The 230,686-nt window shown below is 28.1% G+C and carries 204 protein-coding genes, 2 tRNA genes, 2 rRNA genes, 1 other RNA gene, 1 pseudogene and 3 other annotated features (1 of these 213 running past the window's edge); of the genes and pseudogenes, 20 read left to right on the forward strand and 190 right to left on the reverse strand.

All coding sequences use genetic code 11. From position 1 onward, the window contains the following. Window positions 1-143 precede the first annotated feature (143 nt). The 17 genes from FRIFI_RS11020 to dapF form a co-directional block, all read right to left on the reverse strand. Window positions 144-788 (reverse strand): thiamine diphosphokinase, encoded by a 645-nt coding sequence (locus tag FRIFI_RS11020; protein ID WP_166505867.1) that lies wholly within the window; start codon window positions 786-788, stop codon window positions 144-146. 9 nt (window positions 789-797) lie between these two features. Continuing rightward, a complete protein-coding gene (gene rpe / locus FRIFI_RS11025; RefSeq protein ID WP_166505868.1) occupies window positions 798-1,454 on the reverse strand; it encodes a ribulose-phosphate 3-epimerase in 657 nt (218 codons plus the stop codon). 1 nt (window position 1,455) lies between these two features. Beyond that, window positions 1,456-2,340: a ribosome small subunit-dependent GTPase A gene (gene rsgA / locus FRIFI_RS11030; RefSeq protein ID WP_092924346.1), complete on the reverse strand. Its 885-nt coding sequence runs from the start codon at window positions 2,338-2,340 to the stop codon at window positions 1,456-1,458. Between the two features lie 168 nt (window positions 2,341-2,508). After that, the gene (gene pknB / locus FRIFI_RS11035) at window positions 2,509-4,416 is read right to left on the reverse strand and encodes a Stk1 family PASTA domain-containing Ser/Thr kinase (RefSeq protein ID WP_166505869.1); all 1,908 of its coding nucleotides are present in this window, start codon (window positions 4,414-4,416) and stop codon (window positions 2,509-2,511) included. A 12-nt stretch (window positions 4,417-4,428) separates the two neighbouring features. Next, a complete protein-coding gene (locus tag FRIFI_RS11040) occupies window positions 4,429-5,178 on the reverse strand; it encodes a Stp1/IreP family PP2C-type Ser/Thr phosphatase (RefSeq protein ID WP_166505870.1) in 750 nt (249 codons plus the stop codon). A gap of 18 nt (window positions 5,179-5,196) precedes the next feature. Beyond that, the gene (rlmN, locus tag FRIFI_RS11045; RefSeq protein ID WP_092924337.1) at window positions 5,197-6,228 is read right to left on the reverse strand and encodes a dual-specificity RNA methyltransferase RlmN; all 1,032 of its coding nucleotides are present in this window, start codon (window positions 6,226-6,228) and stop codon (window positions 5,197-5,199) included. 9 nt (window positions 6,229-6,237) lie between these two features. Next, window positions 6,238-7,563, reverse strand: a complete 1,326-nt coding sequence (gene rsmB / locus FRIFI_RS11050) for a 16S rRNA (cytosine(967)-C(5))-methyltransferase RsmB (RefSeq protein WP_166505871.1) — start codon at window positions 7,561-7,563, stop codon at window positions 6,238-6,240. Window positions 7,564-7,619: 56 nt separating this feature from the next. Beyond that, the gene (locus tag FRIFI_RS11055; protein ID WP_092924331.1) at window positions 7,620-8,321 is read right to left on the reverse strand and encodes a zinc metallopeptidase; all 702 of its coding nucleotides are present in this window, start codon (window positions 8,319-8,321) and stop codon (window positions 7,620-7,622) included. 34 nt (window positions 8,322-8,355) lie between these two features. After that, window positions 8,356-9,108: a DUF116 domain-containing protein gene (locus FRIFI_RS11060; RefSeq protein WP_166505872.1), complete on the reverse strand. Its 753-nt coding sequence runs from the start codon at window positions 9,106-9,108 to the stop codon at window positions 8,356-8,358. Window positions 9,109-9,117: 9 nt separating this feature from the next. Beyond that, window positions 9,118-10,047, reverse strand: a complete 930-nt coding sequence (gene fmt / locus FRIFI_RS11065; protein ID WP_166505873.1) for a methionyl-tRNA formyltransferase — start codon at window positions 10,045-10,047, stop codon at window positions 9,118-9,120. A 14-nt stretch (window positions 10,048-10,061) separates the two neighbouring features. Further along, window positions 10,062-10,502: a peptide deformylase gene (def, locus tag FRIFI_RS11070; protein ID WP_092924321.1), complete on the reverse strand. Its 441-nt coding sequence runs from the start codon at window positions 10,500-10,502 to the stop codon at window positions 10,062-10,064. A gap of 19 nt (window positions 10,503-10,521) precedes the next feature. Then, a complete protein-coding gene (gene priA, locus FRIFI_RS11075) occupies window positions 10,522-13,011 on the reverse strand; it encodes a primosomal protein N' (protein WP_166505874.1) in 2,490 nt (829 codons plus the stop codon). A gap of 109 nt (window positions 13,012-13,120) precedes the next feature. Next, window positions 13,121-14,320 (reverse strand): bifunctional phosphopantothenoylcysteine decarboxylase/phosphopantothenate--cysteine ligase CoaBC, encoded by a 1,200-nt coding sequence (gene coaBC, locus FRIFI_RS11080; protein ID WP_166505875.1) that lies wholly within the window; start codon window positions 14,318-14,320, stop codon window positions 13,121-13,123. A gap of 5 nt (window positions 14,321-14,325) precedes the next feature. After that, window positions 14,326-14,589 (reverse strand): DNA-directed RNA polymerase subunit omega, encoded by a 264-nt coding sequence (gene rpoZ, locus FRIFI_RS11085; RefSeq protein WP_166505876.1) that lies wholly within the window; start codon window positions 14,587-14,589, stop codon window positions 14,326-14,328. 1 nt (window position 14,590) lies between these two features. Then, window positions 14,591-15,208 (reverse strand): guanylate kinase, encoded by a 618-nt coding sequence (gene gmk, locus FRIFI_RS11090; RefSeq protein WP_092924309.1) that lies wholly within the window; start codon window positions 15,206-15,208, stop codon window positions 14,591-14,593. Between the two features lie 53 nt (window positions 15,209-15,261). Beyond that, window positions 15,262-16,143 (reverse strand): YicC/YloC family endoribonuclease, encoded by an 882-nt coding sequence (locus tag FRIFI_RS11095; RefSeq protein WP_092924306.1) that lies wholly within the window; start codon window positions 16,141-16,143, stop codon window positions 15,262-15,264. 1 nt (window position 16,144) lies between these two features. Next, window positions 16,145-16,972 (reverse strand): diaminopimelate epimerase, encoded by an 828-nt coding sequence (dapF, locus tag FRIFI_RS11100; RefSeq protein ID WP_166505877.1) that lies wholly within the window; start codon window positions 16,970-16,972, stop codon window positions 16,145-16,147. A 203-nt stretch (window positions 16,973-17,175) separates the two neighbouring features. Here dapF and FRIFI_RS11105 point away from each other — a divergent pair, with 203 nt between their 5' ends. After that, window positions 17,176-18,948: an Rqc2 family fibronectin-binding protein gene (locus tag FRIFI_RS11105; protein WP_166505878.1), complete on the forward strand. Its 1,773-nt coding sequence runs from the start codon at window positions 17,176-17,178 to the stop codon at window positions 18,946-18,948. 79 nt (window positions 18,949-19,027) lie between these two features. Here the strand turns inward: FRIFI_RS11105 and FRIFI_RS11110 are convergent, their stop codons facing one another. From FRIFI_RS11110 to lgt, 56 genes and pseudogenes are all read right to left on the reverse strand, one after another. After that, the gene (locus FRIFI_RS11110) at window positions 19,028-20,047 is read right to left on the reverse strand and encodes a BMP family lipoprotein (RefSeq protein ID WP_166505879.1); all 1,020 of its coding nucleotides are present in this window, start codon (window positions 20,045-20,047) and stop codon (window positions 19,028-19,030) included. Window positions 20,048-20,320: 273 nt separating this feature from the next. Continuing rightward, window positions 20,321-21,565 carry a uracil-xanthine permease family protein gene (locus tag FRIFI_RS11115; RefSeq protein ID WP_092924295.1) on the reverse strand — a complete coding sequence of 415 codons (1,245 nt, stop codon included), beginning with the start codon at window positions 21,563-21,565 and terminating at the stop codon, window positions 20,321-20,323. A 105-nt stretch (window positions 21,566-21,670) separates the two neighbouring features. Continuing rightward, complete coding sequence (gene pyrR, locus FRIFI_RS11120) at window positions 21,671-22,204, reverse strand: bifunctional pyr operon transcriptional regulator/uracil phosphoribosyltransferase PyrR (protein WP_092924293.1); 534 nt, start codon at window positions 22,202-22,204, stop codon at window positions 21,671-21,673. A gap of 229 nt (window positions 22,205-22,433) precedes the next feature. Continuing rightward, entirely contained in the window at window positions 22,434-23,345 is a 912-nt protein-coding gene (locus FRIFI_RS11125; RefSeq protein WP_166505880.1) for an RluA family pseudouridine synthase, read from the reverse strand. Then, on the reverse strand, window positions 23,345-23,800 hold the full coding sequence (lspA, locus tag FRIFI_RS11130; protein WP_166505881.1) for a signal peptidase II: 456 nt from the start codon (window positions 23,798-23,800) through the stop codon (window positions 23,345-23,347). Before lspA ends, FRIFI_RS11125 begins: the two co-directional genes overlap by 1 nt. A gap of 65 nt (window positions 23,801-23,865) precedes the next feature. Then, a complete protein-coding gene (locus FRIFI_RS11135; protein ID WP_166505882.1) occupies window positions 23,866-24,636 on the reverse strand; it encodes a polysaccharide deacetylase family protein in 771 nt (256 codons plus the stop codon). A gap of 6 nt (window positions 24,637-24,642) precedes the next feature. Beyond that, on the reverse strand, window positions 24,643-25,143 hold the full coding sequence (locus tag FRIFI_RS11140) for a TraR/DksA family transcriptional regulator (RefSeq protein ID WP_166505883.1): 501 nt from the start codon (window positions 25,141-25,143) through the stop codon (window positions 24,643-24,645). 3 nt (window positions 25,144-25,146) lie between these two features. Further along, window positions 25,147-25,530 carry a DUF5665 domain-containing protein gene (locus FRIFI_RS11145; protein ID WP_166505884.1) on the reverse strand — a complete coding sequence of 128 codons (384 nt, stop codon included), beginning with the start codon at window positions 25,528-25,530 and terminating at the stop codon, window positions 25,147-25,149. Window positions 25,531-25,652: 122 nt separating this feature from the next. Beyond that, window positions 25,653-26,663 (reverse strand): tryptophan--tRNA ligase, encoded by a 1,011-nt coding sequence (gene trpS / locus FRIFI_RS11150; protein ID WP_166505885.1) that lies wholly within the window; start codon window positions 26,661-26,663, stop codon window positions 25,653-25,655. A 15-nt stretch (window positions 26,664-26,678) separates the two neighbouring features. After that, window positions 26,679-27,377: a 5'-methylthioadenosine/adenosylhomocysteine nucleosidase gene (locus FRIFI_RS11155; RefSeq protein ID WP_166505886.1), complete on the reverse strand. Its 699-nt coding sequence runs from the start codon at window positions 27,375-27,377 to the stop codon at window positions 26,679-26,681. Between the two features lie 57 nt (window positions 27,378-27,434). After that, window positions 27,435-27,659, reverse strand: a binding site (T-box leader). Between the two features lie 377 nt (window positions 27,660-28,036). Continuing rightward, window positions 28,037-28,216, reverse strand: a complete 180-nt coding sequence (locus FRIFI_RS11160; protein ID WP_092924268.1) for a hypothetical protein — start codon at window positions 28,214-28,216, stop codon at window positions 28,037-28,039. A 214-nt stretch (window positions 28,217-28,430) separates the two neighbouring features. After that, a complete protein-coding gene (locus FRIFI_RS11165; protein ID WP_207733530.1) occupies window positions 28,431-29,300 on the reverse strand; it encodes an ABC transporter ATP-binding protein in 870 nt (289 codons plus the stop codon). Between the two features lie 2 nt (window positions 29,301-29,302). Next, entirely contained in the window at window positions 29,303-30,385 is a 1,083-nt protein-coding gene (locus FRIFI_RS11170; protein WP_092924262.1) for a FecCD family ABC transporter permease, read from the reverse strand. Further along, complete coding sequence (locus tag FRIFI_RS11175) at window positions 30,385-31,413, reverse strand: ABC transporter substrate-binding protein (RefSeq protein ID WP_166505887.1); 1,029 nt, start codon at window positions 31,411-31,413, stop codon at window positions 30,385-30,387. The genes FRIFI_RS11170 and FRIFI_RS11175 overlap by 1 nt, the downstream gene beginning before the upstream one ends. Before the next feature lie 171 nt (window positions 31,414-31,584). Further along, window positions 31,585-31,854, reverse strand: a complete 270-nt coding sequence (locus FRIFI_RS11180; RefSeq protein WP_166505888.1) for a hypothetical protein — start codon at window positions 31,852-31,854, stop codon at window positions 31,585-31,587. Window positions 31,855-32,213: 359 nt separating this feature from the next. Further along, window positions 32,214-33,902, reverse strand: coding sequence for an AbgT family transporter (locus tag FRIFI_RS11185; RefSeq protein ID WP_166505889.1), 1,689 nt, complete (start codon window positions 33,900-33,902; stop codon window positions 32,214-32,216). 568 nt (window positions 33,903-34,470) lie between these two features. Then, window positions 34,471-37,578 carry an isoleucine--tRNA ligase gene (ileS, locus tag FRIFI_RS11190; RefSeq protein ID WP_166505890.1) on the reverse strand — a complete coding sequence of 1,036 codons (3,108 nt, stop codon included), beginning with the start codon at window positions 37,576-37,578 and terminating at the stop codon, window positions 34,471-34,473. A 104-nt stretch (window positions 37,579-37,682) separates the two neighbouring features. Continuing rightward, window positions 37,683-37,916 (reverse strand) — a binding site (T-box leader). A gap of 70 nt (window positions 37,917-37,986) precedes the next feature. Next, the gene (locus FRIFI_RS11195) at window positions 37,987-38,514 is read right to left on the reverse strand and encodes a DivIVA domain-containing protein (protein WP_166505891.1); all 528 of its coding nucleotides are present in this window, start codon (window positions 38,512-38,514) and stop codon (window positions 37,987-37,989) included. 13 nt (window positions 38,515-38,527) lie between these two features. Then, window positions 38,528-39,313 carry a YlmH family RNA-binding protein gene (locus tag FRIFI_RS11200; protein WP_166505892.1) on the reverse strand — a complete coding sequence of 262 codons (786 nt, stop codon included), beginning with the start codon at window positions 39,311-39,313 and terminating at the stop codon, window positions 38,528-38,530. 12 nt (window positions 39,314-39,325) lie between these two features. Beyond that, complete coding sequence (locus FRIFI_RS11205) at window positions 39,326-39,586, reverse strand: YggT family protein (protein WP_166505893.1); 261 nt, start codon at window positions 39,584-39,586, stop codon at window positions 39,326-39,328. 25 nt (window positions 39,587-39,611) lie between these two features. Then, window positions 39,612-40,064 carry a cell division protein SepF gene (locus tag FRIFI_RS11210; protein ID WP_092924241.1) on the reverse strand — a complete coding sequence of 151 codons (453 nt, stop codon included), beginning with the start codon at window positions 40,062-40,064 and terminating at the stop codon, window positions 39,612-39,614. Between the two features lie 47 nt (window positions 40,065-40,111). Further along, window positions 40,112-40,813 (reverse strand): YggS family pyridoxal phosphate-dependent enzyme, encoded by a 702-nt coding sequence (locus tag FRIFI_RS11215; protein ID WP_166505894.1) that lies wholly within the window; start codon window positions 40,811-40,813, stop codon window positions 40,112-40,114. Between the two features lie 8 nt (window positions 40,814-40,821). Next, the gene (locus FRIFI_RS11220) at window positions 40,822-41,910 is read right to left on the reverse strand and encodes a biotin/lipoyl attachment domain-containing protein (protein WP_166505895.1); all 1,089 of its coding nucleotides are present in this window, start codon (window positions 41,908-41,910) and stop codon (window positions 40,822-40,824) included. 170 nt (window positions 41,911-42,080) lie between these two features. Beyond that, complete coding sequence (locus tag FRIFI_RS11225) at window positions 42,081-43,562, reverse strand: alanine/glycine:cation symporter family protein (protein WP_092924231.1); 1,482 nt, start codon at window positions 43,560-43,562, stop codon at window positions 42,081-42,083. Between the two features lie 230 nt (window positions 43,563-43,792). After that, complete coding sequence (spoIVA, locus tag FRIFI_RS11230; RefSeq protein ID WP_092924228.1) at window positions 43,793-45,265, reverse strand: stage IV sporulation protein A; 1,473 nt, start codon at window positions 45,263-45,265, stop codon at window positions 43,793-43,795. Between the two features lie 132 nt (window positions 45,266-45,397). Further along, window positions 45,398-46,420 (reverse strand): NAD(P)H-dependent glycerol-3-phosphate dehydrogenase, encoded by a 1,023-nt coding sequence (locus FRIFI_RS11235; RefSeq protein ID WP_166505896.1) that lies wholly within the window; start codon window positions 46,418-46,420, stop codon window positions 45,398-45,400. Between the two features lie 24 nt (window positions 46,421-46,444). After that, on the reverse strand, window positions 46,445-47,050 hold the full coding sequence (gene plsY / locus FRIFI_RS11240) for a glycerol-3-phosphate 1-O-acyltransferase PlsY (RefSeq protein WP_166505897.1): 606 nt from the start codon (window positions 47,048-47,050) through the stop codon (window positions 46,445-46,447). Between the two features lie 24 nt (window positions 47,051-47,074). Further along, a complete protein-coding gene (gene der, locus FRIFI_RS11245) occupies window positions 47,075-48,403 on the reverse strand; it encodes a ribosome biogenesis GTPase Der (RefSeq protein ID WP_092924219.1) in 1,329 nt (442 codons plus the stop codon). Between the two features lie 15 nt (window positions 48,404-48,418). Next, entirely contained in the window at window positions 48,419-49,747 is a 1,329-nt protein-coding gene (locus tag FRIFI_RS11250; RefSeq protein ID WP_092924216.1) for a DUF512 domain-containing protein, read from the reverse strand. Window positions 49,748-49,854: 107 nt separating this feature from the next. Then, a complete protein-coding gene (locus FRIFI_RS11255; protein ID WP_092924213.1) occupies window positions 49,855-50,055 on the reverse strand; it encodes a capping complex subunit for YIEGIA in 201 nt (66 codons plus the stop codon). Window position 50,056: 1 nt separating this feature from the next. After that, window positions 50,057-50,986, reverse strand: coding sequence for a YIEGIA family protein (locus FRIFI_RS11260; protein WP_092924210.1), 930 nt, complete (start codon window positions 50,984-50,986; stop codon window positions 50,057-50,059). 18 nt (window positions 50,987-51,004) lie between these two features. Continuing rightward, window positions 51,005-51,934: a YIEGIA domain-containing protein gene (locus FRIFI_RS11265; protein ID WP_092924207.1), complete on the reverse strand. Its 930-nt coding sequence runs from the start codon at window positions 51,932-51,934 to the stop codon at window positions 51,005-51,007. A gap of 87 nt (window positions 51,935-52,021) precedes the next feature. Then, complete coding sequence (locus tag FRIFI_RS11270; protein ID WP_092924204.1) at window positions 52,022-53,317, reverse strand: HAMP domain-containing sensor histidine kinase; 1,296 nt, start codon at window positions 53,315-53,317, stop codon at window positions 52,022-52,024. 23 nt (window positions 53,318-53,340) lie between these two features. Beyond that, window positions 53,341-54,030, reverse strand: a complete 690-nt coding sequence (locus tag FRIFI_RS11275; protein ID WP_092924201.1) for a winged helix-turn-helix domain-containing protein — start codon at window positions 54,028-54,030, stop codon at window positions 53,341-53,343. A 17-nt stretch (window positions 54,031-54,047) separates the two neighbouring features. Further along, window positions 54,048-54,758, reverse strand: coding sequence for a peptidoglycan editing factor PgeF (gene pgeF / locus FRIFI_RS11280; protein ID WP_092924198.1), 711 nt, complete (start codon window positions 54,756-54,758; stop codon window positions 54,048-54,050). Window position 54,759: 1 nt separating this feature from the next. Beyond that, window positions 54,760-55,218, reverse strand: coding sequence for a transcriptional regulator NrdR (gene nrdR / locus FRIFI_RS11285; protein WP_092924195.1), 459 nt, complete (start codon window positions 55,216-55,218; stop codon window positions 54,760-54,762). Between the two features lie 21 nt (window positions 55,219-55,239). Beyond that, window positions 55,240-55,503 (reverse strand): YlmC/YmxH family sporulation protein, encoded by a 264-nt coding sequence (locus tag FRIFI_RS11290; RefSeq protein ID WP_092924192.1) that lies wholly within the window; start codon window positions 55,501-55,503, stop codon window positions 55,240-55,242. Between the two features lie 69 nt (window positions 55,504-55,572). Further along, a complete protein-coding gene (locus FRIFI_RS11295; RefSeq protein ID WP_092924190.1) occupies window positions 55,573-57,246 on the reverse strand; it encodes a bifunctional diguanylate cyclase/phosphohydrolase in 1,674 nt (557 codons plus the stop codon). 65 nt (window positions 57,247-57,311) lie between these two features. Next, the gene (locus FRIFI_RS11300) at window positions 57,312-57,431 is read right to left on the reverse strand and encodes a cyclic lactone autoinducer peptide (RefSeq protein ID WP_092924187.1); all 120 of its coding nucleotides are present in this window, start codon (window positions 57,429-57,431) and stop codon (window positions 57,312-57,314) included. Window positions 57,432-57,470: 39 nt separating this feature from the next. Next, window positions 57,471-58,136 carry an accessory gene regulator ArgB-like protein gene (locus FRIFI_RS11305; protein WP_166505898.1) on the reverse strand — a complete coding sequence of 222 codons (666 nt, stop codon included), beginning with the start codon at window positions 58,134-58,136 and terminating at the stop codon, window positions 57,471-57,473. A 2-nt stretch (window positions 58,137-58,138) separates the two neighbouring features. Next, complete coding sequence (locus tag FRIFI_RS11310) at window positions 58,139-58,615, reverse strand: hypothetical protein (RefSeq protein WP_092924181.1); 477 nt, start codon at window positions 58,613-58,615, stop codon at window positions 58,139-58,141. A gap of 118 nt (window positions 58,616-58,733) precedes the next feature. Further along, on the reverse strand, window positions 58,734-59,507 hold the full coding sequence (gene sigG, locus FRIFI_RS11315; RefSeq protein WP_092924178.1) for an RNA polymerase sporulation sigma factor SigG: 774 nt from the start codon (window positions 59,505-59,507) through the stop codon (window positions 58,734-58,736). Between the two features lie 79 nt (window positions 59,508-59,586). Then, a pseudogene (sigE, locus tag FRIFI_RS11320) lies at window positions 59,587-60,308 on the reverse strand (RNA polymerase sporulation sigma factor SigE). Window positions 60,309-60,336: 28 nt separating this feature from the next. Then, window positions 60,337-61,173 carry a sigma-E processing peptidase SpoIIGA gene (locus tag FRIFI_RS11325; protein WP_092924172.1) on the reverse strand — a complete coding sequence of 279 codons (837 nt, stop codon included), beginning with the start codon at window positions 61,171-61,173 and terminating at the stop codon, window positions 60,337-60,339. Window positions 61,174-61,578: 405 nt separating this feature from the next. Further along, window positions 61,579-62,748 carry a cell division protein FtsZ gene (ftsZ, locus tag FRIFI_RS11330; protein ID WP_092924169.1) on the reverse strand — a complete coding sequence of 390 codons (1,170 nt, stop codon included), beginning with the start codon at window positions 62,746-62,748 and terminating at the stop codon, window positions 61,579-61,581. Between the two features lie 539 nt (window positions 62,749-63,287). Further along, the gene (locus FRIFI_RS11335) at window positions 63,288-64,010 is read right to left on the reverse strand and encodes a cell division protein FtsQ/DivIB (RefSeq protein ID WP_092924166.1); all 723 of its coding nucleotides are present in this window, start codon (window positions 64,008-64,010) and stop codon (window positions 63,288-63,290) included. A gap of 103 nt (window positions 64,011-64,113) precedes the next feature. Continuing rightward, a complete protein-coding gene (murA, locus tag FRIFI_RS11340) occupies window positions 64,114-65,382 on the reverse strand; it encodes a UDP-N-acetylglucosamine 1-carboxyvinyltransferase (RefSeq protein WP_166505899.1) in 1,269 nt (422 codons plus the stop codon). 75 nt (window positions 65,383-65,457) lie between these two features. Continuing rightward, window positions 65,458-66,696: an undecaprenyldiphospho-muramoylpentapeptide beta-N-acetylglucosaminyltransferase gene (gene murG, locus FRIFI_RS11345; RefSeq protein ID WP_092924160.1), complete on the reverse strand. Its 1,239-nt coding sequence runs from the start codon at window positions 66,694-66,696 to the stop codon at window positions 65,458-65,460. A gap of 14 nt (window positions 66,697-66,710) precedes the next feature. Beyond that, window positions 66,711-67,841 (reverse strand): stage V sporulation protein E, encoded by a 1,131-nt coding sequence (gene spoVE / locus FRIFI_RS11350; RefSeq protein WP_092924157.1) that lies wholly within the window; start codon window positions 67,839-67,841, stop codon window positions 66,711-66,713. Window positions 67,842-67,874: 33 nt separating this feature from the next. Then, window positions 67,875-69,236 (reverse strand): UDP-N-acetylmuramoyl-L-alanine--D-glutamate ligase, encoded by a 1,362-nt coding sequence (murD, locus tag FRIFI_RS11355; protein WP_166505900.1) that lies wholly within the window; start codon window positions 69,234-69,236, stop codon window positions 67,875-67,877. Window positions 69,237-69,252: 16 nt separating this feature from the next. Continuing rightward, window positions 69,253-70,224 carry a phospho-N-acetylmuramoyl-pentapeptide-transferase gene (gene mraY, locus FRIFI_RS11360; protein ID WP_092924153.1) on the reverse strand — a complete coding sequence of 324 codons (972 nt, stop codon included), beginning with the start codon at window positions 70,222-70,224 and terminating at the stop codon, window positions 69,253-69,255. A 37-nt stretch (window positions 70,225-70,261) separates the two neighbouring features. Next, a complete protein-coding gene (locus FRIFI_RS11365; RefSeq protein ID WP_166505902.1) occupies window positions 70,262-71,635 on the reverse strand; it encodes a UDP-N-acetylmuramoyl-tripeptide--D-alanyl-D-alanine ligase in 1,374 nt (457 codons plus the stop codon). 221 nt (window positions 71,636-71,856) lie between these two features. After that, a complete protein-coding gene (locus FRIFI_RS11370; protein ID WP_240275606.1) occupies window positions 71,857-73,836 on the reverse strand; it encodes a stage V sporulation protein D in 1,980 nt (659 codons plus the stop codon). 15 nt (window positions 73,837-73,851) lie between these two features. After that, window positions 73,852-74,205 carry a hypothetical protein gene (locus FRIFI_RS11375; protein WP_166505903.1) on the reverse strand — a complete coding sequence of 118 codons (354 nt, stop codon included), beginning with the start codon at window positions 74,203-74,205 and terminating at the stop codon, window positions 73,852-73,854. A 283-nt stretch (window positions 74,206-74,488) separates the two neighbouring features. After that, window positions 74,489-75,424, reverse strand: coding sequence for a 16S rRNA (cytosine(1402)-N(4))-methyltransferase RsmH (gene rsmH, locus FRIFI_RS11380; protein WP_092924144.1), 936 nt, complete (start codon window positions 75,422-75,424; stop codon window positions 74,489-74,491). Between the two features lie 24 nt (window positions 75,425-75,448). Beyond that, window positions 75,449-76,213: a prolipoprotein diacylglyceryl transferase gene (lgt, locus tag FRIFI_RS11385; protein WP_278336173.1), complete on the reverse strand. Its 765-nt coding sequence runs from the start codon at window positions 76,211-76,213 to the stop codon at window positions 75,449-75,451. 205 nt (window positions 76,214-76,418) lie between these two features. Here lgt and FRIFI_RS11390 point away from each other — a divergent pair, with 205 nt between their 5' ends. Next, the gene (locus tag FRIFI_RS11390; RefSeq protein WP_166505905.1) at window positions 76,419-77,060 is read left to right on the forward strand and encodes a GntR family transcriptional regulator; all 642 of its coding nucleotides are present in this window, start codon (window positions 76,419-76,421) and stop codon (window positions 77,058-77,060) included. A 52-nt stretch (window positions 77,061-77,112) separates the two neighbouring features. Here the strand turns inward: FRIFI_RS11390 and FRIFI_RS11395 are convergent, their stop codons facing one another. From FRIFI_RS11395 to FRIFI_RS11410, 4 genes are all read right to left on the reverse strand, one after another. Continuing rightward, window positions 77,113-78,678, reverse strand: a complete 1,566-nt coding sequence (locus tag FRIFI_RS11395) for a BCCT family transporter (RefSeq protein ID WP_240275604.1) — start codon at window positions 78,676-78,678, stop codon at window positions 77,113-77,115. Window positions 78,679-78,914: 236 nt separating this feature from the next. Beyond that, window positions 78,915-80,207 (reverse strand): EF-P 5-aminopentanol modification-associated protein YfmH, encoded by a 1,293-nt coding sequence (gene yfmH / locus FRIFI_RS11400; RefSeq protein WP_166505906.1) that lies wholly within the window; start codon window positions 80,205-80,207, stop codon window positions 78,915-78,917. 13 nt (window positions 80,208-80,220) lie between these two features. Continuing rightward, window positions 80,221-81,486 (reverse strand): EF-P 5-aminopentanol modification-associated protein YfmF, encoded by a 1,266-nt coding sequence (gene yfmF / locus FRIFI_RS11405; RefSeq protein WP_166505907.1) that lies wholly within the window; start codon window positions 81,484-81,486, stop codon window positions 80,221-80,223. A 9-nt stretch (window positions 81,487-81,495) separates the two neighbouring features. Beyond that, entirely contained in the window at window positions 81,496-82,542 is a 1,047-nt protein-coding gene (locus tag FRIFI_RS11410; protein WP_166505908.1) for a CbiX/SirB N-terminal domain-containing protein, read from the reverse strand. Window positions 82,543-82,811: 269 nt separating this feature from the next. On the opposite strand from FRIFI_RS11410, the gene ychF reads away from it, so the two are divergent. Continuing rightward, on the forward strand, window positions 82,812-83,909 hold the full coding sequence (gene ychF / locus FRIFI_RS11415; RefSeq protein WP_166505909.1) for a redox-regulated ATPase YchF: 1,098 nt from the start codon (window positions 82,812-82,814) through the stop codon (window positions 83,907-83,909). A gap of 282 nt (window positions 83,910-84,191) precedes the next feature. On the opposite strand, the gene FRIFI_RS11420 is transcribed toward ychF, so the two are convergent. The 12 genes from FRIFI_RS11420 to deoC all read right to left on the reverse strand — a co-directional run bounded on the left by FRIFI_RS11420 (window position 84,192) and on the right by deoC (window position 102,908). Next, window positions 84,192-85,625, reverse strand: a complete 1,434-nt coding sequence (locus tag FRIFI_RS11420; RefSeq protein WP_166505910.1) for a carbon starvation CstA family protein — start codon at window positions 85,623-85,625, stop codon at window positions 84,192-84,194. Window positions 85,626-85,756: 131 nt separating this feature from the next. After that, a complete protein-coding gene (locus FRIFI_RS11425; protein ID WP_166505911.1) occupies window positions 85,757-86,500 on the reverse strand; it encodes a LytR/AlgR family response regulator transcription factor in 744 nt (247 codons plus the stop codon). A 14-nt stretch (window positions 86,501-86,514) separates the two neighbouring features. Then, window positions 86,515-88,170, reverse strand: coding sequence for a LytS/YhcK type 5TM receptor domain-containing protein (locus FRIFI_RS11430; protein ID WP_166505912.1), 1,656 nt, complete (start codon window positions 88,168-88,170; stop codon window positions 86,515-86,517). Between the two features lie 77 nt (window positions 88,171-88,247). Next, window positions 88,248-89,750 (reverse strand): UDP-N-acetylmuramoyl-L-alanyl-D-glutamate--2,6-diaminopimelate ligase, encoded by a 1,503-nt coding sequence (locus FRIFI_RS11435; protein WP_166505913.1) that lies wholly within the window; start codon window positions 89,748-89,750, stop codon window positions 88,248-88,250. A 227-nt stretch (window positions 89,751-89,977) separates the two neighbouring features. After that, entirely contained in the window at window positions 89,978-90,682 is a 705-nt protein-coding gene (cuyB, locus tag FRIFI_RS11440; RefSeq protein WP_176579615.1) for a cysteate racemase, read from the reverse strand. Window positions 90,683-90,697: 15 nt separating this feature from the next. Continuing rightward, on the reverse strand, window positions 90,698-91,912 hold the full coding sequence (locus FRIFI_RS11445; RefSeq protein WP_092924108.1) for a carboxylate--amine ligase: 1,215 nt from the start codon (window positions 91,910-91,912) through the stop codon (window positions 90,698-90,700). Between the two features lie 248 nt (window positions 91,913-92,160). Beyond that, the gene (ptsG, locus tag FRIFI_RS11450) at window positions 92,161-94,215 is read right to left on the reverse strand and encodes a glucose-specific PTS transporter subunit IIBC (RefSeq protein WP_166505914.1); all 2,055 of its coding nucleotides are present in this window, start codon (window positions 94,213-94,215) and stop codon (window positions 92,161-92,163) included. Between the two features lie 268 nt (window positions 94,216-94,483). After that, the gene (gene licT / locus FRIFI_RS11455; RefSeq protein WP_166505915.1) at window positions 94,484-95,323 is read right to left on the reverse strand and encodes a BglG family transcription antiterminator LicT; all 840 of its coding nucleotides are present in this window, start codon (window positions 95,321-95,323) and stop codon (window positions 94,484-94,486) included. A gap of 291 nt (window positions 95,324-95,614) precedes the next feature. Next, window positions 95,615-97,576, reverse strand: coding sequence for a fructose-1,6-bisphosphatase (locus tag FRIFI_RS11460; RefSeq protein WP_092924100.1), 1,962 nt, complete (start codon window positions 97,574-97,576; stop codon window positions 95,615-95,617). 102 nt (window positions 97,577-97,678) lie between these two features. Next, window positions 97,679-98,014 carry a hypothetical protein gene (locus FRIFI_RS11465; protein WP_092924097.1) on the reverse strand — a complete coding sequence of 112 codons (336 nt, stop codon included), beginning with the start codon at window positions 98,012-98,014 and terminating at the stop codon, window positions 97,679-97,681. 365 nt (window positions 98,015-98,379) lie between these two features. Beyond that, a complete protein-coding gene (nifJ, locus tag FRIFI_RS11470) occupies window positions 98,380-101,922 on the reverse strand; it encodes a pyruvate:ferredoxin (flavodoxin) oxidoreductase (RefSeq protein ID WP_092924094.1) in 3,543 nt (1,180 codons plus the stop codon). A 314-nt stretch (window positions 101,923-102,236) separates the two neighbouring features. After that, window positions 102,237-102,908 carry a deoxyribose-phosphate aldolase gene (deoC, locus tag FRIFI_RS11475; RefSeq protein ID WP_166505916.1) on the reverse strand — a complete coding sequence of 224 codons (672 nt, stop codon included), beginning with the start codon at window positions 102,906-102,908 and terminating at the stop codon, window positions 102,237-102,239. 514 nt (window positions 102,909-103,422) lie between these two features. Between deoC and FRIFI_RS11480 the strand changes: the two genes are divergently transcribed. Then, window positions 103,423-103,788, forward strand: a complete 366-nt coding sequence (locus tag FRIFI_RS11480) for a winged helix-turn-helix transcriptional regulator (RefSeq protein ID WP_330405527.1) — start codon at window positions 103,423-103,425, stop codon at window positions 103,786-103,788. Between the two features lie 90 nt (window positions 103,789-103,878). Here the strand turns inward: FRIFI_RS11480 and pduL are convergent, their stop codons facing one another. The 7 genes from pduL to FRIFI_RS11515 form a co-directional block, all read right to left on the reverse strand. Further along, entirely contained in the window at window positions 103,879-104,448 is a 570-nt protein-coding gene (gene pduL, locus FRIFI_RS11485) for a phosphate propanoyltransferase (RefSeq protein WP_092924088.1), read from the reverse strand. 239 nt (window positions 104,449-104,687) lie between these two features. Then, complete coding sequence (gene aroA / locus FRIFI_RS11490; RefSeq protein WP_166505917.1) at window positions 104,688-105,947, reverse strand: 3-phosphoshikimate 1-carboxyvinyltransferase; 1,260 nt, start codon at window positions 105,945-105,947, stop codon at window positions 104,688-104,690. Next, the gene (aroB, locus tag FRIFI_RS11495) at window positions 105,940-107,070 is read right to left on the reverse strand and encodes a 3-dehydroquinate synthase (protein ID WP_166505918.1); all 1,131 of its coding nucleotides are present in this window, start codon (window positions 107,068-107,070) and stop codon (window positions 105,940-105,942) included. The genes aroA and aroB overlap by 8 nt, the downstream gene beginning before the upstream one ends. Continuing rightward, window positions 107,058-108,227, reverse strand: coding sequence for a chorismate synthase (gene aroC / locus FRIFI_RS11500; RefSeq protein ID WP_092924079.1), 1,170 nt, complete (start codon window positions 108,225-108,227; stop codon window positions 107,058-107,060). The genes aroB and aroC overlap by 13 nt, the downstream gene beginning before the upstream one ends. A 191-nt stretch (window positions 108,228-108,418) precedes the next feature. After that, window positions 108,419-109,012 (reverse strand): flavodoxin family protein, encoded by a 594-nt coding sequence (locus tag FRIFI_RS11505; protein WP_092924077.1) that lies wholly within the window; start codon window positions 109,010-109,012, stop codon window positions 108,419-108,421. A 36-nt stretch (window positions 109,013-109,048) separates the two neighbouring features. After that, entirely contained in the window at window positions 109,049-110,848 is a 1,800-nt protein-coding gene (locus FRIFI_RS11510) for a GAF domain-containing SpoIIE family protein phosphatase (RefSeq protein WP_092924074.1), read from the reverse strand. Between the two features lie 30 nt (window positions 110,849-110,878). Further along, a complete protein-coding gene (locus FRIFI_RS11515; protein ID WP_092924071.1) occupies window positions 110,879-111,352 on the reverse strand; it encodes a hypothetical protein in 474 nt (157 codons plus the stop codon). Between the two features lie 143 nt (window positions 111,353-111,495). On the opposite strand from FRIFI_RS11515, the gene FRIFI_RS11520 reads away from it, so the two are divergent. Further along, window positions 111,496-111,972: a hypothetical protein gene (locus tag FRIFI_RS11520; RefSeq protein WP_092924068.1), complete on the forward strand. Its 477-nt coding sequence runs from the start codon at window positions 111,496-111,498 to the stop codon at window positions 111,970-111,972. 84 nt (window positions 111,973-112,056) lie between these two features. On the opposite strand, the gene FRIFI_RS11525 is transcribed toward FRIFI_RS11520, so the two are convergent. The 5 genes from FRIFI_RS11525 to hpt form a co-directional block, all read right to left on the reverse strand. After that, window positions 112,057-112,227 carry a hypothetical protein gene (locus FRIFI_RS11525; RefSeq protein ID WP_092924065.1) on the reverse strand — a complete coding sequence of 57 codons (171 nt, stop codon included), beginning with the start codon at window positions 112,225-112,227 and terminating at the stop codon, window positions 112,057-112,059. Between the two features lie 146 nt (window positions 112,228-112,373). After that, window positions 112,374-112,595, reverse strand: coding sequence for an alpha/beta-type small acid-soluble spore protein (locus tag FRIFI_RS11530; protein WP_166505919.1), 222 nt, complete (start codon window positions 112,593-112,595; stop codon window positions 112,374-112,376). A gap of 102 nt (window positions 112,596-112,697) precedes the next feature. Continuing rightward, on the reverse strand, window positions 112,698-113,924 hold the full coding sequence (locus FRIFI_RS11535) for a BaiN/RdsA family NAD(P)/FAD-dependent oxidoreductase (protein WP_166505920.1): 1,227 nt from the start codon (window positions 113,922-113,924) through the stop codon (window positions 112,698-112,700). Between the two features lie 127 nt (window positions 113,925-114,051). Further along, window positions 114,052-114,936, reverse strand: coding sequence for a phosphatase PAP2 family protein (locus tag FRIFI_RS11540; protein ID WP_092924056.1), 885 nt, complete (start codon window positions 114,934-114,936; stop codon window positions 114,052-114,054). A gap of 111 nt (window positions 114,937-115,047) precedes the next feature. Beyond that, window positions 115,048-115,572 (reverse strand): hypoxanthine phosphoribosyltransferase, encoded by a 525-nt coding sequence (gene hpt / locus FRIFI_RS11545; RefSeq protein ID WP_166505921.1) that lies wholly within the window; start codon window positions 115,570-115,572, stop codon window positions 115,048-115,050. Window positions 115,573-115,856: 284 nt separating this feature from the next. Between hpt and FRIFI_RS11550 the strand changes: the two genes are divergently transcribed. Further along, window positions 115,857-116,930: a pyridoxal phosphate-dependent aminotransferase gene (locus FRIFI_RS11550; RefSeq protein ID WP_166505922.1), complete on the forward strand. Its 1,074-nt coding sequence runs from the start codon at window positions 115,857-115,859 to the stop codon at window positions 116,928-116,930. A gap of 48 nt (window positions 116,931-116,978) precedes the next feature. On the opposite strand, the gene FRIFI_RS11555 is transcribed toward FRIFI_RS11550, so the two are convergent. From FRIFI_RS11555 to FRIFI_RS11625, 16 genes are all read right to left on the reverse strand, one after another. Next, complete coding sequence (locus FRIFI_RS11555; RefSeq protein WP_166505923.1) at window positions 116,979-118,940, reverse strand: KUP/HAK/KT family potassium transporter; 1,962 nt, start codon at window positions 118,938-118,940, stop codon at window positions 116,979-116,981. Window positions 118,941-119,442: 502 nt separating this feature from the next. Then, a complete protein-coding gene (locus FRIFI_RS11560; RefSeq protein ID WP_092924044.1) occupies window positions 119,443-120,639 on the reverse strand; it encodes a dicarboxylate/amino acid:cation symporter in 1,197 nt (398 codons plus the stop codon). Window positions 120,640-120,977: 338 nt separating this feature from the next. Beyond that, a complete protein-coding gene (locus FRIFI_RS11565; RefSeq protein WP_166505924.1) occupies window positions 120,978-122,867 on the reverse strand; it encodes a sensor histidine kinase in 1,890 nt (629 codons plus the stop codon). 243 nt (window positions 122,868-123,110) lie between these two features. Further along, window positions 123,111-123,479, reverse strand: coding sequence for a YkvA family protein (locus FRIFI_RS11570; RefSeq protein WP_166505925.1), 369 nt, complete (start codon window positions 123,477-123,479; stop codon window positions 123,111-123,113). 102 nt (window positions 123,480-123,581) lie between these two features. After that, window positions 123,582-124,586 carry an aspartate--ammonia ligase gene (gene asnA, locus FRIFI_RS11575; RefSeq protein ID WP_166505926.1) on the reverse strand — a complete coding sequence of 335 codons (1,005 nt, stop codon included), beginning with the start codon at window positions 124,584-124,586 and terminating at the stop codon, window positions 123,582-123,584. Between the two features lie 171 nt (window positions 124,587-124,757). Beyond that, window positions 124,758-125,006 (reverse strand) — a binding site (T-box leader). 309 nt (window positions 125,007-125,315) lie between these two features. Beyond that, entirely contained in the window at window positions 125,316-126,353 is a 1,038-nt protein-coding gene (locus FRIFI_RS11580; protein WP_330405528.1) for a PTS sugar transporter subunit IIC, read from the reverse strand. Window positions 126,354-126,471: 118 nt separating this feature from the next. Continuing rightward, window positions 126,472-126,606 (reverse strand): hypothetical protein, encoded by a 135-nt coding sequence (locus FRIFI_RS15285; protein ID WP_271892550.1) that lies wholly within the window; start codon window positions 126,604-126,606, stop codon window positions 126,472-126,474. A 70-nt stretch (window positions 126,607-126,676) separates the two neighbouring features. Next, window positions 126,677-128,389 carry a phosphoenolpyruvate--protein phosphotransferase gene (ptsP, locus tag FRIFI_RS11585; protein ID WP_092924029.1) on the reverse strand — a complete coding sequence of 571 codons (1,713 nt, stop codon included), beginning with the start codon at window positions 128,387-128,389 and terminating at the stop codon, window positions 126,677-126,679. A 92-nt stretch (window positions 128,390-128,481) separates the two neighbouring features. Further along, entirely contained in the window at window positions 128,482-128,742 is a 261-nt protein-coding gene (locus tag FRIFI_RS11590; RefSeq protein WP_092924026.1) for an HPr family phosphocarrier protein, read from the reverse strand. A gap of 261 nt (window positions 128,743-129,003) precedes the next feature. After that, window positions 129,004-130,215 (reverse strand): patatin-like phospholipase family protein, encoded by a 1,212-nt coding sequence (locus FRIFI_RS11595; protein WP_092924022.1) that lies wholly within the window; start codon window positions 130,213-130,215, stop codon window positions 129,004-129,006. A 91-nt stretch (window positions 130,216-130,306) separates the two neighbouring features. After that, window positions 130,307-130,651, reverse strand: a complete 345-nt coding sequence (locus tag FRIFI_RS11600; protein WP_166505927.1) for a hypothetical protein — start codon at window positions 130,649-130,651, stop codon at window positions 130,307-130,309. 48 nt (window positions 130,652-130,699) lie between these two features. Further along, entirely contained in the window at window positions 130,700-132,424 is a 1,725-nt protein-coding gene (locus FRIFI_RS11605; protein WP_242977254.1) for an Eco57I restriction-modification methylase domain-containing protein, read from the reverse strand. A 41-nt stretch (window positions 132,425-132,465) separates the two neighbouring features. Next, the gene (locus FRIFI_RS11610) at window positions 132,466-133,368 is read right to left on the reverse strand and encodes a patatin-like phospholipase family protein (RefSeq protein WP_166505928.1); all 903 of its coding nucleotides are present in this window, start codon (window positions 133,366-133,368) and stop codon (window positions 132,466-132,468) included. Window positions 133,369-133,431: 63 nt separating this feature from the next. Beyond that, window positions 133,432-135,060 carry a putative bifunctional diguanylate cyclase/phosphodiesterase gene (locus FRIFI_RS11615; protein WP_166505929.1) on the reverse strand — a complete coding sequence of 543 codons (1,629 nt, stop codon included), beginning with the start codon at window positions 135,058-135,060 and terminating at the stop codon, window positions 133,432-133,434. A gap of 149 nt (window positions 135,061-135,209) precedes the next feature. Further along, window positions 135,210-136,046 (reverse strand): N-acetylmuramoyl-L-alanine amidase family protein, encoded by an 837-nt coding sequence (locus FRIFI_RS11620; RefSeq protein ID WP_092924008.1) that lies wholly within the window; start codon window positions 136,044-136,046, stop codon window positions 135,210-135,212. Window positions 136,047-136,143: 97 nt separating this feature from the next. Then, window positions 136,144-136,788: an undecaprenyl diphosphate synthase family protein gene (locus FRIFI_RS11625; RefSeq protein ID WP_092924005.1), complete on the reverse strand. Its 645-nt coding sequence runs from the start codon at window positions 136,786-136,788 to the stop codon at window positions 136,144-136,146. Between the two features lie 209 nt (window positions 136,789-136,997). Between FRIFI_RS11625 and FRIFI_RS11630 the strand changes: the two genes are divergently transcribed. After that, window positions 136,998-137,468, forward strand: a complete 471-nt coding sequence (locus FRIFI_RS11630; protein ID WP_166505930.1) for a DUF4358 domain-containing protein — start codon at window positions 136,998-137,000, stop codon at window positions 137,466-137,468. 242 nt (window positions 137,469-137,710) lie between these two features. On the opposite strand, the gene FRIFI_RS15425 is transcribed toward FRIFI_RS11630, so the two are convergent. Further along, complete coding sequence (locus FRIFI_RS15425; protein ID WP_330405529.1) at window positions 137,711-137,857, reverse strand: hypothetical protein; 147 nt, start codon at window positions 137,855-137,857, stop codon at window positions 137,711-137,713. 64 nt (window positions 137,858-137,921) lie between these two features. Between FRIFI_RS15425 and FRIFI_RS11635 the strand changes: the two genes are divergently transcribed. Then, on the forward strand, window positions 137,922-138,914 hold the full coding sequence (locus FRIFI_RS11635; protein WP_330405530.1) for an MBOAT family O-acyltransferase: 993 nt from the start codon (window positions 137,922-137,924) through the stop codon (window positions 138,912-138,914). 10 nt (window positions 138,915-138,924) lie between these two features. Then, window positions 138,925-140,079: a DHHW family protein gene (locus FRIFI_RS11640; protein ID WP_166505932.1), complete on the forward strand. Its 1,155-nt coding sequence runs from the start codon at window positions 138,925-138,927 to the stop codon at window positions 140,077-140,079. A gap of 168 nt (window positions 140,080-140,247) precedes the next feature. Here FRIFI_RS11640 and FRIFI_RS11645 read toward each other — a convergent pair whose 3' ends face one another. The 5 genes from FRIFI_RS11645 to FRIFI_RS11660 all read right to left on the reverse strand — a co-directional run bounded on the left by FRIFI_RS11645 (window position 140,248) and on the right by FRIFI_RS11660 (window position 143,490). Continuing rightward, window positions 140,248-141,507, reverse strand: coding sequence for a sensor histidine kinase (locus FRIFI_RS11645; protein ID WP_166505933.1), 1,260 nt, complete (start codon window positions 141,505-141,507; stop codon window positions 140,248-140,250). 1 nt (window position 141,508) lies between these two features. After that, window positions 141,509-141,631 (reverse strand): cyclic lactone autoinducer peptide, encoded by a 123-nt coding sequence (locus FRIFI_RS15075; protein WP_195928487.1) that lies wholly within the window; start codon window positions 141,629-141,631, stop codon window positions 141,509-141,511. A 4-nt stretch (window positions 141,632-141,635) separates the two neighbouring features. Then, on the reverse strand, window positions 141,636-142,211 hold the full coding sequence (locus FRIFI_RS11650; protein WP_166505934.1) for an accessory gene regulator B family protein: 576 nt from the start codon (window positions 142,209-142,211) through the stop codon (window positions 141,636-141,638). 114 nt (window positions 142,212-142,325) lie between these two features. After that, on the reverse strand, window positions 142,326-142,838 hold the full coding sequence (locus FRIFI_RS11655) for an amidase domain-containing protein (protein WP_166505935.1): 513 nt from the start codon (window positions 142,836-142,838) through the stop codon (window positions 142,326-142,328). A gap of 16 nt (window positions 142,839-142,854) precedes the next feature. Next, window positions 142,855-143,490, reverse strand: a complete 636-nt coding sequence (locus tag FRIFI_RS11660; RefSeq protein WP_092923981.1) for an RsiV family protein — start codon at window positions 143,488-143,490, stop codon at window positions 142,855-142,857. 218 nt (window positions 143,491-143,708) lie between these two features. On the opposite strand from FRIFI_RS11660, the gene FRIFI_RS11665 reads away from it, so the two are divergent. Further along, window positions 143,709-144,683 (forward strand): LCP family protein, encoded by a 975-nt coding sequence (locus FRIFI_RS11665; protein ID WP_242977255.1) that lies wholly within the window; start codon window positions 143,709-143,711, stop codon window positions 144,681-144,683. A gap of 114 nt (window positions 144,684-144,797) precedes the next feature. On the opposite strand, the gene FRIFI_RS11670 is transcribed toward FRIFI_RS11665, so the two are convergent. The 22 genes from FRIFI_RS11670 to FRIFI_RS11770 all read right to left on the reverse strand — a co-directional run bounded on the left by FRIFI_RS11670 (window position 144,798) and on the right by FRIFI_RS11770 (window position 172,358). Next, window positions 144,798-146,885 (reverse strand): family 10 glycosylhydrolase, encoded by a 2,088-nt coding sequence (locus tag FRIFI_RS11670; RefSeq protein WP_166505936.1) that lies wholly within the window; start codon window positions 146,883-146,885, stop codon window positions 144,798-144,800. 254 nt (window positions 146,886-147,139) lie between these two features. Then, a complete protein-coding gene (locus FRIFI_RS11675; protein ID WP_166505937.1) occupies window positions 147,140-148,147 on the reverse strand; it encodes a C40 family peptidase in 1,008 nt (335 codons plus the stop codon). Window positions 148,148-148,233: 86 nt separating this feature from the next. Continuing rightward, entirely contained in the window at window positions 148,234-149,685 is a 1,452-nt protein-coding gene (locus FRIFI_RS11680; RefSeq protein WP_330383784.1) for a polysaccharide biosynthesis protein, read from the reverse strand. Window positions 149,686-149,826: 141 nt separating this feature from the next. Then, the gene (locus FRIFI_RS11685) at window positions 149,827-150,915 is read right to left on the reverse strand and encodes a glycosyltransferase family 4 protein (RefSeq protein WP_166505938.1); all 1,089 of its coding nucleotides are present in this window, start codon (window positions 150,913-150,915) and stop codon (window positions 149,827-149,829) included. 45 nt (window positions 150,916-150,960) lie between these two features. Beyond that, window positions 150,961-152,256, reverse strand: coding sequence for a UDP-glucose dehydrogenase family protein (locus FRIFI_RS11690; protein WP_166505939.1), 1,296 nt, complete (start codon window positions 152,254-152,256; stop codon window positions 150,961-150,963). A gap of 99 nt (window positions 152,257-152,355) precedes the next feature. Then, a complete protein-coding gene (locus tag FRIFI_RS11695; protein WP_092923960.1) occupies window positions 152,356-153,108 on the reverse strand; it encodes a glycosyltransferase family 2 protein in 753 nt (250 codons plus the stop codon). A gap of 60 nt (window positions 153,109-153,168) precedes the next feature. Continuing rightward, the gene (locus tag FRIFI_RS11700) at window positions 153,169-153,918 is read right to left on the reverse strand and encodes a glycosyltransferase family 2 protein (RefSeq protein ID WP_166505940.1); all 750 of its coding nucleotides are present in this window, start codon (window positions 153,916-153,918) and stop codon (window positions 153,169-153,171) included. Window positions 153,919-153,942: 24 nt separating this feature from the next. Then, on the reverse strand, window positions 153,943-155,121 hold the full coding sequence (locus tag FRIFI_RS11705) for a CDP-glycerol glycerophosphotransferase family protein (protein WP_166505941.1): 1,179 nt from the start codon (window positions 155,119-155,121) through the stop codon (window positions 153,943-153,945). Window positions 155,122-155,134: 13 nt separating this feature from the next. Continuing rightward, the gene (locus tag FRIFI_RS11710; protein WP_166505942.1) at window positions 155,135-155,974 is read right to left on the reverse strand and encodes a glycosyltransferase family 2 protein; all 840 of its coding nucleotides are present in this window, start codon (window positions 155,972-155,974) and stop codon (window positions 155,135-155,137) included. Beyond that, on the reverse strand, window positions 155,974-157,128 hold the full coding sequence (locus tag FRIFI_RS15035) for a polysaccharide polymerase (protein WP_176579616.1): 1,155 nt from the start codon (window positions 157,126-157,128) through the stop codon (window positions 155,974-155,976). The genes FRIFI_RS11710 and FRIFI_RS15035 overlap by 1 nt, the downstream gene beginning before the upstream one ends. Window positions 157,129-157,130: 2 nt before the next feature. Beyond that, a complete protein-coding gene (locus tag FRIFI_RS15040) occupies window positions 157,131-157,865 on the reverse strand; it encodes a glycosyltransferase (RefSeq protein ID WP_176579617.1) in 735 nt (244 codons plus the stop codon). 102 nt (window positions 157,866-157,967) lie between these two features. After that, window positions 157,968-159,524: a murein biosynthesis integral membrane protein MurJ gene (gene murJ / locus FRIFI_RS11720; protein WP_166505943.1), complete on the reverse strand. Its 1,557-nt coding sequence runs from the start codon at window positions 159,522-159,524 to the stop codon at window positions 157,968-157,970. Between the two features lie 16 nt (window positions 159,525-159,540). Next, window positions 159,541-160,593, reverse strand: a complete 1,053-nt coding sequence (locus tag FRIFI_RS11725) for a cell wall-binding repeat-containing protein (RefSeq protein WP_166505944.1) — start codon at window positions 160,591-160,593, stop codon at window positions 159,541-159,543. Between the two features lie 93 nt (window positions 160,594-160,686). After that, the gene (locus FRIFI_RS11730; RefSeq protein ID WP_408638361.1) at window positions 160,687-161,340 is read right to left on the reverse strand and encodes a sugar transferase; all 654 of its coding nucleotides are present in this window, start codon (window positions 161,338-161,340) and stop codon (window positions 160,687-160,689) included. A gap of 197 nt (window positions 161,341-161,537) precedes the next feature. Next, complete coding sequence (locus FRIFI_RS11735; protein WP_166505945.1) at window positions 161,538-163,505, reverse strand: N-acetylmuramoyl-L-alanine amidase; 1,968 nt, start codon at window positions 163,503-163,505, stop codon at window positions 161,538-161,540. Between the two features lie 514 nt (window positions 163,506-164,019). Beyond that, window positions 164,020-166,362, reverse strand: a complete 2,343-nt coding sequence (secA, locus tag FRIFI_RS11740) for a preprotein translocase subunit SecA (protein WP_166505946.1) — start codon at window positions 166,360-166,362, stop codon at window positions 164,020-164,022. Window positions 166,363-166,694: 332 nt separating this feature from the next. Beyond that, entirely contained in the window at window positions 166,695-168,338 is a 1,644-nt protein-coding gene (locus FRIFI_RS11745) for an EAL domain-containing protein (protein WP_166505947.1), read from the reverse strand. 699 nt (window positions 168,339-169,037) lie between these two features. Next, window positions 169,038-169,667: a DedA family protein gene (locus FRIFI_RS11750; RefSeq protein ID WP_166505948.1), complete on the reverse strand. Its 630-nt coding sequence runs from the start codon at window positions 169,665-169,667 to the stop codon at window positions 169,038-169,040. 64 nt (window positions 169,668-169,731) lie between these two features. Further along, window positions 169,732-169,875 (reverse strand): hypothetical protein, encoded by a 144-nt coding sequence (locus tag FRIFI_RS11755; protein ID WP_166505949.1) that lies wholly within the window; start codon window positions 169,873-169,875, stop codon window positions 169,732-169,734. A 39-nt stretch (window positions 169,876-169,914) separates the two neighbouring features. Then, complete coding sequence (locus tag FRIFI_RS11760) at window positions 169,915-170,094, reverse strand: hypothetical protein (RefSeq protein WP_166505950.1); 180 nt, start codon at window positions 170,092-170,094, stop codon at window positions 169,915-169,917. Further along, window positions 170,069-171,316 carry a DUF6080 domain-containing protein gene (locus FRIFI_RS11765; RefSeq protein ID WP_166505951.1) on the reverse strand — a complete coding sequence of 416 codons (1,248 nt, stop codon included), beginning with the start codon at window positions 171,314-171,316 and terminating at the stop codon, window positions 170,069-170,071. The genes FRIFI_RS11760 and FRIFI_RS11765 overlap by 26 nt, the downstream gene beginning before the upstream one ends. After that, window positions 171,288-172,358, reverse strand: coding sequence for an acyltransferase family protein (locus tag FRIFI_RS11770; RefSeq protein ID WP_278336139.1), 1,071 nt, complete (start codon window positions 172,356-172,358; stop codon window positions 171,288-171,290). Before FRIFI_RS11770 ends, FRIFI_RS11765 begins: the two co-directional genes overlap by 29 nt. A gap of 563 nt (window positions 172,359-172,921) precedes the next feature. Between FRIFI_RS11770 and FRIFI_RS11775 the strand changes: the two genes are divergently transcribed. Then, the gene (locus FRIFI_RS11775; RefSeq protein WP_166505953.1) at window positions 172,922-173,098 is read left to right on the forward strand and encodes a hypothetical protein; all 177 of its coding nucleotides are present in this window, start codon (window positions 172,922-172,924) and stop codon (window positions 173,096-173,098) included. A 115-nt stretch (window positions 173,099-173,213) separates the two neighbouring features. On the opposite strand, the gene FRIFI_RS11780 is transcribed toward FRIFI_RS11775, so the two are convergent. From FRIFI_RS11780 to FRIFI_RS11790, 3 genes are all read right to left on the reverse strand, one after another. Beyond that, window positions 173,214-174,767: a glucosyltransferase domain-containing protein gene (locus tag FRIFI_RS11780; RefSeq protein WP_166505954.1), complete on the reverse strand. Its 1,554-nt coding sequence runs from the start codon at window positions 174,765-174,767 to the stop codon at window positions 173,214-173,216. Window positions 174,768-174,998: 231 nt separating this feature from the next. Continuing rightward, window positions 174,999-177,356, reverse strand: coding sequence for a cell wall-binding repeat-containing protein (locus FRIFI_RS11785; RefSeq protein WP_166505955.1), 2,358 nt, complete (start codon window positions 177,354-177,356; stop codon window positions 174,999-175,001). 326 nt (window positions 177,357-177,682) lie between these two features. After that, the gene (locus tag FRIFI_RS11790) at window positions 177,683-177,961 is read right to left on the reverse strand and encodes a Mor transcription activator family protein (RefSeq protein WP_330383783.1); all 279 of its coding nucleotides are present in this window, start codon (window positions 177,959-177,961) and stop codon (window positions 177,683-177,685) included. Window positions 177,962-178,143: 182 nt separating this feature from the next. Here FRIFI_RS11790 and FRIFI_RS11795 point away from each other — a divergent pair, with 182 nt between their 5' ends. The 3 genes from FRIFI_RS11795 to FRIFI_RS15490 are packed head-to-tail and all read left to right on the forward strand — an operon-like array spanning window position 178,144 to window position 178,809. Next, entirely contained in the window at window positions 178,144-178,368 is a 225-nt protein-coding gene (locus tag FRIFI_RS11795) for a DUF1659 domain-containing protein (RefSeq protein ID WP_166505956.1), read from the forward strand. Between the two features lie 59 nt (window positions 178,369-178,427). Further along, a complete protein-coding gene (locus FRIFI_RS11800) occupies window positions 178,428-178,655 on the forward strand; it encodes a DUF2922 domain-containing protein (RefSeq protein WP_166505957.1) in 228 nt (75 codons plus the stop codon). A 4-nt stretch (window positions 178,656-178,659) separates the two neighbouring features. Next, window positions 178,660-178,809 carry a YvrJ family protein gene (locus FRIFI_RS15490; RefSeq protein WP_092923898.1) on the forward strand — a complete coding sequence of 50 codons (150 nt, stop codon included), beginning with the start codon at window positions 178,660-178,662 and terminating at the stop codon, window positions 178,807-178,809. A 38-nt stretch (window positions 178,810-178,847) separates the two neighbouring features. Here the strand turns inward: FRIFI_RS15490 and FRIFI_RS11810 are convergent, their stop codons facing one another. Then, window positions 178,848-180,152 (reverse strand): replicative DNA helicase, encoded by a 1,305-nt coding sequence (locus FRIFI_RS11810; RefSeq protein WP_166505958.1) that lies wholly within the window; start codon window positions 180,150-180,152, stop codon window positions 178,848-178,850. A gap of 8 nt (window positions 180,153-180,160) precedes the next feature. Continuing rightward, window positions 180,161-180,952, reverse strand: a complete 792-nt coding sequence (locus FRIFI_RS11815; RefSeq protein WP_202819461.1) for a conserved phage C-terminal domain-containing protein — start codon at window positions 180,950-180,952, stop codon at window positions 180,161-180,163. A gap of 181 nt (window positions 180,953-181,133) precedes the next feature. Between FRIFI_RS11815 and FRIFI_RS11820 the strand changes: the two genes are divergently transcribed. Beyond that, complete coding sequence (locus tag FRIFI_RS11820) at window positions 181,134-181,490, forward strand: helix-turn-helix domain-containing protein (protein ID WP_166505959.1); 357 nt, start codon at window positions 181,134-181,136, stop codon at window positions 181,488-181,490. A gap of 166 nt (window positions 181,491-181,656) precedes the next feature. Beyond that, complete coding sequence (locus FRIFI_RS11825) at window positions 181,657-181,827, forward strand: hypothetical protein (protein ID WP_166505960.1); 171 nt, start codon at window positions 181,657-181,659, stop codon at window positions 181,825-181,827. A 187-nt stretch (window positions 181,828-182,014) separates the two neighbouring features. On the opposite strand, the gene FRIFI_RS11830 is transcribed toward FRIFI_RS11825, so the two are convergent. From FRIFI_RS11830 to FRIFI_RS11855, 6 genes are all read right to left on the reverse strand, one after another. Beyond that, on the reverse strand, window positions 182,015-182,329 hold the full coding sequence (locus tag FRIFI_RS11830) for a hypothetical protein (protein WP_166505961.1): 315 nt from the start codon (window positions 182,327-182,329) through the stop codon (window positions 182,015-182,017). Window positions 182,330-182,640: 311 nt separating this feature from the next. Next, a complete protein-coding gene (locus tag FRIFI_RS11835; RefSeq protein WP_166505962.1) occupies window positions 182,641-182,844 on the reverse strand; it encodes a transposase in 204 nt (67 codons plus the stop codon). Between the two features lie 330 nt (window positions 182,845-183,174). Beyond that, entirely contained in the window at window positions 183,175-184,827 is a 1,653-nt protein-coding gene (locus tag FRIFI_RS11840) for a cell wall-binding repeat-containing protein (RefSeq protein ID WP_166505963.1), read from the reverse strand. A 509-nt stretch (window positions 184,828-185,336) separates the two neighbouring features. After that, window positions 185,337-185,945 (reverse strand): DUF4352 domain-containing protein, encoded by a 609-nt coding sequence (locus FRIFI_RS11845; protein ID WP_166505964.1) that lies wholly within the window; start codon window positions 185,943-185,945, stop codon window positions 185,337-185,339. 179 nt (window positions 185,946-186,124) lie between these two features. Further along, complete coding sequence (locus tag FRIFI_RS11850) at window positions 186,125-187,060, reverse strand: hypothetical protein (protein ID WP_166505965.1); 936 nt, start codon at window positions 187,058-187,060, stop codon at window positions 186,125-186,127. A gap of 60 nt (window positions 187,061-187,120) precedes the next feature. Continuing rightward, on the reverse strand, window positions 187,121-187,285 hold the full coding sequence (locus FRIFI_RS11855) for a hypothetical protein (protein WP_166505966.1): 165 nt from the start codon (window positions 187,283-187,285) through the stop codon (window positions 187,121-187,123). A gap of 220 nt (window positions 187,286-187,505) precedes the next feature. Between FRIFI_RS11855 and FRIFI_RS11860 the strand changes: the two genes are divergently transcribed. Further along, window positions 187,506-188,591 (forward strand): acyltransferase family protein, encoded by a 1,086-nt coding sequence (locus FRIFI_RS11860; RefSeq protein WP_166505967.1) that lies wholly within the window; start codon window positions 187,506-187,508, stop codon window positions 188,589-188,591. 2 nt (window positions 188,592-188,593) lie between these two features. On the opposite strand, the gene FRIFI_RS11865 is transcribed toward FRIFI_RS11860, so the two are convergent. The 21 genes from FRIFI_RS11865 to FRIFI_RS11965 form a co-directional block, all read right to left on the reverse strand. Further along, a complete protein-coding gene (locus tag FRIFI_RS11865; protein WP_166505968.1) occupies window positions 188,594-189,001 on the reverse strand; it encodes a GtrA family protein in 408 nt (135 codons plus the stop codon). A gap of 60 nt (window positions 189,002-189,061) precedes the next feature. Next, window positions 189,062-189,706: an HAD-IB family hydrolase gene (locus FRIFI_RS11870; protein WP_166505969.1), complete on the reverse strand. Its 645-nt coding sequence runs from the start codon at window positions 189,704-189,706 to the stop codon at window positions 189,062-189,064. Between the two features lie 8 nt (window positions 189,707-189,714). Continuing rightward, window positions 189,715-190,617, reverse strand: a complete 903-nt coding sequence (locus tag FRIFI_RS11875) for a decaprenyl-phosphate phosphoribosyltransferase (RefSeq protein ID WP_166505970.1) — start codon at window positions 190,615-190,617, stop codon at window positions 189,715-189,717. An 18-nt stretch (window positions 190,618-190,635) separates the two neighbouring features. Next, on the reverse strand, window positions 190,636-191,859 hold the full coding sequence (locus FRIFI_RS11880) for a DUF6080 domain-containing protein (RefSeq protein ID WP_166505971.1): 1,224 nt from the start codon (window positions 191,857-191,859) through the stop codon (window positions 190,636-190,638). A gap of 150 nt (window positions 191,860-192,009) precedes the next feature. Then, window positions 192,010-193,485 (reverse strand): L,D-transpeptidase family protein, encoded by a 1,476-nt coding sequence (locus FRIFI_RS11885; protein WP_166505972.1) that lies wholly within the window; start codon window positions 193,483-193,485, stop codon window positions 192,010-192,012. 334 nt (window positions 193,486-193,819) lie between these two features. After that, complete coding sequence (locus FRIFI_RS11890) at window positions 193,820-194,431, reverse strand: DedA family protein (RefSeq protein ID WP_166505973.1); 612 nt, start codon at window positions 194,429-194,431, stop codon at window positions 193,820-193,822. A 109-nt stretch (window positions 194,432-194,540) separates the two neighbouring features. Further along, window positions 194,541-196,769 carry a cell wall-binding repeat-containing protein gene (locus tag FRIFI_RS11895; RefSeq protein WP_330405627.1) on the reverse strand — a complete coding sequence of 743 codons (2,229 nt, stop codon included), beginning with the start codon at window positions 196,767-196,769 and terminating at the stop codon, window positions 194,541-194,543. Between the two features lie 160 nt (window positions 196,770-196,929). After that, window positions 196,930-197,976 (reverse strand): UDP-glucose 4-epimerase GalE, encoded by a 1,047-nt coding sequence (galE, locus tag FRIFI_RS11900; protein WP_166505975.1) that lies wholly within the window; start codon window positions 197,974-197,976, stop codon window positions 196,930-196,932. A gap of 145 nt (window positions 197,977-198,121) precedes the next feature. Further along, entirely contained in the window at window positions 198,122-199,039 is a 918-nt protein-coding gene (gene galU / locus FRIFI_RS11905; protein WP_166505976.1) for a UTP--glucose-1-phosphate uridylyltransferase GalU, read from the reverse strand. A 163-nt stretch (window positions 199,040-199,202) separates the two neighbouring features. After that, on the reverse strand, window positions 199,203-200,246 hold the full coding sequence (locus FRIFI_RS11910) for an Ig-like domain-containing protein (protein ID WP_166505977.1): 1,044 nt from the start codon (window positions 200,244-200,246) through the stop codon (window positions 199,203-199,205). A 380-nt stretch (window positions 200,247-200,626) separates the two neighbouring features. Continuing rightward, entirely contained in the window at window positions 200,627-201,820 is a 1,194-nt protein-coding gene (locus FRIFI_RS11915) for a DHHW family protein (protein ID WP_166505978.1), read from the reverse strand. Between the two features lie 14 nt (window positions 201,821-201,834). Next, on the reverse strand, window positions 201,835-203,211 hold the full coding sequence (locus tag FRIFI_RS11920; RefSeq protein WP_330405532.1) for an MBOAT family O-acyltransferase: 1,377 nt from the start codon (window positions 203,209-203,211) through the stop codon (window positions 201,835-201,837). 252 nt (window positions 203,212-203,463) lie between these two features. Continuing rightward, complete coding sequence (locus FRIFI_RS11925; protein WP_242977256.1) at window positions 203,464-203,937, reverse strand: DUF4358 domain-containing protein; 474 nt, start codon at window positions 203,935-203,937, stop codon at window positions 203,464-203,466. Window positions 203,938-203,978: 41 nt separating this feature from the next. After that, window positions 203,979-204,830, reverse strand: coding sequence for a GDSL-type esterase/lipase family protein (locus FRIFI_RS11930; protein WP_092923822.1), 852 nt, complete (start codon window positions 204,828-204,830; stop codon window positions 203,979-203,981). A gap of 653 nt (window positions 204,831-205,483) precedes the next feature. Next, an RNA gene (rnpB, locus tag FRIFI_RS11935) (RNase P RNA component class A) lies at window positions 205,484-205,825 on the reverse strand. Window positions 205,826-206,157: 332 nt separating this feature from the next. Then, window positions 206,158-206,724: a DUF2812 domain-containing protein gene (locus FRIFI_RS11940; RefSeq protein ID WP_166505981.1), complete on the reverse strand. Its 567-nt coding sequence runs from the start codon at window positions 206,722-206,724 to the stop codon at window positions 206,158-206,160. A 90-nt stretch (window positions 206,725-206,814) separates the two neighbouring features. Continuing rightward, on the reverse strand, window positions 206,815-207,144 hold the full coding sequence (locus FRIFI_RS11945; RefSeq protein ID WP_092923816.1) for a PadR family transcriptional regulator: 330 nt from the start codon (window positions 207,142-207,144) through the stop codon (window positions 206,815-206,817). A 540-nt stretch (window positions 207,145-207,684) separates the two neighbouring features. After that, window positions 207,685-207,759: transfer RNA gene (locus FRIFI_RS11950), tRNA-Thr, on the reverse strand. A gap of 65 nt (window positions 207,760-207,824) precedes the next feature. Continuing rightward, window positions 207,825-210,727, reverse strand: a 23S ribosomal RNA gene (locus tag FRIFI_RS11955). Between the two features lie 145 nt (window positions 210,728-210,872). Then, window positions 210,873-210,948: transfer RNA gene (locus FRIFI_RS11960), tRNA-Ala, on the reverse strand. 121 nt (window positions 210,949-211,069) lie between these two features. After that, window positions 211,070-212,572 (reverse strand): 16S ribosomal RNA (locus FRIFI_RS11965). Together the 16S and 23S rRNA genes with 2 tRNA genes alongside form the textbook arrangement of a ribosomal RNA operon. A gap of 590 nt (window positions 212,573-213,162) precedes the next feature. Between FRIFI_RS11965 and FRIFI_RS11970 the strand changes: the two genes are divergently transcribed. Continuing rightward, window positions 213,163-213,951 carry a threonine/serine exporter family protein gene (locus tag FRIFI_RS11970; RefSeq protein WP_092923813.1) on the forward strand — a complete coding sequence of 263 codons (789 nt, stop codon included), beginning with the start codon at window positions 213,163-213,165 and terminating at the stop codon, window positions 213,949-213,951. Further along, the gene (locus tag FRIFI_RS11975) at window positions 213,951-214,427 is read left to right on the forward strand and encodes a threonine/serine exporter family protein (protein WP_092923811.1); all 477 of its coding nucleotides are present in this window, start codon (window positions 213,951-213,953) and stop codon (window positions 214,425-214,427) included. Before FRIFI_RS11970 ends, FRIFI_RS11975 begins: the two co-directional genes overlap by 1 nt. A 106-nt stretch (window positions 214,428-214,533) precedes the next feature. Here FRIFI_RS11975 and FRIFI_RS11980 read toward each other — a convergent pair whose 3' ends face one another. Both FRIFI_RS11980 and FRIFI_RS11985 read right to left on the reverse strand, forming a co-directional pair. Beyond that, complete coding sequence (locus tag FRIFI_RS11980) at window positions 214,534-214,983, reverse strand: SoxR reducing system RseC family protein (RefSeq protein WP_166505982.1); 450 nt, start codon at window positions 214,981-214,983, stop codon at window positions 214,534-214,536. A gap of 10 nt (window positions 214,984-214,993) precedes the next feature. Further along, window positions 214,994-215,284 carry a metal-sensitive transcriptional regulator gene (locus FRIFI_RS11985; RefSeq protein ID WP_092923805.1) on the reverse strand — a complete coding sequence of 97 codons (291 nt, stop codon included), beginning with the start codon at window positions 215,282-215,284 and terminating at the stop codon, window positions 214,994-214,996. Between the two features lie 303 nt (window positions 215,285-215,587). Between FRIFI_RS11985 and FRIFI_RS11990 the strand changes: the two genes are divergently transcribed. Further along, the gene (locus FRIFI_RS11990) at window positions 215,588-215,860 is read left to right on the forward strand and encodes a hypothetical protein (RefSeq protein ID WP_166505983.1); all 273 of its coding nucleotides are present in this window, start codon (window positions 215,588-215,590) and stop codon (window positions 215,858-215,860) included. A 131-nt stretch (window positions 215,861-215,991) separates the two neighbouring features. On the opposite strand, the gene aspS is transcribed toward FRIFI_RS11990, so the two are convergent. The 11 genes from aspS to scfB all read right to left on the reverse strand — a co-directional run. After that, complete coding sequence (gene aspS, locus FRIFI_RS11995; RefSeq protein ID WP_092923800.1) at window positions 215,992-217,776, reverse strand: aspartate--tRNA ligase; 1,785 nt, start codon at window positions 217,774-217,776, stop codon at window positions 215,992-215,994. Window positions 217,777-218,020: 244 nt separating this feature from the next. Beyond that, the gene (hisS, locus tag FRIFI_RS12000) at window positions 218,021-219,283 is read right to left on the reverse strand and encodes a histidine--tRNA ligase (protein WP_092923797.1); all 1,263 of its coding nucleotides are present in this window, start codon (window positions 219,281-219,283) and stop codon (window positions 218,021-218,023) included. Further along, window positions 219,273-220,745, reverse strand: coding sequence for a coproporphyrinogen dehydrogenase HemZ (gene hemZ, locus FRIFI_RS12005; RefSeq protein WP_092923794.1), 1,473 nt, complete (start codon window positions 220,743-220,745; stop codon window positions 219,273-219,275). The genes hisS and hemZ overlap by 11 nt, the downstream gene beginning before the upstream one ends. A gap of 130 nt (window positions 220,746-220,875) precedes the next feature. Further along, the gene (locus FRIFI_RS12010) at window positions 220,876-221,499 is read right to left on the reverse strand and encodes an MBL fold metallo-hydrolase (protein ID WP_166505984.1); all 624 of its coding nucleotides are present in this window, start codon (window positions 221,497-221,499) and stop codon (window positions 220,876-220,878) included. Window positions 221,500-221,511: 12 nt separating this feature from the next. Next, a complete protein-coding gene (gene dtd / locus FRIFI_RS12015; RefSeq protein WP_092923788.1) occupies window positions 221,512-221,961 on the reverse strand; it encodes a D-aminoacyl-tRNA deacylase in 450 nt (149 codons plus the stop codon). Between the two features lie 11 nt (window positions 221,962-221,972). After that, window positions 221,973-224,183, reverse strand: coding sequence for a RelA/SpoT family protein (locus FRIFI_RS12020; RefSeq protein ID WP_166505985.1), 2,211 nt, complete (start codon window positions 224,181-224,183; stop codon window positions 221,973-221,975). A gap of 192 nt (window positions 224,184-224,375) precedes the next feature. Next, entirely contained in the window at window positions 224,376-224,888 is a 513-nt protein-coding gene (locus FRIFI_RS12025; protein WP_092923782.1) for an adenine phosphoribosyltransferase, read from the reverse strand. A gap of 14 nt (window positions 224,889-224,902) precedes the next feature. Beyond that, window positions 224,903-227,410 carry a single-stranded-DNA-specific exonuclease RecJ gene (recJ, locus tag FRIFI_RS12030; RefSeq protein WP_166505986.1) on the reverse strand — a complete coding sequence of 836 codons (2,508 nt, stop codon included), beginning with the start codon at window positions 227,408-227,410 and terminating at the stop codon, window positions 224,903-224,905. 13 nt (window positions 227,411-227,423) lie between these two features. Then, complete coding sequence (locus FRIFI_RS12035; protein WP_092923776.1) at window positions 227,424-229,088, reverse strand: ABC1 kinase family protein; 1,665 nt, start codon at window positions 229,086-229,088, stop codon at window positions 227,424-227,426. Window positions 229,089-229,162: 74 nt separating this feature from the next. Next, entirely contained in the window at window positions 229,163-229,663 is a 501-nt protein-coding gene (locus FRIFI_RS12040; RefSeq protein WP_092923773.1) for a gamma carbonic anhydrase family protein, read from the reverse strand. A gap of 1 nt (window position 229,664) precedes the next feature. Then, on the reverse strand, window positions 229,665-230,686 hold the 3' portion of the coding sequence (gene scfB, locus FRIFI_RS12045) for a thioether cross-link-forming SCIFF peptide maturase (protein WP_166505987.1). 352 nt of this gene lie beyond the right edge of the window; 1,022 of the gene's 1,374 nt are visible here — the last part of the coding sequence; the start codon falls outside the window, past its right edge — the gene reads right to left on this strand; its stop codon occupies window positions 229,665-229,667.

A 230,686-nucleotide genomic window follows, 5' to 3' on the forward strand; every position in this document is an offset into this window, starting at 1 on the left:
AATTATTACTATATTTGACTTATGTGTTTTATAATCCTTTTATACAATTTAAATATTTTAAGTTTATATAGATTTATATTTTTTAGCTCATAAATAATATTAATTTAGTATTATTACACAAAAAAGATGACTTTCGTCATCTTTTATATATTTCTAATAGCAATTAAACTACCTTCATTTACTTTTACTCTACATTTATTTTCTAACATTACATTAGATATTCCTAATGGCAAATAAAACTTCATATCATATTCCTCTAAGGGATATTCAAAATTAGTAAGGGTAACTCCTTTTGCATCACCACTTAAAGGTATTACTGATACAGTATCTCCTATATTTCCTTTAATTTCTATTTCTTCATTTATAGCTATCTGTATTATCTCTTTTTCACTTATTATAGTAGGTATCATTCCTATACTTTTTACAAAGTACAATAAGTTTATATTTGCAATAGTATGATCTATTCTTCCTCCCAAAGCAAAATAAAAATCAATTTCCTTTACTTTAAGATTTTTAGCTAGATAAATACACAACTCCGTATCTGTTTCATTTTTTTTCGAAGGAAACCTTTCAAACTTTACATTTAGGTTCTTATAATAATTGACTATACTACTATCTACAGAATCTAAATCCCCTATTATATAATCTGGAACTATATCCATGTTGTAGATATGATTTGCTCCTCCATCTGCACATATTATATAGTCGTACTTATTTTTGGCTAATATTTCTTTAATATTATTGTAGTTCTCTGATTTTCCATTTAGTATAATGCAAGCTTTTTTCAATTTTTATACCTATAAACTAGCATTTTCTCTAAATAAATTTACTGTTTTTACTATATCATCACTATTAAATATTGCAGAACCCGCAACTATTATATTAGCCCCAGCCTTAACAACTTTATCTACATTGGTAGGCTTTATTCCTCCATCAACTTGTATGTCTATATTTAAATTTCTATCATCTATTAGTTTTTTTAATTCTTCTATTTTAGGTATCATACCCTCTATAAATGATTGCCCACCAAATCCTGGATTGACAGTCATTATAAGTACCATATCTACATCTTCTATTACATGTTTTATAGTTTCTATTGGTGTTGCTGGGTTTAGTGCAACTCCAGCTTTTACATTGTACGATTTTATATTTTGTATAGTTCTGTGTAAGTGTTTACATGCTTCTTGATGAACAACTATTAAATCACAACCTGCATCTACAAAATCCTTTATATAATTATCTGGATTTTCTATCATTAGATGTGCATCAAATACCATATTTACATCTTTTCTAAGGGACTTAACAAGACCTGGCCCTAAAGTTATATTTGGAACAAAATGTCCATCCATAACATCGATATGAAGGTATTCACATCCTGCACTTTCTACTTTTTTTACATCTTCTAATAGTCTTGCAAAATCTGCTGATAATATTGACGGTGCTAATTTAATCATTTTAATATCTCCTCTTCCCTTGTCTTATTTCATTTAATAATTGTATATAGCTATCATATCTTTTTTTAGATATTTTTCCTTCACTAACAGCTTCTTTAACTGCACAACTTGGTTCATTTTCATGTATACATCTAAAACCAAATCTACAGTCATCAAACTCATCAAATTCTATAAAATATTCTTTAAGTTCACTTTCTTCTATATCATCAAGAGTTAGAGAACTAAATCCAGGTGTATCTGCTACCATTCCTCCACACTCTAGTTTTAAAAGTTCTGCATGTCTTGTTGTATGCTTACCTCTTTTTATTTTATCACTTACTTCACCAGTTTGTAACTCAAAGTTTTTATCTATTTCATTTAATAGACTTGACTTACCTACCCCAGATGGACCTGCGAATACTACTACATTTCCATTTAATTCTTCTTTTATCTTATCTATATTTAATTTAGTTTTATTGCTAACTGGTATTACTTTATATCCACTTATTTCATATATATTTTTTAGCTCTTCTACTAAATCTCCATCTTCATCTAAATCTACTTTAGTTAAAACTATGACTATATCTAGGTTTTCCTTTTCAGCCAATACTATAAATCTATCTAATAACGATAAATTAGGCTTAGGATTTTTTATAGCAAATACTATAAGTGCTTTGTCTACGTTTGCTATAGGTGGTCTTATAAGTTCTGTATCTCTTTTGTCTATTTCCTCTATTACACCCTTTTTATCCTCTTCATCTACTATATTTATTTTTACTCTATCCCCAACTAAAGGTGTTATCTTTTGCTTTCTAAATATTCCTCTAGCTTTACATTCATATATCCCATTTTCAGTGTCTATGTAATAAAATCCCCCTATTCCTTTTACAATTTTTCCATCTAACATCTATTTCCTCCTCTAATTTTTCTAGCATAATTATTCTTTCCTATTTTTATATAATATCATAATAAGTTAACAATTAACCTATATTTATTTTTTATTACTTAAAATATCATTAATATTTATTAAAATAAAAGCCCAACTTATTAAGTTGGACTTTTTTGTTTAACTAATTTATTCTTGTGATTGTGTAGTATTTCCACTTCCTTCAGTACCAGTGTTATTTCCTCCACCTTGAGAAGGATTACTTCCTCCATTGTTTGAATTTTCTCCACTAGGTGAATTTCCACCTGTGTTTCCTCCAGTATTACCACCAGCATTATCCCCTGGTTTTTCTGGAGTAGTATTACCTGATTCCCCTGAGTTACCTTGACTATTTCCAGAATTATTTGAACCATTACCTGTCTCTGGTTTAGTGTTTTGATTTTCGTCTGGTGTAACTACTGGAGGAGTTTGTGTATTATCACTTTCCTCTTTTTTATTTTCTTCAGGTGGTGCTACTGGCTTAGGTCCCTTACTTACCACTACATCAACTGCTTCTCCATTCCCTGAAATAGATGTACCTGATTGAGGTGTCTGTCTAATTATATTTCCTTCTTTAAAGCTTTCGCTAAACTCTTGCTTAACATTGCCTAAAACTAAATTATTTTCTCTTAGTACACTCTCTGCTTCTATTAAGCTAAGTCCAACTACATTTGGAACCTGAGCTTGTTTTTTACCTTTACTTAAAACGATAGTTACAGAATCTCCTTCTTTTACTTGTTTTCCAGCTTCCGGCATTTGAGATATTACATGGTTAGCTTCTACATTTGTATCATATTCTTCTTTTATTGTTACATTTAAGCCTAAATCATCTAGCTTTCTTTGAGCTTCATCTAAGCTCATATTTTTAACATCAGGAGTAATCACTGTCTCCACTCCTGTTTGATTGCTATTTGATCCTAATAAATATTTGCCTGCTAGATAAACTTGAGCACCTAATATTATTATCAATATTACTGCTGCAACTACAAGTATTTTTTTCATTAAAGGGCTATCTTCTTTTACTTCTTTTTTTCTTCTATTTGAATTCTTAGATTTCTTTTTTTCATTTCTGTTTTGCTTAGGGTCTTCATACTCGTCTTCGTCTTCATAATCATCATATTCATCATCATATGCTTCTTCTTGATTATCATCAACATTAACCATAGAGTTTCTTAATTCCCTATCTTCTATCTTTTGAGTAGCATAGTTATCATATTCTTTTATAAAATCTAAATCTATATTCTTTTCTATGTACTCAATATCTTCTATCAATTCTTCTGCACTTTGATACCTATCAGCACTAGATTTTTCTGTTAGCTTTTTTATAATAGTTCTTACACTTTGAGGAATTCTAACTTTCTCCTCTTGAGTGAAATCTAAATTATCATTTATATGCTGAAGTGCTATTGATATAGGACTATCTCCCCTAAATGGTACCTTACCTATTAACATTTCATATAATACTATTCCTAAAGAATAAAGATCTGCATTACTAGTTACAAATTTACCTTTAGCTTGTTCTGGTGAAAAATAATGTACAGAACCTATTATACTTCCAATGTTTGTCATAGTAGAATTAGATACAGCCTTAGCTATACCAAAGTCTGCTACTTTAACTATTCTGCCTTCATTTGATATAAGTATATTGTGAGGTTTTATATCTCTATGAATAATACCTTTTCTATGTGCTGCACTAAGAGCCATAGCTATTTGTTTAGTTATATCAAGTGCAGTATATTCATCTAAAACACCTTCATTTTTTATTATTTCTTTTAAATTTTGCCCATCTATAAATTCCATTACTATGTAATGAACTTTTCCATCTTCTCCTACATCATATACATTTACTATATTAGGGTGCGATAAACTAGCTACAGCTTCTGCTTCTCTTTTAAATTTTCCTAAGAACTCCTCATCATCAACAAATTCAGGTCTTAAAACTTTTACAGCTACAGTTCTGTTTAAAAGTCTATCTTTAGCTTCATATACAAAAGCCATTCCTCCATCGCCAATTTTTCTAATAATTTCATATCTATTACCTAAAACAGTCTCTCCCACTTTATCACCATCCTATTTATCCTCTATTACTATAACAGATATATTGTCCCTTCCAGACATGCTGTTTGCTTTATTTATTAAATCATCACTTATCTCTTTGACTTCAATGTCTTTCATCATAATCTCTTCAATACTTTCATTATCAACAAATCCTGTTAAACCATCACTACATAAAAGAATTTTATCTCCTCTATCTATTTCATGCTTAAATATATCGACAATAACTATTTCTTCACTTCCCATAGCTCTTGTTATATGATTTCTTCTAGGATGATTTTTAGCTTCTTCCTCTGTTATGATGTTTGCCTTTATTAGCTCTTCAACTACAGAATGATCCATTGTAACTTTTTTAAATTCATTTTTACTTAATAAATAACATCTACTATCTCCAACATTAGCTACATATAACTTATTTTTATATAGTATAGCCGTTGTTAAAGTAGTCCCCATGCCTGAATATTCTTCACCACTTATAGACTTTTTATATATTATGGAGTTCACTTCATTATAAGCTTGTTTTATTATATCATCTATATAGTCTATTTTGATGTTATTATTTTGTAATAAGTTTTCCTTTAAGAAAAACATTATATTATCTACTGCTAGCTTACTTGCAACTTCTCCTTTTTTATGTCCACCCATTCCATCTGCTAGGGCAAATATGCCTATATCAGCAGAATCCGTTTTTATAATTTCACCCATACAATAATCTTCGTTATTTTTCCTAACTAGGCCTATGTCTGAGTCACAACTATAAATCATTAGACTTCCCCCCTAAAGCTACTTATGCTTTCTTCTTAATTGTCCACAAGCTCCACCAATATCAGAGCCCATAGATATTCTAACTGTAGCTGGTATATTATTTTTTTCTAATATATCTTTAAACTTGTATATATGAGACTTATCTGGACGTTTAAAGTCTCTTTCTTCTACATTGTTTATAGGTATTAAGTTAACATGACATAACATGCCCTTTAGTAACTTTATTAGTTCATTTGCTTCATTTGGCGAATCATTTACACCTTTTATAAGAGAGTACTCTAGGGTAACCCTTCTATTTGTCTTTTTTATATAATACTTGCAAGCATCTAGTATCTCCTTTATAGGATATGCATTTGCTATTGGCATAATTTCTTTTCTTTTTTCATCATATGGAGAGTGAAGTGATAAAGCAAGGTTTATAGGTATCTCTAAATCTGCAAGTTCTCTCATTTTTGGTGCTATACCACAAGTTGATAAAGTTATATGTCTATAACCTATATTTAAACCATTTTTATCATTTACTATTTCTAAAAACTTCTTAGTATTTTCAAAGTTATCTAGTGGTTCACCACTTCCCATTAAAACAAGATTTGATACTCTTTTACCTGTATCTTCTTGTATTTTTAGTATTTGATCTAAGATTTCCCAAGGCTCTAAATTTCTTAAAAGCCCATCTATAGTAGATGCACAAAACTTACATCCCATTCTACATCCTACTTGATTTGATATACAAACTGTAACTCTATCATCGTAATCCATCATTACAGTTTCTATTATATTACCATCGTTTAATAAAAATAAATACTTTTTAGTTTTATCAATCTTTGATTCTAATTTCAATTCGATTTCTATATTTCCTATATAGGATACTTCAGCTAATTTTTCTCTTAAACTTTTTGGAATATTATTCATATCATCAAAAGTCTTAGCACCCTTGTATATCCAAGAGTAAACTTGACTTCCTCTAAAAGCTTTTTCTCCTATAGTTTTCATAAACTCTTTTAGCTCTTCTTCTGTAAAGTTTTTTAATGCAACTTTATCTTGATTCATATTTTATCACTACCTTACTTTTCTTAATTTTGCTATAAAGAAACCATCCATTCCATGTATGTTAGGGTATATTTTTAAATATCCTTTATCTTGGTTATCTAAATCTACATTCACTTCATCTATAGGTACTAATTCAAAATCATTGTTAGTCTTTATAAACTCATTTATTATATTTATATTCTCAGTATCTTCTATAGTACAAGTACTATATACAAGTATTCCATCTTTCTTAACATACTTAGATGCATTTTCTAATATAGTTTTTTGTATTAAAGGTAAATCTTTTAGTTCTGCCTTTGTTTTATATTTTATTTCTGGTTTTCTTTTTATTATTCCAAGTCCTGAACATGGTACATCTGCCAATACATAGTCAAATTTATTTATACTTTTTTCATCTACTTTAGATGAGTCAAATTTTTCTACAACTACATTTTTAAGACCTAATCTATTTACTGTTGATGTTATAAGTTTTAATTTATGTTCAAATATATCTCTGGCCAAAACTTCTCCAGTATTATTCATAAGAGTCGCTAAATGAGTAGTTTTTCCACCTGGTGCACTACACATATCAAGTACTAATGAATTTTTTTTAGGATTAACTACTTTTCCAACTAACATTGAACTTATATCTTGAACTGTAAATAATCCTTCTTTAAACAATTCATTATTTTCTATATTTTTAAAGTTTTCCACTCTTATAGCTTCTTCTATAAGGTTTACTTTATAAGCTTTTACACCTATATTATTTAGCTTTTCTATAAGTTCACCTCTGTTAATTTTTAAAGTGTTAACTCTTAAGTATAAATTTGGCTTTTCATTATTAGAATCTAATAAATCTTTTGTGAATTCTTCTCCAAAGTTTTTAATCCAATTTTTTATCATCCATGGACTATAAGAGTATTTAGTAGATAAATACATTATGTTATCATCTATATCTACTTTTAAAATCTCTTCTTTTTTTCTTATTATATTTCTAAGTATTGCATTTACAAATCCTGATGATCTTTTATCATATTTTTTGACTAAATTTACGGTCTCATTAACAGCTGCATAATCAGATATACTATCTAAAAATGCTATCTGATATACACCTAATCTTAGCAATATTTTAACACAAGTTGACATCTTTTGTGTCTTTATCTTAGAAAGTTTATTTATTATATAATCTAAATAATATTGATTTTCTATTACACCATATATTAATTCTGTAGCAAGACCTCTATCTTGATTAGTCATTTCAATTTTCTTAAAATGTTTATTTATTGATGTATTAGAATAATTATTATTCTCCTCAATATCTAAAAGTACCTTATATGCTATTTCTCTTGCCTTCATGCTATTTCTCCTTAATTTAAACAGAAAAAGTCCTAGAAACCCTAGGACAATCTCCTTTAATCATTATCTCTGTTTGCTATTGCTAATAATCTAAGTAGTTGTAAAACTGAAGTTAATGCTGCAGCTACATAAGTTAATGCTGCTGCTGTAAGAACCTTTCTACTTTGATTAGATTCTCTTTTGTCTACTATTCCTAGATTATTAAGCTGAACTATAGCTCTACTTGATGCATTAAATTCAACTGGTAATGTTACTATTTGGAATAAGACTGATGCTGCAAATAGTATTATTCCTATTTCTAAAAATGGTCCCCTCATTATAAATCCTAAAGCAATTAATAACCAAGATATATTAGATGAAAAATTAACTATAGGAACTAAAGCACTTCTAAAATTAAGTGGTACATATCCTTTAGCATGCTGTATTGCATGGCCACATTCATGTGCCGCAACTGATATAGATGTTATCGATGTTCCATAATATATATCTTGTGATAATCTAACAGTATTACTTCTTGGATCATAATGGTCAGTTAAATGCCCTGTAACCATTTCTATAGATACGTTATTTAATCCATTAGAATTTAATATTGTTCTTGCTACTTGTTCTCCAGTATAACCTTTACTTGAATTCACTCTTAGATACTTACTAGTAGTACTACTTACTTTAAATTGAGCATAAATAGTAAAAAGTATCGCTGGAATTAATATCATAATTGTAGGGTCTAAACCATACCCATATCCATATGGATAAAACATATAAAACACTCCTATCTTAATTTAATATAGATTCTTATAAAGATAAGCTATATATTCTCTCTGTAAAAAATTTTATAGCTTCTTCAACTTCATTTATATCTATATTAGTATCTACACAAGGTCCATTAGGTCTTTTATTAAATACACCTAAAACGGGTACATGTCTCATATCTTGTACTCCAGCTGTTAAGTCCCTTTCACAAGCTACTGCTATAACAGCTTTTGGTCTGTTATCCATTATTATTTTTCTGGCTAGTGTTCCCCCTGTAGCTACAAATATATTTACATTTGTTTTTTCTTTTAATTTTACTAAATCTCCTATATTACACAAACCACAAGTTGCACAGTTTTCTATTTTGTTAGTAACTTTTAACTTACAGCTATTTCTTTGAACACAATGAGGTATTAATATTAATATTTCTTCTGGCTTTAAGTTATAACTATTACTATATATATATTTATTGTTTAATTTTATATATACCTTTCTTATTTCATTTTTGGGTATATTAACAAATTCTGCAATAATAGTTATTATAGGAAATAAAAATGATACAATTTTAAAGTTAACCTTCATTAAAGATGAGTCTACATCTTTATCCCTTATAATATTATTTGTAACTACTATAGAAAATATTATTACTATCGATGCTAATAATATTAGTATATCTGTTATTATAGCAAATACACCTGCTAAAGTAGATATAAAAAAGTTAACAAGTAAACCTATAGTCAAAAGAATTACTAATAATATACCTATGGCCGTCATATACTTTTTTGATTCTACCATTTTATTTACCTAGCCTAATATTTTTGAAGTATCTATACTGTTTCCCTTTATATATTCAGAAACTAAAACTCTTTTCTTTCCTGGCATTTGTATTTCTTCAAGTAATATTACTTTATCTAAAGTGCTTACTTTTATACCATCTTTATCAACGCTTAATATAGTTCCAGGTGCTTTTTGACTTTCCTCATTTAGCACTTTCGTCTTCCATACTTTCATAGTCTTTCCATCATAAGTTGTATATGCACTTGGCCATGGATTAACCCCTCTTACAAGGTTATGTATATCTTTTGCACTTTTATTAAAATCTATATTTCCTAAAGACTTATCCATCATAGGTGCATAACTAAACTCATCATGATTTTGCTTAGTTCTTGGTGCACACCCTTTTTCAATTAAGTCTAAAGTTTCTTTTAGAGTTTCTGCTCCAACAACCATCATCTTATCATGAAGCTCTCCTGCTGTTATTTCATTATCTAATGCAAACTCTTTTTGTAGTATCATATCTCCAGTATCTAGACCTTCATCCATATACATAGTAGTAACTCCTGTTTTTTCTTCACCATTTATTATTACCCAGTTTATAGGTGCCGCTCCTCTATATTTTGGAAGTAAAGAAACATGGACATTTATACAACCAAACTTAGGAATATCTAATATAGATTTAGGAAGTATTTGTCCATAAGCTACAACTACTATTACATCTGGATTTAATTCCTTTAATACATTTGCAAACTCTTCATCTCTTGCCTTTAATGGTTGATATACTGGTATATCATATTTAAGTGCAAGCTCTTTAACAGGAGGCATTCCAAGCTTTTTACCTCTATTTTGAGGTTTATCTGGTTGAGTTATCACACCTATTACTTCATGTTTTTCATCTATTATTTTTTGTAAACACCCAAGAGCAATCTCAGGTGTACCCATAAATACTATCCTCATTTAATCATCTCCTACTACTTTTGTACTTTGTCTACAAATAATACACCATCTAAATGGTCTATTTCATGGCAAAATGCTCTTGCTAAAAATTCTTCAGCCTTTATTTCAACATATTGACCTTGTCTATTAAATGCTCTTACTGTTACATAATATGGTCTATTTACAGCTCCACATTCGCCTATAACACTTAAGCATCCTTCATCTCCTAATTGCTCTCCAGAAGTTTCTATTATTTCTGGATTTATAAGTTCTATTATACCATCACCGATATCTATAACAGCAACTCTCTTTAATACTCCTACTTGAGGTGCAGCAAGACCTACACCATCTGCATGATACATTGTTTCTGCCATATCATCTAATAATTGTATTAATCTATCATCTATTTTTTCTACCTTTTTTGCTTTTTTTCTTAAAATAGGGTCTCCTATTTGAACTATTTCTCTTAACGCCATTTTTGTCTCCTCCTATATTTTATAATATGTTGTTTGGATTAATATCTATGGATACATTAACCTCTTTATTAAACACTACGTCTCGTTTTGTTATACATATATATTTTATTATACCTTTTAATAGATTTATTTCAATATCCTCATCCTTAAATAATATCTGCCATCTATAATTTTGGTTTATTTTTGATATTGAACATGGGTTTGGACCTAATATGAAATCAAAATTATTTATACCCCTAGATTTGAGAAGATAAATAATTGAATCATACATATTCTTAGCATTTTGCTTTACTATATGTTCATTTTCACCGCTTATTACAACACTTACCATATTGTTAAAAGGAGCATATCCAAATGCTTTTCTGATTTTTATTTCATCTTCATAAAATCCTTCATAATCATAGTTTATGGCTCTTCTTATAGCATAGTGATCTGTATCATAAGTTTGAAGAATAACCTTACCTTCCTTATCAGATCTTCCTGCCCGTCCTGAAACTTGAGTTACTAGCTGAAATGTAGTTTCAAAACTTTTAAAATCCGGAAAATTCAATATCATATCTGCTGATAATATTCCTACTAAGGTTACATTGTCAAAGTCTAATCCCTTACTCAACATCTGTGTTCCTATTAATATGTCTGCTTCTTTATTTTTAAATTTATTAAGAATTTCTTCTAATGAACCTTTTTTAGAGGTAGTATCTTTATCCATTCTAAGAATTTTTGCATCTTTGAATATATTTTTTAACTCTTCCTCTATCTTTTGAGTTCCTATTCCAAAAGGTTTTACATAGTTGCTTCCACATTCCGGGCACTCATGAGGTATTTCTTTTTCATAACCACAATAATGGCACCTTCCTATGTTATTTATTTTGTGATATGTTAATGATATATCACAATTTTCACATTGAAATACATAACTACAGTTTCTACATGATACAAAACTTGCATAACCTCTTCTATTTAAAAATAATATTACCTGATTATTATTTTTAATAGCAGTTTCTATTTCTTGTTGTAGTCTTATGCTAAATATACTCTTATTTCCATTATTTAGTTCTAATTTCATATCTACAACTTCAATTTTTGGAAGCGGTCTTTTATTAGCTCTAGATTTTATTTCTATTAATTCATACTCTTTATTGCAAGCTTTATAGTATTCTTCAACAGATGGAGTTGCAGAACCTAATATCAACGATATATTTTCCTTGTGCGACATATACCTAGCAACTTCTATAGTGCTAAATTTAGGGTTTTTCTCTGACTTATATGAAGACTCATGAAATTCATCTATTATTATTACACCTAAGTTTTTAAATGGAGCAAATAATGCAGATCTTGCACCTATTAATATTCTTATTTTGCCTGCTTTTATAGCTTTATACACATCATGTTTTTGACCTTCTGATAATTGACTATGAAATACTCCTACTATATCTCCAAACCTATTTTTTAATCTATCTATAGTTTGTGGAGTTAGAGATATCTCTGGTACTAAAAATATACTATCTAAACCCTGATTTAGTGCATAATCTATAACTTCCATATATACTTCTGTCTTACCACTACCTGTTACACCATGAATCATGTAAGGTTTTTTATTTTCTTCAAACATCTCTGATGTTATTTTATTAACAGCATATAATTGCTCTTTATTTAATTTTATATCTTTATAGTCCGTGCTATATATATCTTTAGGCCTTCTATAATAATCTCTTATTTCTAAATTAATTAAATTCTTATCATATAATGATGTTATGCTTTTTTTAGATGCATTTAACAATTCCATTATATCATTTATTTCACTATTATCATTGTACTTTAAAAAGTTTATAACTTCTTTTTGCTTACTTCCTAGGGCTATCTTATTGTTTTTTATATATTCATCTATATAATCACTATCAATAGCTAATGATACATAGCATATTTTCTTTTCATTTTTATGATCTTTATATTCCCATAAAATATCTATTATATTTTTTTTATTAAGTCTGTAAAGTATATTATTTATATTATTTATAGACTTTAATTTATCTATTTTTATCTTTCCTTTGTTATCTAGTATAGAATTTACTACTATCTGCTCATCTTCATTTAATGAACTAATTACACCTTTTATTTCTAATTGGTCTAAATTTCTTATATCGCTATTTAAAACTGCAACTTTATAATTATTTAACTTATATCCTTTTGGATATATTAAGTTTATACAATCTATATATGTGCACAGATATCTATTTTTCATCCATTTTACCAATTCTAAATCTTCTTTTGAAAATATAGGCTCTTTATCTAATACATCTATAATTTCTTTTAACCTTATGTTATCTTCTACTTTATTATTTATCTCAAAGACAAAGGCTTCTGTAGGTTTATTTCCTCTACCAAAAGGAACTAAAACTCTATGACCTACTTTTAAATCATCTATTAAAAGATTTGAAAATTTGTATGTAAATAAATTGTCTGTATGTATAGTATTGCTTCTTACTACTAATTTCGCATACTTTTCCATTATAAAACATCTATCTCCTACTCGTATTAACTAGATTATGTCCTTTTTAATAGCTATTTACTCAATTATACCTCTTGCTAAAAATAAAAGCATCTAAATTAATAGATGCTTATCTTTGTAGTAACTTATTGACATTATCTAATATAACATCTGCCACTTCTTCTTTTTTCATTTTTGGATATTCTGTAATATTTCCATCTTTATCTATAATCTTAACTATATTAGTATCTACACCAAATCCAGCGCCTTTTTTAGTTAAATCATTAGCTACAATAAAATCTAGATTCTTTTTCTTTATTTTACCTTTAGCATTTTCTATAAGGTCATTAGTTTCTGCTGCAAATCCAACTAGTATTTTATCTTTTTTTATCTTGCCTATTTCATAAGCTATATCTTTATTTCTTTCTAATTCTATAGATAAATCATCATCAGATTTTTTTATTTTCTTATTAGAATAGTTTTTAGGCTTATAATCTGCTACTGCTGCACTTTTTATTACAACTTGATTATCATCTAAGTTTTCTAAAACTGCATTATACATATCCTCAGCACTTTCTATTTTTATAAGCTTTTTTATATTTTTAGGAACTTCTAGATTAGTTTGTCCTGATATTAAAGTTACATTAGCACCTCTATTTGCTGCTTGAGTTGCAATTGCATATCCCATCTTACCTGTAGATCTATTGCTTATAAATCTCATTGGATCTATGCTTTCTACTGTAGGTCCAGCAGTAACTATTATATTTTTACCAATTAAATCTTGCTTTTGTGTAAGTAAATTAACTACTTCATTTACTATTACCTCTGGTGATGCTAACTTACCTTTTCCAGTATCTCCACAAGCAAGTCTTCCACTTTCTGGATCTACAAAATTACAACCTAGTTCCTTTAATATTTTTATATTTCTTTGAAGTACAGGATTTTCATACATATTAGTATTCATAGCAGGTGCTATTAATACTTTTGCCTTAGTAGCCATAACTGTTGTTGTAAGCATGTCATCAGCTATGCCATTAGCCATTTTACCTATGAAGTTAGCAGTTGCAGGTGCTATTAAAAATACATCTGCTTTTTTAGCTAGTGATACATGCTCTACATCCCAAGTTTTTGGTTCTTCAAACATATCACAAACTACATAGTTTTGGCTTAATGATTGAAATGATAATGGAGTTACAAATTCAGTAGCAGCTTTAGTCATTATAACATGAACATTTACACCTAATTTTCTAAGTCTACTTACTACATCTAATGATTTGTATACAGCTATTCCTCCACTTACTCCTAGTACAACAGTTTTACCTTTTAACATAAGAATTACTCCTCTTCTGTAATTTTTTGTTCTAAGTGCTTTTCAGCTTCATTTAAATCTATTTCTTCTTGAGTTAATAATCTATAGCTTATTTTACCATCAGCAACTTCTTGAGTCGCTATAGTTACAGGTTTGTTATCTCTAGTTTTTGTAGTTGTTATAGGCTCAGCACCGTCTATTATTTCTCTAGCTCTTTTTGCTACTGTTCCAACTAAATAATATCTGTTGTCTATTTTGTTTAATACTTCATTTATTGATGGTTTTAACATTTTATAATTCCTCCTTGAATTTTGCTATTATATTATTTTTATATCTATTAACTTTATTTTTTTCCGCTAATATTATACTTTCTAATTCTTTTACTGATGTATTTACATCTTTATTCACTACAAAATAGTCGTAATCAGATATTTTGTTTATTTCTTCAAATGCACAACTAAATCTTTTGTGTATTTCTTCTTCTGTTTCTGTTCCTCTTCCAACTATTCTATTTTTTAATTCTTCAAGAGATGGCGGTAATACAAATATAAATACACCCTCTGGATATACATCTTTTATTTGCTTAGCTCCTTGCATTTCTATCTCTAATATGACATCTTGTCCATTTTCTAAAGATTCTATTATAGCAGCCTTTGGTGTACCATAAAAATTGTCATAAATTTGAGCATACTCTAAAAATTCACCATTATTTATCATCGTTTGGAATTTTTCTTTTTCTAAAAAGAAGTAATTAACTCCATCAACTTCGCCATTTCTTGGCTTTCTAGTTGTTGCTGATACCGATAATTTTATATCGTGATTTTTGTTTAGTAGCTCTTTGCATATTGTACCTTTACCAGCTCCTGATGGACCAGATACAACTAATAATAGCCCTTTTTTCTTAAGCATTACTATCTTCCTTTCTGATATACAAGTTTCATTATTATATATTTTATTATTATTTATTCTATATTTTGTATTTGCTCTCTTATTTTCTCTAATTCAGATTTAACTTCTACTACTAAATTAGTTATATTTAAGTCTGATGATTTTGATCCTATTGTATTTGTTTCTCTGTTCATTTCTTGTATTAGGAAGTCTATCTTTCTTCCTATTGATTCGTCTTTTACTATAGTCTTTTTTAATTGCTCTATATGACTTTTAAATCTTACTATTTCCTCTGTTATACTGCTTTTATCTGCATATATTGCAACTTCTTGTGCCAATCTATTTTCATCTATTATGCTAGGATTTTCTAGTATCTCAGATATTCTAGTATTTAATTTTTCTTTATAATCAATAACAACATTATATGAATACTTTTCAATTTCTTCAATATAATTTTTAAGAAGGTCACATCTCATTATAACATCTTCTGCTAATTTTTTACCTTCTTCTATTCTCATTTCTTTTAAATTACTTAAAGCTTCTTCTAAAGATTTTTTAAGCATTTCCCATAAAAATTCTTCATCTTCTTCTTTTTCTTCAGCTTTTATTATGTCAGGAAACTTAGCTATATTCATAACGCTTATATCATCTATTAAATCAAACTTATTTTTTATTTGATTTAATATTCCTACATATTGACTAGCTAATACTTCATCGAATTTTAAGTTTACATCTTCACTACCTAATACGTCAAGCTTTATGTATAAATCAACTCTACCTCTTTTTACATAATTTTTTATTAAGTTTCTTGCCTTTTCTTCTAAAAATGATATCTTTCTTGGTAATCTTATATTTATATCTGCATATTTATGATTTATAGTCTTACACTCTATTAAAAAATAATAGTTATCATCTTTATATTCTCCTCTACCAAAGCCAGTCATACTTATTGCCATATTATACCTCCAAAATACCTTCACATATTTTAACTGCAGGCCCTGTCATATATATACAGTCCTCATTTATATCTATTTTTACACATCCACCTTGTGATGTTACATATACATTTTTATCTAATTTTCTTAAAAAATTTCCTATAACTGCTGATGCTGTCATTCCTGTACCACATCCTAAAGTATAACCACATCCTCTTTCCCAAGTAGCTACTTTTATATTATTATTATCTTCAATTTTTACAAAGTTTACATTAGTGCCTTTTAAAAACATTTTATTTTTTTCTATTTCACTTCCATATTTATGTACATCATTTAAGTTTATATCATCTACAAAAACAACAGTATGAGGAACTCCCATTAACATAGAGCTTACTATAAATTCTTTATCTTTTACTTTTATCTTTTGCTCTAAGAAAGTTTCCATAGTATGAATCATAGATATGTTTTTACACAAGAAGCTTCCACTTCCCATATTAACTTTTACTAAACTTGTTATATTATCCTCTTTGTTTATATTTACTTCTTTTATTCCATCAAGAGTTTCTATTTTAAAATTTTCTTTTAATACTATCTCATTGTCATAAACATATTTAGCAAAACATCTAAGTCCATTTCCACACATAGATGCTATCGACCCATCAGAATTATAATATAACATTTTAACATCTGCTATGTTAGATTTCTTAACAATTAAAAGCCCATCAGCACCTACTGAAAATTTTCTATTACATACTTTTTTTGCTATTTTTTCGTATTCATCATATTGATTAAACCTTTGGTCTATAACTATAAAATCATTCCCTATCCCATGTAATTTCCAAAATTCCATACTATCCCCCTCTAATTTAATCCCTAACTTAATATTATACAATATATTAATAAGAAAGGGAAATTATATAGATATAAAATTTGTTTTTATCCCCTTATAATTAATTATATACTTTCTTTAATTAATTTTGATAAATATTCACAATATACTTATATTATGTAATAATTATTATATATTGTTCATCTAAGAAAGGAGCGATTATTATGGCTTTAGATGGTTTAGTTATACATTCTATAGTAAACGAGCTACAATCAAAGATTTTAGGAGGTAAGATAGATAAAGTATACCAACCTGAAAACGATGAAGTTGTTTTACATATAAGAAACAATAAAGAGAACTTTAAATTAGTATTAAGTGCTAGTGCCTCAAATCCAAGGGTATATTTAGCTAAGGATTATAAAAAAGAAAATCCTATAAATGCCCCTATGTTTTGTATGCTTTTTAGAAAACATATACAAGGAGGTAATATAGTAAATATATCTCAGGTAGGTTTTGAAAGAATAGTAAAAATAAGTGTAGAGTCTCTTGATGAGTTGAAGGAAAAAACTACAAAGGATATATATATAGAAATAATGGGTAGACACAGTAATATAATACTTACTCATTCAAATGATAATAAAATAATAGACTCAGCAAAGAGAATACCTCCTAGCATAAGTAGGGTTAGACAGATACTCCCAGGTATGACTTACAATCTACCTCCTGCTCAAGATAAATTAAATCCTTTAGATGATATATCTGAAGATGAATTTATAAAAGAATTAGAATCTTTTGATGGTAACTTATACAAGTCTATTTACTCTAGGTTTTTAGGCATAAGCCCTGTTATTTCCAAGGAAATTTGTCATAGAGCAAACATAAATGAAAATTTAAGTACATCTGAGTATTCTTTTGATGATTTAAGATCTTTATATAAAGAGTTTAAAGGTTTATTTAAAGATATGAAAAATAATATCTATTCTCCATGTGTTGTAGTAGATGAAAGTGTTGATAAAATCATAGATTTTAGTTGCGTAGATTTAACAATGTTTAAAGATTTATCTTTTGTTAAAAATGATAGTATGTCTTATATAATTGAATATTACTATAAAACTAAGGATATAAAAGACAGAGTTCATCAAAGATCTTCTGATTTAAGAAAAAGTATTTCTATAAAGTTAGATAGACTTTACAATAAACTAAAAAAACAAAATGAAGAACTTATAGCATCTGAGAATGCTGATATATACAAGATTTATGGAGAACTTATAACTTCATATATCTACATGATAGAAAAAGGTATGGAAAGTGTTGAGGTTCAAAACTTCTACGACCCAGAATATAAAACTATAAAAATAAAACTTAATAAAAATCTAACTCCTTCTGAGAATGCTCAGAAGTACTTTAAAAAATATACTAAGATGAAAACTGCTAAAATAGAAATAACTCATCAAATAGATATAACCAAAGATGAAATAGAATATTTAGAGAATATAATGCTTAGTATAGAAAATTGTGAAAACCTAGCAGAGCTACTTGATATAAGAGAAGAGCTAGGTAGAGTTGGTTATTTAAAATCATCTAGTAAAAATAAAAAAGAAACTAAGCTTACAACTAAACCTCATGAATTTTTAAGTAGTGATGGATTTAAAATATTGGTAGGTAAAAATAATAAACAAAATGATCATCTTACTTTAAAGATTGCAAGTAATGATGATATATGGATGCATACTAAAAATATACCAGGTTCTCATGTTATTATAAAATCTGATTCTAAAGATATACCTGAAACAACTTTATATGAAGGTGCTATGCTTGCTGCATACTTTAGTAAATCAAAAATGTCTGCACAAGTTCCTGTTGATTATACAAAAAAGAAAAATGTCAAAAAGCCTAATGGAGCAAAACCTGGTATGGTAATATATGAAACTAACAACACAATGTATGTAACTCCTACAGATGAACTTGTTGCAAAGCTTAGAATAAAAGAAAATTAAAACAAACTTTAAACATTTAAATCTAAACTTTTTATTAATAATATTAAAAGCCTTATGGATTTCCATAAGGCTTTTTTATCTATTTCATCATATCATTATATTCTTTTTCTGTTCTTGGAACGTTTATTTCTCCATCTATAACTTTTTTAGCTTGTTTATTTACATAATCTATTATTTCTTGAGGTACAAGCTTGTTAGTATTTTCTGGTATACCTACTGCACCTTCTTTTAATCCATAAACTTGAGCTTCTCCACCTTTGTAGTTCCCTTCAACTAATGATTTAGCTAAATCATAAGATGCTACGTTTAATTTCTTTAATGCAGATGTTATTACATTATCTGGAGCTAAATAACTTTGATCTCTATCAACACCTATAGCATATTTATTATTTTCTCTAGCTGCTTCTATAGCACCTGTTCCTGTATCCCCTGCTGCTGATAATATTGTATCTACATTTGAAGCATACATTTGCTTAGCTATTGATTTACCTTTTGCTTGATCACTAAATGAGTTTGCATATTGCTGTGCTACTTTTACATCTTTGTTAGTAGTCTCTACTCCATACTTGTATCCATATTGATATTTACTTATAGCTGGAGTTGGCATTCCTCCTATAAATCCTACATTATTAGTCTTAGTCATCTTAGCAGCTATTATTCCTGTTAAGTATGCTGCTTCTTCTTCTTTAAATATTACAGGCACAACATTTTCTGGAATTTTGTCATATGTTTCATCCATTAATGCAAATTTTTGGTCTGGATAACTTTCTGCTGATTCTTTTATAGCATCTTTTAATTGGTATCCAACACCTATTATTAAATCAGTTTCTTGGTCTACTAATGTCTCTATATTTTGTATATAATCAGATTCTTGTGGTGATTCTAAGTATTTTATATCTATATTAAAATCTTCTTTAGCTTTTTGTAATCCTTCCCACGTAGCTTGGTTAAATGATTGATCAGTTATACTTCCTTCCCCTAACACTATCCCTACTGAAAGATTTGAATTTGCCTTTTCATTTTTTGATGAACATCCAGTTAGCAATGTTGCTGACAATACTACTGATGCTGCTATTGATATTAGCTTTTTAAACTTCATAAACTCCTCCTAAATGCTATTGAACTTTAATCTTAAATTTTTATTTTTCGTTCGACAATAGGTTTTTATTTTACAATACATATTATAATTTGTCTATACTTTTGCTTTTATTTTCTATTTTTTATAATTTTTTTCGTATATATACGATCATTATTTGTATATCATTCATTTTTTAGTATTTATTATTAAGTATAAAAAATTTTAAATTTATTATAAAAAATAAAAGCTATAAAGTTTGAGATTATTCAAACTTTATAGCTTTTTATTTATATATTATACTATTGTAGCTTGTGGAGATACATTTTTAGTATCTTCTTTTGCTTTAAATTCACTATTATTTAATATCCTATTTAATATAACTCCAACTATAGCCGATAAACTAAGCCCTGTTATAGATACAGCTTCAGTAATAGGTATACCTATTACTATACCCTTATTTCCTAAATAAGTTGTTCCAAGTCCTATTATCATTATCGTAGCTATTATTATTATATTATTTTTATTTTGAGTACATTCTCCATCTTTTATAGTTTTAAACCCTACAAAAGTTATCATAGAGAATAATAATATACTTATTCCACCCATTACTGCTTGAGGTATACTTTGTAAGAATCCCCCAAACTTACCTATGCAAGAAAGTATTATAGCAAATACTGCTGTTCTTCTTAATAAAGAAGGATCATAGTTTTTAGTTATAGCTAAAACTGCTGTATTTTCTCCATACGTAGTATTTGCAGGACCTCCTAAGAATCCAGCTACCATAGTTGCTAATCCATCTCCTAGCAAGGTTTTATTTAATCCCGGATTTTCTATGAAATTTTTACCAACCACTGCTCCATTTGTAGTCATATCTCCTATATGTTCCATAAATACTGCTAGAACTACTGGAGCTATTATTACTATAGCTTCTAAGCTAAACTTTGGTAATGTAAACTTTGGTATCTCAACTAAACTTGCTTGTGTTATTGTAGATACATCTACTAATCCCATCGCTAAACATATCACATATCCTGAAATAACTGCTATTAATATTCCTAATTGCTTTATAAATCCTTTTGCAAACTTATTTATACAAAATGCTATTCCTAAAGTTATTATTGCTATTAAAAAGTTTGATGAGGCCATATTAAATGCTGTTGGTAATAAGTTAAGACCTATTACACCTATCATAGCTCCTGTTACTTGTGGTGGAAAATATTTTTTTATCTTATCTATTCCTACCGCTTTAACTGCAAAAGACATTATTACATATATAAGTCCCGCTACCATTATACCACCTTGAGCATAAGCTAAGTCTCCGCCATAAGCTTCTTTAGCTGCTAATATTACTGGTATAAACGCAAAGCTTGAACCTAAAAATACTGGTACTTTTCCACCTGTACAAGCATGAAATATTAAAGTTCCTACACCTGCACAAAATATTGCTACTGCAGGATTAAATCCTGTCAATATAGGAACTAACACTGTTGCTCCAAACATTGCTAATAGATGTTGTAATGACATTACTGTTTTTTTCATAAAAAAACCTCCCATAAATTTTTTAGGGAGAAATACTTCTCCCTTTTTCAGTCTCTCTGTACTGATTTAAAAGGCACTATTGTATATTGATTATAGTGTATTTAATTATTCGTTTATTGTTACACAATCTTCTTTGTCTGTTTCTGCTAACTTAACGCATATTATTTCTTTATTTGATGTTGGCACATTTTTACCTACATAATCTGCTCTTACAGGTAACTCTCTATGTCCTCTATCAACTAATACTGCTAGTTGTATAGATTTTGGTCTTCCAATATCCATTAGTGCATCTAGCGCACCTCTTACAGTTCTTCCAGTGTATAATACATCGTCAACTAGTATAACTTTCTTATCATTTATATCAAAATCTATGTTAGAACCATTGATCACAGGATCTACATCTACTTCTTTTAAATCATCTCTATATAAAGTTATATCGATTTCTCCTGTGTTAACTTTTTTTCCTTCTATCTGTTCAATTTTTTTAGATATTCTATGAGCTATAGGTACTCCTCTAGTTTTTATACCTACTAAAACTACATCTTCAATACCTTTGTTTCTTTCTATTATTTCATGGCTTATTCTTGTTATAGCTCTACCAATTGCTTTTTCATCCATTAATTGGGCCTTTTCTATCATGGTGACCTCCTATTATATAAGATTTTTTGTTTAAAAAAGCTTCTTATCACAAGACAAGAAGCTTATATATTCTAATTAAATATAAGTATGATTAATAAATTAAACCAACTAATATAATTTGATATATTATATGTTTATATAGCTTTTGCCTTATGATATCTCTGTATCACTTAAAGGTATTTCTTTTATTTTTTATTATTATATATCTATATCATATATTTTTCAAGACCTATTTAAGTTTATTAATTATATTCTTAAAATATTTAGGTAATTCTGAATCAAATTCTATATACTCTTTAGTAGTTGGGTGTATAAATCCAATCTTTTTTGCATGTAATGTTTGACCTTCTACTTTGAATTTATTATTTTTAGGACCATACACAGTGTCTCCTAAAAGTGGATGATTTATAGATAAAGCATGAACTCTTATTTGATGAGTTCTTCCTGTTTCAAGTCTCGCTCTCATATGTGTAAAGTTTTCATATCTAGCAACAACTTCAAAATGAGTAACAGCTCTTTTTCCATCTTTAACCACTGCCATTTTAAGTCTATCTTTAGGATTTCTTCCTATTGGTTTATCTACAGTTATTTTATCTTCTTTTACTACTCCATGACATATAAATTCATATTCTCTAGTTATAGAATGGTCTTTTAATTGTTCTGCTAAAAAATTATGAGCATTGTTATTTTTAGCTATCATTAACAGCCCTGATGTATCTTTATCTATTCTATGAACTATACCAGGTCTTATTACTCCATTTATAGATGATAAATTGTCTTTACAATGATATAGTATTGCATTAACTAAGGTTCCTTCATAATTTCCTGGAGCTGGGTGAACTACCATATTTTGAGGTTTGTTAACTATCATTACATCGCTATCTTCATAAACTATATCAATAGGTATATCTTGTGGTAATACCTCTAATAACTTTGGAGCTGGTATTTGTATGATTATTTTATCATCTTCTTTGACTAAGTATTTAGCTTTTTCAACCTTACCATTTACACTCACTTTTTTATCTTTTATTATCTTTTGTATGTAACTTCTTGACATATCTCCTAATTGAGAAGATAGGTATACATCTAATCTATCTCCCTCTTCTTCATCAAGAACTAAAAATTCTTTTATTTCGTCCATTACTTCACCTGCTTTTCTTCCTCAAAAAATAAAATATATATGCATAGCATTATAGTTCCTACTACTACAAACACATCTGCAATATTAAATACGTATTCCCATATAAATCTAAAATCAAAATAGTCTACTACAAATCCAAGTCTTATTCTATCTATTAAATTGCCTATAGCTCCAGATATTATAAGTATTATACTTGATTTTCCTAATAAATTTAAATTCTTATTAGTATTTAAATAGTATAATCCAAATATAGATGCTGCTAATGCAACTATTATAAATATGATTTGATTATTTTGCAACATTCCAAATGCTGCCCCTCTATTTTCTACATAAGTTAGATGAAACACATTTTCTATTATGGGTATACTACCTATTCCTTTTAGGTGTCCTAATACCCATAATTTAGAAAGTTGATCTATTCCTATCAATACAGCTATCATTAATATATACGTCAATATTTTTTCCTCCCAAAATTATATATATATTATATTATACAAAAAAAGGCTCCCTTATTGGAAGCCTATTGTTGTTTTTGCGTTGCACGATCTTTATCTAGACTATCTTTGAGCTCATGTATAGTAACAAACTCAAATCCTTTTTCTTTTAGTTTAGGAATAAACATATCTAATGCCAGTATAGTTTGTGAAGTTTTATTTCTCACTTTATTATAATCATGTAAAAGTATTATATTCCCATTTTCCACCTTTGATGTAATTGTGTTAACTATATAATCTACTCCTGGGTTAGACCAATCTCTAGGATCTATATTTGACCATAGTATTATATCCATATCATTGTTTTTTATTATATCACACATATTTTTAGATACGGCCCTGTATGGAGGTCTAAATGATGTTGGATACTCACCTATAGCTTCTTTTATTATATTTTGAGTATCTATAATCTCTTTATTTATTTCATCATAAGATTTTTTAGATACGTTTATATGAGTAAATGTATGGTTAGCAATTTCATGCCCTTCTTTAAATGCTCTTTTCACTATATCACCATTATACCCTACCTTTTCTCCTATTACGAAGAAAGTTCCTTTTACATTGTGTTTTTTAAGTATATCTAGTATTTGAGGAGTGAAATCTTCATCTGGCCCATCATCAAAGGTTAAAGCCACTACTTTTTTATCATCTCTTCCTTTTTTTATTATTATATCTTCATATTCTTTAAAATTATCACTAACTAAATTATTAGCTTCTATTGTATTTATATTTTCTAGCTTAAACATACCAAATATAAAAATTGCAGATATACAAATAACATATAGTATTTTTTTCATCATATATTAGTCTTTATCAGACTCTTCCTTTGGCATTTTGTTCATTTCATATAATTTTAATAATACTTCATCATAAAATGTAGGACCTTCATTTATTAAATTTTGACCTTCTTCTCTACTAGTTAGATGCATATCTGGTTGATGTTTTGCACAGTTGCTACATAAATTTGTTTCTGGTAGTATATCTAATCTATCAGCCTCAATATTATTTTTGCATATATCACATATTCCATAAGTTCCATTCTCTATTTTATTTAAAGCATTTTCTACATTAAATAATCTACCTTTTTCATGAATCGTTAAACTATTTTGCATATCTTGCATATATACTTCTGTCCCTATATCCGCTAAATGATTATCATAACTAGATAATTCTCCTGATGTATACTTTTCACTAGTGTGTTCACTTGTATCTCCAAATACTGTATTATCTTGCATTTCATTTATTAGGCTCGATAACTTCTCCTTTTCTTTTAGTAGTTCTTCTTTGTACTTTTGGGTATTCATATACTACCTCCTTCTATATTCATCTACTATATCCATTAATCTTGCTATATACTCCCCTATTACAGGTAAATCCACTGATTTACTTAATAGGTAAAAAACAAATGCAGCAAGTATTGATAGACCTATTGCTTGACCAAATCCTTTTCCTAAACCTGCTATAAAATTTATTGTGAACAATCTTCTTTTACTATCTGTTAGCATCATATATTCTCTTATTCTACTTCTTTCTATTATAAGAGTTAATCTTTCTAGGTATCTCCTTATAGTCCCTAGATTTTCTGTAGTTTTTTCACATATATTAAGTTCATTCATAGCTTTATCAAGGTCTTTCATATTTATAGGATTTTGTTTATCAAGGTCATTATCTTCTTTGTACTTAATGTGCATCACATCCTTTATGAATGACTTTTATATAAACTTATTATGTGATTTTTTTGATTAAAAATACGAAAAGGATTATGCATAAATTTATATATTTAAATTCACACATAATCCTTTAATTTAAATTATTATCTAGGTAAGAATTTTCTTTCTATTAATCCTACTTTTTTGTATACCTTTCTTAATGTTTTTCTAGCATGTCTTTCAGCTTTATCAGCACCCATTGCATAAACATTTTCTAAATAATCTTTGTTCTTTAATAAATCAAGATATCTTTCTCTTATAGGTCTTAAAGATTCAACTATAACTTCAGCTACATCACCTTTAAAATCACCATAACCTTTACCTTCATACATACTTACTAGTTCTTCTATTGATTTATTGTCTAATTTTGAATATATTTCAAGTAAATTTTTTATTCCTGGTTGTTCATCAGTATATTTTATAATCCCTACTGAATCTGTAACACTTCTTTTTATCTTTCTTCTTATTGTATCTGCATCATCAGCTAATAGTATAAATGCATTTTCATTTTCATCAGACTTACTCATTTTTTTAGTTGGTTCTTGTAAGCTCATTACTCTACCAACTTCTTTTGGTATATATGGATCAGGTACTTTAAATGTTGGTGAATATCTATTGTTAAATCTAGTTGCTAAATCTCTAGCTAGTTCTAAGTGTTGCTTTTGATCTTCTCCAACTGGAACTAAATCTGTTTGATATAAAAGTATATCTGCTGCCATTAATACTGGATAAGTAAATAATCCTGCATTTAAGTTAGCTTCACTTTTTTGTGACTTATCTTTAAATTGAGTCATTCTACTTAACTCTCCCATATAAGTCATCGTATTTAATATCCACATAAGTTCAGTATGTGCACTTACATGAGATTGTATGAATATCGTATTTTTCTCTGGATCTAATCCACAAGCTAAGTACTGTGCAAGTAATTCCATAGTATTAGCTCTTAAATTTTTAGCCTCTTGTGGAACTGTTATAGCATGTAAATCAACTACACTATAAAAACAATCATACTCATCTTGAAGTTTTGTCCAGTTTTGTATAGCTCCTAGATAATTTCCTAAAGTCATTTTCCCAGATGGCTGAGCACCACTAAATATTATTTTCTTTTCGCTCATTAATAACACCCCTCATTATATTGATCTTAACATATTAAGTACTATATCTTTAGAGTTATGAGCTGCATCCTTAACAAATTCGTCATATACAACATCTGCACTTCCGTCAGCTCTATCAGACATTGCTCTTATTATTACAAATGGAACTTTATTTAGCTCACAAACATGAGCTATAGCTGCCCCTTCCATTTCTCCACAGAATGCTTCAAACTCTTTTACTAATTCTTCTTTTAATTCTCTAGAGCTTATGAATCTATCTCCTGTTACTACTCTTCCTTTAACTACTTTATGAGTTTTAGTTTCTTCTTTTGATGATTCAAACGCCGCATTTACAAGTCTCTCATCTGCAACAAATGTTGAATTTTCCATTCTTGGTATTACACCTTTTTTGTCTCCAAATACTGTTGTATCAAAATCATATTGTATAGCATCAGTTGATATAACTATATCATATACATCTAAATCTGCATTTAATGCTCCTGCAACACCTGTATTTACTATTGCATCTACACCAAATTCACTTATTAATATTTGTGCACATAAAGCAGCATTTACTTTACCTATTCCACATCTTACTACTACTACATCTTTATTTTCTAAGTTTCCTTTGTAGAATACTAAGCTGGCTTTTTCAACTTTTTCTTTTACATCCATTAATTCTACTAATATATCTACTTCTTCATCCATTGCACCTATTATACCTATTCTGTTCATTACATTTCCTCCTAAGTTGTTTTTCTATAAATTTGCAATAAAAAATCCGTCCTAAATAAATAGGACGGATATATTTTCCGCGGTACCACCTAAATTATATACACCTAGTGCATATCACTTATACCTGCTATAACGTGCAGTCACGATATCGGCTAGTTTACTACTGTATTTCACCTTACTCCTCAAAGGTCCATTCATCAAATACTTTATGCTAAGCTCTCAGCATCCTTAACTCTCTGTTATAAAGATATTTTGATTACTAATCCTTATCAATGGATTTAAATATTTATATATAAACTATGATATTCATTAAAACTTATTTTGTCAACTGTATAATATATTAATATTATTATCTAGTATATATATTTATTCTATTCAATTTATTATAATAAGTTTGAATTATCTCTATACTGTCAAGTCATTTTCATCTTTAATTTTTATAGTTTTTTAATACATCTGCCATAACAAAGCACCTAAGCAATTCTATTACACAAATTATAATCTGAGGAATTAATTCACCCTTACCAGCAAAGTACATCACCTGAATACTGTGATTATTTTAACCTGATAAATATACGCTCACCTTGTCATAAAAAAATCTACCTAAATAAGGTAGATTTCTCTATAAATATAAATCATACTTAACTATGTTTATAACATTATAAGCTCCACTCACCATCTTTTATAAAAATTTTAACTGTATTAAAATTTTTGTCCATTACAATCAAACTTCCATCTTTTATATCTTCAGTTATGAGTATAAGCCCCTCTTGTCTGCAATAATTTCTGGCAAGTTCTAATGCATCAGATTCCATATCTAATTCTAATAATCTTCCCATGTTCATTACTCCTATTTATATAATTTATAATTATACCCATTTTTACCTTTTTCTAAACTCCCTAATATAGTTTTAATTAATAAGTTATGAGCAGATTTTAAATTAATATAATACATTCTTAAACAAAAAGTTAGCTTTACCTAAGCGACTTGTCGGCAAAACACTTCATGTATCTTTCCTTGAATGTAAAAAAAAGAAGGTTTTTACCTTCTTCTTAAACTAACTCCATTTTATTTGTTAAATGATTATGGTAATGAGAATGCTTACCTGTAAATCCATCTTCGTGAACATGGTCATGGCCTACTCCGTTTACATGTTCATGACTATGCATAAATGATACTTGTAGTTTATTATTTATAGGATTTATACCTACATATGCATTGACACCAAATACTTCTTTTAACATTTGTGATGTTATAACTTCTTCCACTTTCCCATATTTTGTTATCTGTCCATCTTTCATGACGATTAAATAATCACAATACATAGATGCCATATTCATATCATGTATTGCAGATAATGTAGTTATATTAAGGCTTTTCACCAAGTCCATAAGCTGTATTTGATACCCTATGTCCAAGTGGTTTGTAGGCTCATCTAATATTAAAAAATCAGTATTTTGAACTAATGCTCTCGCAATTAAAGTCCTTTGTTTTTCTCCACCTGATAAATTAGAAAAACTTCGTTCACTATAGTTATCTAATCCAACTTTTTTTAACATATCTTCAACCATTTTTAAATCTTCTTTCGAATAATCTTCAAATATAGATTTGTATGGATAGCGACCCATTTTCACTATTTGCTCAACTGTAAAATCAAACTGTGAACTACTTTCTTGAGCAAGAACTGCAATCTCTTTTGCACACTCTTTATCTTTCATAGTAGATAAATCTTTGTTATCTAATAGTATCTCTCCACTAGATGGCTTATAAAGCCTATATATATTTTTAAGTAATGTAGATTTTCCAGAACCATTTGGGCCTATTACCCCTACAAAGGAACCTTTAGGAACATTAAAAGATACATCTTTTAATATTTCTTTTTTATCTATACTAAACCTTAAATTTTTAACCTGTATCTTCATGATTATTCTTTTCCTCCAAATGAATAGTTTTTCTTAGATATTAAATACAAGAAGAACGGTCCTCCGACTAACGAAGTTATTATACCTATTGGTATTTCTATTGGTGGGAAAAGCCCCCTCGCGGCAATATCTGATGCTATTAAAAATATTGAACCTACTAATGCAGAAAGTACTATTAACTTTTTATGATCACTGCCAGCTATTGTTCTACATACATGAGGAACAACAAGTCCTATAAACCCAATAGCTCCTGTTATCGCAACTAAGGTAGATGTTAAAAACGTTGCTAATATAAGTATTATTGATTTTACAAGTTTTACATTTATACCAAGTATTATAGCGCTATCATCTCCAAGTAATAATATATCCAAAGACTTAGACATTAAAAAAGCTACTATCATTACTATTACTAGTGCTACAAATGGAATTAATAAAACATCCCATTTAGCTCCTCCTAAACTTCCAACAGTCCAGAAAAGTGCATTTTTAGCTTGGTTTGAGTTATCTGCTGAATATATAAGTAAATTAGTAAGCGCTGAAAATATTGTAGATATTGCCATACCAGTAAGTACTAATCTTGTTGTTGATGTTGTTTTTCCCATCTGCGTGCCTATTGCAAACACTAACACTCCTGAAATAATAGAACCTACAAATGCACCAGATGTTATACTATTTATTCCAATAGATGACACCCCTCCTAAAACAATAACAGCAACAGCTCCACATGATGCACCAGATGATATTCCTAATATATACGGTTCTGCTATAGGGTTTTTAGTTACACATTGCATTAATACTCCACATATTGCAAGACCAGCTCCACATATTGCTCCTAATAAAACTCGTGGAAATCTAATTTCCCATATTATATTATGGGTCATGACTTCTCCAACTCCACTAAATAACATTCCATTTGATAATTTGTTTAATAAAATTTTATATACCTCTCCAGGTTCTATATATGTACTTCCTATAGCTATTGCTCCGACTATTGTACCTGCTAATAATATTATTAAAGCTATAGTCCAAAATAAGAAACCTCTCTTTTTTGAAAGGTTTCTTGAGTTTTCTATACTAACTTGCATTATTTGTTTCCTTCAAAGAAATATCCATACATTTCTTCTATAAGCTTAGGATTTCTAACACCTGGAGATAAGTCAGCTAATCCTACTACATATATTTTATCATTCTTTATTGCAGGTACATCTTTAAGTGCTGGATGATTCTTTAAGAAATCTATTTTTTCCTTAACTGGTTGACCAGCTAAGAAATCAGTTACTAATATAACTTCTGGGTTTTTAGCCACTATACTTTCCCAAGAAACATTTATGTATGGTTTATCTGCATCTTTTCCAAATATGTTATTTCCACCAGCTAATTCTATTAAGTTATTTGCAAGACCACTTCCTACTACCATAGCATCCTTTTCACCAGAATCATATACCATCATTTTTACTTTATCTTCTTCTTTTATATCTCCAACTTTATCAGTTACAGCTTTTATATCACTTTTCATTTTATTTACTACTTCATTTGCTTTATTTTCTACTCCAAATATTTTTCCTAATAATTCAAAGTCTTCATATACAGTTTCTACTGTTGCATCTGGATTATATGATTTTGCCATAAATGGAGTTATATCTTTTTTTATTAACTCATCTGGTGATCCTGTTGTTTGTTCATTTATAGATGAATCCCATCCACTAACAAAGTCTGCACCTGTTGCTATAAACCCTTCTTTAGATATAGAGTGTCCTTCTCCAACTTTAAGTTCTGGTATTTTATTATAAGCTTCTTCAAACTCTGGAAGTATTGGGTTATCTAAAAGTGCTGTTCCTACCATTTTATCTCCTAAATCTAGTGCAAGTAACATCTCTGTCATAAATTGAGATAATGTAACTGCCTTTTGCCTTGGTTTTTCTACTTTGACATTATAATCTTTCGCTCCATCTGAGTATGTAAATTCTACTGGTGTGAAATTACTTTCTGCTACTTGTGTTTCTGGCGTTTGACTAGTTTCTTTTTTATCTGACGAACATCCTACTACACTTAAACTTATTCCTGCTACCATTAATACTGCTAAAAATCTTTTTAAACTTTTGCTTTTTATCATTTTTATTTTCCCCCTAAGTATATTTTTTATATAAACACTATTGTTTAATTTAACATAAATTTACTAATTACATTACAAAAAGCCATGAGTTTTTACAAAGATATATCAAATAAATCTTTGTAATTTAAACCTTCATGGCTTTATTTTTATCAGTTATTCAATTTTCACTATCTATTCGTGGCTATGCCCATGTTCACCATTGTGGTCATGTCCATGCTCATGTGTATGTAAATGGTCATGTGTGTGAACTCCTGTAAAACCATCTTCATGATTGTGGTCATGTCCTAATCCATTTATATGTTCATGTTCATGCCCATGTTCGTGTGTATGTAAATGTATATGGTCATGATTATGACTTCCACAACAATTTTCTCCCCCATTTCCACAACATCCATTTATATGTGGATTATGATGTAATCTCATATTTTTCGTCCCTAACATATTGTATCCCCCTAGTAACATAGGTACTTCGGTACCCCTTTTCATTTATCTTACAATTTAATTATATGTTCTGTCTTTTTTAGCGTAAATACAATATGTTTTTTTCAGAAAATTTAGTTTTATACAACTTTTTATTATTATTTAGTTTTTTTTATGTATTTTTACATTATTTTTGTATTTTATTTTAAATTAAAATATTTATTTAAATATATTTTTTAATTTATATATTTAGTATTTTATTATTTTTAAAAATTAATCAATCTAAAAACTTTAAGTTAATATAAGAAAGGGGTAAATTTAAGCATAACCTAATTTTACCCCTTTATATAAAATATTATATGTAGTTAATTTTAAACCCCTTACATAAAGATTGCTGTTCCTGGTCCTATAGGTGCTCCTGCTAAAGCCCATATTATAGCAAATATAGTCCATCCTATTAAGAATGCTATAGCTATTGGCATCATTGTACTTATTAGGTTACCTACACCAAATTCTTTCTTATATTTTTGACCAAATACTACTATAACCCCTAAATAGCTCATTAATGGAGATATTACATTTGTTGAAGAGTCACCTATACGGTATATTAACTGAACACCTGCTGGAGTGAATCCCGCAACCATTAACATTGGAACAAATATTGGAGCAAGAAGTCCCCACTTAGATGAAGCTCCTCCCATGAATAAGTTAACAAATGCAGTTAAGAATATAAATGCAACCATTAACACAATATTCATAAACATACTACCTTCTGGTATTTTAGAAACTAAATTAGCTCCTAATGATGCAACATACACTCCTAAGTGAGAGTCGTTAAAGTAATTAATAAATTGAGCAACGAAGAATAATATAACTATTATTGGAGCCATATCTGCCATCGCTCTAACCATTGCTGGCACTATATCCGCTGCTTTTTTAAACTTACCTGATTTAAATCCGTATACTAATCCACTTACAGCGAATATAACGAACATTATCATTATAACCATATCACCTTTAAAGAATATAGAGTTTAAGAATCCATCTGCTGCAACTAAAGCTGCATTCCCTTCTGCATCTTTTCCCCATAACTCTACTGTAGTTGATAAGTCACCTACTAAAGGTATAGTGTTATTTTTATCTATTGGTAAAGCTGTTAATATTATTAAAGCAAATAATAATAACATTATTTTATTTGTAAATTTATAAGCACTTTTTTCTGCTTGAGTTATTTCATGTTCTGGCTCAACTTCAGCCTCTGCTTTATTATATTTTCCTAATCTTGGCTCAATATACTTATCTACAACTATAGTTCCTATTAATATTATTAAGAATGTAGATGCCATCATGAAGAACCAGTTACTTGTAACTGATAAAGTTCCTGCTAATTGAGTACCTGCCATAGCATCACCAGTCTCAGCTGCTGCTTGAGTAAATGGTAATAATAATGCATCTGTTGAACTAACAAATAAGTTTGCACTAAATCCTCCAGAAACCCCTGCAAATCCTGCTGCAAGACCTGCTATAGGATTTCTTCCTAATGTATAATACATTAATGCAGCAAGTGGTATTAATACAACATACCCTGCATCTGATGCCATATTAGACATAACCCCTAAGAATATTACAACTGGAGTAACTAATTTCATAGGCGTAGCTTGAACTATACTTTTCATTGCCATTGTTAAGTATCCACTTTGTTCCATAAGTCCTATTGCTAACATTATTATAAGTATAGTGCCTATTGCATACATGTTCATAAAATTAGCTATTGCAGTTCCTATAACATAAGAAAGACCATTTGAATATCTTTCTGCTACTTCTGTTCCTGTTGCCCCTACTTTTAACACCTCTATTGGTTTTTGCCCTAATAAATTGTTTATTGGGAAATCACCTAAAGGAGTTTTAGCTACTACCCCTAAACTTCCTAGTATTGCTGATAAAACTAAAACAAATGCTGCTATGTATATAAACATTAGCACTGGGTGTGGTAATTTGTTACCAAGCTTCTCTATTTTGTCCATGAAGCCTTGTTTTTGTTTCTTTTGCGATTTTACACTTACATCCATACTTTCCCTCCCTATTTTATATTCCATGATTACTTAACTTATTCTAACACATCACGACAACGATTTCATAATTTTTCTGAAACTTCTAATTTATTAATCTATTCTCTTATTTTCATTTTATTTTAAAATTTTTTTAATGATTTATACTTTAACTTTTAAAGCAGCTTTTAGTGTTTTTTTCTAACTTAATTTCATTTTTAATGTTTTTTTGTATATTTTTTAAATTTTTCTTAACTAATACTTATCTTTATATTTATATTATTAAATATTTTCAATTTCTTTTATATTATTAGAATTTTCAATATAATTTTATATTCTAAATTTAATAATATTTTTAATCTAATTAATTTCTAAAAAGCTTTTAATTAACTTTTATATAAAAAATTTGCTTCACTTATGCTGCCAACGACTTTGTCCGTTGCTAAGATTATTATTTTTTATATTTTTAAACCTATTGATATATCTTATTTTCATGAATTATCAATAGGTTTATGCTTAATATAATAATTTTCTTGTATGTAAAAAAGTACCTCTTAATGAAATACTTCATCAAGAGGTACTTTTTAAATTATTTCTTTATAACTTTTATTCCAGTCATATGGTCATTTAAATTATGACTTTCTAAAGTTTCATCTTCTACTCTATTTATTTCTACAGCTAATGTTTCTGATTTTATATATTCATCATAATTTTCTACAGCTTTAGCTATTTCATCATCTGAATTAAATTCTATAACTATGTTATCTAAAACATCAAAGTTATTAGATTTTCTTATTTGTTGTATCTTAGATATAAATTCTCTTGCATATCCTTCTTCTATTAACTGTGTTGTTAATGTTGTATCTAATATAACAAATAAGTTGTTTTCCATAGTTACATTAAATCCTTCTTTAGCTGATATGTTTATTAAAACATGGTCTTTGTTAAATTCAAAGTTTTCTCCGTTTATATCAACAGCAAAACTTTCACCATTTTCTAATTTAGGAACAACTTCATTTGGATTTAATTTATTTAATGCACCAGCAAAGAACTTCATGTTAGCACCAAGTATTGGTCCTAAAACTTTAAAGTTTGGTTTTAAGCTAAAGTTCATATATTCAGATAAATCTTTTGCAAATACAACTTCTTTAACGTTAAGTTCTTCTTTTATTAAGTCTACAACATCACTTATAGTAGCTTCAAACTTACCATCTACTAATACTTTTTGTATTGGTTGACGTACCTTTATTCTTGTAGCTTCTCTTGATGCTCTACCTAATGTAACTAGGTTTTTAACTAAGTCCATCTTCTCTTCTAATTCATTGTTTATTAAATCTAAATTAGCTTTTGGATACGTACTTAAATGTACTGAAACTTCATTAGTTAAGTTTCTGTATATTTCTTCTGATATATATGGAGTAAATGGAGCTATAAGCTTACAAAGCTCTGTTAATATTTCATAAGTTGTATTGTAAACTGATTTTTTATCTTCAGTTAATTCAGTCGCCCAGAATCTTCTTCTTGAACGTCTTATATACCAGTTAGATAAATCTTCGTTTATAAATTCTTGAATAGTTCTAACTGTTTTGTTTAATTCAAATATCTCTAAGTTTTCTTCTACTTCTTTCTTTAAGTTGTTAAACTTAGATAATATCCATCTATCTAATTCTGGTCTGTCTTTGTATTCTACAAAGAAGTCAGTTGGATTTATATTATCAGTATTTGCATATAAAGCAAAGAAGTTATATACATTTTTCATAGTTCCTAAGAACTTGCTTTGAACTTCTTTTAATCCATCAACATCAAATCTTGTTGGAGTCCATGGTGGAGATACGTATAATAAGTACCATCTTAAGGCATCTGCTCCATATTGGTCAAATAATTCAAATGGATTTACTGTATTTCCTCTAGACTTACTCATCTTCTTACCTTCTTTATCTAAAACAAGGTCATTAACTAAAACTCTCTTGTATGGAGCTTTCCCCATAACAAATGTTGATATAGCAAGTAATGAATAGAACCATCCTCTAGTTTGGTCTATACCTTCACAGATGAAATCTGCTGGGAATAATTCTTCAAAGTTTTCCTTGTTTTCAAATGGGTAATGATGTTGAGCAAATGGCATCGAACCACTGTCAAACCAACAGTCTATAACATCTGTTACTCTTGTCATAGGCTTACCACAGCACTCACATTTTAGATGTATATTATCAACATATGGTCTGTGAAGTTCTACTGTTTTAGGATCTACTTCTTCTATAGCTTTTTGAGCTAATTCTTCTCTTGAACCTACAGAATCTCTATGTCCGCATTCACACTTCCATATATTAAGTGGAGTACCCCAATATCTACTTCTTGATATAGCCCAGTCATTTAAGTTTTCTAACCAGTTTCCAAATCTACCTTCACCAACGAAGTTTGGATACCATTCAACTGTCTTATTGTTAGCTATTAATTGGTCTTTTAATTTTGTCATTTCTATATACCAGCTTGGCTTAGCATAGTATAAAAGTGGAGTTTGACACCTCCAGCAGTGAGGATAATTATGAGCTACTTTTTCTTTGCTAAATAATTTATTTTCACCGTGTAACCATTTTATTATTTCAACATCTACTCCATCTTCCATAACGAATTTTCCTTCCCATGGAGTAGTTGTAAATTTACCTGCTTCAGATACTGGTTGAAGTACTGGTAAATCATACTTTCTACCTAAGTTGTAGTCATCTTCACCAAATGCTGGTGCAGTATGTACTATACCTGTACCATCTTCAGTTGTAACGTAGTCTCCGCAAGTTAAGAAGAATGCTTTTTTATCAGCTTCAACAAAAGGCATTAATTGTTCATACTCTATGTATTCTAAATCTTTACCTTTCATTTCTTCTAATACTTCGTAGTCTTCACCTAAAACCTTGTTAGCTAAAGCCTTAGCTACATAATAAACTTCATCATTTTGCTTAACTTTTATGTAGTCTATTTCAGGACCTACTGTTAATGCAACGTTTGATGGTAATGTCCAAGGTGTAGTTGTCCATGCTAAGAAATACTCATCAGCATCTTTTCTTTTAAACTTAGCTATTACTGTATTATTTTTTATTTCTTTATATCCTTGTGCAACCTCATGAGATGCAAGACCAGTTCCACATCTTGGACAATATGGAAGTATCTTATGACCTTCGTATACATATCCTTCTTTGTTGAACTTGTTTAATATCCACCATACAGATTCTATATAGTTGTTATCTAAAGTTATATATGGATTATCTAAGTCTATTTCGTATGCCATTCTCTCAGTCATATCTCTCCACTGTTTTTCATAAGTGAAAACAGACTCTCTACACTTTTGATTAAATTTATCTATTCCGTAAGCTTCTATTTCTTGCTTATCAGATAAACCTAATTCCTTTTCTACTTGTATTTCAACAGGTAGACCATGTGTATCCCAACCAGCTTTTCTTTTTACTTGCTTTCCATTCATAGTTTGGTATCTACAAACAGAGTCTTTTAATGTTCTAGCTATAACATGGTGTATTCCTGGGTTTCCATTTGCTGTTGGAGGACCTTCATAGAATACGAAACTTGGATCATTTTTCCCTTTTTCTAAAGTTTTCTCAAGTATGTTTATATCATTCCAATACTTAGAAACTTCTGCTTCTGCTTGCTTTACAGAAGAGTCAACTAATGACTTAAACTTTGACATAGTATCACCCTTTCATATTAATTGTTATCTAAATTTTGTTAGAATATTTAAACCTAACTAATTTACATTTTAATTTTTTGTATTAAAAAACTCGTCCCCCTAAAACAAGGGACGAGTATTAATCGCGTTACCACCCTAATTCTATACATATATAAAATATACTTTACTTATGTATAGCACTTAAATAGTATAACGGCACTTTACCGGCACAGCTTAATCAAATACTTTTTCAGCCTGCAGCTTCGGAGTGATTTTCCACTTTATAAATTTATTGGTTCTCAGCAACCCAACTCTCTGTAAAATTATCTAAAGCTTACTGTCTCCATCATAGCTTTTATTTATATTTTTGTTTATAATATGAGATTTTATAACAAATCGTCAAAATAGTCAATTACTTTTTATTTTATATTAATCTAATGTAGCTGCTGCCTCTTTTTCTATTGGCATATCAAATAATGTTGTCTCAAAAGCTCTCATATCATTTTCATCAACATTATAGAATATTTCATCTATACTTCTTATTTCATCTTCTAGTAAAGATTTAAATTTATTTCTAAATACTTTAAATTCTTTTACCATTTCATTATATTCTTTTCTTATTTCTATTACTTGATTATTAGCTTGTTCAATTATTTGTCTTGCTTTTAAATCAGCTTCTTCTACTATTATCTTAGCTTTTTTATTTGCAGCAGTACAAGTATCTTCTGCAACACTTTCAGCTCTTATAAGTGTAGCTTTTAATGTTTCTTCTATATTTTCATATTTGTTTATTTGATCTTGATATAATCTTACTTTTTCTTTAAGGTCTGAATTTTCTCTACATAGATGTTCATAATCTTCCTTAACTGCATCTAAAAATTCATCAACCTCTTCTTCTCTGTATCCTCTTATTCCTTTTTTAAATTCCTTATTTTCTATTTCTATTGGAGTAAGCATGCTTTTCTCCCTCCTATATTATTAACTTAGCACAAACTTTTATTCTGCCTTTTTTAGTAATATCTCCTATTTTAGATATTACTGCCCTACCTTTACCTCTAACTGATATTAGTGAATTATTTTCTATTTCTTTAGATGCAGATGTTATCTTTTCATAATTAACAAAAACTCTTTCTGCATTTATGTATTTTAAACTTTCTTGTCTTGATATATTATATAATCCACTTATAATACAATCTAGCCTACTTGATGATACTGTAAATGATATATCTTTATAATTTAATGAGCTTTCTATTATATCTTCTCTTGATATTTCATACACTGAAACACTATTTGTCGAAACTTTTTGTAAGTTCATAATTATAAAATCACATATATCACAACTTACAATTATTTGGCAAAAGCTATCGTGTATAATAATATCTCCTATCATCTCTCTTTTTATACCAAGACCCATAAGAGACCCTAAATAGTCCTTATGTGATATGCTTTTAAACTTAAAATTACCTTCTACTTGTATAAATTTAAGGTTATCATCTATATCTTCATATTCCATATAAAATGGATATATAAATATTTTACTTCTTTCAGCCTCTTTATGTCCACCATCAACAGAGTATTTTAAATCACTATAAGAATTCAAAATAGCAATAGCATTTTTGATTTCATAAGGATTTAAAAATTCCGTTTGTCTTACATCATAATTTTTCATTGTGGCATTAGCTTTATCTATAACCTTAAACATTTTATTTTTTAATTCTATATCCTTAATATGATTAGTTAGTTTTAGCCTGTCCACTATTATCTCCTCTTAATAGAACACGATTAGTGCCACCCTCTTTAGTAACATTAATACTAATATTGCTATCATTGGTGAAAAATCTACCGGTCCACTATTGTACTTATACATTATAGACCTTATAGGACCTTCTATTGGTTCTGTTATATTATTTAATATATAGTATAACTTACTTCCCATCCCATTAGGAAACCAAGACATTAAACTCTTTATAATTATTATCCAAGATAATATATCAAATAGATAATATAAAGCCAATCCTATAGTACTCATTATTTAACCCCTTTACTTTTATATTTTATTTATTATTTTGCCAAGGGAAAAGTGTCTTGCTGTTTTCTAATTCCTTTTTTAAATTTGCATCTATATCTACATTATTTGGTGCAAGTATAAATATAGCTTTAGATACTTTTTGTATACTTCCCTCTAAAACATATACAGCTCCATTCATAAAGTCAAATATAGACTTCTTAGCAACTGGATCTTTTAAATTTTCTAAGTTAACTATTACAGTTCTCTTACTCTTTAAATGATCCGCTATAGTTGTAACTTCATCGTATTTTTTAGGTTCTACTATTACAACCTTCATTTGAGTGTTAGTATGTAACTTTACTATGTTAGTATTTTTTATAGCTGTTCCAATTTCTGGTTCCATATCTAGTTCATCTTCAATTATTTCTTCTTCTTCGATATAATCTTCATCTTCCTCTATAAACCAATTTTTAAACTTAGTTATCATGTTATCTCCCATTATTGACTTCCTCCTTATTTATTAATCAAATTTTAAATTCATATAATCTACTTATCGTAATTTCTGGCTCCAAATATAGAGGTTCCAACTCTAACTATATTAGACCCTTCCTCTATTGCTATTTCATAATCATTGCTCATTCCCATAGATAAATATTCCATAGAAACATTGTTTATATTTAACTTATCAATTTCTACAGCTAATTCCTTTAATCCTCTAAATACTTTTCTAACTTCATCTTTATTTTCTGTAAAAGGCGCCATAGTCATAAGACCTTTAATTTTTATATTATTATAATTATTTGCTACTTCTTTTATAAAATCTATAGCACCTTCTTTATATATACCATGCTTGCTTTCTTCTTTTGATATATTTATTTGTACTAAACAATTTATAGTCTTATCTATTTTTTCTGCCCTTTTTTGTATTTCTTCACATAAAGCTATTCTATCTAAAGAGTGTATCATATAAACCTTATCTATTATATACTTTACCTTATTAGTTTGTAAACTTCCTATTAAATGCCAATTTACTTTATCGCCTATAACTTCATACTTTCTAGCTAGTTCTTGTGGCTTATTTTCTCCAACATCTTTAACTCCATTTTCTATAGCTTCTAAAACCTTATCTACATCTACAGTCTTAGTTACTGCTAATAAAGTTACTTCATCAATTTTTCTATTAGAAACATTACAACTATTTTTAATTTTTTCTCTTACCATATCTAAATTTTCTTTTACGCTTGACACTTTATCACCTACTTTATTTTTATTTTCTTATTTATAATATTTGGGTTTAATACAACCTCATCATGCAATGCAATCACTTTTTCTTTATCGCTACTATCATTTTTTACGAATATATAATCATCAGCTTCATAGGCAACATCACTTAATTCAACAAATTCCATATTGTTAGTTTGCTGATTTAATATATATACCCCTTTTTTCTTGTCTACTGATTTTATAGATTTCTTTGGTATCTTAAAACCTTCTATATGCTTATATATTATATCAAATTCTTCTACTCTTGTATCATAAATTCCTATATTTTGGCTAGTTATTTTTAGTATTACTATGATATCATCATTATCTTTTTTAACCTTATTGACCTTACCATCTAATATTTCTTCATTAAAAGATATTTCAATCTTATTACCTACTTCAAAATATTTCCTATATTTTTCTTCTATACATACTGCTATATATACATCATTTGGATTAACTATTTTAAATACTGGATCATTTTCTTTAATTTTTTTATCATTTGAATTTATATCTGTATAGTTATTATTAGTATTCTCTATATCATCTTTGGTTAAATAATCTATACTATCTGTATTATACTTTCCTTCATTTTCATCTATTTTATAAGATATTACTCCTGATATATCAGCTTTTACATAAGATGTAGAACTTTTTGCCTTTTTTTCTAGAATTGCTTTTTTATTTTTACTATTTTCTAACTGATTAGCTGTGATATGTTTTAATGTACTATTATCTTGACTATCTATTTGTTCCTTTAACTTATTTATTTCTTTGTCTAAGTTTTCTATATCTGAATTTATTTTTTCTATATCTATATCCTTATATATATATCCTATATTTTCTGATTTTTGTACTTTTTCACCTTCTTCATGTAGATTTTTAAACGTTCCATCTGCATTTGATACAATTACACTCTCATCTTTTATTACAAGCCCTTTTGTATTAATTTTTAGCTCCATATCTTCTAATTCAACGGCCATAGTCCTGGTATTTTCACCTATTAAAAATATACTAATTTGAAATACAAAATATATAGCTATTCCTAGTATTAGTATTTTAGATATTTTCTTATTTTTCATACTTTTCCCCCTTTAAATCTAGGTACTTTATTAATTCTTCAAATAATATTATATTTCCTTTTATTGTGGTGATTCTAAATCTTAAATATTTGCTTGTATATTTAATTTTGCTTACAATCTAATAAATAAAAAAAAGTGTAGGCTATTAATTTATATAGCCTACACTTTTTTTATTTATTAGATTCCTTTTTAACTTTTTCTTCCCAGAAATCAGCATTCTTTATCCCAAGTTTTATTGGATCAAATGTTCTTTCTTCTCTTGGTATTCCTGCTTTCATTTGTTCTTCATAATCTTTGAAACACTTCATGGCTACATTTGATAATAAAAGTATAGCTATTATATTTAACCAAGCCATACTTCCAACACCTATATCCCCCATAGTCCATGCAAGAGATGCTGTCTTTACACAACCAAATGCAACTGCTCCTAATAATATAACTCTAAGTATATTTATAAATAACTTAGTTGTTTTTCCTTTAAATATTCTCTTACTTATATATATAATATTAACTTCTGCTATATAGTAGTATGCCATTATAGTCGTAAAGGCAAAGAAGAATAATGCTATAGATACAAAGGCTGACCCAAATCCTGGTATCAACGAGTCTACTGCTGTTTGAGTATATATAGGTCCTATCTCAACTCCTGGTAAATTCTCAACAATCATAGCTCCATTTACTCCATGAACGTTATAGCTTCCTGTCATAAGTATCATAAATCCTGTTGCTGAACATACAAATAAAGTATCTACATATACTGAAAATGCTTGAACTAAACCTTGCTTAGCTGGATGACTTACTTCAGCTGCTGCTGCTGCTTGTGGCCCAGTTCCTTGACCTGCTTCATTTGAATAAACTCCACGTTTTACTCCCCAAGCTATTGTTGAACCTATTATTCCTGCAAATGCTTGCTCTGCTCCAAATGCAGACTTAAATACTAACTCTATAATACTTGGTAATTGTTCTATATTAACAGCTATTATTACAAGAGACATTAATATATAAATCCCTCCCATAAATGGAACTATTAATTCTGCTGCAGAACTTATTCTTTTTATTCCACCAAATATTATAAGTGCTAGTAATATAACTAGGACTACAGTTATTATCATTGGGTCTATCTTAAAAGCATTATTTACTGCTACTGTTATAGAGTTAGATTGAACACCAGGTAGTAATAATCCTGTTGCTAATACTGTTGCTAATGCAAATAATATGCCGTACCATTTAGAAAACTTAGTATTTCCAAGTCCCTTTTCAATATAGTATGCTGGTCCTCCACGATATAATCCATCATGTTCTTCTTTATAAACTTGGGCTAATGTAGATTCTGCAAATGCTGATCCTGCACCTAAAAATGCTATTGCCCACATCCAAAATAGTGCTCCTGGTCCTCCCATTGCTATAGCCGTCGCTACCCCTGCTATATTACCGGTACCTATACGCCCTGCTAGCGCTGTACATAGAGCTTGAAATGATGAAATACCCTGAGCTGATTTTTCTCCTTTAAATAATAAGGCTACCATTTCTTTAAGGTGTCTTATTTGAGAGAATTTGGTTCTAAAAGAAAAATAAATACCTGAACCTAAACATAAAAATACTAACCAGTTACTCCAAATAATATCATTTATTGCATAAACAATACGCTCCATAACATACCCCCTTTTTTAATATATATTCTATAAATTTTTTGATTTAATAGATTATATTATTAATTTTGGATATATGTTCTTTAAATTTCAAGTATTTTCTTACAATTCAAAAAATTATCATATAATCATTTTAACTTTATTATAAGCTTATATAAGAATAGGAAAGGTTTTTAACCTTTCCTACGTTTAAATATTATCTTAATTAGCCATCTAATTTTTATCAGTGTATTTTATAATAATATAGTTATTATATTACTACTTCCTTCATTTATTATCTTTTGTAAAGTTTTTTGTATCTTAACTCTTATTTCTTCAGGCATTGTATATAGCTTACTTTGTAATTGTTCCTTAACTAAATCATGTAAAGATTTTCCAAACATATTTGATGACCATATTTCATTAGGATTTTGTTCAAATTCCTCTTGCATATATTTTATCATCTCTTCGCCTTGATTTTGGCTTCCAACTATAGGTGCTATCTCTGTAGATATATCAGCTTTTATTATATGAAGTGACGGTGCATTTGCTCTTAATTTTACTCCATATTGTTTTCCTTGTTTTATTATTTCTGGTTCCTCTAAGCTTAATTCTTCTAAAGATGGCGCTACAACTCCATAGCCTTTTGTTTTTGCATCTATTAAAGCAGATTCTATCTTGTCATATTCATTTTTAACTCTAGATAACTTAGTTACTAAGCTAAGCAGTTGATGGTCTCCATCTATTTTAAATCCACTCTTTTCTTCTAATACATTGTAGAATAAATCTTGCTTAGCAGATAAATCTATACTTATAACACCTTCTCCAAGTTCAACATTATCAACTGATGTATCTTCTAAGAATTCTAACTCTGAAAATCCTGCTACAATACTATCTATATCTCTTATCTTTCCAATTTCTTCTATACTTTGCTTTAATGTGAATATTATATTATTTTTTATCCAATGATTTCTCTCTAATCCTTCTATCCATTGAGGTAAATTTATTCTTATTTCATTTAATGGAAAATCATAAAGTACTGTTTCCATAACGCTCTCTATATCTTCTTCATCCATAGCTAATACATTTAATGGTACTATAGGAGCTTCATACTTTTCTTCTAATTCAGATCTTAATAATTCTATATCTTCACTGTATGGATCAAGTGTATTTAATACAATAGCAAAAGGCTTATTTAAAGACTTTAACTCATTTATAACTCTTTCTTCTGCTTGTAAATAACTCTTTCTATCTATACCTGTTACTGAACCATCTGTTATAACTACTATACCTAATGTTGAATGATCTCTTATAACTTTTTTAGTTCCTATCTCTGCTGCTTGCTCAAATGTCATAGCTTCTTGTGACCATGGCGTTGATACTAATCTTTGTTTACCATCTTCTTCATGTCCTAAAGCTCCATCTACTATGTACCCAACACAATCAACCATTCTAACTTTTAAATTTACAGTATCTCTAACCTTTATCTCCACTCCATCTGCTGGAACAAATTTTGGTTCTACTGTCATTATTGTCTTACCTGAACCACTTTGAGGTATTTCATCCTTTGTTCTTTCCTTTTTAAATTCATTTTCTATATTCGGTATTACTAACTTTTCCATAAACTTTCTTATAAATGTAGATTTACCCGTTCTAACAGGACCTACTACACCTATATATATATCTCCTTGAGTCCTCTTAGCTATGTCTTCATATATGTTATTCATTAATTTTCCCCTCCTGCATATAGTTTCTTAATAAAGTATATTTTTATTTGTCCCCTATTATTACTAATAATTTCTAAATTTATATATAAATCATGCTTGTCATTTTTAATTTTTAAAATAAAAAAGCTAGGATTAAAATCCTAGCTTATCTTCCACTACTTCTTCTATTTCATGTGTTTTGTTTCTCATCATTAAATCTGCTACTACTTCATTTGGATTTGCACCTTCGTGAAGTACAGAATATATTGCACTTGTAATTGGCATATCTATACCTAGCTTTTTAGAAACATCATAAGCAACTTCTGTAGCAGTTATACCTTCTACTACCATTTTAACTTCAGCAAGAGTTTCTTCTAAACTTTTTCCTTGCCCTATAAGAATTCCTGCTCTTCTATTTCTACTATGCATACTTGTACAAGTAACTATTAAATCACCTATACCTGATAGTCCTGAGAAAGTAGATAAATTAGCACCCATTTTAACTCCTAATCTTCCTATTTCTCTTATACCTCTAGTCATAAGTGCAGCTTTTGCATTATCTCCATATCCTAAACCATCACATATACCTGCACCAAATGCAATTATATTTTTAAGAGCTCCACCAAGTTCAACTCCTACTATGTCAGGGTTAGTATACACTCTAAATTTAGGTGTCATAAACATATCTTGAACTATTTGAGCCACTTCTAAATTTTCTGATGCAACTACTACTGTAGTAGGTATATCTCTTGCAACTTCTTCTGCATGAGATGGACCTGATAAAGTTACATAAGGATTATTTGGAAGCTCCTCAGCTACAACCTCTGATAGTCTAAGCCCAGTTCCTCTTTCTAATCCTTTTGCAACATCTACTACTATTTGTTCATCTTTTACAAATGGCTTTAGGCTACTTGAAACACTTCTTATAGCTTGAGAAGGTACTGCTAATACTATAATTTTACTGTCTAGTACTGCTTCTTCTAAAGATGTTGTAAGTGTTATGTTATTTGGGAATAAAACCCCTGGTAAATAATCTATATTTTCTTTTGTCTTATTTATTTTATCAGCTTGTTCTTGACTTAAAGTCCATATGCTTACTTCATAGCCTTTTTTAGCTAGTACTAAACCTAATGCACTTCCCCAACTTCCAGCTCCTAAAATACATACTTTTTCCATTAAAAACACCACCTAGATACTATTTTATTTTTTTTCTCCAATTTTTCTTTCTGTTTTATTTATAAGTCTTTTTATATTTTCTCTATGAGTATATATAACTGATAGAGTTAAAAATAATGTAACTAGTACACCTTTTGTATTTTGACTAAATATCATTATTACTGGAGAAAGTGATATACTAAGTACTGATCCTAGTGATACGTATTTAGTTATATAAACTATTATTAAAAATACTAAAAAGCAGCTTAAGGCCATTATAGGATTAACTGCTATCATAGAACCTAAAGATGTAGCAACTCCTTTTCCACCTTTAAATCCTAAAAATGCTGGCCAGTTATGACCACTAACAACTCCTACAACAGCTATATACTTAGCTGTAAGTGGGTCTAGTCCAATATATTTAGCAATTATACCTGCTAATAATACGGCTATTATTCCTTTTAATAAGTCTCCTACAAATGTCATAAGACCTGCCTTTTTTCCAAGAGTTCTAAGTACATTAGTAGAACCTGCATTTCCCGATCCCTGAGTTCTTATGTCCACTCCTGCTAATCTTCTAGCAATAATATATGATGTTGATATATTTCCTAAAAGATAAGCAATTATAAAAATTATTAAATAGTTAAGCATACTAATCCCCCTTAAGTAATTTTATTACCTTCTTTTTTCTCTGTATTCAAAGTGTATAGGAGTTCCTTCAAATCCAAAGTTCTCTCTTATCTTATTTTCAAGATATCTTTGATATGAGAAGTGAGTTAACTGCTTGTCATTTATAAATAACGTAAACTTAGGTGGCTTAACTCCTGTTTGAGAACCATAGTATATTTTTAATCTCTTTCCTTTGTCTGATGGTGGTTGATTTAACATTACAGCTTCACCTATTACATCGTTTAATGCTGATGTTGATACTCTCTTAGCATTTTCGTTTGCTACAAATTCTGCAGTTTCTAATATTTTATTCATTCTTTGATTAGTTTTAGCAGAAACAAATAGCACTGGTGCATACATCATAAATGGGAACTTTTCTCTTATTTCTTTTGTGTAATTTCCTAAAGTCTTGTTGTCTTTTTCTATTAAGTCCCACTTATTAACAACGAATATACATCCTTTACCTTCATCATGTGCTATACCTGCAACTTTTGTATCTTGTTCAGTTATACCTTCTGCTGCATCTATTACTATCATTACAACATCTGCTCTATCTACTGCTGCCATAGATCTTATAACACTATATTTTTCTACTGTTTCATATATCTTACTTTTCTTTCTTATACCTGCCGTATCTATAAGCATGAACTGTTGTCCATCTCTTTCTAGATAAGTATCTACAGCATCTCTAGTAGTTCCAGCTATTGGACTTACTATAACTCTTTCTTCTCCTAACATCTTGTTAACTATAGAACTCTTTCCTGCATTAGGCTTTCCTGTTATAGCTATCTTTATTATATCTTCGTCATACTCTGTATTTAATCCTTTAGGGAAAAATGCTATTACTTCATCTAGTAAGTCTCCAAGTCCCATTCCATTAGCACTAGATATTGCAAATGGAGTTCCTAATCCTAATTCATAAAAGTCATATATGTTATCAAATTGATTTATATTATCTATTTTGTTAACTACTAATATAACTGGTTTACTAGTCTTTCTAAGTATTTGTGCAACTTCTTTATCTGCTGCTGTAAGTCCTGCCTTTCCATCAACTACAAACATTATAACGTGAGCCATGTCCATAGCAAGCATTGCTTGATTTCTCATTTTAGATAGTATTATATCTCCATTATCTGGCTCTATACCACCTGTATCTATTAATGTGAAGTATCTGTCTAACCACTCAACTTCAGTGAATATTCTATCTCTAGTTACTCCTGGAGTATCTTCTACTATAGATATTCTTTTTCCTGCTAGTTTATTAAATAATGTTGATTTACCAACATTAGGTCTTCCTACTACTGCAACTATCGGTCTATTATTGCTATTGCTCATAATAATCTCCCTTCTCTACTTTAATATTTTATCAACAAAGTCTTTACCTTCATTTAAGCAAGGTATTACTTCAATTCCCATTTTATTGTTTAATTCTTCTAAAGTTATATTATCTAAGAATATATCTTCATCTGCTTTTAGCATACTTCTTGGTATATAAAGAGTCTCTCCTAAATCTATACCTTTTAATTGATCCATTATATCTGTTGCTGTTATAAGTCCAGAAACAGTTATTGTCTCTCCAAAGAAATTATTTATTATCTTATAAACGTTAATCTCCATATTAGGACACTTATCCATTATTTCTTTTGCCATTTTACATATAAATTCATATGCAGAATGCCCTGTTGCTATAGAAACTTTCTTTTTTATATTTATCTTTTCTTCAGATAAAGTAGTTAGTTGATCTTGTATTTCTCTTTCAAGCTTACTAATCATTCCTACTCCATTTTCAAATTGTATAAATCCTTCATATTCATCATAGTCTAATAATTTTTTATTAGCCATTACATAAAATTCATCTGATAAGAATATAAATCTTGTTCCTAATTCCTTTAGATATTTTTCATGTAATTTTTCAACTTGTTCTATAGTCTCTCTTGCAGTTTTCTCGTTAAATATCTCTAAGTTAGGTAAATGATCCCTATGCTTAGTTATACCTACTGGAACTGCTGCTGCACTATTTACATATGGATATAATTTAGATAAATCAGATACTGTTCTTTCTAATTCTTCTTTATCATTATATCCAGGACATAAAACTATTTGACAGTTCATTTGTATCTGTGCATCTGCTAATCTTTTCATTATATCATATAATTTACCTGCAAACTTATTTTTTATCATCTTCTGTCTAAGTTCTGGGTTTGTAGTATGAACTGATATATTTATTGGACTTATTCTGTATCTTATTATTTTATCTATATCTTCTTCACTCATATTTGTAAGAGTTACAAAGTTACCTTGTAAAAATGATAATCTTGAGTCATCATCTTTAAAATAAAGAGTTTCTCTCATTCCTTTTGGAAGTTGATCTATAAAGCAAAATACACATTTATTTCTACAACTTTTAGCTTTGTCTATTATAGGGTTAGAAAATTCTATACCTAAATCATCATCATATTCTTTTTCTATCTCATATACATATATTTCACCATTTATTTTTTGTATCTCAACTTCTAAGTATTCATCACTTAATAAAAATCTATATTCTATTATATCTTGTATTGGTTGGCCATTTATAGAAATAAGTATGTCTCCTACCTCTATTCCTAGTTCCTCTGCAATACTATTATTATAAACTTTGCTAACTACGTTATTCATTTTCTTTACGTTTACTTCCATGAACTTTCACCACTTTTCTCCATATGATTACATCGTTTTATAATACCACGGTTTGCTGAAATTAGTCAATATTTGCAATAAGTTAAAAGGTACCCTAAAAGGTACCTTTAATGTTTAACTACGATTAATGTTCCATTTGTCATATCATGAACCATTCCTCCAACGCTCTTTGCCATAAGCATTGCTTTATGTTGAAGATCTTTATCATCCTCTGCATAAAATATAGGACATCCTCCACCAAATTTCATATTTTTATCTGTAGTTATTACTGCTAATGTATATTCTGTTAAACCCATATTTTCTCCCATATTATACACTTCCTTTCTCGCCTATTTTATAATTAATAGATAGATTTCTACCTTTTGAACTAGATAATATCGGACAAGACCTAACAGCCTCTAACACTTTTTCTACATCTCTCTCTATTGGTACATAAGCTATCATTATACTTTGTTTCTGAGGATGTCTTCTTGGAAGAGGTACAAATGCCGGTTCATTATCATCTCTAAAAAGTCCTACTCTTGAATATATATTATATACTATAGCTTGCCTTTGTCCTGCATCGTATAATACACTTGCATTTATATAATTGTTGTCTTTTGGGATAATTTCTATACCTATTCCATTTTCTAAATATCTTTGTCTATCACTTTCAAGACCTACATTTGTTATTCCCTTTAAATCTCCTACTTGAAGAATTGATTCATCAACAAATTTTATTTCTACTTGTCGAACATCTGCTATGTCTTCAATAGACTTTCTTTTTAATAATTTTTTAAGTATTATAGCTAATATAAGTCCAAATACCCCACTTATAAGTAAGCTACTATTTTGAGATATATTAAATTCTTTTATCATAAAATGATACAAAGATATAGTTGAAAAAGATGTTACTATACACATATAATTTCTTACTTCATATGTTCTTGCTATTTCTTCTATAAACGCACTTCCTCTTTTAACTAATTGAATATCTTCTAAGTTTTGAAGTGTATTTCTTCTACTTTCTCTTACTTTTCTAAACTGTTCTGCTGCCAATGATAAAAATGTAATTGATGTATATGACTTCTCTAGTAAAGCAGGAACAACTAATGCTCCTAATGCTGAAGCTACAAATGCTAACACAAGTTGTGTTAAAAGCACGTTTGGTTGTGTAGGGTATTGTTTTTTATCTACATTTAACATTATTAACCTAGATAGCACACCTATTGATAAGGCCACTACAAATGCTGTATCCATAATACCACCTCTTTATTTTTATATAGTTTTTTTGTAATCACTATTTTTGCCTTTTGCTGTTTCTATAATAGGAGTACTTCTTGCTATTTCAATCATAGTTTCTATATCCTTCATTATTGGAATAAAAGGTATTACTACTGAACGTTTATCAAAATCTGTTTCTGATATAGTTAATATGTCTTTTTCATCTACATCTTTATCTACACCCATATGAATAAATATATTATGTATTATAGCTTGTCTTTGTCCTATATCACTTACTATACCAAAATCACCTAAGCTTTTAGGAATTATTTCTATTGCCAATCCTTCATTTAAATATCTATTTCTAGTATCTTCTAAACCTATGTTCCCTATATAAACTCCATTTACTTTAAGAACTGATTTATCAAAATGAATCTTAGCTTCTCTAACTTCTGCTACATCTGCTATACTATCTCTTCTTAAATATCTTCTTATTATAAGCCCTATAATTCCAGCACCTATAGCTGCTGCTATCGTTGATACTAAAAATCCATATAATAAATAGTTATTAAATAGTATAAATAAGCCTGATGCCATTAATGATGATAGTAAACTTATATAACATCTAGATTCATAAGTCGAAGCTATCTCTTCTACATAAGCTGATCCTTTTGGCACTATCTCTGCTTCGTCAATATTTTTTAAGGTTATTCTTTCTTGCTCTGCCAGGCCTTGAAATTGTTGTATTGCTATTGCAAAAAATGTTAATGCAGAGAATTCATTTTCTAAAAGAGCCGGAAGGGCTATTGCTCCTAAAAATGCAGCTAGTGCTGATGTTATTATTTGTTCTAGATAATCCTGAGGCCTTCTTGGATATTGTTTATCTACAACCCTAAGAACTAATGCTCTGCATAATATACCTAGAATAGATGCTACCATAAACGAATGTCTAAAAACACCTTCCCTTAATACACTCTCTTCCATCATATCAACTCCTTTGTTTTTACAACTATTGTTCCTAATTTAAAATATCATGATAATAGTTTGTGCAAAAACAAAAAAAAATTTCCTTTATTTAAAGGAAATTTTCTCAGGTATATTAACTATGAATTCACTACCATGTCTTAATTCACTTTTTACTTCTATTGTTCCACCTAAAGACTTAACTATATGCTTTATTATAGCAAGACCTAAACCTGTACCGCCTACTTCTTTACTTCTTGCTTTATCAACTCTATAAAATCTCTCAAATATACGATTTATATCTTCTTTAGGTATACCTATACCTTCATCTTTTACTTTTATTATGATTTTATCTTGTTTTGTACCTACACTTACCTTTACTGTCTTACCTTGATTTTCTGGAGTATACTTTATTGCATTATCTATTAGATTTAAAAATACTTGTTTTATATAATCTCTATTTGCAAATACTACAATCGATTTATCATCAAACTCATAAGTTAAGTTTATATTTTTAGATTTCGCTATATAATTAGTCATTTCATATACTTCTAAAAAGACATTATATAAGGATACACCTTCGTAAACTATCTTTTCATTATTTTCGATAAATGAAAGTAATAATATATCATCAATCAATCTTTTTAATCTATCTGATTCAGTTTCGATTATACTTAAAAATCGATTTCTAGTTTGTACATCAATATTTTCATTTAGCCTTAAGGTCTCTACAAAACCACTTATTGATGTTAAAGGTGTTTTTAATTCATGGCTAACATTTGCTACAAAATCACTTCTCATATGTTCTAATTTAACTTTTTCAGTTATATCTTGTATATTTATTATAGAACCTATTATTATGTGCTTTATACTTTCAAGATATATTGGGTCTATGCTAACCTTATATACTAAATCATCATTAATTTTTAGTTCATCGGTTTTATTTTGCTTCCAACCTTTAAACGTATTTATTTCTTCTAATAACTTTTCTTCTTTTATTACATTTTTTATATTTTTTCCTTCTACCAATATACCATTATCACATTTTAACATTCTTTTAGCTTCTTCATTTATAAGCATTATATTTCCATCTATATCTATAGCTAAAATTCCATGAGATATACTTTTTAGTATAGAAGTTTTTTGTAAATTGCTATAGTCCAAATCACTTATGGTTTTGTCCATTATTTCTATCATTTCATTAAAGTTTCTGCTTAATTCACCTAAATCACCTTTAGCTGTACTACTTATTCTCGAATGAAATTCTTTATTACTTATTTTTTTAGAAACATATATAAATTCTTCTAAATACTTTCTTAATCTTAAAGTATATCGTATTGACAATATAGAGATTATTATAGATATTAATAAAATAGAATACCCTAGTGTACTTAACTGTTCCATGTTGTTATCTCCTAAGTTATATTTTAATCAATTTTATATCCAACACCTCTAATTGTCTGAATATACTTGTCCGATTCATTTTCACTTTCAATTTTTTTTCTAAGATATCTTATATGAACATCTACTGTTCTTGTCTCACCATAATACTCATATCCCCATATTTTATCTAATAAATAATTTCTAGAAAGAACCTTTCCTTTATTTTCTAGTAAAAGTTTTAATAATTCAAATTCCTTAAGAGTAAGTTCTATTTTTTCGCTTCCTTTATATACCTCATGTTTACTTAAATCAACTTTTAAGTCTCCAGTAGATAATGTAGATTCTTTAGTCTTTACTTTTATATTACACCTCCTAAGTACAGTACCTATTCTAGCAAGTAGTTCTTTTATACTAAATGGCTTTGTCATATAATCATCAGCACCAAATTCAAGCCCTTCTACTTTATCATTTTCCATATTTTTAGCAGTAAGCATTATAACTGGTGTATTAGCTAATTCTTTGTCACTTCTTATCTTTCTAAGTACATCAATACCACTTATATTAGGTAACATCCAGTCTAATAATATTAAATCAGGCTTTAATTCTCTTGCCTTTATATATCCATCTATTCCGTCGTATGCATAGTCAACTTCATAGTTTGACATTTCTAAATTGAACTTTAAAAGCTCTACTATATGCATTTCATCATCTATAACAAGTACTTTTACTTTCATGGTATTAATTCACCTCTTTATTTTATCTCTAGTATCATACCTATTCTTTCATTTGTTTTATCATGTTTTCTGTAAGAATGGAATCTATCACTTTCACAACTTGTGCAAATATTTAAGTTTATTATGTTTTCTTTTTTAACATTACATTCTTTTAATATTTGTTCATTAACATTCCATAAATCTAAATGATACTTCCCTTCTTTTATTATATAAAATTTTTCATCTTTGTTTGTAAGAATTGTGTTAAATTTTTCTATAAGCTCTTCTGAAACTTCATAACAACATCTACCTATAGATGGTCCTATAACACTTACTATATCTTTTGGATTAGTGTTATATTTTTCTATCATTTTATCTATAGTATTTTTAACTATTTTTGAATAAGTCCCTCTCCATCCAGCATGGATAAGCCCAATAGCTTTATTTTTCTTGTCTATTAAAGCTATTGGAACACAATCTGCTGTAAATATTAATAGTGGAGTATTTGTTAAGTTTGTTATAAGTGCATCTCCATCCTTCTTTAATCCTATATCAAACTTTTCAACTACATTAACTATATCTGAATGTATTTGTACATTACTTGTTAAGTTTTTAAAATTAAAGTTCCCTTCTTTACAAACAGTTAACATATCATCTTTTGACTTTGCATCTACATTTTTAAGAGTTACAGCTAAATTTACAAAGTCTAAATTTTTATCTATTTCATTTACTCTTATGAATTTTTCCATGCTAGTTACCTTTCTCTGTTAATATATTTTTTAGCTCTGCTACAAAAGTATTTATATCCTTGAATTGTCTATATACAGATGCAAATCTAACATAAGCTACTTCGTCAACCTCTTTTAGCCTATCCATTACCATTTCTCCGATTTCCCCAGTTTCTATTTCAGATATATAAAGCTTATTTATTTCGTTTTCTATATAGTATACTATGTCATCTATTTGCTCTACTGATACAGGTCTTTTTTCACAAGACTTTAGTATTCCATTTTTTAACTTTTCTCTATCAAAATATTCTCTGTTATTATCTTTTTTAACTACCATTACAGGTGTCATCTCTATTTTCTCATAAGTAGTAAACCTTTTTTTACAAGATTCACACTCTCTTCTTCTTCTTATAGACTTTCTGTCTGTATGTCTTGAATCTACTACTTTAGATTCTTTATAGTTGCAGTAAGGGCATTGCATATCTATATCCTCCTTTGTTGGCTATATATTAAAATCGTCTATATTTAGTTCTGAACCTATATTTACTATTATAGTATCACAACCTATCTTTAGTATATCATTAAAAAATATAACTTGTCCTTCATCACCTCTTGAAAATAGACTTCTTCCTCCATCTCCACTAACTGTAAAAGACATTATTTTTCCCTCATTTATATCTAAATTTATATCAGTTATAAATCCCATTCTTTTTCCATTTTTAATGTTTATGATTTCCTTTTCCATTATATCAGATACTCTTAACATTATAATCCCCTCCCTTACAAAAATAAATATGTACTTGTACAAAAAAAAATAACCTTTATAGGCTATTTTTTAAAAATTATCTTTATATTTTTCTAACATCTCTATAAACTTCTCAACTAAATATGGATCAAATTGAGTACCAGCATTAGCTCTCAATTCTTGTATTCCTTCTTCATGGCTCTTCCTTGTGTTATATGGTCTATTAGATGTCATTGCGTCAAAACTATCTGCAATAGTAATCATTCTTGCCAAATATGGAATCTCCTCTTTTTGAAGTTTATCTGGATAACCTTTCCCATCATACCTTTCATGATGGTGTCTTATTATAGATCTAAAATCCTTTAGTGGCACTATATGGTGTATAAGGTCAACTCCTGCTTGAGTATGATTTCTAAGCATATTAAATTCTTCGTCTGTAAGTCTACCTTTTTTATTTAAAACTTCTTCAGGAATTTCTAGCTTACCAATATCATGTAAATATGCTGCTATCTGTATTTGTGCTTGGTCGTGTTCACTTAATCCAATAGACTGTGCAAACCACTTACAATAAATAACCACTCTCTCTGTATGGCCATATGTATATCTATCTTTTATATTTATCATATTTATAAATGTTTTTAATGATTTTATTGTTTCTTCTGGTATATTTATTTCTCTGCATAAGTCATATAATATACTGTGGTATGACTCTACTCTATTTTTATTAAAAGATTTTGCTCTATATAAGGCATCATCTGCTGTGTTTATAAGCTGATGTTTATTAATAGCACTATTTGGATAAGATGATACACCTATTGATATAGTAATATTTTTGTTTGGTTGATTTTCTTGACCTTCAAACTCAGTCTGTTGTATTGCATTTCTTATATTTTCACCAATTTTTATAGCATCCTCTTCTGTTGTGTCAGGAAGTACTGCTGCAAATTCTTCTCCACCATACCTTGCAACTATATCATTTTCTCTCATATTTTCATTTAATATTTTCCCAATCTTTTCAAGTAATAAATCCCCAGCTTGATGCCCATTTACATCATTATAATTTTTAAAGTAATCTATATCCATAAATAATAAAGAAACTTCTTTATCATTTTTATCTGCTTCTATTAGTGTATTATTAAGATATTCTTGAAAATACCTATGATTGTATAATCCAGTTAATTCATCTTTATTTGCTAATTCTCTTAATTCCTTACTATGTTCTCTTTCTGTATCAACATACATACCTAGTATAATAGCTATAACAAATAAGGCTGCACTAAGAACTAAATCTCTTTCAAAATATAACCTTAACATTTCTTCATTTCCACTTGTAAACATTATACTAATAGCTAGTATTGCTACTATTTGAATAATAGAAGATGCTACACCATAATTTTTCCCAAACTGTATTGAGGATATTATAACTATAAATATACTAAGTAATTTATATCCACTTTCTGCTTTTCCTGTGAAAAATACTACTATTATAAACATTCCTATCAGTATAGATGTTTCTAAGTAATCTAAAAATTTAGGAGACTTATCTATTCTATTTTTAGTATAAATAGATATCCATAAAAAGTAACCCATTAATATTGTTAATATTATACTTATTGATATTGTAATAGTTATTGCATCCTTTGCTTGTTCTTCAAAAGTTACAAAACTTGCTATAGCTAATAAACTTGATATAACGTATATAACCTTTAGTATAACTATTATCTCAAAAACTTTTTTATTTCTTTTTTTATCAAAATTTTGCATAGATTTCACCTAGAACTGTCTTTATTAAATTAAAATCATGAGGAGTAAATCCTCATGATTTTTTATTATTCTTCTCTTAATGACTTTGGTACTTCTGGTTCAAAGAATATAAGCATACAATATGTTGATGCTCCTTCTGCAACTTTAGTTAATAAATCAGATACTGAACCTAATAAGAAATCCATCTTATTTCCCCCTTACATTTTATTTTGCCCTAAATATATTTAAGACATATTTTTAGATAAAAACTTATTTATATTAAAAAAATTATCTAACAAGTTGATAAGTCTGCCCCCTAGGCTAGTTAATACAAACACTTGAAGTCCTATTCCTAGTACCATTGATAAGGCTATACTTTTTGCAATTGTAACATTGTTTATTGAATATATACTAAGTAATATTATAATTAAAACTACATATATATTAATTAGATTAAAGGCTTTTTTTCTTAATTTTTTTCTAGTACTTTCTTTTTTCAAAGGTTTATTCTTTGATGGTGCTGGACATTTTTTATATAAAATATAATAAGAAAATCCTATTATAGATATTATCATTAATATAGTAATACTCATATCAATATCCATTATACTTATTGATATATAAGATAGTATATATGCTAATATAACTCCTATTAAAGTGCATCTCTCTGGGCTAGTTGCATGCACACCTCCAGAATACCTTTTTAAAATAGCGGATGTTATAGATATTGTCATAATTTCAATTAATGTTTTAGTTAATAAACCTACTATTATCGTTACAACTATTGCTAAACTAGTATGTAATATTGTAAATAGCCCATAGTTTATAACTGCTATTTCTTCATCATTTTTATCAAGCTTCTTCCCTAACTTATTCGACGCTTTTAACGATAACTCCTCTATTATCCCCATAATTATCCCCTCTTAATATATTGGTTCACATTTTCCATAACTATTTTTTTTAGTAAAAATACAATTCCTATAGCTATTAAAAGTGACGGTAACGTTCTTATAGCTGAAATTGGTCCGTCTTGATTAGTTAAAATTTCTATTGGTATATTTAATAAACTTGTTGCTATAAAAATATATATCCCTTCACTCATGGCAAGTGCTATAAAAAATAAGCATGTTGATATTACTGTTCTTAATAAATCACCATTTGACATTTTGTATAACATTATTCCTAAAGCTATCATAGATAATATTGTATGTACTCCAAAATTTATAGGTAAAGATCTTATCGCTATTACTATCACACCTAATAAAAATCCTTTTTTTAGGATTTCTTTATTATCTAATTTTATTCCCATAAGCAACATCCCACAAAATATAGTTACTAGACTTTCTGGAAATGTACGCAAGATCATATATCCTATTGATGATGTTAACATGGTCTAACTCCTATTCTTATCACATATTAAGAAAAATTTTTCAATTTTTAAAAATGTTTTCTCAGTTCTAAGAAAAATCGTTGGCATTATATACCAACGATTTTTCTTATACTATATATTATATATATTTTCTCATATTTTTCAATGCGTTTTTTTCTATTCTCGATACTTGCGCTTGCGATATACCTATCTCATCAGCTACTTCTATTTGAGTTCTTCCTTTATAAAACCTAAGATCTAAAACTAACCTTTCTCTGCTATTTAATTTTTTTATGGCCTCTTTTAAGGCAATTTCTTGTAACCAATTTTCATCTGTATCTTTTTTATCTTGAACTTGATCCACAACAAATATTGCATCTCCATTATCCTGATAAACTGGATCAAATAATGATATAGGATCCTGTATTGCATCTAATGCCATTACAACATCTTCAATAGGTAATTCTAATTCCTTAGATATCTCAGATACTGTAGGTTCCTTTGAATTTGATCTAACAAGTCTTTCTCTTACTTGTAAGGCCTTATATGCAATATCTTTTAATGACCTACTTACTCTTATTGGATTGTTATCTCTTAAATATCTTCTTATCTCACCTATAATCATAGGGACTGCATAAGTTGAGAATCTTACATTTTGACTTAAGTCGAAGTTATCAATAGCCTTTATAAGTCCTATACATCCAATTTGAAATAAATCGTCTATATTTTCCCCTCTATTGTTGAATTTTTGTATTACACTTAAAACTAGTCTTAAATTACCTCTTACAAATTGCTGTCTTGCTTCTTCATCCCCATCTTTTATCTTGTGAAGAAGTTCGGTCATCTGATTATTTTTAAGTACTGGAAGTTCAGATGTATTTACACCACAGATTTCAACTTTATTAATTTGCATAAATTTCAGTCCTCTCTTAAAAGTTTTATCTATATGAAATTATTTACACATCATATTTTTTTATACTTTTAAGAGATAATTATATAAATTTTTTCATTTCTTTTTTTAATCTTGATATTATTTTTTTTCTAATCTAGATATATAAGATTGAGATATTCCAAGTATATTAGCTACTTCTTTTTGAGTTTTCTCCCTTCCCCTATTTATTAACCCAAACCTTAATTCCATAATTTGCTTTTCTCTATCTGATAATCTATCTAAAGCCATAACCAATAAATCTTTATCTATCTCTTCTTCTATTATTTTATAGATTTCATCATTTTCTGTTCCTAATACATCTGAAAGTAGTAGTTCATTTCCATCTAAATCTATATTTAAAGGTTCATCAAAGGATACTTCTACCTTCTTTTTATTATTTTTTCTAAGATACATTAGGATTTCATTTTCGATACATCTTGATGCGTAAGTAGCTAATTTTATATTTTTATTTAACTTAAATGTATTTACAGCTTTAATAAGTCCTATCGTGCCAATTGATATTAAATCCTCAATATCAATTCCAGTGTTTTCAAATTTTCTAGATATATATACTACTAATCTTAAATTTCTCTCTATTAAAATTGTTTTTACTTCTTCATCTTTTTCTAACCTTTGTAATAGCTCACTTTCTTCATCTGAATTTAATGGTGGTGGTAATACATTTACGCCCCCCATGTAATACACACCTTTTGGTTTTAAGATTTTAAATTTAATTAGTATTTTCTTAATTCTGATAGATAACTTTGCAATTAATGACTTCATAATAATCTCCCCCTTTTGTTTGTTTTATTTACGATAATATACTAGGATTTAGTATAGCATTGTATTTATCATCATCAAAATCTGATATTCCAACCACTATATTACCTATTTTTGTTTTATCAATTTCTATATAATCAGCTTTTATACCAAGCATTATATTATTTTTGCTACTTCCACCATGCTTATAAGGTATAACTCTTACCCTAGATGCAATATCACTTTCTAAATTATCTATTATACTTTCAATCTCAACTATATCTATATCATCGTATTCATAATCGTATAGATAGCTTGGAATTATATTTCTCAAAGCTTTGGATTTTACTATTACTATGTCATTATTACTTAAAGGATCTTTTAATAAATTTCCAGTATCTAATAATGCCTTGCAACTACATGTCTTATTAAGCAATGTTATTTCAATTTCTTTTGTACTCTCCTTTATTTGCCTCATTAAACTTATATCATTATAGATATATTTTAAAAGTTCACAACTTGTATATGCACAAATGATTAAAAATGATATCTTTAAATGACTTATACCTGTGAAATAAATTATAAAAAATGTAGTTCCAGAAATAAATATATTAACTAATAAAAATACCAACAATACTCTAAAGTATTCTTTTTTATTTTTATAATCAAATAAAAATAATGTTATTAGTCCTATGATAATAATCTTTAGTGGTAGCGTAAATAATATATCTAGTTGTGGAAAAATGTACGCAATTGAATACAATGTACCTACAGATGCACATATCCATTTTTTTTTATTGTTATTATATTTTTTTGTTAGTATAGATGTACAACTTATAATAATATAATTTATTAATAGGTTTTCTATAATGTAGTACTCTATATACATTAAGCTAACCTCCTTTAACCTTTGTGTATATTATAAGTTAGATAGTTTATAATTTTATGTCATTTTTAATGGTCGAAACCCATTTATTTTAGTGTAAAAATTCACAAAAAAAGAAAGCATTCTGCTTTCTTTTCTATTTAATATTTATATAGTATTGTTATATTGTTTTTATTTAATTAACTTTGTTATTCTCTATACTAATATTTATTCAAAGTTATCTATCTTTATTCTTAAAATTATAATAACTAATTTTTTATATAAAAATTTTACTTTATTCATATCTCTACTTAATTTGCTAATTTCTCAAGTATTTTTTAGATTTATATATGCTATCTATATATTTTTTAATATTTTAAGCTTAATAAAAATTTTTTATATACAAAAAAAGAAGTCATTTAGACTTCTTTATCTTCTTCTTCTTAAGAAAGTTGGTATCTCCATTTCATCCTCTTCCATAAAGCTAGATCTTTTAGGTTCTTCTTTTGGAGCTATGATCTCTTCTTTCTCTTCTATTATTGATGTTTTTTGCATTTGTGGTGCTGGTTGTGTTGGTTGTGTATTTAAAGTAGGTCTTGAAGTAGCCTTTGGTTTTTCAGCTATCTTGTAACCTAAGTCATGATTATTTTCATCAAAACCAGTCGCTATAACAGTAATCATTATTTCTTCACCTAAGTCTTCTCTTATAGATGCACCGAATATTATGTTTGCTTCTGGGTCACATGACTCATTAACTAGAGTTGATGCTTCATTTATTTCAAGTAATCCTAGGTTAGGTCCTCCTGTTATGTTAAGTAAGACTCCTCTAGCACCTCTTATTGATGTTTCAAGAAGTGGTGATTGTATAGCTAGTCTAGCTGCTTCTATAGCTCTATTTTCACCTGAAGCACTTCCTAGACCCATATGAGCTAGTCCTTGTTCTTTCATTACAGAAGTAACGTCAGCAAAGTCTAAGTTTATAAGTCCTGGTACAGCTATTAAATCAGATATAGATTGTATACCTTGCTTTAATACGTCATCTGCTATAGAGAATGCGTCTAGCATAGATGTATTCTTTTGTACTATTTGTAAAAGTCTATCATTAGGTATAGTTATTAATGTATCAACTTTTGACTTTAATTCAGCTATCCCATTTTCTGCATTTTTCATTCTTACTTTACCTTCAAATAAGAACGGCTTTGTAACTACTCCTACTGTAAGTATTCCCATTTCTTTAGCAAGTTGAGCTATAACTGGAGCAGCACCTGTTCCTGTTCCTCCACCCATACCAGCTGTAACGAATACCATATCAGCACCTTGAAGTACCTTTACTATTTCATCCTTACTTTCTTCAGCGGCTCTTTTTCCTACTTCAGGATTTGCTCCCGCTCCAAGCCCTCTTGTTAATTTTTCACCTATTTGAATTTTATATTCTGCTTTTGATGTAAGTAAAGCTTGTTTATCAGTATTAACAGCTATAAACTCAACACCTTGAAGCTGTGCTTCAACCATTCTATTAACAGCATTGTTTCCACCGCCACCTGCACCTATTACTTTGATTTGTGCAAGTCCATCTGTTTCAACGTCAAAGTTTAGCATCGCGTAACCTCCCTATTTTATGATTATAAGTAAATGTATGTATTAATTATATCATTTAATTCTTGTTTTTGTTAATAATTAACTAAGTTATTCCACAAAAATATTCAATTTCCTCTTTTTTTATTTCTTAAATTTGTAACAATATGTCTTCTAATAACTGATAAGTTGTCATATAATCTCGACCTAAACACTAGTTTAGTGACATATTTACCTTAAAACCAAGACTTTATTGCACCAAATATAAAATCCTTACTTATAAGTATTTCTACAGATATATAAAAAATAATCTATAGGATAAGTAAACGTTATATAATATCAATCTACTATACATAAGGCTAATCTTATTAATATCCATATCATAAATGCTTACCCTCTTTATTTTACTTTGAAACACTTATATTTTTCAAGTTTTTTAATACTTTTTATTTATATTTTTTGTAGGAATTTTTTGTTATATTATTTTCCCCATTCATAACTTTTAATTGCATATTAAAAATCACTATGCCTTTTTATATTATTTTTGGTAAAATCACTCATACCTATGGCATGTAAATTGGATTTTTACCCTGTCTAAAATCAACTGTTCCTTTACTTATTTTACTACTTTGTAAATCTATTAATATTGCTTCTGTTTTTTTTATATTTTTTTCTATCTCTTTATTGTTTAAAAATATAATTTCTAAACCTTTTGGAGTGTACATTCTTATAGAATCTTCTTCTATTTTAACCTTATTTATTTTTTTGTATAAAGTGCAACTTTTTATATTTTTTAATACTTCCAATAAATTATTTTTATATCTTTCTTTTTTAAACTTTATATTATTATTCTTATCTAGCTTATATCCAATATCTATCATAAGATAATTATCTATTTCTTCATCTTTCTTAACTTTATCTATAAACTTACCTTTATTATCAATATAACATTTTAAACCATCATCTTGAATTATTCCTGATATTTCTTTTTCTATAATTATTATATGTAGCTTATTTGGAAATTCCCTTTTTACCCTTACATCTTCTATGTACTTATTTTCCTCAAGTTCTTTTTCCATATCTTTTAAGTTGTACATAAATATATTTTTATCTTCTCTTAGATCTAGAATTCTAACTATATAGTCCTTTGAAATTTTCTCATTTCCTTCAATTCTTATTTGATTACTATTGAAAATCTTGCTATTCAGTAGTGTGTATAAAATTACTATAATTATTAGTATTAATATTAGAATATTTATTAAAGCTCCCTTTTTTAATCTTTTCATAAAATATATCTCCTTAAAAATCGTATATAATATTAATACAACTAATAATATAATTTATCCTTTATACAATATAATCTTCATGAAAAAAAGGCTTAAAAGCCTTTTATTTTTCTATTTCCTCTATTTTTAATATATTTGCACCTAATCTTGTTAGGATATCTTCTATATTTTCATAACCTCTCTCAATATGATATATATTACTTATTTCTGTTTCCTGTGGAATAGTTAATGCCGCTAATACTAAAGCTGCCCCTCCTCTTAGGTCTGGAGATTTAACTTTTGCACTTCTTAACTTTTCTACACCCTTTATCATACATATATTTTCTGTTATATATTTAATATTAGCTCCTAACCTAGTTAATTCAGCACAATGCATAAACCTATTTTCAAAAATAGTCTCATGAAATACACTTATCCCATCCGAAAGGGTCATAAATGTCATAAGTTGAGCTTGCATATCTGTTGGAAATCCTGGATGAGGTGAAGTCCTAACTAAATCTATTGATTTTATTTTACTTGGAGGTTTAAGTAATAACCCACCATTTTTATACTCTATTTCACACCCTGCACTTCTTAGCTTATCACTTATAGGCTCCATATGTGATATTACTACATTATCTACTTCAAGTTTACCATTAGTTAATGCCGATGCTATCATATATGTTCCTATTGCTATCCTATCTGGTATGACATCATGTTCTACTCTGCGAAGTTTTTTTACACCTTCAATTTCTATATAATTAGTTCCGGCTCCCTTTACCTTGGCACCCATTTTATTTAAAAAATTTTGTAAATCTTCTATTTCAGGTTCTCTAGCTGCATTATATATTTTTGTTATTCCTGTTGCTTTAACTGCAGCTAGAATTGCATTTTCGGTAGCTCCAACACTTGGAAACTCAAAGTTTATTATATTTCCCTCTAAACTATCCTTATAACACTTTATAAAACCTTCGTCCTCTTCTATCCTTATACCTAATTTTTTTAAAGCCTTAAGGTGTAAATCTATTGGTCTTGAACCAATTGCACATCCTCCTGGGTAACTTATTTTAGTATAATCAAATCTACCAATCATTGCTCCCATTATAATTATGGAAGATCTCATTTTTCTAACGTAGCACTCCTCTATCTCCACTTGATCAGCAAATGAGCTATCTACAATAAGTGTACCATCGCTATAACTTACTTTACATCCAATGCTTTCTAATATTTTTATCATAAAATGTACATCTGATATATCAGGTACATTATGGATAATACTCACACTTTCATTAAGTATGGTGGCTGCCATTATTGGTAATATAGCATTTTTAGCTCCTCTTATACTAAGCTTTCCTTCTATTTTGTTGCCACCTTTAATTATATACTTAGACAAAATTATCCCCCCTAGTGCTGTATGTTAAATCATAAGGTCTATAATTTAAATATTATGTGCTAGAGGGGATATATGTTACTTTTTCTTTATTCCAATTACTTTTGGTTGTTCTTGTTCTGTATCTTTATTACAAGCATTTTGTACTTCTTCTGCTTGATTGTTTGTTTTTATCTTTTTATTTTCTTTTTTAGATGGTGATTTTTGCTTGTTATTAGCATTATAAATTTTTAGTATTTCATCATATATTATTTCAATAGCCTCAGGCTTTCCTATTTCTTTACTTGCATTTGCCATATCTATTAATTTTTCTTTATCTCCTAAAAGCCTAAATACTGTTTCATTTAATTTTTCAGGAGTTAAATCTTTTTCAAGTATCGCTATTCCAGCACCTTGATTTTCTATACTTTTAGCATTATACTCTTGATGATTTTCAGCTGTATATGCTTTTGGTATAATTATTGATGGTTTTCCAAGTGCTGTTATTTCAGCTAAAGATATAGCCCCTGCGCTTCCTATAACTAAATCACTTGCTGCTAATGCATTAGCCATATCTTCTAAATATGGTACTACTTTTTGGTATGGCTTTAAATTTAAGTGACTTATAGTTTGAGAGAATTCTTCATAGTAATACTTTCCTGTAGCAAATATAAATGCTACGTCTTCTTTTACCATATTATCTATGACTAATCTCATTGCATTGTTTATATCTTCACTTCCTCCACTACCTCCGTAGCAAAGTACCATTTTCTTATCTTCAGTTATCCCTAAATTTCTTCTTGCTATATTTTTTCTAGCATTTAATATTTCTTTTCTTACTGGATTTCCTGTAAGTGTTAATTTTTCTCTACTATCTTCAGGGAATCTTTGATGAGAATCTTCAAAGCTTGTTAATACTTTTGTAACCATCTTAGAAAGTATTTTATTAGTGACACCTGGGAAAGAGTTTTGTTCATGTACTACTGTTGGAACCTTATTTATAGCTGAGTTAAATAAAACTGGACCACTTACATACCCACCAGTTCCTATTACAACATCTGGCTTAAATTTTTTAACAACTCTTCTTGATTGCTCTAATCCTTTAAATAACTTAAATACTCTTTTTACATTATCTAAATCTATTTTTCTTTTAAATCCTTGTACTGTTACTGTTTCTAATCTATATCCATATTTAGGTACTATTTCTGATTCTATACCCTTTTGAGTTCCTACAAAAAGTATTTCTGCTTCTGGATGCTCCTCTTTTATTTTATTTGCTATGGCTATGGCTGGATAAACGTGTCCCCCAGTTCCACCGCCTGATAATAAAACTCTCATTTTATCCTCTCCTGTTAATTAATTTTGACATGTTTTGAGATATTTAGGACTATTCCTATAGCACTCATAAATATTACAAGGGAAGTTCCCCCATAACTTATAAATGGTAATGCAACTCCTGTAACTGGCATTGATGATGTTGCTACAGCAATATTTAAAGCTGCCTGTATTCCTATTTGTGCACCAATTCCTATAACTACCATACAAGCAAATATATTGTCGCATTTTAATGCTATTCTTACGCATCTATACACTAGTATAACAAATAACATTATAACTACTGCACAACCTATAAGACCTAGCTCTTCTCCTATTATAGCAAATATAAAGTCATTTTGGGGCTCTGGTATGTAAAACCACTTTTGCTGGCTCTTTCCTAGTCCCATGCCAAATAGTCCTCCAGAGCCTAATGCATAAAGCCCTTGAATGACTTGATACCCATTACCTAATGGGTCTTGGAAAGGGTCTAGAAATGATAATATACGCTTTAATCTATACTCTGAAGTTAATCCAAGTGCTAAGAATAATGCAATACCACTACCAAACATAAATCCAACTATTTTCATACTCATCCCTGCAACAAATATCATAACAAATGTTACTAATATTATAGTTCCTGCTGTTGACATGTTTGGTTGACCCATTATAAGTGTAAAAAATAAAAGTGGTACTAACATTAGTGGTATAAGCCCTTTTCTAAAAGACTTTATATTTTCATATTTTTTCTCTATTAATTTAGCTGTAATTATTATAGTTGCAAATTTAGCTATTTCAGCAGGTTGTATTGTAAATGCACCTACCCCTAACCATCTTCTAGCTCCGTTTGCTTTTATTCCAAGTGGAGTAAGTACTAATATAAGTAGTATTATAGATACTATACCTATAGGCTTTGTATTCTTTTTCCAGACCTTATAATCTACATTTGAAATAGTAATCATACAAATAAATCCTAGTATTGCATAAATTACATTTCTCTTTAGAAAATAATAAGCATCATGATGCTTAAAGGAGGATTGAACAAAGCTCGCACTAAACACCATGATGATTCCTATAAATACTAAAGTCATTGTAGTGTAAAATATCACACTATCAAACTCTGTTTTAACATTTTTTTCAATTTGTTTTTTTAAAGCTTCCTTAGTCATTAAAGACTTACCTCCATTCCCAAGACTAAGAGGTTACTTTAATTTGTTTACATTATCCTTGAAGTCATTACCCCTTACTTCATAACTCTTATACATATCCCAGCTTGCACAAGCAGGAGAAAGAAGTACTACATCATTTTCTTTTGCGATTTTATAAGATGTATTAACTGCTTCTTCCATATCTTTTGCTAGATATATTTCTTTAAATCCTTTTTTAATTGCACATTCTTTTATTAAATTTGCTGTTTCCCCTAAAAGAACTAATGCTTTTACATTTTCTTTAGCTACTTCTAAAAATTCATCAAAAGTACTTTTCTTATCCATACCACCTGCTATTAATATTATAGGCTCCTTGTAAGACTGTACTGCCTTTATAGATGAATCTGGATTAGTAGCTTTAGAGTCATTTACAAATGTTACTCCATTTAGCGTTTTAACATATTCTTGTCTATGTTCTACCGCTTTAAATGTTTTTAGTACTTTTCTTATAACTTCTATGTCAACTTTTAGAACATATGCAATCATTGCTGCTGCCATACAGTTTTCTAAGTTATGATTTCCTGGTAAACTTAGCTCATCTTTGTTTAAAAGTACTATTTCTTTATCTAATCTTATAACTATATTGTTATTCTTATCTAAGAATATTCCTTCTTTTAATTCTGTAGTTCTTGAGAAGAATATTTTCTTAGCTTTAACTTTATCTTCTAATGCTCTTACATTTTCATCATCGTAATTTAGTATAGCAAAGTCTTCTTCATCTTGATTCATAAATATTCTAGATTTTGCTTGTATATAGTTTTTCATCGTATGGTGTCTATTTAAATGATCTTCTGTAAAGTTTAATATAGCACTAACACGTGGTTTAAAAGTGTCTATACTTTCTAATTGGAAGCTACTTAGCTCTGTTACTAATACAGAATCCTTAGTAGTAACCTCCACTGTATCTATAACAGGATTACCTATATTTCCAACGATATATGTATCATTGCTATTAGCTTTAAATATTTCTCCTACTAAACTTGTTGTAGTAGTTTTTCCATTTGTTCCTGTTATACCTATAAATACTGGATTATTAGTAGATAGTCTATAAGCTAATTCTACTTCTCCAATTAGTTCTATATTTTTCTCTTTTATCTTTAGTATAAATGGTAAATCTAGAGGAACTCCAGGAGATACCACTACTAATTCTATATCATCTATATTTTCTGGATGATATCCTAAGATATATTCTATATTGTCTAAGTCTTTTAATTCATTTAATATATCTTCTAGTTTTTCTTTTTCTTTTATATCATTTACTATTATATTAGCACCTAATTTATTTAAATGCTTTATTGTTGATATACCAGTTTTTGCAAGCCCTACTAATAGAACTTTTTTTCCATTAAGGTTCATTTTATTACCCCCACAATTAGAATATTGCTATTATTCCTATCCATGCTAAAACTACAGTAACTATCCAGAATGTAAATACCACTCTAGTTTCAGGCCATCCACATTGTTCAAAGTGGTGATGTATAGGTGCCATTTTGAATATTCTTTTTCCTCTTAGTTTGAAAGATCCTACTTGAAGTATTACTGATAATGCTTCTGCAAAGTATACTCCTCCAACTAATGGTATTAATAATATTGAATTAGTTAACACTGCAAATGCCGCAACTGCTCCACCTAATGCCATAGAACCAGTATCACCCATAAATATTCTAGCTGGGTATGAGTTAAATCCTAAAAATCCTAAACATGCTCCTACTGTAGCTGCTGCTAATACTGCAACATCAGGATTTGCAACTGTAGTGTATGATGCAAGTAACATAAAGAATATTGAAACTATTAAAGTTATTCCTGATGCTAACCCATCTAATCCATCAGTTAAGTTTACTGCATTTACTATACCTATTATTATAAATGTCATTATAGGTACGTATAATGGTCCTAAGTTTATATATGCATCTGTAAATGGTATTATAAGCTGCGCTGCACTTGGCGATGCACTATATTGATAATATGATATATATATAGCAAGTGCAAATTGAAGCACTATTTTTTGCCAAGGCTTTAAACCTAAAGATCTTCTTTTCTTTATTATTATAAAGTCATCTAAAAATCCTACCATACCAAATCCTATTATTGATATAAGACCTATTATTAAATCATTTCCAATTTGACTTCTAGTAAGCCCTGTTATTAGTATTGCTACCATCATTAATATTCCACCCATAGTAGGTGTTCCATTTTTTGCTAAATGTGTTTGAGGACCATCATCTCTAACCGTCTGCCCAAACTTAAATTTTGTTAACATTGGTATAAAAATTGGTCCTAATATTATTACTATTAGAAATGAAATCAATGATGTATACGTAAGTTCTGTTATTCCTAACATAATATATCTCCTCTCCCTTGCTGGCTATTTCTTTTGTTAATTACTTATTAAGATGTTCTACTATTTCTTCTAATTTCATACCTCTAGATGCTTTAACTAAAACTACATCTTCTTTATTTACTAAACTATCTATTTTACTTATAGCTTCTTCTTTAGTTTCAAAATGATATGCATTTTGGCTATTAAATCCTAATTTTACTGCCTCATCTTTTATAAACTTTGAATCATTACCTATAGTTATTAATAAGTCAGTATTTTTAACTGCTTCTTCTCCTACTAATCTATGTCCATACTCTGCATGTTCACCCATTTCAAACATGTCTCCAAGTATAGCTACTCTTTTTTTATTATATCTTCCTAATATTTTTAGAGCTGCTTTCATAGAATCTGGACTAGCATTATATGCATCATTTATGATTGTTAGGTTTTCATTTTTTATTATGTCTAGTCTCATTTTTGTAGCTTTGAAGTTTTTTAACCCTTCTTTTATCTTATCTAGTGAAATATTTAAACTCATTCCAACTAAAACTGCTGCCATTGCATTGTATATATTGTGTTCACCTACTGTAGGTATAAATATTTCTTCTTTAGAACCATTTATTATACATGTAAATGTTATACTATCTTCATTCATTTCATAGCTCTCACAATATATATCATTGTCTTTTGTAAATCCAAAAGTTTTTAGATTATAGTTAAGTTCTTTGTTTTTTAAGGTTGATAAAAACTTATCATCTCCATTAACTATTAATGTGCATGAAGAATCAAAATTTGTGGCTATTTCAAGTTTAGCTTTTAATATACCTTCTTGAGATCCTAAATTTTCTATATGAGATAACCCTATATTAGATATTACTCCTATTTTGGGATTAACTATATTAGCTAGGTATTCTATTTCATTAAAACCTGACATCCCCATCTCTATAACTGCACATTCATGACTGTCATCTAATTTAAATAATGTTAATGGAACTCCTAATTGATTATTTAAATTACCTTCGTTTTTTAAAGTATTAAACTTTGATGATACTGCTGAGTATACCATATCCCTTGTAGTTGTTTTACCAACACTACCTGTTATTCCTATATATGGTATATCAAATTGCTCTTTATAATATTTCGCTATATCACCAAGTGCTACCTCAGTATCTTTGACTTCTATTAAATTTATGTCCGAACTATCTAATTTTATGCTACTACTTTCATTTTTTATAAAAGTTTTGCATCCATTTTCATATGCTGAGCACATAAACTTATGTCCATCTAAGTTTTCACCTACTATAGCAACAAATGCATTTTTGTCATTTGCATTTCTACTGTCTATAACTATATCTTCAATACAGAAATTTTCATCGCCTAGTATTAATTTACCTTTCGTTGCAATAACTATATCAGCTACTGTTAGACTTTTCATCTTTCAACCTCCTTTAAGTTATTAAATTTAACTTAATTTTCTGAATAAAGGGCAATGTATGTGTTATACATTGCCCCCCTTCTACTCTTAACTTTATAATTATATAATATATTATTGTTTTTTTGAAGGTATTTCTAACAGATGTTAATAATCTTTTGCTTTTCAATTACAAATTTTTACATTTCCCTCCAGAAGTATTATAGTTCTTTTATATCTATTAATTATTTAAAATAAAGTGCTATACTAGATTCTTCATCTACCTTTATACCAGGTTTTGGAAACATATCAATAACCTTAGTCCCTTTAGGAATTTCTATATCTGTGTCTAAGTTAGGTATTAAGTTAACATCTTCTAATGCCTTAACAGCATCTTCTATAGCTAAGTCCCTTACGTCTGGAACTGTAACTTTATTTTTTTCAAATTCTTCTTTTTCTTCTTCACTATATTTTGGCTCTACTCCTAAATAAGGTAGTGCATCATTCATTATTTCTTTTACTATAGGTCCTGCTGTTGTACTACCAAAAGCACTTACCCCTGTTGGTTCATCAACTATTGCAAGTACTACTATTTGTGGATCATCAGTTGGAGCTATGCCTATAAATGAACATATATATTTTCCTTGTGCATACCTTCCATCTATAACTTTTTGAGCAGTACCTGTTTTTCCACCTATTCTATACCCTGGGATATATGCAGCTTTACCTGATCCTTGGCTTACAACAGATTCTACTATGTCCATCATCTTCTTTGATGTTTCTTCTGATATTACTTGTTTAACTTTCGTAGGTTTTATTTCCTCAATTACATTCCCTTGATTGTCTGTATAAGCTTTTACAAATCTAGGCTCCATTCTATTACCATCATTAGCTATAGATGATATTGCAGTTATTAGTTGTATTGGAGTTACAGATATAGATTGGCCAAAAGATATAGTAGCTAACTCTACTGGACCAACATTTTTTTCATTATATAGTATACCTTTTGCTTCTCCTGGAAGATCTATATTTGTTTTATCCATAAATCCAAATCCTTCTATGTAATCATATAACTTTGATACTCCTAATCTATTACCAACTTCTATAAATACAGGGTTGCAAGAATTTTGCACTCCTTCTTTAAAACTTTGCTCTCCATGAGGTCTATAATGTCTCCAACATTTTATTCTTTGACCTTTGATAGTTACTCCACCTGTACATGTGAACTTATCATTTTCTTTTATTACATTTTCTTCTAATCCTGATGATGATGTTATAAGTTTAAATGTTGAACCTGGTTCATATGTATCACTTATAGCTGGATTTCTCCACATTTTATAATATCCTTGTATCTTATCTTTTTCACTGTATTTATCTAATTCTTCTTGATAGTATGGATATATTGGAGTTCTTGGGTCATTTGGGTCATAATCTGGCTTAGATGCTAGAGATAATATATCTCCTGTTTTAGGATCCATTGCTACAACTGTTACCCTTTTAGCATTATTAATTTCATAAGCTTTTTGAACAGCTTTTTCAGTATAATGTTGTATTACTTCATCTATTGTAAGTACTAACCCCTTACCTTGAACAGGTTCATAGTATTGTTCCATTCCTCTTGGTATTTCTCTTCCTGATGCATCAGTACTTACTATTAATTTTCCTGCCTGGCCTTTTAAATACTTATCATATTGCATCTCAATACCTGCTATTCCTTGGGAATCACTTGATGTATGCCCTAATACATAAGAAGCAAAGTTTCCATATGGATAGTACCTTTGATTGTCTTCTGCTACCCATATACCAGGTATTTTAGCTTCTCTTATTTTTGTTGCTTTTTCATCATCTATCCATCTTTCTATTTTAACTAATGCCATATTTTTTTTATTTACTTGCTTATATACGTCTTCATATTCTTTGTCTAAAATTTCAGCTACTTGTGTTGCTGCACTTTTTTTGTCTTTGACTTCTACAGGCTTACACCACACAGTGTATTTTGTAACACTTACGGCTAGTTCTTTCATGTTTCTATCATATATAGTTCCTCTTTTAGGCTCTATAGGAATTTCTCTAGTTTGTTGTTCAATTGCCTTAGTACTTAACCACTCCCCTTTTACGAGTTGAAGATATCCTGTTCTAAATGTTAGTCCCAAAAAAAGAATACATGCTAACATAAGAACAAGCACTAACCTCTTTTTGCTTATTCTTTTTACTTTTTTACTCAATTGTTTCCCCCCTTACTACTTAATCTGTATGTATCTTATTTGATTCTTTGTAGGATAATCCATATTAAGTTCTTCTCTAGCTCTTTTTTCTATTTCCTGTATTGAGGTTTTAGTATCTGCATTAGCTTTTGCTTCCTCTAGCCTTATTTCTTCTTTTCTCAATTCCTTTTTAAGATTACCTATGCTATATTTAAGTTCCCCTATTACTGAATAACCACATATATTTATTATTAATGTCATAAAAACTCCTACTGATAATGAGAGAATAAAAATCATTTTTTTTATTTTTTTTACTCTTATAATTTTATGTTTATTCTTTTTTCTCTTTTTATATTCGTTTATATCCTTGATTTTATTATTTTTTTCCATTAATCCACCTTCACTTTATCTTCTGATTTATTTTATATAAAATTCTTTCTAAATTTAAATTTGTAAATTATTTATATATTTCAAGTTTATGCACTACCTTCCTTTAAACTTTCATCGTAAAATAAATACAATAACAAACAAAAAAACTAGGAAATGATTATATATAACAAAATAATTTTTTCTTATTACATTAATTTACATAATCTATTTAATAAAATTTTGTCTTTATGAAAATAAAAAAGAGTGTTTTATGATTTTATAATCACAACACACTCTTTTTATATTATATTCTTTCACATACTCTTAGTTTTGCACTTCTACTTCTTGGGTTAACTTCTATTTCTTCATCACTTGGTAATATTGGTTTTCTTGTTATTACTTTTACAAGTGATTCTTTGTCACATTGACACATTGGTATATGAGATGGACATACACAATCTAATGCTAAGTCTCTAAATTCATTTTTTACTATTCTATCTTCTAATGAATGGAATGTTATTATACAAACTCTTCCACCTTTATTCATTATAGATACTGCATCATCTATCATTTTAGTTATTACACCTAATTCATTATTTACTTCTATTCTTATAGCTTGGAAAGTTCTTTTAGCTGGATGTGGTCCATCTATTCTAGCTTTTTTAGGTATTGCCTTTTTTATTACTTCTACAAGTTCACCTGTTGTTTCTATAGGTTTTTCTTTTCTTTCTTCAACTATAAACTTAGCAATACGCTTTGACCAATTTTCTTCTCCGTATTCTTTTATTATTTTGTGTAATTCATCTTCACTATATGTATTTACAACATCATATGCAGAAAAATCACATCTTACGTCCATTCTCATATCAAGTGGTGCATCTTGCATATATGAAAATCCTCTATCAGCTTCATCTAATTGATGAGATGATACTCCTAAATCAGCTAAAACTCCATCTATTTTATTTACACCGATTTTTTCTAATTCTTCTTTTATATTTTCAAAGTTACTATGAACAAATCTTACTCTATCGCTATATTCACTTAATCTTTCTTTTGCTGTAGCTATAGCATTTTTATCTTGGTCAAATCCTATAAATAATCCTTTATCTGATAATCTTTTTACTATTTCCTTTGAGTGTCCAGCACCACCCATTGTACAGTCTACATACACTCCATCTGGTTTTATATTTAAATTATCTATACACTCATTTAAGAGTACTGATACGTGATGAAATTCCATTTTGATATTCTCCTTAACCTAACTTTATTCTTCTGTGTTTTCTTTTTTTGATTTTTTTGATAAGTATATATGACAAATAATACCACCTATAATTCCTATTAAACTAATAGCTTGGGCCATTCTTATAGGCCCTAGCATTAAACTATCCGTTCTAAGACCTTCTATAAAGAATCTTCCTGTTGAATATAATATAATATAATATACTATTATTTGCCCTTCATATTTCTTTTTCTTTCTAAATAACCATAGGAATATAAATATACCTAAATCCCAAATAGATTCATATAAAAATGTTGGATGAACCTTTACACCATCTACCATTATGCCCCAAGGTAGCGTTGTTGGTCCTCCATGAGCTTCTCCATTTATAAAATTGCCCCATCTACCTATAGATTGAGCTAAAGGCATACCTATTATAACTGTATCTGCCATTTTTAAGAAATTTATTTTTCTTATTTTTGTAAATATGTACCCAGCTAATACTCCACCTATTAAGGCTCCATGTATAGCCATTCCTCCACCTCTAAAGTTTAGTATTTGAGAAGGATATTGAGAATAATATTCCCAATTAAATATTACATAATACAACCTTGCACATAATAAACCTGTTGGTATAGCAACTATGGCTAAATCTAGTACATCATCTTCTTTAATTCCAACTCTTTTAGCTTCCCTTAAAGCTATTATAGTTCCTAAAATCATTCCTGTAGCCATTAGTATCCCATACCACATAACATCTATCCCAAATATGTTAAATGCTACTCTGTCCATATTTTTCACCTCTTGAATTTGTTTTTTATTTAATTGTAAATATAAAACTTGTATAAATTATTAATTTCTCTGTAATATTTTAATAATATTAATATATCTTATATATGCTAATTATTCAATGTTAATAGTATTATATTTAATATTTAGCTAATTTTATTTATATAGACATATTAGTTACTTGGAAGTAAAATATTATAGATAAGTATATACTTGAGGTGAAGATATGGAAAAAAAATATTCAATGCCTATATATCATAAAATCGCTCTAGATATAGCTAATAAAATTCACCTTGGAGAAATTAAAGAAGGCAGTTTACTAAAGGGAAGATCTTCTCTTGCTGCTACCTATAATGTTTCTCCTGAGACAATTAGAAGAGCTATGAAAATACTAGAAGATTTAGGCGTAGTTTCTAGCGTTAAAGGAAAAGGTATTTTAGTTTTATCATCGGATAAAGCACTTTCTTTTCTAAATAAGAACCAAAATATTACAAATGTATCATCATACAAATCTAATTTAAATAAACTTTTAGCATCAAAAGCTCAGTTAGAAAATGAAATACTTGATAATATAAATAAAATAATAGACTACTCTAGTAGGCTAGCCAATATAAACCCTTTAGTTCCTTTTGAATTTGAGATAACTAAAGAATGTAGAGTTATAGGTATGACTTCTGGAGAAACTAAGTTTTGGCAGCATACTGGCGCTACAATAGTTGGTGTTAAAAGGAATGGAGAGCTTATGATTTCACCTGGACCCTACATAGAATTTATGGAAAATGATATATTATTAGTTGTTGGGGATAGCAGTATCCACCATTCAGTTCCTTCATTTTTATATGAGGATAACACTAAAAATGATGTTTAAGCACAAATAAAAGCAGATTATGTCCTGTGATAATCTGCTTTTATTATATAAATTAATTGTTTATTTTTTCTATATTGTATTTTGCTGACTTTCTATCTTTATATAAGCTTGATTTTTTGCTTACTACATATATATTTTCTTGTTTAACTTCTTCCCTAAGAGCCTTAATAATAGATACAATGCTTAATAAAACTATTATAGTGAATGGAAATGCTGATACTATAGACACCATTTGTAGTGTATCTAGTCCTCCTGAAAGTAAAAGTGCTATTGCAAGAAGAGCTTGTATTAATCCCCATGCTATCTTTTTACTTCCTTTAGGATTTAAATCTCCATTTGATGTAAACATTCCTAATACATATGTTGCTGAATCTGCTGATGATATAAAGAATGTACATAAAAGTACCATAGCTACTATTGATAGCATTCCTCCAAATTGATATTGAGAAAATACTTCAAATAAGGCTAATTCCGTGACCTTTGTTGCACCTTGTACAAACACTGGGCCTAAGTGTATACCTAAGGTTCCAAACACTGTAAACCATACTATACAAACTAGGGCTGGTGCTAAAGTTACACCTACGATAAATTCTCTTATTGTTCTACCTTTTGATATTCTTGCTATGAATACCCCAACAAATGGTATCCAAGCTATCCATAGCGCCCAGTAAAATACTCTCCACTGACCTATCCATTCTTTGCTTGGATCCATGTATATACTTTGAGATATAAACTCTGTTAAGTATGCTTGTGTTCCATTTCGAAGATTATCTATCATCTCTAATTTAGGTCCTATTATTATTGCTCCAACTAATATAAATACTGCTAAACTTAAGTTTACATTAGATAATATCTTTATTCCTTTATCAAGCCCACTAGTTGAACTTAATATATATAAAACAGTTGCTATAGCTATTATTATTATTTGTAACTTTAAAGTGTTTTCTATGTTAAATACATATTCAAGTCCACCTGCTATTTGCATAGTTCCCATACCTAAAGATGTTGCTATACCTGTTACTGTTGTAAATACTGCTAGTATATCTATTGTTTTTCCTATTGGACCTCTTACTCCATCTTCTCCAAGTATAGGTAAGAATATGCTACTTATAAGCCCTGGTGAATCTTTTCTAAATTGGAAGTATGCAAGTGCTAGTCCCATTATAGAATATGCTGCCCATGGATGAAGTCCCCAGTGTATATAAGACTGTTGCATTGCAAATGTTACTGCCTCGTTAGAAGCAGGTGTAGCCCCTATTGGTGCTATAAAATGTTTCATTGGTTCTATTGTACCGAAAAATATTAATCCTATTCCCATTCCTGCTCCAAATAGCATAGAGAACCAAGATAGTTTACTAAACTCTGGTTTATCATTATCTTTACCAAGTTTTATATCTCCGTATTTGCTGCAAACTAAAAATATTGCAAAACCTACTAATATTAACATGGTTATTATGTAAACCCAACTGAAATTTTGTATTATGACATTAAACATGTTGTTAGATATTTCTTTGAATTTATCTGGAAATGCTATACCAGAAAAGACTACTGATATTGACAGTATCAACGATAATAAAAATACATAATTCGTTTTATTTTTGTTGTATATGTTGTTCAAATTAATTCCCCCTAATTCTTCATTTATTTAGGTGACTTAATCAAAAGTTTTTATAACCTACAACTTCATTATATTGCCAAGTTGTATCTTATGTCAACAAAAGACCTCTGTTTTCTCTTAATTTATACAATTTAAATACATTGAAATTCCAGTACTTGTATTCATTTATAATTTTTTTATTTTTCTATTGACTTTTCACTATAAAAAATAGCTAACTCTCATGAGTTAGCTATTTTTTATTTTCCACTTGGTTCAACTATAGATATTACACAATATTCTTCTTTTAAGTGACTGTGTAATCTTTTTTCTACTTCACTAAATTCTATTGATTTTAGTACATCTAGATAGTCTAGTAAATTTATATCCTTAAATTTATAAGATATAAAGTTATTAGCTATAAAGTTTACAGAGTCAAAGTATTTTAAAAAGTTTCCTATTTTCTTTTTCTTTATTCTTTCAAACTCTTTTTCATCTAAGCCTTCTTTTTTATATTTTTCTACATATTCTAATATTTTATTCTTTACTTCTCTTGGATTATTCGAATCTCCACCTATTATTGTAAATGCATAGTCGATTTGAGATGAGAACCCTGCTCCAAAGTTTTCATTTATTAATCCACTCATATATAAATCTTCATATAGTCTGCTACCTTTTTTAAATATTATATCTATTAATATTTCAGTAACTATTTCTTTTTTAAGTAGTTCATTTCCTTTTATACCTACATTATCATCCTTAAATGCTATATTAAACATTGGCATAGATATAGGGAACTTCGCAACTACTTCCTTTTGATTTACTTCTTTAGGTTCATTTGGATAAAATTTTTCTATTTTATGAGATAACTTGTCTACATCGTAGTTATTAGATTTTTTAACAACATCCATAACCTTATCTACCTCTAAGTCACCAACAACAAATAGTGCCATATTTCCTGGGTTATAAAAAGTATTATAGCATTTGTATAATTCTTCTTTTGTTATTTTATATATACTATCAACAGTACCTGCAATGTCTACTCTTACTGGATAATTAACATATAATGCTTTAAGACAGTTAAAGTATACATTCCAATCTGGATCATCATTATACATTTTAATTTCTTGTTCTATTATTCCCTTTTCTTTCTCTACATTTTCATCTGTAAAATAAGGAGTTTGTACATAGTCTATTAAATGTTCTAAGCTCTCATAGAAATTTTCAGTACATGAGAATAAATATGCTGTCATAGTAAAGTTAGTAAATGCATTTGCACTTGCTCCCCACTTAGAAAACTTATCAAAAGCATTTCCACCATCTGGTTGTTCAAACATTTTGTGTTCTAAAAAATGTGCTATTCCTTCATTTACTCTTATTTTTTCATTTTCTCCAATAGGTACAAATTCTAGTTCATTAGAACCATAGTTTGTAGCTAACACTGCATATTTTTTAGTAAATCCTTTTTTAGGCATAAAGTAAACATCTAGTCCATTTTCTAACTTTTCATAGTACATTTCTTCATTTAGTATATCATTAACTATTTTGTCCATATCTATCACCTCACTAATTTCTTAAGAAATATATAGTATCAAGTTCTATATTTTCAAATGCTTTAACTATATCTTCAATTTCTACGCTTGCAACTTTATTTATTATTTCTTCTACTGTAGAATTTGTTTTACTCATTCCCTGTGCAAAATAAAAATCAGACATTCCTCCTATGCTATCTCCTAATGATTTCATAGAATTTATTAAAGCACTTTTACTGTTTTCTATTTCTTCTTTAGAAATTTCTCCTTTTTTAACACTCTCTAATTGCTTACCTACTAATTCCACTGTTTTTTCATAGTTTTGAGATTCTATTCCAGAAGATACAAATAATATTGATTTATATTTTTCAACTGATGAATATATATAGTAACATAAGCTTTCTTTCTCTCTTATATTTACAAACATCTTAGAATGTGGTCCACCACCTAATACATTAGAACCAACTATTAATGGATAGTATTTGCTTTCGTCTATATAGTCTATATTTGCTCTATATCCCATTACTAATTTACCTTGAGTTATATCCATTTTTTCTTCAATAGTTTTTACTTTTTCTACTTTCTTTTCATAAGTAGCTCTTGGTATATCTATTATTTCATCTCTTTCAAAAGTAAAGTTTTTAGTTATTGTTTCTTTTACTTCTTCTTCATCAAAATCTCCTTCTACAACTATGTCTATTGGAGATGTTTTTATTATTTTCTTGTAATGTTCGTATAAGTCTTTTTCGTTTATTTTTTCTAAATCTTCTTCGTATCCATATTCACTTATACTATATCTTTCATCTTTACACATTTCCTCAAAACATCTTTCAAGTGCATATCTACCTTTATCATTGATTTTTGCTTGTATTCTATCTTTTAAGTTTCTTTTTTCTATATCTACGTAATCTTTTTTAAATCCATTATCTATTACTAAAGGTTTATTTAATACTTCATTAAAAAACTCAATTACATCTTTAAATATCTTTTCATCTAAATATTTTTGATTAGTACTTATTATTTTAAAACTTATTACTTGACGTTCTCCTCTTTTAGATACATCTCCCATAACAGATGAACCATATAAATCATCTAACTTATGTGATATTTCTCTTGAACTTTGATATTTCTCGCATCCACTAGTTATTATAGCAGGTAATAATGCATTTTTTGTTACTTCTTCTCTGTCTAATAGTCTTTGTATATATATACTAACTAAATTAGACTTAAACTTACTTGCAGGTATTAATGTTAAATTAATATTTTGACCTAAGCTTATTTTTTTTACGTCTTTTTCCATCTTATCCTCCTACGTATTCATTAATGATATTCTTGTAAAAAGTTCATCAACTATAGAATCTATCTTTTTTTCAGGGTCTATATAGTAAAATTTAGTATTTCCCATATCAAGATTTTTAAGTATACTATCTACTAAATACCTTGTGTATATACTATCTATTGCGCATGTAGGAAAAACAACATACAATGTGTTTATTCCATATTCTAACAATTCTTCCCCATCTTTTATTATATCGTCTTTATTATTTTCTAAAAGAGGCATTTTTATTTGAATTCTATCATCTTTATCTTCATATTCTATATATGTTTTTATTTTTTCTCTAAATAATATATCTTGTTCTAAATTGTTTTTATCCTCAAATCCTATTAATAGTACTCCAGCATCATCATCTATTTCATTTATTTTTCTTATTACTTCATTTTTATAAACCATAGCTAAATTATTCGATTTATAAAGTGGTTCTAATATTTCTACATTAAATAAATCATGATGAACTAGTGTTAATTTTTCATATCTTTCTTTAAATATTTTGTAGTCTTTTCCTTCTGTCATAAACAAAGGACATACTATTATTTTTTTATACCTACTTTCTACTATATTTTCTATACTTTTTTCAAAATATGGTTTTGAGTACATATACGTATTTACTACCTCATATCCTTCTCCTAAATGAAGTTTTAACTTTTCTTCGATTTCTTTTGTCTTCCTTTTAAAATCGCTATCTCCTAAGTCTGTGTAATAAGATTTATATTTATATAAATCACTTATACCCGTTATAAATGATTTATACCCATTTTCATAATATATTTGAGTAGTTCTTTCTCTTATATTATAATTTCTATCTTCACCCTCAGATACTAATAACACTAAAGTTTCTTCTTTTTCACCTATAGGTTGTACTTCTTTTATGTTTACACTTTCTTTAATAAAAAAAATAAATGGGTTTAATACTATAAAGGAAATAAAAAAAGCATAAGGTAGATTTTTATATTCTTTATATATTATTATCTGTCTATAAAATATTATGGCACTTATAATTATAAATATATTTTCCATGTAGCCTTTTAGTATTAAACTTAATCCTATGGTTATAAATAAGGTAATCAAAATTAACATACTATCAACTCCAAAAGTGGTTTTTGATGTACATGCCTAGTTTACATCTGTTATATATATGATGTATAATTAATATGTATGTCTAAAATAACAAAGTCTAACTTAATAACCCATAATATGACTTTGTTAAAATAGTATAATAAATTCAATAATCTGATATTTACAACATGCAGGTTGTTTAAATTATCATAAAAGAGAGGACGATGAATATGAAATTAGGTATAGTTGGTTTACCAAATGTTGGTAAAAGTACACTATTTAACGCAATAACTCAAGCAGGTGCAGAATCTGCAAACTACCCTTTCTGTACAATAGAGCCAAATGTTGGTGTTGTGGCTGTTCCAGATGAAAGATTAGATAAATTAAAAGAGTTATATGATTCTAAAAAAATAGTTCCTACTGCAATAGAATTCTGTGATATAGCAGGTCTTGTTAGAGGAGCTTCTAAAGGTGAAGGACTTGGAAATAAATTTTTATCTCATATAAGAGAAGTTGATGCTATAGTTCACGTTGTTAGATGTTTTGAAGATCCTAACGTTGTTCACGTTGATGGAAGCGTTGATCCACTTAGAGATATAGAAACTATAAACTTAGAGTTAATATTCTCTGATATAGAAATATTAGATAGAAGAATACAAAAAACTCAAAAAGCTGCTAAAGCAGATAAGTCTTTAGTTTCTGAATTAGAGTTTTTAAATGCTATAAAAGCAACTTTAGAAGATGGTAAGTGTGTTAGAACTATGGATTTCACTGAAGATGAGCAAACTTTTGTTAACTCATTAAACTTACTTACTTCAAAGCCAGTAATATACGCTACAAACGTAAGTGAAGATGATTTAGCTGATGAAGCTGCAAACAATCCATACGTAAATCAAGTTAGAGAATTTGCTGCTACTGAAAATGCTGAAGTTGTTGTTGTTTGTGCTCAAATAGAAGCAGAAATATCTGAACTTGACACTGATGAAGAAAAGAAAGAATTCTTAGAAACTTTAGGTTTAGAACAATCTGGTCTAGATAAATTAATAAAATCTTCTTATGCTTTACTTGGACTTGTTTCTTACTTAACTGCTGGTCCTCAAGAAGTTAGAGCTTGGACTATAAAAGTTGGTACTAAAGCACCTCAAGCTGGTGGAAAGATACACTCTGATATAGAAAGAGGATTCATACGTGCAGAAACTATAGCATTTGAAGATCTAGCTCAAGTTGGAACTATGACTGCTGCTAAAGAAAAAGGATTAGTTAGACTTGAAGGTAAAGATTATGTAGTTAAAGATGGAGATGTTATATTATTTAGATTTAACGTATAATAAATAATTTTAAGTATCTATAAATTTTTATATTTATAGATACTTTTTTACTTAATAATTGATTATAATCTATAGATTAAAATGACAATAACATATTTGGTAAAAGTAAAAAAGAATTTTAGGGTAATAGATAAAATCGTTGACGACATAAGCTAAGCGAATTTTTTATTGCCAGTAACTTTCTAAGCAAAATAATTAATTTACTTTAATTAAATAGGTAAATCAAGTAATCTAAAATATAAAAAAGAGCTACCAATTAAGGTAACTCTTTTTTATATTTTATTAAGCATTTTTCTTTATATCCATATTAGCAAATTTTTGTTTATTTACTAAGAATAATCCAAATAATACTAATGCAACTACTACTCCTACTCCATTTGATAATGTAGCATTTAATCTAAATCCTTCTGGAGCTTGTAATATATATGACATACATACTGATGTCATAAATGTTGCTGGTACTAAAGTTATCCAGTAATTAACATTGTTCTTTATTAAATACACTGTAGCTGTCCATAAGAATATTGTAGCTAATGTTTGGTTAGACCAAGCAAAATATCTCCATATTATGTTAAAGTCTATTGTAGTTAAGAATATACATACTATGAATAATGGTATAGCTATCTTAAATCTACTCATAAATGTATCTTGCTTTATATTAAATGAATCTGCTATTGTAAGTCTTGCACTTCTAAATGCTGTATCTCCACTTGTTATAGGACAAGCGACAACCCCAAGTACTGCAAGTATTGAACCAACTTGACCTAATAATGACTTAGATATTAATCCAACAACTCCTGACTGACCACCAAATTCAGCTAATGCTGCTTGTAGCGATAAACTATCTCCAAAGAATGCTATTGAAACTGCACACCATACTAATGCAACTATACCTTCAACAACCATTGCTCCATAGAATACTTTTTTACTTTCTCTTTCGTTGTTTATACATCTAGCCATCATAGGTGACTGAGTCGCATGGAATCCTGATATCGCCCCACAAGCTATTGTTACGAATAAGAATGGGAATAAAGATAATCCATCTGGATGCATATTTTGTAAAGTTAATTCTGGCATTACCATAGTTCCATTCATGTTACCTATTATCATAGCTCCTGCTAATCCTATAGCCATAAATAATAAAGCTGCTCCAAATAATGGGTATATCTTACCTATAACCTTATCAACTGGTAAAACAGTCGCAGCTATATAGTATATTATTATTAGTACTATCCATACTATTTGATCTACACCTGTCATAGATTTTAAAAGACCTGCTGGTGATGTAACGAAAACTGTACCAACTAATATAAGAAGTATTACTGAGAATACTCTCATTACTGTTTTCATCTTTCCACCTAAGTATATACCAACTATTTCAGAAACTGACATACCATCATGCTTCATTGATATAACCCCTGAGAAGAAGTCGTGGACTCCTCCTGCAAATATAGTACCAAACGTTATCCATAAAAATGCTACTGGACCAAATAATGCCCCCATTATAGCACCAAATATAGGACCTGTTCCTGCTATATTTAAAAATTGTATTAAAAATACCTTGTACCAAGGCATCGGAATATAATCTATTCCATCTTGTAATCTTACTGCTGGAGTTTGATTATCATCACTTAACTTAACCATTTTGTCTACATAAGTTCCATAAGTGAAGTATCCAACTATAAGTATTGCTAAGCATACTAAAAATGTTATCATACCTTTTCTCCTTTTTAAAACTTTTATCTTTTAAGTTTTTGTATTAATTATTCCAAGGATATAATAACGTTTTTTTAACTTTTAAAGATATATTTTTACATGAAATGCATAAATAGTAACATAAAATACAATTATATATGCATAATTTTTCTAAATTCTTTTATATTACTCCTACTAACAGGTATCTCTGTATCTATATCTTTTAATTTTAACTTATATGTACTATTAAACCATGGTATTATTTCTTTTATCTTATATACATTTACAATAAAGGACCTATGTGTCTTAAAGAATATTTCTTTTCCTAGATTTTTTTCAAACTCTTTTATACATCCCTTTACTATGTATTCATTATCTTTTGTAAATACTATAGTCTCTCTTTCTCTTGCCTCACAATAATATATATCTTCTATATTAACTACTATTAACTTATCATTTTTCCATAAAGTAACACTAGATAAGTTTTTCTTATTTTCATTTGTTACTTCCTCAGAAATAGTAACACTCTCATCTAGAGTATCACTCTTTTCAAGTTTTTTTAACATAGATATAATTCTATCATCTGAGTATGGCTTTAATATATAATCAAAAGCTTCTAATTCAAATGCATCTACTGCATGTTCTTTGTAAGCTGTTATAAAAACTATTTTGGGGCTTTTTTTAAATTGTCTTACTGTTTTTGCCAGTAGCATACCATCTAGCATAGGTATATTTATATCTAAAAATATTACATCTACACTATTTTCTTGTATAAATTTTAGTACATCTACTCCATTATCAAACTCATTTATCACTTCTATATTGCTAAAATTATTTATAAAATATTTTAGTTCTTCTCTTGCTGGAAACTCATCTTCAACTATTATAGCTTTCATCTAGCATCCCCTTTCTATACTTTAAATTCTATCTTAGTTCCTGGGTTTAACCTCTTTATATCTAAGCCATGTCCATATATTAACTTAAGTCTTAAGTGAACATTATAAAGACCTATCTTATTTTCTGGCATATTATTATTATAAACTCTATTAATTATCTCTTGATCTATAGTTAATCCGTCATTTTCTACCCATATGTTAATTTTTTCTTTTTTCTTTTTAACTCCTATTACTACTACGCCATGTCCTCCATTTTTTCTTATTCCATGTATAATTGCATTTTCTACTAGAGGTTGTATTATAAGGCTTGGTATCTTCACTTGTATATCATCATCTATATCATAAATAACATTTAGTTTATCTCCAAATCGTGCTTTTTCTATTTCTACATAAGCTTTTACTTGTTCTAATTCTTTATTTATATCAATAAGATTGTCTGTAACTTCTAGATTATATCTCATATAAGTAGAAAGATTTATAATAAGCTTTCTTGCTTTATCTGGATCAATTCTTATAAAAGATGTTATAGTATTTAATGCATTAAATAAAAAGTGAGGATTTATTTGGGTTTGTAGAGCTTTTATTTCCGCTTTATTTTTAGCCTCTTTCATTTTTTCAATCTTTGATACTTCCATTAATGTAGATATCATTTGAGATAATCCTATGGCTAGCGCTTTTTTTGAATGGCTCATATCATATTGCTCTGTATAATATATCTTTAGACTTCCTATTACTTTATTGGATTCAGTTAAAGGTATTATCATGACTGTTTTTAAATTTACTTTCTCACTTACAGAATACCCTTCATTTTCTACTTTTATATTTAATATTTTATTTTTTTCCATAGATTCTTTGGTTATATCACTAAGACCTGTAGATCTATTAAATATTTCTTCTCCTATTCCTACATAGGCTAATACTTTTTCTCTATCTGTTATTGCTACTGAATCTGAGTTAATTTCATCTTTTATTATTTGACATATAATTCTTAAGGAATCTTTATTTATAGACCTAAAGTAAGGTAGTGTCTTATTTGCTATATCTAGCGCTAACTTTGATTGAAATGCTGCTACTTCATCCTTTTCTTTTTTTATAGCTTGTACAATAGATACTAAAAAACCTATACCAATTTGACCTACTATCATTGGTATATATATTTTATGTATAATATTTACTGCTACATTATGTGGCTTCGAAATCAAATATATTAACAACATAGTAAAACTTTCTGATATTACACCACATAAAATACCATATATCCATCTATATTTATCATCTATTCTTTTGTAAAAATATCCCGATATAATTCCTGCAAATATACTAGATATAAAACATGGAAAAGAGGTTATGCCATGTATATCTATTATATATCTATGAACTCCTGATATTACACCCGATACTATACCAACTAAAGGTCCAAATAATACACCTCCAGATACTATGGCTATTATTCGAGTATTTGCAAGAGAACCTTGTACACTTATTCCATTGTAAGTACCAAGTATTGCTAATAAACTAAATATAATAGATATTATCATTAAATCTTTAGCTTTATATTTTTCTTTTTGAAATATGTACTTAAACCCCTTTATCTTAGTTATCATTATAAATAAAACTATTATTAAGCTTGATTTTTCTAGTAATGATAAAAATATTTTCCCTTCATTCATGAAATTTCTCCATTTTTTTAATATTAGTATAGACACTAAAAAGAGAAGTATTAAACTTCCCTTTTTAGTCTCTTTAATTATAAGGATTCTACCATAATTTTTCTGCTTTCCATTAACTTAGCTGCTGCTTTTTTAGCTATTTCTGTTTCACTAAAAGGTACTCTTTCACCTTTTATAAGTTGATATTCTTCATGTCCTTTTCCTGCAAAGACTATCATATCTCCTTCTTTAGCTATCTCTATAGCTTTTATTATGGCCTCTTCTCTATCTGGCACTTTTATATACTCACATTTTGAACCTTCAAATGACTTAGCTATATCATTTATTACATCCATTGGATCTTCAAAATCTGGGTTATCTCCTGTTAATATACATAAGTCACATTCTCTGGATGCAACATCTCCAAGTTCTTTTCTTCTTAACTTAGTTCTTCCTCCAACTGATCCAAATAAACATATCAATCTATTGTGATCATATTTTTTAAGAGTTTGAAGTATATTTTCTAAACTAACTCCATTATGAGCATAATCTATTATTACCGTTGCATAATCAAGTACAGGAAGTACTTCAACTCTACCTTTTACTTTAGCATTTTTAAGGGCATCTAACATTAATCTTTGGTCTATCTTTAAATATCTACAAACTGATATAACTGCTAGTGCATTGTATATACTAAAAGTACCTGGCGAACATATATATGCATTAAATATATCATCTTTAGTTTCTACATCAAAGCTTGTCCCTAATGAATCTAGTTCTCTAGAATACTTTATATTTTTAGCTTTTAAATCTGCATCTTTCTCTATCCCAAAAGTTTCTATATGACAAGTTGCATGTTTTATTATGTCCTTAGCATGCTTATCATCTATATTTATTATTCCATGGTCACATAATGTAAATAATTTAGCCTTACACTCTAAGTAATGTTCAAATGTTGGATGTTCTTTTGGCCCTATGTGGTCTGGAGATAAATTCGAGAATATTCCTATATCAAAGTTTACATCTTCAACTCTATTCATCATTATTCCACCAGAAGAAACTTCCATAGATACACATTTAACACCTTCATCTAGCATAGTTCTAAATATTCGGTGTAATTCATAACTTTCAGGAGTTGTATTAACTGTTTTTTCACTCTTACCATTGTAGAAAGTTCCATTAGTTCCTATAACCCCTGTGTTTATTCCAGCTTGGTTTAATACTTCACTTATATAATTAGTTATAGTTGTCTTTCCTTTAGTTCCTGTCACACCTATTACTTTTAATTCTCTTGATGGATTACCAAAGTAATTTGATGACATATTTGATAGTGCTATCCTACTATCTTTTACAAATAGCTTTATAGCATCTTCTCCTAATTCTACATCATCTTGTAGTATAAATACTCTTGTTCCTCTTTTATATGCATCTTTAACATATTTGTGACCATCTACAGTCTCACCCTTTATCGCTACAAATATATATCCGTCTTCACATTTGGAAGAGTTGTATGCTATGTCTTTTATTTCTGTATTTTCTATTTCATTCCAAGGCTTTTGAGAGGTAAATTCTACCCCATTCATAACTTCTAATAATTTCATCTTTAGCCCTCCTAATAAGTCTTCTTATCTATGTAAGTATAGCACAATATTGAGTTTTTTGATAAAAAAAATTATTGTTATACATATAACTTTTTATACAATTTTATACCTTTTATAAGACTTTAATGATTTAAGATACTAATTTTTATTATCTTTATAAAAGCAGAGTAGTATATACCACTCTGCTTTCTTTGTTTTTAGTCTTTAAATTATATATAAAGCTTATTTTAAGCTTCCTTAACTTTTTTACCACTATTTTCTATAGACTTTCTAGCTAAAACTTCTAGCGAATCTATATAAAATTTACCATCTAAATTGTTGTCATTTTTAAGTATTGAAAGCTCTGTACATCCTAGTATAACTCCATCACAATCATTTGACTTTAGATAGTCAATAATAGCATCGAATTTATTCATATTTGCAGGCTTTCCACTTTTTATATCATTGTAGATTATACTCATTACATCACTTTGTCTATCTTCATCTAGTGTTAAATAGTCTATTTCATATTTTTCACACATATTCTGATATAACTTAGTTTTTATATTTCCAGTTGTAGCTAATATACCTAATTTTTTGTGTCCATTTTCTTTAGCATGTTTTACAGTCTCTTCTATTATATTTACAACAGGTATATTTACACTTTCTGAAATTTCTTTATAGAAATAATGTGCTGTATTACAAGTTATCACTATAAAATCTGAGCCACATGCCTCTAACCTTTTACTGTCTTTTATAAGAACATCTACTGGAGAATCTTCACTTTCTCCTATTATGTATGCGGTTCTATCAGGAGTAGTAGCTCGGTTAGTTATTATCATATCAACATGATCTTGATCAGACTTTGCATCTGTTAATCTCACTACCATGTCAAAAAAGTAAACCGTGGCCATAGGTCCTAATCCACCAATAACTCCAACTGTCTTGTTCATAATAATCTCACCAATCTATTTACAATATTTTTTGAACTTTCTCATTTGGTTTATGTTATATAATAATATATATAAACTTCTTTTAAAGTTTCCTTTTAAGTCTTTGTCATATCCAAATGAAGTTGCACTTTTTCCTTGTGCTACTAATGATTTAGCTTTATTTACTAAAGCTTGATCTTTAACATATTTATAAACTACATTCTTTGGTATAACATGCCAGAAGAATGGATCTTTTTGTATTTTTAAATCTAATTCTTTGTTATATACTCTGTCTTCTACAACATATCTAGCTATGTTGTTTCCTGAACTAGTTACATAGTAGTTACTTCTACCTTGTCTTAAGTTTATTTCAAACACTTTATAAGTGTTATCTCTACTATCAAACTTTATATCAAAGTTAGAGAATCCTGTATAATTTATATCCTCTAAAAATGCCTTAAACTTTTCCATTAAGTCTTTATCATATTCTGTTATTATAGCAGCATGATTTCCTATTCCTTTTGGAGTATGCTCTTCTAATAATACATGTCCTAAACACATCATTTTAACTTTACCATGTTGATCAGAATAGCAAGTTAAAACTCTCATATGTGAATCATCCCCTGGTATAAAGTCTTGTATTATTAAGTTTTTGTCATACTTACCAGCATATATTGAGTTCGTTATTTCTTTGAACTCTGTTTCATTTTGTGCTATATAAGCTTTTTTCATTCCTTCAAATGGGAATTGCCAATATAATACACTGTCAGAAGGTTTTATTATAACTGGATACTTAAATCCAAAGTCTTTTATTTCATCACCTTTTGAATATATGAAAGTCTTAGGATAGTCTAATCCTTTTTCTTCACACATTTTATAGAATAATTCTTTTTCTATTAACTTATCTTTTAATTCCTTGCCTATATATGGAACTATGTACTTTTCTTTAAGTATATCTCTATGGTCTATTATTAATTCTGCATATTCATCAGTACATCCCATTATTATTAGCTTTTTATTAGGTGCAGCTAATTCATCTGCAGTTTTAAGTAATACATCTATAAACTCTTTTTCTTCTGTTATTCTTTCGTCTATTCTAAAATCTATTATGTTACTATCTTTTGTCGCCCCTAATGCATATCTACCAAAAGCTATAGACTTAACTCCATAAGCTTCATGGTATGCTCTTGCTACTGAGTAGCAATTTATATCACCACCAACCAATACTGGTTGTATTATTATATTATCCACACTTTCCACCTCGTTTAAGAATTTCATTTGTAGTTAAATTCATCTTATTAATTATACTTGATTTACATTATTATGTCAAAATTCTAGTTACTTCAATCTATTTGCAAAAAATACCATACTAAATTTTATTTCAAATGTCGTTTTACTTATTTTTTTCTTAATATTGTCAAATTTAGCTTAAATATTTAAGAATATCATTTTAGTATAAAAAGCTAGTTATAAAATTTTATAACTAGCTTTTTTATTAACTATTTAACTATACTTACTCTATTTTTTTCCTTAGCTTTTATAGGACCTTCTTTTATAGATATCTTTTCATCTGGTCCTAAATTAGTAAATACTACTGGACTTATTGTTGATGTTGCATTTTTCTCGATATAATCTAAATCCATTTTTACTAGTTTATCTCCAGCTTTAACTTTTTGTCCAACTTCAACAAATACTTCAAAGCCTTTACCTTCTAATTTAACGGTTTCTATTCCTAAATGTATAAGCACTTCTCTTCCATTTTCTGATTCTATTATCACTGCATGTTTCGTTGGGAATACGACTCCTACTGTACCATTTACTGGAGAATATATTTCTCCATCATTAGATTTTATAGCAAATCCATCTCCCATTAATCTAGTTGAGAATACTTCATCTGGAACTTGTGATATATCCATTAATTCACCATTCACTAAAGATATTATTTCTTCACCTGTAGAAGTTAATTCTACTTCATCTTTAGCCTTAGGCTTATCTTCTTTTACTTCAGCCTTTTTGATTTCACCTTTTTTAGGTGCATTAACTTTTACTTTTCCAGATATTATTTCGTTTATTTCTGATTTTAATGTATCTGATTTTGGCCCAAATATAGCTTGTACATTGTTACCAACTACCATAACACCTGCAGCTCCAAGTTCTTTAAGTCTTGCTTGGTCTACTTTATTTATATCTTCAACAGCTACTCTAAGTCTTGTTATACAAGCATCTAAACTTTTTAAGTTTTCTTTGTTTCCTAATGCTTCTAGTATACCTGCTGCTAATTCACTGTTGTTTAATGTTGTATTTGTGCTGTCTTCACTCTCATCTTCTCTACCTGGAGTCTTTAAATTAAACTTAGTTATTAAGAATCTAAATCCGAAATAGTAAACTACTGCAAATACTGCACCAACTAGTATTACTAAATACCATGGCGTTCTATTTGGTAATACTCCAAATAGTAAGAAGTCAAATAACCCACCTGAGAATGTCATACCTATTTTAACATTTAGTATTTGCATTACAGCAAATGATAAACCAGCAAATAAGCAGTGTACTGCAAATAATCCTGGTGCAACGAATAAAAATGCAAACTCTAATGGTTCAGTTATACCTGTTAAGAAAGATGTAAGTGCTGCTGATGCCATTATACCTGCAACATACTTTCTCTTTTCTGGCTTAGCTGTATGAATCATTGCAAGTGCAGCTGCTGGAAGTCCAAACATCATAAATGGGAACTTACCTGTCATAAATGTACCTGCTGTAAATGCTACACCATCTTTAAGTTGAGCAAAGAATATACTTTGGTCACCCATTACTAAGTTTCCTGCTTTATCTATGTATTCACCAAATTGATACCAGAAAGGATTATAGAACACGTGATGTAATCCAAAAGGTATTAATGCTCTTTCTATTATACCAAATACAAATGCTGCTAATGTTATGTTAGCTTCTATTACTGTTCTTGAGAAGTTTAATAATGCATTTTGTATAGGTGGCCATATAAATGATAAGGCTATACCTATTAATATAGCTGATGCTGCTGTAACTATTGGAACAAATCTCTTACCTGCAAAGAATCCTAAGTATTGAGGTAATTCTATTTTATAGAACTTCTTATAAAGTCCTGCTGCAATTATACCAATTATGATACCACCAAAAACTCCTGTTTGAAGAGTTGGTATACCAACAGTTGTTGTATACATTGGGTTACCCATCATATCTGGTGTTACACCAGTCATTATACCCATAGATGTATTCATTATTAAGAAACCAACTATTGCAGCTAGTCCTGCAACACCTTCACCTTCAGTTAATCCAACTGCCACCCCAACGGCAAATAGTAAAGGTAAGTTATCAAATATTATTCCTCCAGATCTTTCCATTATATTTATTATAAGTGGAAAAGCTCCCGTTGATAAAAACGGCATTTTTTCAACTAATGCCGGGTTAGCTAATGCATTACTTACACCTAGTAATATACCTGCTGCTGGAAGTAATGCAACTGGTAGCATTAAAGCTTTCCCTACTTTTTGTAAGACACCAAATATCTTTTTCATAATACCTCTCCTTTATATTTTTAATTTTAGAAAGTTTTAACTTTCATTGATTAAATAAAAAAGACTTAAATCTATAAAAATAACTTAAAGATAAATTATTGCAAATCCAATCAATATTATTATGTATATATTGATTGTAATTATTACATAAATTTAACTTATTATTACTTTTATAAACTTAAGTCTTGCCTGCTCAACCAGTAACAATCTTATTGTTTATACTTTCTATTTAATATATATATTATTAAAGGTTTAACCTTATAATATTTTACTTTATAGCTGCTATTACTCTATTTATATGTAGTGTAAGATATAAAAGTTCATCTTCTGTAACTACATACTCATGATTATCTTCTATATATTTTTTAATCTTACAAGAACAATTATATGGTTTTTCATATTGAATTTTTATAATTTCTAAAAGTTCATTGTCATTATTTTCTACTTGTTCTTTTTTTATAAGTCGTTTTGCAAAGAATTTTAAATGAGTTACTAATCTATCATAGTTAAAATCATCTTCTTTAAATTCTACTGAATAATAATATCTTATAATATTTAGTATTTCTTTTACTATCTTAGTCATTAAAAATGATTCTTTAGTGCTTTCTTTATAATTTGCATTTATAATATGCATAGCTATAAATGCTGCTTCATCCTTTGTGAAATTTACATTAAATTCTTTGTTTATATAATCTATTGCCCACATTCCTATTTGGAATTCTTTTTTATGAATCCTTTTTATTTCATAAAGTAAATCATTTTTAATTTCTATATTTTGATTATACCTTTTAATTGCAAATGATATATGATCTGCTAATGCTACATATATATAATCATCTAGTTCTGCATTTAAATTTTGCTTTGCATATTCTATTATCTTAGAAGTTACATTAAATATATCTTCATCCACTTCAGTAACTATCCTAGTTATCTTTTTAGCTAAGTTTTCATCTTCCATAACAAATTTCTTTTCAATTTTATCTTGGTCTACTTTTTCTCCAACCTTTTTTTTAAATCCAATTCCACATCCAGTGAGTACTAGTTCTTTATTAGTTTCATCATCTACAACCAATACTACATTGTTATTGTATATTTTTTGAATTAGCATATATACTCACCTCTATTCTTTAGATCAATCATTTTTAAATAAACTTAGTTTAAATTTTAGTTGTTTTTTATATATATTTTTACCTTAATTATTTTTTAACAAAATATATGTATAAATACAAAATACCTAAATTAAGACACTAAAATAAAGTCTCAACTTAGGTATTGCCTGCTCTATCAGTAACAATCCAAAATATTGATAAGTAAATATTTGTATATTTTTATTCAAGTTTTATTTATATTATAATTTTATAATAGGTATTTAATTCTGTCAAGAATTTTAGGAAAACATTTATTTTTCTTTAATTAATCCTTTTCTATAAGCTAATAAAAGTAACTTTAAGTCTTTTACTTCTTGTTCTAATATTTTACCTGCATCAGTATCTCTTACTGTTTTACGTTTTGCTTTATGTTCTACTACTTCTGTAGTTGATAGTATATCACTTTCTTTTTTTATAGCATCTTCTGCTGATGTAAAAGGTTGGTGTGAAACTAATTGTAAACTATGAGAATTATATATTAAAGTATAACCTGCAAGTCCTGTTTTATTTTGGTATGCCCTTGAAAAGCCACCATCTATGACTAGTATTTTTCCGTTTGCCTTTATAGGACTTTCACCATTTTTACTTTCTACAGGAACATGACCATTTATAATATGGCTATCTGTTAGGTCTAAGTTAAATTCTTCAAATATCTTTTCACACATCTTTTCATCTTCTCTTAATTTGAAATATGGATTTTTATTTTCCTTGTGACTTTCTTTCTCCGCTATAAAATATCTTTCAAAAGTAGTCATGTCATCTTTACCAAATAATGATGAACACTTTCCTGTCCAAAGATACCACATCATGTCCATTCCATATTGCTTTTGAGTTGTATTTTCTTTAAAGAAATATCCTTCTCTAGATATAGCTTCCATCTTATCCATTAAAGCTTTACCCTTATATTCTTTACCTTGTATTTTCATAGACATAAAGCTCTTGTCTTCATTTAAAGGTACACATCCATGTATTAGTAAGTTAGAGTTTGCTGTTAAGTATATACTTCCTTTTGAGAATAAAAAAGAAATATGTTTTTGAAGTTTTTCGCTATTTTTAAAAGATGATACTAATTTTTCTATAACTTCATTTTCTTCTTTGCTTAACTCATATGGGTTATTTTTGTTTATAGTTGGGAAATTAGAATCCTTTAATTTATATACTTTACCCTTTAATTTAATAGTATTTTCTTCATAGTTTATATTATTAAGTAAAAGTCTATGCTGCATCTCAAACTCAGGCCTTCTATTTATAACTTCTCCTTCTAACTTAAACTGTATAATACTTATTGCCTTGTGCATTTTAGCTATTAATGATTTTTCTTTTGTTGATACATTTTGATCACTAATTTTTGGAATAAAACAATGGCAAGGGTCATCCTTATAAGTTTCCATAGCAAAAGTAGCAAGAGGAAGTAAATTTATTCCATATATATCTTCTATTATATCTAGATTTGCATATCTAGCTGATATCCTAAGAGCATTTGCTATACAAGTTTTTTCTCCACTTGCAGCACCCATCCAAAGTATATCATGATTTCCCCATTGTATATCCACTGAATGATAATCCATTAAAGTATCTATTACTACGTCTGGTCTTGGTCCTCTATCGTATATATCTCCTAATATATGAAGTCTATCTACTACTAGTTTTTGTATAACTTTAGATATAGCTATTATAAATTCTTTTGCTCTATCAGTTTCTATTATTGTATCTACAATACTTTGGTAATAACATTGTTTATGCTTTATATCTATAGATTCATGAAGTAATTCTTCTATTATATACTTAAAATCTTCTGGTAATAATTTCCTTACTTTTGATCTAGTGTATTTACTAGATGCATATTTACAAAGTTCAACTAATCTATATATATTTATTCTATAAAAATCTTCTAGATTTTCTTCTTTCTTTATTATCAAATCTAGTTTTTGCTCTGGATAGTATACTAAAGTAGCTAATGCTTTTTTCTCATTTTCTCTCATAGTATTTGAAAATAGTTCTTCTATCTTTCTTTTTATGACTCCAGAGCCATTTTTTAAAACATGAACAAAAGGCTCATATTCTCCATGTATATCTGTTATAAAGTGTTCCGTTCCTTTAGGCAAGTTAAGTATTGCCTCTAGGTTTATTATTTCAGTACTTGCTTTTGATATGCTTGGATATTGTTTTGATAGTAGTTTTAAATATTTTAACTCATTTTCTAATGGTCTCAACTTCTAATCCTCCAAACTTAAATAATTATATATTTATTGTATCACATTTATAATTAGTATACACTATTTAAGTTTATTATTATCACATAATAAGTCAAATACTTAATTAACTATCTTCATATCTCCTGTATAAATATCTATTTCATGAACTCCTATACTTTTTTTATGACTGTGTTCTTCATCATTTATAGTTATAAAAAGTTCAACCTTGTACTTGTCTCCAACTTTTTTTATATCATCTTTATTTACAGTTACAAGATCTCCATATTCTGCTTTTATTATATTCACAGCAGTTTCCTTTGATATTGGGTTAATCTCTTTATTGTAAGTTTTATCTGTAAAATAAACTCCATCTTTTTCATCTTTTTTACTCGCTATAATTATTGCTATAATTATAGCTATTATTAATAGCATTCCTATAATTATTTTCTTTTTCATTAAACTCTCACTTTCTTGAATTATTAGCTTACACATTATATCGCAAATCTTATTTATAATCTATATTTTAATATACGTATTAATTTAGTAAAGCTTAATAAAAAGATAGGACAAGCTCTCAACAAAACTTATCCTATCTTTTTATATATTTCAATCTATTTTATGGAGTATGTTCATTTACATTTACTATAGCCTAACTTTATGAATATTTTATGAATGTTTTATATTTTTATGCTTTTTTGTATTTAATAAGCTATAAATATATATTTAAACTAAAAAATTCACTTAAGTTATGTGTAATAAAACACTATTATATAAAAAAGGATGTACTCTAAAAGTACATCCTTTATATTAAACTATATTTATTAGCATTGTTCAGCTAATCTCTTATAGTTGTTGTATCTTTCATTAGCATTTTCTTCAGCCATAGTAAATAATTCATCAGCTACGTCTGGGAATTGCTTAGCTATTGCAGCGTATCTTACTTGACCCATTAAGAACTCTCTGAAGCTTTCAGTTGGCTCTTTAGAATCTAATGTGAATGGATTCTTACCTTGAGCTTTTAATGTTGGGTTGAATCTGTATAAGTGCCAGTAACCAGCTTTAACAGCTTTTTCTATGTTAGCTTGAGCTCTACCCATACCTTCTTTTATACCATGAGATATACATGGAGAGTAAGCTATTATTAATGATGGTCCATCATAAGCTTCTGCTTCTATTACAGCCTTCATTAATTGGTTCTTATCTGCACCCATACCAACTTGTGCAACATATACGTTTCCGTAACTCATTGCCATCATACCTAAGTCTTTCTTCTTAGATCTCTTACCAGCTGCAGCGAACTTAGCCATTGCAGATATTGGAGTAGATTTAGAAGCTTGACCTCCTGTATTTGAATATATTTCTGTATCAAATACTAGTACGTTTACATTTTCTCCTGAAGCAAGTACGTGGTCAAGTCCACCGTAACCGATGTCATAAGCCCATCCGTCTCCTCCAAGGATCCATTGAGATCTCTTAACTAGGTAATCTTTTCTTTCTTCTATTTCATTAACTAAAGCTTTTATTTCAGCATTTTCTATATTGTGAGCATTAGCTAATACATCTAATACTTTTTGGCTTGCTACTTTTGAAGCTTCTCCATCTTCTTTAGCATCTAACCAAGCAGTAAATGCTTCTCTAGCTGCATCACATATATCCATTGTTAATAATGTTTCCATGTTTTCAGCTATTTTATTTCTCATTTGTTTAACTGCTAACATCATTCCGTATCCGAATTCAGCATTGTCTTCGAATAATGAGTTTGCCCAAGATGGACCTTTACCTTCATGGTTAACAGTGTATGGAGTTGATGGAGCTGATCCTCCCCAGATTGATGAACATCCAGTAGCATTTGCTATCATCATTCTATCTCCGAATAATTGAGTAACTAACTTGATGTATGGAGTTTCTCCACATCCAGCACAAGCACCTGAGAATTCCATTAATGGTTGTCTGAATTGACTTCCTTTAACAGTGTTAGGAGCCATTACATCATCTTTAGGAGCAACCTTTGTAGTATCTACAGCGAATGCCCAGTTTTCTATTTCAACTTCTTGAGTATCAAGAGGTTTCATGAATAATGCTTTACCTTTAGCTGGACATATGTCAGCACAGTTTCCACATCCTGTACAGTCAAGTGGACTTACTTGCATTCTGTATTGTAATCCTTCAAATCCTTTACCAATTGCTTTTTTAGTATTGAAGTTTTCTGGAGCATTAGCCATTTCTTCTTCAGTTACTAATACTGGTCTTATACATGCATGAGGACATACATAAGCACATTGGTTACATTGTATACAGTTGTTTACATCCCACTCAGGAACATTTACTGCTACTCCACGTTTTTCGTAAGCTGCAGTACCACATGGGAATGTACCATCTTCTATTCCATCAAATGCACTTATTGGTAAACTATCACCTTCTTGAGCATTCATTGGTCTTACTATATTTTTTATGAATTCTGGTTCGTCGCAGTTTGTTGTTTCTGCACTTTCAACAGCTTGATTCCAAGCAGCTGGAACTTCTATTTTAACTAATGCATTCATACCAGCTTCAACAGCTTCAAAGTTCATGTTAACGACTTTTTCACCTTTTTTACCGTAAGCTTTCTTTATAGAATCTTTTAGGTATTGGCTAGCTTCTTCTTGAGGTATTATCTCAGCTAACTTGAAGAATGCTGATTGCATTATCATGTTTATTCTATTTCCAAGACCTATTTCTTGAGCTATCTTAGTAGCATTTACAGTGTAGAAGTTTATTTCATTTTCAGCTATGAATCTCTTCATTTTTGCTGGTAAATGAGTTTCTAACTCTTCTGGTGACCATATTGTATTTAATACGAATGTTCCACCTTTTTTAAGTCCTTTTAATAAATCATATTGGTTAACATATGATTGGTTGTGACAAGCTATGTAGTCAGCTTCATCTATTAAGTAAGTAGATCTTATTGGAGCATCTCCAAATCTTAAGTGAGACATTGTTATACCACCAGACTTCTTAGAGTCATAAGCAAAGTAAGCTTGAGCATACTTTTCAGTGTTGTCTCCTATTATTTTTATAGCTTGTTTGTTAGCCCCAACTGTACCGTCAGATCCTAATCCCCAGAACTTACATCTTATAGTTCCTGGTGTAGCTATTTTGATAGGTTCAGATGGCTCTAATGAAGTATTAGTAACGTCATCTACTATACCTACAGTGAAGTTGTTCTTAGGATTTTCAGAAGTTAAGTTATCAAATATAGTTTTTATATCTGATGGAGTAACATCTTTTGATCCTAATCCGTATCTTCCACCTATTATCATTGGAGCATTTTCAGCTCCGTAGAATGCACTACGTACGTCTAAGTATAATGGCTCTCCTATAGCACCTGGCTCTTTAGTTCTATCCATTACACATATTCTTTCAGCAGTTGCTGGTATTTTTTCTAATAAATGCTTAGTAGAGAATGGTCTGAATAAGTGAACCTTAACTAAACCGTATTTTCCACCTTGAGCATTTAAGTAATCTATTGTTTCTTCTATAGCCTCTGTAGCAGATCCCATAGCTATTAATACATACTTAGCATCTTGTGCTCCGTAGTAATCAAATAGTCCATGTTCTCTTCCAGTTAATTCGCTCATTTGCTTCATGTATTTTTCAACTATTCCAACTATGTTGTTGTAATATTTATTTGAAGCTTCTCTTGTTTGGAAGTATATATCAGGGTTTTGAGCAGTACCACGAGTAACAGGATGATTTGGAGATAAAGCTCTGTTTCTGAACTCTTCTACTGCCTCTTTGTTTATTAATTTTTCATAATCTTCAGTGTCTAATAACTCAACTTTTTGTATTTCGTGAGATGTTCTGAATCCATCGAAGAAATGTATGAAAGGTAATCTTCCTTCTATTGCAGCTAAGTGTGCAACTGGTGCTATATCAGCAACTTCTTGAACAGAACCTGATGCTAACATTACACATCCAGTTTGTCTAGCTGACATAACGTCTTGATGATCCCCAAATATAGATAATGCTTGAGCTGCTAATGCACGAGCACTTACGTGGAATACCCCTGGAAGTAATTCCCCAGCAACTTTATACATATTAGGTATCATTAATAATAAACCTTGAGATGCAGTGAAAGTTGTTGTTAATGCACCAGCTTGTAATGAACCGTGGAATGCTCCAGCAGCTCCTGCTTCTGATTGCATTTCTACAACACTTACTTTTTGTCCGAACATATTCTTTCTGCCTTGTGCCGACCATTCGTCAACTACTTCAGCCATGTTTGAAGACGGAGTTATTGGATATATAGCAGCAACATCAGTGAATGCATAAGCAACATGAGCAGCAGCTGTATTTCCGTCAACTGTTTTCATAAATTTAGCCATAATTGTATCCTCCTCGTATATTACTCTTATGTACTTATCTTTATAAGTATTTTGTATTGTAGAAACAACGTACAAGGTTATACAACATTGCACATTGCTTCCCCCCAATACTATATTATTACATAATTCTAAATATTACATAATAAACAAAATATTCTATATGTTTTGTAAAATTCCTTCATTTTGCTTAATTTGATTAAAGGAAAAATCTATATGTTTATTAAAATAATATCCATATGTTTAATTATAAGTTTCTTTTACTCTTTCATTTATACCCACGATTTTGTAGATTAAACAAGAAATTTGTATTTTTTCTAATAATCGCTTTTTATAGAGTCTTCCCCAGTAACTATGGCTATTGATGCACTTGCACCTATTCTTGATGCCCCAGCTTCTATTACAGCTTTTGCATCTTCAGCAGTTCTAACACCACCTGATGCTTTAACTCCTATATTTTCTCCAACAGTTTCTCTCATAAGTTTTATGTCAGCTGGAGTTGATCCACCTGTTCCAAATCCTGTTGAAGTTTTTACATAGTCAGTTCCTGCTTTAACTGCAAGTTCACAAGCTTTAACTTTTTCTTCATCTGTTAAGTAACAAGTTTCTATTATTACTTTAACTAAAGCTTCTTTATTAGCTGCATCTACTACTGCTTTTATATCTTCATATACTAAGTCGTAGTTTTTATCTTTTAATGCACCTATATTTATAACCATATCTACTTCGTCTGCACCTTTAGCTATAGCATCTCTTGTTTCAAACGCTTTAACTTCTTTAGTGTTAGCTCCTAAAGGGAAACCTATTACTGTACAAACTTTTACATCGCTTCCTTCTAATTCTTTTTTAGCAAGCTCTATGTTAGTTGGATTTATACAAACTGAAAAGAATCCATATTCTTTTGCTTCATTACAAACCTTTATTACTTCTTCTTTTGTAGTTACAGCTTTTAATACTGTATGGTCTATCATTTTTGCTATTTTACTCATTTCAAATTCTCCTTTTTTCTACACAAATATTTATATTATTCCATATTATGTTAGCATATTATGAGCATCATATAAACTTATTTTTTCCTTAGAACAATTTAAAATTCATAGCTCTTTAATTTCAATTTGTATTTTGTATCCAGCTCACATATATAATCATATCTATATAGTTTTTGTTTAACAAGTAGGCACTTTATTTATATATAGTTTCAAAAAATATATACAGTACCTAAAAATATATATGGTATCAAAAAATATACTGTAAGGTTTTTACAATAATTTATTTATGATATAATAAATAGGTCTTCATTTTTAAAATTTTGAAGGAATACTTTTTAGAGATCATATATAGGAATTATATCTCCCCCATTTAAAATGAATGTAATTTCTTATTTGATATAAAAAGTCTTAAGTTAGATATTTCATAGAAATACTTTATGATAAGTCTATATGACTATATTTTAATATTTTTTAGAAGTTTTTCTATGCTATTTATATAGAAAGAGGTGTATATATGATTCATACTCAATGTCACATGAGTCATAGATGTGCAAAATTTGAAACTTGCCCTATGACTTTATTTCATAAATTAGTTTCTGGTAAATGGAAAATTTTAATACTTTGGTATCTAAGTAGTGGTCCCCTTAGATTTAGTGAGATAAAAAGAAAGCTTCCTGATGTTACTCAAAAAATGCTTACAAACCAACTTAGAAGTTTAGAAGATGATGGACTAGTTCATAGAGAGGTGTATCCTGTTATACCTCCTAAAGTCGAGTATAGTTTGACAGATCTTGGAGAAAAATTACTTCCCCTTCTTGAGCAGATGTACGAATATGGAGTGGAATATTCAAAAGCTATGAAAATATCTGCTACTAAGTAGATTTTTAATAAATACATAAATAATAAACTATATAACTAAAAAGGTAATCTCAATTTTGAGATTACCTTTTATTTATAATATAAACTAAAATTATTCAGCTATTAATTCTACCATATCTCCGTTTCTAACTGCTGCAGCGTTTCCTTCTTCAACGTCTACGTGCATTTCTAAAGCGAAGTTTGCATTAGCTCTTACTAATACATTTTCAAATACAACAGCTCTTGGTCCGAAAGTTCTAACTTTTACTATTTGCTTATCTTCTACACCGAAGTTTTTAGCATCTTCTAAGCTCATATGTATATGTCTAGATGCTACTATAACACCTTCTTGTAATTCAACTTCTCCAGCTGGTCCTACTAATTTAACACCAGGAGTTCCTGCTATATCTCCAGATTCTTTTATTGGAGCTTTTACACCTAAAGCAAATCCATCTGCTAAAGATATTTCAACTTGAGTGCTAGGTCTAGCTGGTCCTAAAACTCTAACTCCTTTTATAGTTCCTTTTGGTCCTACTAAATCAACCTTTTCTTCACATGCATATTGTCCTGGCTGAGATAATGGCTTGAAATGAGTTAACTCATGTCCTGCTCCGAATAATGTTTCTATATCAGCTTGACTTAAATGAACGTGTCTGTTTGATAAAGCTATTGGTAATTTCATAAAAAACCCTCCTACATAAATTTTGTATACAACATCCAATTATACATAAATTTTTTAATTAAATCAAATTCTTTTCTCAAAATTTGATAATTTTCTTAATATTATTTCTACTGAAATATTAGAAAACCCTTTTATTTTCATTCATAATTAGTATTTCAACTTTTACTTATCTTATTATAATTTTTTATTTATTTTAACCATATTAATATTAACTTTAAATATTAGTTTATATAAAAATTTTATATTGATAGTTTTTTTAATGAGTCAAAGTAACCAGGGAAAGATATATCTATACACTCTTTGTCATCTAATACTATATCTGTATCACAGATTAAATTAGCTATTGAAAATGCCATGGCTATTCTATGGTCTTTAAAAGTAGTTATACTAGCTCCATTTAGCTTAGTTTTTCCTTTTATAACCATTCCATCTTCTAGTTCTTCTATATCTGCACCCATTAATTTTAAGTTATCTACTACAGATTTTATTCTGTTACTCTCTTTTACTTTTAATTCTTTTGCATCTTTTATTATAGTTGTTCCTTCTGCTTGCGTTGCAAGTACTGCTATAACTGGTATTTCATCTATAAGCCTTGGTATTATAGTTTTATCTATTGTTGTAGCATTTAAATCTTTGCTGTACTTTACTAATAAATCTCCAACTAGCTCTCCTCCAACTAATCTTTGATTTATTATTTCTATATTTCCATTCATATTTTTAACAACATCTATTATTCCAGTTCTAGTTTTGTTTAGTCCAACATTTTTAATTAAAACCTCTGAGCCTTTAGTTATTAAAGCTCCTACTATTATAAATGCTGCTGAAGATATATCTCCTGGTACATATATATCTTGATTAAATAACTCTTTAACTGGATTTATAGTTATATCTAAATCATTTACATCTATGTCAGCTCCAAATGATTTAAGCATTATTTCTGTATGGTTTCTACTTTTAACTTTTTCTCTTATTATACTTTTTGAATCTGCATATAAGCTTGCCAGTATCAAAGCTGATTTAACTTGTGCTGATGCTACTGGCATATTATAATCTATTCCTTTTAAGTTCCCTCCATATATTTTTATAGGAGTATAGTTTGCATCGTCTTTTCCTTCTATTTTGCATCCCATCATTCTTAAAGGATCTGTAACTCTTTTCATAGGTCTTTTTCCTATTGATTCATCTCCAATAAGTGTTGCATCAAAGTTATTTCCTGCTAGTATTCCACTTAATAGTCTTATTGTAGTTCCAGAGTTTCCTACGTCTAGTAAATCTTTAGGTGGCTTTAGACCATATAGACCATTTCCTTTTACAAAAACTTCATTTCCTTTTATGTCTATGTCTACTCCCATTTTCTTAAAGCAAGATATTGTGCTTAAGCAGTCTTGGCCCATTAAAAAGTTGCTTATTTTATTATGTCCTTTTGATATTGATGAAAACATTATGGCTCTATGGGATATAGATTTATCCCCTATAAGTTCAAAACTTCCTCTAAGCATTCTGACTCTCCCTTATTATATTAAGTATTTTTTCTTCATCTATATTATCCATTAAACTTACTTTTCCTAGTTCTGTTGGAAGTATTAAGTTTATTTTACCAAAGCTATTTTTCTTATCACTCTTCATTATGTATAGTATCTCTTTTGCAATATGATCTTTATCCATATTTTCATTTAAATCATATTTTAAAGGTAGTTTGTATAAATTTATAACTCTTATAAATTTATCATAATACTCTTTGGATATTAATTTTTCATCTAATGAAAGTTTAAATGCCATAGCCATACCTATACTTACAGCCTTACCATGGCTAATTTTTAATAGTTTTTCTACTCCATGTCCAAAGGTATGTCCAAAATTTAGTATTTTTCTAAGTCCACCTTCTTTTTCATCATTAGATACTACTTCTACCTTTATACCTGCGCATTTTTTTACTATATAGTATAAGTATTTCTCTTCCTTATTTAATATAGCTTCACTATTTTCTATTAGATAATCTAGAAATTCATAATCATATATTGCACTATACTTTATAACCTCTGCCATACCACTTATAAATTCTTCTTCACTTAAACTTTTTAAAGAATTCACATTTATATAAGTAAGTTTTGGTTGATAAAAACTTCCCATTATATTTTTAAAATTGCCTAGATTTATACCTGTTTTTCCACCTATAGAAGAGTCGACTTGAGCAAGTAAACTTGTAGGAACTTGTATAATGTCAATTCCTCTCATATAAGTAGATGCTATAAACCCTGCAAGGTCTCCTACTACTCCACCTCCTAAGGCTAATATTAAAGATTTTCTAGATAAATTTATTCTTATACAGTAGTTCATTATTTCCTCATAAACATCTAAAGATTTAGATTGTTCTCCTGGTGACACTATATATTCATATATGTACTTAGCTTTTATAGAACTTGTAAATTCTTTCATCATATGTTTATATACATTATCATCACTTATTATAAGTACTTTGTCGTATATATCATTTAAATCTATATCAGCTTTTATTAAACCTTTATTTATATCATTTGAGTTTACTAATTTTACAGCTTCATTAAAGGATTTATAATCTTTATCTATTACTACACTACAAATAGCAGTTTCTATCTTTTCCATCCTCTTTCACCTAACCTTTTTATGTATGAATTATAATTTGATTTTAAGTCATTTAAGTTGTCTCCACCTATTTTTTCTAGGAAGTGATTACATATAACAAAAGCTACTACATTTTCACAAACTACACTGCAAGCAGGAACAGCACAATTATCTGAACGTTCAATACTTGCACTATAACTTTCCAGTGTATTTATATTTATAGAATTTAATGGTTTATATAATGTAGGTATTGGCTTCATTGCACATCTTATTATAATCTCTTCTCCTGTAGTCATTCCACCTTCTATTCCACCTAGTCTATTTGTAGCTCTTTTTATACCTTCATTTTTGTCATAGCTTATTTCATCCATAACACAAGACCCTGCTAAAGAGCTAACATCAAATCCAATTCCTATTTCTACTCCTTTTATGGCTTGAGTAGCCATTAAATGCATAGCAAGTTGTCCATCTATTTTCTTATCAAACTGAGTATATGAACCTAGCCCAGGAATAATATTTTTTACTCTTATTTCTACAACTCCACCTAATGTATCACCTTCTGATTTCGCTTTATCTATTCTTTCTATGATTTTTTCTTCTAGGTTTTTATTTACACATCTTATTTGACTAGTATCTACATTTTCCTTTATATAATCAAATTCATATAAATTTTTATCTTCTACACCACCAATATTTACTACATGAGATGTAAATTCTACATTAAAATTTTTAAGTATTTGCTTGCATATAGCACCTACGGCTACTCTACTTGCAGTTTCTCTGGCACTAGACCTTTCAAGTACATTTCTAGCATCTTCAAAGTCGTATTTTAAGCAACCTACCAGGTCTGCATGTCCTGGTCTTACATTACTTACTTTTCTAGTCTCTAAATCAACTGCCTCCATTGGATTCATGTACTTTGTCCAATTTTCATAATCTTTATTTTTTATTTCTATAGATATAGGTCCACCTAGGGTTTTTTTACCTCTAACTCCACCTAATATATTTATTTTATCTCTTTCTATTTGCATTCTGCCGCCACGACCGTAGCCACCTTGTCTTTTTTTAAGCTCCTTGTTTATTTCTTCAAAATCAAGTTCTATATTAGCTGGTACTCCATCTAGTATAGATATTAAGCTTTGCCCATGAGATTCTCCACTTGTTAAATACCTTAGCATATCATTCTCCTTGTTAAACTTCATTTATTATATATATTGTATAATATTATTTAAGTAAAATACTCTAATTTAAATATTTTTTTATATTATGTTTTATTCTAACTTTTTTGGGTATATATATAATTAGATTTCTAATTTTATATTTTTATTATTTGATTTTCTAAATATATTTACAATCAAAAGAAGCTTGATTAATCAAGCTTCTTTACATCACATATATAATTTTTTATTGCCTTATCTAGTTCATTTTTAAAGTGTTGATTTTCACTATACCCTAATTTATCTGTACTATTTAAGTAAATATTATATTTTAATTTATTGTTTACACTTTTAAAGAAAAAATCCATGACTATTTGGCCACCCATAAATTGAGTTTCATATGGTGTTGAACCTCCAACAGCTATATACATTCCTATACGAGTCTTATCTCTATCTATTGATGGCTTATTAAGAATATACTTACTTGCATATATAGCCTGAGTTCTATCTACTACTGTTTTTAATTTGGCAGATACGCAATCAAAATGTACAGGGCTTATTACTATAACTCCTTTGGCTTTATCAAACATTTTATACATAGGAGTCATATCATCATTAAATTTACAATAACCTGTTTTTTCGCAAAATCCACAAGCAGTACAATACTCAATATTCATATCATATATGTTAAATATTTCGTAAGTTATATTATTTTCTTCTAGTTTAGAACTTATTTCCTTAGATATCGAAAAACAATTTTTATTTTTTCTTGGGCTTCCATTTATTATTAATATTTCTTTAAACATTAATTATCCCCCTTTATCTTTTAGTTATAATAAATACTATTTATCCTTTAACATAACTACTAATATATCATCATCAAAGTTATCTTTACCTGCAAAGTCTATTAACTCTTCTTCTAGCTTTCCTTGTAAAACTTCATGACCTATTTGGTAATTATCTTGAAGGAATTTCTCTAATCTAGATACCCCATATTCTTCTTTTGACTCATTTTTTATTTCTAAAATTCCATCTGTGTACATGCATAATAGTGAATAGTTTGATATATCAAAAGAGTTGTTTGCATATTCAGCTTCATCCATTATCCCTATTGGTATACCTTTTTTACAGTTTAAATTTCCTTCTATTTCTCCATTATTCTTTATTATTATAGGACTATAATGTCCTGCGTTGGATATTGTTATTTTATTTTCTTTTGAATTTATAACACTTACTAAACATGTAGCAAATACGTCCATTTTATCAAATTCATCATATAACATTTTATTTAACTTTGTAAGTATTTCTCCAGGTGTTTTATAATGATTTGCTAACACTTTAAAGGCACCTTTTATCATAGCAACCATATAGTTTGAAATCATACCATGACCCATAACATCTGCCAAAATATAAACTGTATTATCATCATCTACCTTCATAGCATAGTAGAAGTCCCCTCCAACTACTCTTGCTGGTCTATGATAGTAATCTAACTCTTTATTGTTACTTAATTCTAATTTAGCATCATCCATTATTAACTTTTGCTGTTTATTTAAAAGGTTTAATTCATTATCAAGTACTTTATGCTTTACTTCTTCTAAATTATATTTATACAGTTGCATACCTACTGATACTTGTTTTGCTAATATACTTAATATATTCAAATCATCTTTTGTATAGTTTTGACTATTAGCGCATACTATACATCCGATAACTTTATTTCTATATCTTAACTTATAATATATATAACTTTTTATAGTATCTTCTGACTCAGATTTTATATTTACATTATTGTGATATTCCCCAATTGATTTTCTCGCTTGGATACTTTCTAACATTGGATATAGGTTTATTTTATTTTTATCTTCAACATTGTAATAGTTAAATGCTCTATCTTTATAATCATTATCATCTACTAATATCAAAGCTTCTTTGCTGTTTGTCATATTACAAGCTTGTTTACTTAATTGCTCTAAGAATACTGTTATATTATTACTTGAATAAAGCTTTTTAGTTGCAGCATTTATTGAATTTATAGCACCTCTTAATTTATGTACTAAAAATTGCATATTATTGTTTTTAGTAGTTATTTCTATTGATAAACTAAGCAATGATGCAACAGATGATATAAAGTCTATATCTTGTTCACAGATACTATCATTTTTTGATAAAAAGCAAGTCATAAATCCAACTACTTTATCGTTTATTATAAAAGGAAATACTATCCTTCCCGTATAACCTTCTTTTATAGCTAAGTCTCTTTCGTCTTTTGCCCTTTCCTCTTCAAAGACATTTTCTATATATATTATTTTCTTTTCTTCTACAGCTTCATGAACATATTTAGGATATTCATTAAAATCTATTTTAATACCTATTGGATTACTCATAGATTTTACTGGTGGTACATGATCCATAGGGAATACTTGTGGTATATACTCTAAAGTCTGAGAACACACCAAGTATGCGTATTTATAGTCATTTCGATAAAATAAATTAACACAAGCCTTAGTTGGATGAACAACTTCTAACATCTTGTCTACTATCTTATCTTTTATAGAATAAAAATCTGTTGAACTAGTTACCATAGCTGATATGTCTACTAAGTTTTTCATTCTATGGCTATCAGTATTAAAATTTTGCATATCACTACTTACCCCCTAATTTTATATAGTCTACTTTATATTACTATATATGTTATTTATAGTAAATATAAAAACTATTATAAAAGTTGCTATTATAATGGCATTAAACCCTGTTAATAATCCAATTATAAGCAAAGTAACTAACACATTTAATCCTGATTTTCCTCTCTCATCTATAGTTGGTATTTTAGGCATTTCTATATTATTTTTTATATTTTCAATACTTTCTCTCACTTGAGCTTCTAACTTTATCTTATATATTAAATAAGTCAATTCTACTAACAACATCCCCATTCCAAATAAAATCTCTATATTAAAAGATATATATAAAATAATTATTGCTAATAGTAGCTTTGTAATCTTTAAAAATACACTATCTAACTTTAATGTCATATTTCTTATTTCTCTACACTCTTCTCTGTAAGTATAGTCTGATGAAGGCATAGATTTCATCTTAGTTTTTACTATTTCAGAATAAAATAGCTTTATTATTCCATTTATCATATAAATTCTCCTTATCAAGTTACTTATTTTTATATAATCTATATTTCATCCATATATTTGTAATTTTTACAATTATAATATTTTTTATACTTGTCAATAATAAAATTTATAGACTAATATACACTTTAAAAGGAGTGGTTTTAATGCAAATGGCTAATCTTGATTTAGAAACACGTAGTAAAATCTATAGCCACACAAAAAAAGTCCTCAGAAAATATCAAAAAGGTATTATAACTGGTAAGCTTACAGCTGATAAGTTTGCTGAAAATATACTATCTAATGAATCTATTAATGACATTTTAGATGAAAATCTTTTATCAGATGAAACCTTCAAATTATCTTATATAGACTATATAGATAAATTAATAAGTATGCAAAATGCTAATTTATCAAAAGGCAAAAAACATAAAAATAAATCTATCCCTGAAAAACCAAGTATTTCTCAAAAACTAAAATTAAAGAATTTGCTAAGCTCTAGTGAATATACATTGTCAATTCCTATAGAATACCTAAATGCTTGTGATGTTGATAATTTAATAAAATTCATAAGCACTGGTATTATAGATTTAGGTAATGAAAGAATTTATAATTATGTACATAAACCAGAGAAAGTAAATTAATCTAATATCATATATAAATTATTTTGATATTTTTTAAATAATAAAAAGTCTTCACCTAAATATTAAGTGAAGACTTTTTATTATTTATCCTAATGCTTTTTCTAGCTTAGATAAATGCTGTATTGGATAATATCTAAGAAGCTCTCTAAACTGTTCTACTGTAAGACCTTCTGTTGTTGTATAAATACGTATTTTTTCATCTAAATCTGCATTTATAAATTTAGTTTTTATTTCTTCAAAATTAACAGTCGACATTTATATTTCTCCTTATGTAATGTATTTTATTGTTATTTTATCCATTCAAAAATTTTTTATCCAATATATAAGTCATGTATTTTTTAATTTTATATAAAACTAAAGGAGCATCTAAAAGATGCTCCTTAATATATTAAAATAATATATTATTGTTGTTGTTGTCCTGACATTTGTTGTTCTGCCATTTCAACTAACTTTTTAGTCATGTATCCACCTACATAACCATTTTCTCTTGCAGTAAGATTTCCTTTGTCCATTTGTTGGTAATTTGTCATTCCAAGCTCATTAGCTATTTCTAATTTCATTTGATTTAATGCTTGTTTAGCTCCTGGAACTACTGTTTTGTTGTTATTGTTGTTGTTTGACATTGTTGACTACCTTCTTTCTTTTGATTTTGTTTCTTGGTAGTATTATATGAATTTATAGTTTTTTAATTCTAGGTAATATTTGTAACAATATCTAAATTCTTGCTAACAATAATATCCGGCTAAATAACCTGTTGAAAATGCTATTTGAAGATTAAATCCCCCAGTATAAGCATCAACATCAATTACTTCTCCTGCAAAAAATAATCCATCTATTAGCTTTGATTCCATTGTACTTGCATTTATCTCCCCAACTTTAACTCCACCTGAAGTTATTATAGCCTCTTCTATTGGTCTATATCTTTTTACTGTTAAATTAATATTTTTTAATAAATGTACTAATGCTTTTCTTTGTTCTCTAGATATTTGATGAACTACAGTATTTTCATCTATGCCACTTAACTTTATTATTACTGGTATTAATTTTTTTGGCAATAAGTCATCTAAAGAGTTTTTAAAGGCCTTGTTAGTATACTTTTGGAAATCTCTTTGTATTCTTTTATCTAATTTTTCTTCATCTAGTGCTGGTTTTAAATCTAGAACTATCTTATAAGTATTTTTTGATAAATCTTTCATCATACAACTAGCTGACTTTACAACCGGTCCATCTATACCATACTTTGTAAATTCTAATTCTCCAAAGTCATCGTATATTTTCTTATTTTTTCCGTTATATAACTCTATTTTTATATTTCTAAGAGATAATTTTTCTAATTCACTTACAAAACTTTCACATATTTCAAGCCCTATTAAAGAAGGTTTAGGATCTATTATAGTATGTCCATATTTTTTAGCAAATTTATATCCATCTCCAGTAGAACCCGTTAGAGGATAACTAACTCCTCCAGTAGCAACTATTACAGCATCGCATTGTATTTCTTTTTTGTTGTCTAATATTACTTTTTCTATTTTTTTATCTTTTGCTATTATTTCTTCTACTTTAGTATTTAATAACAATTTTACTTTTTTATCTATTACTTGTTTATGAAGTGCATTAGCTATATCATGTGCCTTATCACTTTCTGGAAATACTCTATTTCCTCTTTCTGTCTTAGTTTTTACACCTAAACTTTCAAACATATTTATAACATCTTCGTTTGTAAATGTATAAAATGCACTATATAAAAATTTACCATTTGTAGGTACATTTTCTATTAATTCTTCTATATCACAGTTATTAGTTATATTACATCTACCTTTTCCTGTTATTAATATTTTTCGCCCTACTCTATGATTTTTCTCTACTAATGTTACGTCTAATCCTCTATCTGCTGCAGTTGCCGCTGCCATCATACCAGCTGCTCCAGCTCCTATTACTACTACTTTTTTCAAATTTACACCTCTTCTATTTTAAGTAAGCTTAACTTTTTAATAGCTTTAAGTAACTTACTTTGCATCTAATTAATATATACTCATATGCATGTTTTAATTAATCTTATTCAATAAATAATAAAGCTTACTATAGCTTAAATATCTTAAACAGAAATGGCACTCCACAAACTCCATAAAATACTACTATTGTATATCTTATATAATCAAATAAGTTGTTACTTGGCATAGTATATTTTAAGCCTAAGTAAACTAATCCTAAAGTTATTATTCCAAGTAAAAATCTACATATATTTTTAGCTATTTTATTATCTTTTTTGTTACTAAAGTTTATTTTATTTTTATTTTTTGATACTGTTTCAAACTGTATATATCTATCTTCTACTATATACCCTAGTACAAATCCAGTTAATAATCCAAATGATTTTATATAAGACGAACTATTTACTAAAAATGCAACTAATGCAAATGGTATTAACATTAAAATAAGACTTAGATATTTTTTTTCATTATCTACATAATCAAAAAATTTACTAAATATTACAGTAAATATTATCCCAAATCCCCATCCAAATATTACATCTATAGGCCAATGAACTCCTAGGTATAGTCTAGATATGCCTACTCCTAAAATTATAATAGCTCCTATTATACTAATCCATGTATTTTTGAATATAATTATTATACTTGTCCAAAATGAAGTTGCAGTTTGAGTATGTCCACTTGGAAATGAATATCCTGTTGCTGTTGATACTCTTTGAGACGTTATCCCTTCTATTCCTATTGGCCTTTTAGCCTTTATTACATCTTTTATTCCTGAATTTATGGCCACGTTTCCTACTAATGAAAATAATATCTTTTGACCATACTTTTTATTTATACACCAATACATTATTGTTGTTAATAAAACTATTACAGGTATTTCTGTACTTATAGTAAGTATTAAAAATAAAGTATCTAATACGCCAGATCTTAAAGACTGAAAAAATTGTAGTATACTTAATTGAATATCCATTTTATTTCCCCCTCCTAAGTACTTATCTTTTATGTAATTATACCTAACTTTCTTATTTATTTATACCCTTTACACAAAAATAGACTTAGCAACATTGCTAAGTCTTCTATATTATTCTTCTCCAACTATTCCTATATAAGGTAAGTTTCTGTATTTTTCTGCCCAGTCTATTCCATATCCTACTATAAAATTGTCTTCTATAGTAAACCCTACATAGTCTACTGGTATATTAGCTTTTCTTCTTTCAGGCTTATCTAATAGTGTACATAATTTTAATGTTTTTGGATTTCTAGTTTGTAGTACATCAACTAATTTGCTTAATGTTAATCCTGAATCTATTATATCTTCTACTACTAATACATTTTTTCCTTCTATATTAACATCTAAGTCCTTTAGTATTTTTACAACACCTGAACTTTCAGTTGATTTTCCATAACTTGATACACTCATAAAATCTATATTAACATCTAAGTCTATTTTTCTTATTAAGTCAGAAACAAACACACTAGCACCCTTTAGTATCCCTACTACTAATAATTCTTCACCTTTGAAGTCTTTTTCTATTTGTTTTGCTATCTCTTCTACTTTTTTAGCTATTTGTTCTTCTGTTAATAATACTTCTGTAATTTTGAACATTTCAGTCCTCCTGTTGTTTACGTATATTATAATAAAAACATTATACCATATAAGCACAAACATTAGAACATTTTTATATTTTTTTTAGTAATTGTTCAATATTTTTTTATTATTTAAATTTTTAAGTATATTTTTATTATTTTCTTAAAATTTCTTGCTATACATCTTTTCCTAAATATGATTTTTTGGTTAGATATTATTATTTAATATTTTTATAAAAGCTACTAATAATCGATTTTTATATTATAATTAAATTGTAACTATTAACTACGGAGGTGTTTTACTTGAGTTTAAACCATGGTGCTAATTTATATGACTTATCGAAAAAATATGGATTTTCAAAAGAAGAATTTCTAGATTTTAGTTCTAATATAAATCCTTTAGGTGCATCTAATGCTGCTAAAGACATTGTGATTAAAAATATAGATCAGGTTTCTATATATCCAGACCCTGATTACACAAATTTAAAAAATTCTATTTCTTCTTATTGTCATTGTAATAAAGAAAACATAGTATTAGGAAGTGGTGCAACAGAGCTTATTTCTTCATTTATAAAAACTATAAATCCTACTAAAGCTCTACTTTTATCACCTGCTTATTCTGAGTATGAAAAAGAATTAAAAAAGATAAACTGTAATATAGACAAATATTACTCAAAACATGAAAATGACTTTAAGATTGATATTGATAAATTAATAAATCACATAAATAGTAATAAATATAATTTGATTATTATCTGTAACCCTAATAATCCAACTGGTTTTACTTTCTCAAAAGCTGAGATAAAAACTTTACTTGAAAGTACTAATACTTTCTTTATGATTGATGAAACTTACATAGAATTTACAGATACTAAAGCTTTTTCTTCAACATCTTTAGTTGATGATTATAATAATATATTTGTTATAAGAGGTACTTCTAAGTTCTTCTCAACCCCTGGTATTAGACTAGGATATGGGCTTATATCTAATACTAGTGTAAAAGATAGTATATCATCTCATCTTGATTTATGGAATATAAATATATTTGCTACATTAATGGGTGAGGTTATGTTTAAAGATACACACTTCATAGAAAATACTATTAATGTTATGACTAAAGAAAGAGATTATTTATTTGATAATTTAAGAAATATAGATGATTTAAATGTTTATGATAGCCAAGGTAATTTTATATTATGTGAAATAAAATCAAAAAAATTAACTGCAAGTGAATTAAGAGATAAGCTTATTCCACATAAAATAATTATAAGAGATTGTGCTTCTTTTGATGGACTTAACGAGTATTTCTTTAGAGTTTGTATTTTAAAACCTGAAGATAATAGACTTTTAATAAATTCTTTAAATAATATATTTTAATAAAAAAATAAAAGTTATCTCAAAGTAAGAGATAACTTTTATTTTATTTTATTTTATTCTAGTTAATTTTACCTTTTTCCTTTTTCCTATTATAATAGGAACTTTCTCAACTTCAACAATACTAGTATCTATACCAAACCTCTTAGCTGGAGATACTGTTATTTTTTTTATAAGTATCTTAAAACCTATTATAAAACTATCCCATTTTGAAAGGTTACTTTCATTAGATAAATTTTCTTCTAACAATACAAATTTAAAGTCTCCAACATTTTTCTCTAAATTGTTATCTATCATATATTCCTTTAGTGTAATTTTTAATTCTTCTGTAGATATTAATTCTTCTATTACTTCTCTTAAAAATATATTTACTGTTTGATTTACTTTAAATCCTAGTTCAAATTCTATCTTAAATATTTGATTAGGTATTATAGTATGAACCTTATAACTCATAGTATACGGCTCGTCAGTTACTCTTACGTTAACAAACCAATAGAATTTAGCGCGTTTTGGTGATTTATTAAATATAGAATATAATATATTATCTTCTATATACCCCCTAGTGCTAGTTTGAGTTAAATACACTAGATGTGTTGAATATAGGGGCAATGTTGTATCTTCTATTATAGATTTAAATCTATCTTTATATTTAGATAGCTTGGTAAAATGATTGTATCTTTCCTTTATCTTTAATCCATATACCCATGAATACATAACAAACATTATAATAAATCCTATTAATACAGTTATATATCCTCCTCTAAAAAACTTAGATAAATTTGCATATAAAAAACTTAATTCGATTATTCCAAAAACAATTAAAACTAATACAGACCTTGTAGCTTTTCTATTGTTATATTTTTCATACTGAGATAATAATATGGTTGTCATAAGCATAGTAACTGTAATAGCAAGTCCATATGCAGCTTCCATATTCTCAGATTTTTTAAAGTATAAAACTAACAATATACAGCCTATTCCTAATGTAAAATTAATTACTGGTATATATATTTGACCTTTTTCCTCATTTGGATATTTAATTAATAATCTAGGAAAAAGATTTAATTTTATTGCCTCTGATATTAATGAAAATGCCCCAGAAATAAGTGCCTGACTTGCGATAATTGATGCTATTGTCGCTATTATGACCCCTGGTACAATAAACCACTTTGGCATTATTGAGAAAAATGGATTATTTATTACTACATCTCCTTCTCTTAACATAAGCCATGCTCCTTGTCCTAAGTAATTAAGTATTAAACATACCTTTACAAAAAACCATGTATAGTATATATTTTTTCTTCCACAATGTCCAAGATCAGAATATAACGCTTCTGCACCTGTTGTACAAAGAAATACGGCTCCTAAAATATAAGTACTTTTGGGATTTTCAATTAATAATTTTATTCCATAATAAGGATTTATAGCTTTTATTATTTGTGGATTATTAATTATTTGAGATATACCAAGTATAGCTAACATAGAAAACCATAAAAACATAATAGGACCAAAAAGCTTTCCTATCTTCATAGTTCCACAGTTTTGAAAAGAAAATAATAATATTAATATTGATACTACTATAATTAATATCATATTAAGACTTAGTGGAAATATCATTTGTAACCCTTCAACAGATGATGTAACAGTTACTGGAGGTGTTATCATCCCATCTGCTAAAAGTGATGCTCCGCCTATAACCGCTGGTACAATTGCCCATTTAGCTCTTTTTCTTACTAAAGTATATAATGAAAATATTCCACCTTCTCCGTTATTATCCGCTTTAAGAGTTAATATTACATATTTTATAGTTGTTTGAAGTGTTAATGTCCAAATAACAAGTGATATTCCTCCTAATACTAAATCCGTAGAAACCTGTCCTTTATTAGTTGATAATATTGAATTCATAACATATAAAGGTGATGTACCTATATCTCCATATACGATACCTAATGCTACTAATAACGATGCTATACTTACTTTTTTGCTTTTCATAATTGATTTACCTTCTTTCATAATCACAATCCGCTAGTTTCATCTATTACAAGTTATTAAAAATAACCTATAATAAGGCTCTCATATCTTTGTTATTAATTTAATATGTTATGACTATACCTTGATAATGGACTTAGTCTAGCAAAGTAGTCTTCTTCTGTCAAATGTCTCTTTTGTTAAGCATTTCATAATTTTTAATTATAAGAATATAGACAAATAATTTATTTAGTTTTTTTAATATTTTTCAAATTTAAATTTAAGTTTAACATTGCAAAAGCTAAGTTTAGCTTGTTTTAAACAAATAAATATTTAAATTGATGATTTTTAATATTTTCAATATGTAAATTAAAGAATTTTTAATTATAAGGTTTATTTTTATAATATAATTAGTTTAAATATAAAAATATTTATGACTTTTCATACAATATTAATTTGTTAGGTTTATATTTTATGATTTTTAAGTGAAATGTTTTATTAAATAAAAAAGGCTACCTCATAAGAGGTAGCTATTTTTTTTAATTGCTTAAGCAACTTTATTTGCTTTTTTAGACATTTTAGTGTTTATATGATCAACAACTGCTGCTATAGCGTTATCTCCAGATACGTTTGCAGCTGTTCCGAAACTATCTTGAGTTAAGTATAAAGCTATCATTAAACTTGCAAGTCCACCATCTGATGGTATACCTATCATTGGTAAGAAAGGTAATGCACTCATTATAGCTCCACCTGGTGCTCCTGGTGCTGCAACCATTGCTATTCCTAACATTAATATGAATGGGAATAAAGTAGTAAAGCTATGATCCATATTGTTCATCATAAGTACTGCAACAGCAAATGATGTAACTGATATTATACTTCCTGATAAGTGAATTGTTGCACATAAAGGTACACAGAATTCTCTTATTTCTTTGCTTACTCCATTGTTTTTAGCACATTCTACATTTACTGGTATAGTAGCTGCTGAAGATTGAGTTCCTACTGCTGTTAAGTAACCAGGTATTTGGTTTTTTAACATTTTGAAAGGATTCTTCCCTGTAACTATTCCTGCTGCTGTAAATTGTATTGTTAAGTATATTAAATGTAGAGGTATTACTATTAAGTAAACTCTCCAGAATACTCCTAATATAGACCAAACTTGTCCAGCAAAAGTTATATTAGCAAATGTTCCTGCTATATATATTGGTAATAAAGGTATTATTATTGTTGATAATACTTTCGTTACGATTTCTTGGAACTCTTGGAATATATTATGTAAAGTTTGCCCTTTACCATTGTTTCTAAGAGCAGATATACCTAGACCCATTGTAAATGCAAATACTATTGCAGCAGTTACATCTACCATTGGTGATAAAGGTATACTAAAGAATGGTGATAACATACCTGCTTCAGGATCACCTATTTGTGAAGCAACACTTGCATCTATAAAAGATGGGAATATTAACGATGCTACAGCAAATGCTAATGTTCCGGCTACTATTGTAGACCCATATGCTATTCCTGTTGTTATCCCTAATAATTTTCCTGCACCTGTTGCTAAATCTGCTATACCTGCTGTAACAAATCCTATTATTATAAATGGTATAACGAATTTTAAGAATGCAGAGAATAAACTACTTGCAGTTACCAGAGTTTTAACTATAACTTCTGGTGCGAATTGTCCGATTAATATACCGGCTATGATACCCATAATAAGTTTAGGAACTAATCCTATTTTTTTCATACGATCTTTCTCCCCCTGTCATTTTTTTCCCCTTGTAAACTTATAATAAAACATTTTTCTATTCTAGTCAACGTTTTCCTAGATATTTTTTTGTTTTTTTTGATTTTTTCTTTATTTTATTTTATTTCTAACTTTTTATACTTTTTTTATTAAATCGCTTTTCTTTATAATTGAAATTTTCTTAATTTTCTTTCTATATAGTGTTAATTTCAATATTATTTTTTTAAATTTACTTTTAAATTTTTTATAATAAAAAAAGATAATTTCATAAAATAGAAACTATCTTTTTTATTCTTTTCACTTATTCTTTATAATTTTAAATAATTTTTATTTTATATCTACATATATATATCTGATAACTCTAATTTTACCTTTTCTTTTAATTCATCTTCTATTATATATTTATCACATCTATTTTCACTTATTTTAATTATAGGTATTTTTATTTTAAAGGTTGTGCCTTCATTTAATTTTGATTTTATATCAATTTTTCCTCCATGTGCTTCTACAAATAGCTTAACAATAGATAATCCTACCCCACTTCCTTCATTCTTTCTAGTCATGGTATTATCTATTTGGTAAAATATATCAAATATATGCTCTAACTCTTCCTCATTCATACCTATTCCTTTATCTTTTATTTCAATCTCAACATTATCTTCTAACGTTGATACATTGACATTTAAAGTTCCACCATTGTATGAAAATTTAATTGCATTTGACAATAAATTAAGTATTGCCCTTTCCATTTTATCAATATCAACAGCTGTTATAATTTCCTCGTCAGTAGTATCAAATATAATATCTAAATTTTTAGATTTTGTATATGGTATTACAGATAAAGTTATATCTTCGATTAACTCTACTATATTTACATTTTGTAAATATGGTTTTGTATCTACACATTTAAATTTTTGAATATCAATTAAATTATTTATCAACCTTAACAATCTATTACAATTACTTTCTATAATTTCATAATTATTATTACTTATTATGAATTCATTGTTTTTAGATTTTGATTTTGAAAGCTGCATTACTGATGAGATAACAGTAATTGGCGTTCTTAGTTCATGACTAATATTAGATGTAAAGTGTGCCTTTAATCTGCTTAATTCCTCGCCTTCATCAATTAATCTTAAAAGTTCTTTTTCATATTTCATTTTATAGTTAGTATAAGATATTAAGGCTATTACCATAGCTACTAGAACTAAAATAATAGAAATTACTACTAGTATATAATTTTCATGTTTTTTATAAATTTCTATTGGATCATTTACTATTACAGATCCGTCTGGTAAATCATGCTTTTTTATACCAAATTCTTTCATTACCTCATAATCAAATATATACTTATTTGCATTGTCATCACCTATATAAATTTTTTTATCACTTTTCCCAGATAAAATTGAATTTACTATTTCCCCAGCTTTTTTAGCCTGATTATATGGACTTACAACCTTACCACCTATAGTACCTTTCCCTATACTATGTTCAAATGAACTATATATAGGAACATCTTTAGTTAATGATTTTATAAGCCCAATTGTATCTTCATGTCCTAAATTAATATTTTCAAAATACCCTGGATAAAAAGTTATAATTGCATCACTACTTTCTAGTTTTTTTAACTTTTTCTTAAAATCATTAACATCTATATTGCGAGTAACTACCTCATGTAAATTAATATTATTTTTTTTATATTTATTTTCATAATAAGATATATCTTCTTTTGTTAATTCACTTTTATATCCAGACATAAAGTAAATATTTTTTACACCTTTGTGAAATTTAGATATTAGCTCTATATTTTTATCTATTGATGATACTTCCTTTACCCCTGAAACCATATCATAAGACAAAGCCTTTTTTATAAGTTCTTCATTTTCTATTGCAAAGAATACAATAGGAATATCCTTAAATAAATCTTCTCTATATTTTATAGCAAATTCTAATGCATCATCATTTTCTACAATAATACCATCAAAATTTTTATAATTTCTTAGTCTATGGCTTAGTAACTCATAAAATTCTAATTCATGCTTTGGGCTATAATTATATTCTGAATTCATATACTCAGTTTGTAAATTTATATCATGGCCTAACCCACTTACAATTCCACTCATATATTCATCAAAGTTTAAGAAGTTAGGATTTCCTGAACTAATAAATAAAATATTTCTTTTTCCTTCTGAATATATATCTTTTGTATATATTCCCAATATCAAAATAGTAATAAAAATGAAACTTAGGTATTTACACTTCCTCATGATTATCACCTACTTTTGCCAAAATTTTAATTTATATATATTAACTATATGTTTTGTTAATTTATATTTTTTCGACTTATGATACTTTATTATATCATCTGCATTTATATTTTTTTGTCGAAACTTGTATTCAAAAATATATATAATACTATTTTCACAAGTTTTTGTATAAATTAAAAGAAACGGCATAATAGCCGTTTCTTAATCTTTTATATTAAAATTGACATCTTCTATGATATTTGAATTCTTATCTGTTTTGATGATAACTTTATATTTTTCTATTTCTTCATTTATTATTCCCAAACTCCATATTAAAATAAATAAATCATCAATAAAACCAAATAACCCAAGTATAATCTCTGGTATAAAATCTATACCTAATATTAAGTAAAGTAGTCCTACTATTAATGCAAATATTACCTTTGCTTTACTCATTATACTAACTCTACTTTCTTTTAATAAATCTGGTAATTTAAATATATTTATAAAAAACATAAAACCAAATTTAGCTTTTCTAAATCTTACTAATGTTACCTTTAAAAAATTTAATATTTTATCTATAATATTCATAATATTATCACTCCTAAGTTATAAAAAATATTTATTATCTATATATTAGCATTATTATAACTTATATGATATTTTATATAAATATATTAGACTCAATTTGTACTATAGTAAACTTATTCCAGCTTCGTAACATTCTTCTATCATTTCTTTTGGCCAAACTCCAACTTGTACTTCTCCTATATGAGCTTTGTTTAAGAAATACATGCATATTCTAGATTGACCAATTCCTCCACCTATAGTATATGGTAGTTCTCCTTTTAGTAATGCTTGATGATAATCTAAGCTTCTTCTATCATCGCATCCACTTTCTCTTAATTGTCTATCTAAACTTTCTTCATCTACTCTTATTCCCATAGACGATAATTCTAATGCTCTACCTAATACAGGGTTATAGAATAATATATCTCCGTTTAATTCCCAATCATCATAATCAGGACTTCTTCCATCATGTTTTTCACCATTTGAAAGTACTTTTCCTATTTGCATTAAAAATACTGCCCCTTTATCTTTTACTATTTTATCTTCTCTTTCTTTTGGAGTTAACTCTGGATATAAATCTAATAATTCTTGAGATGTTATAAATGTTATCTCCTCAGGAAGTATTTTTTGTATTTCTGGATATATACTTTGTACATGTTCTTCAGTTTCTTTAAATACTTTGTAAATCTTTTTAACCACTTCTTCTAATGTTTCTCTACTTCTTTGTTTTTTATCTATTATAAGTTCCCAATCCCATTGGTCTACATATATAGAATGTATGTTATCTAATTCTTCATCTTTTCTAATAGCATTCATATCTGTATAGATTCCTCTTCCTGTAGGTAATCCATACTTTTTAAGAGCCATTCTTTTCCATTTAGCTAATGATTGAACTATTTCTGCCTTTTTACCTATATCAGGTACCTCAAAGCTTACAGCCTTTTCTATTCCATTTAAGTTATCATTTGTACCAGTTTCAGGTAATACAAATAATGGCGATGATACTCTAGTTAACCTTAGCTCTTCACCTAATCTATGTTCAAAAAAGTCCTTTAAATCTTTTATAGCTTCTTGCGTTTGTATTATACTTAGTTTTGTTTTATATTGTGTTGGTATTATTAAACTCATTTTTATTATCTCCTTTTATTTTTTTATTTAAGGAGTATGACGTCATACTTACTTTAAAACTTAATTAACTATACTTAAGTTTAGTTATTTTTATCCATAGCCTGGCCTTGGCTACATACAAATCTATGAAATTCGGCATATAAAAAAGCCCTTCATCCACTATATATAAAATATAGGGACGAAAGGCATATCTTCCGCGGTACCACCCTGATTAGCTTAATAATAAGCTCACCTTAATAATGTAGCAAGAATAATCTTAGTACATTCCAATTCGATAACGGGTTGGCTCCGTCTAAGCCTACTTTTGTTTCGGTTAGCAACTCCAGGATGTTCTTCAATATAGCCTTCGTGTTGGACTCTCACCGCCACCAACTCGCTTTGACTACGTACTATATCTACTCTTCCTTTCATAGTCTTTGTTATGTTATTGTTAATGATATATTATTATAAATTTTCTGTCAAATCTTTTTTTTATATATATTTTTTTACTACTTTTTATTTTTAAGTATTATATTAATAATAGCTTTATTTTTATAGTAATTATTTATTTAACCTTATATTTAATTAGAAAACTAATATAAAATGTAAATTAATGATTTTTTTAATTAATATTTTTATACTAATTTATATACTAATAAACACAAAAGTTTAAATTATTTCTTATTATATACTATGATAATATTGTAAAAAGTTTCATACTTTATTTAATAAATTTATTATTAACTTAATTTAATCATTATCATTTATGATATCTCCTCTTATTTTGTCAGCTCTTACTATCTTGTAGTTTTTGAATAAAGCATATCCTATATATCCACCTAAAACACTCACTACTATACATCCTGCTGCTGCTATTAAAACTTGTATTGGTGGATTGTAAGCAAACATTATAGCAAACCCAGCTATTGGTGTTGCTGTACCTGGAGTATTATTTACTAGTTGCATTAAAGCTACTATAACACCAGACATTGCCCCTCCTATAAAGTTTGTCGTATATACTGGTATTGGATTTGCAGATATTATATCTGACTGTGTAAGTGGCTCTATTGCTACTGATATTGTATCTTTTTTAGAACCAAATTTCATCTTTGAGAAGAAAATAAAATTCATAAATGAAGAACCAAATACTGCTAATGCACCTATGGCCATTGGAAGTCCTGTAAGACCTATTATAGATGTAAGTGCCATAGAACTAAGTGGTGCTGTTGCAACAACTGTTATAAGTCCACCAAGTATAATACCCATTATTATTGGTGATGTATCTGCTGCCTTTATTAAAACTTGACCTATTTGAAGTAAAGTATTATTTACTATAGGGTCCATTCCCATAGCTATAGCTCTACAAAGTGGTGCTCCTATAACTATGATTACTATTAAATCAAGTCCTGCTGGTACTTTTTTCTCAAAGAATCTAACCACAAAAGATGTTAAGTAACCTGCTATAAACCCTGGAAGTATACCAAATCCTGATACAGATAAACCTACAAGTACAGAATATACTGGTGATACTCCTAAAGCTAGAGGAACAAGTATTGCAGCTGCTACTCCTCCCATAGAACCATTTGCAGATCCTACACTTTCTAAAAACTTAAATCCTAATACTTCTCCAAAAAATGAGAAGTGGAATGCTTCAACTAAGAAACTTGCGCAAGCAGCACTAGCTAATGCTCCCATGGCTTTCATACCATATGGTGCTTTGTAGCTAAATAGAGTAAATAGTGCAAGGACTACTAAAAGTAATCCAGTACCCATTAATATTTCCATCATATTATTTGCCTCCTAAGCTGTCTTTTTTCTTAGTTTAGTTTTTACATTATTTTATTACTTATTCCTCTTTCTAGTAATTAATTTTAAAGTAAATAAAAACAACCCATATATGAGTTGCTTAAGAATTTTTCTTTATATATATTTTTAATAATTTTATAAGTAATATAAGTGCGTATAATACTAATCCTAAAATACCTATGATTATAGCAAAGCAAATTAAAACTATAGGAACAGCTACCATTTGTATATCCATTTTATTTTCACATGTAAAAGGATATCTCTTAAATTGAGATATCCTTTAAATTTTAGCTTTAATATTAAAATTAGAAATTAAAAGTCTTATCTACATGATTTTTTATTTCTTCTGCTGTTGATAATGATAATACTTCATCAGCAAATTTTTTCATATCTTCATATTTAACTGAAGTTATGAATTTTCTAGCAGGAAGTATTGATATTGGACTCATTGAGAATTCATCAAGTCCCATACCTAAAAGTATTGGTATCATTCTTTTATCTCCTGCAGATTCTCCGCACATTCCAACCCATTTTCCTTCTTTGTGTGCATTATCTATAACCATTTTTATAAGTCTAAGTACAGCTGGGTTGAATTGGTTGTATAAGTGACTTATCTTTTGGTTCATTCTATCTACTGCACAAGTGTATTGTATAAGGTCATTAGTTCCTATTGAGAAGAAGTCTACATGCTTAGCTAATATATCAGATATAACAGCAGCTGATGGTATTTCTATCATCATACCTACTTCTACATCTTTAGAATAAGCTATACCTTCTTTATCTAATTCAGCTAGTACTTCTTTTATAATTTCTTTAGCTGATAATAATTCTCCTAATGAAGATATCATAGGGAACATTATTCTTAATCTTCCGTGTACACTTGCTCTATATAATGCTCTTAATTGAGTCTTAAATATTTCAGTTTTATCTAAACATATTCTTATAGCTCTATATCCTAAGAATGGATTCATTTCTTCATCCATTTTAAAGTATGGAAGTTCTTTATCTCCACCTATATCTAATGTTCTTATAACTATAGGCTTATTATCCATTCCTTCTAAAACTGCTTTATAAGCTTCGTATTGCTCTTCTTCAGTTGGGAAAGCATCTTCCTTGTCCATATATAAGAACTCTGTTCTGTATAGTCCAACACCTTCAGCATCGTTATTTATAAGACCTTCAACATCCTTAGGGCTTCCTATATTTCCAGCAAGCTCTACATGTCTTTCATCTAAAGTTATAGATGCTTTTCCTTTTAATTGTTGTAACTCTCTTTTATAATCTTCAAATTCTTTTTTAAGTTTAGTATATTTTTCTATAGTTTCTTCATCTGGATTAACTATAACTTCACCAGTATCTCCATTAAATACTACAAAATCTCCATCTTTTATAGTTTGTGTTGCATCATTAAGTCCTACAACTGCTGCTATTTCTAATGTTCTAGCCATTATAGCAGTATGAGAAGTTCTTCCTCCAATATCTGTTAAAAAACCTAATACCATTTTTTTGTTCATAGTGGCAGTATCTGAAGGTGTTAAATCGTGAGCTATTAATATAACTTCTTCTTCAAGACCTGCTAAATCAACTACTTTTACACCTAATATATGTCTAAGTACTCTATTTGTAACGTCTTTTATGTCTGCTGCTCTTTCTCTCATGTACTCATTGTCCATAGATTCAAACATAGCTACAAACATTTCTTTTATTTCATTTAATGCAAAATCAGCATTTACTTTTTCATCTCTTATTTTATTAGCTGCAGAATCTACTAATTCTGGATCTTCTAAAACTAATAAATGAGATTCAAATATTTGGGCTTCATGCTCCCCTAATTCCTCAAAAGCCTTTTCCTTGACCTTAGTTAATTCCTCTTTTGAAATTTCTACAGCCTTTTGTAACTTTAGTACTTCCTCTTCTACATTATCTATCGACTTTTTTTCTATAACTAATTCACTATGTTCTACTATTAGTGCTTTTCCTAGAGCGATTCCAGGAGATGCTCCTGTTCCTTTATACATAGGTAATCCTCCTAACGATGCATTTTGAAATTTATATATTATTTATTTTCTATACCAAAGAAAACCTCGGCAAGTTCCCGAGGTTTATTTAACTACTCCCCAAATCCACTTTCTATTAATTCAGCTAATGCATTTACTGCAGCTTCTTGATCTTCACCATTAGCAACGATTGTTAACTCGTCTCCTTGAGCTAATCCTAAACTCATTATACCCATTATTGACTTAGCGTTAACTGTCTTTCCTTTAGCGTTAACTTCTACTGTAGATTTGAACTCAGCAGCTTTCTTTACAAACATTCCTGCTGGTCTAGCGTGTAATCCACTTGCATTTGTTATAGTTACTAATTTTTCCATTGTGAAACCTCCAATAAATTTCTTCTTTAAATATTGTTTATAGCTAATTTTTGCTATAATCCTTAATAATTATTTGTTATGCATATAATTATTTTATATGCCCTAAAAGCCTACCTACTAAAATTTTTAATAAAGACTTTTTAGTTTTTTAATTAATAGTATATTTATTAAAAATTCTCTTTAATGGTACTTTATTATTTTACAACAATGGAACGATTTTGTCCAATGGTACTTTTTATGTCCCACCCTGAGAAAATTTAACTAACCTTGTGTTTTAAAATCTTTCAAGAAATAATTGGTAATTATTTTTGCCAATTTATTTTTTTGTAAAGAAATTATAGCTAATGTTTCTGCATTTAATTTATGGCTATTATTATCTGTTATATTTTTATTAACAGTTTCTACTAATTTATTAAAATCATATAATTTTACTCTGCTTATATTATTTTCTTCAAGTTTCTTTTCATATATAGCATAAAATAAATCTTGATATGAGAATTCTTTTTCTAAATTAAGTAGCTCCCCAACTCTAGGTATAACACTTTCTAATAGGCATCTAGTACTTGCCTCTCTTTTTATACCTAGTACTGTACAAAGGTTTTCTATAGTTTCTTTATCTATATGTTTTAATTTATAAAAACAATATTCTTCATCATACTTATAATCTGCATTAAAATAGTATTTAATACCTTCATATCTATTGTAGGCTTTCATAGTGTCTAAATATCCTAAATCTATATTTCTCTTTACACTATCCTTGTCTTTATTTAAAGAGCCTCCTAAATACTCTGATGGTATTATTGTTTTTATATTTATATCTTGATGCTTGTTTAAATTTTTCTTACCCAAAAAGTCATCTAATAATCTTATTACAACTAAATCTTCATATCCTTTATCTACTAAAAGGCTTATTGGCATATTATCAAAAAACATACCATCTAAATAAAGCTTATCATCTATTTTATCTAATTTAAATATAGGTAAACTTGCACTTGCTATTAAGTAATCTACTAATCTACCTTTTGGTATTTGTTCTAAGTACATAGGATGAGGATTTATTTTTTTATCCCAAGTAACTGTAACTAATCCAAAGTCACGTTTAGAGTTTCTAATTGCATCTTCGTTTAAGGTATCTTGGAGTAGTTTTTTAAGTGGACTTATATCAATACCTTCATTTTTTCTAGCTTTATTCATAAGCTCAATTACAGTATTAAAACTTTTGGTTGTAAAATCTACATTTTTATATTTTTCATATGTTTCTTCGTCTATATTCATAAAATGAGTATAGTCGTATTTCAACCAAATTTCCTCCATTACTTCTATGTCATTTTGAAGTATATAGGCTCCATTTAAAGCTCCTATTGATGTACCTGCTACACCATTAAATTCAATACCTAAGTCTATTAAAGCTTTGTAAGCTCCTATTTGGTAGGCACCTTTGGTACCTCCACCTTCTAAAATTAAACCCTTCATTATATCACCTATTTTATAAAGAAAGATATATACTTTTAGTAATTACATTTTATCATAAAAATAATAGAAAAGTATATATCTTTCAAATATTTTATCTTACTTCACTTATTGAACCTATTGTCTTTACATGCTTGTTAAACATTCGCTCTTCTATTTTAGATAAACTTACTTTATCCATTATATAATTATTTGAATCTATTAAATATATTCTCTTATAACCACTCTTAAAAAACGACATACATATTTTTTTTATATCATCATCTTCTTCACATTCAAATATATATGGCTCAACAACTAAGCTATATTTACTTCCCCTTAATTCTCTTGTCATTTGTTTATAATTATTTAAAAAATCTTTAGCTTCACGGCTACTTATATACCCACTAACTTCTATATGAACAATTTGCCTCGTCTCATCTATATTAGCTTTTATCATATAGTCCCCTCCTTAAAATTAAGTTTTATACACTATATGAATTTCAAACTACATTAGTGATTTTATGTCTAATGAGTCTTTTATAAGATTATCTATTTCTAGTTGTAAGCTATCTATTTCCTTATTGTTATTTATATTATGTATTATTAATTTTGATAAATTTTCTATTTTATGATAATTATCATCTTTAAATATTTTTATTTTCATTACTTTATTTGGATAATAATCATAAATATTTTTACTTATCTTTTTAGCATTTATTTTATAATATCTATCATATATATTTGAGTTTAATATGCCAACTATATACTCTTCTGAAAACTCCTTTTTATATTCTTCTTTTATAAAAAATGAGTATACATCTGCACTACAAAAACTATTATTGTAATCTATTGCAAATTTATTTTGAGAAGATTTATAAGGATACATTATTTTTATTTGTTCAAATAAATTTTTATCTCTTCCCCATTGAAGTTTATACCACTTTCTTGTGTTGTTTACACATTCTCTTCTTTTGCATAGTTTATCTTTATATTTTCCTATTATTTCCCCTATTTCTAACTTATAATCATTTTCGTCTTTTATATCATCTGAATATATTAGTTTATAGTTGCTACTTGAAATTGTGTATTTATTTATATTTTTATTTTTTATCCAGTTTCTTAATAATTTCTTATCTACCTTGTTTATTTTTTCATCTTTTATATCTAGTACAAAAGCTTTGTCACATCCTGTGATTATCCCTTGAAAGCTTGTAACTATATCTTCTAGAATATAATTACAATTATTTTGTATTTTATTATATAGTTTTTTATCATTTTCATTTAATATAATCCAATTTTCATCTAGGTTTTCTTGGTCTATGTAAAATTTTTCGAATTTATTATTTTTTAGTAGATATCTTAAATCTTCTATTTGCATATTTTCATTTACTGGTTTTAATATATCTATTTTGCTATTTTTATTTAAATCTTTAACTAAAGTTAGTATACAACTACAAATTCCTATATTTTTAAATACAGAAACTCCTAAAAAATCTATAATTTCTTTTATGTATGTATTTTTTGATATATATTTTCTTAAGTGTTTTCCTGACGGGCTTTCTATAAAGTACCTAGGAGTTATTAAGCTACATACTCCACCTTTTTCTAGTAAATTTATGCACTTTTCATAAAAACAAAAATATAAATCAGATTTATCTCTATATGTATTTTTATATTCTTTAAGTAGGAATTTTTTATATTCTTTATCTAACTTTTTATGACCTATATATGGAGGATTGCCTATTATGTAATCAAATTTTTCATTAAAGTTATGCTTTAAGCTATCAGTACAGTATATATTTAAATTTTTAACCAATATGCTATCGCTCTTTTTATTTAGAGACTCTATTAGTATATCTATTGCATCTTTATCTATATCGTATCCATATATACAATTACTTAATATATGACTATGAATATTTTCCAATATAAATTTATCTCCATATAGTTCATTTAATTTTTCTATGTTATTTTCTATTAATTCATATAGTACATCATAAGCTTTTAACAAAAAATTACCGCATCCACAAGATATATCTAATACCTTTGGACACGGGTTATCTATTATATCATGTTTTTTTAATGTATTTTCAAGTATATAATCTACTATTTCTCTTGGTGTATAGTAAATTCCCTTTTCTTGTTTTTTTAATGTATCTAAGCTATTTTCATAGTTTTTAGATACTACAAAATTATCCCCCTTAGTGTGTTTTTCCATCTTCCCCTCCAAATTTTAATATCCCCCTTTTTATTGTAGCACATATAATTTATTTACTTCCATTTTGTGTTTAGCCAGTTAATAATATCTTTTACATCGTAATCTTTAGAAACTTTATTTAAATAATCTAGAGCATTATAATTATCCATGCCTATATCTATATCTGTCTTAGGGTTTACTCTAAAATAATTATCTTCTAATAGCTTTTTGCAAAACTCGTTGCTAGTACTTAAACTACTTTCTAGTACTACAGATATTATTGGAAAATCAGGTTCATTGCTTAATATCCAATCTAGTGCTCCCCATTCACTAGTATCTTCTATTATTTTATCAAATTTATATCCTGTACCTATTGATAGTATCCTCATATCGTTTATACTTTTACCAATCTCTTTTGACATTGCATATATCAAACAAGCTAAACTTGGATTATTTGCCATTATCCCACCATCTATATGATTTTTATAGGTTGGGAAAAAAATTAAAGCTGCACAGCTTGACATAGCAACATCTACAACTCTTGCATTTTCTGTTTCTGAATTTGGTAGATTGTTGTAATATATAGCTCTCCAAGAATTATTGTCATCCCCTATATAAAAAGTAGGAATTACAACGAGTTTTTTTAAGTCCTTCAATCTTAAATCCTCTGGAAATATACTAAGTAGTACTTTTTTTAAATTATCATTATTATATTTTGGTCTAAATATTTCTTGTTGAGGATTTTTAAATATATATTTAGCATATTCTAATGAATATAGTTTTTTTATACTTTCACAACTTAATCCATAAGAAAGACCTAGAGCTATTAAGCTACCTGTTGAAGTTCCCCCTAATAAATTAGTTTCTTTTAATATATTTGGGTACTCTTTTTGTATTTTGTCAAATAGTCTTATACTTAAAGATCCCCTAAGACCACCACCATCAAATGTAAGCATATTAAAAGTAGATTTGTTCATATTTTCCCCCATTAAAATTTACTTTAATGTAAATTATGCAAAAATAAATAGGATGGTACCATCCTATTTATCTTTATATAATGATTTATCTTTAATCAACCTATTAAACTTTTCTTCTTCTAATGGCTTTGAATATACATAGCCTTGCACGACCTCTGCATTTATATTTTTTAATATCTCTACTTGACTTGTATTTTCTACACCTTCGCATATAGTCATTAATTCTAAATCCTTTGATAAATTTAATATAGACTTTACCATAACTTGAGTTTTTAAATCTTTTTCTATATCATTTAAAAGTGATTTATCTAATTTTAAAACATCTATACATATATCTTTAAGGCCACTTAAGTTTGAATTTCCAGTACCAAAGTCATCCATAGCTATCTTTATACCTAAAGACTTTATATCACTTAATTTCTTGTTTATAAACTTTAAATCCTTTAAAGCTGTAGTTTCTGTTACTTCTATCTCTATTAAATTTGGATTTATTTTATATTTTTTTAACATTTCTTCAATAAAATCTACTAAATCCTTTTGGTATAACTCTACCCTAGATAAATTTATTGCTATTGGAACTACATCTAATCCTTCATTTTCTTGTTTCTTTATAATTTTACAAGCTTCTTCTAATACCCAACGACCTATTTTATTTATAAATCTAGTTTTTTCTGCTAAAGGTATAAATACCATCGGACTTATCATACCTCTTGTTGGGTGTTCCCATCTTATTAGAGCTTCTGCCCCTACTATATCTTTTGTGTGTATATTAAACTTTGGCTGATAATATAATCTAAGTTGATTATTATCTATAGATTTAAATAAATCCCTTTCTAACTCTATCAACTTTTTCTTTTCTTGTTTTAACTTTTCATCAAAGATTACATGACTTATATTATTTATCTCCTTAGATTTAATTCTAGCCATATCTGCATTACTTATAATTTTTTCTATATCATCTTCACCTTGTTCTACTTCACATAACCCAATAGAGACATTTACACTTATATTAAAATCTTTAAGATTTACATTTATAATTTTAGTTTTTATTAGTTCTAATATATCCTTTATATCTTCTTTTGATTTTATCTTAGTAATTATTATAAATATATCTCCTGTAATTCGACCGTAGATTCCTCTATCTTTGAAGTATTTATCTATGTTAATAGCAATGGAGTTTAATACTTCATCGCCGGCTTTATATCCATATACATCATTTATTATTTTAAATTTATCTATATCAAAATTTATAGCTATTAGATTTTCATTTTTATTATCTGATAAATATTTTTTACCTTCAATTAAAATTTCATTATATCTTACGAACTCATGCATTTTCTTATAAGATTTTTTACCTAAAAATGTTTTTATTTTCTTATTTATGATTATAATTATGTAAATTATTATTAAAAAAATAATTATTCTTATTATTCCTATTTTTATAATATTACTTTTATCTAAGTAACTATATTTTATATAATTTCCATCTACATCATTTATTTTTAAAGAGAATATATGATTATTATCTCTAACGGCTTCGTCTAATTTTTCTATTGCCAATTCTTTTTTAATACTGTTTTCTATACCTTTTTCTGAGTGCAATATCCAAGAAAATCCAATTAGTAAAGCAATCAATATAAACAATATAATATTACTACAAATATACCTTTTATAATTCCCTCTTATTTTCATCTACTTTCCCCTATTTTTTTAATTCATTACTATAATATTGTAAATTAATTTTAAACTCAAATCAACCTAAATCGACATATACCTATCTAAATAGCTATGAAACTTAATTATAGTATCTTATAATAAAAAAGTAGCTAACTAATAGTTAACTACTTTTTACTATTTTTATCTAAAAATGATAGTATTCCTTGAGCAATTCCCTCTGATAATCTATTTTGATAAGTATTATCTAAAAGTTTATCTCTCTCTTCTTTATTACTTATAAATCCACATTCCACTACTACTGATGGCATATATGTTTGTTGTAATACTTGTATATGCTGTTGCTTTACGCCTCTATCTTTCATAGTTACATATGCTTTCATAGTGTTTTGTATAGTTTCTGCTAATTGCTTAGATTTATCGCTAGGGTCTGCATCTTGTCTATAATAAGTTTCTACCCCATTTGCAGTATTACCACCTGTTTCTGCATTCATTTGTATAGATATAAATGCATCTGCATTTTGAGAATTTGCAAGTATTGCTCTATCTGAAGTATTTAAAGTTTTATCATCAGTTCTTGTTAGTATTACTTGTATATCATTTTGATTTGATAAAACAGCAGCTACCTTCTTTGATATGTCTAGAGCTAGATCTTTTTCATATACTGCTTCATTGTCTCCTGGTGACTTAATTCCAACATTTCCTGTGTCATCTCCACCGTGACCTGGGTCTATTACCACAGTATGTTTTGCTTCTAGAGGTGTACTAGATTCTGACTCTAAATCAAATTGCTTATTTTCCTCTATTTCCTTTTGTTTTTGTATTTCTTGTGATTTAGCTTCTTTTATATTCCCTATAAGTTTAGAAGTAGATGCAGCAACTTTACTTATCCCAAATATTAGTGCTATGAATATACAAATTACAAAGATTAGCTTTTTCTTGTTGATTCTTCTTGTTTTAGTTTTTCTCACACTTTGCTTTCTTATATTCCTTCTTTTTGACATTGCTATCCCTTCCTGAAATCATTTTGAATTTCTCTAATGTATTTTAACATTTAAGAAGGTTAAATTGCAACTTAATGTCCTTATTTAATTGATGATTTTATCCTCCAAGGGTTATATCTTGTTGATCATACCAAGCTAATGCTTCATTTATATGATTTTTGTTAAAGTCAGGCCAATAATCATCTACTACATAAAAATCTGCATATATAGATTGTACTGGCAAAAATCCACTTAAACGTCTTCTACCACCCCATCTAATAATTAAATCTAACCTAGATACATCATTAGATTGTATATTGTTATGTATATTATTTTTATTTACTCCTTTTGCATTAGCTAGTGTATTTAAATCCCAATACCAACCATAATTAACTAATAAATTAGCTCTTATCTGACCTGGCTTTTCTTTAGTTCTTGTAGTATATGGTAAAAGTTCTTTGGGAAACATTTTAGAGTCGGAATTTCCTATTACTAATAAAGATGCTCCTTCATCTAAAAGCCTATTAGCTGCCTCAATACACGCTTTAGTAAATGACTCTGTCTGATAACTAGGTCTTCTTGTGTTATCTGTAGTAAATCCATAAAAGGTTACTTCTTCAACTCCTAAATCTCTTAACTGTCTATAACTTTCAATACCAGGATCTAATCCATTTTCATATCCTTTATCTTTTCCCATTCCTTTATCTTGTGCCCATCTTCTATTACCATCTGGTATTATCCCAACATGTTTTGGTATTCTCATATGCTTCACCTCTCTATTGGAATTATTTACAATTTTTCTAAAAATTACTCCTTATATATTAAATTTAATGTTCCTTACTTTTACATTTAATTGTGTATATTTTAAATTTAAATGGTAATATCTACCAATAATTTTAATATTAAATTAATTGATTTTAACTATTACATATAGTAGACTATATTTAATATGGATAAATTTGGGAGGTTTTCATGAAAAAATTTTTAGCACTATTTACACTTATTTTTTCTTTAGGCTTAGTTGGATGTTCATCTAAAGCTGAAGTTAAAGATGTCCCTGTAAATGATATAAAAGATGCTATAAATAATGAAGCCACTTTACCTGTTCAACCAGTAGCTGATGTAGATGCAAAAGACTTCTATATATTTGAATCTGTAAAAGATAATATACAAGAGGGCTTTGTATTACAGTCTATGATGAATGTCAATCTTCAAGATGTTTTTGTGGTTAAGACTGACAATGTTGAAAAGATTAAAAGTGCTATTGATGAATATAAAAATGGTGATTCATTTAAAATGTTTGCAGATGGTTATGGTGGGGAAAATAATATAACTGCTGCAGCTAATTCAATATTAAAAAATAAAGGGAATTATGTTTACTTTATAGCTACTAATAATGCAACAGATGTAGAATCTAAAATATTAAAAGTAATAGAAAAATAAAAATATAAAAGCTGTCTCAAAATAAATTGTGACAGCTCTTTTTATATAAACTTTAGGAGGTTTATTAATTTGGTTTTTAGCAGTATAACATTTTTATTTTATTTTTTACCATTAGTTTTATTTTTTTATTTTATATCTCCTAACAAAATAAAAAATTTAGTACTTTTGGTTTTTAGTTTGATATTTTATGCATGGGGAGAACCTGTATATATTTTTATAATGTTGTTTTCTTGTATAGTTGACTATGTACATGCTCTAATAATTGATAAATACAGAGGAACTTTTAAATCTAAGTTAGCTTTAATATCTTCTATTATTATTAATTTAAGCTTACTTGTTTTTTTTAAGTATAGTGATTTTTTTATATCTCTACTAAATAGTTTAATCAATTTAAATATACCTTTATTAAATCTTAGTCTTCCTATTGGTATTAGTTTTTATACATTTCAAACTATGTCTTATAGTATAGATGTTTATAGAAATGATTCTCCTGTTCAAAAAAATATAATAAACTTAGGTACTTTTATAACACTATTTCCACAGCTAGTTGCAGGACCTATAGTTAGATATCACGATATATCACATCAACTTATTAATAGATGTATTAGTTTTGATAAAATTTATGAGGGCGTTTATAGGTTTATAATAGGTATATTAAAGAAGGTAATAATTGCAAATAATCTAGGGGCTATATGGTTTAGCATTAAATCTACACCTTTTAATGATTTATCTAATTTAACAGCTTGGCTTGGAATAATCTGCTTTACTCTTCAGATATACTTTGATTTTTCAGGTTATTCTGATATGGCAATAGGTCTTGGTAAAATATTTGGTTTTGACCTTTTAGAGAATTTTAATTTTCCTTATATTTCAAAATCTATAACTGAGTTTTGGAGAAGATGGCATATAAGCCTTGGTATATGGTTTAGAGATTATTTATATATTCCTCTTGGTGGTAATAGATGTAGTAAGAGTAGATGGATTTTTAATATTTTTATAGTTTGGTTTTTAACTGGTCTTTGGCATGGAGCTAGCTTTAACTTTATATTGTGGGGACTTTACTTTGGTATTATTCTAATAATTGAAAAATTATTCTTATTAGAAATTCTAAAAAAATTACCTAAGTTTTTAAGTCATATATATGTTATGTTTTTAGTTATTATAGGATTTGTTATATTTGAGATAACAGATATTAATAGTATTTTAATCTATCTAGGCTCTATGTTTAACTTTAATAATACCTTTGTAGATAGTGCTTTTTATTATTATTTTATACATAATATAATTTTAATAGTTTTTTCTATAATAGCATCTACTCCTATTATAAAAATAATTCTAGATAAATATGAAATTTTAAGATTTATAACTTTAATTGTTGGATTTATAGTGGCGACTTCATTTTTAGTAGACTCCTCTTTCAATCCATTTCTATATTTTAGGTTTTAGGAGGTAGGCTTTGAAAAAGAAATATAATATTTTAAAACTTATGACTTTAATTTTTTTCTTTGCTTTTATATTTATAGTACCTTTAAGTACATTGTTTACTGAAGATAAAAAAATTAGTGAAATAGAAAATAAAATACTTAATCAGTTTCCACAAATTTCTCTAGAAGATATCTATAGTAAAAGATTCTTTAAGGATTTTGATAAATATACTTCTGATCAATTTCCGCTTAGAGCTAATTTTTTAGAAATAAAAAATTCTTTTAGCTATTTAGTAGGGCAAAGAGAATTTAGAGAAATATATCTAGGAAAAAAACATAGACTTATGGAAAAGTTTGTATTTAATAAGGATATAATAGATAAAAATATTTCCCAGGTCATAAATATGTCAAAATATGTTTACGATAAATATAATATATCTTCTACCTTAATGATAGTACCTAATTCTATAGCCTTTTATAAAGATGAGCTTCCTTCTTGGGCTATAACTGATAATCAATATGATGCTCTAAATTATATAAATAATAATATAAAATCTATTTCTAAAGACATAGAGCTATCTAATGGTAATAGTTTTATTAATTTTTATACTCCTTATAATATTTTAAATAAATATAAACAATTACCAATATACTTTAATACAGACCACCATTGGACTCAGCTTGGGGCAAAAATAGCTTATGATGATATGAATAATACACTTAATATAGATAATATTTTAAAAGATTATAATAAAGTATCTAATAATTTTTATGGTACCTATTATTCAAAGGCAATGCTACCTATGATAAATGGTGATGATATATACTCTTATGATAAATATAACAATTTTAATATAGCTATTGATTTTAATAAAAAATACAATACTTTGTATGATAAGGATAAGCTAAGTGGAAAAAATAAATATCAATACTTTCTTCATGGAGATCCTGGTATATGTCTTATAGATGGTAGTGGATATGGTGAAATTTTAATATTTAAAGATTCTTATGCTCATAACTTTATCCCATTTTTAGCTTATGATTATGCTAAGATACATGTTATTGACCCTAGATATTATAAGGTAGATATAGATAAGTACTTAAGTGAAAATAATATTGATAAAATTCTTTATATACATAATCTACAAAGTATAAATACTTATAATCTCTATAGAAATATACTTTAAAATAAACATTATTAAAAAAGCTATGAAATGTATAGTTTAATCTATACAGTTCATAGCTTTTATACTATCTTAAATATTTATTTATATATTTAAAATATTCCCTTTATGTTTTGCTATAGTACCCCTGATGATAAAATACCGTCTGTAAAAATTTATGACAACTATATTTTATACTGAAAATAATATTTTAAATTCTGTATAATCAACATTGCTATCTACATAAATCTTTCCTTTGTTCTTTTCCACTAATTCTTTTACTATTGCTAATCCAAATCCATTTTCTTTTTTATTCATATCTGTTTTCGTTGTAAAACCTTCATCAAAAATTTTATCAATTATTTTATCTTCTATTTTAGGTCCATTATTTTTAATACTTATGTATATATTATTAAATATTTTATATGTTTTTATAATGATTAAACCATTATTGCCTAATGCTGTTATAGAATTACTTATTATATTTGATAGTATTTTTTGCAGATCATACTCTGATATATTTAAGTTTTGGATGTCGCTTTCCTCTTCTACTATTATGTTTATATCTTTAAAATCGAAAGAATTAACTATACATGTAATTATAGAATTTTCATTTGATATAATTTTTATATTACCTGATACTTGATTATTTCCATTTATTATATGTTTTAGAAGATCACCTAATCTTTCATATTGTTCCATTATATATAGTCCATTTATGTAAGAGATTTGTGAACCATAGTCATGCTTTATTTTTTTAAGTTCATTATTTTTATTACTTAATGCTATATTTAACTTTTCTATTTCATTAATTTTTTTGTTTATACTTAAAACATACATAAATAGTGATATTAAAAATACAATACAACTAATTATTATTAAATTCTTAAAAACAACACTATCATTTCCATGTATGATTAATGATAAAGAAAGTATATAGTCAAAAGAAAGTACGAAAAATACTCCAACTTCAAAGCAATATTTATATCTACTAAAAATATTATATATTGAATATATTTTATTTTTAAATACCAATATAAGTATTTCTATTGTATACATTGGTAAATACATAGTCAATATTGTAGATAATTCAGGATTATTTAATAGATCTTGTGTATATGACCAATGTATATTCCCAGCTATTATCACAGACATTTGCATTATAATGTATATTATAAAATATGAAGTTATTGCTTTACTATAATGGTTAAAATAAGAACATGCTATTATAACCATGTTAAGTATATTCATTATAATTATAGATAAAGATGTTCCTCCTATTAATTTAGTTACTATAATTATATTTGCAAATATAACTATAGCTGTAAGTATAAATTTAATAGTTCCATCCTTTTTGCTAATTAGTCCTTCTTTTTTCAAACAGTAGTACGGAAAATAACTTATTAATATAGACTGTATTATAGAATTTGTTATGTCTGCTATATTTAACATACTACCTCTTGTTTTTCATTGATTCAGGCATTTTCTCAGTCCCTACTAATAAAAGAGAAGCTGCTCCTGTATTCATAACAACTATTGATAATAAACACATTAACCCACCTATTATTTTTTTCATTTTGCTAGTCCCCCTTAATTTTGATTTTATATTTTTTATTAAACATAAGACATGAGTCTATAACTAATGTCCATGTTATAATACTACTATAAATTCCTTTTGAGCTTAATATTAAAGCTATTATAAAGAATATAATACAACTTATTGTTGCAATAATTCTATTTTTTCTTATTAAATCTTCCCTAGTAAGTGGCATATCTTCATTAATTATTGGTGCTTGATGATATACACTAAATATATTTATTAAATTTAATAGTATAATACTAATAAAATTTAAATTATTATTTATAGATAAAATAATAATAATCCCTGATAGAATAATTGTTGCTACTAGGCATTTAATTTGTGTACTTTCATGATATCCACCTGTAAATGGTTTTGTAAGTCCCATGACAATCATTACTAAAGATATCTCTTTAAAAAGACCTAATAAAGAAAATAATAATATAACAATAAATATTTTTGTTATTTCAAATAAAAATATACTTAATGTATACTCAATTTCCTCTTTTACTTCGTTTGTGTATCCATTATGATCACAAACATCTTCTGTAAAACTTCTTATTTTTTCTCTAATCATTTATATTCCCTTTTTATATATTTTAATTTTTTTATAAATTAATATTTTAAAATAAAAATGTTCTCTGTAATATTATAGCTAGAGAACACTTTTATTTCAACAATATATTTCATATTATTGGTAATATCCTAATATTTTTATATATCTTCTCTCTCCCTCTTTTAAACTAAGGGGATAATCTAGTAAATCATAAGTATGTTGACATATAAGGTAATCTAATAAATATTCACCTTCTAATATTATGTCTGTAACTATCATTGCATGATATGCTACATTATCATATACAAGTTGCACTATATCTCCTAGCTCTAATTCATTATATACTGCATCTCTTGCATATACTCCATAGTTTTCAGTTGAGATGCTATTATTACCTACTACATATTTATAAAAAGGCTCTGCTGCTGTCCAAGTTGGAGTTCTTGAATATTCACTATACCAATACCATTTTTTAAGTACATGTTCTCCAATATTATCAAAAGGAATATTCCCAGCCCTTAGGCACTGCGATATATAATTTGTGCAGTCACCTCCATAAAGTTCATAGTTTGCATAATCAGGATTATGATCTAGTGCCCATTTTCTAGCATAAGCTACTGCTTTTTCTCTATCATATTCTTTTAGCATATTATCCCCCTAAAAATTATTTTCTGCATATTTTTTTCTTTGCATAATCACTTAAATAATCTTCAAATTCATAAAAACTAATCTTAAATTCTATCGGTGTAGATATTAATTTATCAAACTCATAACTAGAAAAACATATGACCACTGCATTTTCTTCTATATAAAAAGATTGGTCTTTTGTTATTCCTAAAAAACCTTCAATATCTTCTTCATCATAACAATACCTCTCTAGTATAGAGTCTATATTATCTATTATCTTTTCATTTATCCTTTTTATATAGTAGCTGTCTTTTTTAAATAAATCATCTAATGTTATATATTTACCTTCTTTTAAATCATAGTTATATGAATTTATATAACTTATTCCATATAGTCCAGCTATTTGAGAAAACTCTATAACTATACTTATCATATCTTCAGTATTTAAATGTACACTATACTCTGACATTATGTTTTTGTTTATGTTTATATAGTCAAATTCATTTTGTAATTCTATAACTTCTTTAAATGTTTCTACATCTTCATACATATCTTTGTTAAGTTTATTTACTTTATTATGGTTTATACCTTCAGTTTGTATAATTGGATAGTTCAAGTTATAAGATATTCCTTTATGCACTTCGTTGATTTGGTTTTTATCAACATATAACATTTACTTCCACCTCTTTATTTTTACCTTTATTACTTTATATGAATAGGTTCTTTATTTTGATATATATTATATATAAAGTTATATTTGTATATTTTTTGTTACATATATACTATTGAATATATTGCTATACTTTAATATAATAAGTATATTGTTGGAAAATGATAAAGAAAGAAGGGATTATTTTGTCGAGAAAGAAGAATAAAAAAAGGCTTTCACCTTTGGCAAAGTTCGTTATATTCTTGGCTGTACTAGTTGTTGCTTTTCCTTTAGCAGCCTTTGGATATCTATACTTTAAACTAAATAGTATTCATGATTCTAGTGTAAACTCAGATATATTGAACAACAATCAATATAAAAATGAAAAAGGAATTACTAATATACTATTAATAGGTACTGATGAAAGACCTGGTGAAAAAACATCAAGATCTGATACGATGATGATACTTACTATTGATAACAAGAATAAGAGTTTAAAACTTACATCACTAGCTCGTGACGCATATGTTGATATTCCTGGACATGGAAAACAAAAACTTACACATGCTTATGCATATGGAAAAGAAAGCTTACTTATAGAAACTATCGAGAAAAACTTCGAAGTTGATATTCAAGACTATGCTACTGTTAACTTCTATTCATTTATGGATATAGTTGATGCATTAGGTGGCGTTGAAGTAGATGTTAAAGAAAATGAAATAAAAGAAATGAATAAGTTTATACCAGAAACTTATAAGTGGGATAATGACCCTAATAAAGGTGAAATTAAGTATATAGAACATGCTGGTAACCAAAAACTTAATGGATACCAATTACTTTCTTACTCTCGTATAAGAAAGAATGACTCTGCTTTTGAAAGAGATAGAAGACAAAGAAATGTTATACAAGGTCTAATAAACGGAGTTAAGAATTTACCTGTAACTAAATACCCTGAGTTATTAAATACTATACTTCCTTATGTTAGAACTAACATGAGTCCTACTGAAATAATAGGATTAGGTACTAAAGTTTTAAGTATGGGTAATTTAGAGTTAAAGCAAATGGAATTCCCTATAGATGATGGTGTTCACAGTACAGGTCATATTATAAGTCATCAAACTGGATGGGTACTTGAATTTACTCCAGATAGTTTAGATATACTACATGACTTTATCTTCAAGGATATAATGCCTAAAGATAATCCTAATATGAAATAGATTTTTAATTAAAAACACCCTATAAACTTTTATAGGGTGTTTTTATTATAATTATATAAATAAAAGAGTTATTCTAGTTAAATAGAATAACTCTTTTTTATTAACAATCTACTATTATTTAACTAAATTTACTACATTATTAAAGGCAGTATCATTTATTCCCCCACCTATTTTGTGTATGCTTTGTGTATTTTTTACACCTAATACAGTCTTTTGAGTTTCACTAATAGTATCTCCTAAGATAACAATAGGAGAATTAAGTTTTGCAGCTAATGGTCCTGCTGTTAGTGCATCTACTAGTGGGTTACTTTTTGTTACTAGTAATGTGTTGTATTTATTTTGAGGATAAAACTTTCCTATTATCTTTGCATTAGTTTCTTGTCTATCATCACCAGATATTCTATTATTTAATACATTATTTAAAGTTATTTTATTTACTTGTTTTATAACTTCATCAGATAATACAGTTTTTCCACCTACAAAATAAGCCTCTTGTATACCTTGTGATTTTAACCAATTATATACATTTTCGCTTAAACTATCTTTTCCAGATAATATTATAGGTTGTTTATCTATACCAGCTTGTGATGCTATAGATAATGCATCTACTTCACCATATCCACCTGCTAAATATACCTTATTTATATCAACTTTTTCTGATATTCTTTTAGCTATTTGAAGAGATGTTTCATATCTATCTATGCCACCTATTCTAGTTAATGACACACTTGGTAATATAGATTTTAATTCATCCATTACTTTATTATTTACAGAACCTTCTCCACCTATAACTATTATATTACTTGGATTTAATCTTTTGATTTCATCTTTTGTAGAAGTTGGTATACCGTCTTTTTGAACTAGTAATATTGGAGCATCATTTACTGATGCAAGTGGTGTAGCTGTTACTCCATCTACTACTGAATTACCATTTGTAAGTATTACAGTTTTTGCTCCTTCTTTCCATCCTTCTTTGCTTATTTTGCACGCTGTTTCGTATCTATCTTCTCCTTTAAGCTCTGTTATTTTTATATTATTTACATAAAGGTCTTTCATGTCACTTTGAAGTTTAGAATTTTTTACTATATCACGTGCTGAGAAATACATACTTCCTTTTATATCACTGTATTGTCTATTTAAGTTTATTTGTTCTTTAATTTCTCCTGCTACATCTTGACCTGGGTAATCTCCTGTCCCATTTTTGTATACACCTTGTCCTATATATAAATCTACATCGTATCCTCTTACTTCATTTGCCCACCAACTAACTAATTTTGAATAATCAGCTGCAGAGTATCCTATTGGCCAATAAAGCTGAGGAACTACATAATCTACTAGGCCTTGTCTTATCCAAGTTCTAGTATCTGCAAAGTCATCTGAATAACTCTCTGCTCCTCTTGTATCTGAACCTGTTGGATCACTATCTTTATTTCTCCATATACCTTTTGGGCTTACTCCAAACTCTACATTTGGCTTTATTTCTTTTATGGAAGTTTTAACTTCTTTTAATAAAGTATTTACATTTTCTCTTCTCCAGTCCTCTATACTTTGTCCTGGCTTTTTATATTTATTATAAGTGTCACTATCATCTATACCACTTCTATAGAAGTAGTCATCAAAGTGAACTCCATCTATATTGTAATTTTTAACAACCTCATTAACAGAATCCACTACATGCTTTCTAACTTCAGGAAGCCCTGGATTGTATATAAGCGCTTCATTGCTTCCATTTTTACACTTAAGTACCCAGTCTGGGTGTAATCTAGCTGGATTGTTACTTGCTAGTTTACTTAAGTCTGTTCCGCTAGTTGTTACTCTATATGGATTAAACCATGCATGAAACTCCATACCTCTTTTATGTGCCTCATCTATTAAAAATGGTAATGGGTCATAACCTGGGTCTTTTCCTTGAGTACCTGTTAAATATTCTGACCAAGGATTTATATTTGATTTATAAATAGCATCTGCCTTTGGCCTAACTTGAACTACTACTGTGTTTATTCCCACAGATTTTAGCTTATCTAATAATTCTATGTACTCTCTTTTTTGAGCAGTTTCATTATTTTTACTACTAGGCCAATCCATGTTGTAAACTGTTGATATCCAAGCTGCTCTCATCTCTTTATCACTTGCTGATACATTGACAGTTGATGCTGATAGTATCATTAAAAAAGATACTATAAATGCTTTTAATTTTTTCATTTTTTCCCCCTATTATATAAAATCCAAATTTTAAACTTAATTTATAGTATATAGAAACACATTTATCCAGTCAATTTATATACTATGTCACAAAAATTTCTATTGTTTTAAAATTTATTTACTATATTTATTTTAATTAATATTTTTATAGCTTATTTTTACTAAAAAAGAGTATTCTATCAGAGCTTTAGCCCTAATAAAATACCCTAAAATTTTTTTGATATTATCTTTAGTTAATATAAGTTTATTATATTCTATAATACAGCTCTTGCTGTAAAGTAGTTTTTCGCATAATATCCAGAACTTATACTATCTATTCTAACATTCTGACCTGGCTTAGGAGAATGTATCATTTTCGAATTTCCTATATATATACCAACATGATTTATAGTCTTTCCATTTGATGCAAAGAATACTAAATCACCTGGCTTTAAGTTAGCTTTGCTAACATATCTTCCAACAGTACCTTGAGATTTAGATGTTCTAGGTAATTTTACACCTGCACCATTTTTGTATACATATGATGTTAATCCTGAACAATCAAAGCTACTTGGGCCTTCTGCACCCCATACATATGGCTTTCCTAATTGCTTATGAGCTAAATCTACTATTTTCTTAGCTTTATTATTATTTGTTACTTGATTATTTTGATTGTTGTTTTGGTTATTATTTGATTCTTGTATTTTTACATAAGATCCACTTACCCAACCTACTTGGCCGTTTGAAGTTTTTACTTTGTACCAACCATTACTGTGTTTTTCTTGTATATAAACACTATTTCCTGAGTATACCTTTGTTATAATCGAATTTGATGCTCCTGGTCCTGTTCTTACATTTAATGAATCGCAGTTATATACCACTCCATTTTTATTTATAGCTTGAGTAGGTTGGCTGCTAGCTACACTACTACCTTGGTTATTATTTGATGCTAATCTTATATAAGCACCACTAACCCAACCTATTTGACCATTTGGAGTCTTTATTTTATACCATCCATTGCTATTTTTCTCTTGTATCTCAACAGTGTTTCCTGAGTATACCTTTGTTATAATAGAATTTGATGTTCCTGGTCCTTTTCTTACATTTAATGAACCACAGTTGTATACTGTTCCTTTTTGTATAGTACTTTTTATATATGATTGGCTTGATGCTGTATCAGCATAAGCTTCTTGATTATTAGCAGTTATAAGTAAGCTACCTGAAAGTATCATCATACTTGTAGCCTTTGTTATTAAATTTCTCTTCTCTTTTCTTATCCCCATAATTCACCCCTCATTATTTTTTATAAATTAATTGTATCACTATTTTACATTTTTTTCAAATAAACGGTAACAATTTTGTTACTTTTTTATAATACATTTACTTCTTCTGGATTTTTATATGTTGATACTAGCTCTTTCATAGCCTCTTCTAATCCATCTTCATCTTCTTCTTTAACTAAATGATAAAGCTTGTCCAATCCTTCAAATAGCTGCATTGTATCAAACTCTATTCTACTTCCTATGAATATTTTTTTATGTCTTGTATCACTTAACCCTTCTTCTTCTAGTAAAAGTTCTTCATATAACTTTTCACCTGGTCTTAATCCTGTAAACTTTATTTCAATATCTATATCTGGTTCTAGTCCGCTAAGCTTTATTAAGTTTTTAGCAAGGTCTAATATTTTTACTTGTTCTCCCATATCAAGTACAAATATTTCTCCTCCTTTTGCCATACCACCTGCTTGTATAACAAGACCTACTGCTTCTTCTATTGTCATAAAGTATCTTATTATTTCTGGATGAGTTACAGTAACTGGTCCGCCTTCTTCTATTTGTTTTTTGAATAATGGTATAACACTTCCATTACTTCCTAACACATTTCCAAATCTAACTGCAACAAACTCTGTATCACTTTTTTCATCTAGAGTTTGTATTATCATCTCGGCAGCTCTTTTTGTAGCACCCATAATATTAGTTGGGTTTACTGCTTTATCTGTAGATATTAGTAAAAATCTCTTAACATTATATTTACTAGCAAGCATAGCTACATTCAAAGTACCAAATATATTATTTTTTATAGCTTCTCCTTTACTAAATTCCATTAAAGGAACATGCTTATGTGCTGCTGCATGAAATACTACATTTGGTCTGTACTTTTCAAATATTTTTTCCATTCTTTTTTCTTCTCTTACAGATGCTACTATTGCTTTTACTTTTAAGGTATCTCCATAAGCTCTTAATAGCTCTTGTTGGATATTGTATAGGTTATTTTCGTATATATCTACTATTATAAGTTCTTTAGGTCTTAAACGAGATATTTGTCTACAAAGCTCTGAACCTATTGAACCTCCCCCTCCTGTAACTAATACAGTACTATCTTGTATATATTGACCCATTATCTTAAAATCTACTTCTATAGGTGTTCTTCCCAGTAAATCCGTTATATCTACATCTCTAACTTGTTTTATATCAACTTTTCCATCTATTATTTCATAAATCCCCGGTATTGTTTTTATTTTACATTCTGTATTTTTACAGATGTTCATTATTTCTTTTTTCTCTTTTTTTGATATATTTGCTATTGAAAATATAATTTCATCTATATTGTATTCTTCTATAACCTTATCTATATCATCCCTTGTTCCAACTATTTCTATATTATTAATTTTTTTGCCTATTTTAGATAAATCATCATCTATTATTGCTATAGCCTTTTTGTTTAATTGTGGATTTCTTTCTAGTTCATGTATTACCATCTCACCAGCACATCCTCCACCAATAATTAAGACTCTTGATATATTATCTTTTGATAAATTCATACTGCTCAAATAAATCCCCTCCATACTACAAATTTTGCAAAGAAATTACAAAATAAGGCTTAGCCCCCTATAAACAGCGTTTATTTAAGACTAAGCCACTAACTATGCTTATTATATCATTAATAATAAAAAATGTATAATTTATTTAGATTTATTTAATATATTCTCATATATCTTAGCTATATCTCCAAAGTTTAGATTTATTTCGTAATTGTTTTTAACAAATTTGCGGCCTTCTTTTCCCATTTTTATTCTTAAATCTTCATCATTCATAAACTTTATTATAGCTTCCTTTATTTGTGTAGGGTTTTTAGGCTCAACTATAAATCCTGTTTTATTGTTGTCTAATGATTCAGGGTGTCCCCCTACATTAGTAACTATTACAGGAACTTCACAAGCTTGAGATTCTATAGCTGCAACTCCAAATCCTTCTCTTAATGATGGGAATACTGTAACATCAAAAGATGAGAAAGTCTTAGCAATATTATCAGGTGCTATTCTCCCTAAAAATTCAACACTGTCTTCTAACTTTAATTCTTTAGTTAAATTTCTTAGGTTTTCTTCATTTTTTCCTGAACCACCTATTTTTAATGCTAGTTTTTTATTTGGATATTCATCTTTTAATTCTTTAAATGCTTTTATAAGATATTCTATTCCATACTTTTTCTCAAGGCTTTTTATTATTCCTATTGTAAATGTGTCATCTTTTTTAACATCTATAGGCTTAAATCTATCCATGTCTACACCAAAGAAAGTTACATCTACATGTTTGTTTGTGTATTTATTTGCTTCCTTTGCCATATCTCTACTATTTGAAAATATATAATCACATTTTCTAAAATTATGCTTTATAATTTGTTTTTGTATTATTCCATTGTTAGGGAAATCATATATATCTGTTCCCCATACAGATATTATGTATGGATGATATCCTAAAAAACTTCCTATAAATCCATAGCTACTTGCATATTGTGCATGTAGTATATCTGGCTTTATCTCATGTACAAGCTTTTTAATTTCACCTATATACTTTATATAGCCTGATTTTTTTAATATACTTTCATTTCTTAATTCTTCTACATTAGCGCTAAAGTCATGTACCTTAACCCCATCTATTTTTCCACCATTTAAGGATATAACATGTATATTATATCCTCTTGTTTTAAAGTAATCACACCATTTAATAGTGTGTGGATTTGACCCATCTGCTAAGTAACATATAGTTTTCATATTATTTACCTTTCTTGATTTATACTAATATTAAAATATCTCTACTTAACGACCTATAGAGTAGTATTCTATACCTAAGCTTTTCATATCTTCCATTTTGTAGCAATTTCTTCCATCAAGTATTAAAGGTTTATTCATTTTTTCTTTGTATTTAGATATATCATAATTTAGAATATCTTTCCATTCAGTCATTATGAAACAAACATCTGCTTCTTCTATTGCTTCATCTATACTTGTAGAATAAGATATATTATCTTTAAATATCTTCTTAGCATTTTCTATACCAACAGGGTCATAAGCTGTTATCTTGGCACCTCTTTCTAATAAATATTCAATATTTACTATAGATGGTGCTTCTCTTAAATCATCTGTTCCTGGCTTAAATGTAAGACCTAATACAGCTACCTTTAGATTTTCAAAGTTATCAATTAACTCTGCTGATTTTTTTACTAATCTAAGTTTTTGAGCTTCATTTACTTCTATTGCAGCTTTAACAGTTTTTAGCTCATATCCATTATGAGTAGACAGCCAGTGAAGCGCTTTTGTATCTTTTGGAAAACAAGAACCACCATATCCTATACCAGCTTTTAAGAATTTATCTCCTATTCTTTCATCTAGGCTCATTCCTTTAGCTACATCTTCTATATTTGCTCCTACTATTTCACAAAGGTTTGCTATATCATTCATAAAAGATATTTTAAGCGCTAAAAAGTCATTAGATGCATATTTTATCATTTCTGCACTATTTCTATTAGTGACTACTATTGGTTGATTAAATGGACTATATACACTTTCTAATATGTCTTTAGCCCAGTCACTTTCTACACCTATTACTATTCTAGATGCATGTAAAGTATCTCTTACAGCAGTTCCTTGTGCTAAAAACTCAGGATTTGATGCTACTTCTACTTTTACATTATTTTTTAAGTTATTTTTTATAAACTTTTCTATTTTTTCATTAGTCCCTATGGGAACTGTAGATTTTATAACTACTAAAGTGTCTTTTTTTATTGAGTTTGCAATTTGTTTAGATACCTTCTTTATATAATCTAAGTTTGCAGAGCCATCTCTTCTTTCTGGAGTTCCAACTGCTATCATTATTACATCGGCATCTTTATATGCTTCTTTGTAGTTAGTAGTATAATCTATTTTTCCTTCTTTATAATTTTTCTTCATTAAACCTTCTAAGTCTTTTTCATATATTGGTGCTATACCTGACTTCATAAGATTTACCTTTTTTTCATCAACATCAACACATACTACATTTTCATGTCCTACTTCAGCTAGACATACTCCTGTCACTAAACCAACATATCCTGTTCCAGCTATTGCAATTTTCATGACTTTCTCCTCCAAAATGTATATAAAATTTCCTTCACTTAAATTTTGTTTAAGGGAGGAAAATTTCAAATTTCTTTATAAATATAATTTGTGTATATTTTATAATCTTTTCCTAATTGCATTAATTACATAAAAACAAAATACATAAGAACTTTTAAGTACACTTAATTTTTCTACGTTTCTATAAGTATTCCATGTTCTTTTAAGTGCTTTTATTTTATTACTTGATAAAGAATCTCCCACTAGCCTATAGTTTACTAAATCTTTTTCTATACCATAAGCATAATCTTGTGTTTTAAGTATTTGTAACCAAGTTGCCGTATCTTGACCTCTTCTTACTAATGGCATACTAAACTCACCAACTATTTCTTTATCTATAACTACAGTTGAACATCCTATTATTGTATTTTTTAATAGTCCTTTGTAGTTTATTTTTTTAGGTGCCTTTGCAACCTTCTTTGTTAATCTCCCGTCTTCTTTCATATATCTATATGATGTAAATGTAAACCCTAATTTATTTTCTAGCATATATTCTATTTGTATTTTTAATTTTTCTGGTTGCCATATATCATCACTATCTACAAATGCAATAAATCTTCCTTTTGCATTTTTTATTCCTGTATTTCTAGATACAGATGCTCCTGAGTTTTTCTCAAGCTTTATATATCTTATTCTGTCATCATTAGCTTGAAATTCTTTTATCATATCAGAAGATTTATCTTTTGAACAATCATCAACTAATACAAGTTCCCAATTCTTATATGTTTGGTTTTGTATCGATTTTATTGTATCACCTAGAAATCTTTCTGCATTATATACAGGAGTTATTATCGATACTAATGGTTCATTCATATTTTATTTCTCCTCATATACTACATATATTATTTTTTTAAATATAATCTAATAAACACCCTAGCTTTTTTTGATTCCATTTATACTATAATTTACAAAGTAGTATATTGATTTATGTAGTGGTATCTTTTCTATGTTTCTATATATATTCCAAGTCCACATAGCTGATTTTATCTTGTTTCCACTAAGAGAAGTTAGTGATTTTCTATATTGTGCCAATACCTCATCCAATCCATAAGCTATATATCCTCTTTTTAATATTGATAACCATAATACATAGTCTTCATGTCTAACGCCACTCATTTTTATATCAAAATTTAATTTAGATTTATCTATTACAACTGTTAGACAACCTAATACATTACCTTTTAATAATGTTTTATAATCTACACTTTTAGGAACTCTAACAACTTTATTTAGTTTTTGGTTCTCTTCATTTATAAGCTCATATGAAGTAAAAGATATTGCACAATTTTTTTCTTTCATAAATCTTATTTGTTTTTCTAGTTTAGTTGTTTCCCATATATCATCGCTATCTAAGAACGCTATATACCTACCGCTTGCATTTTTTAAAGCTACATTTCTAGCATTAGATACACCTTTATTTTCACTTACTCTTATATATTTTATTCTTTCATCTTTTTTAGTATAAGATTTAACTATTTCAGGTGATTCATCTTTAGAACAATCATCTACTATTATCATTTCCCAATCTTCATAGGTTTGATTTAAAACAGATTCTATTGTATTTCTAATAAATTTTCCAGAATTATACATGGGAGTAATTATAGATACTAAATTTTCTTTCATATTACCGTCCTCATTATTTTTATATTATTTATTCAACTTTTTTAATATGCACTCGTAAATTCTACTACAGTTGTTATTGTCATTATATCTGAAAAACTTTTTTCTTGCATCTTTTTGACTTTCCTTAACTTTAAATCCACTTTCTATTAACTTTGTTAATTCCTCAACTGCTTCGTCTTTATTATAAGCTACCGAACCAAACATTTCATTATCTAAATCTATATATGAATCTACTTCTTTTTTGTATTTTTCTACATCAAACTGATAGAAAAGTATTGGTCTATCCATATACATAAAATCTATTGCTACTCCTGAATAGTCCGTTATATTTGCTATTGAAGATGTTATTTCATCTGCTACAGTAACATCTTTATCTAAAAATATTATTCTCTTTCCTGTTATATTTTCTTTTATATCGTCTATAAACTCATGCATTAAATGATGCATATAAAACTTTATATTTACATCGTTTTTTTCTAATACGTTATTTAATTTTTCATCATTTAAAAATAGCATTATATTTTTAAAGTATTCACTATCTGTAAATTTACCAGAATTAAACTTTATCCAATCTCTCCATGTAGGCATGTATAAAATATCTTTTGTTTTGGCTTTTTCATTTAGTGGTAGATTGTCATGTCTTGCACTTCCTACTATACAAACAGCATCTTCATCCATTCCCCACTCATTTACCATAATATCTTTTTCAAATTGTGATATTGTTGTTGCCATATTATAGCTTTTCATTAAATCATCTATTATCTTCTTAAACTTAGCGTTCATTGGCTTTCTCTTTTTAAAACTTATAGATCCATGATTTAAGAATACCTTAAATGTTTTTTTATGAAACCTATTTAATATTGGAACTGCAAAATTATATGGAGCAATATCAGCTGAAGGAGCATGAGAAAATATTATTACTTGAGCATTATAGTAGTATAAATAATTCTCTATACTTCCTTTATTTAATGTTTTTCCTGGTATCTTACTCTTAGCTTTGCTATCTTCGTTTATAACCCAGTATATATCTATTTCCTTATGATTTTTTAGTATATATTCATAAAGAAACTTTGAGTTATCATCGTATATATCTCCTGCATGTCCACCTACTAGCCAAATATTTTTATCTTTAAAACTAGACTTTTTAAATGGATATATTATAGCAGCTAAGACCATATTTAATAATGTCTTTATTTTATTCATAAACTTGTCCTCACTATAATTTATATTGCTTAAATCCTTCTATTCTCCCCTTAATTGTTGCATCATGGTAGTCTCTATCTTTATTTAATACTAATCCACCAATATTTCTTATTATCTTATAACCCATAACCTTTATGAATTTATAGTTTTTTCTATAAACTATTTCTTTTTTGCAAAGCGCTCCAAATCCTCTACCATAGTTGAAATCTCTTTTATACTTTTCTTTTGATTTAGAGTGCTTTTTAGCTGGATGGAATATTATATTTTGTCCAAAATATCTTCCCTTGTATCCTTTGCTTATTAAGTCTAGTACATAATCTATTTCTTCTCCAGAACCAAACTCTCCACCTACACCAAGTCTTTCATCAAACTTTGTATAATCATCTTCTTTAAAATTTATAAAGAATGTTATAGATGTTAAAGTATCCATTATATTTGTACTTGTTATTTCACATTCACCATCATACATCTTTTTGAAATAATCAACTTTGTTAAAGTCCATAGTTTTGCAACTATATAATCTATATTCTTTATTTTCTTCGAAGAATTTTATTACCTTTTCTAAAGTATCATCTTCATAAACACAGTCATCATCAGGGAATCCTATAATTTGTCCTTTTGCCATATCTATCCCTATATTTCTATTTAGACTTAATCCTGGTTTATCACTCTTAACATACTTTATATCAAGATCATCAGTATAATTGTCTATTATTTCCTTTACCTTATCATTGTCATTTTGGTCTATTACTATTAGTTCAAATTTTTTGTACGTTTGTTTTTTTAAGCTATCCATTAATAAATATATTTCGTCATATCTATTTATTGTTGGCATTATTAATGATACTAACATTATGATTTCCTCCTTAACACTTTGTATATATCTATTTGATTTTTATCCATTAACATAAACTCTTTCATTAAAAGTACCATTGGGAAACTAAAGGCTGCTTCTAATAAAATATTTTCTGCAAAAGAATATATTAAAAATATTACAACTACTGTTAAATATGCTTTTTTATCTTTTTCAATAAAACTACCTATCCCTTTATATAAAACATACATAAATAATATCAATGATACCAATCCTAAAACACAAACTATATATATATATGAACTATCTAAAGGGTTTAAAGACTTAATAGTTGCACTATATGCATTACCAAAAGGTTTTAGTAAATTTCCTGCTTGAGCTAAGTATACATGCCAATATTTTGGTCTACTTGCCAATAGCCTGTTAGCCATATAATTGTCATAGAAGAAGTATCCTATAATAACACTTATTATTGTTATAATTATAGGAGAAATTTTTGCTAATATTTTTAATGGTTTTATATTCTTTATATCCATGAATCTTATTATTTCAACAAATATTAAACCTGCAAATATAGTGTATGCTCCTGTTCTACTAAATGTAGTTTCGTATATAAAATACGTTGATGCAAATAATATAACTCTATCTATCATGTTATATTTTTTAAATCTTAAAAATATATATGCCGCATAAATAGTTACCATATGATAGAATATTGCATTAGGGTTTCCTAATCCATAATCCATTCTAACTGCTAACGAATCTGTTTTTGCTATATATCTATAATGTATTTCTTTATTAAATTCCAACCATGGAAATAAATTAAACACAAGTAAAGCAATAATTAAAAATATACCTGATATTATTAGGTAATTTTTTATAACATATTTATCATCTAAATTTTTTACCACTGTAGCTAACAACACAATAAGTAATATTGCACCTTCCCTATTTAGCAAATACAATATACAACATGCTCCAACTAAAAATAGTTCTGACATACTCTTTTTTCTTTCAGTTATAAAGAGTAACCCTAATATACCTATAGAGGCATAAAATAAAAGAGATTTTACTATATTCATATTTATTTCTGGGCTTACAAAGGATATAATATATTTTCTAGATATAATCATAAATAAAACTAAAGTAAAAGCTATTTTTCTTATATCTACTTTCTTTAATAAGTTCTCCATAATTATTTTCTCCTTTTTGTGCTTAGTAAGGAATTACTTACAAATATTTTTGCGCATTTAACAACCTTCTCTATCCCTCTCATATGTTTGGTTTCTAAGAAATAGTCTCTCTTTTTGACCCAACTTTTTCCCCACCAATGTATTCCATAAGTATTTTCTTTTATACATTCATAATAAAAATCTTCTCTATAGCTAAATGGATAGAAATATTCTCTATCGTATACAGTTATTCCATCTTCATAATGATTTTTATCTATTTTTTTATAATTATTTTCTATTATATAAGTTATTACTTTTGGTATAGTATAAAATGGTGCACTAAGTATGTCACTTTCATAAAAATCTAGCATTTGTTTAAATACTTTATGACCTGGTTTTGCACCTATTATACCTGCACTTATATGTTTTTCATCTTCATATCCAAAGAATACATCCTGTTTATCTAAAAGCGGTGTTATATCTTTTAATATTTGCATATCTGTATCCATGTAGACACCACCTTGTTCATAAAGAACCTTTATCCTAATATAATCAGATATAAATGCCCACATTTTTTTTTGATAACATACTTCTAAGAATTTTTTTCCTTTTATTTCTTTTTCTATATCAAAATTATGCTCATTCCATTCTATTATTTCATATTCTGGAAGTTTTTCTCTCCATGAATTTATACATATATTCTCTATATTTCCCTTTGGGCCACCTATCCAAACGTAGTGAATTTTTTTTGGTACCAATTGTGTCACTCCTTTTATATACTAAAATTTAGCTGCTTCAAAATAAAAATATAATTTTTCATTTCGAAACAGCTTATTTAAAATTCATTGAATCAAATAAAATTATCTTTTATTTTTGATTATTTTATTTTTTGCCTTTTTTATTATATCCATAGCTAAGTTAACTTCATCAACTTTAAGTATTACTATCAGTAATGCATATATTAACGCTCCTATTAGCACAGATATAGAAACTGCTATTATTTCTTCTATTTTACTAGATCCTATTATTGAATATAAATTTGTGTAAGAAACAACTGTTGCCACTCCCATTATTATTGATGCTATTAAGCTCTTAAGTCCAGTTTTAATTATTTTATCTCCACCAAAATATCCTTGTTTTCTCTTTAGAGATATAAATAATAAAATAACTGTTAATATAGATGATATACTAGTTGAAAGAGCTAATCCTGCATATCCAATTACATTTATAAGGGCAAAGTTAAGAATTATATTTATTATTAAAGCTATACTTCCATTTATCATTGGTGTTTTTGTGTCCGATAAAGAATAGAAAATTCTATTTAATACATCCCTTACTGCTACTGCTATAAGTCCTATTGAGTAAAGTCTTAAAGCTACTGCTGTCATATGCGTTGATTCTACATCAAACTGACCTCTTTGGAATAGTATTCTAACTACCGGTTCTGCAAGTACTATAGCTCCTACTGCTATTGGTAGTACAATTAGTATTATACTGTTTGAAGTTTTTACGATTGTATTTCTAAACCCTTCTTTATCATCTGAGTTAGATAGTTTAGAAAGCTTTGGATATATTACGGTTATTATTGATGCTACAAAAAGCGCCATTACGAAATCATTTAACCTAGATGCAAAGTTTAAAGCCGATACTGGTCCATCACCTAAAGTTGTTGCTAATGCTCTATCTACAGCTATATTTAACTGAGATATTGATGAACTTATAAGCATTGGTAAAACTAGAATCGACAATTCCTTTATGTGTTTATCTTTTAAGTTAAAATATTTACTATACTTATATGATTTTTTGAATGCAAATGGTATTTGGAAAATCATTTGACTTGCCATTGCAATTACAGCTCCAATTGCAAGAAACCTGAAATCTGTAAATGCACTTATTACTATAGATATTATTATTATTATGTTATACGGCGTCCCTATTAATGCTGGTACTGTAAAACTATCATTAGCTTGTAAATAAGAACTTAATAGTTTACTTACACTTAAGAATAATACACCTGGCATCATAATTTTAGTAAATGTTACTGCTGTGTTAAATTTCTCTCCTTCAAATCCTCCTGCAAGAATATCAATAAATTCTTTAGTAAATATAAGACCAAATATAGCTATTATAATAGCCATAACAGCACAAATATTTAGCATATTATTGGTGAATTTTAGGGCTTCATTTTCTCCTAGATTTTCTTTTATTTCAATATATTTAGGAATATATATTGTTGCTACTACTGACCCTATAACCGCTATTATTAGACCAGGTATGTTTAGTGTTACTAAAAACACATCTGCATGTGAACTTGTTCCATAAAAATTGGCTAATACTATTTCTCTAAAGAAACCTAGTACTTTTGAAAGCATAGTACCAACCATAATCCAAAGTGTCGATTTTGCTACATTTGACATTTTTTTCTCCTCATTTCTAAATAGCTATCTTCATTCCTCTTACAATAATAATGATTATTACAACTAATAAAATCATAGCTTTTATAAAACTAGCACTTTTGAACGTATTCCATATACTATATTTCCCTACTTCTTGACCTACTTCTATTATCTCAGTTACATTTTTTTCTATAAATCTTTCCTGATTATGACTAAAATTTTCATTACATATTAATATAGGAATATTCTGCTTAGCAGCTGCTACAGGAAGAGATAAGTACTGACTTATATCTCCTTTATTTCCATAATCTATATTAATAGTATATATAGTATCTAATCTTTTACCTTTGTATAAATCTGTTATGTATTTCATATTAGTATCATATGGATTTATTTCTTTTATTAATTTAACATTTTTTATTCCTTCTTTTGCGTAGTATTTAAATCTTTCTCCATCTCCAATTGCATATACTTTTTTAAATTTCTTATTTCTAACGTATTTTATGATTGGATCTAGATTATTATCATCACCCCAAAGTATAGGAATATTATTCTTACAAGCAAAATCAGTTATTGCTATACTATTTTCAATGCCTGCTGTTGAACTTATTATTATTACTTCATCTGATTTTTGCTTGCTTTCTTTTTTTATTTCATTAGCTATCTTAATTGCAGTTTCATATCTATCTGCTCCATATATACGATTTGTTTCTATTCCTAATTTATTTAATTTCACTTCTACAGTTTTAGATACATTTTTTAAACCACCTATAATTGTTATTTTCTTAATCCCCGAATCTTTTATATATTTGGTAGTCTTGGAATCTATTCTTTTCCATTCTGTAGTTATTATAGGTGCATTTTTTAAGTATGCCAACGGAGTAGCACTAATAGAATCTATATCAGATTCATCATTTATAAGTATTGCTTCCTCAGACTTTCTGAATGCATCTTTATTTATTTGTGTGGATATTTCTTCACTACTACCTCTTATATTTCTAACTTTAAAGTTAGCATTAGCATAAATATTAGATACTGTAGTAGCTATTGTTATTCCCACCAGTAAAGCAATAACTCTATTTTTTTTCATATCATATATCATATCCTTTACTTTATTTTGATTACAATTAAAAAAGGCTCTTTTAATTACAAGAGCCTTTTTAATAATCTAAACTTTTCAAAATTATCTAGCTCCATCACCTGTTAGTACGACCTTAACAGTTTTAAGAAGTATTTTCATATCTAGTAGTATGCTTCTATTTCTTATATAGTATAAATCTTCTACCAACTTTTCTTCTGGAGTAATATCGTAACCACCATTTACTTGAGCCCATCCTGTAAGACCAGGTTTTATCGCCAATCTATTTATAAATCCAGGAATGTATTCATTAAACTCAATAGTAAAAGATGGCCTTTCAGGTCTTGGACCTATTATACTCATATCACCTTTAAGTATGTTAAATAGTTGAGGTATTTCATCAATTCTAGTTTTTCTGATGAAACGTCCAACTTTAGTGATTCTTGGGTCATCTTTTTCCGCCCACTTAGCACCAAATTTTTCGGCATCAGTTCTCATAGATCTTAATTTATATATATAAAATCTCTTACCACCTTTGCCCATTCTTTCTTGCTTATAAGTCATTGGCCCTTTATCTTCTAACTTTATAAGGATACCAAATATGATCATTATAGGCACACCTACTAGTAATCCAATTAAAGATAGTACTATATCTAAACTTCTTTGATATACGCTAAATAATACTGAACCTTTAACTAAGCTGTAATCGATATCGTTGAATAATTGCTCTTTTTCACTATTATAAGTAGTTACATTCATTTCATTTCCCTCACTAGTATAATCATCCATATATTATGCCTCCATATATTGTTATTTTGCATAAAATATAATTCGACTCATTTTTATATTATACTCAATATTTTGTAGTTAATCAATAAAATAAATGCTTATTAGTTCAAATTATTCTTGATATTTCAATACTTTTGCTTATTTTCTTAAATTTTTCGACTAAATTTTTACTTTAAAGTTTGTTCTATTCCTTTACCTATTTGAACACCTAAAGTCTTTCTTTTTTCTAATGTATTTAATTTAGATAAATCACTAGAGTTATCTAAGAATGCACTTTCAACTATTACAGCTGGTGCATCAGTTCTTCTTATTACAGAATAGTAATCTTGACCACTATCAGTTGTTCTAGTTTTTACTCCTCTGTTTTTAAAGTCAAACTTGCTTAGTATACTATTTAATATATTAGTAGCTAGTGTTTTACTAGTTCCACCATTTCTGTCTTTATATTTATAGTAAACTTCTGAACCACTTGCTTGTCCATTAAAAGAGTTAAAATGAACACTTACAAATAAATCTGCACCCATTGCATTTGATATGCTAGATCTTTCTGCTAGAGTTATATATTTATCAGTATCTCTTGTTAGAACTACATTAACATTTTTTGATCTTAAGTATTCTGTCGTTGATAATGATGTATCTAACGTATAATCTTTTTCTAAATTACTAGTTCCTGGGTCACTTCCACCGTGACCTGGGTCAACAACTACAGTTTTACTACCAGCATTATGAGGTGATAATCTATAAGCTATATCATCTATAACGCTTTGTCTCATTCCATCACCTATTTGATAAACCATATCTGCATTTTTAGCATCTAGGTTTGCTTCATGGTATTTTGATAAATATATTTGTGGAGTTATAAGTACTGGTGAACCTAATTTTACTCCAAGTGGTCCTGCTACTAATGCATCTGTAAGCTTATCAGATCTTGCTACTAACATAGCATTTAAATTTGCTTGTGGATAGAATTTTGATATAACTTTTGCGTTAGTTTCATTTCTATCTGCACCATATACTCTATTTTTATATACACTTTGTCCACTAGCTACATTAGTTATATCTGCTATTTGGTCTATAACCTTAGTATCTAATGTTTCTGGTCCACCTATAAAATAAGCATTTTTTAATCCTTCATTTTTTAACCAGTTATAAGTAGCAGTTGGAACTTTGTATTTTTCTGTTAATATTACTGGTTGCTTATCTTGACCTGCTTTTGTTGCTATAGATACAGCATCTATATCTCCTTTAAATCCTTCTGCTAAATAGACTGTTTGAACATCATATTGATTATCCATAGCTTGTGCTATTTTTAAAGATGTATCGTGTCTATCTACTCCACCAATACGACTAACTCTAGCATTGTTTATTCCTGCTAATTGATTTTGTACTGATGTTGTTATAGTATTTGTTCCACCTACTATTATTATTTCACTTGGATTTAAACGCTTTATTTCATTTTTTATAACATCTGGTATATTATTTTGGCCAACTGTTAATATTGGTGCATTGTGTACTGCAGCAAGTGGTGTTGCAGTTATACCATCAGCTACTTTATCTCCATTTATTACAACTAACTTGTTGCTTCCATTTTTCCATCCTTCTTGACTTATCTTAACTGCTGTTTCAAAATTATCGCTTCCTACAAGCTTTTTAACAGGTGATGAAGTTCTTTGTATATAGTTTGCCATGCTAGGTAAATCTGATACTATATATTCTTGAGTTATTTTGTAATCGTCTAAGTTTAATCCCATTTCTTTTAATTTAGACTTATCTAAAGTTTGTGCATTTTCATCACTATTTACTACTATATTTTCAATTTGCCAAACATTTAAATATTCTGGGTCTATATTGAAATTTATAGTTCCTTCATAAGATTTAGTTTGTGGATTGTAATTTAATGTTGTACTTAAAGTTTGGTCATAACATAAATAATTTAAAGTTATGCTATTTGCTTTTAAGTCTTCTTTAAAAGATATGCTTATTTTTGAAGTGTCTCCATATATAACACTTCTTTTTTCTAAGTTTATATTTATATCTGAACTGTTAACATTAGTTTCGTTAGCGAAAGCCATTGTTGGCATAGCTAACATAGTTGCCATTATTCCTGTTGACAACATCTTTCTTCTCTTCTTCATTAATATTCCTCCAAATTTACTTAATTAATATTCTCTCCAAATTTTGTAAAGCAAAAATTCTCCAAATTTTACTCAATATGTAACATTATATCACAACAACGTTGAAATTTACAATTTTTTACACACTTTTACTAACTTATCAAACTTTCAAATTTGTTCAATTTTTTTTCTAATTTATCGTATATTTATAAATTTTATAATTATATTTTTATATTAATAAAAGTAGGATAATTAATAAATTAATTTATTTTCTCAATTTATTTAAGTAATTTATTTAATGATATTTTGTTACATTTTTGTAATTAATTAACATAAATATTTACTTATTCACTCGACTTTTAAAATAAGTTATAGTATAATTGTCTTAGGAAGAAAGAAATTTCTAACATCTCTTTTTTCCGTATTTCTCACATAAAAGAGGTCATAGACTTAGTCTATGACCTCTTTACTTTTATAATATAAAAATAAAATTCCCCTAATATATAAAAAATTATATCTTAGGGGAATTAGCAAATTAGTTAAATTTATATAAATATTTTACAGTTTCAATTCTTATTGTTCTATTTAAATCTTCAAACATTTCATAACCTTGAATAGTGTATTCTTTAACTGGGTCTTTTTGACCAATAGCCGAAAGCCCTATAACTTGTCTTAACTGATCCATTGTATCTATGTGATCTATCCAGTTAGTATCCACTACTTCTAATAATACTTTTCTTTCTAATTCTTTAAGCTTATCTGGCCCTATCATTATTTTCTTTAGGTCATACACTCTCTTAGATAAATCATAAGTGTAATCAATTGTTTCTTCAACTGTCATTTTGTCCATACCAGGTATTATTAAAGATTCTTTTGGCATAAAACTAGCATTTAGACTATTTAAGAATCCATAGTAATCCTTTTGATGTCTTAAATATCTTTGTGCAGTTTCTTCTATTATATCTTTTACCATATTTTGTATTGATTCGCTTAAATCATCTTTATCTAGGACTTTGTTTCTTTCAGAATATATTACTTTTCTTTGCTCATTTATAACATCATCGTATTTTATTACGTTTTTTCTTATTTCAAAGTTTTTACCTTCTATTCCTCTTTGAGCTCTTTCTACTGCTTTAGATAAGCTCTTTCCTTCTAATGAGCCATCTTTATTTGGAGTAATTTTTTTAGCTATTTTTTCTATACTTCTTCCACCGTATAGTTTTATAACTTCATCTTCTAAACTAACAAAGAATCTTGAAGTACCTGGGTCTCCTTGACGACCAGAACGTCCTCTTAGCTGATTATCTATTCTTCTTGTTTCATGTCTTTCTGTACCTATTACATAAAGACCTCCAAGTTCTTTAACTTTAACTTCTTCTTCTTTATCTTCTGCCCCTAAAGATATATCTGTACCACGACCTGCCATGTTAGTAGCTATTGTAACTGCATTTAATTTACCTGCATTTTTAACTATCTCAGCTTCTTTTTCATGGTTTTTAGCATTTAATACTTCATGCTTTATACCTTTTTTCTTAAGTAAAGAAGATAAATATTCTGATTTATCTATAGAAACAGTACCAACTAATACAGGTTGTCCAGTTTTATGTATTCTTTCTATTTCATTAACTACTGCATTGTATTTGTCTTCTTCTGTTTTGAATACTAAGTCATTTAAGTCAGCTCTAAGAATTGGTTTGTTTGTAGGTATTGTAACAACATTCATATTGTATGTTGATTCAAACTCACCTTCTTCTGTTTTTGCAGTACCAGTCATACCCGAAAGTTTTTTATACATTCTAAAGAAGTTTTGGAATGTTACTGTTGCTAGTGTTTTTGATTCTCTTTTTATCTCAACACCTTCTTTAGCTTCTATAGCTTGGTGAAGTCCTTCTGAATATCTTCTTCCATCCATTATTCTTCCAGTAAACTCATCAACTATCATTATTTCATTATCTCTAACTACATAATCAACATCTTTATCCATTAACTTATGAGCTCTTAATGCTTGGTTAATATGATGATATATTTCTATATTTTCTATGTTAGTTAAGTTTTCTATACCAAAGAATTTCTCAGCCTTAGTCATACCACTATCACTAAGTGATATAGTGTTATCTTTTTCTTCTATCTCATAATCTTCTTCTATTAAGGTCTTAACAAAAGCATTTGCTAATTCGTATAGCTTATTACTTTCATCTCCAGTACCAGATATTATAAGTGGTGTTCTAGCTTCATCTATAAGTATAGAATCCACCTCATCTATAATAGTAAAGTTTAATTCTCTTTGTACTTTTTCTTCATTATTAGTTACCATATTATCTCTTAGATAATCAAATCCATACTCATTGTTAGTACCATATGTTATATCACAATTATACTGTGCTTTTCTTTCAGATGGATCTTGGTTTGCAAGTATAACCCCTACACTCATACCTAAAAACTCATACACAGGTTGCATGATTTCTTTATCACGCTTAGCAAGATAATCATTTACAGTAATTACATGTACCCCTTTGCCTTCTAGAGCATTTAAATATACTGGTGCTACTGCAACTAATGTCTTACCTTCTCCTGTTCTCATCTCAGCTATTTTACCCTGGTGAAGAACTATACCACCTATTAGCTGAACTCTATATTGACGCATACCTAAAACTCTCTTTGATGCCTCGCGACATACTGCAAAAGCTTCTACTAATATATCATCTAATGTTTCGCCTAATTTTAACCTTTCCTTGAATTCTTTAGTTTTTCCCTTTAATTGTTCATCACTTAAGCCTACCATACTTTCTTCAAGGCTATCGATTTGATCTATAATTTTATTTAATGATTTTATTTCATTTTCATCAGCTTTACTGACTAATCTATCTAAAATTGACATATATTTTTACTGCCTCCCCTAATATTCAATAGAATTCGTCTAGTTACATACATTTTTATCACTAGTTTTTTTAATTTATAACCTTATTATACCATATATCCCAAAATTACTTAATATAAGTAAAAACTATTAATTACATACCTCATTTTATTTTTTAATAATTTTTATATTATATATTTTAGTTTTTATATAGACATATATGTTTAGGTGGTATATAATGTAAATACTTGAAAAATTTAAAACATCTCTTTTTTCAAGTATTTCTCACACTGAAAAGGAGCAGACAATGTCTGCTCCTTTTCGCTTTATATTGTTGTTTTATTAACTTTTTGTTATTTCCTTATTTTAATCAAATCTATATCCTCTTTTCTCTGAGGCTTTGCATAAAAATATCCTTGTATAAATATATTATCGTAGTCTATGTTTTTTATAATGTCTACTTGTTCTTTATCTTCAACACCTTCTAATACTATACTTTTGTTATATTGCTTGCATATCTTACTTAAAAACATTATAACCTCATGATTAAATTCGTTATTTTTAATCTCATCTATAAAATATTTATCTATTTTTACCATGTCAAAATTAAATTTGGATAATATATCTAGATTTGAATATTTAATGCCAAAATCATCTGAAGCTATTTTTATATTTTTAGTTTGTAAAAACTCCATACCTTTTTTTATTTCTTTTAAATTCTCTGATTCTATATTTTCAACAACTTCAAATACAATCTTTTTACTCTCAAAACTCTCATCCATTTCAATTATAGAATTGACTGTTTGTAAGAATTTTTTGCTTTTTATCTCATTAAAAGATATGTTCATAGAAATATAGAACTTTTCATCCTTTAGATTTGTGTTTAATTTAAACCACTCATAATCTCTTAATATGGTTTTAAACACCCATATTGATAACTCCTCAGTCATATTAATATTTTCAATATCATTTATAAATAAATGTGGTGGTACTATTTTGCCTTCAGGATTTATATATCTAATTAAAGCTTCAAATCCTACAATTTTATCATTTTTAGGATTAACTATTGGTTGATAATAAACTGTATATCTATCTTTTATTAAGTCATCTTTTATTTTTTTTCTTAGATTATTTTTCTTTTTAGCTGGTATTATATATTTTATTAATATAAATAATATAAATATTGAGGATATTATATATAATAAAACTTCTTTCTTTGCAATTTTATTGTGAAAGTATTTAAAATATATCTTTTCTAATTCCTCTTTCTCTTCTTTAGTATAATTGTCTATAGTGTTATCAATTTTATCTATAATCCATCTATTATCCTTTGATGCTGCTATATATACAGGACCTGATAAAAACTGCTGAATTTCGTTGTATCTATCAAGTTTATTTTCGTCTGATGGGGAAATTGTTGCCACTACAGATTTGTCATCTAACTTTTGTAATGCTTCTTTATAATCATTTACCCATATAGGTATAGGATTTATATTATATGATTGTAAACAATCTAATAACCATTGTGATCCATATTCTTCTTTTATAAAAGCAACCTTTTTTTTGTCTAGATATTTTATATCTTCAGGTTCAGAATCTTTATAAGTGTAAATTGATATTCTCTCTACTCCAATATAATTTTTAGAATAAATAAACTTATCTTTTCTTTCCTTTGTATACTGAAGGTCCATCATAATGTCTATTTTACCTGCTTCTAAATCTTTGATTAATGAAGATACCTTTCCTTTTACATATTCAACCTTTATCTTTTTATTACTAGTATTATTTTTATTAACATCATGAATAATCTTATCTAAAATATCTTTATAATACCCTTTAACTTCTCCATCTTTAATATAAAAATATGGTTCATAATTATATACCCCTAACTTTATGGTTATATCTTTTTCATTGGCATATAAAATACTGCAATTTAATGCAACTATTACAAGTAATATATTTACTATTAAGATTTTATAAAACTTATTTTTTATCACATTCAGTTCTCCCCTCTAAGTTTAAAATACTACTTTATAATTAAGTTCCTTGCATTTTTAAATTTAATACTATTTCCTATTTTAAATTTTTAGTTAAATAACATTTTATTAATCTCAATTCAAAATTATTTTATCATTCAAATATTTTTATTTAATTTAATTTAATTTTAAAATTATTTTATTTATATATTTATATATGCTTTTCTACAAAATTTCAACACTTTTTTGATATTATTTGTATTTTTTGTATTTTTTTGTATGTTTTAGTATTTTTCTTGCCTTTGTGCTCGTTCTATTTTTTTTTACATTGTTTATCTAAAAAAGGATGGCTTTTACAAACCACCCTTTTACTACTATCTATTATATTTTTTATACATATTATTAATTTTATATTTCCTTTACTCTGAGGCTGAGCATAAAAATATCATTATCTAAATACATTATCATTATCTATATTCTTTAAAATATCTACTTACTCTTTATTTTAAACACCTTCTGCTATTACTTTAATATTATTTACCATACAAAATATAAAAACAAATATAATATGCAAGTAAAAGGATATGACTATTATTGCCATATCCATAATTACTTGTATTTTATTTAAAAATTTTTGATTTTTCCTAATAATTTTAACGCCTACTTTACTAATTATTATATATTAAAGTATTTTACAGTGTTTTTCATTATTTTAGTATATTATACTTCTTGATTTATATATTTATCACTATCTTTTTCTTTTCCATTTTTTAATGTTATCCAATAAAAACCTATTACTAAAATACCTATTATTCCTACTACTAGAGAGTACTTATTCATTATATTAACAATTAAATCCATATTATCTCCTATAAAATAGCCAACTAATATAAGAATTATATTCCATACAGATATTCCAATTGCAGAATACAATGTAAACTGCCATACATTCATTCTAGTAACACCTGCTACTATAGATATAAAAGTTCTAGCTAATGGAACTAATCTTGATAACATAACAGATATTTTTTCATATTTTGCTAACCATCTATACGATGCTTTTATAGATTTTTTAGTTTTTGGATATTTATTTTTTATAAATGATAATAGTGGTTGCCCTAATTTGTATCCTAAATAATAATTTAATACTGATCCAAATACTCCACCGATTATTGATACTAGTATAACTAAAAATATATTCATATCAAATTTAAATGCTAGTATTCCTACAAACGGTAATACTATCTCACTAGGTAAGGGAGCATTTGCATATTCAAGGGCTACTATTATAAAAATACTTATGAGTCCATAATTTATTATAAACTCTTCTATCAATAACTTTAATTCCATTAAATTTATTTCCCCTTATATTATTTATCATGAAAATTATATACTAGAATAATAATATAATAATTCATGTTACTACCCATAACAAAACATCTATTTTTAAACTAGTATCACTTAATACCACATCTGTTGGTTTTCCTTCATCACTGATATTAATAATATAATTGTGTCTAAAAATACCATATATTACAAATACAGTTGTAAATATCATATTAGGATTATCTATATTACTCGCAGAATAAAGCGCATATCAAACTATTGTACAACTTTGAACTACCATAATCATTTGATTTATTATTTCTTCATTATAATCTTTAAGTATCTTTCTATGATCACTTGCACTACTTTTTAAAGTATTTATCTCTTTCTTTTTCCAAGACCTAAATATCTCTCTGTTGTTAAATTTATAGTCTAGGTAACATTTGTACACCTAAGTTAAATATTTTTATAAAACCTTGCCCATTACTTAATATCACTGTAGTCAAAACTATAATTAAAAATAAATTTACACTTTTTATATTTTCACTTTTAATATTTTTACAAAAATGTGCTAATAATATTATTATTGCAAAACCAAAATGTATAGTCATTATATTAGCATTTATTAAATTAAATCCAACAATTCCATGCATAAAAATATTAAATAGTATTATACCAGCACTTAGCTTAACTATATCGTCTTTTCTATTAATAATAATAGATGCTATACATAAACATAATATAATCATAAACATTACAAAATATATGATATTTATATTGTCAGTTTGCATCATCTTATAATTAATCCCATTTACTCCATAAGTTGTTATTTCGTTTCCAGGAAAATAAATACTTGGGTATAAAAGCCTAAATAATATCATTTTTATTTTTTCAATCCAAGTTCCATTGAATACATACGGTGTATTGTCTTTTATTCCTGTCACTGTATTTAATAGTGATATAGAATTAGTCGTTATTATAGCTATATATGATGTTAAAGCAAAAACTGTTAAATGTTTTATATATTTTTTAAATTGAGTTTTGTATTTAATAATTAAATTTAATACGTATATATATATATTACTAACAGTTATTCCAAATAATGGTATTGCGGCTAAATCTAATAAGTAATTTTCTTTATTTTTATTTTTATAAACTAAATATATAAATAATATTATAGATAATTGAGCATATATAAATCTTTCTATACTAAGACTCATAAATAACTGTGGAAATGAAAATAAGAATATACCCATTATTGTATAAAGTGTTGTTTTATTTAGTTTTAATGATTTTAAGTAGCTGAAAATTAAAGTTATAGATATAGAACTAACTGCTATCTGTAATAATGTCAATCCTATACCATATAAATAATCAACCCTTATGCCTATCTTTGAAGATAAAAATTGGCTTATAACAAATATTGGATATGCTATAATAGAAACTATTTTTGAAAAAAGAATATGCTTGTTATTATCTTTATTTTCAACAAATATATTTCGTTCAAATAAAACTCCTGAATCTGAATCTAATATAACATCAAATGTATTTTTCGTTTCATAAAGTATAGTTGTTTTATAAAAAAATATACCTGATATTAAAGTGTATATTGTTGCCACAATAAGAAATATAATCAACTCTTCTTTATATTTCATATAAATTTTTCTTATCATTTTGTACCCCCTTTATTAAAATTTTAATATTTTCAAACTTACCAAAAACCTTTGCGAATATTAAATTAAGATATATAACTAAAACCGTATTTATTAGCACCATTATAATTTTATAAATAATATTTCCACTTATATCAAATAAATATATATATATTGGCCTAACCAATAAATATGTAAACGGGTGATATAAGTATAATGTAAAACCATAAGTGGAATATTGATTTACTAACCTATTTATATATTTTGTTTTGCCTATATTTAAAATATAATCTCTTAAGATATATAATAAATTAAATGCTATAATCGTATATATTAAAAATATAAAGTTTGGAGGAAACTTGTTTTTTTGCATATCCATAACAAACTGGTCTTTAGAAATCAAATAAATTAATATTGCACTCATCAAAGTTATTATTGCTAAATTTAATAATTTACTTATTTTTATTTCTTTTAGTTTATTATAAAAAAATCCTCCATATATCCAGAATGCATAGAATATAACATTTTTAAAAAGTTTAAGATTATCTATATTATGCATATATACTATAAGACAAGATATTAAAATCATAGGTATATATTTAAATTTATTACCTAATGCATTATATAAATTGTACATAACCGGTATAAATGGAACTAAAATTAAGTATACTGGTATAAACCATAGATGCCATGTAATAAATTCCAATGTAACACTAGGTTCTTTAAATACATTAAAGCTACTTATAACAAACTCCTTAAAACTTAAATATGTAATAGTCGTACCAAGAATATTAGCTACATATTCTATAAATACTAGAAATATTATAAATATAAAATATGGTATTAATATTCTAGGTATCCTTGAAATAATATATTTACCATATGATTTTTTATTACTTAATGAATAACTTGCTCCAGTTATAAAAAATACAACTGCCATCTCAAAAAGAAAGAAGGATTTAATTTTAGTTCCAAAATTCGGAAACCAATATAATGTATGTATAAATCCAATGATATACATCATAATTAAACCCCTATATATATCTAATTTTTCATCCCTCATAATTATCCTATATTCTTAACCTCCTATAATTTTTCCTGTACCTAAATTTAAGGTGCCTTATTGAATAGCTTAGAATATATTTAAATTCCAACCTTAATTTATATAAGTATCTGTATAAGCAAATAAAAAGGATATAACTATTATTGTTATATCCATAATTAATTACAATTTTTTGAAATTTTTGATTTTCTCAAATCATATTAACATCTACTCTAGTAATTATTAGATACTAAAATCATTTTAACATAATTTTCCATGTTTTTCACTATTTTTTACTTTTGCCTTTTTGCTTTATTTAAAGTTTTTATGTCTAATCTTTTAAATATTTATTTCAGCACAAACTATAAATGCTATATATATCAATAGATTGTTTTTTAATGTATCTATATATCATTTACTAGGAATGAGTGATTGTTTTTACCAAACATTTGTTTTAATTTTTTTACCATTTGTTTCCATATTGTGATACAATTATTTATAGATAGGAATTTCTATTTGAGATTTTAATTTATTTTATATAGTTTTATAACAGGGGGATTATTATGTTTTTTAATGATATTTTTATGGACAAAGATGTTGAAGGGTCGTACTCTAATAGCTATGATAAGATGATAAATTTAGCTAGTAGGGTTTTTGTTGATGATAATGTGGATGCTGATAGGAAAAAGGAGCTTTATTTGTTGCTTTGTTGTGCTTATGGGCAGTTGGATGATTTTGATAATAAAAAGAATTCTATTTAGTTATTGTACTAAAACATAAAAGTAATCATATTTTGCCATATTAAAAAACACCCCAATTGTTAGAATTTTGGTCCAACAATTGGGGTGCAGTACAGACTTTCATATATACTCTTTTTTAACTAAATTTAACCACAACTACATCATCAATTTTCTTTATACACTCTTTGTTAGGGAATGACTTCATACTTTTATATTCTTCTGAATTCATTATTTCATTTGCCTTTTTATCACTAACAGAATTTAGATTAAGACCTATGTAATACTTAATAAATTGGTTAAAATGGTAATCTGAAAAGAATATGCTATTGCCATCTGTCCCTGTAACATGTCCAATATACTCACTGTAATTACCAGGTGTATTATGAGTATAAGGACTTCCTGCAAATAGTACTGGAGTAGAGGGATTATATTCTTCGCTCATCTCTAATCTATCAACCACCCTTACTGCTAATGAATACTCTTTTTCATATCTTTGATGCATATTTAAGTATGATATATTAGCAACTAATATAAAGTTCCAAATGATTATCCAAGTAATAACTAATGGTAAACTATAAACTATTTGTTGTAACAAATTATTTATACCTTTTTTAATCGATATTTTTTCATTTAAGGTAATTATAGCTACAAATAAAAGTGACCAAGACATCCTCATAACCATATGATATGCCGTACCCTCTGAAATAAAATATGCAAATCCAGTAATAAAAGGAATACTAACTAATGCAATTAAGACTAATATTAACTTTAATATATCTTTATAAATCTTATTTAATTTAATTAAATATAATAACATAATTCCTGCAAAAACAAATAACAATAATATTAGACTAGAAAATGAAGCGTCATATCCACCTGTCACAACTTTAGGTAAATTTTTAAATTCCGTTAATATGTTTAATATAGATTGTTTATTAATAGAAAATCCTTGATCTGCTCCTTGATAAGAACCAAGACCTCTGTGTAGTATAAAAATAAATACTTTTAAAATAATAAAATATAGAACCATTCCAATAAGTGCCATAATTACAAATCTTATAGCATACTTTATGTTGTCTACAATATCTTCATCCTTATTAAATACTTTTAACATAATAACTAATAATGATAAAAGTACAGCAAATCCTAAATTAACTTGGTATATTCCTATTGCAAATGCTAACATAACTCCTGCAACAATATATCCTCTTTTATATTTTTTAGTTATAAATACAGCTAGTGCCGATAACATCATCCCCATCATATATCCATCGGCTAAAAACATATATGAAAATGTACTTGTGACTACAGGAAATGTTACGATAATAGCTGATATGGCTATTGCACTAGACATCTTTTTTATTTCTAAGACGTTCACAATTATAGCACATGTTATACCTATAAATACTAAAGATAACATTCCTATTACCCATGGTATATCTACTATAGAAGATAATTTTTGAGATTCATTTAAAAACCATCTTCCCATATGTATCCAAATTTTGTCTCCTTTGAAGTTATACATACTATCCCAGTTTGGCAATACATTGACGAACATAAATATATGAGTCAATAATCCTAAAACCATCACTGTTATAAATGCTACTTTTTCTACATTTGAAATTTTAGAGCATATTTTTCTAAAATCAATTTTTTCAGTATTTTTTATTTTGTTGATAATCGTACTCATTTTGCTCCCATTCTATAAAGTTTTATTTTTTGTATTTACTCTGTGAATACTTAATATATTCTATATTATTTTCTATATTTTTACAATTAAAACAATTTTTCTACTCCATTCGCTAGACATTTTTTATATTTAAATAAGTTAACTATAGATAACTTTAGATAACTTTAAAAAGAGTATAGACTTTCGTCTATACTCTTTTAGGAAGATTAATGAAATTATATTAATTGAATATTATTTTGTGAATAAGTTATTTATAGTTGACCAAACTTGAGCAGCTATACCTTCACCTATTTGAGTCTTATTTGTTATAGTTGGGTTTTTAGCTTTTATTACTGATTGTTGCTCAGCATTTACAGCATTAGTAGCTAATACTACTGGAGAATTAGTTTGACCAGCTAATACACCTGCAGATAAAGCATCAACTAATCCTTGGTTATCTGATTTAGCAACATATAAGTTTTTCATATTATCAGCTGTAGCAAATTCTTTTATAACTGCAGCATTAGTTCCTTGTCTATCAGCACCTGATAATCTTTCTGTAGCATTAGTCATACCAGCATCTTTTAATTGAGTTTTTATAGATTCTGGAGCTCTATCAGCACCACCTATTATATATGATTGAGCAGCTTTATTTCCTGATATATAATTTATTTGATCTGTACTTAATCCAGTTTTATCATTAGCTAATAATATTGGATTAGTAGCTCCTTTTCTAGCAGCGATCGGTGCTATACTCATAGCATCTGGCTCTGCGTATCCACCAGCAACGTATACAGTTCCATCTAATTTAGGTTCCATAACTTTAGCTATTGCTAAAGATGTTTCGTATCTATCGTCACCTTGTATTCTAGTTACAGTATATCCTTTAGCCTTTAATTGAGTTTCAACAGATTTAGATATAGTGTTTTCTCCACCTATAACATATACGTTTTTAGCTCCATTAGCTGGTAATACTCTTGCTATTTCTGCCATAGTCTTATCATTAACTTTATCTTTTCCAGTTAATAATATTGGAGCAGTCTTACTTGCAGCAAATGGAGTAGCTGTTAATCCATCAGCTAAAGCAGTTCCTGAAACTAAAACAACATTTTGTGCTGAGTTATTAGCTGTAAATGTAGCTTTACTTACTTGTACCGCTGTATCATATCTATCAGCACCAGCTAATGTTTTTATTGGAGCATTGTTAGTTAATGCTTGTTTTAATGCAGTTAAATCATTGTTGCTTCCTGATATAACTGTTTTAGCAAATGCACCGTCAGCTACATTTGTAGCTAAGCTAGTAGCATTCGTCATTTCTTTAGTTTTATCCACTGGGAATGTTATAGTTAATGTACCGTTTGTAACATCACCTATAGTAGCATTTCCTGCTGGAGTTTGTATAGCATTGTAGTCTTTTATAAATTTATATAATTGATTTCCTGCATCTGTAAATCTACCTATTGAAGAATCATATAAGTCTTGTGCTTTATAGCTAGTAGTTGCAACTGCTTTATAGTCAACACCATAGTTTCTATTAGCTTCAAAATCACTTGGTTGTCCATTTTGAGCTATTTGTAAATTTTCTCTCGCAACTTCAAATCCAGTTACTACTGTATCGTCATTAGTAGCAGCTTGTTCATTAGTTGTTACACCAGCTATTACTTGTCCATCTTTATCTAAGTAGCTTCCTGATTTATCTTGAGAATATATAGGAGCTTGTAAGTTAAGTTCAGTATCTCCTGTTTTTAATGTTAAAGGAGTTGTATTATTTTTTAAAGTTAATTCTACTGTATTATCATCAACTTTTTTAGTATCAGTTATAAAATTATTTGTTAATGCTTCTAATGCTGTATTTGTAGCATTAGTTATATCTTGAACATTTGTTTTTATAGTTTCTAGAGCAGCTTTTGCAGCTTGAACATTAGCTGGTGTTATTAATTCAGCAGAATTACCTGCAGCATCAGATTTAACAGCAGCTGCTGCTTTTTTTACCGCTGCATCTGCTGCTGTTAAATCAGCTGGAACATTATCCTTTGCAGCTGTTATTGCAGATGTTATTGCTGTTTGTACTGCTGTAACTTTAGTTTGTGCATCAGTTGCTTCACTTTTCGTATCTATTACTGCAAGAGATGCTGTATCTAAAACATTTGTTATCTCTTCTTGAGTATATTTTCCTTCTTTCCAGTTAACTATTTGTCCATTAACTGTGTTATGTCCATTATCTATTACTTCTATATTTAAAAATCTATTATCTGTATTATTTAGTTGTGCTAAAGCAACATCTAATTGATCCATATCTGTTAAGTTAGATATGTTATTTTTAGCGTTCTCACATTTTACTTGTATAGTATAAACACATTGTCCTGCTACAGCTTTTGTTAAATTTTGTTTTTCTGAATTTTGATATGTTACATCCTTTAACATATTTGCTTCGTTAGTATACTTAGTGTTTAAAAATCCTTGTATTTCCCCTTTTAATTGATTAACTGCGTTAGCATCAGTAGAAGCTATTACTTGATTATCTAAAGTATCAGCAAAAGCTAAGGCTGGAGCTACTGAAGTTGCCGCACTAACTGCAGCTATTGTTATAGCCATATTTCTTTTTTTCATAATATTACCCTCCGATGTATGTTATTTTAACATCTCTCAGACCTTTGTATCTCTCACAGGACTAATCATAATCTTAGAAAACATTTTTTTCAACGGTTTTAGCTAATCTTTCAACTTTCCAAAATCCCCTTTTTTCGACATTTTCTAACATTCAAATCCATTTTTTTACATTTTAATTTCTCTATATACTGCCATTACATAGCTAAAGCTATCCCCTTTTTTCGACACTTTTCCCCTTTTTCATTGAAAACACTACATTTTCAAACAAAAGATTCAATTTCTAACTTTATCATTTCAAACATTATTCACAAATATTTTTCTAAATCTTAACCACATTTAACTATTCTTCTTATATGATTAACGCTCATTTTATATTCCCTAGCTAATATAGATGCATTAACTCCATTAAATCTTTTAATAATTTCTTCATTCCTTTTATCCCTTATAGCGCTACTATAAGTTGGAACATATAAACTGTTACCTCCATATAGTTTGCATATCTCTAAATATACTTCTTCACCAACTAACTCATATAAAGCCTCTAAGTCTTCTCTTATCATACTTTCCTCCTGTTTTTTATTATTTTCCTTACTTTTTCCTTCTATTTATATAGTAGTGTCACTAAATACCTCTTTCCACAAAAGTATTTGAGAAACATATATCCCTTACATAAGTTGTCAACCTACATTATAACTACATATAATTTTTCTCACCTATTATATAAGTATAAGCAAGGCAACTTGCTAAAATAACTTAGCTAATTGCTAAGAATATAAGGAGGATTATTATGGCGGTAGTAGTAACTAAAAACCCATCAGGACTTAAATTAAGATATGATTGTGGAAAGGATGATGAGACTGGAAAAAGCATAGTTAAAAGTAAAACTTATGCTAATATATCACCAGATGCACTAGACCAAAATGTATATGATGTTGCAGCAGCAATTTCATCACTTCAATCTAATACTCTTTTAAGTGTATCTAAAATAGACACTAATACCTTATCAGAATAAAATTACTTATTTTATATGTTATTTAAAAAATTTAATTATTAAAATTAGGGGGATATATTATGGAAATAAAAAAGAAACTTGTAATGACTTTTAAAACTTTAAATGGAAAAAATTTTTCTTTATCAGTAGATGATCCTAGAGAAAATCTAACTGAATCTGAGATAAAGTCTGCTATGACTTTAGTTTTATCAAAAGGTGTATTTATTGTAAATGGAGAGGAATTAGCTGCTTTAGTAGATGCTAAGGTAGTTCAAACTGATACTACTGAATACGACTTAGTTGTATAATTAGTTGGAAGAAAACTTGCAAAATCTGATTGCTAATGTTGGCTTTCCTATTGCTCTTTCTATGTATTTATTAGTTAGAATAGAAGGAAAGCTAACTAAACTAACAGATAGTATTAGTGAACTCTCTAAAAATATAGGGGCTGTCTCTAAATAGAGGCTAGCTCCTTTTTACTTTTCCTATACTAAGTAACATTAATAATTAATAGACTGAAAATGAAGTCTTTTTCCATTGTAGCAATAATGCCTATATCCAGTTTCTCCATCTCTACATTTTGCAACTATTAAATCAACTAGCTTTATTCCATTTTTCCTAGAATTTATAACCTTATCTCTATTTGTACCTATAGCTTTTATAGCATCCTCAAAATCAGAATTAACAGGTTCATGAATATATACTACATTGTTGCTATCGTGAAATATAGCCTTACTATCTCTCATTGGTCTCTCTCCCCAAGGTCTAAAGTCCTTCATCTCATCATTTAATTGACTAAGTTGAATAACAGGTATATTAAAATCTAAAGTAATATTTTTAAGCTCCCTAGATAAACTAGCCACTTCTCTTTCTCTATTTTGCATAGTAGATTCAACATTCATAAGCTGAACATAATCTATAATAACTAAATCTGGCTCTAACTCTCTTATTCTTCTTTTTAATGCACTAATAGTGCTTATCTTATCATTTATATACATTAAGTTTTGACTAGAGTACTCCTTAAAAGTATCTATAACCAATTTCCACTCATCTTCTTCTAATTGCTTATTCTTCATTTTCTTGGTGCTAATTCCAGTCTTTTTTGTAATATTTCTCATAAAAACTTGCTCATTACTCATTTCCCTACTAATAAATAATACCTTTTTCTTTTGAAAAACACAGTTTAACATAATCTGAAGAGCTAAAGCAGTCTTACCAACACCACTTCTAGCAGCAATAGTTGTAAGCTCACCTTTAAATAACCCTCCTATAATATTGTCCAAATATTCAACACCAAACTTTATTCCCATATCTTCATCATTTTCTAAATAATCAAGCAATCTTTCACAAATATCTTTAACACTATCATTATAATTTTGAGTATTTTTATTTAAAATTTCCCTCATTCTTTTCTCAAAATTATATACAACCAAATCCATATCTTCATCATCACCTAAGTCTTGAAAAAGATTAGTACAATTTTTGATAATCTCTCTTCTTAAATACTTGTCCTTTAAAATTCTAATATGACTATCTATAGAATAATTTTCCCCAATAGCTACCATATCAGTTAAATAGCTTATCTCTATATTAATATATCTGTCCTTAAGCTTTGTATATACACTTTGAATATCAATAGCCATATTATTTTTATACAAAACTTTCATAACATCTAAAATATACTTATGAATATTTATAGTGAATAAATCCTCATATAATTCCTCTAGCTTAAAATTTAATGTATTATCACTTATTAAGCTCCCAATAATACTTTGCTCTATATTAATAGCATCAAACTTCTTCATAGTTCCCCCTAATAATCAAATTCAATTTCCCATTCTTCATCAGACTCTTCTTTTGAATAATTTAAAATTTCTTCATTCAAATACCCTTCAAACTTATTGCTAAATAAAGTTTCAGGTCTTAAATATTTTTGCATATCACTATACATCCATTGTTTTGACTTAATATCTATAACTTTCTTAAAATCTTCTAACTCAAATCCTTCATTTACCCTTGCCTTAATAAGGCTTTTTGTTTTATTGGTGGTTGGTTTAAAATTCTTTTTACAGGTTTTATTAAAATAAGCAATTACATCAATACATATATTATTTATTTTTTTATTTATATTATCTTTTTCTAAGTTGCCTTCTTTAGTTACACATTTATTATCATTATTAATATCACTATCTATATAATCTTTAAAATCTTTATCCCCTAAATCCTTAAAATCACTAATATATAATACTTCGCTTAAATTTGTATCATTATCATTTTTAGTTATTATTTTTGTATCAACTTTAGTATCATGCCTAGAGTCAGTTATATATTTATATATAGAACATTTATTAGTTTTATTGCCTTTAACTACCCTACTAATAATACCTAACTCTACAAAGCTTTTAATTAATCTTTGCACCTTACCCTTAGAAAAACCAAGCTCACTAACTGCCCCACTTATAGTAAATGTAAAATACCCAGCTTCAAGTTTTTTGTAAATATTATTAGCATTAACCCTCCTCATAAGATAATGATTAAAAATAATCTTGTCTACATCCTTAATTGGATTAAACCTAAGGACTCTAATATTTAACTTACTATACATAAAATCCCCCTTTAAGTTTCGTATTTGTTAATTAGTTTTATCTTTGTTATCTTTAATTAAATTGTAGTTCTATTTATGTTAACTTTCAATATATTTTTAATATTTTTTACTAATATTTGTTTTTTAGTTTACACCAACGAAACTTTATACTATACTTTAAGTATGGTGAGGTGGATTTAAAATGACTTTTGGACAAAGATTTAAAGAACTTAGGATTCAAAAAGGTCTAAAACAACAAGAGTTAGTAGATGATTTTAATAAGATATATGGTTATACATTCACAAAGTCAGCAATATCTCAATATGAAAACGACAAGAGAAAGCCAGAAACAGAAGCACTTAGAGATTTCGCCCTGTACTTTAATGTATCTTTAGATTACTTACTATGTATAAATGAAGACAGAGATATTAATATAGATATAAAAGACCAGTTCTTAGATTTTGTTGAAGAATTCTTTAAAAACAAAGATGTTAGTAGAGATGAAAAGGACAAGCTATTTAAAGAGCTATCTACACTTTATTTTGATTCATTAAAATAGGCTACGCAACGCGTGGCTAATTTTTCAGCTTAGTGCAAAACATATATTCTGTATATTTACGAACTTTTGCACTATATATACTATTTATTTGAATTTTTGTTATTTTAGTTATTTGATGTCATTTTAAACAATTTTAATTATAATAATAAACTCAGGGGGATTTTTTATGTTTAGTGAATGTAAGCTTCTTAAATTTGAAGGTGAAAAACCTACGTCTAAGGACTTTGATAAGATAATGGAAATTGCTAGTGTAGTTTTTTCTAGTGATAATTTTAGTTCTGAAGAAAAGAAAGATCTTTATATGAAAATTAGTCTTATGTATGAAATGTATAAATAAAAGCTAGGCAAATGTCTAGCTTTTATTTTACTTGTTTTAATTATATATTACATATCTTTATAAGATTGTAATAGTCTTATATAATAAATTACTGATGTTCGTGAACATGACATTTATGACAAAGTGCTATAAGATTTTTATCCCTACAGTCACTTTTGCAACTATTTATATGATGAACTTCTAGTTCCTATCTTCTGTTAGAAAAATCTTTGCCACATTTTTCACATTTCCAATTGACCTTTTTTCTATAGGTTCTAGATAATTCATTCCAATTCTTAGGATACTCATTATCCTCTTTTATTATCCAACTTTTAATTTCAACATCTTTTGGTAAAAAACTCTTTTTCCTTCTGTTTTCCTCTAAAAACTTTTCTAGAGAAAATCTATTATAAATTTTATCTTTTTTAGCATAGTTATGTCCCGCTTTTTTGTAACCTTCATAGTCTAATTTTCTAAGACAAGATCTACATACCCTTATATGAGAAGAAGTATTCTTTTCCATAATACAATGTGTTTTTTTATTAATAAGAGTTACATTAAAGTTTTCATCATGTTTTCTAGTTATAACATATCTATCTATTTTATTTTTATCTTTTCTTTCTTGTAATGTATCTCACCATTCTATATGATATTTATATTCATAATCTGATGTATAATATTGATCTCTAACATATAAAACAACATTTACATTACCAACCCTTGTTCTATCTTGCGATAATTTCATATTATTAGAAAATGCATTTACATTTAACTGACTACTATCCTTTGTCCACTTGCTTGAAGTATGTTCGATTCTAGCTTTCTATACTAATCTCACTTTATCATAATTCGTTCTATTATGTATGTATATAATATTATACTAAAATCAATACTTCTAATTCTTTTAGTTGTTGAATAATCTGGAGCTGAAGCTCTGTCTAATAAATACATAAATTTGATATATCTTATGCATACTTTTTCAATTTCTCTAGATGAATACATACAGTTCATATTTACATAAATTACAATATTCAACATATTTTTTTGGATTATTATATTTCCTCTAATTTAAGAATAAGTCTTGTATAACTTTTCTAATTTAATCTCCTCAATAATTTGTCTTAATAAACTAATTAAATCATCTTTCAGAATTCTACAATCAACATTTAATAGTAGTTTAAATTTATAATTATAACTATAGTAGTATAACCAATTTGTTTAGTATTTTATTTTGCATATAACTATTATACAAAACCACAATCTTCTTTTAAATTTTGGCTTATTTTTATAAAAAAAAGGCGTCGCCCTATTTTTAGTGCGACAGCCCTTACATCATTTCTTATTATTCATAGTAATAATATAATTAAATTAAGCTTTTGTAGTAAATATACGTTCTATAAATTTAACAACAGATCTTGATACGCCATGACCTATGTTGAAAGCTTTACTAGATAATAACTCTTTATCTTTTACTTGTACATTACTTCTTATAGCAGTTTCTTGAGATTTAGTTATATTATTTGTTCCTAAAACTACAGGAACATTCATTTTAGCTGCTAATGGTCCTGCTGATAATGCATCTACTAATACTTTATCTTGAGCTATTAATAAACCTTCTGAACCTTTGTGGAATTCATTTATTACAGCAGCATTAGTTTCTTGTATATTTGCTCCGTCTATTCTTTGAGCTTGATCTACAACGATTTTATCAAGCTGTTGTTCAACATTTTTGTCTACTGCATAAGTTCCACCTATTATAGTACCTCTTGTATTCTGCTTTTCTATCCATATTTTAACATCGTCAGCAATTCTATTCTTATCTATTAATAATATTGGTTGCTCTACTTGACCAGCATGAGAAGCTATAGATAATGCATCTGCCTCTCCATTGTATCCACCTGCAACATATACATCATTTATTTTCTTTCCTTCAGTTTTTACTACCTCTTCTAGAGTTTTTGCTATTTCAAAAGATGTTCTAGTTCTATCTGATCCAGATATTCTCTTAACATTTAATCCCATACCTTCTAATTCTTTTATAACATCATTACTAACATGAGATTCTCCACCTACGATTATAACATTTCTAGCTTGTAATCTATCTATTTCAGTCTTTGTGAAGTTGTTAACTTTATTCTTCTCAGTTAATAATATAGGTGCATCTAATGCTGATGCTAATGGTGTTGCTGCTAATGCGTCTGGAGTACCATTCCATCCTGCTATTACTACTGTATTTGCAGAACCGTCTACCCATCCTTCTTGACTTACTTGTGCAGCAGTTTCGCATCTATCTATTCCTGCTAAAGACCCTATTGCAGAATCTTCTGTATTAACTGAAGGTGTTCCCCATACTGTTAATATAAATGATTGAGTATTTCCTGAAACTGTTAGTTTTTTTCCTGTCTTGTTTCCATCAGCTACTGTTTCAGTTTTTGTTATCTTAGATTGATCTTTTTTAAAGTGTTCTTTTAATCTTTCACCCATTTCGCTATACTTTCCATTTGATTTAAATAATAAGTTAGCATCTATATTATATTCATTAACATTAGTTTTAGTAGTTATAGTTATTTGAGCTACTAATTTTTCCGGTAAGTTATTTCCCTTTACATCATGATCATAAGTAACTTCTACTATATCATTTCTATTAGTAGTCGGATTCCATCTAGTTTCAAATTCTTTTCTATGTCCTCTATCAACTACTTTTATTATTTCTTTTCCCGCTTCACTAGTTCTTTCCACTCTATAAACCGGAACATTTTGACTAGTTTCACCTAGTGAATTCTTTTCAAATTTTACATATCTTACAGTATACTCGCCTTGACTATTTGTTGTTTTTCTATCTGCGCTATACATTATCTTTTCTGCTTCAGCTAATTTTTCATTTATTTTTGCTATCTTTTCAGTTTCTCCACTAGATACTTCTATATTCTGAACTCCTGAAGTATTTGCAAATGCTGGAGCAACACTAGTTGCAACCGTAGTAAATGCCATTGCCATTGCTATATTCTTTTTCTTTAACATGTTCGTTCCTCCCCAAAATTATATAAAATAATTACATCTCTTTATTTATGTAAATTCCGTCTACCATATTTCTCACAAAGTTGTATTTCTCACACAAGTAGATGATAATATAATCTCTTGTAATTTTCACCTATTTTTGTTTTACATTTTTCTGCATATTATTACATTATCTTCTTTATATTTTTAATTTTTCTATTTTTATACATTTTTCTATATTTTTCATCGTTTCATCCCTGTCTTTTTATGTCATAAATATTATTTTTATTTTATAAATATTTTAATTTTAAAATGTTTTTGTCGTAAAATGTATTACACTTTTTTACTAACTTGATGTGACTTTTTATGACTAACTGTAATCTTTTTGCCAATTCTATAACCAAGACCACTTATATCTTTTTTTGAATACATTTTTATTTGTTCAAATTATTCAATACGCTAAATAATAATAAAAAAGAAGGCTCAAAAAATTTTGACCTTCTTCTCTTTATTCATTATATTTTTATGTGTATTTATTTAAGTTTAACTACTACTTGATTACCTCCTAATGAGCTATCAAATTGTAATTCTAATCCTGTTGCATCTTTAGGAACTTCAACTACATATTCTCCAGTCATTTTTCTTCCTGGTCCTATTGTTCCATCTAATTGACCGTTAGCATTTTCTACTATAGTTTGTTTCATAGCTCTTCCATCTTTATCTACTACTTTAAACATTAGCACAGATGATACAGTTTGTTCTTTATCTGATATATTTTCTACTGTTGCATCTACGTATAAAAATTCATTACCTTCTTGTGGCTTTATAAAGTCACTTCCATTTGTAGTTTTTACTTCGTTTACTGTTATTTTAAATTTATCTAATTCAATAGTATCTCCTATATTGAATACTTCTGTTTTATTACTTTTTTCTTCTTTTGTTACTATAGGTTTATCTTCTGAAACTAATTTTGGTTTGTTTGAACCAGCCCCTCCAATTGCAGCTATTATTATTACAACTAAAACCCAAAACCATATCTTTTTATAAAATGGTTTAGAATTTTTTGCCCCACATTTAGGACACGCTTTTGCGTTAGATGCTATTTCATTACTGCAGCTTTTACAATTTATTAATTTTGCCATTATGTAATCCTCCTACAAGTTGTCTATATTTTTTAAGTCCAAGGTATATTATACATATTTACTTTGTAGTTTTTTGTCATTTATTGTTAGAATTAGAACTTTTTTATAATTTTTTCTTAATAAAAAAGGAACATCAATGAAGTCCCTTATTTGTATTAATATATTTTAGTTTAAATCTATTATTGTGCATCCTTTAGTGATGTATTCCAGATTACACCTACTTTTTCAGTTTCAGTTTTTCCATTTACATTAACGTCTAAAGTAAGTTCCATAGTTAGATATTTTATCTCCATGTCGCCTAGTATTGTACTTCCTTTTATATTCGTTTCTTTGAAAAATTTTGTAAGCCCAAGTATATCTATATCTAGACCATCTAAATTAATTTTTTCACCTGACTGTGTAGATATTTTATTTAATACTCTATCACCTATAAATGCTTCTAATTCTTTTTTATTAGCTGTATTAGATGTAGTATAATTAATATTATATTGTGGTTTATCTTTACCTACACGATTCACAATATCTAATCCTTTTATAGTAACTTGAGTATTATTTTTTGTATTTTTATTTAATACTCTATAATTATCCTTTATAAAACTTCCATTCATATTTTGTGGTTGATCTTTAACTAAGCTATACTGTAATGACTCTATATCAGTAATATTTGGTATTAAATCAACATCTATTGAAGATTTACAAATAATTTCACCATTAGTTAATACATTCTTAGGGTCATATTTTGATTCGATAATAGGCTTTACATCTGGTTTTACAACGTATACATTTATCTTTCCAGGGTATAAATTTTTCGGTATTGTTAGTGAGTTTAATTGCCCATTTTCTTGTGTATAGCCAATTTCAGCATTCATTATTGCAGGATTTGAACTTCTACCTACTAGATTTCCATATACTTCGAATCTTCCTAGTACAATGTCTTTACCTTCATAGTATCCACTATCTTCTACTCCTGTTTCAATATATATAATTTGATCATTCAGACCCTTAAAGCGTTCAAAATTAGTATTTACTTTTCTTCCAGTTTCACCATAATATACATTATCACTTAGAGCACCAAATTCTGTTGTTAAATTAGCTACTTTTAGCTTATATATCACTATCTCCTACTTGTTCTACATCTAAAACTGTTCTAGTATTTACAAATTCACCATATTTATCTATTTTAGGAACATTTTAAATTCCATACCTTTTAATTCAAGAGCTTCACTATTTTCATATTTTATTGTAATTTCATCATTTTTGTTATTGCTGTTATCTTTTATTGTATTAGAATTTATTTTTATAACATTATTTGCTTCTAATTCTCCACTAAATAGTGTCACTAATTTATTTTCCTTTGTATATGCTGTTTTTTCTATATTTATTGTACTTTTAGCTTCATTATTTGATATTACGCTTATTTCATTTGATATATTATTTACAGCACTATTTATCTTTTCATCTATTTTTGTTTATTAAAGTAATAACTATATATCTAAGATTTCTTTTATATATGGTATAATATTTATTTGGATATATTACATTTTACAAGGAGTTGACATTTTGAGAGACAAAAAACTAGATATTTATCGTGGTCTTATAATGATGTATGTAGTTGGAGTTATACATACTCTATTTTGGTTCCCTGTTTCTAATCACGTTTTAAAGTCACTTTTCTTATTTGAAATGGCTGTGGTATTTTTTATTACTGGTGCTAGTTATTCACTTAGCTCAAAAAAAAGCTACATTAAATACCTTATATCTCGTGTGCCAAGGGTTATAGTTCCATATCTTATTTTTGGACTATTTGTTATTTTCATTCAATATATAGCTTATATTTTAGGAACTTCTATTACTGATTCTCCTATAAATATATTTGTATATGATACACTACATCCTTTAAAGAAACCTGGGATTTTCATACCTTTTATTACTTGGCATTTATGGTTTATGCCTGTGTACTTATTGTTAGTACCTTTCATACCCCCAATGTTTAAGTTATTTGAAAGTCTAAAAGGTATTTTTAAATTTATCCCTTTATTATTTATTGCAATATTAGTATTCTATTTTGAAAATACTACTCTTAATATTGATTTTAAAAGTGTTATTTTCTATGCTTTTTGGATTTATACAGGATTTTTCTATACAAAATTTAAGGATGTTAATATTTCAGTAGTCAAAAATATAGCTATATCTTTGATTCTTTTTATAGCTTTAGTTTTAATTGTTAAGGGTGATAGATATGTTTTAAATATGTCTACTAATAAATTCCCTCCAAATTTTGCATTCTTAGTTTTTACTATGACTGCTTTTAGCTTTTTATATATGTTTAGAAAAGTTATATTAAAATTTGGGGATTTACCTTATATAAGAAATATTGTTGATATTTATAGTGCTTATGGTTTTACCCTTTATTTATATCAACCTTTTACTTATTTATTACTACAGCCTATTTATCTATATTTATTTAATTTAACTGGATACAACTTTGTTTTAAGATGTGCTTTAACTCTTATAAATATTGTTGCTGTTATTTTAATTAATATTATATTTGCAAAAACTTTTGGTAGGTTTGAGAATTTTAAGCTTAAATTTAATTCATCTAATATAAATATAAAAAATAATATGGATATGAAAAAAGCGTCATAATTTTATGACGCTTGTTTTTTAAATATTATTACTTTGCTTAGTACATAGTTTAATACTATTACTAATATGTTTGTAAATATCTTTGTTATAAAGTCATTTATTCCCATCATATCTATCATCACATACATTAATATCATTTCCATTACGCCTGATAATAGTCTACAACTTACAAATGACGTAAATTCTTTTATTAAAAATTTTAGCTCTGTATTATTACTTTCAAATACAAAAAACTTATTTGTTATATATGCAAATATTACTGCTACTATCCATGCTATTATATTTGCTACCATATAGTTTAGTTCTATTATTCTTGTTAATCCTATATATGTAGCTATATTAACACCTACTGTTAGTCCCCCAAAGACTAAATACATGATGCTTTCTCTATACTTTTTTAATATATCCATATTATTCTCCTATTTAGTATTTAACCACCAATTTTTAATAATGGTGGTTAATGGTTATAGCTATGCTTTTTGTATATATTTATGATTTATTTTTTCTTTTATACTTCCATCTTTTTTGTTTACTAGATATGCATTTTTTACTAATTCAAACATTGGCATATCACTCATTGAATCTGAGTATGAATATGAATTTTCATAGTCTATTTCTATATCTAGTTTATTTAGTACTTCTTCAATTCTTTTTACTTTCTCTTTTCCCTTACAGTTGTTTCCTATTATTTCATTTTTATATCTGTTATTTTCATATAATAATTCTGTACCTATCACTTCATCTGCATATTTATATTCTTTGAAATATTTCATATATGCTTTTGGTGATGCAGTTATCATTATTATTGTTGAATCTTTTTTTGATTTTTCTATTATGTCTTTTATATTTTTATTTATCTTAACTTTTAATTTTTTATCAAAAAATTCTTTTAATTCTTCTTCACTAAAGTTTACTATTGGGCTAAATACAGCTTCTTTTGCTTTTTTCAAGCTAGTTAACTTTAATGCATACCCTACTAGAGTTATAAATATATATGGTATTTTTATTATTGTTTTTAATGGCTTTGTTTTTAGTGAGTATAGTATAAAGTCTATCATACTATCTGTATTTATTACTGTATAGTCTATATCTAGTAATAGTACTTTCTTTTTCATATACCCTCCTACATTAATATTAATAGGCAACTTAATACCCATAATATCACATTTATTTGTAGAGTTCTATCTTTTAATACTACATCAGTTGGGTTTCCTTCTTCTGTTGTATTTATTATATAGTTATATCTAAGAACTCCATATACTACAAATATTGTTGTATATATCATTTGAGGTTTATCTGGATTACTTGTTGAGTAAAGTGCATAACATACTATCACAGAACTTAATACTACTCCCATCATTTGGTTTATTATTTCTGGATTATACTCTTTTAGTATTTTTCTATGTTCTCCTGCTTGATTTTTAAGTCCTTCTATTTCTTTTTTTCTTTTACCTAGCCCTAAGTATAAAGATAAGAAGAATGTACATAATATTATCCAACTTGATAATTCTACTCCTATTGCTACACTACCTGCACATACTCTCAATATAAATCCTATTGCTATTGAAAATACATCTAGTAGTACTACATTTTTTATTTTAAATGAATATAATAGGTTATTTATTAAGTATATAAATATTATGGCTGTTAGTTTTAAGTTTATTTTTGATGATAAAACTAGTGCTACTGCTACTAATCCTATTAATAGTACTATTGCATTTTTTATTTTTATCTTCCCACTTGCTAGTGGTCTTTTACATTTTTTAGGATGTAATTTATCTTTTTCTATATCTACTATATCATTTAGTACATATACAGCTGATGATATTAGACAAAATGATATAAATGCTATTATTGTTTTATATATTAAGTCTAAATTTCCTATGTTATTTGAAAATATTAATGCTGCTACTACAAATAAGTTTTTTATATATTGATGTGGCCTCATAAGCTTTATGTATTGACCTATTATGTTTTCTTTTTCTCTACTTTCCTCTAAAGAATTTTCTATCACTGAGTTTTCCATATACTTCCCCTTTATATTTTATTTAGGATAATTATTTATCCCTATTTCTAATATTTGTAAAAATCCTTGTATATTGCTTATTATCATAGTTACTAATACTACCACTAAGAATATCATAAATATTTTTGTATATTTTTTAGGTAAAGATTTTGCAAAATAAGCTAAAAGTATTATTATTGCAAATGAAAAATATATTGCCATTATGTTTGCATTTTTTAGGTTATATCCTATTATTCCATGTAATGTTATATTCGCAAGTATTGCCCCTAAACATAATTGAGGTATTCTTTCTTTATAGTGTTTTATACCTCCTATTATTGCACAAACAAATAATGCTAAAAATAATATGAAGAATAATAAATTTGGAAGTCCTTGTTGTAAAAACATTCCATTTTCATATTTTGCACTCGGAAAATACATTGTTGGATATAGTAATCTTACTAATGTCATCTTTAATTTATCAAACATAGGTATTACATTTATGAATCTTGTATCTTTTTGCACAGTTTCTGCTGCTAAAAATATTCCATAGTATGCTCTTGTTGATACTACTACCAAATATGTTATTAATACAAAGAATCCTATATGTTTTACCATCTTTTTTATGTTTTTTCCAAACTGTAATAATAAGTTTAGTACATACATATATACGTTTGTAAGTGTTACTCCAAATAGAGGTATTGCAGCTATGTCTACCCAATATGATTCTTTATCTTTCATCTTATGTAAAACAAACATAAATAAAACTAGCGATAATTGACCATATATAAATCTTTCTATATTTACACTCATAAATATCTGAGGAAATGAGAATATCATTATTCCAATTATTAATCTTTGTATCCATTTTTTTATATTTAGCTCCTTTATTATGCTATATATCATTGTTATAGATGCAGAGCTAACTAATATTTGCAATAATATTAAACTCATACCATATACATGATTGAATCCTATATTAAAATCATGTGCTATTTTTAAACTTAATAGGTATATTGGATACCCTAATATGGATACTATTTGCATAAATAATATATGTTTACTATTATCTGACGCCAGCGCAAATACATTTAAATTAAACAAGACTCCTGTATCTGTATCTAATAAAACATCATATGTGTTTTTTGTATCATAAAATATAGTAGTTTTTGAACAAAATACAAGTGATATTATTATATATAAAATTGCTACAGATATATATAATAATATTTCTGATTTGTACTTTAAAATTTTTTCTGTCAAAGTCTTTCCTCCTTAGCTGATTCTTTTACAATTTGTTATTATATCATATAATTAAATTTTTTACATTCATATAAAAGTTCCTTTATTAATCATTTATAATATTCTCTTTTTTATGCACAATAGTTAGACATATAAAAAAGAGATGTATTTCTACATCCCTTCTCCAAAATCTACTATAACTCCATTTTCATCTATTATTATTCCATCGCCTATTACTGTATCTTTTGCCATTTGACCATATTCATCAAAATAGTAACTATTATCGTCTATTTTAACTATACCTTTTTGCATTACTCCATCATTATTAAAATAGTATGTTCTATCATTTATATTCTGCCACCCTATCCTAACAAATCCTTCAAGTCCAAAGTAATACATATCTCCATCTATCTCTTCCCACCTTTGTTGCATAGTTCCATCTGGGTTAAAGTAATACTTTTTACCATCTATGACTTGCCAGCCTACTTTCATTATTCCATCAAACCCAAAATAATATCTATTTCCATCTATATCTTGCCAGCTATGTCTTGCTACCCCATTGTTAGGATTAAAATAATATTTATTTCCATCTACTATATTCCATCCTACCCTCATTATTCCATCATTTCCAAAGTAGCTTTTTCTACCTTTTACTACTTCTTGCCATCCTGTTCTCATTATCCCATCATTTGCAAAATAATAGCTATTTCCATTTATATTTCTAAGCCCCGTTCTCATTATTCCATCATTCCCAAAGTAGTATCTATTTCCATCTATATCTTGCCAGCTATGTCTTGCTACTCCATTGTTAGGATTAAAATAATATTTATTTCCATCTACTATATTCCATCCTACCCTCATTATTCCATCATTTCCAAAGTAACTTTTTCTACCTTTTACAACTTCCTGCCATCCTGTTCTCATTATCCCATCATTTGCAAAATAATAACTATTTCCATTTATATTTCTAAGTCCTGTCTGCATTACTCCATTACCATCAAAGTAGTATTTCTTTCCTGATATTGTCTGCCATCCTGTTACCTTTTGACCTTTAGAGTTATAGTAATATTTTTTTCCATTTATTGTTTTCCATCCTGTTTTTATTTCATTTCCATCAGTTAAACTTATTTTATATCCTGCTGCTATTTGTTTAAAGCTTTGGTCTGTATATTTTATTATTACTTCACTTTTATTTGGTATTTTTTCAAATAAGTCTCTAATTTCCTTGTTGTGCATTCTTATACATCCGCCTGATACGTGTTTGCCTATTGAACTTTCATTATTATTTCCATGTATTCCATATGTTGTTCCATATGTTAAGCCTACTTGAAGCCCTAACCATCTATCACCTAGTGGATTTCTAGGATCTCCTCCTGGTATTCCCCCTGAATAATATGGTCTATTTTTAATTTTATTTACTATTTTAAATTTTCCCTGTGGAGTTGGTGTACTTTTTTTGCCTGTTGCTACCCTATATTCCCTAACAAACTTATTGTTAACATAATATCCCATCTTATTAGTTTTTGAATTTATAACTAAGAGATGTTTACTTGCTGCTTCTATGTTTATTATGTTTATAAAAGAAAATGCTAATATTAATACCATTGTTGATATTATAGATATGTGTTTTTTTAGCTTTTTTTTCACTCTTATTCCTCCCCCCCTGATTTCTAATATATTGCTTGAATTACTTAGTTAGACTTATTTAAGGAGGTTTCCTTTAGTGTTATTAATTGCTCTTTTCCCTTATTTTTTCATTTACTTTTATTTTATTATTTTTATTTCATTATTTTTTGTTATGAAATTAAATTTTTTATTACTTTGTATATATATTTGTATATATATTATTACAATTAAAAATCCAATTTTCTAATTTAACTAATACTATCTAAATATTTTATATAAAAAATCCCTTGAAATAATAACTATATTATCTCAAGGGATTTTTTATTTTTTGCTATTATATTTTTAATATATAATCTTAGTTTTTACTTTTACATTTTGATTTTTTTATGTTTTTTATAAATAGTATTATTACTATTCCAACTACTAATACTGCTGTCACCATTACTATAGTATTTATAATTCCGCCACTTGCTAATACTTTGTTTCCTATAAAGTATCCTCCACCTATTAATACTAGGTTCCAGAAAAGTATTCCTATACTTGAATATAGTATAAAATACCATACATTCATTTTTACAGTTCCAGCTACTAATGAAATAGCTGTTCTTGCTACAGGTACAAATCTTGATAACATTATAGCTGATTTATTATATTTTTTTATAAAATTATAAGATGCTGAAAGAGATTTTTTAGTTTTTGGAAACTTTTTTCTAATATAATCTAAAAGTCCATCTCCAAATTTTGCTCCTAACCAATAATTTAATAAAGAACCCACTATTCCCGCTATTGTTGTTGTTATAAGTATAGTCACAAAATTTATATCATATGAAGCTCCTACCATACCTATAAGTGGTAGTACTACTTCGCTAGGTAGTGGAAAATTTGCATATTCTAATGCTACTAATAAAAACATACTTATTAATCCATATTCTCTAATAAAAACTTCTAAAAACTGTTCTAAAGTCATTTAACCTCTCCATTAAAAAATTTAATCAGTTTCTATTATACCTTATTATAGTTTCTATTAGTAGTCATAAGTGGTTAGATTTTCTATATTTTTAATAATCTATGTTATTTTATATTTCAAAGTACAATTCATATGTTTTATATTTATCACTTTGATTAATTATTTTGTAGTTATTATTTATATAATCTTTCTCTAAATTTTCTCCTAATATTATTTTATTTTTAGGTGTATTTACATCTTCTATTATTTTATTTTCAACATATATAGAAGGAATCTTGTTATATATAGTATAACTTGATTTTATTACATTTTCATCATTTACACTATTTGTTACCTTTCCTTCTAATATAAGTGTTGATACACGATTTTTAATATAAGATTCATTTAAACTAATTGTAGATTTATTACTATTTCCTACAATATTATCTACTTTAACATTTGAACTTGAAATACTTATATCTGGTAAAATTTCCGATTGTGTTTCTAAAATCATATTTTTAAGCTTTATATCCGAACACATTTGTATAGATATAGCTTCTTGTCTTGATTTTATATTAAAATTTCTAAGCTCTACTCCATCACGACCTATAAATATTCCTGGATTTTGTAAGCTTAGTGTTTCTATGCTATAATTTTCTTCACCATTACTTCCATCTATAGTTACTTTATTATTTATATTTAAATAGTTGTTTGTTGCTATTTTAATATGATTTTCTAGTTTTATTATAGTTTCCTTGTCTTGTGATGCTATTTTTATATACTTTCTTATTTCATCTTCATTTTTAACAAATGCTATATTTTTATCTACTCCACCTAAGTTTTCTATTATTATATCTTCTTCTATGGTATTACCACGTTTATCCTTTATACTTTCTTTTTCTATTATTATCTTACTATCTTTACCTACAATTTCTTCTTGTAATTTTATTATTAGGTTGTTGTTATCTATTTTTATATTATCATATTTACTTAATTTAATATATTTTGCTTCTTCTAAATTTGTATTAACTTCTTTATTTTCTAATTTTAATATACAATTAGGGTCTACTTCTATTTTTATTTTTTCTTTTATATGATCTAAATTGCTATCTATGTCTTCATCAAATTCTATGTTTATTATTCTTTTTTCATTATCAATACTATGATTCACATAATTGGGTGCTAATTTATCTTCTATCTCTAGAGGTGGTTCTATTGTTGTTGGTGGTATCGATTCTTCTGGCTCTGTTGGTGGCTCTATTGGCGTTGATGGTTTTGATTCTTCCGGTTCTGTTGGTGGCTCTATTGGCGCTGGCGGTATTGATTCTTCTGGTTTTATTGATGGCTCTGTCGGTGGTATTGGTTTTGTAGGTGGATTTACTGGTTTTGGTGGTTTATAATTTTCTTTAATACTAATTAGTTCATTCTTTGCATTTTTATGTATCCCATACCCAACTTGTACAAGTTCTTTTATTTCTTTTCCTTTTAGCACTTTTTTTTGAGTATTGTCAATACTCTCGCCTAATACTACAATAGGAGATTGTTCTTTTGTAGCTAACGGTGTTATTAATACTCCGTCTACTAAATCTTCACTATTTCCTTTACAGTAGTATAATTTATTTAATTTATCAGGATAAAACTTTCTTATTATTTCTCCATTAGTTTCATATCTATCTTTACCACTTATTCTTTTTGGATTTGGTAGTTTTTTAAATATTTCATTACATATTGAATCTTCCCCTCCTATAACATAAGTCTTATCTATATACTTATCTTCTATCCATCTATAACCATGTTCTATGTTATCTCTTTTTGATAATATGATTGGGGTATTTTTACTTCCTCCTACTGGTGCTATTGATATTGCATCTACTAAAGTTTCTTGTCCATTAACAACTATTACTTCATCACATTTTTCATTGCTTATGCTGTTTATTTTATTTGCTATTTGGACTGACGTTTCATATCTATCTTTTCCATTTATTCTTTCAATTTCTAAGTTATTTTCCTTAAGCTGATTTTCTACGTTTTTATGAATTACGGATTTCCCACCTATTATATATACTTTTTCTGTTTCTAGCCTTTTGATTTCTTCTATTATTTTATTATCTATTTTGCTATATTTAGTTAGAAGTATTGGTGAGTTTATTTGAGATGCTAATATACTTGCACATAGCATATCTGGAATTGACTTTGAATTTACTATTATTACTTCTTTAGATATTTTAAAATTCTTAGATATTTCTATAGATGTTTCAAATCTATTCTCTCCTCCTATTATGCATTCTGATGCATATATTTGTATGGGAATTAGTGTGCTTAATATAGTTACTAAACTTATGAATTTTTTTATATCAATCTCTCCTTTTAATTATTTTTATTTTACATTATTTCCTTTTTATGCTTTTTTATAATAAATTTTTAAACAAAATTTAATCTACTTAAATTTATATGCTTTTTGTAATTAAAAAAGCTATTTTAATATGTTCTACATAGAACCTATTAAAATAGCTCGTATACTATTCTTTGTCAATTGCTACTTCATCAAACTTTTTTACTTCATATCCATCTGGATTATTACTTTGCCATCTCCATGAATCTTCACACATTTCTTCTATTCCATACTTAGCTTTCCATCCAAGCTCTTTTTCTGCTTTTGAAGGGTCTGCATAACAAGTTGCTATATCACCTTCTCTTCTTGGTGCTATTTTATATGGAATTTCTTTATTACTTGCTTTAGAAAATGCCTCTACAAGTTGTAATACACTATATCCTTTCCCTGTTCCAAGGTTGTATGTAACTAAACCTGGATTTTCATCTAGTTTTTCTAGTGCTTTTACATGTCCATATGCTAAGTCTAATACATGTATGTAATCTCTAACTCCAGTTCCATCTACTGTATCATAATCATTTCCAAATACATTTAAATATGGAAGCTGACCTACTGCAACTTTAGTTATATATGGCATTATATTATTTGGTATTCCAACTGGTTCTTCACCTATTCTTCCGCTCTTATGTGCACCTATTGGATTAAAATATCTAAGTATAGCTATATTTAAATCTTTATCTGCATAGCATATATCTCTTATCATATCTTCTATTATTAATTTCGTTCTTCCATATGGGTTTGTTACTGATAGTGGGAAGTCTTCTTTTATTGGACAAGTTTTTGGACTTCCATATACTGTTGCTGATGAACTAAATACGAAATTTTTAACATTATATTTTTTCATAAGTTCAAATAGGACTAGTGTCGTTATTAGATTATTTGAATAGTATTCAATAGGCATAGATACCGATTCTCCTACAGCCTTAAGTGATGCAAAATGTATTATGGAATCTATATTATTTTCTTTAAATACCTTATCCATCTTTTCTTTATCTGTAATATCTATTTCATAAAATTTTGGAGTTTTACCACTTAGCTCTATTATTCTATTTACAACCTCTTTGCTACTATTACATAAGTTGTCAACTATTATTACTTCATGGTTTTCTTCCAATAGCTTTATTACAGTATGGCTTCCTATGTACCCTGCACCGCCACTTACTAAAACTGCCATATTTATCACATTCTTTCTCTAATATTTTTTATTTTTAAAGCCTAGTCATAATATTTTTATATAAATTTATGTCTAGGCATACTTAATAGTTTAAATATATATTATTGTTTTTAGTCTTTGTTTTGGAATTTAAATATATAAACTATTACTCTTTATCTGATGCTACTTCTTTATCTGATACTATTTCTTTTTTATCTTCTTCATTTACTATTTTTCTCATGTAGTTCATTAAATCATCTCTTAAGTTATCTCTTTTTAAAGCAAAATCTATAGTTGCTTCTAAGAACCCAAACTTATCTCCTACATCGTATCTTCTTCCTTCGAAGTTGTATGCATATATTGCTTCTTGGTTTCCTAAAGTCTTAAGAGCATCTGTTAATTGTATTTCTCCACCTTTTCCTGGTGCTTGATTTTCAAGTATATCAAATATAGCTGGAGTTATTATATATCTTCCAAGTATAGCTATATTCGATGGAGCTTCTTCAACAGCTGGTTTTTCAACCATGTCCTTAACTTTATAAACTCTATCTTCTATGTGTTTAACATCTAATATTCCATATTTACAAGTATCTTCTTTAGCAACTTCTTGTACTCCTAATATACTTGTTTTGTACTCATCATAAGCACCTATTAATTGCTTTAAACAAGGAGTTTCATTGTCAACTATATCATCTCCTAAAAGTACTGCAAATGGTTCGTTTCCTATGAAACTTTTAGCACAATGTATAGCATGACCTAATCCTTTTGGTTCTTTTTGTCTTATATAGTGTATATTTACCATGTTAGATATATTTCTTACCATTTCTAACATTTCAGTTTTTCCTTTTTGCTCAAGTTCAAGTTCTAATTCAACAGACTTGTCAAAATGGTCTTCTATTGACTTTTTGTTTCTTCCTGTTATTATTAATATTTCCTCTATACCTGATTCTATTGCTTCTTCTATTATATATTGTAAAGTTGGCTTATCCACTATCGGCAACATTTCTTTTGGTTGAGATTTTGTAGCTGGCAAAAATCTTGTCCCTAGCCCTGCAGCTGGTATTATAGCTTTTTTAACTGTCATCACATTTACTTCCCTTCATAATTTAATCTTTGTATTTATATATTAAATATTATTGGCTTTTTAATTACTATTTAATATTATACAACAATTTTCAATTTAATGAAGTTTATTTGATAAACTTTATACTAAATTATCTAGTTTTATCATTTAAAGTAATATAATGCTACTTCATATTCATAAATTTAATACCTATACCTATACCAAATATAGCTATTGATGTCATCACTTCTGGTGTTAATAAACTACTTTCTTCTTTATTTTCTTCCTTCTTTACTTCTTGTTTTTGACTTTTCTCTTTGCTGTCTTCAATTTTATCATCATCGGTATTTGTCACTTCATTATTAGAGTTATTTTTTTTATCTATATTTACTTCGTTTACATTTATATCTTTGTCTATATTATTATCTGTTATATTATCATTATCAACATCTTTATCATCGCTTGAATCTAAATTTTCACCTTTATTTGATTCTTGATTATTTTCTTGTTTATCATTATTTATTGATGATACATCTCCTCCCACTTGAAGATACTTATATGCTCTACCACCAAATACTAAGTGCTTCCCATCTTTGTCTACATTTTCTTCAAAGTTATAGTATAAGTTATAATCTTTAAAGCTTTCTAAATCATCCCACAGTACATTACCTTCTACATATTTTCCATTATCACTTATATAGTTTGGTACTATTTGCTTGTTATCTAGATTATCTATACTATTATATATTCTGTACTTATTTTCTATTATGCTCTCAGTTCCAAGATCTATGATTTGATTTGATATATTTACACTTTTTAGTTTTCCATTTGTAAATAAGTTTTTTATTTCATTTATACTTTCTATATTATTATTTGATAAATCTATACTTTCTAGATTCGTTGCATATTCTAGGCCTGACAGACTTTTTATATTTTTATTGCTTCCATTATCTGAGCTTATACTTTTAAGACTTTCTATTTCTGATCTTGTTACAGACGAGTTTATATCACTTTTATCTAATTCTTTATTTATTGCTCTTTTTAAATTTACATCGCTTATATTTATAATTTCACTTATTTCTTTTTCGTCTATTGTTTCTTCATTATTTTCTGGTTCTATATTTTCTAATTCTTTATAGCATTTTTCCTCTGCATAAGAGTTAATTTCACTGATGCTAACCAATAAAAATATAGCAATTAACATTGTTACGACTTTATTCTGCTTCACACGCTGATTCAATATTTATTCCTCCATAGTATCTTTTCTACCATTCTAGTATCTAAAACTTTATGATATTTTTATATATTAATTTTACGTATTGTAACTTTTATTATTTATAGTGAAATTATTAATTATAAAAAGCTCCGTCAAATAATTTAGTTTATTCTTTTCAATTATACATTTCATAATTAAATTATTTCATTCATTTTTTATTACTTGTTATTATATACTCTTATTATTCACTAACTATATCATTAGCCTTTTTATCTTTATATACATTCACACTCTAAAAATTTTTATATTAACAAAGAAAAACAATACTATATAAAATAGTATTGTTTTTCTTTGTTAATACTTATCTATTATTATTTTACTTAAAATAGTATTTATATATTATTTAAAACTGATGCTAATGTATTATCAGAGAAAAATGTATTAGCATTATATAAATAAAGCATATCTGTTATCTTTTCTTTGTCTATTAATTTTTCTATATCTTCATAGAAATATCTTGGGTCAACCATTATTATCTCGCTAAAATAAGGAGTTAAAAACTGAACCATACTATTTGCATAAGAATCCTTAACTAGTAATAGCTTTCTATCACTAGTTGATGTTGTATTTATCTTAACTAATGGATGGTTACCTCCTAAGAATACTCCGTACTTATCCTTAGTTTTTAACTTCTCACTATCATATATAGATGGTGCTTTTTTCTTTTCCTCAACATAATTAACTACTACTTGATCATTATCATCCTTTGGAATATATACATCTATACTATCAGTATCCTTAGATGCAAACCCACTTTTTGAGTATAATGTTCCATAAAAATCATTAGCTACTGGTTCTATATTATATTCTTTTCCTTTATTATCTAACTTCATAGCTTTAGCAGTTTCTAAAAATCCATAATAAGCTCCTAAAGTTGTCCAGTGATGGTCTGTTTTATAGTATATATATTCATCCTTATGTTTATCTAGTGCATTATATGAATCTATAAAGTTTATTTTATTATCTAAAGATTTATTTAAATCATCTAGATATTTCTTTTGATCTAATACTGGAGCATATGTAGGTAATTTATCATCTAGTATGCTAATTGCATTTGGTGCTATAAACATATATTGATTTATATCCTTATGCTTTTTAGCAAAGTCATTTATAGCTTTTATATTTTCATTTAAATTTTCTTTATCTGGCTTACTAAACCCTTCCATAAGATATCCATCATCACATATATATACTCCGTTGTTTTGTTTTTTTCCAAGCATTCTATCTATATGTGACTTTACATTTATAAAGAAATCTCTTCCTATAAATTGGTCTACCTTATACTTTTCATATTTTGTTGTAAATCTACCTTCTAATAGTCTCTCAAAGGTAAACTTTGGTTTCTTTGCAAGCATTCTATTTTCCGATTCGGAAAAGTCCTTATCCTTAGTTACAATATTTAATGTAAATACTAAAAATATAAATACTAAAAATACTAAAGTTAAAGTTTTAAAATATCTATTTTTATATCTAATTTGTTTATATATTTTGGATTCATTTTTATTTTTTAAGCACCTTTTTTTCATAATAATCTCCCTTCCTAGAATCTAAAGTATAAGAAAGGATTGTAGGTTGCATTTACTAGATATGCTGTTGCTATAAATAGTATTATTAAATTTATAGCTATTCCCAATATAATACCCCATTTTTTCTTATACACTATTTTTTTGTATACTATGTTAACTATTGGTGTTGAACATAGTATTATAGGAATTAAAATTATTATATTTGTATATAAATAATATATAAAAGTACTATCTATAATTGGATTTCCATTTAATCCAAACATAACACTTATATACTGAAGTCCAGCTCCTAGATTATCATATGAGAAAAATACCCATCCTATCATAACTAATATCATAGTGTATAGATGTCTTATAAATGATGGAATACTTTCTAATACATTTTTTAAGAATATCTTCTCTATAAAAAGTATTACTCCATAGTATAATCCCCAAACTATAAAGTTCCAACTAGATCCATGCCATAGACCTGTTAAAAACCATACTACAAATAAGTTTCTAACTTGCTTTGGTATAGAACATCTATTACCACCTAATGGTATATATACATATTCTCTAAACCAGCTTCCAAGACTTATATGCCATCTTCTCCAAAACTCCGTAACACTTTTAGATACGTATGGATAGTTGAAGTTTTCTATAAAGTCAAATCCAAACATTTTTCCAAGACCTATTGCCATATCACTATATCCACTAAAATCAAAGTATATTTGAAGTGTGTATGCTATTATTCCTAGCCATGATGTAAGCACTGAAATAGAGTTTATATCCATTGCTTGTACACTTGTAAATAACATACCTATGTTGTTTGCAAATAAAACTTTCTTTCCTAGACCTTGTATGAATCTTTCTGCACCTTCTCCAAATTTACTAACAGTTTCTTTTCTATTATCTATTTGGTAGTCTATATCAGAATATCTAACTATAGGTCCTGCTACAAGTTGTGGAAACATAGATACATAAAGTCCAAATGATATAACACTTTTTTGGACTTTTACCTTATTTAAATACACATCTACTACATAAGATAATGTTTGGAATGTGTAAAAAGATATTCCTATAGGTAAAGGTAGTTGTGAATAGGAAATATTTAAAGAAAATAAAGTATTTATATTTTCTATTAGGAAACCATAATATTTAAAAAATCCTAATATTCCTAAGTTAACTACTATTGTGAGTATAAATATACCCTTTGACAAACTTTTGCCTCTATGCTTGTCTATAATAAGCCCCATAATATAATCAAATATGGTTGTAAATATCATTAAAAATACATACACAGGCTCTCCCCATGCATAAAACACTAAACTTATAAGAAGTAATATAAAATTTCTAAAACTTCTAGGAGCTATATAATATAGCATTAGTGTTATAGGTAAAAAAGTAAACATAAAAATTATACTACTAAAAACCACACCTTTACCTACTTTCTATTTTCTTTATTTAATTAAATTAATCAATTTTTACTTAATACTATTACTTTTAAATATAAATATTTATTTAAAGCAAATTTCAAATCTTAATAAATATTAATTTAAAACTTTCTCATTTTATAAAGTATACGTTAATTGACTTTTATATCGATACAAATCATATATTTTGCATAATTTACCATTTGTATATTGTATTTATTTTAAACTATATTACTTAACAATACTTTCTTTAAAAGCCTCTTTCATTTCTTCTGCCTTTGGTGATACAGCAAAAAATATGTACTTACCTTTAACTTTTAATTCATAATTATCTAAAAGCTCACATTGCTTTGGTCCATATCCACTAAAGCTTTCTAATTGTTTATTAACTCTAGAGTCTATAACATCTTCTATGAACTGAACTTGACTTTCATCCTTAACTTTTACTATTAACATCTCATCTACATCCATAGTAGACTTTGGAGTGTATAATATAAAGCCATCTAAGTCATTTGAATTTAATCCATAGTATCTTTTTAAAGTTTTGCTATTTCCTTTTTCCATCTTATCTAAGCTAACTTTACTACTTATATCTTTTTCTATATCTTCTAGTTTCTTATTTTGATTAATTCCACATCCGCTCATAAAAATCATAGAAAACATAACTACAAGAATCATTAGACTAACTTTTAATTTCTTTTTCAATATAATCACTTCCCTTATAGATTTGTCCATAAATGCTAATCTTATAAATTCATTTGTGATACCATAGAATTTAGCCACAATTTATAAGCACTTGGTAGAAAGTGTATTCCATCTGGTTCATAATACTTAGAGTCTAAAGTGCCTACATTTATATATCTAATTCCTAATTCACTACACATATTTTCTAATGCTATATTAAAACTATCTAAATTTTTAAGCATAGGTTGTTTGTTTATGGCTTTTTGTTGTACTGGGAAGATAGATGTTAGATAAATTTTAGAACTTGGTAACTTACTTTGAACTTCTTTGATTAGTTTTTCATAGCTTTTTATAAAATCTTTAGGATTACTGTATAATTCTAAGTCATTCATTCCATAAGTCATAATTACATTTGAAGGTGATAAATCTACTACGGTTGATACATCATCTTTTGCCTCTACAGTAGTTCTACCTTTATAGGCAACTACTGATGAGCCACTTAATATCTCATACTCTGTAAGACCTTCCGCCCTTGAATCTCCCATTATAACTGAGTTTTCAAACAAAGTGCTATAGTCTACCTTCTTATTTTTATCTTTAGATTCATTCTCTTCTTTTTTACGTTTAATATCATTTATTTCTTCTTGAATCTCTGTAATATTTTTACTTTCTAATCGCTTTACTGCTTTTATACCTGACTCTACTGTTTTGTCACTATTAGCCATTTCAAATACTTCCTCGCTATTAGTATTATCATTGTTATTCTTGTCTTTACTTATTTCTTTGCTATTACTAATTTTTTCATTACCTGAGTTTTTCATTTCTCCTCTAATTACTGTGAATAGGGCTAGTATAGCTACTAGTAGTAAAAATGTTGCTATTGCTACTCTTTTTTTATTAAGTTTTCTTTTCATAGTAGTTCTACCCTTCTCTTGGTTACTTTTTAATTATTATGAATTCTATTATAATATAAATAAAATTTTTTATTAAATGTAATTTTTTCTAATTCTAAATTTCTCAATTTAAAATATATGTTTATATATTTTTTTATATAAACATTTCTGTATTATTTATATCTATTTATACAATCGATTATATAAGTAAATATAATATTATCAATTTAATCTTTATTTGGATATAAGCACCACCTCTTGTCGAATTTTGTAAGTTGCAATGCTAATTATAAGGTAATACTTTTGGTTAGTAAAGGAACAAATTGGATAAACAATATGTCAGAAATGTAACAATTTTACCTGAAACTTTTTACAATAATTTAATTCAATATATTCTAATATATGTATAAATTTATACATATATTATCAATACTTCTCTTGGTATATAGCTCTATTTTAATATTAGATATGATATTTTAAAAAGATTATTTGAAATTTTAAAAATATAGTTAATATAGATTTTTTTATTTTTCAGTACATTTTATGCATAAGCTCTATAGCTTCTTTTAACTCCAATATTTATCCTCTTTATTTTTCGATATACTCAATTTAGTTTAATTATTTTTTACATAAATTTGTGCAATAAAAAAACACTAGCTAAACTAGTGTTATAAATAATAAGCAAGTCTATAAGCGGAGTTCTGTATTTGACAATCATCTTTCTAGGCTTATTGTCACCAATAAACTCAAGCGGCCTACCAACCGGAGGGTACGAGCAATACCCTTTTTATCCTATTCTGGCCTTGCTCCAGGTGGGGTTTACACGGCTTTGCTAGTCACCTAGCAAACGGTGAGCTCTTACCTCACCTTTTCATCCTTACCACAAAAGTGGCGGTTATTTTCTGTTGCACTTTCCTTAAGATCACTCTCACTAGGCGTTACCTAGCACCCTGCTCTATGGAGCTCCGACTTTCCTCACGTAGCTAAAAGCTACCCGCGATTGTCTGGCTTACTTAATATTTAATTGATGTATATAATATATCATATATTATTATTTATGTCAAAATTTAAATTTTACCTATATTTCTATCATATGGACTAATAATTCAACTTTTCCTTGTTCTATAATCGATCATATTTATACAACTAATATGCCTGTTCAAAAGGATTATTACTAATTCATTAGTTTAGTAATATATGATTATATTTATAATAAATAATATAATTACTTAAGCAAAACTACTGATGATAATAAGTTAATTTATGTTTTAATAGTTATTTATTATAATAATTAATTAGCCCTATAGGTATTATCTAATATTTTATATACGTTTTAGAATTGTAATCATTAATTTTTAGCTGATAATATTGCTTTTTTCATCTTGTTTTTAATACACATACTACATGGTATTAAAGCTATAAAAAATCCAAAAGCTCCTCCTGCTATCATATAAATAATAAGTTTTAGGCATTCATATACACTTGAATCTATTGCTATATTCTCCATTATATAAGCTATTAATCCTGATATTATCGCTATTACTACTGAGTAAATCGCGGTCTTTTTAACACCTTTATTCATAGCCTTGTATTTAAGTCCTAAAGTATATCCATCACTATATATAGGATGTGTTCCTTCTGGTGCCTTAAAAAAATGAAAGCCTTCATAAGAAGTTACATGAGTCCATCCGCTTTCTTCTATTAATTCTATATAAGAATCTAAATCATCTTTATTTTCATTATAATCAACACAGTATATAAGATTTTGAGGTTCTCCTTTTACAAGCTTATAAGATAATTTCTCAAAATTATCAAATATCCATCCTTCTTTAGCTAATTTTCCTAGCTTTTTCATTTCTTTTTCTTCCGCAAATCCTAATCCCATTGATGCTATATATTTTACATTTTTACTCATAATTATCACCTTTTTAATATCATTAATTTATTATATTTACCCTTTATAACTAATCTACATTATCATTAAATCGTTTTGATTTACTTATATCTATCTCTCTAATCTACTAAAGGCCTCTGCACCATGAAGAGCCATCTTATATCTTCTTTCTTTTTCCATAGTTATAACTTTTAGTCCTCTCTCTGTAAGCTTATATATCTTTCTTCTTCCTTCTTCTCCAGCTAATTCTATATAATCTTGTTCTTGCATCTTCTTTAGCATAGTATATAAGGTAGCAGGACCTATTATAACCTCTTTTTCAGTCAACTCCTCTATATATTTACTAATTCCATAACCATGCATAGGTACTAATAATGCTAAAAGTATATAATACCCTGATTCCGTTAACTGCTCTTCTTGTAGTGAATTATTTCTACTCACTCTACTCACTTCCTTTCTATAGGTATAAACCTAGTTCAATATTTAATCTCTCTTTAGCTTTACATTTTTATTTTTTGCGCATATTCAAATATTTTTTCTACATGTTTAATGGAATCTTTTTTACCCATATTAACTATTGCTGATTCGTTTATTCTACTTATAACAGCTAACTTAACAACAAAACATAAATCAAAAATTATTATTAAAGCTACTCAACCACTAATACCTATTTACTCCCACATAATCTACTCTTCTCTTGTACTTATATGTCTAGGTATTGATTAAACAATTTTACTATCTATACCTCTATATCATTAATTAATATATCCATTATTGATATATCTAATTACAATATATCATAATTAGATTATATTGTGTATAAATTTTATTATAAAATATAATTTATATATAATATTTATTTTTATATAATATTTATTTTTATATAATATAAAACTCTATATTTTGATTTATCATTAGTTATAATATTGCAAGTAATTTATTATAACAAAAAAGACTATGTATAAATACATAGTCTTTTACTGGAGCTGGTGATAGGAATCGAACCTACAACCTGCTGATTACAAGTCAGCTGCTCTACCGTTGAGCCACACCAGCATATTATTTTTTTGATTAAGTTTAGTACCCTCAAAACTGCATATCATTTAGTCAATCATTTTATTTTGGTCAAGTCCTCGACCTATTAGTATCGATAAGCTAAATACATTACTGCACTTACACCTTCGACCTATCAACCAGGTAGTCTTCCTGGGGTCTTACCCTTACGGTGGGAAATCTTATCTTGAAGTTGGCTTCGCGCTTAGATGCTTTCAGCGCTTATCCATTCCGTACATAGCTACCCAGCCATGCCCTTGGCAGAACAACTGGTACACCAGAGGTACGTCCATCCCGGTCCTCTCGTACTAAGGACAGGTCTCCTCAAATTTCCTACGCCTGCGACGGATAGGGACCGAACTGTCTCACGACGTTCTGAACCCAGCTCGCGTACCACTTTAATGGGCGAACAGCCCAACCCTTGGGACCTACTACAGCCCCAGGATGTGATGAGCCGACATCGAGGTGCCAAACCTCCCCGTCGATGTGGACTCTTGGGGGAGATAAGCCTGTTATCCCCAGGGTAGCTTTTATCCGTTGAGCGATGGCCCTTCCATGCGGAACCACCGGATCACTAAGTCCGACTTTCGTCCTTGCTCGACCTGTATGTCTTGCAATCAAGCTTCCTTTTGCCTTTACACTCTTCGCACGATTTCCGACCGTGCTGAGGAAACCTTTGAGCGCCTCCGTTACTTTTTGGGAGGCGACCGCCCCAGTCAAACTGCCCACCTGACGGTGTCCCAAGACCTGATTCAAGGCCTCTGGTTAGGATCCCAGTACTACAAGGGTGGTATCCCAAGGGTGACTCCACACAGACTGGCGTCCATGCTTCATAGTCTCCCACCTATCCTGTACATGTAGTACCAAGACCCAACGTCAAGCTACAGTAAAGCTCCATGGGGTCTTTCCGTCCTGTCGCAGGTACCCGGCATCTTCACCGGGATTACAATTTCACCGAGTCTATTGTTGAGACAGTGCCCAAATCGTTACGCCTTTCGTGCGGGTCGGAACTTACCCGACAAGGAATTTCGCTACCTTAGGACCGTTATAGTTACGGCCGCCGTTTACTGGGGCTTAAGTTCACTGCTTCGGATTACTCCTAACAGATCCCCTTAACCTTCCAGCACCGGGCAGGCGTCAGCTCCTATACATCGTCTTGCGACTTAGCAGAAACCTGTGTTTTTGGTAAACAGTCGCTTGGGCCTATTCTCTGCGGCCATCCAAAGGATGGCACCCCTTATCCCTAAGTTACGGGGTCATTTTGCCGAGTTCCTTAACAATAGTTCTCTCGCTGGCCTTAGGATACTCTCCTCACCCACCTGTGTCGGTTTACGGTACGGGCACCTTTAACCTCGGTAGAGACTTTTCTCGACAGTGTGAAATCAGCTACTTCGCCCAAAAGGGCTCCCCATCGTACCCTAGCATTATCAAGACGGATTTGCCTATCTTGACTGCCTCAGTACTTAGCCACACATAACCAACAGTGTGGTTAGCTTATCCTACTGTGTCATCCCATTCCTCAAACGGTTATTGGTGGTACAGGAATATCAACCTGTTGTCCATCACCTACGCCTTTCGGCCTCGGCTTAGGTCCCGACTAACCCAGGGCGGACGAACCTTCCCCTGGAAACCTTGGGTTTACGGCCCGTGGGATTCTCACCCACGTCTCGCTACTCATGCCAACATTCTCACTCGTATACTGTCCACATGTCCTTACGGTCATGCTTCAGCCTGCATACGAAGCTCCCCTACCCATCATAAATGATGCCGTAGCTTCGGTAGTACGTTTTAGCCCCGGAAATTTTCGGCGCAGGATCACTCGACCAGTGAGCTATTACGCACTCTTTAAATGAGTGGCTGCTTCTAAGCCAACATCCTGGTTGTCTGTGCAATCCCACATCCTTTACCACTTAACGTACATTTAGGGACCTTAGCTGACGATCTGGGCTGTTGCCCTCTTGACTATGAATCTTATCACCCACAGTCTGACTCCTGAGCAAAAGAAGACGGCATTCGGAGTTTGATAGTCTTCGGTAAGTGCAATACCCCCTAGGACATTCAGTGCTCTACCTCCGTTTCTCTAAGCTCAAGGCTAGCCCTAAAGCTATTTCGGGGAGAACCAGCTATCTCCGGGCTCGATTGGAATTTCACCGCTATCCACAAGTCATCCCCGAGCTTTTCAACGCTCGTGGGTTCGGTCCTCCACGAAATTTTACTTTCGCTTCAACCTGCTCATGGATAGGTCGCCCGGTTTCGGGTCTACGTCAAGTAACTTAAATCGCCCATTTAAGACTCGCTTTCGCTACGGCTCCACACCTTAAGTGCTTAACCTTGCTACTTAACGTAACTCGTTGGCCCGTTCTACAAAAAGTACGCGGTCACACAAGAAATGTGCTCCCACAGCTTGTAAGTGCAGGGTTTCAGGTTCTATTTCACTCCCCTCCCGGGGTTCTTTTCACCTTTCCCTCACGGTACTATGCGCTATCGGTCACTAGGTAGTATTTAGGCTTGGAGGATGGTCCCTCCTGCTTCCCACAGGGTTTCACGTGTCCCGTGGTACTCTGGATCATATCTGAAGTCTTCTCGTTTTGACTACGTGGCTGTTACACTTTATAGCGGAGCTTTCCAACTCTCTTCGTCTACAATAGCCTCTTCGTTGATGATATGTCCGCAACCCCAACAAAGAAAACTTTGTTGGTTTGGCCTGTTCCGCGTTCGCTCGCCGCTACTTACGGAATCGATTTTTCTTTCTCTTCCTCCAGGTACTTAGATGTTTCAGTTCCCCGGGTTCCCCTCGCTAAGCTATGTATTCACTTAACGATACTTAGACATTACTCTAAGTGAGTTTCCTCATTCGGAAATCTTCGGATCAAAGTTTACGTGCAACTCCCCGAAGCTTATCGCAGCTTATCACGTCCTTCATCGGCTCCTAGTGCCAAGGCATCCGCCCTGCACCCTTAATAACTTGACCAGTTATTAAAAAGTTATCGCGAATGAACAAACTTCGTATTCACTCAGTTTATTCCATTGCTTAAAGTTATTTTAAAGACTTTTCTTGTCTATTTATAAAAAATGATGTCATATCACTAAATGTTATACAGTTTTCAAAGTACTAATGGTGGAGATGAGGAGGATCGAACTCCTGACCCCTTGCGTGCAAGGCAAGTGCTCTCCCAGCTGAGCTACACCCCCAAGTTGTCTTTTCAACATTAGATATTTTACTATCTTATGTGAAAATTGTCAATATAGAATTTTCATTTTTAACAAAAAAAATAAAAACCCTCAAAATTAAACAGTAGGTAATTCTCCTTAGAAAGGAGGTGATCCAGCCGCACCTTCCGATACGGCTACCTTGTTACGACTTCACCCCAGTTATTGATTTCACCTTCGACGGACGCTTCCAAAAGGTTAGCTATCCGGCTTCGGGCGCCCCCAACTTCCGTGGTGTGACGGGCGGTGTGTACAAGACCCGGGAACGCATTCACCGCAGCATTCTGATCTGCGATTACTAGTAACTCCAGCTTCATGTAGGCGAGTTTCAGCCTACAATCCGAACTGAGAATGGCTTTAAGGGATTAGCTCCACCTCACGGTTTGGCTGCCCTCTGTACCACCCATTGTAGCACGTGTGTAGCCCTAAGCATAAGGGGCATGATGATTTGACGTCATCCCCACCTTCCTCCAGGTTATCCCTGGCAGTCCCTCTAGAGTGCCCAACTTAATGCTGGCAACTAAAGGCAAGGGTTGCGCTCGTTGCGGGACTTAACCCAACATCTCACGACACGAGCTGACGACAACCATGCACCACCTGTCACTTCTGTCCCCGAAGGGAAAGATGCGATTAGGCATCGGTCAAAAGGATGTCAAGCTTAGGTAAGGTTCTTCGCGTTGCTTCGAATTAAACCACATGCTCCGCTACTTGTGCGGGTCCCCGTCAATTCCTTTGAGTTTCACTCTTGCGAGCGTACTTCCCAGGCGGAGTACTTAATGCGTTAGCTGCGCCACCGAAGGGGGTAACCTCCGACAGCTAGTACTCATCGTTTACGGCGTGGACTACCAGGGTATCTAATCCTGTTTGCTCCCCACGCTTTCGTGCCTCAGCGTCAGTTACAGTCCAGAGAGCCGCCTTCGCAACTGGTATTCCTCCTAATATCTACGCATTTCACCGCTACACTAGGAATTCTACTCTCCTCTCCTGCACTCAAGTCTTACAGTTTCAAGAGCTTACTACGGTTGAGCCGTAGCCTTTCACTCCTGACTTGAAAGACCGCCTACGCACCCTTTACGCCCAGTAATTCCGGATAACGCTAGCCCCCTACGTATTACCGCGGCTGCTGGCACGTAGTTAGCCGGGGCTTCCTCCTCAAGTACCGTCATTATCTTCCTTGAGGACAGAGCTTTACGACCCGAAGGCCTTCATCGCTCACGCGGCGTTGCTGCATCAGGCTTTCGCCCATTGTGCAATATTCCCCACTGCTGCCTCCCGTAGGAGTTTGGACCGTGTCTCAGTTCCAATGTGGCCGATCACCCTCTCAGGTCGGCTACTGATCGTCGCCTTGGTAAGCCGTTACCTTACCAACTAGCTAATCAGACGCGGGTCCATCCTGTACCGCAAAAGCTTTGATAAGAAAGCCATGCGACTCTCTCATATTATCTCGTATTAGCATACCTTTCGGTATGTTATCCGTGTGTACAGGGCAGGTTACCCACGCGTTACTCACCCGTCCGCCGCTCTTCTCCGAAGAGAATCGCTCGACTTGCATGTGTTAGGCACGCCGCCAGCGTTCATCCTGAGCCAGGATCAAACTCTCAAAATAAATTCTTCGAATTTATATCGTTTTATATCGCGAACGAAATTGTTTCACATACGTTCAACAACATCCGTTGCTAAAATAAATTTGACTACCTGCTCAGACTATCATTATCTGAATATCTGGCTTGGTTTGTTTTCGATTCTTTAAGAATCAGTTATATAAATTAACCTACTGTTTAATTTTCAAAGTTCTTACTGTCCTCTCTTGGACAAGTACTACTATATCATCTTATTTTTATATGGTCAACACTTTTTTTAAACTTTTTTATTTTTTTCATTTTTTCTCAATATTTTGTATCAATATTTTTATAAAAAGCAAGTAATAATCTAGATTTAGGTTATTTTTATTATATTATGTATTAATAAAATTTTTTAAAAATATTTTTATTTGTATTTTTAAATTCTATAAGTTTTTTAATATAAATAAAAGATGAGTATTTTGACAAAATAGATATAATAATTATTATTATTTAATCTATATAATGTATAAATTTAAAGCTTTATTTTAAATTCATATATTTAACTATAGTTTTGTAAACATATGTCAAAAAAGATGTTATAATGCTTATAATAGGTTAGTTAGGAGGGAATTTTATGTATAACGACAGCAATCAAGAATACAAAAAAGACGTACTTAGGTTAGCTTTATTTCTTGGTGAACTTATGCTAATAAATGGGGCTGAAACTTATCGTGTAGAGGATAGCGTTATTAGAGTTTGTAAGTCGAGGGGTTTTAATCATATTAGCGTATTTGCAACTCCTACCGCTATCATCATATCAGATGATAGATTTGATGGTTTATCCTTCATGAAAACGATTAGAAACCGTGGAATAAACTTAAACAAAATTTCTCTACTTAATAATTTTTCTAGAGAGTTTGTTAATGCAAAGGATATGCCTATAAAAGATGCTTTAGCAGAGCTTAAAGTTCTTGGGGAGACTCCTGAACATCCGCCTAAATTAGTTTACATAGCCACAGGTTTAGCATCTGCTTCTTTTGCTTGTGTTGTTGGGGGTAATAATTTAATTAATTTCATATTTACAACTATAATATCTATACTAGCAGTTATATGTTATAAAAAAATTATGAAGATAAGTAATATACCAGCCTTTTCTAGTTTAATAGCTTCAGTATTTATAGCTTTAACTGGGGTTTTAATAACAGAACTTGGCTTCTTAGCAACACCTAAAACCCTAATAGTTGGTTCTATAATGCCACTACTTCCTGGAGTATCTTTTATAAAAGGTATACGTGATTTAATTGCAGGGGATTTAATTTCAGGAGTAGCACGTGCTTTTGATGCAGGCTTAACTGCTATTTCTATAGCTTGTGGTGTTGGTCTTGTTCTAGATTTATGGCTTAAGTTTGGAGGTGCATTCTAATGACTGATATGAGTTTAGTTTGGCATTTTATATTTTCAGCATTTTCTACTGTTGGATTTGCTGTATTTTTAAATGGACCTATATCTACACTAGTTCCAGCAGGAATTACTGGAGGTATAGGGTGGACAATGTATTATTATTTAATGGGAATTACTTCTAATGCAATAATTTCAAACTTCATAGCTACTCTAATTGTTGCTTTTATAAGTGAAATGCTTGCTAGGAAATTAAAACATCCTGCAATATTATTTGTAATACCAGGTATAATACCTTTAGTTCCTGGACTTGGAATGTATAATACTATGCTTTATCTAGTTCAAAGAGATTATGATATGGCTGTATCAGTTGGTACAGATGTATTATTTTCTGGGGCCGCTATAGCACTTGGAATATTAGTTATGACTTCTTTTGTTAGAACTATAAATATATTCAAACTAAAGAAAATGGCAGCATTAATTCAAAAGGTTAATAAATAATTGCTTAGATTTTAATTATAAAACCTTTATAAAAAAGCTATGAAAATAGAGTTTAATTCTATATTCATAGCCTTTTTATTAATATATGAGCATGATTGACTATATACTATAAAGAAATATCTTTTCCACTTGATACTATATCCGTAATTATAGGTATATACTCTCTGCCCTCTCTAAATTTTTTATCTCTTTTTTTAAGTATAAAAAAAACAATCATCATAGTAGTAATACCCACTATAAAACTTATAACTTCTATACTACTTGTCATACTTATGCTATTTAGTATAAAATATGTAGCTATTGTTCCAATCAAAAGACCTGCTAATGGAGTAAGATATACTAAAAAGGCTGCTTTTAATACATTTACACCATCCATATTTACTTTTACCCTATCTCCAACTTTAGCACCTATGTTATTATCAACTTCTACCACTATGTCTTTTGATTCTGAACTAGTAACACATTTTCCACAAGCTGCACAAGCAGAATGCCTTTGCATTTTTAGCTTAGCAGTATTTTTATCTAAAATCTCTATTATATACCCTTGTTGTTCCACAAAACCACCCCTATTTTGTAAACTTAGTTATAGTACCCATTAATTCATTTATAACATCTTCTGTAACTTCTTCATTACCGCTTTTTATGGTGTGAGAAACACATCCTTTTATATGATTTTCAAGCACTATTGTACCCACTTTGTTTATAGCAGATCTAATTGCCGATATTTGGACCAATATATCTACACAATACCTTTCTTCTTCTATCATATTTTGAATACCTTTAACTTGTCCCTCTATTCTTTTAAGTCTTTTTATAAGAGCTTCTTTATCATTTGACTCAGCTAATTTTCTTTCCATATGTTCACCTCTTTTATTGATATATATATTATAGCTTATTTTTATTTTTTCGATGTGAATTTAATTCAAACTATCTAATACTTTATACGAATTTTTTAGAAAATATAGCCTACTAATCATTTTTAATTACAAAATAAATAGTTTTTAATAATGATTAGTAATTATATTATATAATATAATTATTAAATTCTAAATATTTTTCATATTTATATCTTAATTATAATACTATTTTACTCTTTTAAGTATAGTTTTAGCTTATTATGTTGATTATATTAATAGATTACTTTTAAAGGAGATTCTAATATGGATACTAATTCTAAATCAAATGCTAAAAAAGCTTTAAATAACTTAAGAATGGAAATTTCATCTGAACTTGATTATTACGATAGCTCAGATAATAAAACAACTAATAAATATTCACAAGATACTTTAGATGATCATGCTAAAAATTTATTATCTGGAGATAAAGCATATAACATGGAGGGTACTAAACCTTATGCGGGTGGAGAAAGATCCGTTGAAGGTGGAGAAAAGATGCTTGTAAGCAAGTACTATTCTCAAAATAATATTAAATAGTCAAACTTAAATTATAATTTTTATGTATCCACTAGGTTTATACCTTGCTCAAAAATAAATAAATAAAGAAAGTGCCTCTTAATAATCTATCTTGAGGCACTTTCTTTGCTATAATATACAAAATTTGTATATTACTTGTTTATTTCAACTTTTATATTTAATTCTTTTAATTGCGCTTCTTCAGCTACTGCTGGAGCATTAGTCATTGGACATACTGCACTTTGGTTTTTAGGGAATGCTATAACATCTTTTATGTTAGTAGTTCCTGCAAGTATCATAACTAATCTATCAAGTCCAAATGCAATTCCTGCATGAGGAGGAGTTCCATACTTAAATGCATCTAATAAGAATCCAAATTTCTCTCTAGCTTCTTCTTCAGTAAATCCTAATGCTTTAAACATTTTTTGTTGAACGTCAGCGTTAAATATTCTAACACTTCCTCCACCAACTTCGTATCCGTTTATAACTATATCGTAAGCCTTAGCTCTTAAAGATGCTTTGTCATCTCCTTCAAGCTTTTCTATATCTTCATCCATTGGAGAAGTGAATGGATGATGTTTAGCTACCATTCTTCCAGTTTCTTCATCTTCTTCAAATACAGGGAATTCAGTTACCCATAACATTTTGTATTCATTGTTGTCTAATAAGTTAAGTCTTCTAGCAACTTCAAGTCTAACTTGACCTAATGCATCAAATACTACAGAGTTTTTATCAGCAACGAATAATAATAAGTCGCCTTCTTTAGCATTCATTCTGTCAAGTATAGCTGTTAATTCTTCTTCTGTGAAGAACTTAGCTATTGGAGAAGTAACCTCTCTGTTAGCTCCTATTCTCATCCAAGCAAGACCTTTAGCTCTGTAAGTCTTAGCATGGTCTTCTATTTTACTTAATTGCTTTTTACTTATTTCATCAGATTTACCTTCAACATTTATACCTCTAACGCTCATTCCATCTTTAGTAGCATTAGCAAATACTCCAAATCCACAGTTTTCTACTAAATCAGATATATTAGTTAATTCGTATCCAAATCTAGTATCAGGCTTATCACTTCCGTATCTTTCCATAGCTTCAGCATATGTCATAACTGGAAGTGGTAATGCTACATCTACATTTAATATTTCTTTAAATATAGTTTGCACCATTTTTTCCATTATTGCCATAACATCTTCTTGTTCAACAAAAGACATTTCACAGTCTATTTGAGTAAACTCAGGTTGTCTGTCTGCTCTTAAGTCTTCATCTCTAAAGCACTTAACTATTTGGAAGTATCTATCCATACCACTTACCATTAATAATTGTTTGAATAATTGTGGTGATTGTGGTAAAGCATAGAATTTACCTTCATTAACTCTACTTGGTACAAGATAATCTCTAGCACCTTCTGGAGTTGGCTTTATTAAGAAAGGTGTTTCTATTTCACAGAAGTTATTTTCTGTTAAGTAGTTTCTTACTATATTTGCAACCTTACTTCTTAACATTAAAGTCTTTTGCATAGATGGCTTTCTTAAATCTAAGTATCTATACTTAAGTCTTAATTCTTCTGATACATTATCATCATCTTTTATATATATTGGTGGTGTTTGAGATTCATTAAGTATTCTAAGTTCAGTAGCAAATACTTCTATATCACCAGTTGGCATGTTAGGGTTTTTAGATGATCTTTCACAAACTTTTCCCTTAACAGCTATAACATATTCAGAACCTAACTTTTCAGCCTTAGCAAAAGCTTCAGCATTAACGTCAGTATCAAATATTATTTGGCATAATCCACTTCTATCTCTTAAGTCAACAAATACTAATCCACCTAAGTTTCTTTTCTTTTGAACCCATCCCATAAGGACAACTTCTTCATTTATATTGTTTTCTCTTAAGTCCCCACAATAGTGAGTTCTCTTTAATCCGTTTAGAGTTTCCATTATTTACCCTCCAGGCTTTCTTTAAATTTCCTATAGCACATAATAAACTATATTTATTTAAAAATTATTGATATATAATCTTTGTATATGTGCTTCAAAAGTCTTTCTTTAAGACCTTTTGTATAAGACTTATTATAATTTAATATTTTATCATTACTGCAATTTACTTGTCCATTTAAAATTGGCTTTCTATAATTTATGATATATCATAAATTATATTTAAAATTGTATAGTAATTTATAAATTATAATCTTTCCTTTAATTCTTTAACTATATCACTTAGTTTTATAGTAGTTTGCTCTGATGTAGCCATATTCTTAAGTGTAGCACTATCATTTTCTAGCTCATCATCACCTATAACTATAGTGAATTTTGCATTTATTTTATCTGAGTACTTAAATTGTGCCTTAACGCTTCTATCTAAGTGGTCATTTTCAGCACTTATATGTTCACTTCTTAAATCTTTTAATATTTTAAAGCTCTTAGTTTTAGCTTTATCTCCTATTGTTACTATGAATATATCCATAGCATGTGGATTTTCGATTTCTATATTATTATTTTCTAAAGTTAATAATAATCTTTCAACTCCTAGACCAAATCCTATACCACTAACTCCTTTAGGTCCTCCAATTTGTTCTACTAGTCCGTCGTATCTTCCTCCACCACAAACTGTACTTTGAGCACCAATATCATTTGATATTATCTCAAAAGCAGTTTTCTTGTAGTAATCAAGTCCTCTAACAATTTTTTTGTCAACTACATAGTTTATTTCCATTTCACTTAAGTACTCTTGTACTTTTGCAAAGTGTTCTCTACAATCATCACATAAGTGATCTACCATAAAAGGTACATCTTGTAAGTTTTCTTGACATGTAGGATTCTTACAGTCTATAACTCTCATTGGGTTTTTATCTTTTCTTTCTAAACAAGTTTCGCATAATACATCTGCTTTTGAATCTAAGTATGCTTTTAGTATTTCGTTGTATTTAGCTCTACAAGTTGGACATCCAACAGAGTTTATGCTAACCACTAAATCTTTAAGACCAACTTCATTGAAAAATTGAACAGCTAAAGCTATTACTTCTGCATCTAATGATGGTTTGTCACTTCCTAAAGCTTCTATTCCAAATTGGTGGAATTGTCTTTGTCTTCCTGCTTGTGGTCTTTCATATCTAAAACAAGGTGTCATATAAAATAACTTTGTTGGTTGAGTTTCTGCATATAATTTATTTTCTATAAATGCTCTAACTACACCAGCAGTTCCCTCTGGCTTTAAAGTTATATCTCTTTTACCTTTATCTTCAAAAGAATACATTTCCTTTTGTACTATGTCAGTTGTATCTCCAACACTTCTTTTGAATAATTCTGTATGTTCAAATATTGGAGTTCTCATTTCTTCGTATCCAAATAATGCACATACCTCTCTAAATTTATTTTCAACATAATTCCATTTGTAAGCATCTTTTGGAGTTATGTCCTTAGTTCCTCTTGGAGCTTTAGTTAACATTTTTGTATATCTCCTTTCTCTTTCTTTCTATCATTTCATCAACTCTGTCTATATATTGCTCTACATTTTTAACATTGTCAACTCTTTCTATTCTATCTTCATCAACATATACAAATTTTGATATAGATCCAGCACCTACTGCATAGTTACTTTGCTTTTCTTCCATTATTTGAATGTTATATATACATTCATAACCTTCTTTAGCATATCCTATGTTTTCTAGATTTCCTAACATATGCTTTTGACGGTACATATAATATGGATTAAGTCCCATATCACGAGCATATTCCATTGATAAATCTATCATTTTTATCATTTCTTCATATCTTGTAAGTTCGTATTTATCTAGATTTTCTTTTAGATTAGATGCTCTTTTTACAGCTAATGTATGTACTGTTAAACTTTCTGGTGAAAGTTTTTTGATTTCTTCTAAAGTATTTCTAACCATATCTAAATCTTCATCTACAAGACCTAATATGATATCCATATTTATATTATCAAATCCTATTGCTCTTGCCATATTAAAACAATCTACTATATCAGCTACAGTATGGTCTCTACCTATTTTAGCTAATGTTTCATCATTCATAGTTTGAGGATTTATACTTATTCTATCTACATTATGCTTTTTAAGAACTTCTAATTTTTCTCTAGTTATAGTATCAGGTCTTCCTGCTTCTACTGTAAATTCTTTTATTGTACTTAAATCTAACTCTTTAAATAAAGCAGTTATTAAAGTATCTAACTCTTCTTTTTCTAAAGCTGTTGGAGTTCCTCCGCCAATATATAGTGTTTCTATTTCTTTATTAGTGTCTTTTAATATTTTAGAAAGTCCCTTTATTTCTTCTATAAGCTTATCTACATATTCTTTTCTTAAATGTCCAAATTGCTTTAATGGATTTGCTGGGAATGAACAATAATAACATCTTGTTGGACAAAATGGTATACCTACATATAAAGAAATTTTATTTTTATCTATTGGATATATAAATATTCTTTCTCTCTTTGCAATTTCTAAGCTTAAGTCTATTTTTTCATCCATTATATAGTATTTTTCTTTTAATATTTTTCTTATAGACTCTTCATCTACACCTTGATCTAATAGAGTGTGTACTATCTTAACAGGTCTTATACCTGTTAGTATCCCCCAAGGTACATATGAGTTTAATCTATTTTTTAAAACTTTAAATATACTTCTTTTTATAGTTTCTTTTGTAGCTTTTTTTATTTCTTGTTCATTTAATCCACTTATGTTTATATGGTCTCTAAACTCATACTTTAAATCATAATTTTCATAGTATTCAGTTTTAGCGATTATTGTATCATTATATTTTAACAATGTATTTGTTAATATTCTTCCGAAGCTTTTTCTTTCTACAAATTCAAAATCCGTAGTAAATAGTTTTATTAATTCAGCTACTTCGTATTTATAATCATGTCCTTTTAAAACTACACCTATCATTTTCTTGCTCCTTCTTAACATAATAGTTAAATTTACTTTAAGTTACTTAAATGCCTAAAAGATAGCTAATATAGCTATCTTTTAAAACTTTAGTTATATATTATCCATAAGTTATTGGAGCAATTATTTTTTATCTGCTCATATATGGATTGCTCGTCTTTTCTATTCCTAAAGTAGAACTTGGTCCATGACCTGGATGAATTTTAACGTCATTTTCATATTTTGATAATTTCTTAAGAGATTTTTCTAACTCTTTATAACTTCCTCCAATAAAATCTGTTCTACCTATACTTCCTGCAAATAAAGTATCTCCAGTAAACATATCATCATTGACTCTTATACACATTCCACCTTTTGTATGTCCTGGTGTATGTATAAATGATAGTTTTAAATTACCTAATGTTAATTTCTCTTTATCATTTACATATATGTCAGCATCTAATTCTTGTGGTCCGCAATGAGGCATCATACAACTTAAATTTTTTCTATTATCATTTAATAGCTCTTTTTCATCAGTATGTGCAACTACCTTAGCACCTGTCTTTTCTCTTATAGATTTTACTGCACCTATATGATCTCCATGTCCATGAGTTAATAATATATACTCAAGTGTTAAACCATTATTTTTTATATAATTTAATATCTTATCTTCTGCTCCACCTGGGTCTACTACTGCACATTTTTTAGTTTCTTCATCTACTAATATATACATATTTTCACCAAAGCTTGGTTCAAGTATTTTTTCTATTTTCATTTTTAAATCCCCCTAGAAAGCTTTATTTGACTCTAATAATATTGTAACTGGTCCATCATTAGTTAAATCTACCATCATATGAGCACCAAACTCACCAGTTCCAACTACTATATCATTATTCTTTGCTTTTTGTACAAACTCTTCATAAAGTTTAGTTGCAACATCTGGTCTTGCTGCATTTGTAAAGCTTGGTCTTTTTCCTTTTCTACAATCACCATATAAGGTAAATTGTGAAACCACTAAAAGTTCTCCACCTACATCTTTAAGAGATAAGTTCATTTTTTCATTTTCATCTTCAAAAATTCTTAGGTTTAGTATTTTATCTATCATGTAATCAACATCTTTTGATGTATCTTCATGAGTCACTCCAAGTAAAACAAGTAGTCCCTTGTTTATTTGGCCTGTAACACGATCACCTACTGTAACTTTAGATGATGATACTCTTTGTACAACTGCTCTCATAGTCCTTCCTCCTAGTTTATTACTCTATATACATCTTCTATTCCTGGTATAGATTTTATCTTTTTCATTAATAAATTTAGCTCATCTATATTATCAACTTCAATAAGTAGATTAACATTTATAATACCTTCTTTTCCTTTTCTGGCATTTATACCATTAAATCCTACTTTTTCAACTGCTACAGCATGAGTTATATCATTAATTATACCTTTTCTATCTACACCTTTTATTTGAATTTCTGCTTCAAATCTACTACTTTCCGAGTTACACCATTCAACTTCTAATAATCTATTTTTAAAGAAGTCTCCATTTACATTTGCATTAGGACAGTCTTTTCTATGAACAGCTACACCTCTACCTTTTGTAACATATCCTACTATTTCATCACCTGGAAGTGGATTACAACATTTTGCAAATCTAACTAATATATTATCAAGTCCTTTTACTGTTACTCCTTGAGATGTATTCTTTCTCTTTTTCTTATATTCAGAATCTGTTAAATTATGATTCTTTAAGTCCTCTACAGCATTTACTTCTTGTTCTTTTTTAGTTTTTTTGACTTCTTTTTCGTATAATTCTCTTACCTTTGGAACAACTTGTGATGCCATTATTCCACCATAACCAATAGTAGCTATTAAATCCTCTACAGTTTGTTGATTGAATTTTTTAGCCACTTGACCTAGGTACTTTTCTATACAAGCTTCTTTTGCTGGTATATTATATTTTTTAAATTCTTTTTCAAGTATTAAATTTCCACGTTCAATATTTTCTTCTCTTCTTTCCTTTTTAAACCACTGTCTTATTCTACTTTTAGCATTTGGTGTTTTTACTATATTAATCCAGTCTCTACTTGGTCCATTTGAATTTGAAGAAGTTAATATTTCTACTATATTTCCGTTTTGTAATTTATAATCAATAGGAACTATTCTTCCGTCTATCTTAGCTCCAACGCATTTATTACCTACATTAGTATGCACTCTATAAGCAAAATCTATTGGAGTTGCACCTGCCGGAAGTTCTATAACGTCCCCCCTTGGAGTGAATACATAAACTTGACTACTAAATACATCATCTTTAAGAGCATCTAAAAACTCTTGAGGATCTTTTAAGTCTTTTTCCCACTCCATCATTTGTCTTAACCATTGAAGTTTCTCTTCAACATTTTGTCTTGTATCTTGAGTTTTACCTTCTTTATATTTCCAGTGAGCTGCAATCCCGTATTCAGCTATTTGATGCATTTCTTTTGTTCTTATTTGTATCTCTACAGGTTCTCCATCTGGTCCTATAACAGTGGTATGAAGACTTTGATACATATTAGGTTTTGGCATTGCTATATAATCTTTAAATCTTCCTGGAATTGGCTTCCATAATGTATGTACCATTCCAAGTACTGCATAACAATCTTTAACATTATCTACTATTATTCTGACTGCTGTTAAATCGTAAATTTCTTCAAATCCCTTGTCTTTATTTTTCATCTTACTGTATATACTATAAAAATGCTTAGGTCTTCCATATACATTGTATGGTATATTTACAGATTTTAATTTTTCATCTAGTATACTTAAAACTTTTTTTATATACTCTTCCCTTTGGCTTCTTTTTTTAGCTACTTTTTCAACTAATTCATAGTATCCATCTGGATCTATATATCTAAGTGCTAAATCTTCTAATTCCCATTTTATCTTAGAAATACCTAATCTATTTGCTATTCCCCCATAGATTTCAAGTGTTTCTTTTGCTTTTGATTTTGCTTTTTCTGGAGGCATAAATTTTAAAGTTCTCATGTTATGAAGTCTATCTGCTAATTTTATAAGTATAACTCTTATATCCTTAGCCATAGCCATAAACATTTTTCTTAGATTTTCTGCCTGTGTTTCTTCTTTTGATTGATACTTAATTTGTCCAAGTTTAGTTACTCCGTCCACTAAATTGGCAATTTCTTGAGAAAACTCTTTTTCTATATCTTCATAAGTATAGTCCGTATCTTCAACAACGTCATGTAATATTCCTGCTGCTATAGTTTCTATATCAAGTTCCATGTCTGCTAGTATATTGGCAACTGCTAGAGGATGAATGAAATAAGGTTCACCAGACTTTCTAAACTGACCTTCATGTGCTTTTTTACCAAGATAATAAGCTTTTTTTACTAAATCTATATCAGCATTTGGAGCATAACCTTTTATTTTTTCTATTAATTCTTGTAATTCCTTATCATGCATAATACCACCTATTTTACATATGTAATTTTATAAAGCCTCATTCATTTACTCAAAGAAACAAAACCCTATATTAATTTAATACCTTTTTAATCCTATTGTGTAAACATTTTAATTCTTTATACTAAAATAGTTGGTATAATACCAACTATTTTAGTAATGCCTTTAAGCACCTTTGTAAAATAATCTAATTTATTAATATTTTATTAGAGAATTTACATCGTATTTAGATAGCTTTTCTCTTCCATTTAAGGACTCTAATTCTATTAAGAATTGCATAGATACAACTTCTCCACCTAATTTTTCTATTAGAGCCGCTGCAGCTTCCATAGTTCCTCCAGTAGCTAGTAAGTCATCAACTATTGCTACTCTTTGTCCTGGCTTTATAGCATCTTTATGTATTTGTAAAGTGTCACTACCATATTCTAATCCGTACTGATAGCTTTCTGTTTCATATGGTAATTTTCCTGGTTTTCTAACTGGGACAAACCCAACTCCCATTCCATAAGCAACTGGAGTTCCTGTTAAGAATCCTCTCGCTTCAGGTCCTACTACTATGTCTATGTTTTTATCTTTTAAATTTTTTATAAATTCGTCTATAGCATATTTAAAAGCTTCTCCGTCTTGCATTAATGTAGTTATATCCTTAAAACTTACTCCTTCTTTTGGGAAGTCTTTGATTTCTCTTATCTTTTGTTTTAAATCCATTACAATTGCTCCTCCTAATAACTTTCTCTGTATTTCTCGTTAAGAGTTTTTAAGTTTTTAAGTATTTTACTTTCATCTAAGTTTAATTTTTTGTCTGGTTTTGGTAATAACTTTATATGTATAGATTTTGTATTTAGTAAGTTATCATATACAAACTCAAAATCTAATAGTAACAATTCTTTAAACACTTTTAATATTGTAAATACTTTTAAAGGTATCATGTTAAATACCTTCTTTATATCCTTAAAATCAACATTTATTTCTTTATTTGAAAGCATAAATTTATATACGTATATAAATTCTTCTCTTTCTGGAATTAAATTATTTACAATATTGTTTAGATATAGTAAATCCGTTTGACTATAATATTTGATAATTATAGCCTCATTATTCGCTTTTTCGTATAAATGAGAATAGTCCCCCATATTATACAAATAATCATAAAGAATAATATTATTATATCTTTTTATATTAATTTTTTCAATATTTGGAGAGAATATAAGCTGAAGTTTAACACTATTTGACATAATTTCGTTGTAGTTTATGTCAAATCCATCTATTATACCTTCATCTACTAATGACATATCTGATATAGCTCTATAAAACCCATTTATAGTATTTGCTATAACTAATGTATCTTTAGTTATGTAATCAAATATATTAATATCTTTATTTCCACTTATCATTTCTTCTATATTATCAAATCCAAATTTTTCATATAATGAATTTTTATCAACTTCTTTTATATCGTATAAGCAATTTTCACTAGGTATAGTCTTTGAAAATAGTTCAATAATATCTTCATTTGTACTACTATTTTTAGGATAAGACATTCTTATATCTTTTAATAAAAGCTGAATACTTCTTCTTCCCATAAAATTATTTTCATCTAATTGAAAAAGTACATCTACCTTATCTCCTGGCATATATCTTTCTTTAAGGTATGCCATATTAAATCCTATACATTCATAAGACTTTTCTTTTTCTATAGTAAACTTTATATGTTGTTTATTTTTACCCATAGTTATTATACTTTTAAGTATTGCATCTCTTACTATGAATCTAGGGTTAGGGTTATTTAATCCATATGGCTCTAGCTTATGAAGTTCTTCTACTAATTCTAAACTTATAGATTCTTCTTTTAATTCAAGTTCTGCTTTTACATTTTCGATTAAGTCTTCTTCAGTAAGTTCATAATCTGCAAACTTATTAACTTCATTAGAAAGCTTGTCTATGTTTTCTTTATCTAAAGATAAACCTGCTGCTTGTTCATGCCCACCAAACTTATTTAATAAATCTTTACATCTTACAAGTGCATCAAATATACTAAACCCTTTTATAGATCTAGCTGAACCTTTAGCTTCACCATCTTCTATAGTTAATAGTATTGTTGGCTTGTAATATTTTTCTGTAAGCTTTGATGCAACTATACCAATAACTCCATGTTGCCACCCTTCATTAGCTATAACTAAAACTTTATCAGTCTTGTACTTTTCATTAGCCTCTATTATAGCCTCTGCTTCTTGATACATTTTTCCTTCTATTAACTGTCTTTCGTTATTTTTCTCTTCTAATAACATAGCTATTTCTTTAGCTTTTTCTGTATCTTTTGTAGTAAATAATTCAACACCTAACATTGAGTATCCAAGTCTACCTGATGCATTTATTCTAGGTCCTATAGAAAATCCTATATGAGATGAACCTATTTTTTCTGTTTCAACTCCACAAACCTTTATAAGCTCCCTTAAGCCTATATTATTGCCCTTAGACATAAGAGTTAAACCATTTTTTACTATTATTCTATTTTCGTCTACTAGCGGTACTATATCACATATAGTAGCTAGGGTTGTTATTTCTAAATATTTATATAAACTATTTTTAAATTCTTCTTTAGGAGTAAGTGCTTGTATTAATTTAAAGGCAACACCGCATCCACAAAGCATATCAAAAGGATAATTACAATCTTCTTGTTTTGGATTTATAACAGCTAGAGCATTAGGTATTTCACTTTGACACTCATGATGGTCTGTTATTATAACATCTATACCTAATTCATTTGCTATTTTTACTTCCTCTACAGATGTAATACCACAGTCTACACTTATCATTAGGTTACATCCTTGATTATGTATGTGTCTTATAGCTTCTTCATTTATGCCATATCCTTCTTCTAATCTATTTGGTATGTAATAATTAACTGGATAGTTAATAGAGTCAAAATATAAACATAATATTGAGGTAGAAGATACTCCATCTACATCATAATCTCCATATATCCATATGCTCTCTTTATTGTCTATAGCTTTTTTTATTCTATCTACGGCTTTATCCATGTCCTTCATTAAAAATGGGTCTCTTAAATATTCTAATGATGGATTCATAAATATTTCTGCATCTTTTTCGTTATTTATTTCCCTATTTTTTAAAATTTGACTAATTTCCGGGGAAATTTTTAATTTTTTACTTAATTCGCTTTCACATACATCTCCCGTATGTTTAAGTGTCCATTTTTTATTGAACATAACTTATCCCCCTCTATTTCTTTTTATATTGAATTCTTATAATTTTGACTACTATTAATATACCTATTATAAATGATATAAAGAAACCGCTTAATGCAGTAAACCTTATCCATATATTATTAGTTATATTAGGTGATGAAATTATAAGTGAGGAACCGACTATTATAGCAGCTAATACTAAACTTAAAGACACTTGTGTAGTTAGATCCCTCATTATTTCCTCTAGTGAAGCAAACTTTATGTCTTCTAATTGAATTTTTATATTGTTTTTTTCTATATTTCTAAGTATACCTCTCATTTGCTTAGGTATAGTTTTCATATCTGATATTATCTCTTCTGTCATATGTTTTGACTTTAAGAAAGCATTTTGAGGATTAAATTTATTTATATAATAATGCTTCATAAATTCTTTACCTATAGATGACACGGAGAAGTTTGGATTTAAATCTCTTCCAGTTCCTTCTAGGGTTATTACTGCTTTTGCAAGTGTAGAAAGCTGTGATGGTATTGATACTTTATATCTTCTAAAGAATCTAAATACTTCATTCATAATATCCGATATATTTATTTTTTCTATTGGAACATCATAATAATAATGAATTAAATATAATAAATCTTGTCTTAGCCCAATTATATCCACTTCATTATTTATAACATCCATCTCTGTTAATATATATATTACCCTATCTACATTCTTCTCTACCAGAGCTACTGCAATTTCATTTAAAGCATTTAGTGTATTTCTATCTACTATTCCTACCATCCCAAAATCAATGTAAGATATAGTGTTTTGACTAACCACAAAAATATTGCCTGGGTGTGGGTCAGCATGAAAAAAGCCATACTCAAATACTTGCTTAAATAAAGACTTAATCCCTATATCACTTATTATCTTTGTGTCCCAATTAAGTTCCTTTATTTTCTCTGCATCATTTAGTTTTATACCTATAATTTTTTCCATTACTAATACTTTTTTTGTAGTAAATTCTCCATAGATTTTAGGTATATAAACTTCTCTACTATTTTCAAACATTTTCCTAAACTTCATAGCATTTATAGCTTCAAAGTTGTAATCTAGCTCTCTCATTAATTGAGTTTGAAACTCTTCAATTATCTGTATAACGTCTATAGAGCTATGTTTATTTGAATCTTTAAATGCTAAAACCATTCCCTTTAGTATTTCTAAATCTGATTTTATCCTACTTTCAATATTAGGTCTTTGTATCTTTATTATTACATCTTCTCCATTTTGAAGCTTGGCTTCATATACTTGTCCAATAGATGCCGCCCCTATTGGATTAGGATTAAATTCATTAAATACTTTTTCTATATCTAGACCTATTTCTTCTTTAAATATCTCTTTAGCAATATCCGTATCAAAAGGTTCTACACTATCTCTAAGCAAAGATAATTCATCTATTATATCTTGGTCTAACAAATCTTTTCTAGTACTTAAGATTTGTCCTAACTTAACATAAGTAGGTCCTAACTCTTCAAAAGCTCGTCTTATCTTTTCCCCCGTAGACATTTGTTTTATTTCTTCAGATGGATTGGTTATAGGTATTTTATATGCTACACCTTCAATATTTAATTTTTCTACTATATAAGAAAACCCATATTTAATTAATATGCGTATAATTTCTTTGTATCTTTTTATATTTCTGTAACTTATTCTCACTCTTATCAGCTCCATCTTTTATTGACTTAAGTAAACAATAAAAGGGCAATATTAAAATTGCCCTTTTAGTTTTCTTATTTATGATTATTTGCAGTTTCTACATATTTTAATGCTGATTTTTTAAGATTTTCTTTTTCTTCATGTGTTAGTTCTCTTATTACTTTTGCAGGTGAACCCATAGCAAGTACTCCTGATGGTATTTCTTTACCTGGAGGTACTAAGCTTCCAGCAGCAAGTAGTGTACTTTCTCCGACTTTAGCACCATCTAACACTATTGCCCCCATACCTATTAATGTATTATCTCCTATTTTACATCCATGTATAAGAGCTTTGTGTCCTATAGTTACATTGTTTCCTATTATAGTCGGTGCATCATGACAAATATGAACTACACATCCATCTTGAATATTTGTATTTTCTCCTATAGTTATGCTACTTTCATCTGCTCTTATAACTACGTTATACCATATGTTAGCATTTTTTCCTATAGTTACATTACCTATTATATCTGCACTATCTGCTACAAACACATTTTCATGAATATTAGGTTCTATTCCTTTGTACCCTTTTATCATCTTATTCTCCTTCTAACATTAATTTTGCTTGTATCATTATTGAACATTCTGTACGTTTCTTTTGCATTTCGCATCCTAATTCATATGGCTTCATTATGTCATTGTTAAAGTTTATTGCATTTGCATGACATCCACCTGAACAGTAGAATTTATTCCAACATTTTTTACAATCTTCTTTGCTGTATACGTGAGCATCTCTAAAGCTCTTTACAACTTCTTTAGGGAATACTATTTCTTCTTCCATTATGTTAGATAGTTTGTAGTCTTCATTTCCAACGAATTGGTGACATGGATACATATCTCCATTTGGAGTTATAGCAAGATATTCATTTCCTGCTCCACATCCTGTTACTCTCTTTATTACACATGGACCTTGATTTAGGTCTATTATAAAGTGGAAGAATTTAAAATCTTTACCTGATTTTAACATATCAGCATATTTTACTGCTAAGTTTTCATATTCTTCAAATACTCTTGGTAAATCTTCCTCTTTAAGAGCATATGGATTTTCATCTGCATCTACAACAGGCTCTATAGATGTAAGAGCAAATCCTTCGTTAGCAAAATGCATAACGTCTTTAGAGAAGTCTAAGTTTTCTCTTGTGAAAGTACCCCTTATGTAGTAGTACTTATCTTTATCTCTACCTTCTACAAGTTTTTTAAACTTTGGTAATATTATGTCATGACTTCCTTTATCATTTAAAGTTGGTCTCATATTATCATTTACTTCTTTTCTACCATCTAAACTTAAAACTGCATTGTGCATATTCTTGTTTATATATTCTATCTTTTCATCATCTAGTAATATACCGTTAGTAGTTATAGTGAATCTTATATTTTTATTGTGTTCTTTTTCTACACTTCTTCCGTACTCAACTAATTGCTTAACTACATCAAAGTTCATTAATGGCTCTCCACCAAAGAAATCTATCTCTAAGTTTCTTCTGTTTCCAGAGTTAGCTATAAGGTAATCTATTGCTTTTTTACCAACTTCAAAACTCATCATTTCCTTAGCTCCACCAA

Source organism: Romboutsia hominis (assembly GCF_900002575.1).
GTDB lineage: Bacteria > Bacillota > Clostridia > Peptostreptococcales > Peptostreptococcaceae > Romboutsia_C > Romboutsia_C hominis.

Excerpts from the sequence above, each read along its gene's own strand:
- ptsG (WP_166505914.1), bottom strand. The coding sequence starts at position 94,215 with ATGAAAAAGATATTTGGTGTCTTACAAAAAGTAGGGAAAGCTTTAATG.
- yfmF (WP_166505907.1), bottom strand. The coding sequence starts at position 81,486 with ATGGAAAAAGACGTAAAAAAAATAAGCTTAGGTCAAAATATTAATTTA.
- FRIFI_RS11570 (WP_166505925.1), bottom strand. The coding sequence starts at position 123,479 with ATGAATATTATAGATAAAATATTAAATTTTTTAAAGGTAACATTAGTA.
- FRIFI_RS11795 (WP_166505956.1), top strand. The coding sequence starts at position 178,144 with ATGGCGGTAGTAGTAACTAAAAACCCATCAGGACTTAAATTAAGATAT.
- rsmB (WP_166505871.1), bottom strand. The coding sequence starts at position 7,563 with ATGAAGGCAAGAGAAATAGCATATAAGGTACTTTTAGATATTGAGGAG.
- FRIFI_RS11180 (WP_166505888.1), bottom strand. The coding sequence starts at position 31,854 with ATGTTAGGGACGAAAAATATGAGATTACATCATAATCCACATATAAAT.
- FRIFI_RS15285 (WP_271892550.1), bottom strand. The coding sequence starts at position 126,606 with ATGGATATACAAATGGTAGCTGTTCCTATAGTTTTAATTTGCTTTGCT.
- FRIFI_RS11710 (WP_166505942.1), bottom strand. The coding sequence starts at position 155,974 with ATGTTAGTATCATTAATAATGCCAACAATAAATAGATATGACGAAATA.
- FRIFI_RS12040 (WP_092923773.1), bottom strand. The coding sequence starts at position 229,663 with ATGATAAAAGGGTACAAAGGAATAGAACCTAATATTCATGAAAATGTG.
- recJ (WP_166505986.1), bottom strand. The coding sequence starts at position 227,410 with ATGTTCAATAAAAAATGGACACTTAAACATACGGGAGATGTATGTGAA.
- FRIFI_RS11310 (WP_092924181.1), bottom strand. The coding sequence starts at position 58,615 with ATGTTAACATCATCAATAGGATATATGATCTTGCGTACATTTCCAGAA.
- asnA (WP_166505926.1), bottom strand. The coding sequence starts at position 124,586 with ATGAGTTTAATAATACCAACACAATATAAAACAAAACTAAGTATAATA.
- FRIFI_RS11290 (WP_092924192.1), bottom strand. The coding sequence starts at position 55,503 with ATGTTAAGAGTATCTGATATAATGGAAAAGGAAATCATAAACATTAAA.
- pduL (WP_092924088.1), bottom strand. The coding sequence starts at position 104,448 with ATGAAATTACCAATAGCTTTATCAAACAGACACGTTCATTTAAGTCAA.
- FRIFI_RS11875 (WP_166505970.1), bottom strand. The coding sequence starts at position 190,617 with ATGGAAAACTCAGTGATAGAAAATTCTTTAGAGGAAAGTAGAGAAAAA.
- FRIFI_RS11410 (WP_166505908.1), bottom strand. The coding sequence starts at position 82,542 with ATGGAAAATATATTTATAATTATAAGTGCCATAATATTTTATAGACAG.
- FRIFI_RS11185 (WP_166505889.1), bottom strand. The coding sequence starts at position 33,902 with ATGGATGTAAGTGTAAAATCGCAAAAGAAACAAAAACAAGGCTTCATG.
- FRIFI_RS11685 (WP_166505938.1), bottom strand. The coding sequence starts at position 150,915 with ATGAAAACTATATGTTACTTAGCAGATGGGTCAAATCCACACACTATT.
- fmt (WP_166505873.1), bottom strand. The coding sequence starts at position 10,047 with ATGAGGATAGTATTTATGGGTACACCTGAGATTGCTCTTGGGTGTTTA.
- licT (WP_166505915.1), bottom strand. The coding sequence starts at position 95,323 with ATGCTAATTCAAAAAATATACAATAACAATGTAGTATTGGTTGTAGAT.
- murG (WP_092924160.1), bottom strand. The coding sequence starts at position 66,696 with ATGAGAGTTTTATTATCAGGCGGTGGAACTGGGGGACACGTTTATCCA.
- FRIFI_RS11670 (WP_166505936.1), bottom strand. The coding sequence starts at position 146,885 with ATGAAAAAATTAAAAGCATTTATAGTATCTTTTTTAATGATACTATCA.
- FRIFI_RS11820 (WP_166505959.1), top strand. The coding sequence starts at position 181,134 with ATGACTTTTGGACAAAGATTTAAAGAACTTAGGATTCAAAAAGGTCTA.
- FRIFI_RS11615 (WP_166505929.1), bottom strand. The coding sequence starts at position 135,060 with ATGAAAATAAGAGGGAATTATAAAAGGTATATTTGTAGTAATATTATA.
- FRIFI_RS11595 (WP_092924022.1), bottom strand. The coding sequence starts at position 130,215 with ATGAAGGGTTTAATTTTAGAAGGTGGAGGTACCAAAGGTGCCTACCAA.
- FRIFI_RS11690 (WP_166505939.1), bottom strand. The coding sequence starts at position 152,256 with ATGAAAATTGCAATAGCTGGAACAGGATATGTTGGTTTAGTGACAGGA.
- FRIFI_RS15075 (WP_195928487.1), bottom strand. The coding sequence starts at position 141,631 with ATGAAAAAAATAATAGGTGGGTTAATGTGTTTATTATCAATAGTTGTT.
- hemZ (WP_092923794.1), bottom strand. The coding sequence starts at position 220,745 with ATGATAGGTGTAGTTTTAAAAGGACATGATTATAAATACGAAGTAGCT.
- FRIFI_RS11170 (WP_092924262.1), bottom strand. The coding sequence starts at position 30,385 with ATGCAAGTTAGTATAGAAAACTCAAGAAACCTTTCAAAAAAGAGAGGT.
- FRIFI_RS11580 (WP_330405528.1), bottom strand. The coding sequence starts at position 126,353 with ATGATGGAAATATTAATGGGTACTGGATTACTTTTAGTAGTCCTTGCA.
- FRIFI_RS11260 (WP_092924210.1), bottom strand. The coding sequence starts at position 50,986 with ATGGATACAGCATTTGTAGTGGCCTTATCAATAGGTGTGCTATCTAGG.
- FRIFI_RS11755 (WP_166505949.1), bottom strand. The coding sequence starts at position 169,875 with ATGATATTTACAACTGTATTTGTAATATATGGTATTTTTAGACACAAT.
- FRIFI_RS12020 (WP_166505985.1), bottom strand. The coding sequence starts at position 224,183 with ATGCATGATAAGGAATTACAAGAATTAATAGAAAAAATAAAAGGTTAT.
- FRIFI_RS11730 (WP_408638361.1), bottom strand. The coding sequence starts at position 161,340 with ATGAATGTAACTACTTATAATAGTGAAAAAGAGCAATTATTCAACGAT.
- FRIFI_RS11210 (WP_092924241.1), bottom strand. The coding sequence starts at position 40,064 with ATGGGAGATAACATGATAACTAAGTTTAAAAATTGGTTTATAGAGGAA.
- FRIFI_RS11930 (WP_092923822.1), bottom strand. The coding sequence starts at position 204,830 with ATGAAAAGAAAACTTAATAAAAAAAGAGTAGCAATAGCAACATTTTTA.
- FRIFI_RS11845 (WP_166505964.1), bottom strand. The coding sequence starts at position 185,945 with ATGGCAAAATTAATAAATTGTAAAAGCTGCAGTAATGAAATAGCATCT.
- FRIFI_RS11140 (WP_166505883.1), bottom strand. The coding sequence starts at position 25,143 with ATGAATACCCAAAAGTACAAAGAAGAACTACTAAAAGAAAAGGAGAAG.
- FRIFI_RS11800 (WP_166505957.1), top strand. The coding sequence starts at position 178,428 with ATGGAAATAAAAAAGAAACTTGTAATGACTTTTAAAACTTTAAATGGA.
- der (WP_092924219.1), bottom strand. The coding sequence starts at position 48,403 with ATGAGCAATAGCAATAATAGACCGATAGTTGCAGTAGTAGGAAGACCT.
- nrdR (WP_092924195.1), bottom strand. The coding sequence starts at position 55,218 with ATGCAATGCCCTTACTGCAACTATAAAGAATCTAAAGTAGTAGATTCA.
- murJ (WP_166505943.1), bottom strand. The coding sequence starts at position 159,524 with ATGTCAAATGTAGCAAAATCGACACTTTGGATTATGGTTGGTACTATG.
- FRIFI_RS11835 (WP_166505962.1), bottom strand. The coding sequence starts at position 182,844 with ATGTTGAATATTGTAATTTATGTAAATATGAACTGTATGTATTCATCT.
- aspS (WP_092923800.1), bottom strand. The coding sequence starts at position 217,776 with ATGGAAACTCTAAACGGATTAAAGAGAACTCACTATTGTGGGGACTTA.
- FRIFI_RS11810 (WP_166505958.1), bottom strand. The coding sequence starts at position 180,152 with ATGAAGAAGTTTGATGCTATTAATATAGAGCAAAGTATTATTGGGAGC.
- FRIFI_RS11510 (WP_092924074.1), bottom strand. The coding sequence starts at position 110,848 with ATGCAAAATTTTAATACTGATAGCCATAGAATGAAAAACTTAGTAGAC.
- aroB (WP_166505918.1), bottom strand. The coding sequence starts at position 107,070 with ATGGAAAAGATAGAAACTGCTATTTGTAGTGTAGTAATAGATAAAGAT.
- FRIFI_RS11530 (WP_166505919.1), bottom strand. The coding sequence starts at position 112,595 with ATGTCAAACAACAACAATAACAACAAAACAGTAGTTCCAGGAGCTAAA.
- rpe (WP_166505868.1), bottom strand. The coding sequence starts at position 1,454 with ATGATTAAATTAGCACCGTCAATATTATCAGCAGATTTTGCAAGACTA.
- FRIFI_RS11095 (WP_092924306.1), bottom strand. The coding sequence starts at position 16,143 with ATGGCAATAAGTATGACTGGCTTTGGTAGAGGAGAATATAAAGATGAT.
- nifJ (WP_092924094.1), bottom strand. The coding sequence starts at position 101,922 with ATGGCTAAATTTATGAAAACAGTTGACGGAAATACAGCTGCTGCTCAT.
- FRIFI_RS11375 (WP_166505903.1), bottom strand. The coding sequence starts at position 74,205 with ATGGAAAAAAATAATAAAATCAAGGATATAAACGAATATAAAAAGAGA.
- FRIFI_RS11785 (WP_166505955.1), bottom strand. The coding sequence starts at position 177,356 with ATGAAAAAAAGAAATATGGCTATAACAATAGCTGCAGTTAGTGCGGCA.
- FRIFI_RS11600 (WP_166505927.1), bottom strand. The coding sequence starts at position 130,651 with ATGATAAAAGCTAATATAGATGAGACGAGGCAAATTGTTCATATAGAA.
- FRIFI_RS15035 (WP_176579616.1), bottom strand. The coding sequence starts at position 157,128 with ATGGAGAACTTATTAAAGAAAGTAGATATAAGAAAAATAGCTTTTACT.
- FRIFI_RS11750 (WP_166505948.1), bottom strand. The coding sequence starts at position 169,667 with ATGGAATTAAAGTTATTGATAGAAGAGTTTATAATAAATTATGGACTC.
- rsmH (WP_092924144.1), bottom strand. The coding sequence starts at position 75,424 with ATGGAATTTCATCACGTATCAGTACTCTTAAATGAGTGTATAGATAAT.
- aroC (WP_092924079.1), bottom strand. The coding sequence starts at position 108,227 with ATGCTAAGGTATTTAACAAGTGGAGAATCTCATGGGCAAAGCTTAATA.
- FRIFI_RS11865 (WP_166505968.1), bottom strand. The coding sequence starts at position 189,001 with ATGGATATATTAAAAAAGTATAGAGAAAGCATCATGTATTTAGTCTTT.
- ptsP (WP_092924029.1), bottom strand. The coding sequence starts at position 128,389 with ATGTATAAAGGAACAGGAGCATCTCCTGGAATCGCTCTAGGAAAAGCA.
- FRIFI_RS11620 (WP_092924008.1), bottom strand. The coding sequence starts at position 136,046 with ATGTCAAAAAGAAGGAATATAAGAAAGCAAAGTGTGAGAAAAACTAAA.
- FRIFI_RS12025 (WP_092923782.1), bottom strand. The coding sequence starts at position 224,888 with ATGGATTTAAAACAAAAGATAAGAGAAATCAAAGACTTCCCAAAAGAA.
- FRIFI_RS11165 (WP_207733530.1), bottom strand. The coding sequence starts at position 29,300 with ATGAAGATACAGGTTAAAAATTTAAGGTTTAGTATAGATAAAAAAGAA.
- FRIFI_RS11480 (WP_330405527.1), top strand. The coding sequence starts at position 103,423 with ATGATTCATACTCAATGTCACATGAGTCATAGATGTGCAAAATTTGAA.
- ychF (WP_166505909.1), top strand. The coding sequence starts at position 82,812 with ATGAAATTAGGTATAGTTGGTTTACCAAATGTTGGTAAAAGTACACTA.
- FRIFI_RS11940 (WP_166505981.1), bottom strand. The coding sequence starts at position 206,724 with ATGAGTAAAAATGTAAAATATATAGCATCAATGGGATTAGGATTTGCG.
- FRIFI_RS11890 (WP_166505973.1), bottom strand. The coding sequence starts at position 194,431 with ATGACTTTAGAACAGTTTTTAGAAGTTTTTATTAGAGAATATGGATTA.
- FRIFI_RS11430 (WP_166505912.1), bottom strand. The coding sequence starts at position 88,170 with ATGAATGAAGGGAAAATATTTTTATCATTACTAGAAAAATCAAGCTTA.
- FRIFI_RS11625 (WP_092924005.1), bottom strand. The coding sequence starts at position 136,788 with ATGAGAATACCAAAACATGTTGGGATAATACCAGATGGTAATAGAAGA.
- dtd (WP_092923788.1), bottom strand. The coding sequence starts at position 221,961 with ATGAGAGCAGTTGTACAAAGAGTATCATCATCTAAAGTTACAGTAGGT.
- FRIFI_RS11435 (WP_166505913.1), bottom strand. The coding sequence starts at position 89,750 with ATGAAATTATTAGAAGTTATGAATGGGGTAGAATTTACCTCTCAAAAG.
- FRIFI_RS11695 (WP_092923960.1), bottom strand. The coding sequence starts at position 153,108 with ATGAATGAACCATTAGTATCGATAATAACTCCTGTATATAATGCAGAA.
- FRIFI_RS11705 (WP_166505941.1), bottom strand. The coding sequence starts at position 155,121 with ATGAATAAAATAAAGACATTATTAAATATGGTCTTAGCTGCTATAATA.
- FRIFI_RS11635 (WP_330405530.1), top strand. The coding sequence starts at position 137,922 with ATGTCTTATAGTATAGATGTTTATAGAAATGATTCTCCTGTTCAAAAA.
- FRIFI_RS11525 (WP_092924065.1), bottom strand. The coding sequence starts at position 112,227 with ATGTCGACTGTTAATTTTGAAGAAATAAAAACTAAATTTATAAATGCA.
- secA (WP_166505946.1), bottom strand. The coding sequence starts at position 166,362 with ATGTCAATTTTAGATAGATTAGTCAGTAAAGCTGATGAAAATGAAATA.
- FRIFI_RS11250 (WP_092924216.1), bottom strand. The coding sequence starts at position 49,747 with ATGGAAGTAAACGTAAAGAAAATGAATAACGTAGTTAGCAAAGTTTAT.
- priA (WP_166505874.1), bottom strand. The coding sequence starts at position 13,011 with ATGGAAAAGTATGCGAAATTAGTAGTAAGAAGCAATACTATACATACA.
- FRIFI_RS11680 (WP_330383784.1), bottom strand. The coding sequence starts at position 149,685 with ATGAATTTATCAAAAGATAATATATCAAGAGTCTTAATTATTGGTGGA.
- hpt (WP_166505921.1), bottom strand. The coding sequence starts at position 115,572 with ATGTTCAAAATTACAGAAGTATTATTAACAGAAGAACAAATAGCTAAA.
- FRIFI_RS12010 (WP_166505984.1), bottom strand. The coding sequence starts at position 221,499 with ATGAAAATAGAAAAAATACTTGAACCAAGCTTTGGTGAAAATATGTAT.
- FRIFI_RS11105 (WP_166505878.1), top strand. The coding sequence starts at position 17,176 with ATGGCTTTAGATGGTTTAGTTATACATTCTATAGTAAACGAGCTACAA.
- FRIFI_RS11735 (WP_166505945.1), bottom strand. The coding sequence starts at position 163,505 with ATGAAGAAGAGAAGAAAGATGTTGTCAACAGGAATAATGGCAACTATG.
- murD (WP_166505900.1), bottom strand. The coding sequence starts at position 69,236 with ATGAACCTTAATGGAAAAAAAGTTCTATTAGTAGGGCTTGCAAAAACT.
- rsgA (WP_092924346.1), bottom strand. The coding sequence starts at position 2,340 with ATGTTAGATGGAAAAATTGTAAAAGGAATAGGGGGATTTTATTACATA.
- FRIFI_RS11335 (WP_092924166.1), bottom strand. The coding sequence starts at position 64,010 with ATGAAAAGATTAAAAAAGGGAGCTTTAATAAATATTCTAATATTAATA.
- FRIFI_RS11155 (WP_166505886.1), bottom strand. The coding sequence starts at position 27,377 with ATGAACAGAATAGGTATAATAGGTGCAATGGATGAAGAAGTAGATATA.
- rlmN (WP_092924337.1), bottom strand. The coding sequence starts at position 6,228 with ATGAATCAAGATAAAGTTGCATTAAAAAACTTTACAGAAGAAGAGCTA.
- FRIFI_RS11770 (WP_278336139.1), bottom strand. The coding sequence starts at position 172,358 with ATGAGGGATGAAAAATTAGATATATATAGGGGTTTAATTATGATGTAT.
- FRIFI_RS11970 (WP_092923813.1), top strand. The coding sequence starts at position 213,163 with ATGTATAACGACAGCAATCAAGAATACAAAAAAGACGTACTTAGGTTA.
- FRIFI_RS11870 (WP_166505969.1), bottom strand. The coding sequence starts at position 189,706 with ATGAAAAAGAAAGTACTATTACTAGATATAGACTATACAGTAATAAAT.
- FRIFI_RS11915 (WP_166505978.1), bottom strand. The coding sequence starts at position 201,820 with ATGAAAAAAAGGTGCTTAAAAAATAAAAATGAATCCAAAATATATAAA.
- trpS (WP_166505885.1), bottom strand. The coding sequence starts at position 26,663 with ATGAGCGAAAAGAAAATAATATTTAGTGGTGCTCAGCCATCTGGGAAA.
- FRIFI_RS11255 (WP_092924213.1), bottom strand. The coding sequence starts at position 50,055 with ATGGGAGAAAATATGGGTTTAACAGAATATACATTAGCAGTAATAACT.
- galE (WP_166505975.1), bottom strand. The coding sequence starts at position 197,976 with ATGGCAGTTTTAGTAAGTGGCGGTGCAGGGTACATAGGAAGCCATACT.
- FRIFI_RS11985 (WP_092923805.1), bottom strand. The coding sequence starts at position 215,284 with ATGGAAAGAAAATTAGCTGAGTCAAATGATAAAGAAGCTCTTATAAAA.
- FRIFI_RS11425 (WP_166505911.1), bottom strand. The coding sequence starts at position 86,500 with ATGAAAGCTATAATAGTTGAAGATGAGTTTCCAGCAAGAGAAGAACTA.
- FRIFI_RS11060 (WP_166505872.1), bottom strand. The coding sequence starts at position 9,108 with ATGGTAGAATCAAAAAAGTATATGACGGCCATAGGTATATTATTAGTA.
- def (WP_092924321.1), bottom strand. The coding sequence starts at position 10,502 with ATGGCGTTAAGAGAAATAGTTCAAATAGGAGACCCTATTTTAAGAAAA.
- FRIFI_RS11195 (WP_166505891.1), bottom strand. The coding sequence starts at position 38,514 with ATGCTTACTCCAATAGAAATAGAAAATAAGGAATTTAAAAAAGGAATA.
- deoC (WP_166505916.1), bottom strand. The coding sequence starts at position 102,908 with ATGAGTAAAATAGCAAAAATGATAGACCATACAGTATTAAAAGCTGTA.
- FRIFI_RS11655 (WP_166505935.1), bottom strand. The coding sequence starts at position 142,838 with ATGCTAAAAGAATATGATAGAGAAAAAGCAGTAGCTTATGCTAGAAAA.
- ileS (WP_166505890.1), bottom strand. The coding sequence starts at position 37,578 with ATGTCAAAGTTTAAGTCATTAGTTGACTCTTCTGTAAAGCAAGCAGAA.
- FRIFI_RS11990 (WP_166505983.1), top strand. The coding sequence starts at position 215,588 with ATGGATACTAATTCTAAATCAAATGCTAAAAAAGCTTTAAATAACTTA.
- FRIFI_RS11660 (WP_092923981.1), bottom strand. The coding sequence starts at position 143,490 with ATGTTATATGTTGATAAAAACCAAATCAACGAAGTGCATAAAGGAATA.
- FRIFI_RS11270 (WP_092924204.1), bottom strand. The coding sequence starts at position 53,317 with ATGGAACAGTTAAGTACACTAGGGTATTCTATTTTATTAATATCTATA.
- ftsZ (WP_092924169.1), bottom strand. The coding sequence starts at position 62,748 with ATGCTAAACTTTGACGTTGAAACAGATGGACTTGCACAAATCAAAGTA.
- FRIFI_RS11365 (WP_166505902.1), bottom strand. The coding sequence starts at position 71,635 with ATGAAAAGTCTAACAGTAGCTGATATAGTTATTGCAACGAAAGGTAAA.
- FRIFI_RS11160 (WP_092924268.1), bottom strand. The coding sequence starts at position 28,216 with ATGGGAAGATTATTAGAATTAGATATGGAATCTGATGCATTAGAACTT.
- FRIFI_RS11325 (WP_092924172.1), bottom strand. The coding sequence starts at position 61,173 with ATGTATATAGAGTACTACATTATAGAAAACCTATTAATAAATTATATT.
- rpoZ (WP_166505876.1), bottom strand. The coding sequence starts at position 14,589 with ATGTTAAAACCATCAATAAATGAAGTATTAAACAAAATAGACAACAGA.
- FRIFI_RS11560 (WP_092924044.1), bottom strand. The coding sequence starts at position 120,639 with ATGAAAAAAATAGGATTAGTTCCTAAACTTATTATGGGTATCATAGCC.
- pgeF (WP_092924198.1), bottom strand. The coding sequence starts at position 54,758 with ATGGAAAAATTCATAAGAGTAAATGAAATAGATAAAAATTTAGACTTT.
- FRIFI_RS11110 (WP_166505879.1), bottom strand. The coding sequence starts at position 20,047 with ATGAAGTTTAAAAAGCTAATATCAATAGCAGCATCAGTAGTATTGTCA.
- FRIFI_RS11630 (WP_166505930.1), top strand. The coding sequence starts at position 136,998 with ATGAAAAAATTTTTAGCACTATTTACACTTATTTTTTCTTTAGGCTTA.
- spoIVA (WP_092924228.1), bottom strand. The coding sequence starts at position 45,265 with ATGAATAACATATATGAAGACATAGCTAAGAGGACTCAAGGAGATATA.
- FRIFI_RS11305 (WP_166505898.1), bottom strand. The coding sequence starts at position 58,136 with ATGGGGATAATAGAGGAGTTATCGTTAAAAGCGTCGAATAAGTTAGGG.
- FRIFI_RS11225 (WP_092924231.1), bottom strand. The coding sequence starts at position 43,562 with ATGGAGCGTATTGTTTATGCAATAAATGATATTATTTGGAGTAACTGG.
- FRIFI_RS11135 (WP_166505882.1), bottom strand. The coding sequence starts at position 24,636 with ATGAAAAAAATACTATATGTTATTTGTATATCTGCAATTTTTATATTT.
- FRIFI_RS11515 (WP_092924071.1), bottom strand. The coding sequence starts at position 111,352 with ATGATAAATGGAATAATAAAGCTATTTTATTCTGAAATAGTAAAAACT.
- FRIFI_RS11775 (WP_166505953.1), top strand. The coding sequence starts at position 172,922 with ATGGACAAAGATGTTGAAGGGTCGTACTCTAATAGCTATGATAAGATG.
- FRIFI_RS11780 (WP_166505954.1), bottom strand. The coding sequence starts at position 174,767 with ATGAGTACGATTATCAACAAAATAAAAAATACTGAAAAAATTGATTTT.
- FRIFI_RS11610 (WP_166505928.1), bottom strand. The coding sequence starts at position 133,368 with ATGAACAAATCTACTTTTAATATGCTTACATTTGATGGTGGTGGTCTT.
- FRIFI_RS11825 (WP_166505960.1), top strand. The coding sequence starts at position 181,657 with ATGTTTAGTGAATGTAAGCTTCTTAAATTTGAAGGTGAAAAACCTACG.
- plsY (WP_166505897.1), bottom strand. The coding sequence starts at position 47,050 with ATGCTTAACTATTTAATAATTTTTATAATTGCTTATCTTTTAGGAAAT.
- FRIFI_RS11675 (WP_166505937.1), bottom strand. The coding sequence starts at position 148,147 with ATGGGGATAAGAAAAGAGAAGAGAAATTTAATAACAAAGGCTACAAGT.
- dapF (WP_166505877.1), bottom strand. The coding sequence starts at position 16,972 with ATGGAATTTTGGAAATTACATGGGATAGGGAATGATTTTATAGTTATA.
- FRIFI_RS11645 (WP_166505933.1), bottom strand. The coding sequence starts at position 141,507 with ATGTTAAATATAGCAGACATAACAAATTCTATAATACAGTCTATATTA.
- gmk (WP_092924309.1), bottom strand. The coding sequence starts at position 15,208 with ATGCTTAAGAAAAAAGGGCTATTATTAGTTGTATCTGGTCCATCAGGA.
- yfmH (WP_166505906.1), bottom strand. The coding sequence starts at position 80,207 with ATGGACAAAATAGTTAATGATATACTAAATGAAGAAATGTACTATGAA.
- FRIFI_RS11590 (WP_092924026.1), bottom strand. The coding sequence starts at position 128,742 with ATGGAAAAATTAGTAACTATAACAAATGCAAGTGGATTACACGCTAGA.
- FRIFI_RS11220 (WP_166505895.1), bottom strand. The coding sequence starts at position 41,910 with ATGAAAAATAAGAAAATATCTAAAATACTAATACTAGGAATAGCTATA.
- aroA (WP_166505917.1), bottom strand. The coding sequence starts at position 105,947 with ATGCTTAGAGGAAGTTTTGAACTTATAGGGGATAAATCTATATCCCAT.
- FRIFI_RS11765 (WP_166505951.1), bottom strand. The coding sequence starts at position 171,316 with ATGATAAGAAAAATTTATATGAAATATAAAGAAGAGTTGATTATATTT.
- FRIFI_RS11975 (WP_092923811.1), top strand. The coding sequence starts at position 213,951 with ATGACTGATATGAGTTTAGTTTGGCATTTTATATTTTCAGCATTTTCT.
- sigG (WP_092924178.1), bottom strand. The coding sequence starts at position 59,507 with ATGCAAATTAATAAAGTTGAAATCTGTGGTGTAAATACATCTGAACTT.
- FRIFI_RS11815 (WP_202819461.1), bottom strand. The coding sequence starts at position 180,952 with ATGTATAGTAAGTTAAATATTAGAGTCCTTAGGTTTAATCCAATTAAG.
- FRIFI_RS11115 (WP_092924295.1), bottom strand. The coding sequence starts at position 21,565 with ATGAAAAAAACAGTAATGTCATTACAACATCTATTAGCAATGTTTGGA.
- FRIFI_RS11725 (WP_166505944.1), bottom strand. The coding sequence starts at position 160,593 with ATGAAAAAAAATAGAGTTATTGCTTTACTGGTGGGAATAACAATAGCT.
- FRIFI_RS11420 (WP_166505910.1), bottom strand. The coding sequence starts at position 85,625 with ATGATAACATTTTTAGTATGCTTAGCAATACTTATAGTTGGATACTTC.
- FRIFI_RS11145 (WP_166505884.1), bottom strand. The coding sequence starts at position 25,530 with ATGCACATTAAGTACAAAGAAGATAATGACCTTGATAAACAAAATCCT.
- FRIFI_RS11175 (WP_166505887.1), bottom strand. The coding sequence starts at position 31,413 with ATGATAAAAAGCAAAAGTTTAAAAAGATTTTTAGCAGTATTAATGGTA.
- FRIFI_RS11040 (WP_166505870.1), bottom strand. The coding sequence starts at position 5,178 with ATGATTTATAGTTGTGACTCAGACATAGGCCTAGTTAGGAAAAATAAC.
- FRIFI_RS11505 (WP_092924077.1), bottom strand. The coding sequence starts at position 109,012 with ATGTTTAAAGAAATATTAATAATAAATGGAAGCCCAAGAAAAAATAAA.
- FRIFI_RS11205 (WP_166505893.1), bottom strand. The coding sequence starts at position 39,586 with ATGAGTACTATAGGATTGGCTTTATATTATCTATTTGATATATTATCT.
- FRIFI_RS11920 (WP_330405532.1), bottom strand. The coding sequence starts at position 203,211 with ATGTTTACTTTTTTACCTATAACACTAATGCTATATTATATAGCTCCT.
- coaBC (WP_166505875.1), bottom strand. The coding sequence starts at position 14,320 with ATGTTAAAAGGTAAAACTGTTGTACTAGGAGTAAGTGGAGGAATAGCT.
- FRIFI_RS11700 (WP_166505940.1), bottom strand. The coding sequence starts at position 153,918 with ATGAAAGAAAATTTAGTATCTATAATTACTCCCATGTATAATTCTGGA.
- FRIFI_RS11300 (WP_092924187.1), bottom strand. The coding sequence starts at position 57,431 with ATGGATTTCTTATTAGGTTCAGTATCTGATTTATTAACTAAAGTTGCA.
- FRIFI_RS11520 (WP_092924068.1), top strand. The coding sequence starts at position 111,496 with ATGCAAATGGCTAATCTTGATTTAGAAACACGTAGTAAAATCTATAGC.
- FRIFI_RS11125 (WP_166505880.1), bottom strand. The coding sequence starts at position 23,345 with ATGGACGAAATAAAAGAATTTTTAGTTCTTGATGAAGAAGAGGGAGAT.
- spoVE (WP_092924157.1), bottom strand. The coding sequence starts at position 67,841 with ATGACTAAGGAAGCTTTAAAAAAACAAATTGAAAAAAATGTTAAAACA.
- galU (WP_166505976.1), bottom strand. The coding sequence starts at position 199,039 with ATGACAGTTAAAAAAGCTATAATACCAGCTGCAGGGCTAGGGACAAGA.
- FRIFI_RS11055 (WP_092924331.1), bottom strand. The coding sequence starts at position 8,321 with ATGTTTTATCCATATGGATATGGGTATGGTTTAGACCCTACAATTATG.
- FRIFI_RS11830 (WP_166505961.1), bottom strand. The coding sequence starts at position 182,329 with ATGGAAAAGAATACTTCTTCTCATATAAGGGTATGTAGATCTTGTCTT.
- FRIFI_RS11650 (WP_166505934.1), bottom strand. The coding sequence starts at position 142,211 with ATGATTAGAGAAAAAATAAGAAGTTTTACAGAAGATGTTTGTGATCAT.
- FRIFI_RS11275 (WP_092924201.1), bottom strand. The coding sequence starts at position 54,030 with ATGAAAGTAAAAGTACTTGTTATAGATGATGAAATGCATATAGTAGAG.
- FRIFI_RS11555 (WP_166505923.1), bottom strand. The coding sequence starts at position 118,940 with ATGAAAGAAGGTAAATCAATTATGAAAAGCAAAAAAGTAAGTATAGCA.
- cuyB (WP_176579615.1), bottom strand. The coding sequence starts at position 90,682 with ATGAACAAGACAGTTGGAGTTATTGGTGGATTAGGACCTATGGCCACG.
- FRIFI_RS11235 (WP_166505896.1), bottom strand. The coding sequence starts at position 46,420 with ATGGAAAAAGTATGTATTTTAGGAGCTGGAAGTTGGGGAAGTGCATTA.
- FRIFI_RS11540 (WP_092924056.1), bottom strand. The coding sequence starts at position 114,936 with ATGGATATTCAATTAAGTATACTACAATTTTTTCAGTCTTTAAGATCT.
- FRIFI_RS11295 (WP_092924190.1), bottom strand. The coding sequence starts at position 57,246 with ATGCAAAATTTTGATAAAAAAAGAAATAAAAAAGTTTTTGAGATAATA.
- FRIFI_RS11840 (WP_166505963.1), bottom strand. The coding sequence starts at position 184,827 with ATGTTAAAGAAAAAGAATATAGCAATGGCAATGGCATTTACTACGGTT.
- hisS (WP_092923797.1), bottom strand. The coding sequence starts at position 219,283 with ATGTTAACTAAAGCTCCAAGAGGAACTAAGGACATAACTCCAAAAGAT.
- FRIFI_RS11265 (WP_092924207.1), bottom strand. The coding sequence starts at position 51,934 with ATGGAAGAGAGTGTATTAAGGGAAGGTGTTTTTAGACATTCGTTTATG.
- FRIFI_RS11465 (WP_092924097.1), bottom strand. The coding sequence starts at position 98,014 with ATGAAAAAGAAAATAATTATAGGAATGCTATTAATAATAGCTATAATT.
- pyrR (WP_092924293.1), bottom strand. The coding sequence starts at position 22,204 with ATGATAGAAAAGGCCCAATTAATGGATGAAAAAGCAATTGGTAGAGCT.
- FRIFI_RS11390 (WP_166505905.1), top strand. The coding sequence starts at position 76,419 with ATGGAAAAAAAATATTCAATGCCTATATATCATAAAATCGCTCTAGAT.